Source organism: Hyphomonas sp. J20-32 (assembly GCF_055808555.1).
The window spans coordinates 1,387,380-1,613,862 of the sequence record NZ_CM147873.1 but is presented as its reverse complement, the minus strand read 5'-3'; the positions used below and the strand labels follow the sequence as shown (position 1 = coordinate 1,613,862).

Below are 226,483 nucleotides of genomic sequence, written 5' to 3'. Positions count from 1 at the left end.
AGGCTGCGAGCTGTTGGCCACCAGCCGTCCCGTCAAGATCAGCGGCGACGGGCATGATTTCAGCACGCGCAATCGAGGCGCGGCGCGTCAGTTTGGCGGCCGTTGCCGTGCGGCCATGTCCCGGCGGCCCGACGAGGACGATGTCGTGATCGAGGCGCGGAAGAATCGGGTCGCAAACGACGAGGCGCGAGACGCCCTCGGCGATCGCATCTTCCGGATCGGTGTGCTGGATACCGGAGCGGCCAGCACTTTCTGCCGCCACGCGGTCAGCGAATCGCTGCGGGGCGCCATGCCAGAGCAGCGCATCTCGCACGCGGCTGAAAAGAGGGTTTTCGATGCCGCGACCGTGATTGTTGCCCCGCGCTTCGCGCAGGAACAGGGGTTCGTTCGGCACCATGCCGCCGCCCATCTTGTCGGTGGCCGCGCGCACTTCCACGCCACCGTCAATCTCACGTTCTGAAAGGATAACAGCGTCAGACCCCATTTCAGCGAAAATCATCGCCTTGGCGGCCTCGAAGGACTCGGCTGCAAACATCTTCATGCGCATATGGGCGGCATCCTCGTAAACATATGGACCTTCCCGCGCAGCCCTCACCACGTGACAAGTCGGTTCATTTCGGAGTTCAGTTAACACCCGAAAAGGTTAACAACTTCCTTTTAGGTGTTAGGATTTAACTAATATGACAGTAGATTCACGCATGGCGGCTGGACGCGCGAGAGCACGCCGACACGTCCCTGAATTTGCAGGAAAAGCCTAGGCTGCCGCCCGTTCATCGACGATTTCGGACAGTGTGACGCCCAACTGCCCGTCGGCAACGACGAGCCGCCCGCGCGCCATCAGGCGGTCGGAAACGTAAATATCGATGGTTTCATTGGTGCGCCGTTCAAGCGCAACGATCTCGCCGGGAGACAGCGCCATCAGCTCCTCGATCGGCATGCGTACCTCGCCCAGCACAATATCAACGCGCACAGGCACGTCCATCAAGGTCTTTTGCAGGGCGGGATTGGCTGGATGCATGGGCTGATCGATCCTGAGTGATGCCGCAGGCCTAGAGTGTAGCGACTGTGCGTGTCAAATCCTTAACGCTCGGCAAACAGGTCGCCCTGACCGTCGACAATACGCCGGGCAGTGGCGTTGATGAGGTCAAGCGCGACAGCGATATCGAGCCCCTCATAGGCGCCCGCTTCAAGGTGCCGCGCAAGCGCAACCAGGTCGGCAAGCGCATCGTTGAGGCTGTGCGTGACAGCCTGGAGGCGCTCTTCGGACTGGAGTGATTCGAGACGGATCGCTTCGGCGAGGCCCTCGGAGCGCGCTTCGGACAGAAGGCGCGCAAGTTCCGGCCCGGTCAGCGTCAGCCGGCCCTCCGTGGGCGGGGCTGGCTGTTCGGGTTCAGGCGCGAGCGTGAAATCGCTGCGAAATTCAAACGGCTGCACCGATTTGACAGCGCGCTGCGTCATTCCACCAGGTCCTCGTCTTCGCTCTCTTGGCCGACGCGAATGTCACCCTGTTCGATCAGCTTGCGGGCCAGTGAGACAAGTTCCTGTCGGGCAGCCTCCACTTCGCTGCGGCGGACGCCGCCCTGGGCTGTAATTTCTTCGCGCAGCAACTCTCCGGCACGCCGGGTCATGTTGGCGAAGAAGGCCGCTGCCGTTTGCTCGGAAGCGCCTTTCAAAGCGGTGACGAGTGTTGCGCGGGATCCTGCTGACAACAGTGTCTGCAGGCCCGCCGCGTCGAGCCGGGCGAGATCGTCAAACGTGAACATGAGCGCACGGACTTTCTCGCCTGAGCCGGGTTCGGCATTCTCGAGCGCTTCAAGGAAAGCTTTTTCCGAGCGGCTGTCGAGACCATCGAATATCCGCGCAACGCGTTCGTGACCACTGCTGTTGCCGTCACCGACCATGCTGTCGAGGCGTTTTGCAATGAGCGATTCCAGACTCGCGCAGGCTGCGGGGTGGACCTGGTCGATATGCAGAAGGCGATGCATGGCATCGATCGCCACTTTGGGATTGAGCGCGCGCAGCAGCCGCGCGGACGCGTTGCCGCTCAGTTGCGACAGGATGAACGCGATCGTTTGGGGATGTTCCTTGTCGAACAGCGCAGCGAGCCTTCGCGTGTCGATCGCCGACAGGCGCGACCAGACAGTCCCGGTCGTGGCGGCCGCCGGTCGCAGACGGTGATGCGCTTCGACGAAACTGCGCGCCGCTTCGGATTCCCCGTCCATACTGTCGCCGAGGGCATCCATGGCGGCGGTGAGGGCGCGGGCTTCGCTGGGGTCGAGTTCGGCCCATATGCCCGCGGCTTCAGGCCCGAGAGCACGCATCAGCCGCGCGGACCGCGTCAGCCCGTCGCCGGCAGGGACAAGGGCGAGCGCGCTCATGCGGCATCGGTCCGGTTGGTCATCCATCCGCGCAGGATGTCAGCCGCGCGGGCCGGGTCCTTGCGGGCCAGTTCGGCAGCGTCGCTTGCCGGTTGCACCGTCCTGACGGGGTGGATGGGTGTGGGAGTGAGGGCACGCTCGGGGATAGAGGCAAGCGTGTGGAGCGGAGCCTCTTCAATGGTATCGAAAACCATTTCGGCGCGGGGCGCGAAAGCAAGCCAGCCGAGCAGGCCGGTGAGCAGTGCGAGGAAAGACAGTTCGCCATAGGCAACTGCACCGGGGCGCCCAGGGGCACCTTTCGCAAACTCGGCCTTCTGCATCACAAGGAGGTCGCCCATCATGACATCGAGGCGCGCCGCAGCGGTGACGAGGCTTTCTATGGTCGATGCCTGGTCGCCGGCGTCAGTGTCGAGCAGGACCAGCACGGTGCGCCCGCCGGTCGCCGAAGTGTTGACGCTGATGCGCGCATTGCCGGGGCCGGCGATCGGTTCGATGATATTCATCAAGGAGGCTTCGAGCGGCGTCGCTGTCGCGGGAAGCGGATTGTCGGACGTGAGCAAGGCATTGCCGCGCCATGCCAAAAGGCCAAGGGCGATCACAAACGCAGCCAGAGCGAGCGCCCTTGGAGAGGGCCCCGCGCCGGGATTGAGTTTGCTGGATCTGCCTGCCATCAACCGCTCCTGTTTCTCCGGCTACCCGGAGTCCAGTCACGGTGATAGCTGCCCGCCCGTAAATTTGTCTTTAACGAGCGAGCCTTCTGTATTCGAGAGGCCGCGAACCTAGCGGCGGTATTTCTGGAGCCGCGTTGTACGCAGGCCCTTCACACCATGACGGGAATACAGCTTTTCCCAGCCTTCAAATTCCTCGTCCGTCAGGTTGTAGCGATCACACGCGGCGGAGCGCGAAAGCAGGCCGCCTGAGACGGCTGCAACGACTTCTGCCTTGCGGCGGGTAACCCAGCGCGAAATGCCGGGCGACGGCAAATCTGCCAGGGTGAGCATCTGCCCGTCAGGGCCTTTGACGCTCGTCTGTTTTGCGTTCTGCGTATCCATATCCACACACCATCTGCTTCGGTAATGTCACGACCCGACTTCTTCGGGCCCTATGACAACAGATGTACACGAGCGGATTTAAGCTGACGCATAAGCGGACGTGTGAGTTTCGTGCCGGGCGTTAGGAGGATGTTTGCAAACCTGTCCCGCACCGGGACAAATCACCGATTCCATTGGATTTGCTGCAGGTTCCGCGAAAAAAAGTTCAAGTCAGAAGGACCAGCGCATCATTGTCGCGCGCCTGCGCGGCATGCCTGCGAAGCATGGTGAGGAACATCTCGTCGCCGCGCTCGGTCTGCTTCACAAGCATGGCCGCGCCGAAGGCGACCGACATGCCATAGAAGGAATACCAGCGATAATGATCGTACAGGTCTTCGAAACTGTAGCCGGAGATACCGGCCTCGGTGAGGCGCGCATGATAGTAACGCAGCAATGCCTGTTCATGCTTGGGGCGATCCGCGCGGGTCAGGCCCGCTCCGATGAAATAGGCGACATCATTGGCTGGCGCGCCTTTGGCTGCTGTCTGCCAGTCCACCAGCGCAATCGGCTTCGGCGCACCGGGCTTGCCGAAAAGCATGTTGTCGAGCCGGAAATCATTGTGCGTCAGCGCAAACGGACCCGGCTGCGCCTCACCCCAGCGCGGCAGTGCAGCCGCATAGGCATCGCCCACTTCAATAACGTCTGATGTCAGCTGCGCCGCATAGCGGTCCTTGAACCCCGTCCACAGGCCGGAAACCTGTTCTGACGTCAATACGGGTGGCGGGGAGGTTGCGGCGCCCTGGAGCCAGTCATACTGATCGAGGCTGTCGTCTTCCCAATACGCGGCGTGCAGGACCGCTGCAGAGGCAAGGGCGAGTTCGGCTTCGGCCACCGAACATCCTTTCAGCTGGTCGCCCTGCTCCGACGGCGCCATATCTTCCATGATCAGGGCAAAGCGGTTCGTCGCCTCGTCATAGTCTGTGTAATAGGCCGCCGGCGTGATCTTGCCCGCCACTTTCGGGAATGTGCGGTAGAACATGACTTCGCGCTTGTAGTGACCGAGCATTGCAGCGGTCGCGAGGCTGGCCTCGCTGCCCGAAGGGAACTTGCCGACGAGCGTGGCCGGAGCGTCTGCTCCCTGACGGGCATAGTCGAAAACGAAACGCACGTTCTCGCCGATCTGGCCCGTGCCTATCGCCTTGGCCGAGAGGCCCTTCACTTCGGCATCGATGCCGATTGTTTCAAACAGGTCGTTGAACCACGCTGGTGTGAGTTCCAGCGGGTTACCGTCGAGTCCCGGACGGGTCATGTATACTACTCCCTTGTGGCACCGTTTTCCGGTACGTCAGTTTCTTGTTCTTGTTGTCGAGATGCGGTCTTGCCCATGAATCGGGAAACCCATCCCATGCGTTCTTCAGCGGCCCGCAGCGACTTGTCGAGCGCTGCCATGGTAAGCGCGAAATCGCCGCTGGTTTCCTTGCGCCAGGCCCGCTCGGTGCGAGCAATGACGAAGGCTATGGCGAGCACTTTCAGGCTGAGCGGCGCGCCGCTGTCATCGTCGAGCCCGGCCGAAGCAAGCGCCCAGCGTGCCGATGCGGCGCGTGCCACGGGCAAGCGCACGAGTATCGATGGCTGTGTCTCGCGGTAGCGCAGGAGCGATTTCAGGCCGTCGCGATAGGCTTCCATCGCCTCGAACCGCAGCATGAGGACGTCGAACAACCGTTCGCGCGGAAGATCGTCACTCGCCGTCTCTTCGGCGGACATGGCGCGATCGAAATAGGCGTCGACGGCGTCAGCCAGCGTATCGCGCGTCGCCACACCGTGAAAATCATTGAGGGTGAGGCCCGCCTTGGCGGCGATCTCTCCAAGTGTCAGCTCGGACCAGCGTTTGGTTGCGGCAAGGTCGAGCGCGGCCAGGAGCCCCTTCTCGATGATGCTGGTATTGCGCGCCATAACCTCTCCCGCGTCAGTCCTTTTGTCGAGAGAGGTCCCGTTCGCGATTAGCGGCCGCGCGGAGGGCCTTTCTCATCAGGACGGGCATCCCACCCTCATCCATGAGGATGTCAAGGGCAGCCTGGGTGACTCCGTTGGGTGAAGTGACCGCTTTACGCAGGGCGTCCGGCGCTTCTCCGGTCGATGCCATCAGGGCCGCTGAGCCTTCAACCGTCTTGCGGGCTAGCCGCGCCGACAGGTCGGCCGGCAAGCCTTCAGCCTCGCCCGCCATCGCCATCACTTCGGCCAGCAGGAACACATAGGCCGGACCACAGCCCGACACGCCGGCCGCGGCCGAAATGAGCTTCTCGTCGATCGGGCCTTCGACATCGCCTAACGGCAGGAGCAGTCTGGTGGCGACATCGATGTCGGCGGCATCGGCTCCTGGCGGCGCGGTGATCACGGTGACACCCTGACCGATGGCCCCCGGCGTATTCGGCATGGCGCGCACCACCCGCCGGGACACAAATGGAGTCGCCAGCTGCTTGAGCAGGATACCGGCCATCACGGACACGATCAGCGTATCCTCACCGACAAAGGCGGAGGCGTCGTCGACGACCGAGGCGAACACCTGCGGCTTCACCGAGAGCACAACGATATCGGCCGGCGCAGGCTCAGGGTTCAGCTGAACATTGCCCGCAGCGGCCCAGCCAGACACTTCATCGGTTGGCGACGGATCGACAATAATGATCTTCGATTTCGTATTGGCGGCCAGCCATCCGCGCACGAGGGCTGCGCCCATGCGTCCGGCGCCGATCAGGGCAATGGTCGGTGCGGACATTCTGTTTTCTCCGTGGATGCAGCGTCAGGCTTCGCCGTGGGTTTCGAACATCACTGCCTCAATCGATTCGCGCGGCGACTTGCCAGCCCATATGAGGAAGTTGAAAGCAGGCACGAACCGGTCCGCTGCGCTGACTGACGCGGCAATCGCTGCCCGCGCTTCGCCCGGCGAGACTTCGTCGCGATCCAGCATCGAGAATGTGTAGCGGAAGATGATGACGCCCTCATCGGCCCAATAGTCGAAATGACCGAGCCAGAGGCGCTCGTTCGCCATCATGATGAGTTCAGCGATCGCGGCGCGTCGGGCCGGGATCGGCTTCACGTCCAGCGTCATCGAGAAATGGATGGCCGAGGGATCAGGGCGGTACGCGAACAAGGCGCCCATTTCGCCCCATTTGGTTTCCGCCACGGCCTGGATCGTGCCGTCCTCATCGCGGTCGTACTGCCATCCAGCCGTTTCGAGGGCTTCTTCAACCCGCTCAAGCGGATCAGGCAGATCGATCTCAGCGCGGGAGAGATCAAGGCTCATACGGTTCCCCTTTCAGTCTCTCGGCACGGTGCAGGATTCGCACGAGGACGCCAAGGGCCCACTAAGCAAGCGTGCAGTCGCGCGTCTACCCGGTTGTGCAGGCTTTATTGGTTAATCCTCAGTTTTTCCCTTTTTTGGCTTTGCTGCAGCCTCGAGTGTCTCGACGCGCGCTTCCAGCGCCTCGATCCGCTCAAGCGCGGCTGTCGCAAGGGCTTTCAGGGCCTCAACTTCATCGCGTCCGGCGAGGTCCATATCCGCGATCAGGGCCCGCACACGCGACTGGGCGGCTGTCCGGGCCTCCTCGCCGGCGGCGCGGGCCGCTCCCATGGCGCCGGTCATCAGGCCGGCAATGTCATCGAGCAGTGGATTTGTGTTCGCCATGAGGCTACTCCTTCGCGCGGGGGCGGCTGGGCCATGATTGGCAGCTGCCTAACAGATAGGACGCAATCCAGACAGGGAAAAGACGCCGCATGACAGACCTCCTGACCCTGATCGCCCTGCCCATGGCCGCTGGCGGCCTGCCGTTTCCCGAAATGAGCCCGGCGCTGGTCTCGATCGATTTCGGATTCATCGGCCTCGGTGTGTTCCACCTGCGCTGGTACGCGCTGGCTTATATCGCAGGCATCATGCTCGCCTGGCAGTATTCCACGGCGCTGATCAACCGTCCGGCCATGTTCGGCGGAAAGAGCCCCGCGACCAAAGACGATCTCGACGACATCATGTTCTGGATCATTCTCGGCATCATCCTGGGCGGGCGGCTCGGCTATGTCCTCTTCTATATGGTGCCCTACCAGCAGGAGGTGATCGCCGCGAACCCGCTGAGCGTGCTCAAGATTTGGGATGGCGGCATGTCGTTCCACGGCGGCCTGATCGGGGTGACGCTGGCCATCGTGATGATTGCCCGGCGACGCAAGCTGAACCTCCTCCCGCTGGGCGACATTGCGGGCGTCGTGGCGCCGATTGGCATCATGTTCGGGCGCCTCGCCAATTTCATCAATGCCGAGCTCTATGGCCGCAAGACCGACAGTGCGTTCGGGATCGTCTTCCCGGAAGGGAACGTACCGGGATCGACCCCGCCAGCCTATAACTGGGCGACTGGGGCATGGGTCTATACGGATCATGAATTCGCCCGCCACCCGAGCCAGCTCTATGAAGCAGCGCTGGAAGGCCTCGTGCCGCTGGTGGCGCTGTCGATCCTGATCTGGAAGTTCGACGCGTTGAAGAAGCCCGGCCTGGTCGCGGGCCTGTTCCTGCTGATGTATGGCGCAGGCCGCTCCATCGTCGAGAATTTCCGCCTGCCGGATTCCTTTGCCAATGACCTGCCCTTCGGCTTGACCATGGGCATGATCCTGTCGGCGCCGATGTGGATCGGCGGCGCGTGGCTGGTCTGGAACGCAATCAAATCAAAGCCCCTCCATTCACCCGACTAGACTGACATGACCCTGAAAGAACGCCTCATCCGCCTGATCGAAACCGGCGGCCCTATCCCGGTTTCAACCTACATGCAGCTCGCCCTGCACGACCGGCAGGATGGCTACTATGCGACGCGCCCCGGCCTCGGGCGCGACTTCATCACCGCGCCGGAAACGAGCCAGGTGTTCGGCGAGTTGCTGGGCCTCTGGGTCGTCCATGAATGGCAGGCGATGGGATCGCCGGACGCCTTCTGCCTGGTGGAGATCGGGCCCGGTCGCGGCGTGCTGATGCAGGACGCCCTGCGCATGGCCTTCGTTGCGGGCGGCAAGCCCTTCGCCGATGCGATGCAGCTGGTTCTGGTTGAGGCAAGCCCGGCCTTGCGCGACGTTCAGGTGGAGCGCCTCGCGATCTACGAGCCGCAATTTGCCGATCAGGTCTCCGAAGTACCGGACCTTCCCACAATCATTCTCGCCAACGAATATCTCGACTGCCTGCCCGCTCGCCAGTTCCGCCGCGATGGCGAGGAATGGCATGAATGTGTCGTGGGGCTGGATGCCGAAGGCGCGCTGGCCTTTGGCCTCGCCGCAGACGGTCGCGCAGCGCCGGAAGGCACGGCGAAGTCTGCGGCCTGCGTGGAGGTCCAGACCGGCCTCGACATTCTCATCGCCGAACTCGCGACCCGGGCTGCGAACGGCGCGCCCGTGCACGCGCTGTTCATCGACTATGGACCCGCCGACGCGGCGCCGGGGGACTCCCTGCGCGCCTTCAAGGATGGTGCGCAGGTCTCGCCCCTGCAGGCGCCGGGCGAGACGGACCTGACCGTGGATGTGGATTTCGGGCGGCTGAAACGGCTTGCCGAGGCGGCCGGCCTCGATGTGAACGGACCCGTGCCGCAGGGCATGTTCCTGCTCGGCCTCGGCGCCCAGGCGCGCCTCAACCAATTGGTGAAAGCCAACGAGGACGATGGCGACGTGATCTTCAACGCCGCCCAGCGCCTGATCGACCCGAAGGACATGGGCGAGCGCTTCAAGGCGATCTGTATTTCCAGCAAGGGCCTGCCGAAACCGGCGGGATTCTAGTCGCCGCCGATATGCGCCTCGACGAAATCCGACATGGCGCGAAGCGTTTCGATCCGCGTGTCACCATCTGACAGCCAGTGATCCTCGCCGTCCAGTGTGACAAACGCCACGGACTTGCCCTCTTTCAGAAGGGCTTTCTCCATCACCTCGCTCTGGCTGATCGGAACCACCGTGTCGTCCTTGCCGTGGATCAGCAGGACGGAAGCCTGGAACGTGGCCGCACTATTGACGGGTGAAATATCTTCCAGCTTCACCTTTTCGGCCTTGGGATCGCCGATCAGCTCCTTCCAGTAATCGACCGCCCAATGGCGATGCCCGCGCCGTTTGCTGACGTCCCGGATCATGCGCGGAAGATCGCTGACCGGCGCAACGGCGACAACGCATTTATAGAGGTCCGGCGTATAGGCGCCGCCTGCGAGGGCCGAATAGCCGCCATAACTCGCACCGACTATGCAGATGCGTTCGGGATCGACAAAACCGCTATCGGTCAGGATTGAGACGCCATCGGATACGTCATCCTGCATCTTGCGACCCCATTCACCATATCCGGCTTGCTGGAACTCGGCTCCGTAGCCTGACGATCCCCTGAAATTGGGCTGAAGGACAACATAGCCGCGATTGGCAAAATACTGCGCCATCCAGTCAAACCCGATGGCATCATAGGCGGCGGGCCCGCCATGGGGCATGACAATGAGCGGCAGGTTCTTGCGATCCTCCGCTGGCAGCCCAGCAGGCCATGTCAGGACAGCCGGAATTGTCAGCCCGTCCCGCGCGGGATAGCTGACGCCGACAATCTCGCCAATCGCCTCCACCGGAATGTCGTCGCGCTCCATCACCAGGCCGGTAATTTTCCCGGATGCCCGGTCTTGCAGGATATATTTTCCGGACGTTTCACTGCTGTAGACGAGGTAGACGATCTGTTCCCACCCATCGCTGTTCGAAACAATATGCACGGCCGAATTGCTGAACATTTCGACGAGTGACTGAACAGCGGCATCAACCTCCGGGTCATAAAAATGATAGCTTGGCAGGGCGCCGGAATATTTTACGCCTTCGACAAACCGGTTGTGATCGGAGAAGACTGCGTCGATATCCAGGTTCGGCCGTTCAAGCACCTGCTCCGAAACATTGCCCTCGAAATCCATTTCATAGACGGCGTCGAAGCCGTCATCGTCGTCTGACGTGTCGACGAGTATCAGAGCCGATCGGTCGGCCTTTACGCCGAGAAGTGAAAACGGAATCCGCGAGGCGTCGGTCTCGAATATCTTCCGGGACTTTCCAGAGACTTCGGTGAAGATGCGATACACGTCCTGCTTGTTGTCATAGTCTTCGCGCGCGAGAACTGTTCCGGCTTCATCCACGAACCAGTCGATCGTGTTCGAAGTACCCTTCCTGAAAACCTTGCCGCGCCCGGTATCCAGGTTCACCTTGAGCAGGTCCATGCGCGGCGGCGAGGAAATGGAACTCACTGACATGTAAGCTGGCATGAGAACATCGCCGGGCTTCTTGTACTTGCCGACAATGCGACCGAGTCCGGACTGTGCCGGATAAAGGTCCTTGGTATGTCGAAGCAATGTGGCGAGTTCATTCTTGCGGATGTTGACCGAAAAGGCCGCCGAATATTCGAGTTCTCCGCGAAACCCGAAAATCCGCGTCGCATCGGACGCGATGAATACAACATGATCATTGTCGGCAAACCAGAGATCGCGCGTCGCGATCTCCTCTATGGCCATCCGCGGCTCGACCGTGAGGGTGGCGACGTCAAGGGTGGTGACCACGTCCTTGCCGTCATGCCGGGAGACGAAGGCAACGGTCGCCCCATCGGGCGAAATCGCCAGATGCCGGACAAAGGGAAGTTCACCATACGCTTCCAGCGGCGGATGAAGCACCTGGGCCTGCGCGGCAGTGCCGATCATGAACCCCAATAGCACCGACAAAAATGCCCGCATGCCCCATCTCCCTGACCTGTTTGCCAGGAAGGCTAGTCAACCAGATTGCGAATAGCAACCAACAACCCTTGCGTGTGGCGCGGGCATCAGGAGAGTGATCAGGCCGGCAGCTTGATCTCGTTGGCATCGTCCAGCAGCACGACTGTCGGGGCGTGCTGGCGGGCCTTTTCGGCCTCGACGCTGGCAAAGGCCGCGATGATCACCTTGTCGCCGACAGCGAAGTGGCGGGCCGCTGCGCCGTTGACCCCGATCGTCCGCGAACCGCGCGGGGCTTCCAGTGCATAGGTCTGGATCCGGGCACCATTGGTGACATTCCAGATGTCTACACGCTCGTGCGGCAGGATGCCCGACGCATCCAGCAGGTCCTGGTCGATTGAAACAGAGCCTTCATAGTGGAGGTCACACTGGGTGACGCTGGCAGAATGAAGTTTGGCTTTCAGCATGTTGAGCAACAAGAAATGCCCTCCCGGCGATTAGACAGCGTGGCAAATATGCTCACAATGAGTATATGGGGTTTTGCTGCCCCGTCGGCAATGGCTTATTGCACCGCAGCATATGACAGGTAAAGCCCCTTTTCCGTGAGCCGGAAAACAGCCCTGCAGTATTCACGACAATATTGACGCAGAATACACGCCGGGCGCGAAGACTTGGAAAATCACTCGCCTTGACCTGTCAACGCGATTACCGTTTTGTTAACCATGACCAGAACACCAAGGGGACAACGGTAATGAAGCACGGACAGATCGGCATTCTTGCGCTCGCACTTGCTCTGGCAGGCTGCGCATCGCAACAGGTTGAGCCGGGCGGCTCGGCGCCGCAATCGGAAGTTCCTCCTCCTCCGGCGCCTCCGCCTCCGCCACCTCCACCTGCCTATGAAGAGGAAGACACCGCAGAATATTCGTCGCCGCCCATGGTCGGCTCGGGCGGGCCCAGCCGCGGTTTGCCCGGTGATCGCGACATCGACTTCAACGACCTTCCCCCCACATCAGCCGGATCGCCAGCACCCGCGCCGCGCAGGTCCACCGGGCGCGCCGTCAGCCACGCCAAGCCGGCGAAGGACTACCTGCCCTTCATCGATGTTGCAATCGACGAAAATGCGCTATACTCCGAATACGGAATGATGCTGCAGGACCGCTACACGCGCATCCAGATCGTCACCCTGAAGCCGGATGCCTATGATATTGAAGGTGTCTCCGCAGGCACCCGCAAGGAGCCGGTCGACACGCGCAACTACAACAAGGAAAGCCGCAACTGGCTGGCGCGCATGATGGGCTCGCGCAATGTCACGCGCACCCTGATCGCCGAGTTCGATGTGGCCAAGCCAGACATCAAGGCGACCAAGGCGCTGTTCTCGGCAACCTTCTCATCCGACAGCCGTGAAGGCGAAACCTGGACAACGAATGAAAGCATCGCCCTCTATGCGACGCCCTATTTCAAGGTCGGCCCCAACACGACCATCGAGGGCCGGTTCCGGCTCCAGCTCTCTGACGAACGTCAGTCATCTGCGGGCGCGAACGTCATGGGCGCGCTGACAACCGCCGCCAACCTGATCGCGCCGACTTCGACACTGGTGACCTATTTCAACCAGCCGCTGATGCTTGAAGCGTCGAACTTCCTCAACACGTCCTCGACCACGCTGTTTGGCCAGTCGATTACCGAGCAGTCGACGAGTGCCTTCTCTGTCAAGTCGTGGAACGATACACCGATCCTGGTCGTTTCGGCCGAACTGCCGGATGCCAGCAATATCAAGCAGACCAAGGGCAAGGGCGCCATTGGCCAATGGGCGGTGTACCTGGACCAGCCGATCCCCTCGATCTTCACGGCGGCGACGTCTGACTATGATGGCCAGGTGCCGGACTTTACCGGCATTCCGTCCGGCGACATCCTGGCCTTTGAAGTCGGAGAGGACCTGACCGTGTACGACTATATCTTCTCGCGCCTGGACCTGGCCGACCGGATCGCGAGTCTCAACGACACAGCCGATGCTGACACCGCCCGCCTGATCTGCAGCCGGATCGAACGGGGCATGTCGGAAATCGGGTTCACGAGTTTCGATGCCGCCGCCGCCGTCTGGGCCGCGTCCGCCAGCGACCAGTTCAACTATGGTGCCCAGACCGCCCTGCAACAGGAAGGCATCTGCGAAGGCATGGACCGGTGGCACGCAATGGGCGGCTGAGATCGTCGCATTCCGTCGAACGTGCGTGGCGCAAGTATCGGGCCCGGTCAGCGCGAGCGCGAATACTGACGATTTATTTGCGCCTGCCGCTGGACAGGAAGGTTAACTAAAAGTAAACGTCGCCGCTGGGACTGGGGACTTAACGTGCGTTTAGAAGACGTTCAGGAAGCACTGCTTGCGCTGCGCACTGAGTGGGGAGCACCACGCCGTACGGCGCGATGCATTTTTGCCGTGTATCTTGCGGCCGGCTGTCACCTGCCCGGAATTTCGGTTTCTGACGACGGACTTCTCTTCATCGGCAAGAGCGAAACCGGCATGCCTGCGCGGGATCATTTCGTTCCGCCCGGCAGCGACAGCGGGACCAGTCCCATACGCCGGTCCCTTGGCGCCCTGCTCAGGGATGAACTCGATCTGACGGCGCGGCCGGGATCGTTTGACGTCGATGGCAAGGGCGTCTCGAGCTTTCGCTTCTCCCAGTCAGGAGAGGCCCGCCTGACTGATTGGATCAAGGCATCCCTGCTTGTTTCGCGCTTGCCGGTCTCGGCCGACGTATCATCGGCTGAATCCCTGCTGGTCCGCCACTTCGAGCCGCCATTGAACATCACCAACTGGAACAATCCGCAGCGCGGCCACATCATGAACATGCGCCGCATCTGCGCCGAAGAAGCCCTGCGCAGCCTGGTCTGAGGCGGCGTTCATCTGGCCTCGGCGCGCCACTGCGGAAGAGGCCTCGTCTCATCTTAGTTTAACGAAAAAGGGCGGCCTGCGGGCCGCCCTTTCGACTTCTACGTATCCAGGAAGCTGCGCAGCTTGCGGCTGCGGCTCGGGTGCTTGAGCTTCCTCAGCGCCTTGGCTTCGATTTGGCGAATACGTTCGCGCGTCACGCTGAACTGCTGCCCGACCTCTTCCAGCGTGTGATCGGTGTTCATGCCGATGCCGAAGCGCATGCGCAGAACACGTTCCTCACGCGGGGTGAGCGAGGCGAGCACGCGGGTGGTCGTCTCGCGCAGGTTCGACTGGATCGCAGCGTCGACAGGCAGAAGCGCCATCTTGTCTTCGATGAAGTCGCCGAGGTTTAAATCCTCGTCGTCGCCGATCGGCGTTTCGAGGCTGATCGGTTCCTTGGCGATCTTGAGGACCTTGCGGATCTTCTCCAGCGGCAGGCCCAGCTTTTCGGCCAGTTCTTCCGGGGTCGGTTCGCGGCCGATCTCATGCAGCATCTGGCGCTGGGTGCGGATGATCTTGTTGATCGTCTCGATCATGTGCACCGGGATGCGGATCGTGCGGGCTTGGTCGGCAATCGACCTCGTGATCGCCTGACGGATCCACCAGGTGGCATAGGTCGAGAACTTGTAGCCGCGACGGTATTCGAATTTATCGACGGCCTTCATCAGGCCGATATTGCCTTCCTGGATCAGATCCAGGAATTGCAGGCCGCGATTGGTGTACTTCTTGGCGATCGAGATCACGAGACGAAGGTTGGCTTCCACCATCTCCTTCTTGGCGATCCGCGCTTCGCGTTCACCCTTCTGGACGGTCTGGACCAGCACCCGGTAATCATCGATCGGAATGCCAATTTCCTGGGCAATCTCCGAAATCTCGTTGCGCACGTCTTCAATTTCGTCCGTCTTGCCGTCAACAAAGCGTTTCCACTTTGCCGAAAGGGCCCTGACGCGGTCGCTCCATTCGGGCTCGAGTTCCTTGCCGAAATAGTTTTCGAGGAATTCCTTGCGCGGCACGCCATGGGCGTCGGCCATGCGCATCAGCTTGCCTTCAAGGCCCATCAGTTTCTTGTTGATCGCGTAGAGCTGCTCAACCAGCGCCTCGATACGGGCATTGTTGATGTGGATCGTCTTCAGGCTTTCGACGATATTGTTCGAGAGTTCATCATATTCGGCCTGCGCCTTCGGCGTCAGGTCCTTGCCTTCGAGGCGGCGGTTGACCAGCTTGTCCTGCAGCTTGCGGTAACGTCCGAACCCGTCGGCAATCTCGTCGAGCTTGGCCAGCACGCCGTCACGCAGTTCGGCTTCCATGGCCGACATGGACATGGCTGCGGCATCATCCTCGTCGTCCTCATCGTCGTCGGAGGTCTCGCCTTCTTCGCCTTCGGCTTTCGCCTTGGCTTCGTCCTCGTCGTCATCCTTGGGCTTGGGCTCCGGCGGCGGGTTTTCCGCGCCATAGGTCGCTTCAAGGTCGATCAGGTCGCGGAGCAGGATACGCTCATTCATCAGCTCGTCGCGCCACACCATCATGGCCTCGAACGTCAGCGGGCTTTCGCAGAGGCCGCGGATCATCGCATCGCGACCAGCCTCGATACGCTTGGCAATTGCAATCTCGCCTTCACGCGAGAGCAATTCCACGGCGCCCATTTCGCGCAGGTACATGCGCACCGGGTCATCGGTACGGTCAGAGCCGCGCGCGTTGCCCTTCTTGGTGACGACTTTCTTGTCTTCGATCTTGGTGAGCGCCTTGCCTTCGGCTTCCGCCTCTTCTTCGCTCTCGACCACCGCGATCCCCATTTCGGAGATCTGGCTCATCACGTCCTCGATCTGGTCAGACGTGATTTCGTCGGCCGGAAGCATGGCGTTGACTTCATCGTGCGTGATGAAACCGCGCTTCTGGGCCTTCTTCAGGACTTTTTTGACGTCGGTCGCGTTGAAATCGACAAGCGTGACGTCGCCGTCCTTCTCGTCTTCGCCTTCACCATCGCCTGCGGTGTTCTTTTTCTTCTTGGTGGCTGTTGCCATTCAAATATCTCCCACGGGAATATCCGCCGCTGCCCTGGTGGATTGCCCAAATACTGACCTGCGCCTTAGCTTTCGCCGACTTTTCCTGCTGCCTCGTTCATGCGGGCCCTCAAGGCCCGGCGTTCTGCGACAAGCTGGTGACGCCGCCGCCACGCTGAAGGTGACGCCGTCGACTCCCCGCTCGCAGCATCCATGCCAGAGCCGGGTTCCTGCCCGTCGGAACTTCCCACCGCCATGTATTGCTCGAGGGCTATCAGCCATTCCCGTGCCTCGGGCCCATCGGCCGCTATCTGAGGCGTATCAGGATAATCTTTGAGCAATCTGGAAGCGCGCATGTTCCCTGCTTCGAGTAAATGGGCGCTCAGAGCCTTGCGGTCAATAGGTTTCCCTGCGTTCACAAAGTCGAGGATGCAGTCCCGTATCAGGCTGACGTCCGGATCGGGAAAGACCGATACGGCCAGCGTTTCGGCGCTGAAGTCGAGCAGGTACGGGCTGTCGATGGCGCGGACGATCGCGCCGAGGCCGCGCAGCTTGGCCGGCGCGCCGCCCTTGAGCACCGCCTGACCCGACTCTCCTGACGCGGGATTGTGTCCCGTTCCGGGGCGCTTTCTGCTGTTGTTGCTGCGATTTGCCTGACGCAACTGCCAGAAGTGATCGCGCATGCGCGCCTTGAGATCGCGCTCATAAGCTGCCCGCACGCCGGGATGCTTCACCTGGGCCGCCGCCGCCGCCAGGCGCGCTTCAAGCCCGGCCTGGCGTTCGGGCGTGTCGAGTGGCTCGGCGTCACGTTCGCGGCGCCAAAGCAATTCCGAAAGCGCGAGCCGATTTTCGAGCGCTTCGGCCATCGCGGCAGATCCACGCTCGCGAATCAGGTCGTCCGGGTCCATGCCGTCCGGCAAGAGCACGAAATAGAGTGATCGCCCCGGCTCGACGTGCGGCAGGGCCCGGTCAATCGCCCGGAAGGCAGCGCCAAGACCGGCCCGGTCGCCATCGAAGCAAAGCGTCGGCTCTGGCCCGGCGCGCCAGAGCAGCGCAATCTGGTCTTCAGTCAGGGCGGTGCCGAGCGGGGCCACGGCATGGCCAAACCCCGCTTCAGTCAGGGCAATGGCATCCATATAGCCTTCGCAAACGATCAGGCCTCCGCCTTCACCATGGCCCAGCGCCTCGCGCGCGGCCTTGTAGCGATACAGGACGCGCGATTTGTGGAAAAGCGGCGTGTCGCCGGAATTCAGGTATTTCGGTTTGGCGTCTGGCGTCAGGCCCCGGCCGCCGAAGGCGATGATACCGCCCCGGGAATCCGGGATAGGGAACATCAGCCGTCCGCGAAAGGCATCATAGGGTTCGCCGCCCTTGTCGCTTTCCTTGGCGAGGCCCGCTTCGAGTATCTCTTCGATCGTGAAACCTTCGGATTTCAGGTGTTCGGTCGTCTTGCGCCAGTCATCCGGGGCGAAGCCGAGCCTGTGGCGCCGCCACGCTGCCGGTAGAAGGCCCCGCCCTTCAAGATAAATCCGTGCCGCCGCGCCCTCGGACGCTTGCAGGCAGTCTTCGAAATAGGTTGCCGCCGCTTCGCACGCCGCCTGCAGCCGCTTGCGATGGTCATATTCCTCCACCGCTTCCGGGCTCGCCTTGGGCAAGCTCATGCCAGCTTCCTCGGCCAGTTTCTCAACCGCCTCCATGAAGGAGAGACGCTCGGTCTCCATCACGAAACTGATGACATCCCCGCCCATGCCGGACGAGAAGCATTTGAAGATGCGCTTCTGGTCATTGACATAGAAACTTGGGCTTTTCTCATTGGTGAAGGGCGAGAGGCCGACCCATTCCTTGCCCTTCTTGACCAGTTTCACCTTGCGACCGATCACGTCCGAAGGCCGGATGCGGGCTTTCAGTTCATCGACAAAGCCATCTGGGATGCGGACAGTCTGGGACATTCGGCCAAGTGTAGCGCGTCACGCCCTTTTCGGGAACGCAGAGATTGCTGCAATGTCCCGCTGATATGAATATCGCCCTGTCTCGGCGCAGGACGTCGGAATATCTCTGCAGGAAGCAGGAAAGGACCCGTCAGGACCGGGTCAGGGCGTCGCGGACGGCTTTGCCGGCGGTGCCGGATTCGATCATGCCCGGGAATTTTTCCTTGAGCGCCGACATGCAGCGGCCGACATCTTTCAGCTTGGACGCGCCTAGGTCCTCGACAATATCCTGCACTGCCGCCTCAAGCTTGGCCCCGGTCAGGGGCACCGGCAGGAATTTTTCAATAACCTCGATTTCTTCGCGTTCGCGGATCGCGTCCTCGATACGACCGGCTTCATCGTGTTCGCGCGCGGAGACTTCGCGTTGCGCCACCATGGTTTCGAGCACGGCACGGACATCGGCGTCCGGGCAGCCTTCTCCCACGCCGCGGCCACGCGCACAGACGTCACGGTCACGCACGGCGCACTCGATCAGGCGCAGCGTGGCAAGTTCCACTTCGCTCGCACCTTTTCCAGTTTCGGATTTGAGTGCCTGGACGATGCGCGCCTTCAGCGACATCGCTTCACTTGTATCCTCTCGGCCCATGCCGCTATTGCCTTTCACATGCCGCGAACGCCAGTTTGCTTGACGATGCGGAGACTCAGCCCCATTAACCGGACGAAATCTCGGTCGATTGGGTTAACGACCGGAAAACGGTCCGGAAGCGAAATGAGATATGACTAAAGACACGAAAATTCAAGCGGGCTCGCCTGCGACGGGAGCAGTCGCCCTTGCGGATGGGACCGTCTTCCTTGGAATCGGCGCAGGCGCTGCAGGTATTGATGTCGGGGAGCTCTGTTTCAATACGAGCATCACCGGCTATGAAGAGATCCTGACAGACCCCTCTTATGCGTCGCAGATAATTCTCTTCACGTTCCCGCATATCGGCAATGTCGGCGCGAATGCGGACGACCAGGAGGAATCCTCGCCCGCCGCCGCCAATGCGGCGCGGGGCGCGATATTTCGCGAACCCATCACAGCGCCGTCCAATTGGCGCGCAACCAGTCATTTCGACGACTGGCTGAAAGCCCGCGGCATTATCGGCCTGTCCGGCGTCGATACGCGCGCCTTGACTCGCCTGATACGCGAGCGCGGCATGCAGAAGGCCGCCATCTGCCACCAACCGGAAGGCGGCATCGACACGGATGCGCTGGTCGCAAGGGCGCGCGCCTGGAAAGGCCTCGACGACGCCGACCTCGCCGCCGATGTCGACAGCGACGCCACTTATGACAACACCCAGCAACTCTGGCAGGCGGGCAGCGGCTATGGCGCGCTTGAGGCGGCAAAGTTCCACGTCGTCGTGGTCGATTTCGGCGTCAAGAAAAACATCCTGCGCAACCTGGCCAGCGTCGGAGCCCGCACGACGGTCGTGAACGGCGATGCCACGGCTGCCCAGATTGCCGCGCTCAAGCCAGACGGCGTGGTCTTCTCGAACGGTCCGGGCGATCCGGCTGCCACGATCCTTCGCTCAGGCGACATGATCCGAGACGTGATTGCCAGCGGCACGCCCATCCTCGGTATCTGCCTCGGCCACCAGCTTCTTGCCCTCGCCCTCGGCGCCAAGACGATGAAAATGGCACAGGGCCACCATGGCGCGAACCATCCGGTCAAGGACATCGCGACCGGCAAGGTCGAGATCGTCTCCATGAACCATGGCTTCACGGTCGATCCGGCCACGCTGCCCGCCGGCGTCGAGGAAAGCCACCGCTCGTTGTTCGACGGAACGAATTCCGGCCTCAGCGTGGCGGGCAAGCCGATCATCTCCGTTCAGCACCATCCCGAGGCGTCCCCGGGCCCGCAGGACAGCTTCTACCTGTTCGCGCGGTTCGCCGACCTGATGGAAGGTCATCGCGGGTGAGCCATCCGGCGCAATCCGGACAGTCTGGCGCGCCGGTGCCCATCGATATTGCCTCCCATGTTCCCGGGGACAATCGTCTCGGCGCAATCGTCGGGGACATCGCTTCGCACGGCTGGAGCTGGCAGCCAGGCTTTCTGCCGGCAGACCTGGCGGCCGCGCTGCGTGCAGAGATCCTCGCGCTCGACGCCGAACAGGAACTGGACCCGGCCGGGATCGGGCGCGAGGATGACTTCCAGCTCGACCGTTCTGTGCGCCGCACACGCATTTCCTGGATGGACGGATCGAGCTCGGCCCAAAAGGCGTTTTCCGAATGGGTGGAACGGCTGCGGCAGAGACTCAACAGCGCGCTCTTGATCGGTCTGTTTGATTTCGAGTCCTGCTTCGCAGTCTATCCGGAGGGCGGCTTCTATGATCGCCACCTCGACAGTTTTGAAGGCGCCCGCAACCGGGTCATGTCGCTCGTTGTCTATCTCAATGAAGACTGGACAGACGAACAGGGCGGCGCGCTGGTCATCTGGCCGGAACGCGCGGGTGAAACCGATGCGCCGGTGGCCCGCCTGTTGCCCCTCGGCGCCGGCGTGGCGTTCATGCTGTCGGAGACAGTGCCTCACGCCGTGGAAGTCACACACGCTCGGCGGTATGCGATTGCCGGCTGGTGGCGCGTCAACCAGTCCGGAATCGGCAAGGTCGATCCGATCAGCTAGCGCAGGCCGCGCAACAATTTCTCGAAGGCATCGAACAGCGTATCCGCCGTGATCCCGGCATCCTTGCGCGTCAGCGCGAAACCCGCACCATTCAGGGCGTTCAGCAGCATGACCGACAGCGGCACCACGCCTTCTTCGCTGATCAGGCCCTTCCGCGCGAGATAGCGCACCCCCTGCTCCACATTGTTGCGCCCGAGCCGGTCATCGCTTTCCTGCCAGCGCGCGAGCCCCATGACAGAGCGCCCGTCGACGAGGACGATCTGCTGGTAGGCCGGAGTGGCCGCCCATTTGAAGTAGACCCGGGTTCCGGCGAGAAAGGCGCTGTAGGGGTCATCCTTTGATCGACCCGCCGACGCGGCTGCCCGCGCCTCGGCGTCCATCTCGAGCTGAAGAGACTTCCATACTTCCAGGAACAATGCTTCCTTGCTGGCGAAATGGTGAAACAGGGCGCCCTTTGTGGCGCCGGCCAGTTTGACGATGCTTGCTACGGACGCCCCGGCATAGCCTTCTGTTTCAAACAGTTGTCTTGCCGCATCCAGGATGGCGCGACGCGTTTCTTCAGCTTGTTCTGGGGTTCTCTTTGGCATGAAAATCAAAAGTTGAAATTTTATCATACCAATGGTATGTATAACTTGCAATTGGATGAGCTGCATTCATTCAATTTGAAACAAAGCGAACAGCAGGCTGGGTGGGGACCCGTACAGGGCTTGCTGATGGTGGACGAGATGGCCGCCCCGCGTCCTTAACAGGATACCGGGGCGGCCATTTTCGTTCCGGTGTACCGTCACGATTACCGCGTTCCGGGCGCGTTTTGCGTCAACACTTATCTCAGCGGCCCGCAGCGGCTCTCATATTCCGCAATCGCTTCCGGCATCCATTGCCGGAAATTTTCCGCACGTGTCTCGGAGGCAGGGTGTGTCGACATCCATTCCGGCGGCCGCTGGCCCTCGTTCAGCTTGCCCATGCGCTCCCACAGCTCCGGCGCTTCGCGCGGATCGTAACAGGCGCGTACCAGCAGATCGAGACCGATCTTGTCCGCTTCCGTCTCGTGCGCCCGCGAGAAGCTCAGCACTGTGCCCTGCGCCGCCACGCCGAACGCCTGCATGATCGCCTGCTGCTGGCCGGCATCCATGTCGCCGAGGCCCGCGCCGACGGCCAGCTGGCCCATCTGCATCACTTTCTGCTGGCTCATCCGTTCGGCGCCGTGATGCGCCAGTGCGTGACCGATCTCATGCCCCATCACGACGGCCAGCTTGTCGGGGTCGCTGACATCGTCCAACGTCACCTGTCCGTCGCCATTGCCGGTGATGTCGAGAATGCCGGTATAGACTGCCACATAGCCGCCCGGCAGGCAGAAGGCATTCGGCGTCTCGGAATTGACGACATAATAGGTCCAGTCGAACTGGTCGGCGACCGGCGTGAAGGCATAGCCCCGCGCCTGCAATTCGGCTTCCAGCTCGATTGCTGCCGCCTGCAGCCGCTGGCCGATCGCGCGAACGTCTTCGGTCAGCCTCAGTTCGGCGCCCTGGCATCCGCCTTCGGATGCGCAAAGGACATGATGGCCCTGTTGCTGTTCCTGGTTGAGTATCTGCACATAGGATTGCTGGCCGAGCTTGACCTCGTCCTGAAGCGACATCGTGTTCAGCTGCTTTCGGCCGGAGAACGGCACTTCGGTCTGGTTCATCTGCCAGTAGATGAACAGGCCGACGAGGCCGATGATGATGATCATGAATCGGCCGCCCAGCAGTCCGCCGCCTCGTCGTCTTTGTGGCATACGCATGGTGTAGGCCCTTTCGGAAAATCGCGTTGGGGCGATTATTAACCGAGCCTTCCCCGACGCGAAAGCGCCTGAGGTGCTTCACGAACAGTTGCGCGGGCGCTATCTGTAGTCTCATGACCGAACCAACAAACAAGCCCAAGCTGGAAATCCGGATCATTCCGGTGACTCCCCTGCAACAGAATACGTCCATGATCTGGTCGACCGAGACCATGGAAGGCGTGTTCATTGATCCGGGCGGCGAAGTCGACCGGCTGATGGCCGCAGCCGAACAGTTCGGCGTCAAGATCGTCGCTGTCTGGCTAACGCATGGCCATCTCGATCATGCTGGCGCTGCAACCGACGTGTCCGAACGCACCGGCTGTCCGATCATCGGGCCGCACGAGGACGACCAGTGGCTGCTCGACGAGCTGGAAGCCCAGGGCGCAAAGTACGGCATCACGGATGGCCGGAATGTAAAACCCGACCGCTACCTGCACGATGGCGATGAACTGGAACTGGCCGGCCTGAAGTTCGGCGTCGCCCACTGCCCGGGCCACACGCCCGGCCACGTCGTGATCTACAATCAGGAAGGCGCCCTCGCCTTTGTCGGTGATGTCCTGTTCCAGGGGTCGGTCGGCCGAACGGATTTCCCGCGTGGCAACCACCAGCAGCTGATCGACTCGATCACGGAGAAGCTCTGGCCGCTCGGCAACGAGATGCGCTTCGTGCCGGGCCACGGACCGATCTCGACCTTCGGTCACGAACGCCAGTCCAATCCTTTCGTGGGCGATGCGATTACCGGATACCAGGGCGCAACCCGCGAGGACGCGGACGCGATCAGCCAGAAGCTGGCCAAACGCTGGACCTGATCGGGAAAGAACAGCGCAGCAAGGGCCGGGTTTTTCTCATATGAAAGCCCTGATTGTCCTTGCTTATGCCTGCGAACTCCCAGCTATCAGGCACCCGTTTGACCGGGAGCAAGAAACGACCATGCCGAAGCGCACCGACATATCTTCGATCCTGGTTATCGGTGCTGGCCCGATCATCATCGGTCAGGCCTGCGAGTTCGACTATTCCGGCGTCCAGGCCGTCAAGGCGCTGAAGGCCGAAGGCTTCCGTGTCATCCTCGTCAATTCGAACCCCGCCACCATCATGACGGACCCGGACCTGGCTGACGCGACCTATATCGAACCGATCACGCCGGAAATCGTCGAGAAGATTATCGAGGTCGAAAAGCCGGACGCCCTGCTGCCGACAATGGGCGGCCAGACGGCGCTCAATTGCGCGCTCGACCTCCATTATGCCGGCGTGCTCGAAAAACACGGCGTCGAACTGATCGGCGCCAAGGCTGAAGCCATCGAGATGGCCGAAGACCGCAAGTTGTTCCGCGAAGCCATGGACCGGATTGGCCTCGAAAACCCGCGCGCTGCCATCATCGCCTCGCCCGAAATTCGGGGACCGAACGGCAAGATCAAGGGCTATGACCGGTTGACAGGGCTCAAGGCCGCAATGGATGCGCTGGAAACCGTGGGCCTTCCTGCCATCATCCGTCCTGCCTTCACGCTCGGCGGCACCGGCGGCGGCATTGCCTACAATGTCGAGGAATACGAGGAAATCTGCCGCTCCGGCCTCGCTGCCTCCCCGAACGCCCAGATCCTGATCGACGAAAGCCTGCTCGGCTGGAAGGAATACGAGATGGAGGTTGTCCGCGACAAGGCGGATAATTGCATCATCATCTGCTCGATCGAGAATATCGACCCGATGGGCGTCCATACGGGCGACTCCATCACTGTCGCCCCGGCCCTGACGCTGACCGACAAGGAATACCAGGTCATGCGCAACGCCTCGATTGCGGTCCTGCGCGAGATCGGCGTCGAGACCGGCGGCTCGAACGTGCAGTTCGCGGTAAACCCGAAAGACGGCCGGCTCATCGTCATCGAGATGAACCCGCGCGTATCGCGCTCCTCGGCGCTGGCTTCAAAGGCGACGGGCTTCCCGATTGCCAAGATCGCCGCCAAGCTCGCCGTCGGCTACACGCTCGATGAACTCGATAATGACATTACGGGCGTTACACCGGCCTCCTTCGAACCAACCATCGATTATGTGGTCACCAAGATCCCGCGCTTCGCCTTCGAGAAGTACAAGGGGGCCGACCCCGTCCTCACCACCGCGATGAAGTCCGTCGGCGAGGCCATGGCGATCGGGCGCAGCTTCCAGGAAAGCCTGCAAAAAGCCCTCTGCTCGCTCGAGACCGGCCTGTGCGGCCTGGATGACCTGCAGTTCGAAACTGAAGCGGCCCTGCGCCAGGCGCTCTCCCTGCCAACGCCCGACCGCCTGCAGGTCGTCGCCCAGGCCCTGCGCGAAGGCATGAGCGTCGCTGACGTCCAGGCCGTCACCGCCATCGACCCCTGGTTCCTGAGCCAGATCCTCGGCATCGTCGAGGTCGAGGCCGATATCCGCGCCAGGGGCCTGCCTGATGATGCCCATGCGCTCACAGAACTCAAATCCATGGGCTTTTCCGACAAGCGCCTCGGCCAGCTTGTCGGCCAGTCGGAATCCTGGATACGCAGTCATCGCCACGCACTCGGCGTGCGCCCCGTCTACAAGCGTATCGACACGTGCGCCGCCGAGTTCGCCGCCAAGACCCCTTATCTGTATTCCACTTACGAGCATGCCTCTTTCGGCACCGAGGCACCCGACTGCGAGGCCCTTCCGAGCACGCGCGACAAGGCCATCATCCTCGGCGGCGGCCCGAACCGGATCGGCCAGGGCATCGAGTTCGACTATTGCTGCTGCCATGCGGCGTACGCGATGGAAGACCTCGGGGTTGAGTCCATCATGGTCAATTGCAACCCGGAAACCGTCTCAACCGACTATGACACATCGGACCGTCTCTATTTCGAACCACTGACCGACGAGCACGTGCTCGAGATCATCCACAAGGAACAGTCGGTCGGTGTACTGAAGGGCGTCATCGTCCAGTTCGGCGGCCAGACACCGCTGAAGCTCGCCGCAACGCTCCACCGCGAAAACGTGCCGATCCTCGGCACCAGCCCGGAATCCATCGACCTCGCCGAGGACCGCGAACAGTTTGCTGCCTTGCTCGACACGCTCGGCATCCAGCAGGCGCCGTCCCGCGTGGCGCGCAGCATTGCGGAAGCCGAAGTGAAAGCCAATGAGATCGGCTATCCGGTCATGCTGCGTCCTTCCTTTGTGCTCGGCGGTCGCGCCATGGAAATCGCCCGCAACGACGAAGACCTGCGCATCTTCGCTGGTGAGGCCCTGAAAGTCTCCGGCGACGCCTCACTCTTCATCGACCGCTACCTGTCGGACGCCATCGAAGTGGATGTCGACGCCATCTGCGACGGCGCCAATGTTCACGTCGCCGGCATCATGGAACATATCGAAGAGGCTGGCGTCCATTCCGGCGACAGCGCCTGCACCCTGCCGCCTTACACGCTCTCGCCCAGCCTGCAGGCCCGCCTCGCCGAGCAGACCATCGCGCTGGCCAAGGCACTCAAGGTGCGCGGCCTGATCAACATCCAGTTCGCGGTCAAGGACAACGAGATCTACGTCCTCGAGGCAAACCCCCGCGCCAGCCGCACCGTGCCCTTCGTGGCAAAGGCCGTCGGCGCACCGATCGCCGCCATCGCGGCCAAGGTCATGGCCGGCGAAATGCTGACCGGTTTCGACCTCACCAATGCCAATCCGCGCCGCGTCGCCGTCAAGGAAGCCGTCTTCCCGTTCGCCCGCTTCCCGGGTGTCGATCCGCAGCTCGGTCCGGAAATGCGCTCGACCGGCGAAGTCATGGGCTGGGACGACGATTTCGGCATGGCCTTCCTCAAATCCCAGCTCGGTGTCGGCGTCCGCCTGCCCGAGAGCGGCAAAGTGTTCATCTCGGTCCGCGATTCCGACAAGAAAGGCGTCACCGAAGCGGCGCGCAACCTGGTCAGCATGGGGTTCACACTCATCGCAACCAGCGGCACCGCGAGCTTCCTCGAAGGCGAAGGCCTGCCCGTGTCGCGTATCAACAAGGTGCTGGAGGGCCAGCCTCATATTGTTGATGCAATGATCAACGGTGACGTGCAATTGGTATTCAATACAACCGAGGGTGCGGCTTCCCTGTCCGACAGCGCGTCGATCCGGCGCACCGCCGTGAACCGCAAGATTCCCTATTTCACAACACTTTCAGCCTCGATTGCCTCTGTTCAGGCGATTGCGAGCCTGAAAACAAGGGAAATCTCCGTTCGCGCCTTGCAATCGGCCTGACAGGGGCCCACTTGACGGCCTGCATTTTTGCGACAAGCATTTCGCGCCAATAAAAGAACAAGGGACCTGACATGGAACGCATTCCCATGACCGCTGAAGGCCATGTTGCGCTTCAGACAGAACTGAAGGCACTTAAATCCGTCGAGCGCCCGAGCATCATCGCGGCGATCGCGGAAGCCCGTGCCCATGGCGATCTGTCGGAGAACGCCGAATACCATGCCGCCAAGGAGAAGCAGAGCTTCATCGAGGGCCGAATCAGCGAGATCGACGACAAGCTCGCGCGAGCCGACGTCATCGATGTCAGCAAGTTTTCGGGCACCAAGATCCGCTTCGGCGCGACCGTGACCATCGTCGATGTCGATACCGAGGAGACCCAGACCTACAAGATCGTGGGCGAAGACGAAGCGTCGGTGAAACTCGGCAAGATTTCCATTACCTCGCCCATCGCCCGCGCCCTGATCGGCAAGGAAGAAGGCGACGAGGCCGAGGTCGCGGCCCCCTCCGGGGCCAGGGCCTACGAGATCACAAAGGTCGAGTACAAATAAATGGGCGTGCCCGACCTGCTCGGACCTTCCGTCTGGGCGGTGTCAGACGGCCGTGCAGGCAATGCGTCGCAAGTGCGCGCAATCCTGCAGGCGCTGGGCGAGACGCGCCGCTGGATGCAGATCGCCCATATCGAGGGCGCCGCCCATCGCAGCGAGCCGGTCACGCTCAGCCCCCGTGCGCCCTGGACATGGCTGCCCGCCGACAAATGGCCGCTGCTGAAGCATGCCCTGCCTGCGGCCCAGCGCGGCGTTCTGGGCGGCCCGTGGCCGACGGTCTGGATCGCGGCCGGTCGCCGTTCGGCTCCGTTCACACGCGCGGTCCGCGAGCTCTCCGGCGGCAAGACCGTGACTGTGCAGATCCTCGATCCGAACATCGCGTCGACGCATTTCGACATGCTGGTCGCCCCCACGCATGATGCCGTGACCGGTCCCAACGTGATCGAGACGATCGGCTCGCCCTCCTATTTCTCGTCCGACCTGATCGAGGATGCCGGACAGGCCTTTGCCGACCTTGCCGACGAGCGCGCCAAGAGCGCCGTCGTCATCATCGGCGGCGATTCCAAGACCCACACATTTACAGTTGCCGCCGCCGAACGCCTCGAGGGCCAGCTGCGCCAGCTCGCTGCCGAGGGCTGGCGCCTGCGCATCACCACCTCGCGGCGCACGCCGCTGCCCGTAGTCACCCGCCTGCGCACGCTAGCAGACCAGGTCGGCGCCCGCTTCTGGGCCGGACCCGAGGACGGCCAGAACCCCTATCTCGCCTGGCTCACCTTCTCCGATGTCGCCATCGTCACCGAAGACAGCTCCAACATGCTGTCGGATGCAGCCTGGCATGGTCTGCCGGTCCATATTGCCCGCCTCGAAGGCCGCCATGAGAAATTCGACCGCCTGCATGACAGCCTGATCGCGCACGGCGCGGCGCGCTGGTTCGGCGGAACGCTGGAAACCTGGACCTATCCGCCCCTGCGCGAAGCCGACCGGGTCGCCGATGCCATCGTCGCCAAGCTGCTGGAACGCTACCCCCAGCCTGACATCCCCGCCAGCACCAGCCATGTCGCCCCACCCGACTGGATGAGCTGAGTGCGCATTCCCCGCTAGCCGCCAAATTGCCAGGATGCCGCAATCTTGAAATTGCGGGCCGGTTCTGAAACTCCCGCGAAGACGCGCTCATAGTCTTCGTCGAAGACGTTATCGACACTGACATCGAAGCGGACGCCCTTGGCGAATTCCGGCCGCCAGGTCGTGTACAGGTCCACGATCATGTAGCTGTCGCGCTGGTCTGCGACTGTGAATCCACCGGTTCCGTCAGCGACCCGCTGATCGAATTCAGCAGCGTATTGGATACGGGTGCCGAAACGGGCGTTCCATTCGGGCACTTTCACACCTGTATTCAGGGCAAGGCGGTCAGGCGTCAGCGACCCCAGGTCAGACCCGTCCGACAAATCCGTCCCGTCGATTCTGGCATAGCTGAGATGGGCAAACACCCGGTCGGAGTCATAGTCGGCCTCGGCTTCCCAGCCTTTCAGCTCCGCGTCCGCGACATTGGAAGACTCCGAGGTTCCCGCTGTGCACGGAAAGAAGGCTGGCGCGGCAAAGCAGGACGCATCGTAGGCGAAATCGACGGTCAGGTTGATCAGGTCCTTGGCATCGGTCTCGTAATAGCTGACCTTGGCCTGCAGGCGATCGCCCGAGGTGAAGACCTGTTTGAAATCCACCCCGGCGCCGAATTCCAGCGTTTCGGTTTCCTCCGGTGTCAGGTCCGGGTTGGCGATGAAGTTGTTGTTTACAAAAACGAACTGGCCCATGGCCGGGTTGAACAGGATCGGGTGCGGGACGGCGAAGTGCGTTCCATCCAGGTACAATTCATTGATCGACGGTGCGCGGAACCCCTGAGCATAGCTGCCGAACACGCGCAGCCACGGCTTGGGGCCATAGCTGGCCGCAAGGCGCGGCGAGATCGCATCGTCGGAATTCACGACGCCGGGCGCAATGTCGGACCGGCTCTCGAACTCGTCATAGCGAACGCCCGGAATGAACAGGAATTCGCCAATCGGAGTTTCGAAGCTCGCTTCAAGCTGGGCGAACACGCCGAGGAATTCGCTGGAGCCGTTCGGCACGCCACCACGGGCGCCGTCAGTTGTCTGATCATCGCGCCCGGTCTGTTCGTCTTCATACCAGTCGCCGCCAACCGTCAGCACGGTGTCCATGGCGCCCAGCTGGAACTGCGACGCATTGCGAAGGCTGATGCCGGTCGTCTCGATTTCACGGACTGTCATCCGTGGCACCGTCGCATCGAATTCGTCGACGTCGCTCTTGGTCTGGTAGGCTGTCAGCGAGGCATTGACCCATGCATTGTCTGCCGGGTTCAAATTCGCCCCCAAGCGGAACGTGTCTGTCGAGATGTCTTTCTCGACAGTACGATCGAGGACTCCGTCGCCCGTGCCCAGCGTGCCCTGGCCATTATTGGGCTCGATCGCCGTATTGGCGAAACGCTGCCATGACCCTTCAACGGTCAGCGCCGCGTTCACGGCGTAGCTGCCTTTCAGGAGCGCGGTCTCGATTTCGTCGTCGGAAGGCAGGTCAGCACCTGATCCCAGCTCAATGTCTCCGGATTGGCGGATGCCAAAATTCGCGAGGCCATCAAAAGCGCCCTGGCGGGTAAAAGCCGTCAGCGAGGCCAGCGTCTCGTCATTGACGCTCTGGTAGCCAAGCCGGACGCGCGCGCCCCAGGCTTCCCCGTCGCGCAGCAGGTCATCCGCGTCGACGCTCTCCAGCGCCAGCACACCGCCGACTGCGCCGGAGCCATAAAGCGCTGAGGCCGGCCCTTTGACAACTTCCGCCGTACCGATCAGGTCGGGATCGACAAAGAAGCGGCCATCATGGGCCGATGTGAAGCTCTGGCGCGCCCCGTCCAGCAGGATCAGCACATTGTTGCCGGAAAGGCCGCGAATGCTCGGTGTTTCACCCGTCCGGCGAGGCCCGCCCGCAAAGTCGAGACCGGGAACATCGCGCAATGCGTCCGAAATGGCAGACGGCGCAATCGTATCGAGATCGTCCCGCGTGACCACACTCACCTGCCCGGGATACTCGAAGACAGGCAGGGGATTGGACGTGCCATAAACGGTCACGGTCTCTTCACGGTGTTCCGCCTCGTCACTGGTCGCGCCGCTTTGCGCAAATGCCGGCAGGGCCAGTGCGAGTGCCGTACCGAGGAGGACAGAGGCTTTCCATGTGGCCTGCGAGGTTTGGCTGGGTGTTGATATGTGCATGTCGGACCTTCTTGATCAGTTTTTGAGAACAATTCGCAAATCGGCCTATGACATGCCTTTTCACAGGTTGCAAATGATTCTCACTATCATTATCAAATGACCAACTGCTACTTCAATCCGATCCTGAAACGAGGAACCCATGATCATGAAATCCATCTGGCTCACGACGGCTGCCGCCCTGGCGGGCTTGACGCTCTCGGCCTGCACAACACCTGCAATGGTTTCACCGCCGGCCCTTGCGCCGGCCCAGGTGGCGCCTGCAAGCCTGTCCCAGGACCGCCAATCCATCCTGGCCATGGCGGGCGACTACAAGGTCACCTTCGATTTCACGGAAACCGTATCCTTCGTGGACGGCTATGAACTGAAAGAGCCGAAACTGTCGGGCGGACACGAATCCGTCCGCGTGATCGAGGACCGGGGCGATTTCATCAGCCTGCAGCACCTGCTCGTCGTCGGCTCGGACGATGCGCCGTTCGTTGTGAAGCACTGGCGCCAGGACTGGCAGTACGAACCCGAACGGGTGCTCGTCTTCATCGGCGGCAATGCCTGGGAATGGCGCGACGTGCCTGCAGGCGAGCGGTCCGGCACCTGGTCCCAGACCGTCTACCAGGTCGATGATGCGCCGCGCTACGGCGCGGTCGGGCGCTGGACCTATGAAGACGGGATCGCGGAATGGACCCCGCCGCGGGAATGGCGCCCGCTACCGCGCCGCGACATGACCACACGCGATGATTATCACGCCGTGGATGCCGTCAACCGTCATACGATCACGCCTTGGGGCTGGGTGCATGAGCAGGACAATTCAAAACTGATACTGACGGGTTCCCCGCATGCGCTCGTGCGCGAAGTCGGTCTGAACACCTATCGCGCCTTTGACGACTATCCGGTCTCAGCCGCTGATGACTATTGGGCTGGCACGGCCGAATTCTGGGCGGGCGTCAGGGCGGAATGGACCCGCATCGAAACTGAAAACGAGCGCTTTGCCATCACGATCAAGGGCGAGACGGAAGACCTCTATATTCCGCTGCTGGACTTGGCGCAGGCCGTCAAGGATGGCGAACAGGCTCTTGAGCCCGCGCTGGTCGAGGCGCGCGCCGTGATCAACAGCTTTGTCACCTCGGACACCGGCCAGCTCGCCGATCGCCTGCGCCCGACCGTGGCGGTTGCTGATAGCGAATACTGATGCGCGCCGCATTCCTCCTTTCAGTCGCCGCGCTGGCCATGGCCGACGCGGCGTCTGCCGATACGGCCTATGTCAAACCGTCAACCTTCGCACCGGCGCCCGGCCAGGCCATAACCGTCGAGGTCGCCTTCAGCGATGATTGCTGCGAGCCGCGCCATGCCGTGCGCACGGACACGTATGCGGTGATCCTGCCGGATGGCGCACAGACCCGACCGGACCGGGTCGAGACGTTCACAACCACCACCATGCTGGAACACACGATCAATCAATCCGGCACCACACGGATCACCACGGGCGAGCGCCTTGGCCGGAAAGGCGAATACGTCTTGCTGGATGGCCAGTATCATCTGGTGAACAGCAATGATGCCGCGCCCATCGATATCCCCGATGGCACGCCCATCCTCACGTCCCAGACCGCGACGGTTTCAGATGCCTATGTCACGGCGGGCCTGCCGGACTGGGGCGCCATCCGCACACATGTCGGGCGCCTCGCCATGGAGCCGGCCCTGCACCCGAATGCTGTCAGCGTCGGCGTGCCATTCGTTGGGCGTGTGAATTTCGATGGCAAGCCGGTTTCAGGCGGCAGCGTGATCCTCACCAGTGAGGCCCAGCGCCTGCATCAGGAAGGCGGCGTTGTGGTTCCCATCGACGGGTCCGGTGTCTTCACGGTCAACTGGGACCATCCGGGCGTACACGTACTGATGGTCCGCCTGCAGGCCCCGGCACCCGACGGGGCCGGAACAGATATCCGCAGCTATACGACATCCCTGACCCTGAGCGTCGCGCCGCAATAGCGGCGGCGACTTGTTCTATCGCCGACATGACAGCCTGATCGCACATGGCGCTACGCGCTGGCTCGGCGGCACCACCCACGCCCCCCGCCCGACTGGATGAGCTGATGTCTTCGCTCCGTGGCCTAAGGTTTTTGTGTATCTACTCTCGACGTCGATGGATACGTTGGCGCGACTTTCGGTGGGCGGCAGCGCTCCCCAAAGATGGTCATACGACATCCAAATTCAGACGGCCGCTTCCGGCGTCTGAGGAGACGTCAGCGGCAGATCGATTGGTTAGTGCTTAGGATCGAAGTCCGAGTCTTCGCAGAAGTCTTGAGAAGGAGAAGCGCTTGCCCGCTTGATTCGACTTTCTGGTGCGCTCCTCAAGATAGCCAGGTCGATCTCTCAGTGTGGCTCCAAGTTCGTCATGCAACCACGTCGTAAATGTCGGCCACGCCCTGCTCTGATATTCCGCTTTTCCCAAAGGGTACGAAACTACACTACCATCTGGCCTCCAGAAGTATCCAATTTGCACCGTCCAACTGATGTTTCGACTAGCGAAATGAAATTCATCGACTTGCGGCGCGTTGAATTCTACGCGCCAAATCTTCGTAGCGGTCGCCACGTTTAGCGGGTTCCGAACCGACCGAGACAGCTTTGGCGGATACTGCAACATCGAAAGGGGTATCCCATAGATATCTAGTTCGCAAAGGTATGCACCATTTATATGGTTGAGAAATTTTCTGAGAGGCTCCGGAAATGCAATCTGGTTCGAATGTTCATACTGCTCTATCGCTTCGCTCTGAACTCCAGGAAAGACCGTCACGGCGTATGCCAGCGGCGCTATTTCGGGCTCATGGCCCATCAACATAGCTCCGCCTTCGTCCTTGTACATGTCTGAACCATCAAAAGACTGCATTAGCTGCTTGATTGGCGAATAGTCGCTTGGGAGTTCAGCAAGAAACTTATCCAGATCCGCTCTGCTAAGACGGGTTCGTTTTTCCATAGTTCGGCCTCGTCAACAATTTCGATTTGAGCATCGGGCTGAAACTTGTTCCTCACAAGCAATATTCCGAATGCTCCCGTCTGACCAACGGCGGACATCAGCTTGAGGCATAGACCTCCTCTTATCCGCCCCCTCCTGCAACCGGCTTACAATGGGCCGCGATGCCCAGCTTCTCCCTCTTTACCCCGATGCCGGGCCTGCCCTGGTACCTGCTGCCCCTCTGGCCACTGGTCTTCTGGCGCATCCAGCGTTTGAAGGCATGGTTCCGCGAGAACGGTGGGCCGGGCTCACAAATGCTCTGGGGCGTGATGTGGAACGGGAAAGTCGTGATTATCCAGCTCTCGGATGATCTCTCCGGGCATCGTCCGGGCTGTTTCCGTGCACCGGTGTCGGACCGGCTGAGACGCGCTCTGACAGGAGAAGAAGGTCTCCCCCTTGTCCGCTCACCCCGGCGAAAGCCGGGGCCCAGGGCCACACAGGCCGGACTTGAGGCACTGGGTCCCGGCTTGCGCCGGGAAGAGCGGGCGTTTGGCGTGATCCCCGACACCTGACCCCTACCGCCCCCTCAGGACACCCATACCCCACCCCAAGCGCCCTCACAGGCGCCGCAGGCGCAGGGCCAAACTAGGCTGCGACCACGCGCTCGTCCGCCGGGATCGCCTTGAGGATAAACCCGCCGCCGAGGATGCGCGTACCGCCATCCGGATCGTACAGGACCGCCGCCTGCCCCCGGGCCACGCCTTCTTCCGGCGCGTCGAACCAGATCACCGGCGTGTCGCCCTGCCAGCCGAGCCGTCCCGGCACCGGTGGCCGCGTCGAACGCACCCGCACCAGCACCGGTGCCCCGGCATCGGCCGCAGCTTCCAGCGTGCCCTTGCCGAGCCAGTTCAGCTCTTCCAGCAACAGGCCGGACGTCATCAGGGCCTCGCGCGGGCCGACCACGACTCGCCGGTTCGGCGCGTCGATCTTGACCACGAACAGGGGCTCGCCCACGGCCACGTTCAGCCCGCGCCGCTGGCCGATCGTGTAGTGGATCACGCCTTCATGGCTCCCGAGGACGCGGCCATCAAGGTGCACGATATCGCCCCCGCGCCCGGATCCGGGGCGGAGTTTCTCGACCACTTTGGCGTAACTGCCTTCTGGCACGAAACAGATGTCCTGGCTGTCGGGCTTGGCCGCGACCGGCAGGTTGAACTGGTCCGCGCGTTCGCGAACCTCCGTCTTCGGCAGGCCGCCCAGCGGGAAGCGGATATAGTCCAGCTGCTCCCGCGTCGTGGCGAACAGGAAATAGGACTGGTCGCGGCTGGCATCGATAGCGCGGTGAAGTTCCGGCCCGTCTTCGCCATCGGTCCGCCGGATATAATGGCCCGTCGCCAGGCAATCGGCGCCGAGTTCCTTCGCGGTGCGAAGCAGGTCCGAGAACTTGACCGTCTGGTTGCAGCGGATGCACGGGATCGGGGTGGAGCCGGCCAGATAGGTGTCGGCAAAATCTTCCATCACCTGCTCGCGGAAACGGCTTTCATAGTCCAGCACATAATGCGGAATGCCGATCTGGTCGGCCACATTGCGCGCGTCATGGATATCCTGGCCCGCGCAGCAGGCACCCTTCTTCTCGATGGCGGCGCCATGATCGTAGAGCTGCAGCGTGATGCCGATCACGTCATAGCCTTCAGCCTTCAGCATCGCGGCCACGACCGAGCTGTCGACCCCGCCCGACATGGCGGCGACGACCCGCGTATCGGCGGGGCTCTTGTCAAATCCGAGGGAATTCACGCCGCCCGTCCAGGCAGCGGATTTGGTATCTGTCATCTCTTACTCCCACCGGGTTCAAGGCCCGGAGCAGCTTCAGGAAGGGCGCATATAGCGCGGGACGGCAGGAATTGCGAGGGGCGGCCTCAGAACCAGGTCCGCACGCCCGCGACAAACACCGTGCCGTCAGGCTCCTCGCCCGCCGCTTCGAGATAATCCGCCGTGCCGCCGAAGCTGCTCTGCCATTCGACGCCGATATAGGGCGCGAACTCACGGACGATTTCATAGCGCAGGCGCAGGCCGGCATCGAGGCCGGTGAGGCCAGACCCGGTTTCCAGCTCCGCAATGTCCTGCGCCGAGAGTTCGGCTTCCACACGCGGCTGAAGGATCAGGCGCTGGGTCAGGCGGAACTCGTACTCGGCCTCAACGCGCGCAGTCAGGTCACCCTCGCTGCTGAGGAAAGCCGCCGCGTCCACCTCGAACCAGTAGGGCGCCAGGCCCTGGATCCCGAGCACGGCATGCGTGCGGCCCTTCGGCGCGAGATCGTAGCGAAGGCCGCCCTGCAGGTCGAAATAGGGCGAGATCGCATGCGACCAGAGCGCCTGCACTTCGGCGTCCTCAACCGCGTCGGCGTCGAAGGAATACGCGCCCTCGCTCTTGATCCAGAGCTTGTTGATATCCCCGCCATACCAGGCATTGCCATCCCAGACGAGCGCGTCGCCTTCATCCGACGACTGCAGTTCCAGCCGGTCCGCCATGACATAGAATTCACGCGTCGCGCCATGATGCGTCTGGACGTGGTGCCGCGACGCCGCCATTTCGTCCGCGCTGTAGTATTCATCCGCCATCGACCAGGGCGGCGACGCCCCTGCATCGTCCTCCGCGAATGACGGCGTCGCCAGTGATGCCACCAGCGCACAAAGGGCAAGTTCCCGCATCATTGCTTCATGCCCTCATCGCTCTTGTCTCCATGACCCATGGCGGAATGATCCATCTTGGAATGATCCATTTTCCTGTGGCCGTCATGAGCTGCCGCAGGCAGCGCTGCGTCCGACGGAAGGACCGAAACGACCTGCATCATGCCTGCTGCCATGTGGAAGAGAAGGTGGCAGTGGAAGGCCCAGTCACCGACATGTTCGGCCGAGATATCCACAGAGAGTTTCTCCGCCGGTTTCACGATCACGGTATGCTTGCGCGGCAGGTGCCCACTGGCCTCCGCACCGGGAATGACCAGATCGAAGAACATGCCGTGCAAATGGATCGGGTGCGGCATCATCGTGTCATTGATGAGGGTCAGCCGCACACGTTCGCCCTCATGGAACTGGATCGCTTTTGTCACCTCGGAGAATTTCACCCCGTCGAACGACCACATGTAGCGTTCCATGTTGCTCGTCAGGTGCACCACGATCTCGCGGCCGGGCGCCCGCCTATCCGGGTTCGGGTCGAGGCTGCGCAACTGGCTGTAGGTCAGCGTCCGGTGGCCGATATCGGCGAGGCCGATGCCCGGCTCGTCCAGCCTGCTCACCGGCATGGCCGCGATATTGGCAACACCGGGCCCGCGCGTGACCGGTGCTGCCACAGACACCATCTGGATCTCCGGCCCGTGCGGGTCGGGCATCGCATGGCCCATGGATGCATGATCCATCCCGGCCATTGCTGTGTGGCCCATCGCGGAATGATCCATCGATTCCGCCTCATCCGCGCCCAGGTCCATGGACCCGTGCCCCATGGCCGCATGGTCCATCCCCATGTCTTTCATAGTCAGGGTTGGTACAGGCCGCAGGGCAGGAACAGCCGCGCGCATACCAGGCCGAGGGCCGAGTGTCGCCACGGCCTGGCCGGACCGGTCGATCGACTCGGCAACGAAGGCAAATGCCTCCGCCGCCTGAGGCGTCACGATCACATCATAAGTCTCGGCCACGCCGATCTGGAATTCATCGACCTTCAGCGGCTGAATGTTCAGGCCGTCGGCCTGGACCATGGTCATCGGCAGGCCCGGCATGCGGACATTGAACAATGTCATTGCCGCCGCGTTGATAATCCTCAGGCGCACGCGCTCGCCGGGATTGAACACCATGTTGAAATTGTCCGCCGTCGACCGGCCATTGATCAGGTAGGTATAGGCCGGTGCCCCGACATCCGCGATATCGCGCGGCGACATGCGCATCGCGCCCCACATCGCCCTGTCCCGGAAGGCCGCTCCGAGCCCGTCGGCGGAGGCATCTTTCAGGAAATCCCCGACTGTGCGTTGCTGGAAATTCTGGCTGTCGGAATGCTTTTTAAGCTTGGCGAAGAGGCGTTCCGGGTCGCCGAACGTCCAGTCTCCCAGCACGAGCACGTATTCGCGGTCATAGGCGACCGGATCAGCGCCTTTTGGATCGATGATGATCGGGCCGTAATGGCCGACCTGTTCCTGCAGGCCGGAATGGGAATGGTACCAATAGGTGCCATTCTGCGGCACGGCATATTTGTAACTGAACGTCTCGCCCGGCCGGATGCCCGGGAAGGATACGCCGGGCACGCCGTCCATGTGGAAGGGCACAAGGAGGCCATGCCAGTGGATGGACGTGTCAGTGTCCAGCGTATTGGTGACATTCAGCGTCACCTCCTCGCCTTCGCGAAACCGCAGCAGCGGCGCGGGCGCCGCCCCATTGATGCCAATCGCCTCGGTCGCGCGGCCATTGATGCGCACCGGAAACCTTTCAACCGTCAGGTCGAAACGGTTGCCCTGCAGCGCCGGGATTCCGAGATTGCCTTCGCTGGACGAGCGCGCCCAGGCTGGAAGCGGGCTTGCTCCAGCAATTGCAGCGCTACCAGCGGCGTATTGGAGGAATTTGCGTCGGTGCAGCATCGGCTCTCCTGTCGAAGTCACGGCATTCCAGTTGGCCGATTTCTAGCGGAAGCTAAGACCGGACCGAAGTGCATTAGCGCACACGCCCGGTCACAAATCGGTCATCGCGCGCGTTTAGTGGCCGCCACCGAAAACACCTGTGCGGACGTTATAGTCCACTGCCAGCGCATAATCGGGATCGTCATCCTCTTCGACCATCAGCTGCCCGGCACGCTGCAACAGCTTGTGGCAGTCATGGCTGAGATGGCGCAGGCGCAGGGTCTTGCCGTTTGCAGCATAGCGCGCGGCGAGGTCTTCGATGGCCTGAAGCGCCGACTGGTCAACCACGCGGGAGCGCATGAAGTCGACGATCACGACGTCCGGATCGGTTTCCGGATGAAAGAGTTCGGCGAAGCCATCAGTCGAGCCGAAGAAGAGGGGTCCTTCAATCTCATAAACATGCGCGCCCGGCGTGCGCACACTGTCGCGCTCGATGACATGGATACGGCGCGCATTGTTCCAGGCATAGGCGAGCGCCGAAACGATCACACCGACGACAACTGCCGTGGCGAGGTCATATGCGACTGTCACGCCCGTCACGAGCACGATGACGAAAGCGTCCATCAGTGGAATGCGAGTCATGATGCGCAGGCTCTGCCAGGCAAATGTGCCGATCACGACCATGAACATGACACCAACCAGGGCAGCCAGCGGGATACGTTCGATCAGGCTGGAGCCGACAAGGATGAAGGCCAGCAGGAACAGAGCTGCCGAAAGGCCCGAAAGGCGCGTGCGACCGCCGGACTTCACGTTGATCATCGACTGCCCGATCATCGCGCAGCCGCCCATGCCGCCGAAAAATCCGGTCACGACATTGGCCGTGCCTTGCGCAAGGCATTCCTGCGAGGCGCCGCCACGCTTGCCGGTGATCTCACCGACCAGGTTGAGCGTCAGCAGGCTCTCGATCAGGCCAATGGCCGCCAGGATCAGCGCGTAGGGAAAGATGATCTCCAGCGTCTCGAACGTGAGCGGTACAGCCGGAACAGCAAAAGGCGGCAGGCCGCCCTTGACCGATGCAAGATCGCCCACGGTCGGCACATCAAGGTTGAAGCCGATGACGAGCGCGGCCACCAAGCCGATGCCGGCGAGCGGCGCGGGAATGATCTTGGTCAGTTTGGGCATGCCCCAGATGATCGCCATCGTCAGCGCCGTCAGGCCGAGCATCAGGATCAGCGGCGCGCCGGACATCCATTCTCCACCGGCAAAGCCGTGCCCACTGGCTTCCGCCGAGCCTGGCACCTTGAACTGGCCGAGCTGGGCCAGGAAAATCACGATGGCGAGGCCGTTCACAAAACCAAGCATGACCGGATGCGGCACCAGCCGCATGAACTTGCCCAGCCTGAATACGCCGGCAACCAACTGCAGCACACCCATCAGCACGACTGTGGCAAACAGGTATTGCGCCCCCATGTCGCCCACGCGCGGATCGTGCACCAGTCCGACCATCACCACGGCCAGCGCGCCGGTTGCACCGGAAATCATGCCTGGGCGTCCACCGAACAGGGCGGTGATCAGGCCGACGATGAATGCGGCATACAGGCCGACGAGCGGTGCCACCCCTGCCACGAAGGCGAACGCGACCGCCTCGGGCACCAGCGCGAGCGCGACCGTGAGCCCTGCCAAAAGCTCGGTTTTCACCCGCATCGGGGTCATGGCGGACAGGCCGTTTCCGGCCCAGTCGGCACGGGCGACGCGATCGGCAAATGCCGCGAAGGTCGATTTTACCATGTTTGGGGCCTGCTTCTGTGGATCCAGCCGGGAGGAGTGCCCCTCATACAGGCATCATGTTGCATTGCAACTTTGCCGCTGAAGTCCGGTGAATGCAGATCAGGCAGCCGACGCAGCGGCGTTGGCGGTTCCGGCAGCCACCCAGGCCCCGCGGAAGTCGCGGGCGGGTTCCAGCTTGTCGGTCAGGCCGATCAGGCCTTCGCCCTGCCCCAGCAGGACCATACCGCCCGGCACCAACTGGCTCGCCAGGCTTTCAACCACACGCACGCGCGCAGAACGAGCCATGCCCGGCAGAACATTGCGGCAAATGATGACGTCGAACTTGCCAAGGCCAGCAGCGCTTTCGAGCAGGTTGTGCTGGCGGAAACTGACACGGGACCGAAGCGCTTCACTGGCTTCCCACTGGCCGGTCTCGAGTTCGATTGAAGTGCTTGGTCAGGCGATGGATCGACAGTCCCTTCTGGACCTCATAGTGACCATAGCGGCCATTGCGGGCGTTCTCCGTCGTCACCTTGCAGATATCTGTCGACAGCATCTCGATCTTAGCCCCGCGCAGCGCGGACGGCAGTTCGTCTTCGAGCAGGATCGCCAGCGAATAGGCTTCCTGTCCCGTCGAACCACCTGCCAACCAGATTTTGAGACGCCCTGTATTCGTCGCCTTGAGACGCTCGGGCAGCACCTCGTTCAGCACGCGCTGCAGCGTTTCCCGCTCGCGGAAAAAGCGCGTGTCCTTGGACACGAGTGTCGCGGCGACTTCAGCGATGAAGGCGGGATTTGCCCGCGATTTCAGGCAGTGGACGAGGTCTTCCATCGTACCAAAACCCTCGCGCCGCGCGATGGGAGCGAGCCGGGCTTCGATCAGATAAGCTTTGGATTTCGGAATCGACTGTCCGGACCCCTTCAGGGCCAGATCCGCCAACTCGCTGAACACCTCATCCTTCATATCCCGCTCCGAACCCGGGTATTTCAACCCCAATCGTTACCAATATCGGGGCGTTTGTTAAGAAATGCTTCAAACGAGGCCGACTTCTGCAAATTTGCTCTCGAGAATGTCAGCATCGAACGGCTTCATGATGAACTCGTCTGCGCCGGACCGGATGGCCTCGTTGATATGCTCGGCGTCATTCTCTATTGAACAGAATACCACGAGCGGCTTCTTGCCGCCATCTTCGCGGCGCAATGCCCGCAGGAAGTCCAGCCCGTTCATCACCGGCATGTTCCAGTCGAGAAGCACGGCGTCGGGCATTTTTTCCCGGCAGGCTTTCAGCGCTTCGGCGCCGTCTCCGGCCTCGACAATATTGAATTTCAGGTCCTGAATAATGCGCGCCGCAACCTTTCTTACGACGCGGGAATCGTCAACGATCAGGCAGGTTTTCATAGTCGGGCTCCCACAGCAGGCCTTCGGGTCGGGTTAACGATTGCCCGACGAGCGTTAAGAATTCGCTGCTGGTTTCGAAGAAACCGGTCAGATTTCGCATCAGCCTTCAGCGCGAATATGCGTCGCCATGATGATAGCAACATCTTCGCCCTGCTTGGCAGTAATTTCACCTTCCAGACTATCGCAAATCATCTTCGCGAACAGGGGCTGGATGTTGTCGGGTTTCCAGCCGTCCTCAGGTTCAACTCCCTGGACGGACCGGGCAGCCTCGTCTTTCATTTTTACCCGCTCGCCACGCGACGAGACAGTCATCGTCATGCCCGCCGCTTCATTTCGTACTCGGGCATGGATCACGCCGCCGCGCGGAAGCGTATCGACCGCCATCATGATCAGGTTCATCAACAGACGCGCATGGGAATAGCTGAGGTGATCGGTGGCGATGTCCCACTCGATACTGGGCTTCAGGCCCTGAAGGTAGTTCTCGGTGATCTTCTTGAATTCGTGCATGTCAGCCGTGCCAGCCTGCAAGCCAAGCGAGCCATAGGCGTAGCGAAGGAACTGGATCGTCGCAGCTGCCTTGCGGGCGCTGGAACGAAGCAATTCCTCGAACTGCTGATCCATGTCTGAATCACCGGGCTCATCAAGCATTTCAAGCGCGCTGGTCACCCCGGAGACTGGCGACACGAGGTCATGGCAGATACGAGACGATATGAAGGCCGAAAGCCGTGCAGGATCGATCATGAAAGGTCCAGCCCCGTTGTTGACGTGAGATTACGTGCAAAATCGAGTGAGCCGCGTCTCGTGTCAATCAATGGGGGTGTGAAACTCTTGCAACGGGTTTTTCAGGCCCCGTACACGCCAAGCCGGCCCGCTCCCGGCAGCGGCTTAAAAATGACCAATTCATGCAGCCTGCCCCAAGGGGGGTAGAGGTCGAAGACTGGAGACAGGCCGAGCCTCCGCGAAGCGTTACTTCCTGACCCAGGCGCCGGTTTCGTCCATGTAGTACTGACCCGCACCCGTGCGCGAGATCTGCTTTTCACCGGTGACCCGGGCCACCTGCGCGACCGTGGTTCCGGTTTGCTCCGACAGCTGCTCGTAAAGCGCGCGGCGCTTGTTGTTGATCTCCTGGACCTTGCGGACGACAGCGGGATCCGCCGAACCGACCACACCGAGATAGCCGTCGATGCGCTCTCCCACCTCGCCGGCAGAGATCGCAGCTTCGAGCTGCGGATCACCGGCATGTGCCGCCGGCGCGCTCACGATGGCGAGCGAGGCGATGGCCAGAGCGAAGAAGACATTCTTGATCATGTTCATGATAGTTATCCTGTCGTCGCTATTGGGGGAACAGGTCAGGGTTGTTGGAAATCAGGTCTTCGACTTCCTTGTCGAGCTTGATGCGCACTTCCTGATCAATCTTCACGTTCAGATTGATCGTAATCGGCTTGTCCGACGGTTCAATACGAATGGTCGGCGTGCACGCCGCAGTGAGCGCGACGCAGCCGACAAGAAACAATGTTTTCTGCGGGGTCGTCAATTTGTGATTCCTTTTATCTTCGCGCGAACATGACATGGTTCAGCTTAACGTCAATCGACTGCATGGTTGTCTCTCATTCATCGGTCCGGTTGTCTTTGTCATTGGCCATGTCGACGATAATCTTGACGAACTTGTCCTGCTGGGTGGCATAGGAACCGCTCTTCACCAATTCCTTGAGCTGGGAATCAAGCGTCAGGTTGAATTCAAATGCCTGCCCCTTCGGCATGGTCAAATTCTTGCCGAATGGCAGCGGCTTCGTGTTGCGACCAATAAGGTGAACGCTTGCGACCGTCCGGTCCATGAGGTCGCCGGTCAGGCCAATTTCTAGGATGGAGAATTGCAGGTCCTTCAACGCGTCGAATGCCAGCTGTGCGTTCGGGTCGCTCTCGGCAGCCGAGTCAACTGCGTCGCCTGTATAGGCAATCCGCCCACCCTTCGCATCCGCAGCCAGAAGCGCGTTGCGCACCTGAATTTCATTGCCGACGAAGTCGACCGGGAACGCACCGCTCACAGTTCCTGTTGCCTGAACATCCGGCAGCTTCAGAACTGACACCAACTGGCCGAGGTCAATCGCATCTGCGGTTACCTTGACCTGCTGGTCCTTGCTACCCAGTGTCCACTGGAGCGGCGCGAGCGCAATCCGTCCGCCAGCGAACGGGAACGATGCCTTCTCAACGCCGATGACCTTGCCCTTGTCGAGATGAAATTCGATACGCCCACCCACAAGCGGAACACCAATGTTTAGCGAACCGACGGTAACGACCTGTCCGCGATCTGTCGTCAGATCCAGGAGGTCGCTGAACCGGACCTTGCCATTGACGCCTTCAATCCGGCCCAGTCGGGTCGTTTGGAAGCCAAACTGCTCTATCGTGACTTCGCCCGTGCCAGCCAGTTTGCCCGACGCGATCGTCACATCCGCTTTCGCGGACACATCACCGGCGGCATAGGTGAAGGCGCCGCGCAGTTTCTCGGAAAGCATCACGGGTTGCAGTCCGCCGGAGCGGAACGCCAGCGGGCGTGAACGGACGGCAGCCGTGCCGTTGAGTTTGACCACGTCAAGATTGATCAATGTGTCGGCGACCGTCGTTCCGCCGGTCTTCAGGCGCAACGGACCGGTCATGGCAAGTTGGCCGTTGGTGAGCGTTGCCGTCATATCCGAGATCAATGGCTGGTAGAGTGGGTCGCTCCGATAGTCCTGGATGAGGACACCATTGGCGCTCAGATCGCCGGACAGGCCACCCTTTCCACTGAACCCGTCAAAAACGAAACTGTCGGCTGATACTTTTGCCGGCACGAGTGTGCCGCCGAAAACCGTAGGGCCCAGCCGTGCCGACAATTTCGGTGCGCCGCGACCGGTCGCCACGCCCATTCGCGGTACATCTCCTGACAGGGTCAGCGTGCGCGAACCGATTGTCAGCGGCAGGTCGACATGCTCTGCGAGCACCGTCATCGCCAGCCCGCCATTTGTTGACCAATCGACCGACGCCTTGGACAGGCCCAGCGTGCCGGACGTAGACCCTGCGGAGAATGGTAGGTTTACCGCCCCCAGCGTGACCGTGCCGCTGGGAGATGCGCCGCGCTTGCGGATGAAACCATCGCCTTGCGGGCAGGCGTTCAGCCTGACCGGTTCGGCTTGAATGCTGCCGAAAACGAAACCGTGGCTGGAAACGGTGACGCATTTGGCGCCGGCGGGCTGCACTTGCCAGCCCGATTCATCCCGCTCGGCGTGAAGCCCGCCGACGAGCTCTGTATGCTTCAGGTCGATCCCGGACATCTGCCCTGACAGGGACAAGCGCCCACGGCTGAGAATATCAAAACGTTCCGGTGCGCTGGTCATGGCAAACGTCCCGAGATCCGCAGACAACGTTTTTCCGCCTGCCGTCCAGGGCTTCAGTTTGAATGCATGCGACTCGATCACGAGTCCCGCCGCGCCTTGCTGCAGATCGTCGAGGCCAAGCTGCAGGTCAGGAGCGCCTCCGCCGGACAGCATAATGTTGCCACGCACAGCGCGCTCCGCCCCCTGGATGGACAGCCATGCCCTATCCGCTGGGGGCGTTATCTTTAGGCGCAATCCGGTTGCCGCCGTCAGAACGGTTTCCTCGCGGCTTGAAAAAGAGAAGATACCTTCTCGCGTACCCGCACTGAACGCCATAGCCAGATCGAAGTCAGCCAGCGCCCGGATTGACGCGGACCGGAAACTGCTTCCGTGGTCTGATAGTACACCGGGAAATGAAATCGGCGCAGTGAGTTCCTGGCGCAGGTTTGGGGCAACACTCGCGTCAGATGCAGACGCACGACCAGCAAATAACAATGCGCCTTCGGCTGTCCGGTTGAATATGCCACTCGATGACAACATCCCGGCGGCGCCCTGTGGCGCAACGGCTTCCGATGCCGAGAGCTTGACGGGTCCGCCGATGTTTCCGGCATCGCCTTTCAGGTCGCCTTCCAGACTCAGTGCGCCGGCCCCATAACCGTCGCGCAACACGTCTCCAGACTCGAGCGTGAAAGTCGCCGCTGTCATTGCCGCCAACGCGTCCCTCGCCGACAGGCTCGGAAGCTCGGTAAAACTTGCCTCGCCAGTGGTCCGGACCGCACTCAAGTGTCCGCCTGGAAACACGCCATCGGCGACCGAACCGGTCCAGATCAGCGTCATCGGCCCATCGCCGACATCGGCGGCGTCGACCTTGGCCGCAACGACCACGTCCGTGATCGAGACGGTTTTCAGGTCTGCGCGCTGCATGACGATGTTCGCATCACCGGAAATCCGGCCCATGTCAGCGACAAGGGAAATAGCGCCTTCGGACCAGTTGAATTCGCTCTCGGCGCCCTTGAGCGCTGCCGGATCCAGAACGAGGTCGAGCGTGCCTTTCTGCGGAAATGCGCCATGCATCGCCACGGTAGCGGACAATTCGCCCGCCTCCGTGGCGAAAAATATCCGCCCATCCGTGATTTCAAGCGCTGGCAAGGTCACGTGTCCGGCGCCATCAGATTGTCCAGCCAGATTCTCCAGCCCGTAGAAACGCATACCCTTGTCATCTAGCGTGCCGCGCAGGATCGGCCTGTCTACGGTTATTCCGGTCAATTCCGGTGTGAGAAACCGGGGCCATTTGAGCCGCGCACTGGCTTGTGATGCCTCGAATGGCACATTGCCGCCCGCTCGAACTTTCAAATCGCGAATGGTGGCGCCATGTGAGCTAATCTGGACGAACTTCCCCTCACAGGCGAGTGAGCGCTCGGCACACCATCCAGCCAACGCGCGTTCGGCGACGGTCTTGCGCAGGAACCATGCCGTCGCCAGGGCGCCGACCAACAGGACGGTAATCGCCACAACAGTCCAACGAACCCAGCGGATCGGACGCGCAAGCACGTCATCGTCCGGGATTCCTACATTTTGGTCATCTGTCGTATTCACGGTACAATCCGGCTTGCTTCTTGCTAGTCTTGAATTCTAGAGTCCTAAAAAGCCAAGAAGGCTAAATTTAGCGCGTTCTGCATTCTTTAACGCGCATATGTCAGAAAGAACGTTCGTTTTTCCGCAATTGCGTAAGTGATACGGACGAGCTTTGGAACAACGGGAAGTTGCGCGTGGAAGAATACACCGAAACCGAACCGCAAACGACACGGACGCCGAAGCGGAACGTGTCCCAGGGGATGAAGAGCCTTGCCGTCCTGTTTATTCTGGGCTCGGCTTCAGCCGTGGCCGGTCTGTTCATGGTCGATCCGTCAGGCCAGCCAGCCCATGGAACAGCCGTAGCCGCAACACCGCCTCCCTTGGCGGTAACCCTTCTCAGCGCCACCGATATGACTGAACACGCTGTCCTCGCTCACAAGACGGGAACGCTGAAGTCGCGCCAGACCCTGACGGAGCTCGTCGTCAGTCTTGGCGCCAGCCACCAGGACGCCAACGGCGCCTTGCAAACGCTCTATTCCGGCGACCTCCTGGACGCACGCCGCCTCCGCCCCGGACTCACTGCAGAGACCTACCTGGATGGTGACCGTCTGACAGCCTTGTCGATACGCGCCGAGGCAGACCGCAGCCTTCTGATTACACGCAGCCAGGACGGCAACTGGGAAGCGACCGCCCTGAATGCCCGCCTGACGCCAAGCGTCCACCGCATCGCGGCCTCGATCGAAACATCCATCTATGACACCGCTCGCAGCCTCGGCGCGGGCGACCAACAGGTCGTCGATTTTGCCAACGCATTCGCATATGACGTTGATTTTCAACGGGAAATACACCCAGGAGACCAGTTCGAAATCGTCTACGAGACCTATGTCGATGAACGCGGAACGCCGGTCAAATCAGGCGACGTGATCTTCGCCTCGCTCAATGGACAAGCACTCAGTCGTGATTTCTACCGCTTCACGCCAAGTGATGACCTTGTGCCGGATTATTTCGACAGCAAGGGTGAAAGCGCCACCAAGTTTCTGATGAAAACACCGATCAATGGCGCGCGATTGTCGTCTTCCTTCGGCAAGCGCCGGCACCCGATTTCGGGTTATACCCGCCTGCACAAGGGAACAGACTTTGCTGCTCCTTCAGGCACACCGGTCTTTGCCGCAGGGCATGGAACCGTGCTTCGTGCGAGCCGGTATGGCGGCTATGGCAACTATGTCAAAATCAAGCATGCCAATGGCTACCAGACCGCCTATGCTCACCTCTCGCGTTATGGACGGGGCATGAAAGCCGGCAAGCGTGTCCGTCAGGGTGACATCATTGGCTATGTCGGCTCGACTGGGGCCTCCACTGGGCCCCACCTCCACTATGAGGTCTATATTAATGGCACCCCTGTGAACGCCATGCGGCTGAAATTGCCAACCGGTCGAAAACTGGCTGAGACTCCAGCAATCCTTGAAGAATTTGCCCTCAAGAAGGCCGAAATCGACCGCATCCGCACCCTTCGGGGCGCAGAAACCGGCGAGCCCCTGCTGCGCGTATCAGCCTCGTCCGGACGCCCCTGATCTGTCCTGAAAACTGTAAAAAACGCCCGGCACTCGCGTTGTTGGCGTATTTCTTGCTCGTGATGCCCTGAATCACTCAGCGTGGTCCATGCGGACCCTGCAAGGGACATCAGGTATGACGAAACATCGTTCGGGCCCAGCCAAGGTCGATCGCACATTCCGCCAGCATCACATGCTGGAATGGACCATGGCTGCCTTTGTCGTTCTGGGCATGCTCACATTGTTCATCTTCGTTCGTCCCCAGAAGCCGGCAAGCCTTGTCAGCGCCGACGCTGCGCAGGCGCTGCTCGACTTTCGCGAGAACGTGCCGTCGGCCTCGACAGCGAACAGGATCGGACAAGTCACGACCGGAGCCGCCGCTGCTGATGTGCTGGAAGTGCTGGGCGCCAGCGCCGAGGACGCTGAAGCAGCCGTGGACGCCCTGCGCCGCACCGGGCTTGTTGATCGTAAACGCATGCGTCCCGGCACGGCCCTCACGGCCTATTTCGACGAGAGCACGCTGCAGGACGATACCAGCCGCCTGATTGCCGTGTCGATCAAACCCAACGCAAAGAATACGCTCCTGGCGACGCGCCAGTCGGACGACACGTTTTTTGTCAGCGTGCTCACGGCGCGCCTCGTCACCTCGCACAGGCGTGCCGCAGGCAGGATCGACACAACACTCTCCGCCGCCCTTGCCAGCGCCGGCGGCACTCCTGCGCACGCCTCGGCACTTGCCGCCCTGTTCCCGGATGATCCCACGCTCTCAACGGGCGGACAAAAGGGAGAGCGCTATGACGCCGTGTTCGAGATCGCCGAAGACGAACGCGGAAACTTCATCGAAAACGGAGACCTCGTGTTTGCCGCATTCAACGGTGTAGAAAGCCACGGCAGCTGGTATCGTTTCACGCCCGGCGATTCCGGCCGAACGGAGTTCTTCGATGCAAACGGCGTTGCCGCGCACCCGTTCCTGACACGCTACCCGATCGGGCGTGTGGCGATCAATTCAGGCTTTGGCCAACGCTACCATCCCTTGACCGGACAATTGCACCTGCATACCGGCATCGACTTTCGCGCGCCCGCCGGCACGCCCATTCAGTCTGCCGGCGACGGCATTGTCACCTTCGCCGGATTTAGCGAAGGATACGGACGCCATGTCCGCATCCGCCACAAGAGAGGCTATGAAACTCTGTACGCACACATGTCGGGATTTGCCGGCCTCGCGGCCGGTGACGCGGTAACTTCCGGTGACGTGATCGGCTATGTGGGTGACACGGGATCCGCGACGGGCGCACACCTCCACTACGAAATCCGGCGCAATGGCCGTTACGTCAACCCAATGACGCTCGAATTGCCTTCGGGCCGCAACCTGGCCGCCGCCCCGGACGAGTTCGCTGCGTTCTCGAAGCAGAAGGCAGAAATTGACACCCTTCGCGGCGCAACCGTGCCGGATAGTTTGGCAGCGGCAGCGGTACTTCCGGTGATCCAACCCGCAAGCCCGTGACCGTTCCGAAAATCAAGCTCAACCGGCAGGCAAGTGTTCGTTCAGGAAGCCGAGACTATTCGACAGGACATCGTAGCGCGCACGCGTTGAGCGCAGATAATGGTCTTCGCCCTCCAGCTCGACGAGCCTGACATCGGCCACGCCGCGCGCGGCTCGTTCCAAGTCCCGGCTTTGCTCAAACGGAACTGTCGAATCTTCCTCGCCTGCGATCAGAAGTACCGGAACTTTCATTTCCTTGGTACGCGACGTCGGCGTGACCAGATTCCGCTCCGAAGCTGAATCAAATCGTCCGACGCCGAGGAATCGCTCAACGCTATTTACAAGAAAGCTGCCATCCTTGTAGTCGGACAGGAATTTGAACGGGTTTGTGAGTGGATTGACAGCGACAACGCACTGAACCGCCGCACTCTCCTGCAAGGGCGCCATCAAGGCAGCGTAGCCACCATAGCTTGCCCCAACGACGCAGGTTTTTCCGGCTACGGATAGACCCTCTACCTCGGCCCAGCGCGAAGCATCAAGGATATCCGTTACCATCTTGTCTCCGAACTCTCCGTATCCCGCATCCCGGAACGCTGTCCCATACCCGGTTGACCCTCGGAAATTGGGTTGGATGACGGCATAGCCTGCAGCTGCATAAGCCTGCGCCCACCAATCGAAGCCTAGCGTGTCACGGTCCTCTGGTCCGCCATGTGGCAAAAGGATCAGCGGGAACGGGCCATCGCCTCGCGCCTTGCCGGGCGGAAGCGTGAGATAACCCGGGATCGTCAGACCATCGCGCGCTTCATAGGAAATCGCTTCGATCGTGCCGAGCGCTCGTCCATCGAGATACGGTGCCTTGTTGCCGACTGGCGAAAGAGCGCCAACACCGGGCTCGAACAGGTAGTAGTCGATCGGTTTTCCCGGAAACTCGACTGCAACTACGCTTTGCGAGCGATCGTCGGTCCAGGATTCAAGTGTTACGGCCGCTCCCGGCATGGCAGGCGCGATCGCATTGAGCTGGGATTTCAAGTCGGGGTCTTCGAGTACCTGCACCGACGTGTCGCCGGGAAGCTCAAAACCGACCACTTTCAGCGAACGCGAATCGATGACCGGCGCGATTGTCCCCCCGTCAGGTCCGAGATCTATTGGCGTAAGCGATCCATCGTCCAGTGACATACGGTGAAGACCGTAGGGCTCTCCTTCGTTCAGGAAGACAATGAGATTATCGCCTGCCGAATCGAGCCCCCAAAGGGAAACAGGATTGAACGCGAGATTTTCCCGCTCAAACAGAACCTTTTTGCCCTTGGTGATGCTCACCATGTGGCTCCCTCTGCTCACCTCCCGGTAGCGCAGTTCGGCAATCATCTTTCCATTTTGCGCATGCACTGCATCGACCACGAAACCTCTATCGGTATCGACTTGCCGCGAAGTGCCCTTTTTCAAATCAGTCTTCATTACGAAGTAAGAGAACCGATCGCTATTCTTGGTGCGAACCCGTCCCGGCTCCCTGTCCTCTTCCTCGACAATCAGCGAAAACATGACCTTGTCCGGATCGTCTGGAGCGATGGCCACGAGGTTGTTTGTATAAAGCCAGCCGCGATTGTCCTTCAGCAACATCACCGGCTTTTGGTCGGTGATGTTGAACGCAATAGCGCGTTCGAAAGCATAGTCCTTCTTGCCGGAACTGACCTGAAGCGTCTCAAAAATTTCAATGTCGAAGATGAGCGTGTCATTGTTGGCCCAGTAGAGTCGAAGAAGCCGGGCATCCTGGATCACCGGCACCAGGATCGGCGATGCTCCCGAATCCAGGGGAAAGATGCAGATCGACGGCTTGGCTTCCGGCGAACACTCAACCGCGAGATGATTCCCATCCGGCGAGAGCTGCGGATTGCTGATCGCATCAGCGCGGCCGAATAACTCGGCGATGTCGTTAAGGGGTTCGGCACCGGCTCCGGATGCGAAACAAAATAGAGCCAGGCTGGCAGATGCCAGCATTTTTTTCATGTCCACGAAAATTTCCTCCCGCCGCGTATTTCAAAGGGCTAACGCAGCGGGAGGGTGTCTTCAAGGAAACAATTCCAAGTTGTTTAGTTCAGGGCGACCCGACCCTTGGCGAAATTGTTCGGAACACCGTTGATGGACAGCATATCACCTTCCACCCCGACATGGATCGTTTCACCGTCAGCAATGCGACCTTCCAGCAGGAGCCGTGCAAGCGGGTCTTGCAGCTCCTTCTGGATCACACGCTTGAGCGGCCTCGCGCCATATACCGGATCATAGCCGCGCGCAGCCAGCCAGTTGCGGGCATCGAGGCTCAGATCCAGCTTCATCTTGCGGGCTGACAGGAGATGCTCGAGGCGGCCCATCTGGATATCAACGATGTGGTCGATCTCGCCACGTCCAAGCCGCTTGAAGAAGACGATCTCATCGATACGGTTGATGAATTCGGGCCGGAAGTGCATCCGGATCGCACTCATCACGCTGTCGCGCGCCGCGTCGGTAATCTCACCTTCGGCGCCAGTCGCTAGGGCATCCGAGCCGAGGTTCGACGTCATGATGATGATCGTGTTCTTGAAGTCCACGGTCCGGCCCTGACCATCAGTCAGGCGGCCGTCATCAAGAACCTGCAGCAGCGTATTGAACAGATCCGGGTGCGCCTTCTCAACCTCGTCGAACAGGATCACCTGATAGGGACGTCTGCGGACGGCTTCGGTCAGCGCACCACCCTCGTCGTATCCGACATAGCCTGGGGGGGCACCGATCAGACGCGCGACCGAATGCTTCTCGGAATATTCCGACATGTCGAGGCGCAGGATGGCCGTATCATCCTCGAACATGAACTCGGCGAGCGCTTTGGTCAGCTCGGTCTTGCCGACACCGGTCGGGCCAACAAACAGGAACGAACCAATTGGCCGGTTCGGGTCCTGCAAGCCGGCACGCGCGCGGCGCACAGCGTTCGACACGGCTTCAAGGGCAGCATCCTGGCCAACGACGCGCGCACGCAGGGACTCTTCCATTTGCAGAAGCTTCTCGCGCTCACCTTCCAGCATCTTGTCGACCGGTATTCCGGTCCACTTGGAAACGACTGCTGCAATGTGCTCCGGGCGGACAACTTCCGACACAAGGCCATCATCGGCCTCGTCGGATCCTTCAACATCCTGAATCTGCTTTTCAAGCGCAGGAATGGTGGCGAACTTCAGTTCGGACGCGCGGGCAAGATCGCCTGAACGCTGTGCCTCAGCCATGTCGGCATAGGCCCGGTCAAGCTGTTCCTTGGCGGTTGCCGTGCCTTTCAGCTTGTTCTTTTCTGCAGACCATGTGGTCGTCAGTTCGTCGGATTTCGACTGAAGCTCTGCGATATCGGCCTCGATTGTCTTCAGCCGGTCTTTCGACGCAGCGTCCTTTTCCTTCTTGAGCGCTTCAGCTTCGATCTTCAGCTGCAACAGGCGCCGGTCGATTTCGTCGAGTTCTTCCGGTTTGGAGTCCACCTGCATGCGCAACCGCGAGGATGCTTCGTCCATCAGGTCGATCGCCTTGTCGGGCAGGAAGCGGTCGGTGATGTAGCGGTTGGACAGTGTCGCGGCCGAAACAATCGCGGCATCGGAGACACGCACGCCATGGTGCGCCTCATAACGCGCCTTCAGGCCACGCAGGATGGAGATCGTATCCTCTACCGTTGGTTCGTCCACGAACACAGCCATGAAGCGCCGGGCAAGCGCCGGGTCACCTTCCACATGCTTGCGGTATTCGTCGAGCGTGGTCGCACCGATACAATGGAGTTCGCCGCGCGCGAGAGCGGGCTTTAGGAGGTTTGACGCGTCCATCGCGCCATCTCCCTTGCCTGCTCCGACGAGCGTATGCATCTCGTCGATGAACAGGATCACGCCGCCTTCGGCCTGCTGCACTTCATTGAGAACCGCTTTGAGGCGTTCCTCGAACTCACCGCGAAACTTTGCGCCAGCAATCAGCGCGCCCATGTCGAGTGCCAGCAGGCGCTTGCCTTTCAAGCTTTCCGGCACGTCGCCATTTACGATGCGCAGGGCAAGGCCTTCGGCAATCGCCGTCTTGCCGACGCCAGGTTCACCGATCAGGACCGGGTTGTTCTTGGATCGGCGAGACAGAACCTGCATCGTGCGGCGAATTTCCTCATCGCGGCCGATGACAGGATCGAGCTTGCCTTCGCGTGCATCCTTGGTGAGGTCACGGGCGTATTTCTTCAACGCCTCATAGCCTTCCTCGGCATTGGCACTGTCGGCCGTGCGCCCCTGGCGCAGCTCGTTGATCGCCGCTTCCAGCGCTTTGACGCTGGCGCCGGAGCTACGGAGCGTTTCGGCCGCCGGATCACCGGACAGTCCGGCAATCGCCAGCAAAAGGCGCTCGGTCGTGACAAAGGAGTCTCCGGCTTTTTTTGCGCCGGCCTCGGCATCCTGGAAAAGTTTGGCACTGGCCTGCTCAAGACGCAGACCCGTATTCGCGCCGCTGACCTTTGGCAGCTTTGCGAGCGCTGCATCGACACCTTGCACAACGAGTTCCGGCCGGCCGCCACCGGCACGGATGAGGTTCACCGCCATCTGGTCGCGGTCCTCAAGCATGGTTTTCAGGATGTGGGCAGGTGTCAGCGTCTGGTGGCCTTCAGCCAGCGCAAGCGTCTGGGCGCCCTGAACAAGCGCGCGTGCCCGTTCTGTATATTGGTCGATATTCATCATTTATCCCCTTCCAAAGGCAGACAAGAACTGTGGAATAGGAACCCCGCTCAGCGGCAGCCCCTTGCTGTTGTACTGGATTTGGGGAGTGACAACCCGGAGCGCAAGTCGCCCCGCCTGCGACAAGTTCAATCGCGCCGAAAAATAAATTCGCGATCAACCTGCGCGCCGACGGGGAAGTCGTATTCGCCGACCTTGCTGAATCTGTATCGGGAATAGAATTTCTGGGCGCGGTCATTGCCCGACCAGACTCCCAGAAAGAGAGGCGGGCGCCCCGCCTTTTCTACCCATTCAAAAACCCGCAACATGAGTGCCGCACCGATACCTGCAGACAGGATATCCGGACGAACATAGAGCCGCCGCAGCTGGAGTGCACCTTTAGGCATCGGGTCGACCGGAAGATCGCAGGGGCTTGCCTGCGCGTAGCCTACCAGGTTTCCGTCCGGCGTTGTGGCAACCCATATCGGCTGGTCGGGCAGAGATGCCAGGCGCTGCCAAGTGTCGAGTCCGTAGTTTTCGGACAGGTACGCATCAAGATCTTCTGGCGAATAGAGGTCTTCGAAAGCAGCCACGAACGATGCAATGCCAAGCGCTTGCAAGGCTTCGGCATCTGCATCTACGGCACGCCGAACTGTTATATCACCGTGATCGCTTTGCAATTCGAGAGCACTTAATCTGCCGCGGTTTCAGCGGAATCCTCGGCACTTGATGATTCGATTTCAGAATCCGGCGCTGGTTTGCGGCGACCACGCGAGAGCGTTTTCATGACCCCGTCAGCGACAATCTCAGACTCTTCGGAGGCCTCTTTTGCGCGATACGGCTTGCGGCGTGATTTCGGCCGATCGGATTCCGACTTTGCCTTCGGCTTGCGCTCCGCAGCCTTTTCGGGTGTCCCGGCGTCGTCAGCGTCAATGACCTTGAGCGGATCAGCTTTTGCAGTCGCTGATTCGCCATCGGCAGCATCCTCGTTGCGAGGTGCGCGGGATGTCACTTCGACCGCGGCTTCAGCCTGGTCCGCGCTGGTATTGGAGTCATCATCCGAACCGCTACTGCGATTGTCGCGGCGATTGTCACGATCATCGCGACCGCCACGTTGCTGTTGTTGCGACTGCTGCCGCTCCTTGGCTTCCGCCTGTTTGGCAACAATGCGCTGATAGTGTTCTGCGAACTGGAAATAGGCTTCAGACAAGACTCGGTCACCGCTCGTCTGGGCGTCCCGGGCATATTGCTGGTATTTCTCGAGGACCTGTTGGGCTGAGCCACGGATCTTCACGTCTGGACCGACGCTTTCATAGTGCCGATTCGGATTGTTATGATTGGCGTTACTAGAACTACCGCCTGAGCGACGATTGCGCCCGCGTGAGCGTTTCATGAATGTGTATCCCGTTTCATGCGCCTGCTCATCTTGCAGGCAATTCCCAGCGCAATGGCCGAAGGATTGCTGGCCGAGCCCCGTATTTGCGCGAGTCTGACGAGGGTGGAGCAGACTTGCCTTAAGCGGCTTCCAACACCTCACGCATAGGTTCTAACCTGTATTATGCACGCCGCCAAGCAGAAAAGTGAGTATCAGGAACCGGGCTGAATGGCCCACACAACGCGGTCATTGCCGCCCAGGTCCCTGGCGCTGCCGACCTCGGAAAAGCCCGCCGTCCGCAGCAGGCGCGTGACGTCGTCTTTCTGGTCGTAACCGATCTCAAGGACCAAAGCTGCCTTCGGCCTCATGCGACTGCGCGCCAGCGCAACAATTTCCCGATAAGCATCGAGACCGTCTTCGCCGCCATCGAGCGCGGCAAGCGGGTCGTGAAGACGCACTTCCGGCTCCAGTGTCGCGACCACGTCATGCCGAATATAGGGCGGGTTGGAGATGATGAGGTCCGCCGTGTTCCAGCCGGTCCAGTCTGACCAGGACATCACGGCAATGCTGGCGCGGGCTTCCAATCCGTGGCGTTTGATGTTTTCCAGCGCAAGGCTCGCCGCATTGGCATCCGCTTCGACTCCCACCCCGCTCGCTTTGCTTCGGGACATCAGGATTGCCGCCAACAAGCAACCGGAGCCTGCTCCGAGGTCTGCCACGAACGAAGACTGCCCCTCCGGCATCAGGCTGAGGGCAGCCTCGACAACGACTTCACTGTCGGCCCGGGGAACAAGAGCACGAGCATCTGATATGAATTCCATTCCAAAGAACGACGCAAAACCAGCAATGTGCTGGAAGGGTTCGCGTCCCTCACGGCGACGCACCATGTCCTCAAACCGCTCGGCTGTTTTTGCGGGCACCAGCTGGTGCCCCTTAACGATCAGATCGGCCGTAGCAAGCCCCGTTGCCAGCGCCATCAGGAGGCGCGCTTCATGTTGCGGCGCGTCAATACCGGCGGCGCGCAATCGTCGCGCGGCGCTCACCATCAAGTCCGTGTACGTTGGACGGCTCAGTTGGCGGTTTCCTCCATGGCGGCAAGCTTGCGGGCCTGGTCCTCTGTGATCAGGGCCTCCACCACTTCATTCAGCTTGTCTCCGCTAATGATCCGATCAAGCGAATAGAGCGTTAGCCCGATGCGGTGGTCTGTCATCCGGTTCTCGGGAAAATTGTAGGTGCGGACTTTCTGGCTGCGGTCGCCTGAACCAATCTGGCTGGCCCGCGCTTCGGCCCGTTCAGCATCCTTGGCGGATCGCTCACGTTCGTAGAGACGGATCTTGAGTTGCTCCATCGCCTTCTCTCGGTTGACGTGCTGCGACTTCTCGGAGCTTGTCGCAACGATGCCCGTCGCCAGGTGTGTAATGCGCACCGCAGAGTCGGTCGTGTTGACGTGCTGACCGCCAGCGCCGGACGAGCGCATCGTATCGATGCGGACATCTTCCGGCCGCACTTCGATCTCGACATTTTCGGGCGCAGGCAAAACGGCGACCGTCGCCGCCGACGTGTGAATGCGTCCCTGCGTCTCTGTTGCGGGAACCCTCTGGACACGGTGCACACCGCTTTCCCATTTCATGTGCCCAAAAACACCATCGCCCGACACATTCGCGATGATTTCCTTGTAGCCACCCGCATCACCTTCAGACGCGTCGATGATTTCGACCTTCCAGCCCATGATCTGGAAATAGCGCGAGTACATGCGAAACAGGTCGCCTGCAAACAGCGCTGCTTCATCGCCGCCGGTGCCAGCCCGAAGCTCCAGAACAATATCGGCCTTGTCATCGACGTCCTTGGGCAGGAGCAGGACCTGGACCTCTTGCTCCAGCGCAGGCAGGCGCTCCTTCAGTTCATCGACCTCGTCCCGGGCGAGTTCAGCCATGTCGGGGTCGCCACTTGCGACAAGCGTCTCTGCCTCACTCAACTCCTTGCGGGCGGATATCAGCTCACGCGCCTTGTCGACGACGGGCTTCAGCTCAGCATATTCCTTTGACAGGGAAATGATCTCGGGCGTCTCGGTCGCCGCGCCCATGCGCGCTTCGACCTGCTCGAACCGGTCGACTACCTGTTGGAGTCTGGAAGGTGTAATAGTGGCCATGGCCGCCCTTTAGAGCGGTTTTGAGGGCGCGTGAAGCGCCCTCGCTGCCACATCTTCCGCTTAGAAGAAGATTCGAAGCACTTCACGCACGGTCATGACGATCAAGGTGATCGATGCCAGCGCGAACACCGCAAACCGCAATACCACTTTCGGCTGCAGCACCTGAACCAAAGAATGGACAACGCGCAGGCCCACATAAATCCATGCTGCCAATACCATAAAATGCCCTTCGCCGCCCGTCATGGCCGCGAAGAACATGAGCGCGTAGAAGATCGTCGGCTGTTCGTGCAGATGGTTGTAATTGTCGGCTACCGACCGGACATTTGCGGGCAGCTTGTCGCCATACGTGCCCGGATGGCGCGCATCGTCAGGATTGATCTTCGCCTTTTCCATTGCGGGAATACGCGTCGCGTACATCCACAGCCACATGACAAGCGTCCAGCAAACCAGCGCCAGAACAGGTTTCAAAAGCTCAACAGTTACGGACATTTCGCCCCTCCCTCCGTCATTATTTTAGCGGAACTTACGGGGCAATCTGCTGTTTGAACAGCAGATTCACGAAGTGGGCGCTGGCCAAGGTGAGCAACCAGGAAAGCCGTAAATGCATCAATATCTTCAGAGACAACACTATGCCCCCCGGGGCGCAGCCAGAAGGCAAGGCCGGCACTGGGGTCAAACGCCTTCATGCCGCTACCGGTGAGGCCCTTGGCGCCCTCTGCCCGGTAGATGTCCGATGCGGCCTGCGCGGCCCGATAGGTCGAGTTTGGGTCTGACCACACATCGCGGCGTCCATTTCCGAGCAACACAGGTGTCGGGCCAAGCAAAGCAAGCAATTCGTGCTGATCGACTGGCAGCGCAGATAAATCATCGACGTAGTCCTGCACTGTGGGCGCCAACCAATGCGGATAAGTCTTTGCCATGCGCACGAGACCTTCTCCGGTTTTGGAGCGTGACAGTGCCGCACCTGCGAATCCTGACTGGTGGGCAATGACGGCATCGACCCGGCGATCCCACACGCCTGCGATCAGCGCCGACTTGCCGTGCCGGGAGTGCCCCATCAATGCCGTATGATCGGCATCAATGCGCGGGTCGGCCTCAAGCACATCGAGCGCCGCAGAGAAGCCGTAGGCCCAGGCCATCAGGGCACTTGTCGAATTCACCGGCCCGCCCATGCTCGCCATCACGGCCTGAGCCTCTCCGTTGCGGTCCGGAACGAGTTCGCTGGCATAAAAGCTCGCATAGGCGAGGCCTGAATCGAAATAGCGGGAAACTGGAACTTCGGCGATGTAGGTGCCAAAAATGCTGGTCGCCAGAAACCCGAAAAACCCGCCCATTTCCGATCCATCACAAATGGACCCGTCGGCCGCAGTCACGGGACTTCCGGGAAACGCGGCACAATTGCTCGCAAAAGTCTGACTGATCACAAGCGGTGATTTTCCCGGTGAATTTGGAAAGGCGGCAACGAGGTGGAACGTTCGCGCGCCGGCGCCCGACCCCATCGTGATGGCCACTTCCTCAAGCGAACCTCGTCCATCGAGATAGTTTGCGTCCACGACGCGCCAATCGCCGTGCTCGACAGACATCCCGGCTGGCCATGGCCCGTAGAGCGTGTCCTCGAATGCCTGTTTTAATGCGTCCCGGCTGCTCGAATTCTCGGCGAATGCCGCGACATCAAGAGGCGGTTGGGGAACTGGCTTATTGCTGGTCGAGAGACTGGCATAGTTCAACCCCAACATGGTGCAGTTGGACATGATCAGCGCCATGACCGCGATCAGCAGGAGAAGTGGTATCCGTTTGAAAAACCAGAACATGCAGGTCTTGCCCTTTCAGCCAGTTTGATGAACCGCTGACGTTCTACCGTCATTTGGCGACTTGGGCAGTCCCCTCACAAAAACGTGGTCATTCGGCGGCGACGCTGGCTGCCTCACGTGCTTCGCGCAACTGCCTCGCCTTCGCCTCCACCGCGTCAACGATTTCATCGACCATGGATGCATTTCCAACCTTTCGGTCGGGCTTGCCGGCAGCGTACATCATGCCGGATTCCGCACCGCCCCCCGTGAAGCCGAGATCAGTCATCGCCGCTTCACCGGGGCCGTTGACGACGCATCCGATGATCGAGAGCGAAATCGGCTCGGTTATGTGCGCGAGGCGTTTCTCGAGCGTTTCAACCGTCGAGATGACGTCGAAGCCCTGCCGCGCGCAGGATGGGCAGGCAATGATGTTCACGCCGCGGGTCCGTAAACCCAGCGATTTCAGCATTTCGTAGCCAACTTTGACCTCTTCGACGGGATCGGCCGAAAGTGACACACGGATCGTGTCGCCAATGCCCGCCCAAAGCAGGCTGCCCATGCCGATCGCCGATTTCACCGTGCCGGTGCGCAATCCGCCCGCTTCGGTAATCCCGAGATGGAGAGGTGCATCCGTCGCCTCAGCAAGTTGCTGGTAGGCCGCAACCGTCAGAAACATGTCAGACGCCTTGACGCTGATCTTGTACTCATGAAAGCCGAGATCATCCAGGATACGGGCATGATCCAAAGCGCTCTCGACCATGGCTTCCGGGCAAGGTTCGCCATACTTTTCGAGCAGGTGTCGCTCAAGCGATCCGCCATTGACGCCGATCCGCATGGAACATCCATTGGCGCGCGCCGCCGCCACGACTTCGCGCACTCGCGCCACCGAGCCGATATTGCCGGGATTGATCCTGAGGCATGCCGCACCCGCGTCTGCCGCCTCGATACCTCGTTTATAGTGGAAATGGATGTCAGCCACGATCGGCACGCCGACATTGCGAACGATTTCGTTGAGCGCTGCTGTCGATGCCTCATCTGGACAGGAAACGCGAACAATATCGGCGCCTGCTTCTTCCATCCGCAAAATCTGGGCAATGGTCGCGGCGGCATCATGTGTCAGCGTATTGGTCATCGACTGCACGGCAATCGGTGCATCTCCGCCGACTTCAACGGAGCCGACGCGAATTTTGCGCGACACGCGACGGTCGATGTTTCGCCAGGGCCGAATTGGATTGTGGCTCATGAGACTTGGGGCTCCATGCGGGTCGCTACTGGCCCTGATGTGGCGCTCACAAGGCCCCGCGTAAAGGCCTGACGGTATTGCAGTCTACCGTGTCGCCTTGCTGGCACCATTCGATGCGACTGTTGGCGCGGCCATATCCGCCGCTTCGGCAAGCTTCTGGTCGACACTAACCGAGAACACGGCGCCTCCTTCAGGACCCAACGGTCCAATGACGACATCACCGACTCGCCACTCGAATGCACCACCGTCCTTGGCCGACACGGTCCAACCGGCGTCCAGTCGAGGATAATAATTTTCGCCCGCAGCCATGACACGGCTCCGGAAAATCGTGCCGTCGGCGCCGCGCACTTCAAGCCAGCCCTGACGGGCCGCAACAAGCTCCAGGGGCAGATGGGTCGGCAAAGGCCGACTGCTGCGGCTGGCATCCTCAAACAGGCTGTGGCGGGCACCGTTGACCGCGACAATAGCCGGAGCGGGCGCCAGCTCGGAGGCAGGCTTGACCAACTGTGTCACGCCAATAGCGCCGCCGGCGACAAGCGTGAGGACAGCGGCTGTGGCTACCATGAACGGCCATTTTGCCTTCGGCGGCGTGATTTCGCCAATCTTGGGGACGGGTGCTGAATTTCGAACCTCGGACACGGCCCCACATTCGAGCGTGTACTGGGCGATAACCTGGCTGTCTGGAAGACCGAGTTCCACGCAATAAGCGCGCAAATAGGGTGTCAGATAACCTTTAGGAATCTGACCGATTTCCATGCGTTCGATCCACATGAGAAAATCTTTGCGCAACAATGACTTGCGAGAAATGTCGGCAATATTCATTCCGAGTTCTTCGCGGACCCGGCGCAGGACCTGGCCCATTCTCAGACTTTCGCCCACGAACTCGCGGGACTGGAAGATTTCCATCGCGCGCTCACGCTGTGCCGTGGTCACATCAGGCTCTGGAGCCACCGAAGACACACCCAATTCGTCAATCGAACGGCCCGTTTCGTTTCCGAAAGAGGGCATGTCCGTTGGCAATCCGGTTTCTTGCGTGTTCGAGGTCTCTTCGTGTCCCATATTCTTCCAATCCAGCCGCCGGTCGGGGGTTTCGCCTCATAGAGGAGCAAATACTGGTCCAGAAACATGGTGAATTTTGGACCAGTCCGCCTCAACCGTCGGACAATTCCACCTTATGATCCGCTGCCAAGGCTAATACTTGGTTACGGAACGCTTCGTTCGGTTCGTCCAACACCTTGAGGAAATCGCTCCGAAACGCCCCAAGATCAACGGATCTTACCATGCGCTTGACCGGGCCGATAGCAGCGGCGGGCATTGAAAGCGCATGAAAACCCAGCGCGAGAAAGCAAAGTGCCGAGAGCGGCGAAGCGGTCGCCTCACCGCAAGCCGACATCCGGATCGAATGCGTCGTGCAATCGTCAGAGACCTGTTTGAGAAACCGCATGCCCGCCGGGCTGACAAGATCGTAACGATCTGAGACCGAGGGCGTCATTCGGTCGGCCGCGAAGAAAAACTGCATCAAGTCATTGGTGCCAACGGACAGGAAATCGGCTTCACCAGCCAGTTCAGACAGGCTGAACGCCAGCGCCGGTGTTTCCAGCATGACTCCCACTTCCAACTTGGAGGGCCGTTTTCCCGTTCTCTCCTCAGACCAAGCGACTTCCTTCATCAACAGCTCGCGCGCGTCGAAGAACTCACTAGGCACCGTGACCATCGGAAACATCACTGTCAGGGGGTCTGTGCCGGCGGCGCGGACGAGGGCTCTCAACTGGCGCCGGAACAGGCCCTTATGGTCTAGCGCGAAGCGGATCGAGCGCCATCCCAGAGCCGGGTTCTCTTCCCGGGCTGTGCTCAAAGCTGGGAGAACCTTGTCGCCGCCGAGGTCCACTGTCCGGAAGATGACGCGTTTTCCGGCGGCCCGATCGAGCACCCGCCGGTACAGCGCCACCTGGTCACCCAGCCGCGGCAACGTCTCCGATACCAGAAACTGGAATTCGGTGCGGAACAGTCCCACCCCGTCTGCACCGGCCTGGTCCAGCATCTCGAGGTCGAGATCGAGTCCGGCGTTCAGGTAGAGAGAGACATGCGTACCGTCCCGGGTCTTGGCCGGCAGGCCTCGCAAGGCGGCGTAGGTTGCCTGACGCTTTGACCGTAGCGCGACTCGTCCCTTGTAGGCATCGTAAAGGGAGTCATCCGGGCGGATGTGAAGCGTGCCCTTTTCCGCATCGACGATCACCCAATCCCCCTGGTCGATTCGGGTCGTCAGCCCCTCGATGCCGCCGAGCGTGGGGATACCCAGCGCCCGGGCCACAATGGCTGCGTGCGATGAAATCGCCGCCTCTTCCATGAGTATCGCGCGCAGGCCGGTATTGGCATAGTCGAGCAATTCGGCCGGGCCGAGGCGTCGGGCAACCAGCACGCTGCGCTCTTCGCTGATCTGCGGCTTGCCGTCATCTCCCGCCAATACACGCAACAGTCGGTTGTCGAGGTCTTCGAGGTCGTTCAGGCGCTCGCGCAGGTAGGGATCGCGGGCGCTCTGCAACCGCGCACGGTGTTCGCGACGGGCCCGGTCGACCGAGGCTTCTGCCGAGAGGCCGGACCGAACACCTTCGCGCAGCTTTTCTGCCCAGGACGGGTCGTGCGCCAGAAGCCGGTAGGTTTCCATAACGTCTCGTGGGTCGTCGCCTAAAGTGGCGCCATCGAGCGCCATCATCTGGTCGATGGATTCCTTCAGCCCCTTCAGCGCCTCTGTCAGCCGCAACGCCTCGAACTGTTGATCGGCAGCGAAAAACTTCGCTGCAGGCACGACTGGATCATGCAGGACCGCGCGGCCATATCCGAGGCCCTCGCAAAGCACGCGCCCGGTAAGAGTGGCTAGATTGCGCTCACGTTTGGAGCTGTCGCCATTTGAGATGTGTTCCGGGTCCATCCGGTCAACAATTTCAGCAAGGACCATGGCGATGGTCTGCAATGTGTCGATCTCGTCGTCGCCATAGGCGCGCTCGGTCCGGTTCTGAACGGTCAGGACGCCGAGAACACGACCGCCACGCAGGATGGGCATGCCGAGAAAGGCGTGAAACGGGTCTTCTCCAGTCTCGGGGCGGTAGGAGAAGGCCGGGTGACGGGGGGCATCCTGGATGGCCATGGGCTCTGCCCGTTTGGCAACAAGGCCGACGAGCCCCTCATTCGAGCCGAGCCGGGTCGTCGAGACCGCCTCGGGTTTCAGGCCTTCGGTTGCGATCAGAAGCAATTCCCCGCCATTGATGCGCAGGTAAATCGAACAAACGTCTGCCACCATCGTGGACGCAATCAGCCTGACCACCTGGTCGAGCCGGAACCGCGTGTCGCCATCCTCCGCCATCACCTGGCGGAGGCGGTTCATCAGGAGACGCGTGGCCGGCAGGTTGTAAGGCATGGTTCTCCTGAGTGTCGCAGTCGGATTTACACTGCGTCAAGTCCGAAGGCCGTGTGCAGGGCACGAACAGCCAATTCGGTATAGGGCGCAGCAATCAGAACTGAAATCTTGATCTCGGACGTCGAAATGACGTCAATATTGATGCCCTTTTCGTACAGCGCCGTGAACATGGTCTCAGCGACCCCGGTGTGGCTCTTCATGCCAACGCCAACGATCGATATCTTGGAAACGTCACGGGTAACTTCAAGCCGGTCATAGCCAATATCGGCCGACATCTTTTCAAGTGTTTCCTTGGCGATCGGACTGTCGCGGTCCGTACAGGTGAACACCATGTTGGCCTTTTCCGGCCCGCGCGCATTCGCCTGGACGATCATGTCGACATTCACGCCGGCACGCGCCAGCGCGGAAAATATCTTGGCCGAGACGCCCGGTTTGTCGGCGACCCCATACAAAGTGACCTTCGCTTCGTCGCGTGAATAGGCAACACCGCTAACAACCTGTTTTTCCACGATTTCATCCTCTGAGCAGACAAGAGTTCCGGGGTTCGGCTCGCCAGGCTTCAGGAAGCTGGAAAGAACGCGCACCGGCACATTATGGTTCATCGCCAGTTCCACAGATCGCGTCTGGAGAACCTTGGCGCCAAGAGACGCCATTTCGAGCATCTCCTCGTAAGATATCTTGGGTATGCGCTGGGCCTTGGGCACGATGCGCGGATCGGTCGTGTAGACTCCATCGACGTCCGTATAGATGTCGCAAACAGTGGCGTTCAGCGCCGCTGCTACCGCCACAGCGCTCGTATCCGAACCGCCGCGTCCCAAGGTCGCCACGCGCTCGTCGTCAGTGACGCCCTGAAAACCGGCAACCACCGCGATTTCTCCACGATCCACAGAATCCGGCAGGCCGCTATTGTCGAAGCCCAATATCCGCGCGCGTCCATGGTCCTCGTCGGTCTTCAGGCGCAGCTGCCAACCGAGCCAGCTGCGCGCCTTCAGCCCCCTGCGGCGCAAGGCCAGCGCCAGAAGGCCTGCCGTCACCTGCTCGCCTGAGGCAACAATCACATCATATTCGTCGTGAAACTGGTCCCTCGGAAGATCGGGACCGGCTGCGCCTTCGGCATAGGCCACCAGCTTGTTCGTCTCGCCGGCCATCGCCGATACGACCACGGCCATGTGCTCGCCACGCGCCGCGCGGTCGGCCACAATGTCAGCCACGTTCGCGATACGCTCAAGATCGCCAACCGACGTACCACCAAATTTCAGAACCGCACGCGCCATTTCGCCCCATATCCTGTCAACCGAAGGGATTGTCCTTTATATGCGACCTCATAGGGTTAAGTTCAGCGCGGATCAAACAGGAACGCCAGAGGATGGTAAAAACAATTGAGGGCTCGCGTGCGACACCCAGTACGCCCAGCATAGACGCTGACGAAGTCGCCAAGTTTTCCGCCATGGCCGCTGACTGGTGGAACCCCATCGGAAAGTTCAAACCCCTGCACCGGTTCAATCCGGTCAGGTTGAAGTTCATCCGGGAGGCTGCAGAAGCTCATTTTGCGATTCCGGCACAAAAGCTCAAACCGCTCGAAGGCTTGCGCCTGCTCGATATTGGATGCGGCGGCGGCCTCGTCTGCGAACCCATGGCGCGCCTCGGTGCCAAGGTGACCGGAGTCGATGCGTCCGAAGCCAATATCAAGACCGCCCTGACCCATGCGCGGGAACAAGGCCTGGAAATCGACTATCGTGCAGGCACCGCCGAAGGCCTGATCAACTCGGGCGAGGCGCCGTTCGACATCGTCCTCAACCTGGAGGTCGTCGAGCATGTGGCCGATGCACACCAATTCCTGGTCGATACGGCCAGCCTTGTCAGGCCCGGCGGCCTCATGATCGTAGCCAGCCTCAACCGCACTGCCAAGGCACTCGCAACGGCTGTGATCGGCGCGGAATACATTCTCGGATGGCTACCGCGCGGTACGCATGACTGGTCGAAATTCGTCACGCCGGAAGAAGTGCGCATGGCATTGCAAGCTGCGGGAATGCAACCGGAACCCGCCACCGGCGTATCCTACAAACCTCTCTCAGGTGCGTGGGTGCTATCCGACGACACAGCCGTCAATTTCATGGTCGTCTCCACAAGGCCTGCCGCGTGACCACACTTCCGGCACCAAGTGACGTACTCGATTTCTGGATCGGCGAAGCGGGCAATTCCGCCGAGGCGGCGACTGCAAAAAACAAAATGTGGTTTGCCAAGTCAGCGAAGATCGACTCCGACATTCGCAAGAGGTTTCTGTCCTTGCTCGAAACGCTGGCCGCCGGGCCATTAGCTGATGAATGGTCCAGTCGCGGCGCAAGTGAACGGCTCGCGGCAATCATCGTGCTGGACCAGTTCAGCCGGAACCTGTTTCGCGGCAGTCCGCGTGCATTTTCACAGGACGCGCTGGCCCTTCGACTCTGCAAGGAAGGACTGTCCCGTCGCGAAGACCTGACTCTCAGCGAAGCCGAGCGCATCTTCTTCTATCTCCCGCTCGAACATTCGGAGGATATTGGCGACCAGACCCGCGCCGTCGAAATGTTTTCAGCGCTGCATAAAGATGCCCGCAGCGATTTCAGGAAACTCACGGAAAGTACGCTTGAATACGCCCATGGCCACAAGGCAGTCATTGAACAATTCGGCCGTTTCCCTCACCGAAACCAGGTGCTGGCGAGGGCCTCCACCGGAGAGGAACTTGTCTACCTCGCCAAGCCCGGCAGCGGCTTCTAGTCGAGCGTCTGGGGTCCGCGAGGGTCAAGGCTCTTGGCCACATCCATCTGCATCGCACGCGACAACGGGTAGGTCCAGGAAGCGATCGACGCGCCGAGATAAAGCACGGCCGGCAGCAGGCAAAATATCATCAGCAGCCCGTTAAGGGCCTCGGGAGAGTTGGGTTCCCCAGGATGGAAGCCGGCAAGCTGACCCACCATCAGGTATCCAACACCGAAGGCAAGGCTGGATCCTATCTTGTAGGCGCTTGTCAGAATGGCATAAAAAATTCCGGCTCGGTTCTCACCAGTCCTTGCCGCATGCCATTCAACCACGTCTGCGGCCATCGACCGAGTGAGCACAATCGGGGCGCTAAAGGCCGCTCCGTTGATTACCGCGCCAACCAGCAATGGCCAGAACCCGCCGACCTGTCCGAAAAAGAAGTAGAGGATATAGCTGAGCGCCGACATCATCGTCGCCGCGCGAAAGGCAATATTCTTTTCCGTTCGCTTCGCCAGCAACAACCAAAGAGGCATGGCCGCAACGGCCACGATAAAGAAGATCATCAGTATCAGGCTGGCCTGGCCGCCGGTCAGCCCAAACACGTATTCGGCGACAAAAAGGTAATTCGCGGCGGTGACCGCGATGGCTGTCCCGGCCAGCAATTCCATCGCGAGCAGGCGACCGAACATCTGGTTCTTCAAGGCGGCCAGAATGGGCTTCAGCTCGAATTTCATGGCATGGCCCTGGTCCCCTGGCACGGGCCGGTCCGGCACGAAGAAGAATGACAGGGCGCCCGCCACGGGCAAGGAAACGAGCAAAACGGCGCCCATCACGGCGACCTGCCCGAAACGATCGAGTTCGACCCCGAAGAAAGGCAACAATGCCGGCAATGCCAGCAGCGTCAGCATCGACAAGGTGCTGATGATCTCTGGCCAAAGGAACAGGCGTGAGCGTTCATCGTATGTCGTTGCGATGGCTGGCACCCATGCAGAACGTGATGTCTGCAGAAGGGTGAAACCGACATAAAAGAGCAGCATCCACCCGACAAAATAGGCCGGACCGACCCCTGTGCGCGGCGGCATGTAAACAAAATAAGTCGCAATTGCCAGCAGCGGTATACTCAGCAGGATCCAGTGACGCACCCGGCCCAGCGGACTCCTGTAACGATCCACAAGATAGCCCATGACGGGATCGGTGAACACATCCCAGAACCGCAACAGCATGAACAGGAGACCGGTCATTTCGAGACCAAGCCCGACCTCGTTGGCATACAGTGGTGACAGGTATACCGCGAGCGGCAGGCCCACGCCGGCGAGCGGGATGCTAAGACTCGAAAAGGCAAGAACACGCGGCAGCGAGAGGCGTTGGTCAGATGGCTGGTTCATTTGTCCAACGTGCCCAAGCAAAACGTGACGGCCAAGTCATTTTTTTCCGCCACTGCGCCTTGACGGCTGGTCCGAGAGCCGCAACCGTCCGTTCCGAAAAAGACATAAGGCACGCTGACCATGTTGAAAAATCTGATATTGGGCGTTGCGGGACTGGTGGTTCTGGTCGTCGGAATCGTTCTCGTGCGCACGTTCACCTATGGTGGTGAGCCGGTCGGCAAACGCATCGACCTGCCCGAACCTCCGGCGATGTCCGCCGATTCTGCCGCGCAGCATTTGTCGGAAATTATCCAGTTCAAGACGATCACGCTGTCTGGCGGCGACCCCCGGCCGGGCCAGGACGGCGAATGGCTCGCGCTGCATGACTGGCTGTCCGAAACCTACCCGGCCGCCCATGCCGCCATGACTCGCGAACTCGTGCCCGGCACGCTGACCCTGCTCTACACGTGGCAAGGTAGCGATCCGTCGCTGAAACCGATCCTGCTTATGGCCCATCAGGACGTCGTTCCCGTCAACATGGGCACCGAGTCCGACTGGACCGGCGCACCCTTTGCTGGCGAGATCATTGACGGCTATATCTACGGCCGTGGTGCAATCGACGACAAGGGAAACCTGGTCGGCCTGATGGAAGCGGCAGACGCACTCGCAGCGTCCGGCTTCCAGCCGCAGCGCACGGTCCTCTTCATGTTCGGGCATGACGAAGAAGTGCTTGGCTATGGCGCACAGGCCGGTGTCGCCCTGCTCAAATCGCGCGGCGTCGAGCCTGAAATGGCGCTCGACGAAGGTTTCATGATCATCGATCCTTCGCCGCTCACCGGCAAGCCGATGGGCATTATCGGAATCTCTGAAAAAGGCTATGTTACGGTGAACATCACTGCCGTTGCTCAAGGCGGGCACTCATCAACGCCGCCACGGAATTCCGCGAACGTGAATCTCGCACGGGCGATCCTGGCACTCGAAGAGAACCAGATGCCGGCTGATTTCAACAAGCCGCCAATCTCCGACCTGTTCCGGGCGGCTGGCAAGGACATGCCGTTCACCCAGCGCATGGCAATGGCGAATCTCTGGCTGTTCCAGGGAATGGTTGAATCGTCGCTGGCCGAAAACGCTGCAGGCAATGCCATGGTGCGCACGACAACGGCGCCTACCATGTTGCGCGGGTCTGCCAAGGAAAACGTCCTGCCGCAGCGTGCCGTTGCCACAGTGAACTTCCGTGTACATCCCAACGACACGCCGGACAGCGTGATCCAGCATGTAAAGGATGTCACGGCGGGCATTGAAGGGATCGAAGTCGAAACAGGCGGCGACGGTATCAACAGCCCCGCCTCACCGGTCTCACCGACTGACAATCGCGCCTATGCCGTATTGGCCAGCGTTGCCGAAGCGGCCGGCAATGGCGCACCTGCCGCGCCGGGTCTTGTGCTTGGTGCGACGGATTCGCGCTACGCCGCAGCCATCACGAGCAATATCTACCGGTTTGCCCCATCCGTCCTGACGCCGGCCGACCTGACCGGTTTCCATGGCACGAACGAACGTATCTCGGTCGAGAACATGGGGCGACTATCCAAAGGCTATGCCCAGATCATCCTCGGCATGGACGGACCGGACCAATAGTCCGGGCGGAACGCATGCGCTGCCTAGCTGACCGGGCCGGTGACCTTGTCGATCGGCACGACATATTGGCGGGCGCAGAACTGGCAGTCGATCACCAGGGTTCCGTCCGGTTCTACCATCTCGCGCAGGGCATCATCGGGCATCGACTCGAGAGTGCCTATCAGGCGGTCCTCGTTGCAGGTGCAACTGTCGACCAGACCGACCCGGTCCTCCATACGCACACCCTGCTCGTGGAACAGGCGGTAAAGGAGGTCGGGCACAGCCAGGTCCGGGTCGACGAGTTCGGCATCACTGAGCGTGCCGAAAAAGGCCTCGGCTTCGCGCCACACTTCTGATGTGTCCCCGCGCGCCTCATCGGCCGCGATACGCTGGACCATCATGCCCCCGGACACCCAGATCGGTGCTTCGCCTTTCCGGTCAAGTTCGGCAACCGTCAGCTTGATACGGCTCGGCACCTGTTCGGACTGGGTAAAATAGTCTTCAGCGCATTCCGACAGCGTGCCTTTTTCCAGCGGCACGATGCCTTGATAGGGCTGGATCGACGGATCGTCCTGGATGAGGATCAGTGCCAGGCGGCCGGATGGCCCAAACAGCTGCGGCATGTGCGGGGCGGCGCCCTTGTTGACCTTGTCGAGGTGGGCCCAGCGATCGGCATCGAACTTGGCATAGCCGCGAACACCGCCGTCGGTGCGATACTCGCCGACCAGCATCGACACAGGGCCATCACCTTCGGCCTGGACAAGTATCCGCCCCTCGAATTTCAGGGACGCTCCCACCATCGCGGCCAATGTCACCGCCTCGCCCAGTATCCGGGCGAGATGTGGCGGATAGTCGTGACGGTGCAGGATTGGCGACAGGCTGGCAGCACCCATGCGAACGGCCCGGCCGCGCACGGGGCGCTGGTCGATCTGGAAATTGACGACAAAGTCACTGTCAGGGTGGGCGGTATCTGGCATGGGCATGCTTTCAGGCGGGGCAGTTGAAGGCCCCATGTGGCAGCGCTGGACGGGTGCGACAAGGGGGTAGCCTGTCAGGCCGAGCAGCTGCCGCCGCCAAGCACGCAGAAGCTGGCGCACCAGGCATGGTTCAGGTGCACCGGATCCGCCGTCGCTTCGGCTAGCGTCGTACCGAGTTCAAACGCAGGATCGTCCACCAGCAACGTGCAGGCAGTGACGGTCGCTTGGGCTGCACCCTTGCGGCGAATGACCATACGCTGGCTGGCGCACATGATGTCTGCCGGATCCTTGCCGAGAATCTGCCAGCAGGCGGTGGTGATTTCCGGCGGATCGTCGCGGGCGATCATTTCCGGGAAGAGGACCAGCTGGGACGGGTCGCCAGGATCGAGGCGGAGTCCGAGGCGCGTCGCCAGCATGCCATAGGCAGCGCGGGCATCCGCTTCATCCTCATGAAGTGACTGGCGCCCGGCAAGCGCAACCTGAATGCCCTGCACTGCCAGCCATGCGAGCCCGTTGCTGGCTTCAGCGAAGGCACCTTCGCCGCGCTCGGCATCATGCAGGGCCGGGTCATGGGAATCGAGTGAGACGCGCAGGACAAGCCGGTCGCCGAAGCGGGCATGCAAGGCCTCAAGGCCTGCCTGGACACGGGGGCGCATCATCGGGCGCATGGCATTGGTCAGCAGCAGCAGGCGATGACCGCGCTGCAGGACCGCTTCCATGATCGGCAGGATATCCGGGCACATGAAAGGCTCGCCGCCCGTAATGCCGATCTCTTTCGTACCTTCGCCGAGCGCATCGATTTCGTCGAGGAAGGGCGTGACGTCCGACAGCTTCAGGTAGACCAGTCGGTCGTTCGAGGGCGAACTCAGGATGTAACAATTCGCGCATTCGATATTGCAGAGCGTGCCGGTGTTCAGCCACAGCGTCTTGAGCCCCCGCCAATCCACGCTGGCGCGCACCTCGCCCTTCGCTGTCGTGACGGGATCAGAGAATTTTTCGCGCGGAAAGATCGTGTCAGCCATGGACGCTGTGTATCCGCAGGCACGGGCGGCAGGCCAGCGCGTTCGCGCAGTCGTGATGCCAGCGTGAAACCATTTACTTGTCCAGGCACCAGCGCAGGATCGCCTTTTGGGCGTGCAGACGGTTCTCGGCCTCGTCCCAGACCAGAGAATTCGGCCCGTCGATAATATCGGCATCCACTTCCTCGCCGCGATGGGCCGGCAGGCAGTGAAGGAATTTCGCGCCGCCGGTCGCGAGCTCCATCAGGTCCGCCGTTACAGCGTAGGGTTCGAGGACTTCAAGGCGGCGTTCGGCATCCTGGTCGCCCATGGACACGAACGTGTCGGCGATCACGACATCGGCGCCGGTGACGGCTTCCTCGGCTGTCTCATACAGGTCGATCCGCGCCTGAAGTTCGCGTGCGATTTCGACATCCTCGTCGTCCGGCGCAAAACGTGCCGGTGTTCCGACAGCCAGCGAAAAACCGAACTTGGCCGCCGCATGCAGGAAACTCGCACAGACATTGTTGCCGTCGCCTACCCATGCGATGCGGGCGCCGCGCAGGGTCAGGCCCGCTTCTTCAAGTGTCTGCAGGTCAGCCATGATCTGGCAAGGGTGCGAGCGGTCCGTCAGCCCGTTGATCACCGGCACGCTGGCAAACTCGGCAAACGTTTCGACATCGCTATGATCGTTGGCACGGATCATGACGGCGTCGACATAGCGCGACAGGACGCGGGCGGTGTCTTCGATGGTCTCGCCGCGTCCAAGCTGCATGTCATTGCTGGTGGCCGTAATCGAACTGCCCCCCAGCTGGCGCATCGCCATGTCGAAGGAAAAGCGGGTACGGGTGGACGATTTCTCGAAGATCATCGCCAGCGTGTGCCCCTCAAGCGGCGCGCCTGTATCGACCCTGCCCTTCGGCCACCCGGCCCTCGCCTTCTTGGCCCGGTGCGCCTCGTCCAGGATGGAACGCAACTCGGCCGAATCCAGGTGCCAAATGTCGAGGAAATGGCGCGGAGCCGAGTTTGTATGCATGCGCGGGCGCTCCCGTTGGAAAAAGAAGCGCGGGAGATAGCGCGTTTCATGGCTGAGCGCCAGTAAAGCGCCCGTTGAGGATAGCTGGGCGTTAAGATTACGTCATATTTTGCGAATGACTTGCAAGAGCAGAGGCCCTGTGCCACATTGTTTTGAGAATGAGTCGCAAATTGAACGGACGGAGGACTTGAACGATGTGCCTACCCATGGATGACACCGCAATGCTGTGCTGGCTGAAACAGCAGGTGCGGGTACTCGAAGCCTGGCGCGAGGAACTCGCCTGCCGGTCCGAGATCGAAGTCACGACCGTGACCCGTCTGGAGCGCCACTATGCCTGGCTGACAAGTGAAGTATCCCGGCTCGACCGACCGCTAAGGGCCGCCTGAGCTGCTCCTTTGCCGCAGCGCTGGGGACGGATAGCGCGTTTCCTCCCAGACGCCATTCCCGGCGTTGCGGCAATACCGGATTGCGCATTTGGCCCTCCCTGCCAACTGACATGTCTCTACTGGCGAAGCCCGCCGGTTTGCCCTATGTGACGGACAAGCCCACCGGCCCCTCTAGCCTCAGGAGAGACAGGACACATGGACACCGTACTCATTATCGGCGCCGGCGCTGCCGGGTCTGTCGTCGCGCAGAAATGCGCCATGGACCGCGACACGTTCAAGCATATCACACTGGCCTCGCGCCGCTTGGAAAGCTGCGAGAAAGTCGCCAAGCTCTGCAAGACGCCGATCGAGATCGCGCAGGTCGACGCCGACAACGTCGCCGAGGTTGTCGCGCTTATCAACAAGGTGAAGCCGGATCTCCTGATCAACATGGCCCTGCCCTACCAGGACCTGCCGATCATGGACGCCTGCGTCGAGACCGGCACCAATTACATGGACACCGCCAATTACGAACCACGCGACGTCGCCAAGTTCGAATACCATTGGCAATGGGCCTATCAGGACAAGTTCGTCGAGAAGGGCATCACCGCCATTCTCGGCTGCGGCTTCGATCCCGGCGTGTCGAACATCTGGTGCGCCTATGCCCAGCAGGAATTGTTCGACGAGATCGACTATATCGACATTGTCGACTGCAATGCCGGCGACCACGGCAAGACGTTCGCGACCAACTTCAACCCGGAAATCAACATCCGCGAAGTGACGCAGGACGGGAAATACTGGAAAGACGGCAAGTGGATCGAAATCCCCGCGCTCTCGATTCGGTGCGACATCGACTATCCCGAAGTCGGCCCACGTGCGTCCTACCTGATCTATCACGAGGAAGAGGAAAGCCTGGTCAAGAACATCAAGGGCCTGAAACAGATCCGCTTCTGGATGACGTTCGGCCCCGAATACATCAAGCACCTGGAAGTATTCAAATCCATCGGCCTGATCGGGCTCAAACCGATCAAGCACAAGGGCATGGACATCGTGCCGATGGAATTCCTCAAGGACCTGTTGCCCGTGCCATCGTCCCTTGCTGAAGGCTATACCGGCAAGACCAGCATCGGCGTGATCATCCGTGGCAAGAAGGATGGCAAGCCGATGACGAAGATGCTCTACAACGTCTCCGACCATGCCGAGACCAACCGGGAAGTCTCCGCGCAAGCCGTCTCCTACACGACCGGCGTGCCGCCTGTGTCCGGCGCGAAAATGTTCTTCGACGGCATCTGGAGCGGCAAGGGCGTATTCAACGTCGAACAGTTCCCGGCCAAGCCCTTCCTCGACGACGTCGCCAAACGCGGCCTGCCGACGACGATTGTGGACCTAAAGCCGGGCGAGCAAGACGAACTGTTCGCTGTTAGAACCTGATGCCCAGCGAACTTCCCGAGGGCGTTTCATCGCCTGTCTTCATTCTCGACGTTGCCCGTCTCCGGACAAACCTGGAGACGGCCCAGCGGGTACGCGAGGCAGCGGGTTGCAAGGTGCTGCTCGCCACCAAGGCGTTCGCCATGCCGGCCGTGTTCCCGATGATGCGTGACTATCTCGATGGCACGACCGCCAGCGGTGAGCATGAAGCCATCATGGGCCATGAGGAATTCGGCAAGGAAGTGCACGTCTATTCGCCCGCCTACACGCAAGACGAAGTGGAGCGCCTGACCAAGGTCGCCCAGCACATCTATTTCAATTCCGCCGAACAACTCGCCCGCTTCGGTGCGATTGCGCGCGGCGCAGGCTGCAAGGTCGGCCTGCGGGTGAATCCCGGCTATTCCAACGCGACGCTGGGCGGCGACCTCTACAATCCGACCGCCCCCGGCAGCCGCTTCGGCGAAGTGCCGGGCATGCTGGACAGTGTCGACTGGTCCGTCGTCGACATCTTCCACGTGCACGCCCTGTGCGAGAGCCTCCACGAAGGCTCGGTCGGCCTGATCGAATTCGTCGCCGAGAATTTCGGGAAGTATATCGAGCAAGTCTCAGCCGTGAATTTCGGCGGCGGGCATTTCCTCAACAAGCCGGGCTATGACGTCGATGCCCTTATCGCAGCCATCAAGGCGTTCAGGGCGAAGTTCGGCGTCGAGGTCGTGCTGGAGCCAGGTGCGGGACTCGTCGTCAACACGGGCGAGCTCTATGCCACAGTCCTCGCGCTCCACCGCAACGAGATGGATCTCGCCATCCTCGACGCCTCGGCCTCGACGCATATGCCGGACGTCCTCGAAGTTCCATACCGGCCCGACATTATCGGCGCAGGCGAGGCGGGCGAACTCGCCCACACGTACCGCCTCGGCGGCAAGACCTGCATGACGGGCGACGTGATCGGCGACTATTCCTTCCCCGAACCACTCGTGCCCGGCCAGCAGCTGATCTTCACCGACCAGATGCACTACAGCTTCGTCAAGACGAACACGTTCAACGGCACGCCGCTCGCCAATCTCGCTGTGCGCTGGGAAGACGGCGTGGTCGAACCGCTCACCGATTTCGGCTACGAGGAATTCCGCAGGCGCCTGGGGCGCTAGGCACCCGGCCTCGGCAAGCACATCAACTGCGAAGTTCCGCTGACCAGCAACCGGCCGTCCAGATCGTGAATCTCGCCATCGGTCGACATGAGCCCGCCCTCGGCAATCCCTGCGCGAGTTCGCATATGTAGCCATTCAGCTTCGGTGGTCGGGCGGTGAAAGCGATAGTGGTAGTCCATGTTCGGGGCGATCCACGGCGACGGGTCATCGTCCGGATGTGCGGGGTATTGCGCCAGCCAGCCATAGGAATCCAGCAGGAGCATGGCCCGCGCCGCATCAACGAACGTGTTCTCCGCCTTAGCCCTTGGCCGGAAACGGTAAAGCCCCGTGAGCTCCGGGTCGCGCGGCGAATCTCCCGCCTCCGGCATGCCCTTGATCGGGCGCTGTTCGATACGATGAAAGAATGGATGAGCCGGATTGTCCGGGTACAGCTCTTCATGGCTCTTGAGCGACTCAAGTTGCGGTATGTTCTCAAGGCGTGATGCATCATGCTGAAGCCCTGGCGACTCATTGAGAACAGTCCACACGTGGCACATCAAAATGGGATTGTCGTCCTGCATCAGGTCGACCCTCAGGAGTTCGCTGCGCCGCCCCGACTTCACAGTATCGATGCGCAGTTCGGCGGTTCCATACTTGCCCATGCGGAGAAAATGGCAGGTCATGCTTGCAGGACGCGGAAGCGCGGCTGCCTCTCCTGCTGCGCGCAAGGCCAACGCAGAAATGAACCCGCCCGCCGGGCTCCACAACCCCCAGTCGGGACGAAGATTTACAGACCAACGCTGGTCATCGAAACGGTCAAGCCGTGTCGCCGCCTCAAAGTCATCAACGCGCTCCATAATTTCCCCGCTGAAATTTCTCGTTCCCGACTTTGAACCCAAACAATCGTGACGACAAATTAAAGCGGGATGCAAGCAAAGTTACGCCTCAAAACGCCCACGCAAATGCAGCTGAGGTGTCACTATTGCAGGTCGAGATTGAACACTTGATCGTTGCGGAGCGACGGAATCCGCGCCCGTGCTTTCGCGACCTGAGTGAGGTCAAGGTCGGTCCAGATGACTCCCGGTGTGTCGCCATCTGCTTCCGCGAGGATTTCACCCCAGGGCGAGATGATCAGCGAGTGGCCATAGGTCTCGCGGCCGTCCTCATGCTTGCCGCCCTGCGCGGGGGCGATCACGAAACAACCTGTCTCAATGGCCCGCGCGCGCAGCATCACATGCCAGTGCGCCTCACCTGTCACGCGCGTGAACGCAGCGGGCACAGTCAGGATTTGCGCGCCTGCTTGGGCCAGCGTTCGGTAAAGCCCCGGAAAGCGAACATCGTAGCATATGGTCATGCCGATCTGGCCGAAAGCGGTCGAAACGAGCCGCGCGGAATCGCCGGGCCGATACGCGCGAGATTCGCGATAGGTCTGACCGTCGCCAACCTCGACATCGAACATGTGGATCTTGTCGTACTGCGCGGCGACCTTTCCATCCGGCTGGATCAGGAAAGAGCGATTGGCAAATCGGTCCTCGTCCTCAAGGGCAACGGCTATCGAGCCGAGCAGGAGCCAGACGCCCAGTTCGTCCGCCAGCGCGCGGAACGCCGCCAGCGTCGCGTCCTCATCCTGCGCAACAATCTTCGGCCGCGCCATGCCCGGACGAATATCGAGAAGGTTCGTCATCTCCGGCGTGGCGATGAACGTGGCGCCGGCATCCTCGGCCTGCCGCACGCGCGCTATGGCAGATGCTATGTTCGGCGCCACCTCGGTGCCGGATCGCATCTGCACACAGGCTACGCGGAGCAGTTCCATAGCGGCCTAGGCTGGCTCCCACTCCGACAATGCCGCGTCCATGATGCTGGTCGCTTCGCGCACATGCTCGTCCGTGATGATGAGCGGCGGCGCCATGCGCAGCACATTCGCACCGGCAACACCCACCAGCAGGTTCTTGTCGCGGCAGAGGCCCTGGAGCGACTTCGGCTCTGCCTTCATCTTGAGGCCGGTGAGGAGTCCCTTGCCCGTGACGCCTTCCACCTTGTCCGGGTGACTGTCGGCAAGGCTCTTCAGACCCTGCGCCAGCGTGCCCGACACGCGGCGCACCTCGGCGAGGAAATCCTCATTCGCGATCGTGTCCCAGACCACGTTGCCAACGGCCATGGCGAGCGGGTTACCGCCATAGGTCGATCCATGGCTGCCGGGCTGCATATGCTCGCCGCAGGCTTCGGTCGTCAGGCAGGCGCCGAACGGGAAGCCGCCGCCGATGCCTTTCGCGGCGCACAGGATGTCAGGTTCGGCGCCCTCCACCCAGTCGTGCGCGAACAGTTTACCGGTCCGGCCCATGCCGCACTGGACTTCGTCGAAGATCAGCACGAGGCCGCGTTCGTCGCATATTTCCCGCATCCGCTTCAGCTGCTCGTCCGGCAAGGCGCGCACACCGCCTTCGCCCTGCACGGGCTCGATGAAGATGGCCGCAGCCGTCGGCCGGGCAGCCGCCTCTTCGAGTGCGTCCATGTCACCCCATTCGAGGTGGACGAAACCGGGCAGCGGCGGGCCGAATCCTTCAAGGTATTTCGGGTTGCCACCGGCATTGATCGCGCCCAGCGAACGGCCATGGAAGGCCCCCGTGAACGTGATGATGTCGATCCGCTCTTCGCGGCCATTGGCCCAATGATACTTGCGCGCGCTCTTGATCGCACATTCCACGGCTTCCGTGCCGGAATTCGTGAAGAAGACGCGGTCGGCAAACGTGTCGCGGCAAATCTTGTCGGCCAGCTGCTCGGCGGCAGGCACGCGGAACATGTTCGACGTGTGCCACAGCTTGCCAGCCTGGTCGCGCAAGGCATCCACCATCGCCGGATGGGCGTGGCCGAGCGCCGTCACCGCGATGCCGGCGATGAAGTCGAGATAACGGGTGCCGTCCTCGGTGAAGAGGTACGGGCCCTTCCCTTCGACAAACACCTCTTCCGGCGGGCGGTAGACAGGCATGATGTGCTGGCGTGGATCGGTCATGAATTCTCCCTGCGGTTCGCAAGTCTGCGTGTTGGCGCGTACGCTTGGCGAGACGCTGACCTGAAGTCAACTCATGCACCGCTGATCATGAGCTAGTTAGCGTGACAATGACATGCCGCCGGGATAGGATTTCAACCACAGGAAACACAAAAGCCGGAGGCAACCTATGATGAAACCCGCCCTGATTGCCGCGCTATCCAGTCTGCTCGCCCTGCCGGCCTTCGCTCAGCTCTCCAACGCCGAGCCAGACCAGCGCGCCGATCCAGGCGACGCACAAGTGGTTGTTTTGGGCGCGGAGGGCACCATCCTGACAGGTGAATCGGCCATCTCGCCGCCAGAGGCCGTTCAGGACATGAGTGTCCATGGCCAGACCGGCCATATCGATCCCGTCATGCGCGAAGGCGACCGGCTGGTCCTTGAGCCTCTCGTCAACCGGATCGGCGTGGACAGTGGCAGCGTGGTCGAGACCGTACCTGTCTCCAAATAGGAGTCCAGGCTCAGCTCCCCTCACACAGCGGTAACTTTGTGAACATAAAACCGCGCGGGCAGCTGGAGTGATCAAGCGGGCGCCATGCTCAAAGTCAGCATCGTGGATTTCGTCGTGATTCTCGCATCAGCGCCTGCTCACGTTCAGGCCGCGCAGGGGCACGGTCGGCGCGTGATCGATATGCTTGACGAGCCGTCTGCAACCTGTGCTGGCCAGCCAGTCCTCCGCAAACGAATCGTCCAGCCCCGTCCGGATGGCCACCAGAGGGTGAGCGAAATGCTGATAGCGCCGGTCGCAGAAACAGATTCGATGCCCGACCTGCAGAAGCGATCATCCGTACGGACGGCCCTTCGAAACAACCAGGCAGAACCGGCTGTTCTGGAGCGTGCTGCGCGGGCGAAAGGCATTAGCCAAACCGCCCCGCCGGATGGCACCATACGGATATTCCGCATCGTTCCGAAAGGCGGAGATGGCGGCACACTCATCTCAATTACAAAAGATTAATTGAAAAACGATAATAATGCTTGACGATTATCGATAACCCCATATTGTTAATCGGGAAGCCGAGGCGGTCCGGACACAATGTCCAAAACGCCCCCTACCTCACCTGAGCCGTTGTTTCGGTTCGTCTTGGCTCTCATCTGCGCCTTGTGTTTCCCCTGGCACGCGGCGGACTTCACAACTTGAACACACCTCCGAAACGGAAAGAGGCGCAAGACCTGAAACCGGGTCTCGCGCCTCTCCACCGTTTGCAGCGTTTCCTCCCAGAAACTTGCCTGTTCATAGGTCACCAGTTTCACAGTTGTGTCAAGAATGTGTTCAACAAATTTTTAGCATTGGGGGTTGAACTCGGCTCGAGGCGTTCCAGAAGGTGTGAGCACGATGCCCGCGCCGCCTCGCTCCAGTCTGCTGTCGGCGACAATGCGAACGACGCTTCGCTCTTGAGAATGACACCGTCATCCAGGATCTTCAAGCCGTTTGCACGCAGGGTAGCACCCGTCGACGTGATATCCACAATAACATCGGCCGCCCCGGTCGCCGGAGCCGCCTCCGTCGCCCCGGCGCTCTCGACCAGGCGATATTCTCCGACCGATTTCGCGGCAAAGAACCTCCGGGTCAGGCGCATGTACTTTGTCGCAACCCTTAGGCGACGGTGGTGCAACTTCCGGAAGGCTGCCCCGGCTGCTTCAAGGTCGGCCATCGTATCAACGTCAAGCCAGGCCTGCGGCACGGCGACGATCACATCAGCGCCGCCAAACCCAAGCTGACGGACAACCCGGAAGTCACCCGCACCTTCCGGCGCCAGATCGTGCAACAGGTCTTCGCCCGTCACGCCCGCATGCAGGCTGCCCTCAATCAGCCCCTGCGCAATCTCGCGGGCGGACAGGAGACGCATTTCAACATCACCCAGACCCGAGATTTCGGCCTGGTAGCCACGCTCGCCGCCAATCTGGCTGACAGGGAATCCGAGTTCCGAAAGCCATTGTTCGGTCTGGTCCTTGAGGCGGCCCTTGGACGGAATGGCAAAGGACAGTTTGCTCATGACACACTCTCCCGCGCACGGACAACACGGTCGGGCCGGACAACGCCGCCGATGCCCGAGGCTTTCGCCCGCGCACCCGACAGGCCCGCAATCAGCCCGTCATAGCGCCCGCCAGAGGCGATCGGTTGTCGCTCGCTGAGCGCGCCCGCGAACATCTCGAACACGAATCCATCATAATAGGTGAACCGCCGGCCAAAGCCTGACCGAAACCTGCCAGCCTCGCCAATGCGCGGCACCGCTGCGATGATCGCGTCCACCCGGCGCGCAAGGCGCTCAATGACAGGATCAACCGCCGCAAGGCCGTGTTCTCGCGCGATGCCCGAAAGCGCGGCTGCCGTATCTGGCGCGGCACAGTTCACACTGGCCAGCGCAACAATCGCCCGGCGGGCGTCTTCAGGCACCCCGCCAGCATCGGCAGCAGCAGCCTTGGCCTTCAGGCCGTCAATGATCTCACCCACAGAACGTGTGCCGATCATCGGGATGGACCGGTCACGGAGCGCATCAAGAAACATCGTTTCGGCTGCTTCCGGCGCGGCGCCCGACAAGCGGTGGGCCAGGTCGACTTCCGGTGCCGATGGCGCACCCGCCAACAGCTCAGCCACGCCGCCATCCTGGCGGAAGGCCCGCTTCAGCAGGTCCGACGTCACCCGTGCCAGTCCCAGCGCATCAACAAAGGCTGGGAAGACGGCAAGGTCGCCCATGATCATCCGCCAGTCATTGATGTCGCAAGCCGCGACAGCTGACTGCACAAGCGCGAATGCGTCCGCATCCTCCTCAGGCGTCGACGGGCGTCCGAAACGTTCGAAACCCACTTGCGTGAATTCCATCGGATCGTCGGGCGATGCCGGCAGGCGGAAGGCCCGCGCCGCATACGTATAGGCTTGTGGTCCATTCCAGCCCAACGCGAGGCGCTCGGCTTCCAGCCCTGCAACCGGCAAGGTAAGGTCCGGGCGCATCACCATTTCATTGCCGCGATGATCGGTGAAGACACAGAGGCGTGCGCGCACGGCTTCGCCGGACAATTCTAGCGGAATGTCGGACGCAAGAACATAAGCGGGGTCGACCGGCTGCGCGCCCGTGCGCGCAAAGACTGCGCTCGCCGCTTCGACAACCTGCTCCGGCGTCATCCCTGCGCCTCAACGATGTTGCGGACCGCAGCAACCAGTTCGGCACGCGGCACTTCGATCTGGCCGGGCCGCGCTTCGCGATATTCCTCGTTCGACTGGATCGCCTTGGCCTTCAGGGCACCCATTTCGAGATCCTTGATCGTGACCGTACCCTTGGCGAGTTCATCGCCGCCCACCATGACCACGGCTGGCGCGCCGCGACGGTCGGCATACTTCATTTGCGGGCGCATGCCTGAAGGGCCCATATAGGCCTCGGCCCGAAGGCCGGCGCGGCGAAGTTCGGCGGCAATCTCAAGCGCCACGGACGGGTTTTCCTTGTCGAGGTTCAGTACCACAACCGGACCGTCCAGCTTTGTCGTTTCACCCATGATGGCGAGCGCCGAAGCGAGGCGCGAGATGCCGATGGAAAAGCCGGTTGCCGGAACGGTCTCACCGGTAAAACGGGCAACCAGGTCATCATAACGCCCGCCACCGCCAATCGATCCGATGCGGTAAGTCTTGCCATCCTCACCCACGACTTCGCGCAGGAGTTCGGCCTCATAAACAGGGCCGGTATAGTATTCCAGGCCACGCACGACGGACGGATCGATAACCACATCGCCTTCCGGCGCACCCAGTGCTTCCAGCGCAACGGCAATGGCTTCGAGTTCAGCTAGTCCCGCTTTGCCTTCTTCGCTATTGCCCGCTGCTTTCGAAAGATTGGCCAATGTTTCTGCCCGCGTCTTCGCGCCGGCTTCGGCAAAGGCCAGCACGGCTTTGACTTCCACCTCGCCGAGCCCAGCGCCCTTAGTGAAGTCCCCGCTCTCATCGAGACGGCCCTTGCCGAGCAAGTCGGCAACGCCGCCCGAACCCAGACGGTCGAGCTTGTCGAGTGCGCGCAGGATCGCGAGGCGTGTGCCGGCAGAAGCCGCTCCCACGCTGTCGAGCACGCCGTTCAGCAAGCGACGCGTATTCACGCGGATCACGAATTCGCCGGTCTCCATGCCAACCGCGCGCAGGGCTTCGGCCCCCATCGCAATCATCTCGGCGTCGGCATGAAAGCCGGGCGCGCCTATCGTGTCAGCATCGCACTGCCAGAACTCGCGGAAGCGGCCGGGGCCGGGCTTCTCGTTGCGCCAGACAGGGCCAGCCGCATAGCGCCGGAAGGGACGCCCAAGCGTCTGGCCTGCCTCGGCGACAAACCGCGCAAGCGGCGCCGTGAGGTCATAGCGCAGGGCCAGCCATTGCTCGTCATCGTCCTGAAGCGAAAAGACACCTGCATTCGGGCGGTCATCATCGGGCAGGAATTTGCCCAGCGCATCGGCATATTCGAAGGCCCCTGTTTCCAGCGCTTCAAAGCCCCACTGGCGATAGACGGCGGTGACCGTTTCCACGAGCTGGGCCTGCGCATGGATCAGCCCCTCGCGCCTGTCGGGAAAGCCGCGCGGCTTGCGAGCGAGATCCTTGCCGGTAAGGGGGGCATCAGACATGGGTATGGGCCTTTGTGAGTTCCGGCGCCCGCACTAGCGGACAGGGGGAGACGGGGCAAGGCCGATCAGGGCTGGCCCCGGCCGGGCATGCCTTCGCGGCGCGGGATCAGCTTGAAGATGCCAGTGCCACGCATCAGCAGCTTGTCACCCGTCCATATACGGCCTTCAACGGTCACCACATCGTCGGCTACGCCGATAACCTTGCCATTGCCTTCGACGAAGCTGCCAAGGGTCGCGCCGGACAGGAAATCACACATGAGGCGGATCGTGACCCACCAGGTGTCTTCATTCTTTTCCACAGCGCCGCCCCAGGCCATGTCGGCAAACGTCATCAACATGCCGCCATGCGCGTTCATCATGCCATTGGTATGGTGCTCCTCGACCTTGAAGGCACGGGTCAGGCCGGTCGCGTCGCGTTTCTCGAACAGCGGCCCCACTTGGCGGCCAAACCCCCGGTGCCATGGCAGGTGCACATAGCCGGCAGGAATGTCGAACGTTTGGCTTCTGGTAAAATCATCGGTCATGTCCAGCCGATTAGCGCCGCTGGTGCCACAAGGCCAGCCCCTGCGCACGGAATCTCTTCCCGGTGCCTAGAGCTCGATCATGTCGAAATCCGACTTGGGGGTTCCGCACAATGGGCAAATCCAGTCATCAGGTATGTCCGCCCAGCGCGTACCGGGCGCGAGCCCCTCATTCGGATCGCCTTCTGCCTCCTCATAGATGTAACCGCATGTGCGGCACTGCCATACTTTAAACGCCTCGCTCATGCCTTCCCCCATTCCTTCTCAAACCGGCGCCAGGCGCGCGCGGAGTGACTGAATCAGCGCATCCCGAATAGGTGCGATCTGCGTATCCGGATCGATAAGGCTTTGCATGCGCAGGCCCATCAGGGCGCAGCCCGTCATCAGGCCAATCCCGTCTGCATCAGCGTCGGCGCGGATATCGCCAGCTGCCTGCCCACGCTCTATGATACTGCGGATCAGCACACGCTCGATCTCATGGGATTCCGCAAACGCCTCGCGCGTATCGATCTGGTCGGCGACCGAAGCGGCGAGCAGCATGAAATAGGCCCGGGCCTCTTCATGCCCTTCAAGCGACTGGCAGTGCAGGCTGACAAAGGCACATAGAGCGGACAAGCCATCCATATCATCGACATGATCGCGGTCGAGCGCCTCGTCCTGCCAGCCGTGCAGGTAGGCGATCAGCGCACGGATCAGGCCGTCCTTGGAACCGAAGCGCTGGGTAACGAGGCCGCGCGAAAAGCCAGCCTCTTTCGCGATGGTTTCGAACGTTGCAGCCGAGACGCCCTGTTCGGACACCACCCGCATGGTCGCCTCAAGCAACTCCCGCTCGGACCTGTCGCGCCGTTCCGCCTGGGTCAGGCGACCGGAGCTTGGAGTGGCACTTGGGCAGATGGCGGTTTTCGTCTCGGACATGGCTTCGCCTAACATATTTGTTGGTTGTATAGCAAGTATATGATAGGTGGATTTGCAGAGGGGGCCGCCAGCCGCTCCCATATCCGGAGGACTCCATGACCATACCCGCCCATATCGCCGAAGCCGTTGTTGATCCCAAAGCCTATGCCGACTGGGACAGGTCGCACGAGGCATTTGCCTGGCTGCGCAAGAATGCCCCGCTTGATGTCGCCGAAATCGAGGGCTTCGATCCCTTCTGGGTGGTCTCCCGCCACGCCGACATTCTCAATATCGAACGCCAGAACGACCTGTTCCATAATGAAGACCGGTCAGCGACACTGACGACGATCGAGGCCGACCAGAAGGTGCGCGCCATGATGGGCGGATCGCCTAATCTCCTGCGTTCCTTGGTGCAGATGGATAACCCTGACCATATGCAGTATCGCCGCCTGACGCAGGCTTGGTTCATGCCGCAGAACCTCCGCAAACTGGAAGATCGCATTCGAGACATCGCCCGCGGCTTTATCGACAAGATGGCCGCCAAGGGCACCGAGTGCGACTTCGCCCGCGATGTCGCATTCCTTTATCCGCTGCATGTGATCATGGAAGTGCTGGGCGTGCCGGAGATCGACGAACCGCGTATGCTGAAGCTGACGCAGGAATTGTTCGGCGCACAGGACCCGGAAGTGAACCGGTCAGGCGCCGAGGTCGAGAGTACGGATGCCGGCCTTGCCAATATACAGGCCACGGTCGCCGATTTTTTTGAATACTTCGTGGCGATGACCGAAGACCGCCGGAAGAACCCGCGCGAAGACCTTGCCAGTGTCATCGCGAACGGCGCGGTCTACGACCAGCCGCTCGGCCATCTCGAAGCGATGAGCTATTACATCATCGCCGCCACGGCTGGCCACGATACCACGTCCAACACAACAGGCGGCGCGCTCTGGGCGCTGGCGGAGAATCCGGACCAGTTCCGGAAAGTGAAGGACGACCTGTCGCTGATCCCCTCCATGGTCGAGGAATCGATCCGGTGGGAGACGCCGGTGAAGCACTTCATGCGCACCGCCACCGCCGACACGGAAGTCGCCGGCAAGAAGATCAAGAAGTTCGACTGGCTGTTCCTCGCCTATCCGTCCGGCAACCGCGACGAAGATGTCTTCGACGATCCCTACACGTTCAAGGTTGACCGCTCCCCCAACAAGCACGTCGCCTTCGGCTATGGTGCGCATGTCTGCCTCGGCCAGCATCTCGCCCGCATGGAAATGCGCCTCCTTTGGGAAGAGCTGCTGCCGCGCCTTGAGTCCGTGGAACTGAACGGCACGCCGACCCGCGTGCAGGCGAACTTCGTCTCGGGCCCCAAATCGATCCCGATCCGCTTCAAGATGCGCTAGGTCTCAGGCCAGGCCGGCCGCTTTCAGCGCGTCGGCCTGGCGCATTGCCACAGCCTTGACGTCAAACCCTTCAAGGCTGTCTTCGAAGAGGCGGTGATAGTTCACTTCCGCCTTCAGGCGCAGGTAGGCGGCGCCGAGGCCAATCGCGGCCCTGTCCATGAACACGAATTCGCGGGGGATCTTCACCGGGCCTTTCTCCTTGAGCAGCTTGCGCACCTGGAACGCTTCCTTGCGCCCATACTCGCCGGCCGACACGCCATCGGCGACACTGCGCACCCGGTCGTCGAGCAGCGGGCCATAGATGAAGCGCGCCCAGATATTGAGCACTTCGACCAGTTCGCGTGACAGGTTCTGGAAGCCCCATTTCTCATAGGCGGCATAGGCCGCATCGAAATCGTCACGCAGCATGGCGCGGTAGAGATCAACCACGCCTTCCACGAATGTCGGCGGGAAGACGCGGATGCAGCCGAAATCGAGCAAGTTGATGCCCGTGCCCCCACCGGTAACCTGGTAGTTGCCGAGATGGGGGTCGCCATGGATCACGGCATGGCCGTTGAATGGCCCCCACCAGGTCCAGAACAGCATCTCGGCGATATGGTTGCGGGTCTCCTGCGCTGCGTCCTCGAACGCATCAAGGCGTTCGCCGTCGAGCCAGGTCATGGTCAGGAGGCGATCGGTCGACAGCTCTGGCACAGGCTCCGGCACCTGGACGAATTCCTTGCCAGCGAGCATCCCTGCGTAGAGCGCCATATGTTTCGCCTCGCGCCCGTAATCGAGTTCCTCGCGGAGACGATCGGTCACTTCACCAACCAGCTCGGTCAGGTCGATCGACCCATCCATACGCTTGAACAGGCCGAGCATCGCCTTCAATTGGCCGACATCGGACTCCACGGCGCTCGACATGTCGGGATATTGCAGCTTGCAGGCGACCCGACGCCCGTCGTGCAAGCGTGCATCATGCACCTGCCCCAACGATGCCGCGTGGGATGCCTCCTTCTGGAAGTCATCGAATTTGGACAGCCAGTCCGGGCCGAGTTCGGCGCGCATCCGGCGCTTGACGAAAGGCCAGCCCATCGCGGGCGCCTGAGCCTGGAGCTGGCCAAGCTCAGTGGCATATTCAGGCGGCAGGAAGTCCGGGATGGTTGACACCATCTGGGCGACTTTCATCAACGGCCCCTTGGACCGCCCCAGAGCGGCGGCCAGCGCCCTGGCGATCCGCTCATCGCCCTGGTTCCCACCGAACAGGGTATTGGCCGCAAAGCTGATACCGGCGCCGGACAGGTTTGCGCCCACTTTCGCCGTGCGCGCGAGTCGCCCGCTCAATCGGTTGCGTTCCGGATCGGGCTCGTCGGGCAGATCGGTCATTCATGCGATATAGGCGGTTTCCTGCCCGTTGGCAGGTGCGACATTTGCAAAAGACGGGCATGGCGGTTGCGGCGGCCGCACGAGTAAGGCAAGTCTGATGCCTGAATGCGCTGGAGGCCGCCCCATGAACTCGTCTGCAAACTATGATGTCGTTATCTATGGGGCCACCGGATTCACCGGGCGCCTGGTCGCCGAGTACATGAATGCCACCTATGGCGTCGGCAAGGATGTGAGCTGGGCCATGGCCGGACGGTCGCTCGACAAACTCAAGGCCGTGCGCGACGAGATGGGCATCCCGAAATCGGTCGATCTGATCGTCGCCGACGCGTCCGACCCGGCGTCGCTGGACGCAATGGTCAAGTCTGCCCGCTGCATCTTGACGACCGTCGGCCCCTACCAGCTCTACGGCACGCCCCTCGTCGAGGCCTGCGCCACCAATGGCACCGACTATGTCGATCTCTCCGGCGAAGTCGCATGGATGCATGACATGATCGCAGCCTACGAAGACACAGCCCGCAAGAGCGGCGCGCGCATCGTGTTCTCTTGCGGCTTTGACTCCATTCCTTTCGATCTCGGCGTCCTGTTCCTCCAGAATGAGGCAATGCGCGAGTTCGGCACTCCCGCCGTGCGCGTGAAGGGGCGCATGCGCAAGATGAAGGGCACCTTCTCCGGCGGCACCGCAGCCTCGGGCCGCGAAACAATGGCCCGGGCCATGCGCGACCCGGCCGTCATGGCCGTATTGCGCAATCCCTTCTCGCTGACCGGCGGTTTTGAAGGGCCGGAACAGCCACACGGCGTGTCCGTCCATGAGGACGAGGATTTCGGATCCTGGGTCGCGCCGTTCATCATGGCGCCGATCAATACCAAGAACATCCATCGTTCCAACGCGATCATGGGCCACCCCTATGGCAGCGACTTTGTTTATGACGAAATGATGCTGACGGGCCCCGGCGAGGCGGGCAAGGCAGCGGCCGAGATAGTCGCCAAGAGCAACACGATGGGCCGCGAAGGCGGCCCGAAACCCGGCGAAGGCCCTTCGAAAGAAGAGCGCGAGGCCGGTCTGTATGATTTCGCCCTGCTCGGCATCACCAAAAACGGCGATCGTATCAGGGCCACCGTCACGGGCGACAAGGATCCGGGCTATGGGTCGACATCGAAGATTATCTCCGAAGCTGCAATCTGTCTGGTCAAGGATTGCACCGACGTCGGCGGCGGCATTTACACGCCTGCCGCTGCCATGGGCCTCACTCTGGTTGGCCGCCTTCAGTCACATGCCGGATTGACGTTCAACATCGACAAATGAGGCAAAAGGGTGACAAGCCTCCTTTTTTCAGGCTATAGCGCCCGCGTCCGCTCCTGATCGCGGTCGCAACTCGAGAGCCGTTAACCGCCTCAACTTCGTCGGAACCGAAGATCCGACCATGCGCAGCCCCCAAAAAATCAACCAATCCGGCAGCTGCGACCAGAACGCCAGCGCCAATGGCCGGGAAACCGGTCGCAAGAAGGACACGTCGCCCCATGTCGTACAATACACTGCTGACAGAGTCTGATCCTGAAACCGGCGTCGCCGTTATCACGCTGAACCGGCCCGACCAGCTCAACGCCCTCAACGACGAGATGATGTCGGAACTGACGCATGCCATCGACCGCTTCGAAGCCGACAAGGATATCGGCTGCATCGTCCTGACCGGCTCGCGTAAGGCCTTTTCCGGCGGCGCAGACGTACGCGAAATCATGGATCAGGATTATCCTGCCGCCTATTATGAAGACCTGATCACCCGCAATTGGGAGCGCGCATCGAGCGCCCGCAAGCCATTGATCGCCGCCGTCAGCGGCTACGCCGTCGGTGGCGGCTGCGAACTGGCCATGATGTGCGACATCGTCATTGCAGCTGACTCCGCCCGTTTCGGCCAACCCGAAATTCGCCTCGGCGTGATGCCGGGGGCTGGCGGAACGCAGCGGCTTGCACGTTTTGTCGGAAAGTCCAAAGCCATGGAACTCTGCCTGACCGGACGGATGATGGAAGCAGCAGAGGCTGAGCGTTGCGGCCTGGTTGCACGGGTCGTGCCCGCAGACGACCTGATGGACGTCGTGCGCGAGATGGCACGTACGATTGCCGCGATGCCCCGTGCGGCAGCCATGATGACGAAAGAGGCCATCAACGCTGCCTATGAAACCCCGATGTCACAAGGTATCCGCTTCGAACGGCGCCTGTTCCAGTCGCTGTTTGCGACTGAGGACCAGAAGGAAGGCATGTCCGCCTATGTCGAGAAACGCTCGGCTCACTTCAAGGACCGCTAGGCTGCTCGCAGCTGCCTGAGCAGGGCCGCTATTCTCTTTGCGCGAAAGTGTTGTTACCCTTGGCCCACTCAGGGGATGGGGCGGCTTTGCAGCAGGGTGTAGCTCATGGCAGAGGTAGGCGCAGTATCAACGAGCCTGATTATCAGTGTGCTTGTGGCGTTGCTCGTGATCGGCGGCACCGTCGCCGCCTTGGCGTACAACGCACGCGGCCCATTCCTAATGCCTGCGGATGACGACACTTACCTGGTTCGCGGGCCAGACGGGCGCATCCATGCCCTCACGGCAGACATGAAGGTCAAGGTCGACGATCCGCGCATCGTTCAGTTCCAGCACCGCCAGCACCTGCGCTTTCCCGTTTACGATCCGCGGTTCAATTCGCTCGCGCATGACCATCTGGTGACAGATGCGGGCGCTATCTCCCTGCGTATCCACACGACCACGCCCTTCCCTTTCACGGCGGTGACGAATGACGGGCATCTCGTGACGGTGACTCCATCGGTGAGTTTTTGCGTGAATAGGGACCGCGTGACGGATCTCGCCCGTCTGGGCGATTTCGGCGATCAGTTCGAACGGCGCATCCGCTCGGCATTTTCCGGTGCGATCGGTCGGCGCAAGGATGAACAATTGCGCGAAAGCCACCACGAGATTGAACGTGAAGTGACCGAAGAACTGGCCGGCATGGAATCCGGCACGGGAGACTTGGGCGTACCCCTGGGTGTCAGCGTATTCGAAGCTAGGTTCAGCTATCGCGATGGGTCGACACTCCCCACAGAAGTCGTGGTGTCCCCCGGCGCAATGACGCCGGATAGTGGCGCAAGCCTGACCGAGGGCACTGGCGGCGATACGACAGTGCCTCCCCAGCGCGTAGCGCTGGCGCAGGCCGCTCCGCTCGGGGACACGGTTTCTCGCAACGTCGAGACGCCCGGCGCCATGCAGTTCCTCGGTACTGAACTCGACAAGCTGCTCGATCAGTTCCGTGATCGCAGTCCTGAACAAATCTCCGCCCTTCTGAGCCTCATGGAGATGCAGACCCGTCAGAACATTGTCTCAATGCTCAGCAAATCCGGCGGCCTTGTTGTATTCTCGGCGAAGGAACTGGGGCTCAAAGGCAATCAGGCGCTGACAGATCGGCTGAGCGCAATGGCCGCCGAGACTGAGGAACCGCCGGAAACCGAGTAGCAGCCCCCTACAGGAGCAGTTTTCTGTCAGCCCCCCAGTTGACGCGTTCACACCGTTTATGTATGCCCCCGCCTTCAGCTTGAGGGAGGTCTCCCTCCGGCTTCAGGAGTTTGATATGGCCAATACCCGTTCCGCCAAGAAGATGGTCCGCAAGATTGCGGCTCGCACCGAGGTCAACAAGGCGCGCCGCTCGCGTGTGCGCACTTATGTCCGCAAAGTCGAGGAAGCCATCGAAGCAGGCGATAAGTCCGCTGCACAGGACGCCCTGCGCGTTGCACAGCCCGAGCTGATGCGCGCTGTCACCAAGGGCGTCATGCACAAGAATACGTCATCCCGCAAAGTCTCGCGCCTCTCGGCCCGCGTCAACGCAATGGCCTGAAGCCTTCCCGGTTTCAAGTTCGACGAAAAAAATCAAGGCCCGCCCGGCTCACGCCTGGCGGGCTTTTTCTTACCTCGAATTCAGGATCCGGAGACTCGCGAACGCACCCCGGATGTGTTTTAATGGGAATGCCTCTTAGGTCGCAGTTTTTGCATTTTTGCGCATTCCGGCGAGGCAGGTCTGCAAGAATGCGTCGCCTGAATTACGTACAATATTTTATCGCTAACAAATTCTCGAATTTCACAGCCAAATTCCCATGAGTGGTGTTGACAGAACATAAGCGAACAATTGCACTGAATGACTCACTCACAAAAAAATTGCACAATCTAAGCGGCTGATTTTGATGCAATTTTGGTTGCCTAAGCCAAGAGTCAACTGGCCAATTCCCGCTGTCAAAAAAAAGATACACTTGTCAGAAAAACAGCGCGAAGTTAGTTTGGGGATACCAGCTAATAACTCTCCCTGCACGGAGTATTTACGGGGCCCAGATGGTGATCTGGAGGGAGAGTTGCGTGCCTGCTGGTCAGGACGAAACATAACAAGAAAATGGGGCTCGGCGATGGACCGAAATACACTTTTTGATTCTGAGCATGGCGTAGAGTTTTCGGGCACGGAAAAAGTCAACAATCTCCCAGGCCAGGCCATCTGGCAAAAGGTCCGGGAGACGCTCGCAACCGTCTTGAACGCAACCGACTATGATCGTTGGATCGAAGACCTGCGCCTGATCGCAGAAGTCGATGGCGAAATGGTGATCGCGGCCCGCGATCCCCTCGCCTATGACCGCGTCTTGGCCGAGCACAAGCGGCTTATCCAGCGCACGTGGCGCGACCATGATCCCGCCCGCCGCGGCATCCGGCTGGAGTGCTGGCGCAACGCCCGCGCCGAAGTACGCGATCTTGTCTCGGACCCATGGGCGGAAGCCGCTTCGGCGCTGCAACCGGAAAGCGCGGCTGCCTCTGGTGGCGACGGCGGCTCGACAACAATCGCACCCGGCGCGAAGGGCGCACCGAACATGACGTTCGAAACACTGGTCACAGGCCAGTCGAACGAGATTGCCGTGCAACTCGCCCAACGGATTGCGGCCGGGCAAACGGTCGGCACCTCGACGACGCTGATCTATGGCCGTCAGGGCACCGGCAAGACGCACATCCTTTTGGCATTGAAGAACAGGGTCGAGGCGCAGGACCCCGACCGGGTCGTTGTCTACCTCACGGCCGAGGAATTCATGTCCGCCTATCATGATGGCGTGAAGGTGAAGGACACGAGCGGGCTGAAAAAGCGCCTGCGTTCGGCGACGCTGCTTCTGATCGACGACCTGCACCGTATCGCCGGCAAGCCGGGTACCGAGACCGAGCTTTACCAGAACATCCGTGAAGTCACCGGCAATGGCGGTCTCGTGGTTCTGGCGGGTGATGAAGCCCCCGGCGACGTAACGGGTTTCGGCCCTCGCATGCGGGCAGAGCTGAAAGGCTCAATCGCTGTGGAAGTCGGCCTGCCGGACGCTGACATGCGCCGCGAGATTCTGGTGCGCCTGGCGGCTCATATCGAAGCCGGTCATCCGGACTTCGTGCTCACCGACGAAATGATCGCACGCATCAATGCCGGCATTCGCGGCCCGGGCCGCGAACTCACCGGCGCAATCTGGAGCCTCTATACAGAAGCCGGCTTCGGAGAGCGTGCGCCGACGATGGACATGCTCGACCGCGTGATCCGTCGCCATCAGGGAGAAGTCAAAGTGCCGACGATCGAACTCGTCAAACGCGCCACGATGAAGGTGTTCGGCATCTCCAAGAGCGATCTTGAAAGCCCGTGCAAGGCCCGCGCGGTTGTCTATCCCCGTCAGGTGGCGATGTATGTTTGCCGTGAGAAAACCGGCAAGTCGCTGCCGCAGATCGGTCACAGCTTCGGCAAGCGTGACCACACGACAATCCTCTACGCCCACCGGAAAGTGTCGAAGAATATCGCATCGGATCCGGAACTTGCAGGTGACATCGCACGTGTCACCGAAGCAATCTTCGAGCTCCAGGCGGCAGGCGCGAACTAGAACCGCCAGGTTGCCTTTGGGCATCGCCGGATCGGCGCTTGGCTTTTCCGCCCGATTGTTTAAGGGTTCTTAGCCCGCTCTCCACCGGAGGGCGGGCTGATTCTGCCCCGGGCCCCCTGCCCGGCTGGCACGGACCAGCCAAATGAATTTGATCAGGAAGACAGGCGCACTGGGCGCCGGTGATGGACGGACCAGCAGATGAAACTTACCATTGAACGCAGCGATCTCCTCAATGCCCTCTCGCATGTGCAGAATGTCGTCGAGCGCCGCAACACCATTCCAATCCTGTCGAACGTATTGCTGCAGGCCAGCAAGGGCGAACTGAAGCTGACCGCGACCGATCTCGATATCGAAGCCGTCGACAGCGCCGACGCGAAAGTCGGCCGTGAAGGCGCCGTGACCGCTCCTGCCGGCACATTGTTCGACGTGATCCGCAAGCTGCCCGCCGGCGCCGAGGTCGAGCTGGAAACCCAGCCTGACAACCAGCGTCTGGCCATCCGCGCCGGTCGTTCGCACTTTGAGTTGCCGACCCTGCCGGCCTCCGACTTCCAGACGATGAGCGGCGACGACGGCGCGACGGCCTTTTCGGTCGATGCCAAGGATCTTGCCCGCCTGATCGACAAGACCCGGTTCGCGATCTCGACCGAAGAGACCCGCTACTACCTCAATGGTGTCTACCTGCACGGCGCCAAGAACGAGGACGGCAAGGCAGTTCTCCGCACAGTCGCGACTGATGGTCACCGTCTGGCGCTCGCCGAGATATTGGCTCCCAAGGGCTCGGAAAACCTTGAAGGCGTCATCGTGCCGCGCAAGGCCGTTGCCGAAGCCCGCCGCCTCATCGACGCGGTCGACGGCGATGTCGATATCGAAGTGTCCGACACGAAGATCGTCGTCCGCGCAGGCCGCGCAGTGCTGACATCGAAACTGATCGACGGATCCTTCCCGGACTATGCCCGCGTCATTCCCAAGGGCAATGACAAGAAACTCGTCGTCGACAACAAGTCGTTCGAAGCGGCCGTTGACCGCGTGTCGACGGTCTCGGCCGAGCGCTCGCGTTCGGTGAAAATGTCGGTGGCCGACGGCAAGCTGACGCTCGCTGTCAGCCACGCAGAGACAGGCGCTGGCAATGAAGAGCTCGAAGCCGAGTACAGCTCCGACGCGATGGAGATCGGCTTCAATGCCAAGTACCTGCTCGATATCGCCGGACAGATCGAGGCCGATACGGTCGAGTTCATGTTCAACGATCCGGCGTCTCCCGCGCTCGTGCTTGATCCATCCGATGATTCCGCACGCTACGTGCTGATGCCACTGCGAGTTTGACTTCGTGATCCTGGCGCTGCACCGCCGCCGGTTTCTGACCGGCGCGATAGCAACAGCCAGCATCGGCGCATGTGCATCACCCGCGGTACGGAACAACACGATGTATGGACTGATCGGAAAATTCACCTCCACAGACGGCGATCGCGATCGTCTGTCAGCTATCTTGCTAAATGGCCTGCGCGATATGCCCGGCTGCCTCAGCTATATCGTCGCCAATGATCCCGGCGATCCCAACGCGCTCTGGATTACGGAAGTGTGGGATAGTGCAGACAGTCACAAGGCCAGCCTCGGACTTCCTTCTGTTCAGGCTGCCATCAAGGAAGGTCGGCCCCTTATCGCCAGCATGCAGCAGGTCGCCGAAACGACGCCTTTGGGCGGCCACGGCTTGGCGACGAAATGACTTCTCCGCCCGCTGGAACGCCATGACCGCGCTCACCCGCCTCTCGCTGACTGACTTCCGCAACTATGCGCATCTTTCTCTGAACCTAGATGGCCGCCACGTCTGCCTGTTCGGCGCCAATGGTGCGGGCAAGACCAACCTGCTCGAAGCGCTCAGCCAGCTCGGCCCGGGTCGCGGCCTACGCTCTGCGACCTTGCCGGAAATGGTGCGCAAGGGCGCGCCGGGCGGCTGGACCGTCGCCGCCACACTTGCCAATGACCAGAAGATCGGCGTCGCGCTCGAAACCGGATCGAGCGCCAAGCGCAATGTCCGTATCGACGGCGCCTCGGCCACCGCGTCCGATCTGGCCGACCTCGTTCGCATCGTCTGGCTGACACCCTCCATGGATAGCGTGTTCCGGGGCGGCGCATCGGACCGGCGCCGCTTCCTCGACCGCCAGGTGATGGCGCATGTGCCCACTCATGGCCGCGCCGCCAGCCGCTACGAACAGGCCATGCGCGAACGGAACGCCCTCCTCGAACGCGGCCATGTCGACCCGGCCTGGGCCGACGCGATCGAGGCGCGCATGGCCGAAGCCGGCGCCGAGATCGCCATCAACCGCGCCCATGTCCTGGAAGCCCTGCAGGGCGCCATCGAGGCCCGGCCGGAAGGCCACTTCCCCAAGGCCGATCTCACGCTCGAAGGCGACGCCGAACAGGCGGCCCTGCGCGGCGACGATTTCAAGTCGATCTTCGAGACCCTGGCCGAAACCTTCCGCACCACCCGCCGCCGCGACATCGCCGCCGGACGCACGATCGACGGCCCGCACCGCTCCGACCTTGTCGTCATCCACCGCCCCACCGGCGCGCCTGCACGCGATGCCTCGACCGGCCAGCAGAAGGCGCTCCTCATCGGATTGATCCTCGCCTCGGCCGGCGCCCTGCGCGCAGGCGGCGACGGCCCGGCGCCCCTGCTGCTGCTCGACGAAGCGGCCGCCCATCTCGATCCGGACCGCCGCGCCGCCCTCTATGACGAACTCTGCGCGCTGGGCGGACAGGCCTGGCTCACCGGCACGGAACGCTTCCTTTTCGAGGCCTTCGGCGACCGCGCCCAGTGCGTCCGCGTCGAAGACGGCGCCGCCAGCGTCGAGGCCTAGTCGGCCACTCCGCCGCTCAGCCACTCCACCAGCATCGGGCTGACCTCGGCATGGCGCTGGTAGTTCAGCCCATGCGTCCCGCCCGCGATGATCCGCACGTCGGCGCGCGGCATGAGCGCCTCCAGCTTCGCCGCGCTTGAAACCTCAACGGTCGTGTCAGCATCGCCGTACACAGCCATCACGGGAATATCGGTCTTGTCCGAGACCGTGCTGAACAGGTCGGCCCGGTCAGACATCGGGAAATGCCGCATCGTCGACAGCAGCGCCTCGCCATAGCCGCGATAGTCCAGCTGGCGCACGACATCGCCCTGCAGGCGGTTCGCCGGGTCCAGCGCGCTTTCATCCAGTTGCGAATTATTGAGCAGGATGCCGCGCCCGAACACGCGCCAGATCCAGTCACCGATCACCGGCACGCGCACCAGCCGCGCTGCGCCGGTATTTCCCCCGGCCACGTCGAGCCCCGCCGGCACGAGAAGGACAATATCCGACACGCGTTCCGGATGGCGCCCTGCAAACGACATGACGATCGGCCCGCCCATGGACAGGCCGACAAGGCGCACCGGCTGCGACAGGCCCAGGCCGTCAAGAAATCCGGTCAGTTCCCGGTCGTAGAAGTCTTCATTGTAGGGGCCCTTCGGGCGGTCAGACCAGCCGCGCCCGAAATGGTCGTAGCGCACGACCCGGAACCCGGCCTCGGCCAGCGCCGCCGCATTCTGCTCGAAAATGAAGGACGGCGTCGAAAAGCCATGCACCATGACGACGATCTCGCCATCTTCCGGCCCCTGGACCAGGTAGTGGAGCTTGCCGCCCGGCACGTCGAGAAACGCACCCGGCGCGTCGGCACGCGCCACCTCATCCAGGACCTGCTGGCTCCGGCCCGCCCACCAATAGGTCGCGATCAATACAGCGGCGGCAATGACTGCCGCCCACAATACCAGTTTCATCATCGGTCCACCCCTTTTGCGTCCCACACAGGGGATTTCTCTCATTCACGGTTCATATCGAGCCATGTTCATCATTTTGGCAAGGCTGGCACAAATGGTCGGAAATCCAAACCGGGAGTGGATCATCGCGCCGGTGCGGTCTAGGTAGGAGGCAACACTATTTCCGGAGACACGCCCCATGAAGACCCGCGCTGCCGTTGCCTTTGAAGCGAAGAAACCCCTCGAAATCGTCGAGCTTGATCTGGAGGGCCCGAAGGCAGGCGAAGTGCTGGTCGAAATCATGGCCACCGGCATCTGCCATACGGATGCCTACACGCTGGACGGCCTCGATAGCGAAGGCCTGTTCCCGAGCGTCCTCGGCCACGAGGGCGCAGGCATTGTCCGCGAGGTCGGCGCGGGCGTCACCAGCGTGAAGCCGGGCGACCATGTCATCCCGCTCTACACGCCCGAATGCCGCCAGTGCAAAAGCTGCCTCTCGGGCAAGACCAACCTCTGCACCGCCATCCGCGCCACGCAAGGCAAGGGCCTGATGCCGGATGGCACCAGCCGCTTCTCCTACAAAGGCCAGACCATCTACCATTACATGGGCTGCTCGACCTTCTCGAACTTCACCGTCCTGCCCGAAATCGCCGTCGCGAAAATCCGCACCGACGCGCCCTTCGACAAGGCCTGCTATATCGGCTGCGGCGTCACCACCGGCGTCGGCGCGGTGACCAACACGGCCAAGGTCCAGGTCGGCGACAATGTCGTCGTGTTCGGCCTCGGTGGCATCGGCCTCAACGTGCTGCAGGGCGCGAAGATGGCCGGCGCCGACAAGATTATCGGCGTCGACATCAACGACTCCAAGAAGGAATGGGGCGAGAAATTCGGCATGACGCATTTCGTCAATCCGAAGAACACCAAGGACGTCGTCGCCCATCTCGTCGAACTCACCGATGGCGGCGCGGACTATTCCTTCGACTGCACCGGCAACACGGACGTCATGCGCCAGGCGCTCGAATGCTGCCATCGCGGCTGGGGCACCTCGATCATTATCGGCGTGGCCGAGGCCGGCAAGGAAATCGCCACACGTCCCTTCCAACTGGTCACAGGCCGCAACTGGCGCGGCACGGCCTTCGGCGGCGCCAAGGGCCGCACGGACGTGCCGAAGATCGTCGACTGGTACATGAACGGCAAGATCCAGATCGACCCGATGATCACCCACGTCATGAAACTCGAAAAGATCAACGACGCCTTCGACCTGATGCATTCAGGTGAAAGCATCCGGAGCGTGGTGGTTTTTTGATGCCAAGGAAGATCGAACCAACAAATCCGGAACGGGAAGCCGAGCTTGACCGAATTGCGCTTTGGCTCGACGTCGAAGACCTGACTTGGCTATCGCAACGCTGCACTTGTAAAGAAGATACACCAATTGAAGATCGAGACATGTGTGGCCGAATTCGATTTCGCGCTCGCGCTGCTCTGCACAAGGCAGGAAAAATCAACGAAAAGGACGAGTAGAAATGTTCAGTCACGTAATGATCGGCACCAACGATCTCGAAAAATCGAAGAAACTCTATGACGCCCTGTTCAAGTCGATCGGTGGCCGCGAGGCGATTGTCGATCCCAAGGGTCGCCTGATCTACATCCACAATGGCGGCACCTTCCTCGTCACGCCGCCGATTGATGGCCAGCCGGCAACCCACGCCAATGGCGGCACGATCGGCTTTGCAGCGGATTCTCCGGAACAGGCCGATGCCTGGCACGCCGCTGGCGTCGCCGCGGGCGGCAAGCCGATTGAAGACCCGCCCGGCTGGCGCGAAGGCAATGGCATGAAGCTTTACCTCGCCTACCTGCGCGATACGGACGGCAATAAGATCTGCGCAATGCATCGCGGCTAGGAATCTGGCGGCGGGGCGGCCTGAAGGAGATTCCGCTTCGCCGCCCCTGCCTTCGCAGGGGATACGGAAATTCGTTTTATGTGGCATGAGCCTCAGGCCCGTGTCCCCTGCGAAGGCAGGGGTGGCGACCCGCGCACTGATCGGCCTGAATCAAATTCACAACGTGACCCGCCATGCGGGAACGGTTACGAGTCATCCCGATCCATTTGAAAGGGGCAACCAGACATGAAAGCACGCATCCTTGGCCTTGCGGCCGCCCTCGCCCTCACCGGCTGCGTCGCCGTCGACGTCGACGACGCCCGCGTCGATTCAGACATCACCCATTTCGGCAGCCAGGCTGTCGGCGGCATGACCCTGCCCTTCTCGAAAGCCGTTGTCGCAGGCAACACGATCTATCTTGCTGGCGAGATCGCGATCGATCCGGACACCGGCGCGCTCGCGCCCGGTGGCACCGGCCCGGAGACAACCCAGATCTTCGCCAACATGGAGCGCACCTTGAACACACTCGGCACCGACCTGTCCGATATCGTGAAATGCACTGTCTATCTCGGTGACATGGAAGACTATGGCGAGATGAACGCCGCCTATGCGGCCGCGCTGCCCGATCCGAAACCGGCCCGCGCCACGGTCGGCGTCTCTGGCCTCGCCGTCGGCGCGCACCTTGAAATCGATTGCATCGCGGTGAAACCATGAGCGACAACACGCCCACAGACTGGAAGCTCCAGCCGCGCTTCGGCCAGACGGACACAGACTTCACGCATTACGCGATGGTGGCCGATGGCCATGTCGTCGAGCCCAATGCCGAATTCAGGACCGAAGCCGGGCCCGCCGTCCTGTCCATGAAGGCCTGGGCCAAGGATCCGGACGAAGCCGGCGACATGATCGTTGCGATCAGCAACCATCTCGGCTTCAAGATTGCGGACAAGGTCGATATCTATGCCACCGAGCCGGACGCACCGCCCAAGGACAAGCCCTACGGCTACGACCTCAACTTCACGCCCTACGCAGATCGCGAGGCGACGCTGCAGTAATGCTCTCTGCCCCTGCGAAGGCAGGGGCGGCGACCTAACCTAGTCCAGCTTCAACCGGAAATCCCGCCGCGCCAGCCGTGCGGGCAGCCTGAAGTCCATCAGCGGCGCACCGCCGACCCGGTCCAGCAGGCCAGCCAGCCGCGCCTTCGCACCATCGTCCAGCGTGTCGATCGCGTCGGTCACTGCCTGCAGCCGCCACAGCGGGAAGCTGCGCGCCGCGCATTCGCCTTCGAACCCGCCGGTCTCGAATTCCACCATGCCGAAACCGCGCGGCACATCGGCCCCCGCGCCCGCCGTCTTCGCCCACGCTTCGAACATGGCCGCAGTCTTCACAATCACCGGCATCTGTTCGTTCATCTGCCGGCTGAGGATCGGCTCCAGCGTTTTCGGCACTGCGTCATCGGGCAGCAGGTCGCCGTCGCCCGGCGCGCCCGCCTGGACCCGCCGCACATAGTCCGCCACTTTCGGCGCCAGTTTTTCCATGATCCGGCCGCTCTCCGGGTCGCGCAGCAGGTGCGCATAGAGCGGGCCGTTCAGCGCGAAATCGCCCAGCGACGCCCGCCCGCCGAGCACATAGGCATGGTGGCGCAAATGTTCGGTCATGTCCTTAAGGAAGGCCTCATAGGCCGCCTCGACGCCGGGGATTGTGTCCTCGCTGACGCCCAGCATCGGCACCGCGCCCTTGAAGCGCTCACCATTCTTCTTGCCGATCGCATATTGCTCGGCGGGGGGCGCGTCCGGCGCCGACATCCGGCCGAACTCGCCATAGGTCCAGTCTTCATTGTAGTTCCAGCGATAGTGCATCGCCGGGATCACCAGCCACTCGTCGGCAAACAGGTCCAGCAGGCGCGACACGACACGCTGCACCGGTCCGTCCGGAATGGCGCGCGGCCCGTCCGGCACCTGCGCTTCAATGGTTTCGATGATATCCGTCGTATCCTGCACCACCGCTCCGCCCGCCATTTCGACAACGGGCACCACCGGCCAGCCGACCTTCGGCAGGATCACGCTCTGGTAGACGTCGCGCGTCGCGGCCCGCTCCTCGAAGTCTGCACCCCGCCAGCGCAAATAGGCCCGCGCCTTGCCCGAAAACAGGCTGACTTCCGAGCCGTACAGAACGTATGCCGCCATGCCTTGATCCTCCTGCCCGGTTCGGGCCATGCTCCACGCAAATTCAGGAGCGCTTCGCCATGACCCTAACCACCGTCTCCGAATGGACAAGCTTTGGCGGCCTCGTCAGCGTGCATGACCACGCGTCAGCCCTTCTCGGCTGCGACATGCGCTTTGCCGTCTACACGCCGCCGCAGGCCAAGGACGGCCCGGTGCCCGTCCTCTGGTACCTCTCCGGCCTCACCTGCACATGGGCCAATGTGATGGAGAAATCCGGCCTGCAGCGGGCTGCATCCGAGCACGGCATCATGATCATCGCGCCCGATACCAGCCCCCGCGGGCCGGGCGTTCCGGATGACGAAGCCTACGACCTTGGCCAGGGCGCCGGCTTTTACCTCACCGCCACAGAGGCGCCATGGGACACGCACTTCCGCATGGACCAGTACATCACCAAGGAACTGCCGGGCATCATCGAAGCCCATTTCAAGGCCGACATGGCCCGGCAAGGCATCTTCGGCCATTCCATGGGCGGCCACGGCGCGCTCACGCTCCACTTCAAGCACCCGTTCACCTACCGGTCCTGCTCGGCCTTCTCGCCGATCACCAGTCCGGCCCGCGTGCCATGGGGGGAGAAAGCCTTCACCGCCTATATCGGCCCGCCTTCGATCGCCTGGGAACAGTACGACGCCACCGAACTCGTCCAGAACCGCCAGACCGATGCCCATCTCCTGATCGACACCGGCAAGGCTGACAGCTTCCTCGAAACCCAACTGAAGCCCGACATCTTCATCGATGCGTGCCGGAACGCGGGACAGAACCTCACCTACCGGCTGCATGACGGCTATGGCCACGACTATTATTTCATTGCCACGTTCATGGACGACCATATCGCCCACCACGCCAAAGTCCTGAAAGCCTAGACAGCCTTCGCGTGGCGCCTTGGCGCCGGCTTGAACCGCCCGTCGAAGCATTGCGCCACCGTCCGCAGCATGATCCGCGCACTCGTCGGCACGGTCACGATGCGGTCCTCAACAGTGCACAATCCCGTCGGCACCAGGAACCGCGCGGTCTCCAGTGCATCGTCAAGGCTGCCGGGCCCGGCGCCCATTTCAGCGCACGTGGCATCGACATCGACTTGCAGGTCGCACATCAGGCGTTCGATGGCGCGCGCACGCAACCGGTCGTCCGGCGTCAATGCAATGCCGCGCTCGCTCGGCAGGTGTCCGGACAGGATGGCATCGCGCCAGGCATTGCGGTCCTTCGCATTTTGCACATAGCCCTCGGCAAACTGAGAGATGGACGAGGTGCCCAGCCCGATCAGGGTCGCGCAGGGGTCGTCGGTATAGCCTTGGAAATTGCGCCGCAGCCGACCGGCCTGCGCGGCGAGCGCAAGGCTGTCGTCGGCGCGGGCGAAATGGTCGAGTCCGACCGGCACGTATCCGGCGTCCAGCAGCACCCGGCTGGCAGCCTCGGCCTGCGCGAACCGCGCCTCCAGCCCCGGCAGCGCAGCTTCGTCAATGGCCGCCTGATGCTTGGCAAACCAGGGAACATGCGCATAGCCGAAGACCGACACGCGCGAAGTCCGGTGCTGCACGGCAAAGGCTGCTGCCTCCTCGACATCGCTGATCGTCTGGTGCGGCAGGCCGAACATCAGGTCCATGTTGTGCCGGGTGATCCCGGCCGCCTTCAGCCCGGCCATCACACGCTCGACCTGTTCGCGCGGCTGCACCCGGTTGATCGCTTGCTGCACCTTCGGGCTCAGCGTCTGCACGCCAAGGCTCACCCGGTTGACCCCGGCCCCGGCCATGGCCGCAATCTGCGCCGCCGAAAGCACGCGCGGGTCCAGTTCCATCGCGATCTCGGCGTCCGGGCGCACCTTGAAGCGTTCGGAAACATGGCCGATCAGCGCTTTCATGTCCTCCGCAGACAGCGCATTGGGCGACCCGCCACCGAGATGCAGGTGCGCCAGCCCGCCATGATCGCCGGCCGCATCGGCCCAAAGGTCGATCTCCTTGTGCAGGAGGTCCATATAGGCCGCGACCCGCGCATAGCCGTTCGGCACGCTCGTCGCACAGCCGCAATACCAGCAGAGACGGTCACAAAACGGGATGTGCGCATAGACCGAGATCGCCGCACCGGGCGCGACACTGGCGGCCCAGGCCCGGGCCTCGGCTTCGCCCGCCTCCGGCGCGAAGTCCGCTGCCGTCGGATAGCTCGTATAGCGCGGCACAGGCCGCTGCGCGAAAGTAACCCAGCTCTGTTTCATGGTCGGATGGCTAGCAAATCCTGACCGTCAGGAGACTCAGGAAATACCCCTAGCCGCTGCTCGACCCCCATCAAGGCGGATGTTACCTTCACACAAAAGGAGACCGCCCATGTTCCGCCCCCTTGCCGTCCTCTTCACGGCTGCCTGCTTCACCCTCACCGCCCACGCCGGAATGGATGATTTCACCGCCGGCACGGCTGTGCCCGGTTTCGGCAGGTTCGCCCCGGTCGAAGGCTTCGCCCTGCCCGCCGACGCCGCCTTCAACGTCGCTTTCGACGTGTCCGACGCCGCGCCGGAAGATGACGTGAACAAGGGCTTCAATTCGGCGGCTCGTTTCCTCAACATGCACGCCAATGCCGGTGTGCCACTGGAGAACCTGTCCGTCGCCATCGTCGTGCACGGCCCGGCGGCCTCCGATCTCCTGACGGCCGACAAGCTCGGCCACACCAATCCCAGCGCGCCGCTCATTGCTGAACTCATTGCAGCGGGCGCCAGCGTCCAGCTGTGCGGCCAGACGGCTGCCGCGCGCGACTTTGCGCCGGAAGACCTGCTCCCCGGCGTCACCCTCTCCCTATCTGCCATGACCGCGCATGCCCTGCTCCAGCAGGACGGCTACACGCTCAACCCCTTCTGAGGCGAATGCGAGCCGCTGTGGTATTGCGGCCTGAAACGTGCAATGAGCGGCCAAACTGCGCGCCCGCCCACCTGCGGTCGGTGCGCTGCGCATGGATTCCCCGCGCACGCCCTTGAAAGACAAACGCTAAATGACTGATACGACCCTCGTTGCTCCGGCCCTTGCCGAGGCGCTCGCCACTCGCGGCTATGAGACCCTCACGCAAGTGCAATCGGCTGTGATTGCGCCGGAACTGGCGGGACAGGACCTGCTGGTTTCCGCCCAGACAGGCTCCGGCAAGACCGTGGCCTTCGGGCTCGCCATGGCCGCAGACCTGCTCGGCGACGAACCGAAATTCGCCAATGCCGACGCCCCGCTCGCCCTGATCGTTGCCCCAACGCGGGAACTCGCCCAGCAGGTCGCCCGCGAACTGACCTGGCTCTACGCCTCGGCTGGCGCCCGCCTGGCCACTTGTGTCGGCGGCATGGACATGCGCGACGAACGCAAGGCCCTCGCCCGCGGCGCTCATATCGTCGTCGGCACGCCCGGCCGCTTGTCGGACCACATCAAGCGCGGTTCGCTCGTCACCTCCGACATCCGCGTAGTTGTGCTCGACGAGGCCGACGAAATGCTCGACATGGGCTTCCGCGAAGAGCTTGAGCACATCCTCCAGGGCACGCCGGAGACACGCCGCACCCTGCTCTTCTCCGCCACCGTGCCCAAGGGCATCGCCGCCCTCGCCGGCCGCTACCAGCGCAATGCCGTGCGCGTCACGACCGAAGCCGAGAAATCCCAGCACGTCGACATTGAGTACAAGGCGCTGCTCGTCGCTCCGGGTGACGAAGAGAACGCCATCGTCAATATCGTGCGCCATTCCGACAGCGAGAGCGCGCTGGTCTTCTGCACCACGCGCGCCGCCGTCAACAAGCTGATGAGCCGCATGGGCAACCGGGGCTTCCCTGTCGTCGCCCTCTCCGGCGAACTCAGCCAGAAGGAACGCTCCAATGCCCTGCAGGCCCTGCGCGATGGCCGCGCCCGCGTCTGCATCGCGACCGACGTCGCCGCACGCGGTCTCGACCTGCAGAATCTCGGCCTCGTCATCCATGCCGACCTGCCGCGCGATCCGGCCACCTTGCTGCACCGTTCGGGCCGCACAGGCCGCGCCGGCCGCAAGGGCGTCAGCGCGCTCCTGGTTGCGCCAAAAGGCCGTCGCCGCGTCGAACGCCTGCTGAACGACGCAAAGATCGACGCAACCTGGGGCAAGCCGCCCACGGCCGAAGAAATCAATGCGCTCGACGACGCGCGCCTGCTCGCCGATCCCGCCCTCAGCCGCCCGGTCCACGAGAGCGAGGCGGACATGATCGCCAAGCTGATCGAGACCCACGGGGCCGAGCAGGTCGCCGCCGCCTTCCTGCGCAAGCAGCGCGAGGGCCGCTCGGCGCCTGAAGACCTGCGCGAGGTCGACGACCGCGCCCCCGCGCCCCGCAAGGATCGCGGCGACTGGACCGACCGGGAGCCGCGCGAGAAACGCCCCCGCACCGAACGCAAGGGCTTCGACAACGCATCCTGGGTCTCCCTGAACATCGGCCGCAAGAAAAACGCCGAAGCGCGTTGGCTGTTGCCCATGCTGTGCAAGGCCGGCGGCCTCAGCCGCGAGGATATCGGCGCGATCCGCATCAACCCGTCCTCGACGCATGTCGAACTGACGAAGGACGCCGCAGAGCGCTTCTTCGCCACGCTTGGCGAAGGCGCCTCGCTTGAGAAGGGCATCCGCGCCTTCCCGCTGGACGGCGCACCGGCGCCCGAGACGCGCGATGATCGCCCGCCGCGCGGTCCGCGCGCGCCGCACGTCAAGCCGCACCTGAAGCGTTCCGCAAAGCGTGACGACAGCAACTGGGATCCTGACGCGAAGAACAAGGGCAAGCCGGGAAAACCGAAATGGGAAAAGCCCGCCACGGCCGAGCCCTCGCTCGGTGACTACATCCAGTATGACAGTCCGAAGGACAAAAAACCCTACAAGGGCAAGCCCAAACCGAGCGGCGCCGCGGCGGGCGGCAAGCCCAAATTCAAGGCCAAGCCGGCTGCCGGAAAAGGCGCAAAACCGGCAAAAACCTTCAAGAAAAAGCCGAAGCCGGGCTGACAGCTTCTTCGGTCCGCGAACGTGGCAAAATCGCCCCTCGCAAGCCCCTGTTTTCATTAAGGAAAACAGGGGCATTTTCGGGCTGCTAAATACCCTCCGATTCATTTCCCTTATGGGCCGAAACCCCCTATAAATAAGGGGAAATCTGACGAATCGACGAGGACGCCAGCATGGCTGAAGACATCACGGGTCAATCCCCCGAATATGGCGCTGACAGCATCAAGGTCCTGAAGGGCCTCGAAGCGGTCAGGAAGCGCCCCGGCATGTACATTGGTGACACCGATGACGGCTCGGGCCTGCACCACATGATCTACGAAGTCGTCGACAACGCGATCGACGAAGCGCTTGCCGGTCATGCCGACCGTGTCACCGTCACCCTTCTGCCCGACGGCAGCGCCGAAATCACCGACAATGGCCGCGGCATCCCCGTCGGCAAGCATGCCGGCGAAGGCGTTTCCGCCGCCGAGGTCATCATGACCCAGCTGCACGCAGGCGGTAAGTTCGACCAGAACTCCTACAAGGTCTCCGGCGGCCTGCACGGCGTCGGCGTGTCCGTCGTCAACGCGCTGTCCGACTGGCTGGAGCTGACCATCCACCGCGAAGGCAACGAGCACTGGGTCCGCTTCATCGATGGCGGCCGTGTCGAGGCGCCGCTGGTCACGCGCGGCCCCTCTCCGATGACTGACAAGGGCAAGCCCTATACCGGCACCGCCGTACGCTTCCTGGCGTCCTCATCAACCTTCACGATGACCGATTATGACCGCAAGACGCTGGAACACCGTCTGCGCGAGCTGGCCTTCCTGAATTCCGGCGTGCATATCATCTTCCGCGACGAGCGCGAGGCCGAGGCCTACGAGATCGACCTGATGTACGAAGGCGGCGTGAAGGCCTTCGTCCAGCACTTGGACCGCCAGAAATCCCCGATCGTACCAGAGCCGATCTATGTCATCGGCGAAAAAGACGGCGTCACCGTCGAGGCCGCGCTGGAGTGGAATGACAGCTATCACGAGAACGTGCTCTGCTTCACCAACAACATTCCCCAGCGCGACGGCGGCACGCACCTGGCCGGCTTCCGTGGGGCGCTGACGCGTATCATCAACAAGTATGCCAACGAAACCGGCATCGCCAAGAAGTCCAAGGTCGAGATTTCCGGCGACGATGCCCGCGAAGGCCTCACCTGCGTGCTCAGCGTCAAGGTGCCGGATCCGAAATTCAGCTCACAGACGAAAGACAAGCTGGTCTCGTCCGAGGTGCGCCCGGTCGTGGAATCCCTGATGGGCGAGAAACTGGCCGAATGGTTCGAGGAGCATCCCAAGGAAGCCCACGAAATCATGTCCAAGATCGTCGAGGCCGCTGCCGCCCGCGAAGCCGCCCGCAAGGCCCGCGAGCTGACGCGCCGCAAGTCAGCGCTCGACATCACCTCGCTGCCCGGCAAGCTGGCCGACTGCCAGGAAAAAGACCCGGCCAAGTCCGAAATCTTCATCGTCGAGGGTGATTCCGCTGGTGGCTCGGCCAAGCAGGGCCGCAGCCGGGACAACCAGGCCATCCTGCCCCTGCGCGGCAAGATCCTGAACGTCGAGCGCGCGCGTTTTGACAAGATGCTGTCATCTGACCAGGTCGGCACGCTGATCATGGCGCTCGGCGCCGGCATCGGCCGCGACGAATTCAACATCGACAAGCTGCGCTACCACAAGATCATCATCATGACCGATGCTGATGTCGACGGCGCACACATCCGCACGCTGCTGCTCACCTTCTTCTATCGCCAGATGCCCGAGATCATCGAGCGTGGTTATCTCTACATCGCCCAGCCGCCGCTCTACAAAGTCACGCGTGGCCGGTCCGAGCGCTATGTCAAGGACGATGCCGAGCTTGAGGCCTACCTCATCGGCGAAGGCACGACCGGCGAAACGCTGATCCTGGCCGACGGCACGCAGATCGGCGGCGAAGACCTGCGCGACCGCGTGCGTCAGGCCGCCAATTTCCGCGCTTCGCTCAAGCGTCTCGCCCTGCGCGCACCAGCAGACCTGATCGAACATGCCGCCCTTGCCGGCGCCATGTCCGCCAATGCGGCGCCCGAAACTGCCGCCGCCACGGCGGCCCGTCTCAACCTGCTCGCCGAGGAAGGCGAAGATACGTGGGAAGGCCGGTTCGAGGATGGCGGCCTGATCCTGCACCGTACCGTGCGCGGCGTCGATGAGGACGCTGCCCTGCCAGCCGCCCTGCTCGCCAGCCAGGACGCCGTGCGCCTTGCCGAGCGCGCCGCCGGCCTTGCCGACCTTTATGAAAAGCCATCGATCCTGCGCCAGGAAAAGGGCGGCGACGTGCCGGTCAACGGCCCCGCCTCCCTGCTCGACGCGGTTCTCAGCAGCGGCCGCAAGGGTCTCAAGGTCCAGCGCTACAAGGGCCTGGGCGAAATGAACGCCGACCAGCTCTGGGAAACCACGCTCGACGCCAATGCCCGCACCCTGCTGCAGGTCCGCGTCGACCATGCCGACGAAGCCGACGACATGTTCACCAAGCTGATGGGCGACGTCGTCGAACCGAGGCGCGAATTCATCGAGGAGTTCGCGCTGGAAGCCGAGGTGGATGTCTAGCCAAGAGCCACAAGCTGCACCTGCTGACATCTACGATCCGGGATTCGTCAAAGGGGTTTTTGACCGGTGCTCCGGCAAATACATTGCATTCAGCTATGCCTGCTCCTTCGGCTTCACCGAACGCTGGCGCCGCCAGTGCGTTGAATCACTGCCCGAACCAGTCACAGACACGCCCGTAGCTCTGGACCTGATGGCAGGCACCGGAGAAGTCTGGCCTCATTTGCTTGAGCGCTGGCCGCACCTCGGCTCGATTCGAGCAATCGATATATCGTCAGGTATGCACGAAAGGGCCATTGAACGCCTTCATAAGCACAGAGCTCACCGAATAGAGTTCGTGGAAGACAACGTGCTCGAAAGTTCGTTGCCTGACGAAAGCGCTGACATCGTCATCTCGACCTTTGGACTGAAGACATTCAATCCCGAACAACACGCGAAGCTCGCGAAACGCGTCGCAACAGTGCTGAAACCTGGTGGAACGTTTGCCTTCATCGAGGCATCAGACCCCAAGGGCTGGTTCCTGCGTCCGCTCTATCGACTGCATCTGCGCGGCGTGCTGCCTATCTTTGAAAGACTATTCCTGAATGGCGCACAGGACTTCACGATGATCGGCGAGTATAGCGAAAACTTTGGAAACGCATCAGGCTTCGCTGAATACCTGCGCTCCGAGGGACTCGATGTCACCTACAACCGGTATTTCTTCGGATGCGCAACGGGCGTTTCAGGCCGAAAGCCGGTAGCTGGCAGCTAACCTTCTCACCGCACCTTCACGCTCACCGTATCCACCACAATCATGTCGTGGCGCACCGAGAAATTCTCCGGCGTGTCGCAGCGGAGGGACACCTGCACCTCGTCCGGCAGGTCCTTGAGACTCCAGCGCGTATAGTTCGTTGTCACACACATTGTTTTCGTCTCGCCGACGCCGACATTGGTCTCGAACGTGTCCGGCTCCCGGTCGATCAGCTTGCCCTTGCGGCCCCGCATCTCGACATCGTATTCCTGCATCGCATGTGTGTTGTTGCGCACATCGACGCACACCTCAAATTCATCGTCCGTGATCGCATCATCTATCACGCGCGTGTGCACGCCCACAATCTGCCCGCCCGGCTGGCCGCCATAGGCCACGGCCGCATAGGTATTGTTGATCGCGTCATAGTACAGGCCCGCATGGAAACGGCAGAGCGACTTTCCCACCATCGGCAGCGAATAGGTCGGCGTCGCCTTGCCGCTGGCGCAGATCGACTCCATTTCGCGTTTCATGCGCCGGTCGCATTCGGCTTGCGTCCGCTCCTGCAACCGGTAGCAGGCATCATGGCGCTGGCAGACCGGGCGGAACGGTCCGTCGGTCACCGCGCCCACAGTATTGACGAAACTCTTCGGCAGCCTCGTCTGGATGAATTCCGGCCCGCACCGGTCGTCCGGGTCGCGCATCATGGCCTCGCGCGCGGCATAGCCGGCGCCCACCGCGACGGGATAATCCACGCCCTCGCCCGTCACCGTGCAACCGGCCAGCAGCAGCGCCAGAAAAGCCGCTGCGCCCCTCATGCTTCGGTGAGCCGCAGTTCGATCCCCGCAACCCATACGCTCCGCCCTTCGACCTCCAGGTCGGCAGCTCGTGCCCGCTCAAGGATTCCATCGACATCCGGCAGACTTATCTCGAAGGCGATCAGGCGTTCGGTCTGCCCCTGGATGAATGACAGCCGGCCATTGTCGGCGAGCTTCAGGCCGGAGCCGCCGCCCGGCACGTCCAGCGCCGCGCACCAGCGCGCCATCAGGCGCATCGGGTCGGGGCTGACCAGCACCGCGCCGGTCAGCTTGCCGGGCGTGCTGTTCGCCTGCCAGTCCGGCCCGCCCCAGCGCCATGCGCCCGCAGGCCTTGGCTGGTCGAGCGAGACAATCGCGCCGCCAATGTCGGCCGGGTGCAAATGGCTGGCGGAAATGTCTGGCAGGTCGATGTCCCAGACCCGGCGGATGCGCAGCCGCTCGGCCCGCGCCCGCGCCTGTTCCATGTCGTCAATCTCGAAAATCGCCATGTAGCCGCCCGGCCCGCCGCGCGCCATGAACCGTGCCGCCGGCGCCGTCTCCACCGTCGGCACCACCACTTCCAAAAACTGGTCGCCAATCGCGAACACGCCATTGACCAGGCCAAACTCGGCCACGCCCGGATCGGGAAACGGCTCGCCCAGGGCGAAGACGTTTTTCAGCGTATCGATCGTGTCGGTCGTCTCGCTGGCAATCACCAGCTGGCGCAGGCGCGGAAATGTCATGTCGGAATCCCTCCCAGGCGTATTTTGGCCCATCAGGCCACGCGCGGCGGTTTCGTGCAAGGGCGCCGCCATCCGTGCCGGCTCCGGGCAGTGTCCGGGCTTTTTCCGGGCAATCGTCCGTGCATGGTCGCCGAGCACTTATCCCCCCAATTCATGCAATGCTATCACACAGGAATTGACCCCCGGACGAAACGCCGCCACCTCTCACTCATGAGCGCCCACTCGCATTCCCACGATCACGCCGATGAGCATGGCCACAGCCATGATCACACCCACCACCATGCCGACATGGGCACCGCCGACAGCCGGCGGCGCGTGGCCATCGCGGCCGTCCTGACCGGCGCTTTCATGTTCGCCGAAGTGGCGGGGGGCCTGATCTCCGGCTCGCTCGCCCTGCTGGCCGATGCCGCGCACATGCTCACCGATGCGGGCTCGCTCGTGCTGGCCTGGGTCGGCTACAAGCTGGCCGAACGCCCGGCCGATTCGCAACGCTCGTTCGGCTTCTCGCGGATGAAGATCCTCGCGGCCTTCACCAATGGCATCCTGTTGATTCTATTGGCGATCTGGATCGTCTGGGAAGCGATCCACCGCCTGATGGACCCCGTCGAGGTCATGGGCGGCCTGCTGATGGTGGTGGCTATTGCCGGTCTCGTCGTGAACGTGATTGCCTTCCTCGTGCTGCACGGCGGCAACAAGGACGATCTCAACATGCAGGGCGCGCTCTGGCATGTTGCCGGCGACATGCTCGGCTCCGTCGCCGCAATCGCCGCCGCCGGTATCATCATGGCCACGGGCTGGATGGCCGCTGACCCGATCCTCTCGGTCCTCGTGGCGCTTCTCGTTGCCGTGGCCGGCGTGCGCATCGCCCGCCAGTCCGGCCATATCCTGCTCGAAGGCACGCCGGAGGGCCTCTCCTCGGCGGACATAACCGCCGACCTGATCATGCACATTCCCGATGTTTCAAGCGTCTCCCACGTCCATGCCTGGGCGCTGACCGAAACCAAGCGGCTGGTCACGCTGGAAGTCACCGCCGAGCCCGGCGCCTGTATCGAAATGGTCCGGCGCGACGTGAAGGCCCGCCTCGCCGACGCGTTCGACCTCAGCCACGCCACGGTGGAAGTGGTGTCAGAGCCGCTTTAGCCCCGCTACACGCCCACGTGAGACACCCCGCCCCTTTTACTTTTGCCTGCGAGTCGCCATACCAAGGCTGACCGATAATCACCCATTCGAATGGAGGCCCATATGGCCGATTCCGCCGCCAATACCCGCCACGCCGAAATCCTCATCATCGGCTCCGGCCCGGCCGGCTGGACAGCCGGAATCTATGGGGCGCGGGCCATGCGCGAGGTGCTGGTCGTCACCGGCATCCAGCCCGGCGGCCAGCTGACCATCACCACGGATGTCGAGAATTATCCGGGCTTTACCGAGATCCAGGGCCCCGAACTCATGGTCAAGATGCAGGAACATGCCGAAGCCATGGGCGCCAAGGTCGCCGACGACCATATTGCCAGTGTCGACTTCGACGTGCGCCCCTTCCGCGCCGTCGGCGAGAGCGGCACGGTCTATACCGCCGATTCCGTCGTCATCTCGACCGGCGCGCAGGCCAAATGGCTGGACCTTCCCACCGAACAGAAATTCAAGGGCTTTGGCGTCTCGGCCTGTGCCACCTGCGACGGCTTCTTCTATCGCGGCCGCGAGGTACTCGTGGTCGGCGGCGGCAACACGGCCGTGGAAGAGGCGCTGTTCCTGACAAACTTTGCCTCCAAGGTGACCGTCATCCACCGCCGGGAAGGCTTCCGCGCCGAGAAAATCCTGCAGGACCGCCTGTTCAAGAACCCCAAGGTCGAAGTCCTCTGGGACACGACGCTGGAAGAGGTGATCGGCGACGAGAACCCGCTCGGCGTCACCGCCGCGCGCCTGAAAAACGTCAAAACCGGTGAAACCACGGACCTGCCCGTCCACGGCATCTTCATCGCCATCGGCCATGCGCCTTCGACCGAGCTGTTCAAGGGCAAGCTGGCCATGAAGCCGAACGGCTATCTCATCACCGCGCCGGATTCGACGGCGACCGAAATACCGGGCGTGTTCGCCGCCGGTGATGTCACCGACGAAATCTACCGCCAGGCCGTCACCGCCGCCGGCATGGGCTGCATGGCTGCGCTGGAAGCCGAACGCTTCCTCTCGGAACAGGAAGCGGCAGCGGAAACCGTCGCGGCGGAATAGGCCCTACAGCATCGTCTCCGCCAGCGCTTCGACGTCTCGGCGCTTCCCGGTGGCGATGGCCGTCGCCAGCGTGCGGGCCCGCGCCTGCATCAGGCGTTCCAGCGCGCTGTCGACGGGCGCCGCGAGGGCCGCATCGAGCGCGTCATCGATCTGTTTCCGGTACCGCCAGGCATTGAGCGCGGCCAGCGCGCGGGCATATTGCCAATGCAGCGACGCATCGCCCGGAGACGCCTTCATGGCCGCTGCATAGTGCGCCTCGGCACTGTCCATGCTGGCCCCCATGATCATGGCCCCGATCAGCCCGCCCCGGTGCATCACTTCGACATGCCAGACGGCCATGAACCCGTGCGCATAGGCGTTCTGCGGATCGTCTGCCAGAACGGCCTCGGCCAGTTGCCGGGCCTGTTCCCCATAACCGGACTCCCGCGCATCCTTCAGGCTCATCGGCCGGGCCAGCAGCGACAGGGCGATGGCTTTTTGCAGGCGGCCCTCGACATGGCCGGGCTGGGCCGCGAGCGCGCTGTTTGCCTCGCCGAGCGCCGCCATCAGCAGCGCCTCGGGCGGCTGTGTGTCGCCGCTGATCGCCTTGGCCAGCAACGTGCGGGCGCCGAACGCGCAGGAATCCGGGCCGCGATCTGCAGCCACGTCTGCAAATGCGGCGTCATACTGGCCGGCTGTGAAGGCGTCGAGCGCGGCCTGGCTCTGAGCCTGAACGGGCTGGAACCACGCCATGAACAGGATGAAAAAGAGCAGCATCACGACGCGCATCATACACGTAAACTAGCCCGGTCGGATAAGTTCGGCCAGCCAGAACACCAAGCGCAGCAAAATGCCTCGCACAAGCTGCAGGAGACACGCTTGCGAGGCGGCCCGCTCCCGTGTAAGAGGCGCCCTCGCATCAGCGAAACGGTTCGGTAGCTCAGCTGGTTAGAGCGCGCGACTCATAATCGCGAGGTCGGGAGTTCAAGTCTCCCCCGAACCACCACCTGCAATTTCAAGCGCTGATTCCATTGCATTTTCTTCCATGGATTGTCCCGCACTGACATTTTGCGGGACAGTTTGTTCCATATAATTTCTGATTGCAGCATCTGCGAGCCGCTGTTGGTCTGCGCCTTTCGTGTAGATCGAAGCCGATCTTGTGTCGCTATGACCAAATTTTGCAGCAATTTCATTTTCGGTCGCTACGCTCGCTGCTATGCGGACGCCATCAGCTTTTCTGAGGCCGAGAAGCGTCAGGCTGGATCCCGTACTGGCAGTGGTCGTTTCGGGAGGCCTTCGCGTTGGCGATCTTTCCAGTGCCCGGGAATCCATGGGGTCACTTTCGCCGGAGAGAGCGCTTCCTTGCCCAGGATGATATCCGCTGCCTTCTCGGCAACCATGATCGTGGGGGCGTTGATGTTCCCGTATGGAACTGTCGGGAAAATCGATGCGTCGACGACGCGAAGCGCTTCCAGCCCAATCACACGGCAATCCGTGCCGACCACGGCACCTTCATCGTCGGCAGAGCCCATGCGACAAGTGCCGCATGGATGATAGGCGCTCTCAACATTCTCCCTCACCCATTTGTCGATATCGTCGTCAGACTCGATGTCCTCCCCTGGCTGGATTTCGTCGCCCCTGAAAGCGTCCATTGCGGGTTGGGCGATGATCTCCCGAGTCAGGCGGATGCAACGGCGCCAGGAGGCGATATCGTCATCATGCTGGAGATAGTTGAAGAGGATACGCGGTGCAGCGCCGGGATCCGCAGATGTTATCGTCACGCCGCCGCGGCTTTTCGGCTTGTTCGGACCGACATGAACCTGGAACCCGTGTCCCTTGATCGAGGCCGTGCCGTCATAGCGCATCGCCGCAGGCAGGAAGTGATACTGGATGTCAGGCGATTTGCGCCCGGCCTCTGATCGAATGAAGGCACAGGACTCGAAATGGTTGGTCGCGCCCAGCCCGGTCTTGAAGAAAAACCAGCGCGCCCCAATGAGGAGCTTGCTGAACAGGCCGAGTTTGGTGTTCAGGCTGACTGGCTGTTTGCAATGGAACTGGAAATAGACTTCGAGATGGTCCTGCAGGTTCTCTCCAACGCCCGAAAGCAGGTGGACGGGCTGGACTCCAGCATCGCGCAATGCCGCTTCCGGGCCAATGCCTGAGCGTTGCAGGATCGCCGGCGAAGCAATGGCACCGGCTGCCAGGATCACTTCCCGTTTGGCATGCAGGACAACGTCCCGGCTGTTGTGACGCGCGTTGACACCAACCGCGCGCTTCCCTTCGAATATCACCTTGTCGACCAGGACATGCTTCATCACTGTCAGGTTCCGGCGCTTCAAAACAGGCCGCAAATAGGCGCGCGATGTCGAGTCGCGAACGCCGCCCCGCACCGTCATGTGCATCGGGCCGAAGCCCTCTTGGCAATGGCCGTTATAGTCATCCGTTCGCGGATATCCGGCATCAACCCCGGCGTCGATGAAGGCCTGATAAAGCGGATTGCCAGCCATGTTGTTGCCGCCGGACACGCCCAGCGGCCCGCTACCGCCGCGATAGTCGTCCTCGCCGCCCTGCCATGTCTCCGCGCGTTTGAAATATGGCAGGCAATCGGCATAGCCCCAACCCGTTGCGCCCGCCTCGGCCCATTCGTCAAAATCGCAGGCGTGCCCGCGAACATAGACCATGCCATTGATCGACGAGGTGCCGCCGAGCCCCTTGCCGCGCGGGCAGGAAATCTGCCGGTTATCGACTCCGGGTTCCGGTTCGGAACAATAGCCCCAATTATAGGTCGGGGACGCCATCGGGTAGGACAAGGCCGTCGGCATCTCAATCAGGATGTTGCGATCGCTCCCGCCCGCCTCCAGCAGCAGGACACTGTGCTCGCCGCCGGACGATAGCCGGTTGGCCAGAACGCAGCCGGCTGATCCGGCGCCGACGATGATATAGTCATAAGCTGATTTCATTCACTAGCCACCTTTGGCGCAGCCGGCAGTCTGAGAGCCGACCTGCGTCTGTATGCGAGGACGTAGAGGCAGCAATAGAGACCAATCACAACGAGACCAATCCATTCAATCTTGAGAGGGGTGAACTGGTACAGGAGGATTAGCCCGAAAATGAGCGACCAATGAGCGGCAACATATCCTGGCCCACCCAGTCGTCCCACTGTCAGGCGCAGGTTCTCCGAATACAGCCTGATCAATGAATCCAGCGAATTGACGACGAAGATCACACCCACAGTGACCATGCACAGGCGCGGCAGCGTGGTCAGTGTGACGGCCGCGTTGTGGACGTGGAACAGCAAGGAAAACCACAATGCAATGGGGATCGATGGCAGGACCAGCAAAGCAATGACGAGCTGCCAGACTTTTAGCCCCCCGACAAAACGGGCGACGAACTGGCCGATCATGATGCTCCAGGCAAACCACCAGAACAGGTAAAAGGCGTGATAGTCAGTGATCGGCGAGGTGAACTTGCCGATATTGGCGAAATAGCCACCTAGATTGGCTGCGCTTGCGAGAAACTCGCCAAGGCCGATTCCGCTGACCAGCCAGAGCAGGCCGATAAGCCCCAGGAACAAGGCCGTCGAGCCGATTCCCAGCCATTTTACGTAGCGTATATCGGTGCTTGAAAGCACAGATACGAGAACGACGGCGGCGACCAGTCCGTAGCGAACCGGCGGCGTGATGCCGACAATATAGCTCGGCAAATAAGTCAGGAAGAGAAAGCCTGTGAACGCACAGGTCGCAATGATGACTGCGGCATTGACCAGCTTGATCGGCCGCAACTCGAACAGTTTAAGTTTCGGCTCGACAACACAAAAATAGAAAGTCGTGAGAAAGTAGAATCCCCACACAAGGAAGCCCCAGAAGCCGAACTCGATCGCCAGCGCGTTTGTGAAGCCGTACGCGGTCTCACTCTCATATGTCGGAAACTCGGTCAGCGGGAACATGATCAGGCCGACATCCAGCCCGGATGTGAACAGGATCGCCATGAAGGCGCCAAGCGGTTGAGGGTCGCTGCCTGCGAGATGTAGCCGGCTGAACCGGATCACGATCAGGGCCGAGGTCAAAAGCGTTGTCGCAATCGCGACTGACAAGATGAAATTCATGCTGTTCGCCCCATTGAACAGCAGCCGCATTCCGGCTTGGAATGCCACAGCACGCCTAGGTGCCTGTTTTCAATTTTTCATGCTCGTCCCGCATGCCGATGTAGAGACTGAGGCAACAGACGAGCAGGATGACCGTGAACGGAAGCGCGGCGGTGATCGTGCCCGCCTGCAAGGACCTCAGCACGTCCGTTCCGCCGCCATAGAGCAGGGCCGAAGCCGTCAGCCCCAGCATACAGGCCCAGAACACTCGCTGGATGACCGGCGCGTCTGTTTTCCCTCCGCTGGTGATCGTATCCACTACGAGGGAACCAGAGTCGGCAGACGTAACGATGAAGACGATCAATAGCAGGATCGCGATACCGGACGTCACCTCCGGAAAAGGCATGTCATGTAGCATCTTGAACAATGTGATCGACGCGTTCGTCATATCGCCTGCAAGCTCGCCAGTCCCTGATTTGTGCAATGCGACCGCAGTCTCGCCGAATGCGGAAAACCAGACCACGCAGATCGTGAACGGGGCCAGAAGGACGACCGAGAAATATTCGCGGACGGTGCGGCCACGCGATATGCGCGCGATGAACATGCCGACGAACGGCGACCAGGATATCCACCAGGCCCAGTAAAAAATCGTCCAGTCGTGGAACCAGAGAATGTCCTTGCGGCCCACCCAGTTGGTCAAAGCGGGCGTGTCTTTGAAATAGTTGAGAAGGTTTTCTCCCATGCCCGTAAAGATCAGGGTTGTCGGCCCCGCAATAACCACGAACAGGAGCAACGCAAAGGCAACACCCATGTTGATATTGCTGAGCAATTTTACGCCGCCATCCAGACCTCGAAGCACCGACAAGACCGCAAGGCCCGTCATTGTCATGATGAGCAAAATTTGAATCAGTCGCGTTTGCTCGAATCCGAACAGGTAGGACAGCCCGCTCGTCGCCTGAGTCGCTCCGATGCCAATTGTTGTTGCCAGGCCGAATACGGTCGACACGACGGCAAACAGGTCGATGATGTGCCCGGGCCATCCCCATACGCGATCCCCGAGCACGGGATAGAAGGCAGATCTGATGCTAAGCGGCAGCCCTTTATTGTGCGCAAAGAACCCCAGCGACAGACCGACAATCGCGTAGATCGCCCATGGCGCCAGCCCCCAATGGAATATCGTCGCGCTGAACGCCAGGCGTTCGGCAGCCGGCGTTCCGGGTTCAACGGCCAGCGGTGTTCCGAACCAGTCTGTATAATACGCCAGCGGCTCAGCCGATCCGTAGAACATGAATCCGATGCCGACACCGGCGGCAAACAGCATCGCAATCCAGGAGTGAACCTTGAAATCAGGCGTCGCGTCCGGTCCGCCAAGCCGTATCCGCCCCAGCGGGCTAACCGAAAGCGACAGCGCGAACAGGAACACGATGACCGGCGTGATTGCAAAAAGCCAATCTGCGCTTTGAAGGGTCCATGTCTTGGCGTCTGCAAGGGCCAGATTGGTCGCCTCCGGAAATAGCAGCGACACGGCCGAAAAGAAGATCACCAGGCCGGCACTCATGAAAAAGACGGGATTGTGGATGTCCAGCCCAAGGACTTCGATATTGTCCTGCCCGATTTCATACCCGGTATCGTACTCGGTATTTACGATGGGATCGGCGGGAGCAGAGGTCGACGTTGCAGGCGGGAAATCACTGGTCATGGACGCCTATTGCAGGAATTGTGTCGCTAATCAAAACTTTGATTTCCGCCGAGTTGATCGATCCCACAGAAATACACAGTAAATTCCAGCGACTGAGGACTCTCGGCAACACCTCGGACATTCTCTGGCGCGAATATCAGCAAAAACCTTTCTATGATCAAAATAAATCGCTAGCCCGGCCCCAACCAGCAGTCGTGTTTTCCAGCGTCGCGCCGAATGGGTGCACGTTGATCGGCTGGAACCGACCCAAAAGGGAAACTCCATGAAAAATTTGATGTATGGTGCCTCGCTGATAGCGATTGCGAGCTTTGCCGTCCCGACAGTGCAGGCGCAGGACAGCGCGCCAGCGCCGGAAGCCAAGGCCCGGCGCCTGAAGGCCGTCACGGTTACCGCCACCAAGCGAACGGAAACCGCCCAGAGCATTCCCGTTGCCGTGACCGCACTGGGCGAGAGCGAGCTTGAGGACCTGGGCGTCAAGAACTTCACGGACTACCTCGTCCAACTGCCCGGCGTGACAGCCGGTGGGTCTGGCCCCGGCCAGAGCACGATCTACATTCGCGGCCTCGCGTCGACCACGCCTAACCTCACGACGGCCGGTGTGGCCGGGCTCGCGCCGAACGTCGCCCTGTACCTTGACGAGCAGCCAGTCTCCCAACCTGGCCGCAACCTCGATGTCTATGCGGCTGACCTTGAGCGTGTTGAGGTCCTGTCCGGGCCCCAGGGTACGCTTTTCGGTGCAAGTTCGCAGGCGGGTACGGTCCGGCTGATCACCAACAAGCCGCGCCTCGGCGTATTTGAAGCCAAGGTGAAAGCGTCAACCTCGTTCACAGACGGCGGCGAGATGAGCAACAGCGCCGAAGCCGTCATCAACCTGCCGGTAACCGACAATTTCGCGCTACGCGGCGTTGTCTACACCGACAATCAGGGTGGCTACATCGACAATGTCGGCGGCACCCTCGACATCACGGAATCGGCACGCTTCCGGTCCGCTGGCACAGTGCGCGACAACGGCACGGTCGTCCAGCCGAACCGCGCCGGTTTCCAGTCGGGCGCCGATCTGTCGGGTGTCAACATCATTTCGGCCAACAATGCCTCAATCGCCGAAAACGATATCAACGATACAAGCTATCAGGGCTTCCGCCTGAGTGGCCTTTACGAGTTCAATCAGGATTGGCGCCTCAGCGTATCCCACTCCCAGCAAAACCTGGATTCCGACGGCGTCTTCTTCGCGGACCCGGATCTTGATGACTACGATATCGTCCGGTTCACCGACGATGAGATCGAGGACAGCTACCACAACACGGCCTGGACAATGGAAGGCCGCATTGGCGCACTTGAGGCTGTCTATACCGGCGCATTTACAGAGCGCACGACCGACCAGATTGTCGACTATTCCGACTATCTCTTCGTCGGCCAGTACCTGCCCTACTATATCTGTGACTACAACGTGACCTACCCGGCCGGAGCGCCATCGGGCACATGTTACGCGCCGAATCTCAATGTGAATTCGAGCACCGAAACCGAAATCCAGACCCACGAACTGAGATTCAACACGCCTAGCGAACATCGCATCCGAGCCACGTTCGGCGGCTTCTTCAGCGATCTCGAATTGCGCGAACTGAATGATTTCATCTATCCGGGCTCCACTCAGGTCGCCTATTCGGATGGCTCCATCGGGTTTGCACCAAACTATCCGCTGACTAATACCGACGTCACCGGCGCGATCGGAAATGCCTCGCCCGGCTATTATAGCCGACCGGGCCCGTTCCCTGCGGGCGTCGTTTTCCGTAACGACGTCAAGCGCACCGACAAGCAGCTTGGCGTTTTCGGCGAAGCCACTTTCGACATTTCCGATCAGTTCGCCCTGACGCTCGGCGCCCGCTGGTATGATATTGAAGTGGACCTTGAGGGCAGCGCCAACTCGTCCTTCTTCAACCTCTACCAGGACTCGGACCTGCAGCTGGCTGGCACAAACATCTCAGCCCAGTTTGCCCCGAACAATCCGTTCGGCGCGCCAGACAAGGCGGCAACGGATGGCTTCATCTACAAGGTGACCGGCGAATGGACGCCCACAGAAGACCTTCTGTTCTTCGCGACCTATTCGGAGGGCTTCCGTCCCGGCCTCCTGAACCGTCCGGGCGGCGCGGCTGGCCCCAACGGGTTCACCGTGCCTTATGCGCTCGATACGGATGATGTGAAAAACTACGAAATCGGCTGGAAAACGGAACTCTTCGACAATTCCCTGCGCCTGAACGGGTCGGCCTTCTTTGTGAAAATCGACAACCTTCAGACAACGATTTTCGATCCATCCATCACCAACCTGTTCTTCTCCGACAATGCCGCCAATGCGGAAATCAAGGGTGTGGAAGGCGAGTTCACCTGGGCCCCGGCGTCTGTCGATGGCCTGACAGTGGCGGGTGCCTTCTCCTTCCTCGACACCGAAGTGACCGAAGTTCTGACCCCGACCAACGATGTCCTGCTCGGCTCGGAACTGGCATTTGCCCCAGCGTACCAGGGCAATATCCGGGCCCGCTATGAATGGGACCTCGAACGCCGGATTGCGGGTTCGTCCCTCACGGCGCATGTCATGCCACAGATCGTTTTCTCCGACAGTTCGGTGAGTGACATCATCGAGATCAACAAGGCCGAGATCGATGGCTGGGTGACGCTGGGTGCCACGCTCGGTGTCACAGCTGACAAATGGACGGCTGAACTGTTCGGCAGCAACCTGACCAACGAATATGCGGAACTGGCAAACAACTTCGTCTTTGACCGTGAGCGGGTGACGCCTGTTCGGCCACGCACAGTCGGCGTGCGGGTCTCGTTCTCGTACTAAGACAGGCAGACACTTGCTGAGATTGCAGCGCCCTGACAGGATCAGGGCGCTGCATTTCGTTCAGACAGGGATATATCCAAAGGATGACAGACGTGACTGAGCCGGATGCGGCCCTGAAGACCGCGCAGATCCAAATGCAGTCTGGTAATTTCGCGGCAGCGCGTGAAATCGCTCAGGCTATTCTGGCAAACGAGCCCACACACAAGAATGCCCTCTATGTCGCAGCCGTTTGCGCCCGGTATGAAGGGCTCCATGATGACGCGACCGCGCGTCTCGCCGAGCTCATGACGATCGCTCCGGATTACGGCCGTGCCCATCAGGAAGAAGGCCACTTGAAATACAAGCTCGGCGACATGGGTGGCGCTCTCAGGGCATATGAACGCGCGACTCGGTTTAATCCCGCACTGATCGCCAGCTGGACCCGGCAGGCCGAACTGCATGCTGCGACTGGCAACACGCACACCGCTGCGCATGCCCGCGCGCAGGCCGAACGCATGAAAACACTACCCCGTGAACTGCTCGCAGTCACGAACCATGTGAATGAAGGGCGCATCTTTCGAGGTGAAGAAATCGCACGCGCGTTTCTCCATCGCCAACCAACACATGTCGAAGCCATGCGCCTCCTTGCGGATATTGGCACACGGCTAGGTGTGCATGAGGATGCAGACTTGCTGCTTGAAAGCGCCATCGAGCTGGAACCCGACAATATCCAGTTGCGCCTCGATTATATCCAGGTCCTCCGCAAACGGCAGAAATACGCCCAGGCCCTTGAGCAGGCCCGCGCCCTTATGGCGCGCGACCCGGACAATCCGGTCTTCCAGTCCCATTTCGCAATCGAGAGCATGCAGGCCGGCGACTATGAAACGGCGCTCGTCTATTTCGACATGGTGCTGGAACAGTTGCCGGACGATACCGCGACTCTGGTGTCGCGCGGCCATGCGCTGAAAACCTATGGTCGCAGCGAAGACGCCGTCGCCTCCTACAAGGCAGCTGCGCGTGTGACGCCAGGCCAGGGTGACGCATGGTACGGCCTGGCCAATCTGAAAACCTATCGTTTCAGCGATGAAGAGCTCGCGATCATGGAGGCGCAAGCAGCCGCGCCGGATCTTGATCACATGTCTCGCATTCATATCGCCTTCGCGCTCGGCAAGGCTCATGAGGACCGCGGGGATCACGACAGCGCCTTTCAGGCCTTCGCGCGCGGGAACGACCTCAAGCACCAGACGGTGCGGTACACGACCGCGCAAATGCATGCGGAGTTCGAGGCGCAGAAAGCGACCTGCACGCCCGCCCTTTTTGCGAAGCAGGGCGGCAAGGGCTGCCTTGCACCCGATCCGATCTTCATCCTAGGCCTGCCGCGGGCGGGGTCGACCCTGATCGAGCAAATCCTTGCCTCCCACCCGGATGTCGATGGCACATTGGAATTGCCGAACATCCTGTCGCTCGCCCACCGGCTTCGCGGACGCAAGCAGCTGACAGACCGGGAACGCTATCCGCGCATCCTGCATGAACTGGCTGCAGATGACCTCAAGGCGCTGGGCGAAGACTATATCGAGAATACACGCATCCACAGGCAAGGTGCGCCCTTCTTCACCGACAAGATGCCCAACAATTTCAGGCATATCGGGCTCATCCACCTCATTCTGCCAAATGCAAAGATTATCGATGCACGCCGCAGCCCGATGGATTGCTGCTGGTCGGGCTTCAAGCAGCTCTTTGCCGAGGGCCAGGAGTTCACTTACAGCCTCGACGATATCGGCAACTATTATCGCAGCTATGTCGATCTGATGGATCACTGGAATAGCGTTCTGTCCGATGGGCGAATCCTTCGGGTCCAACATGAGGACGTTCTGGACGATCTCGAAGGCCAGGTCCGGCGCATTCTCGACTATTGCGGCTTGCCGTTTGATCCGGCCTGCGTGGATTTCCACAAGACGGAAAGGGCTGTTCGCACAGCCAGCTCCGAACAGGTCCGCCGCCCGATCAACAAAAGCGGACTTGAACAGTGGCGCCCATATGAGGCACATCTCGAGCCTCTGAGAGCCGCGCTGAGGCCAGACCTCGCGCCTGAATAGGGGCCGACACTTGAGCAAACGATCCGAGGACGCTCTCATTGCGCTGCGACGCATTCAGCGCATGACAGAAATGGCATCCAAACGCCTTGCCCAGACGGCGGGACTAACCCCGTCGCAATTGAGCGTCCTGCGCATGCTGGACGAAGGGGACGAGATCTCCGCCGGCCAGATCGTTGAAGCAACCCAATTGAAGCATGCCACGATCACCAGCCTGGTGGACAAGCTTGAAGCACGCGGCTTCGTGGCCCGGGAGAGGTGCGAAACTGACAGGCGCCGCGTCTGGCTGCATTTGCTGCCAGCCGGGAAGATCGCCCTCTCCAAGGCACCCGATCCGCTGCACGAGACTTTCTCAACGGGTTTCGACGCCTTGCCCGACTGGCATCAATCCATGTTGGTGTCCGCACTGGAGCGCGCAGTCACCCTGCTCGACGCCGACATGCTGGATGCCGCGCCCGTTCTGGACGTCGGTGAACTGGACGAGAAGCCGGCTTGAACAGATATCGCCTTCTGGGCTGGTCGTGACGAAAAGCGGCACCCGGGGAGTATGAACCGGGTGGGCATGATCAAATCCTGCTGCACATCCCTACGGGCGGTTTCCTCCTCAGGTTCGCCCGTCGCTCAGGAACCACGATTCAAGCGCGCTTGGCGCTGAGTTCCCAGCCTGTGTCTTCGTTAGCGATCAGCACATCCGCCAGCGTCGCCACGAGCGCGCGCGGGCGGATCGGCTTTTCGATCAGCGTGGTAAAGCCCGCCCGCTCGCAAGCGATCTTGCGTTCGGCGCTGATATCGGCCGTGACGGCGAGGATGGGAGCGAGCTGGTTTGGGCCGCTGGCGCCGCGCAGGGCGCGCACGATGGTCTCGCCACTGCCGCCCGGCATATGAATGTCGGCGAGGATGGCCTGGTAAGGCGTTTCACCCGCGCGGGCGATGGCGTCGGCGGCATTCTGAACAATCTCCACCTGCCAGCCGGCCGCTTTCAGTGCCTGGGACATGACCAGCGCACTGATGGCATGGTCCTCAGCGATCAGGACATTGCCCAGAGTCAGGCTGCACATGCGCGGCTTGGGCGGCGCATCGACGGCCAGCCGAGGCCCGGCGCGCAGCACCGGAATCGTCACCGTGAACACAGACCCACCGCCGGCATTGTCGGCCAGCTTGATTTCTCCGCCCAGCAAGGCTGTCAGGCCCTTGGCGATGGACAGGCCGAGCCCCGATCCACCATGCGTTTGGGCGGTGGAGGCACGGGCCTGTTCGAAGGCCTCGAACAGGCGGGCCTTGTCGGCATCGGATATGCCGCAGCCGGTATCGGAGACGGTCATACGCAGCTTGAGATGGCCTGCGGCTTCCAGTGTCCCGAGCGTCACGCTGACATGGCCGTGCTCCGTGAATTTCAGTGCATTGCTCATCAGATTGAACAGGATCTGGCGGACGCGCATGGCGTCTGCCTCGACGCGCATCACGCTGTCGGAGTCCACGTGGATCCGCAGGTCGAGCCGCTTGCCGGCGATACGCGACTGCCAGAGGTCGCGCGCTTCGGCGGCGAACGCGTGCAGGTCGAACGGGACCGGGCTGACGGGCAGCTTGCCGGCTTCAAGGCGCGACAGGTCCAGCAGGTCGCCCAGCAGGCGGTCGAGATGGTTGCCGCTTTCGCTGATCGTGCGGGCAAGGCGGCGCGGTTCGGAGCCTGATATCGTGTCCTGCAGGAGGTCAGCAACGCCGAGGATGCCGGTCAGCGGCGTGCGGATTTCGTGGCTGAGAAAGGCGAGGAAGCTGGACTTGTCGCGGGCGACATCCTGCGCCCTTGCTGTGGCCTGCTGCAGGCGCTTGCCGGCGGCCTGCATGGCACGGGCCCGGAGCGCGTTCTCCTGTGCCACTGCGGCAAGGATGGCACCGGGACTGATCAGGCCGCTATAGCGCCCGTCATTGAGGACAATCACGCCGTCGGTCAGGGCCGACGTATTGCCGTCGGCAGCCATTTTGGCGATGAGCGCAACGGCTGTGCCGGTTTCGGCCATGACTGGCTTAGGCGTCATGAAATGGCTAACCGCGCGGTCAGCAGCGACATCGCGCTCACTGGGGCTGGCGAGGGCTTCGGTCAGGCGCGCACGCGTGACCTGGCCAAGGGCTGCATCGTTCATGACAATTGGCAGGGCGAAAAGGGAGGGGTCTGACAGGAACAGGCCGAGCGCAGCCGATGCTGACGTTTCCGCACCGATTGGCGTAACGCCTATCGCAATATCCTCTACACGTACTGGCATTTTAAGAGAATGCGCCCCTCACCCGTTAAGAGCGTATTCTCGTTGAAAATCGTTTACGCGCGGCAAACGGTTTCCTAACGCATTGTAAACCATGGCGAGGGGGCTCAGGGGCCGGTCGCAGGCCCTGTATGGGTAATGATGTCGCCTTTGGGCACCGCCTTGCCGGCCTGCCTTTCGAAACCGCCAACCGGCATGTCCGGCCCGTCATTGTCTCGGAAATAGAGCGGCAAGCCATAGCCGAGAAGGGGCTGCTGGGTGACGGCGGTGAGGTAGTGGGCATAGTGGACATGCACGTGGGGTTCGGACGTGTTGCCGCTATTGCCGCAGGCGCCGATAACGGCGCCTTCCTCAACCGTGTCGCCGGCTGACACGGCCACCGAGCCGGGCTTGAGGTGGGCAATCACCAGATAGTTCCGGCCGGGTTCGGCCTGGATCATGACATGGTTGCCCATGATCTGTTTGGGCGGCAGCGGCAGCTTGCCGGGCACCTGATCAGGCTCGCCGTCATGGGCCACGGCGACGGTTCCGCTGACGGGAGCAAGGACGGGCTGGCCGTAGCAGCCATAGTCCTCAAGCGTGTCGCTGCCGGTGAAGCCCGGCTCGATGATCAGGTCATAGGCCCAGCGCTGGTCGGGATAGGCGGCGTGGTAATTGGTCGCCACCTTGTCCCCGCCCCAGGCGACGCGGACGGGGCCTTCGAGCGGCACGCGAATGGCCAATACAGGCTTGGTGGACGCGATTCGCGCAGGGTAGGCATGTCCAAGCAGCATGGGCAGGAAGGGGGCGGCAAGGGTGAGGCAGGAGAGCGCCAGGGTGATCCAGCCGAGGCGGCTCGCCCAGCGTTTGCGCACCGCGAGATAGACCAGCGCGCCGACCAGGCAGACAAGGCCCGCCAGCGGCATGTAGAGCTGGGAGACGTGCCAGAGGACCAGCCGCGCGGGCGGGGCCAGCCATTGCAGCGACACCTGAAAGGCCAGCAGGGCGACCAGGATCGCCAGCGGAAACCATCTCACAATGCGCATGCGGCCCCTTTCCGCCAACGGGTAGCCTTATTTGATTTCGCCCTGATTCGTGACGATCTTGTTGACCAGGCCATATTTCACGGCTTCGTCGGCGCTCATCCAGAAGTCACGGTCGGTGTCCTTCTTGATCTGCTCGAGCGTCTTGCCGGTGGCTTCGGCGAAAATATTGTTGAGGCGTTCGCGCATCTTGAGGATTTCGCGGGCCTGGATTTCGACATCCGTGGCCTGGCCGCCAACGCCGCCCCGCGGTTCATGGAGCAGGAAGCGGGTATTCTTCAGGGCGAAGCGGTTTTCCTTCTTCGCCGCCGCGTAGATCAGCGCGCCGGCCGAGGCGACCCAGCCGGTGCCGAGAACTTTGACGGGGGCGCTGACGAATTTGATCATGTCATGGATCATGTCGCCGCTTTCGACGTGGCCGCCGGGCGAGGAAATCACCAGCAGGATCGGCGCCTTGCCGTCCGCCGAAGACAAGGCCAGCAGGCGCTCACACACGCGCTTGGCCTGCTTGAAGTCGATCCCGCCGGTCAGCAGGATGGTGCGGGCCTTGAAGAGGGCTTCTTCAAGGAACGCATTCGGCTCGCCCATTGGCGGGCTTTCGGCTTCTTCGTCGTCGAGGCGTGAATAAGGTGACATGTCATCTCCGGACAGGGGAATTCGAACTGGCGCTATAGGTGAGGCGCGCTGGCGTCCGGGTCAAGGCTGGAGAGGTTAAAGCGGTGGAAAACGCTGTATTTGCTGGATTGTGTGTTTGCCGCCTCACGCCGCTTCGGCGATGATCCGCGCGACGTCTTCAGCGTAGCGCTGGGCCTTTTTCTCGCCGACGCCGCTGATCTGCCTCAGGGCATCGGGCGAGGCGGGGCGTTCGCGGGCGATTTCGGCGAGGGTGCGGTCGTGGAAGATGACGTAAGGCGGCACGCCGCGCGCCTTGGCCGTGTCGGTGCGCCAGAGGCGGAGGGCATCGAACAGGTCCTGGTCGCGGCCTGACAGGTCTGCGACGGCGGCCGCTGCAGCAACGCCCCGCGATCTGGATGGCTTCTTGCGGGTGGCGGTGACGTCTTCGCGCAGCATCAGGGTGCGCTCGCCCTTGAACAGGGCGCGGGCGGCCTCGCCGTCCGGCACGATGATGGACGGGCGCATCGTGTCGCCCCCTTCGGCCAGAAGGCCGTCGAACAGGAGCGCATCGAACACGCGGTCCCAGCCCGCCTTGGCGAGGTCTTTTCCCACGCCGAACGTGGACTGGGTGGAGAGGGTCTCGTCGAAGCCGTCTTTCGTGGTGCCCATCAGGTGGAGGATGAGACGCCCCCGCCCGACCTTCTGGCCGCAGCGGATGACGGCGGAGACGGCCATCTGGGCCCAGCGGCTGGCGTCATGCATCTGGCCCGGCTCTGACGTGCAGACATCGCAGACGCCGCAGGGCTCGACCTTTTCCTCGCCGAAATAGCGCCGCACGGCGCCGCGCCGGCATTCGTCACCATTGAAGAAGGCGAACAGCTGGCGTGTCTTTGTAAGCTGGACGCGTTTGACCTCTTCGGGCGCGTCGCCCTGATGCGTCCATGACAGCGAGCGGGCCATGTCTGACGGGCCATAGAGGGCGATGCCTTCAGCAGGTTCACCGTCACGCCCTGCCCGGCCGACCTCCTGCCAATAGGCTTCCAGCGTCTTGGGCGGATCGGCATGGATGACGAAACGCACGTCCGGCTTGTCGACGCCCATGCCGAAGGCGACCGTGGCGCACATGACGAGGCCGTCTTCCAGCAGGAACCGCCGCTGGCGCTCCTGGCGCACATTGGCGTCGAGGCCGGCATGATAGGCGAGCGCAGGCACGCCGGCGCGGACGAGGGCCTCGGCAACGTCCTCGGTGCCCTTGCGGGTGGCGGCATAGACGATGCCGGATACGCCGTTGCGCGCCTTGACCAGCTGGACGACACGGGCCGTGCGGCCGCCGCCCTTGGGCTCAGCCGAGAGGGTAAGGTTGGGGCGGTCGAAGCTGGCGACGTGCAATGCCGGATCGGTGAGCTGGAGCTGGGCGAGGATATCGTCGCGGGTGCGGGCGTCAGCGGTGGCGGTGACCGCGAGACGGGGCACGCCGGGGAACAGTTCGCGCAGGCGCCCGAGAGCGCGATAGTCGGGCCGGAAATCATGGCCCCACTGGCTGACGCAGTGGGCTTCATCGACAGCGATCAGGGAAATGTTCATGCCCGCAATGCGCTGGGCGAGATTGGTGCCGAGGCCTTCAGGCGAGACATAGAGCAGGTCCATCTCGCCGCGCTCGGCCGCCTCCAACGCCTCGGCGCGGGCGGTGAAGTCCATCGAACTGTCGAGCCGTTCGGCCCGAACGCCGACCTGTTTCAGTGCGTCGACCTGGTCCGACATGAGCGCGATCAGGGGCGAGACGACGATCGCGCAGCCCGGCCGGATGAGCGCCGGGATCTGGTAGCAAAGCGACTTGCCGCCGCCGGTGGGCAGCACGGCGAGGGCGTCGCGGCCTTCGAGCACGTCGCTGATCACGTCTTCCTGCAGGCCGCGGAAGGCCTTGAAGCCATAGACGCGCTTCAGGATTGCGCGGGCATCCTTGATCTGGGGGCTGGGAGGCATGTTTTGTGTTGTGAGCGTGTGCGTGAGTCGGGGCAAGAGGGTTCAGGCGGTTTGGTCAGTTCGATTTTGGGTTGTGCGCAGGCAAATGTGTTCCCAAGTCAAACAGGAAGGGGGTTTTTGAAATGCCCGACCCAGACAAACCGACCCGGGATCGCGCCGCGCTTCAGCGGCTTTTGAGGCGGCGCGGCCGACGAGGGAAAGTCGGGGCGAACCCGGAGACAGAGACCAAGATTCACGCTTGGCATTCGAGCTACTCTTTCAGACCTTCCAGCGACCACTCGGCCTCATCGAAAGTGCTGACCGGATTTGGCGTGCTGCTTGTGCTTTCATTACCCATTGCAATGATAGTGCTTTGGGAGACCCTTGAGGATGTTCAGTATTCGAGCTCGCTAGGTTATTTCGTTTTCCATGCAGCGATCTACGGCTGCATGATCCTGATCATCGCAACGATACTCATCGCGCCTGTGCTGATGATCGCCCTCTCCTTGGGAGGCGCCTGGGAAAGCCGACGCGAGCGACGCGGCAAGGCAGTAAAGGCATCTGGCGAGGAGACATAAGATACGCTCTGCCATGCATAAAGCGCATAAAAGTGATCCATGCCCCGCCCTACACGGCATTTCGGGCGACGCCATATTGTCTCCAACGCAACACTTACCGAACGGAGCATGACAATGATTGATATCAGACGTTTCGAAAATCTCGGTCGCTTCAAGAACGAGTGGCTGAACGCCAATTACCATTTTTCCTTTTCCGGATACCATGATCCGCGCCGCATGGGCGAAGGTGCCCTGCGCGTCTGGAATGATGACACGATCCAGCCGCATACCGGCTTCCCGCCGCACGGGCACCAGTCGATGGAGATCATCACCTATGTCCGCACCGGCGCGATCACGCACAAGGATTCCCTGGGCAATCATGGCCGCACCGAAGCCGGCGACGTGCAGGTGATGAGCGCCGGCAGCGGCGTGCAGCATGCCGAGTGGAACGAGGAAGACGAGGCCACGACACTGTTCCAGCTGTGGATCCAGCCGCGCGAAGCAGGCGGCACGCCCAGCTGGGGCGCGCGCAAGTTTCCGAAAGACGACCGCTCCGGCAGCTGGGCCGTGTTTGCCTCAGGCACAGGCGAGAATGGCAGCCTGACGATCAAGCAGGACGCCAAGGTGCTGGGCGCAACGCTGAAGGCCGGCGAGACGCTGGCCTATGACGTGGCCGCCGGACGGCATGGCTATCTCGTGCTGGCGGCCGGATCGGTCCGCCTCAATGGCGAGGTGCTGAACGCCCGCGACGGGGCAGCCTTCACGGAAGGCGAAAACATCCGTCTGGAAGGCATCGACAATGCCGAGATCGTCCTGGTCGACACGGTTTGATCTTTGCCTCAGGCCGCGATACCCGACAGCCTTGGCGCGCATGGCGCGCGAGCCAGTTTTGAACCGGGAGACCGTACGCCTTGAAAATTATCCGAAGCAGGGATTTTACCGCAACCCGGCCATGGGGCGCACTCGACGTGGCCAATATGGGCGGGATCACCACACGCCTTCATTGGACCGACCAGCCCTACAGATGGCACGTGAATGACGGGGAAGAAGTGTTTGCCGTCCTCGATGGGCAGGTGGACATGCATTATCGCGAGGATGGTGAAGAGAAAGTCGTGACGCTGGAGGCCGGCGATGTCTTCTTCGCCGGAATCGGCTGCGAGCATGTTGCCCATCCCAAGGGCGAAGCGAGGATACTGGTGGTCGAACATGAAGGCAGTGAATGACGGCCGGACTGGCCCGGCTCACATCGCTGTGACTTCGGGAACGGGCAGCCGCATGGTACATTGCCCGTCTGGAACATTCAGGAGGATGACCCGATGAAATACCTATTCGCCGCTGCCGCTGCCGCCCTGCTTGTCGCACCGGGGGCGTTGGCCACGGATGTGACGGTTGGATACTCGCAGGACTTCCAGGAATCCCTTGAGGACGATTACGGCATCAGGGAAGGCACATACCTGACGAAGAACATCAAAGAAGACCTGATGCGCGAGTTCGAAAAAGCCGGCCTCGATGTCGACTGTGTCGACGTCACGATCGAACGCGCCGTGCCGAACAAGCCCACGATGAAGCAGCTCGGTGACAAGCCCGGCCTCGACTATGGCGCTTCGGTGAGCATTGGCGGAATGGAACTGTCCGCCACGGCGTTTGACGCCGGCGGCGCCGAAATGGGCAGCCTGACCTATGACTGGTTCGAAACCGACATCCGCAATGCGGGTCTGACGACCTGGGACGACGCGAAACGCGCCTCCGACCGGTTTGCCCGCAAGTTCGCCAAGAAACTGGCACACAGCAGGATGACCGGGGCGGAAAGCTGAAGCGGCGCCCCTTGGGAGCCGTGATCCTTTCTAGAGGACCAGTTCGCAGCGTTCATTCAGGCTGGGCCGGGCCACCGCGACGCGGGTGAGGCCCGGCAGGACCGGCGCAAGGTCCGCCGCTGCCCAGAGGCAGATGCGCTCCAGCGTCGGCACATCGAGGCCGTCGATTTCGTTCAGCAGCTTGTGATCCAGCTTTGCCGCCGTGGCCTCGAGCGATGCCGTTAGGTGCGAGAAATCCTCAACCCATTGTTCGCCCGGCTTGACCGTGCCCGAAACGGTCGCTTCCAGCTGGAAGGAATGGCCGTGGACATTGCGGTAGGGATGCCCCTCAGGCTTGCCGCCCATATAGTGCGCCGCCTCGAAATTCACCGATTTGGTGATCGCGAAAACGCGGCCTTCCGGTGTCAGGGAAGCCCGATCAGTTTGTGGGTTTGCAAGCTCAGTCGCCATTGGGGATGCTTCATACAATAGGTCGTTGCGGCCTGCAGGTTCCGGGCCGCGTTCGGATCGTCCTTCGGTTGCAGGAAAAAGTGCGTAAAGTCCAGTTGCGAGAACCGTTCCGGCTGCGCTTCGGGCTCGTCCTGCGGATAGACGAGTTTCAGCTCATTCCCGCTGGTCTGGACGAGCGGCGCATTCGCCTTGGGACTGACGCAGATCCAGTCGAGGCCCTCGGGCGCAGCGATCGTGCCATTGGTTTCGACGCCGACCTCGAAGCCTTCAGCCTTCAGCGCGGCGATCAGGGGCGCGTCAAGCTGGAGCAACGGCTCGCCGCCCGTGCAGACGACATAGGCGGGGCGCGCGGCGCCAGCTTCGGCTTCCCAGATGGCCTTCACATGTGCGGCGAGGTCTTCAGCTGTGCGGAACTTGCCGCCATTGATGCCGGTCGTGCCGACGAAATCGGTGTCGCAGAAACGGCAGACAGCCTTGTCGCGGTCGCGCTCAAGGCCAGACCAGAGGTTGCATCCGGCAAAACGCAGGAAGACGGCGGCGCGGCCTGTCTGCGCGCCTTCGCCCTGCAGCGTGTAATAGGCTTCCTTGACGGTCCAGGTCATGCAGCGGCCCGCCAGCGCTGCCAGCCCGATGCGCGCAGCTCACAAGCCGGGCACGTGCCGCAGCCATAGCCCCAGTCGTGCCGGTGCGTGCGGTCGCCGAGATAGCAGGTATGGGTCTCTTCGGTGACCAGGTCGACAAGCGCCTGCCCGCCGAGGCGGTCGGCCAAGGCCCAGGTCTCGGCCTTGTCGATATACATCAGCGGCGTCTCGATGCGGATGGCGGAATCGAGCCCCAGCTGGAGAGTCTGTTCCTGCGCTGCCAGCGTCGCCGCGCGGCAATCCGGATAGCCGGAATAATCGGTTTCGCACATGCCGCCGACAAGGACATCGATCCCCCGGCGGTAGGCGAGCGCGCCGGCCAGCGTGAAGAACAGAAGGTTGCGGCCGGGCACGAACGTGGACGGCAGGCCGGCCTTGGTTGTCTTAATGGCGACATCATCTGTCATGGCGCTGTGGCTGAGGCTTTTGAGAACGCTCGCATCCAGCATGTGGTCGGGACCGAGCCGCTCGCCCCATGCGGGAAAGCGGTCGCGAATCGCGGCCAGGAACCGGTCCCGGCAAGCCAGTTCGACCCTGTGACGCTGGCCGTAGTCGAAGCCGACCGTCTCGACACGCGCAAAGCGCGACAGGGCATCGGCGAGGCAGGTCGCAGAGTCCTGTCCGCCCGAGAATAGTACGAGTGCAGATAAGTGATTTTCAATCATCGACGGGCTGTATCAGCCCCTACGTAAAGGGCCAAGCCGCCAGCGTTACATTTATGACACCTGCGTCAGAACAAATGCATGACAGTCCGGTAAACATGTTGACAACACCCCCTCTCTCTATTTGTGATGGTCCGTGAAGTTGTCCCGTTAAAGAGGACACTCGGTCAATAATCACAATTCGCGGCCTGCCATCCCGACGGGCCCGAGGGGAGGAAAATTCAGAATGACACGGAAAACAGACTCGAAAACCGTCTTGTTCGCGAGTGCATCCGCACTCGCAATCGGACTGTTCGGCCAGACTGCCCTGGCCCAGGAAACGGAGGCCCCGGAAACGACCCGTACTCTGGCCACCGTCACGGTGACGACCCAGAAAATGGAGCAGTCGATCCAGGATGTTCCGATCGCCGTTTCGGCGTTCGATGAAGATGCCATCAATCGCCTTCAACTGACCGGCGGCGCCGACCTCGTGAAGGCCGTTCCGAACGTGTCGTTCACCAAGGGCAACTTCACGGGCAGCAACTTCAAGATCCGCGGTATCGGCAACGACGCCGTTGCGCAGTCTTCCGATGCCGGTGTGGGCATCCACCAGAACGACGTGCCGCTGGGCGCCAACTTCCTCTACGAGCAGGAATATTTCGACATTGAGCGCGTGGAAGTCCTGCGCGGTCCGCAGGGAACGCTCTACGGTCGTAACTCCACTGGCGGTGTTGTGAACATCATCACGCGCAAGCCCGTCTTCGGCGAGTTCCAGGCCGATGCCGCACTGACCTATGGCAACTACAACACGATCAAGGGCCAGGGCATGGTCAACCTGCCCGTCGGCGAGAAGCTCGCCCTTCGGGTTGCCGGTGCAATTACCCAGCGCGACGGCTACACCGACAACACGGTGACCAATAGCGACGTGAACGGCCGCGACCTCTGGTCGGTTCGTGCGACCTTGGGCTTCGAGCCATTCGAGAATTTCCGCGGCTGGCTGTCCTATGAGCACTTTGAAGAAGATGACGACCGCATCCGCGCCGGCAAGCAGCTGTGTAAGAAGGACCCGACCAAGACAAGCTTTGCCGGCATTCCGATTACCGGCCTTGATACGCTGATCACGTCCCTTGGCTGTCAGGAAGCGCCTCTCAGCCAAAGCTATGACCGGGTGAACTCCGCCGGTACGCTCGGCGGCGGCCTCGGAATCCTGGCCGGCCTTCTCAATGGCGATGCATTCACCGCGCCGCTTGACCGGAACCTTCGCCATATCGAATCGTCGCTCGATCCGGTTTACCAGGCTGAGCAGGACCTCCTGACCCTCAAGCTGGAACTCGATATCGGCGACAGCCTGAAGCTGACATCGCTGACGAGCAGCAACAAGACCAATCAGGTATCGGTCGACGACTATAACAAGATTGCCCCGACCATTGCGTTCAATACGGTCGGCAATCCGCTCGGCAACCCCGCGCTTGCCCCGGTATACCAGGCTCTCTTCCCCGGCGGTGTCGTGTCCGACCCGCAACTCGGTGTGTCGAACCTGTTCCGCACCTTCGATATTTCAGGCGGCAAGTCGGATACGACGACACAGGAATTCCGCCTGCAGTCCGACTATGAGGGTCCGTTCAACTTCAATCTCGGCATGATCTTTGTCGATGGCAACTCGATCAATCCGAAGGACAACAATGCCGGCTACTATGTGCTGTCGAACTCTCTGACGGCGCTCACCCAGCTGAACAATGCCCTCGGTGGCGCGATTTTCGGCGGCCTGACGCCGCTCGACACATCAAACCCTGACGATGACGGCAATGTGCTGAATTCAACGGAAGGCTTCGGACGCAACTATTTCCGTTCGCTCTCGCCTTACCGCCTGGATTCCAAGGCCTTCTTCGGCGAAGGCTATTATGACATCACGGACGAGCTGAAATTCACGCTCGGCCTGCGCTACACCAATGATGAAAAAGAACAGGACGTCGTGCCGTCCGCGCTGTTCACCCCGGTGACGGCACTGCCGGAAGCTGGTGTCCCGATCGGATTGCTCACCGCAGAATTCCAGGAGACAACCGGTCGTATCGGTCTTGACTGGTCGCCGACCCTGGCCGCGACCGATGACACGCTCATCTATGGTTTCTACTCGAAAGGCTACAAGGGCGGCGGTATCAACCCACCCCAGCCAGCCGGTGCCAACCTGTTCCCACAGACGTTCGATCCTGAATTCATCGACGCTTTCGAACTCGGTACCAAGAATACGTTTGCCAACAACACCCAGTCGCTCAACGTGACCGGCTTCTACTATGACTATCAGGGCTACCAGATCACCCAGATCGTCAACCGGACATCGGCAAACTTCAACGTCGACGCCAAGCTCACCGGTCTCGAAGTCGAGTACCTCTGGACTCCAGCCGACAACTGGCTGCTGACAGCAAACCTCGGCCTGCTGAACTCCGAACTGCAGGGAACGACCGGTATCGACGTGCTTGACCGGACGAACGGCAATCCGGACTTCGTGACCCTGAAGAACGCTTCGTCCTATTCGAACTGCGTCGTCTCGGCCCAGGGCTATGCCACCGTGCTTGGTGCCATCGCCGGAAGCGTCCTTGCTAATGGCGACTCGCGTGGCCTTTGCGCCGGTGCCTTTGCTGGCCAGGAAGCCGCATTCGGTCTCGGCGACGTGACTTACGTCGATGGTAATGGGAACACCCAGACGATCGGTGCGCTGACACCGTTTGATGGCATCTCGAAGGACCTCGATGGCAACAGCCTGCCGGGTGCGCCTGAAATGACCCTGAACCTCGCCGCCGAATACACGTTCAATGCCCTGAACAATACGAACTGGGACATGACCGTTCGCGGCGACTTCTACTACCAGGCTGACAGCTACAGCCGCGTCTTCAATACCCAACGCGACGAGCTGGACAGCTGGACCAACCTCAACCTCTCGCTTGTTCTGGCCAATGCCGAAACCGGCTGGGGTGTGGAAGCGTTCGCCAAGAACATCACCGACGAAGAGGTCATCACGGGTGCATACCTGACCGATGACAGCTCGGGCCTGTTCAGCAACGTGTTCCTGACCGAGCCAGCCCTGTACGGTATCACCGTGCGGAAATCCTGGTAGGTCAAACCAGACCCGGCGCGGGCTGAAAGATCCGCGTCGCACTACCACTGGGGGGCAGCTCGAAAGAGCTGCCCCTTTTTTGTTTGGTCCATCGGCCTCACCGGACTATCCTTGGCTGAGATATTCCAGAACAAGGACTTGAGCCCCCATGCGTCTTTCATATGCGAGCTTCGTGACCAGCCTGCTCCTGGTCGCCTGCGGCAGCGCCGCCGTGCAGACGCCCGATGTCATCGGCGACACCAAGGTGAAGCTGACACCGGTTGTCACAGAGGCAGAGTTTCCGTGGGGGCTGGCGATCTTGCCCAACGGCGACTTGTTGTTCACCGAAAAGGAAGGCGGCCTGAAGCGCGTGCCCGGCGGCGAAGGTGCGCCCGTGGTGGTCAGCGGCATGCCGGACGCCTTTACCGAGGGCCAGGGCGGCTATCTCGGCCTCACGCTGGACCCCGACTTTGCTGCCAACCGGCTGGTCTATATTTCCTACTCGAAGGGCGATGCTGCCGCCAATGGCGCTGCCATCATCCACGGTCGCCTCAGCGACGACGGCAATGCGCTTGAAGACGTGACGGAGATCTTCTGGGCAGACCGCCGCGACACGGCCTACCATTTCGGATCGCGCCTGCAGTTTGGCGCCGACGGCACGCTATATGCGACGCTGGGCGAAGGCTTCAAATACATGCAACAGGCGCAAGACCAAAAAGTGACGCACGGATCGATCATCCGGATCAATTCGGATGGAAGCATCCCTGCAGACAATCCGTTTGCCGACGGCGCCAACGGTCATCCGGCGGTCTGGTCGTATGGCCATCGTAACGCGCAGGGCCTCTACTACGATGTCGAGACCGACACGCTGTACGAAACCGAGCATGGCCCGAAGGGTGGCGACGAGCTCAACGTGATCCGGAAGGGCGCAAACTATGGCTGGCCCAAGATCACCTATGGCGTGAACTATGACGGCACGATCATCACCAGCCAGACCGAAGCCGAAGGCATGGAACAGCCGCTGACCTATTGGGTGCCGTCGATTGCCCCGTCAGGCCTGACCAAGCTGACCAGCGATGTCTATCCCGGCTGGAAAGGCGACCTGTTCACCGGCGGCATGAACGGCCCGGCCGGCCTGAAACTGGTGCGGATCGACATGGAGGACGGCAAGGTGGTCGGCCGCGAAGACCTGTTTGATGGCGAGTACCCGATACGCGACGTAATCCAGGGCCCGGACGGGCACCTTTATGTCGCCACCAAGGACATGGACGGCATCTTCCGCGTGGATGTGGCCGAGTAGACCCTAGTTTTTCACGTCCCGACGTGACCTGAGGGCGGCGGCCAGCGTGCCGTCGTCGAGATGGTCAAGCTCGCCCCCGACAGGCACGCCGTGGGCGAGCCGCGTGACCCCGGCGCCGGAACCTTCCAGCAGGTCGGCGACATAATGGGCCGTGGTCTGGCCGTCGACCGTGGCATTGAGGGCGAGGATGACCTCGCGGATACCGCCTGCCTGAACGCGCGACACGAGCGGGGCGATGTTGAGATCGTCGGGCCCGACACCGTCAATGGCCGAGAGGACGCCGCCGAGAACGTGATAGCGGCCGCGGAAGGCGCCGCCGCGCTCCAGCGCCCACAGGTCGGGCACGTCTTCCACGACGCAGATGATGCCATCGTCGCGGCCATCGGCCTGGCACACGGCGCAGGGCTGGATCGTGTCGTAATTTCCGCAAGTATGGCAGCGATCGATTTTCTCGCCCGCCTCGCGCAGCGCATCGGCCAGCGGCAGCAGGATCTGGTCCTTGCGCTTCAGCAGGAACAGGACGGCCCGCCGCGCCGAGCGCGGACCAAGGCCCGGCAGGCGCGCCATCAGTTCGATCAGGCGAAGGAGTTCAGGACCGGCAGAGCGTTGGGACATGGGTTGCGTTTCAGAAAGGCAGCTTGAAGCCGGGGAGCATACCGCCGCCGAGGCCTTGTGTGGCCGCCTTCATCGCTTCTTCCATGGCCTGGTCGAGGCGCTTGCGGGCGTCCGAATGAGCCGCCTTCAAGAGGTCTTCGAGGATTTCGGGATCGTCGCCCATCAGGGACGGATCAATGTCGACGGAGACCAGTTCGCCCTTGCCCTTGAGGCGCACCCGGACGAGGCCGGCACCGGCCACGCCATCCGCCTCGGTGGCCTCGATCTTTGCCTGGGCCTCCTGCATCTTGGCCTGCATTTCCTGGGCCTGCTGCATGATCTTGGCGAGGTCTTTCATCTTGGGCTTTCCTGTTTCTAGCGCCGGGCGTTGAGGCGGATGACATTGTCAGCCGGCGTGCCGGATTCAAGCGCCTGGGGCTCGATGACGTCAACTATGGTGGCGCCCGGCAGGGTTTTGAGCGCGGCGGCAATGGCCGGATGGGCAGCTGCGGCGGCATGGAGCTCCTCGCGCGTACGTATCTCGGACTGGCGAACCGTCTCGCCGCCGCCGGAGACCTGGGCCACGTTCCAGTCCATGCCGGTTTCGTGTTCGAGGAATTTCTTCAGGCGCGACAGAAGGCCGGCGGGCGACCCTGATTCGAGTTCGCATTCGAGATGGCCCGGGAGGACCTTGCCGGGGCGAACGAACTTTTCGAGTTCGACCTGGAGGTTCACTTCCCGCAATTCGTCGAGGCGGGCGATGATGTCTGCAAAGCTTGCGATGCCGCCGGGATGGTGCGGCGCCTCATGGGGAGCATCAGGCTTTCCCGGCGAAGCGCTGCCTCCGGCAGCCAGGAGACGGGCGGCCTCCTCCGGCGAGGGCAGGTTGCTGGCGGCAGCCAGGCGCAAGACGACCATGTTGAGCGCCGTCGCCGTGTCAGGTGCCGTCTGCAAGTCGTTGAAGCCGGACAGCAGGATCTGCCAGCAGCGGGACGCCTGAGCGGGCGTCAGCTTCTGCGCCATGGCCTGCGTGCGCGCGGCCCAGTCGGCCGGGCCGCCGGGATCATAGTCGCCGCCGGTCGCCTGCGCGACGGAGACGTCGGCGGCAATGTCCATCAGGTCTTTCAGGATCACGGCGGGGTCAGCCCCGGCATGGACCTGTTCGCGGATCTCGGTGAGAGCGTCTTTCGCATCACCATTGATCGCAAAGCCGAACGCATCGAGCAGGCGGCCCCGGTCGCCAAGGCCAAGCATGTCACGCACGTCCGCGCCGCTGACTTCAGCGCCATCCATGGTCTGGACGATGGCCTGGTCGAGGATCGAGAGCGCGTCGCGCACCGAGCCTTCGGCGGCGCGCGCGATGAGGGCGAGCCCCTCTTCGGAGACCTTGGCGCCTTCACGGTCGGCAATGCGTTTGAGGTGTACGGCGAGTTCAACAGAATCAAGGCGCTTCAGGTCAAACCGCTGGCAGCGCGACAGGACCGTAACCGGCACCTTGCGGATTTCCGTCGTGGCGAAGATGAATTTCACGTGCGGCGGCGGCTCTTCCAGCGTCTTCAGCAGCGCGTTGAACGCGGCCGTCGACAGCATGTGCACCTCATCGATGATGTAGACCTTGAAACGCGCCGAGACGGGCGCATAGCGGGCCCCGTCAAGCAGGTCACGCATGTCGGCGACGCCCGTGCGGGAGGCGGCATCGAGTTCCAGCACGTCCGGGTGGCGGCTGGCCATGATGGCATCGCAATGCTGGCCCGGCGGGTCGAGATGGATGGACGGGGCGTCGGCGCCTTCGCGGGTATAGTTCAGGCCGCGCGCGAGCAGGCGCGCAGTGGTCGTCTTGCCGACGCCGCGCACGCCGGTCAGCATGAAGGCATGGGCGATGCGGCCCGTGTCGAACGCGTTCGAGAGCGTGCGGACCATGGCCTCCTGGCCGATCAGGTCTGTGAACAGGCGCGGGCGGTATTTGCGGGCGAGGACCTGATAGGCCGCCGGCTTGGCGGACGGGTCCTCATCTCCGAACATGGAGAAGGTCTGGTCGTCGCGCTCGGGAGTGTCTTGCTCGCTCATTTCGGGCGACCTTAGCGGTTTCAGGACGGGCTGGGCAATGGCCTGTTGCGGCTGGGCGCCTAGACCTCAATCAAACGGGCGCGAATAGCGTTCTGCATGACCTCGTCAACGCCGAGCGTGTCAGTCAGATAGGCATCGACCGAGCCTGATTCGGCAACGATGGCGGCGACCGCCGTTTCGAGGTAGCGCACATGCACGCCGAGGAAGGGCCGGTAGACTTCGACATCATGGTGCTTGCCCAACATGTCGTTGAAATATTTCGCGGCGTCAGGAAGGAAGAGTGACACGTTTACGGCCTCGTTGGTAAGATCGTAGTCGGTGCGGATATCCTGATCACCGACGCCGAGCACATGGTGGGTCAGCGCGCAGAGGATGCCGGTGCGGTCCTTGCCGGCCGCACAGTTGACGACGCCCGCGGCGTCGCCTTCGAGACCGGCCAGCTCGCGGAACCAGTCGGAGAAGAGTTCGGCATGGTGGGGCTTGAACGGGGCAATCTTGTAGTAATTGTCCATCCAGCCATCGGCGGCGGCGGCATCGACTTCGACCTGGGTGAGGAAGCGCGTATGCGGCGCATCCATCTCGCGGCCGCCATCATTGGTGATCGTGTTCGGCGCCGACCATTTGCCCGGCTGCTTGTCGCGCTCGTCGGGACGGCGCAGGTCGGCCTGCAAGTGGATACCGAGATCGGCAATCCTCTGAAGGTCGGCATCGGAAGCTTCGGCATAGTGGCCGGAGCGGAAGAGCAGGCCCCGCTTTACATTGCCGCCATGACGAGAGGCGTAGCCGCCGAAATCACGGAAATTGCGGACGCCGTCGAGCGGAAAGATGCGATCATTCATAATCAGGGAGCTAGCGCGGGATCGCGGGGCCGTCCAGAGCGAATCCCCTGTGCCGTGCCTTTGCCCAAGGGCAATGGAACGGGCGACACGCCCGGAAATTGTTGTCCCTTGGCGCTTTGCAGCGTATTCAACCCCATGAGCCGATGAAGGAGAAACCCCATGGCCAATTTCCGTTCCGCCCTGCTCGCCGCCTGCCTCGTGATTGGCGCGCCTGTCCTGACGACCGCATGTTCCAGCCTGCCTGATGAGGTTAGCCGCCAGGACATCGATGCGCAGAGCCAGCAGGCCCTCAGCAAGCTGAAAGCCGACAATTCGGCGGCCCGCGCCATTGCCAACCAGTCGCGCGCCGTCCTGATCTTCCCGTCCATCGTGAAAGCCGGCCTTGGTGTCGGCGGTGCGTTTGGCGAAGGCGAAATGCGCAAGGGCGGTGTCGTGACCGACTATTACAGCACCTTCACCGGCTCGTGGGGCCTGCAGGCCGGCGCCCAGCAATACGGCTACGCCGTGTTCCTGATGAACGACAAGGCCGTGAAATATGTCGAGGATTCCGATGGCTGGGAAATCGGCGTCGGCCCGACAGTCGTACTGGTCAATGCCGGTGTGGCCGAGAACCTCTCGACCTCGACGCTGAAGGAAGACGCCTATGCCTTCATCTTCGACCAGAAGGGCCTGATGGCCGGTGTCAGCATCGAAGGCACGAAGATCACGAAGCTGAAGAAGTAGGCCCCATAAGCCCCCCACCTCCCGCCGCTCTTCGGCGGGAGGTGGATGCCTACCTGAACGGCGGTTCGTCGAAGGCGCGCAGTTTGCGGCTGTGCAGTTTGGCGCCCTTGTCGGCCGACAGGCGCTCCAGCGTTTCGATCCCGATACGGATGTGTTGGCCAATCGAGCGTTCGTAGAATCGGTTGGCCGCGCCGGGCAGCTTGATCTCGCCGTGCAGCGGCTTGTCAGATACGCAGAGCAGCACGCCATAGGGCACGCGCAGGCGATAGCCATTGGCGGCGATGGTGGCGCTTTCCATGTCGATGGCGATGGCGCGCGACTTGTTGAAGCGCCGGGCGGTGGCGGTGAAGCGCAGTTCCCAGTTGCGATCGTCCGTGGTGACCACGGTGCCGGTGCGCAGGCGGCGCTTGAGGGCATCGCCGCTTTCGCCGGTGACGCGGGCGGCGGCTTCCTGCAGCGCGACCTGGACTTCGGCGAGGGCCGGCACCGGGATTTCCGGCGGCAGGACCGCATCAAGCACATGGTCTTCGCGCAGGTAGGCATGGGCGAGCACATAATCGCCGATGGACTGGCTGTGGCGCAGGCCGCCGCAATGGCCGACCATGATCCAGACCTGCGGGCGCAAGACGGCAAGGTGGTCCGTGATCGTCTTGGCGTTGGACGGACCGACGCCGATATTGACCAGCGTGATGCCGGCGCCGTTCGGGGCGCGCAGGTGGTAGGCCGGCATCTGGAACCGGCGCCAGGGCGCCGCATCAATGTCGGCGCGCGACGTCTCGCTGACGTCGGTCACTTCGAGGCCGCCGGGGACCGACAGGGAGGTGTAATGGTTGTCCGTGCCGATCTGTTCCAGCGCCCAGTCGCAGAAGGCATCGACATAGCGGTGATAATTGGTGAACAGGACATAGTCCTGGAAGTGTTCGACCGGCGTGCCGGTATAGTGCTGGAGCCGCTTCAGCGAGAGGTCGACGCGCGGGGCATCGAACAGGGCGAGCGGGTGGGTTTCCATTGGCTCGAACAATTCGCCATCGGCCACTTCATCGCCGATATCGGCGAGTTCCGGGCTGGGGAACCAGCGGGCGAGTTCGGCCGGCGAAATCTCGTCGAGGCCTTCAGCCTGGCCCTGTTCCCAGACATAGGCATAGGGGATTTCCTGGGACGAACGTTCGACGACGACGTCAATGTCATAGTCGCGCATCAGCGGGGTGAGCTGTTCGATCAGGTAGGAGCGGAAAAAGTCCGGCCTTGTGAAGCTGGAAATGTAGGTACCGGCCTCCGACATCTTGCCGAAAGCGCGGCTGATCGGCGGCGGCGGGCCATCGGGATCATAGGTGAGACGGATCTGCGGATAGCAGAAGGCGCCGCTGTCACGCAGGTTGGTATCAGGCGGGGTGCCTTTGTGAAGGTAGAGATCAAGGGCGCCGGAAAGGGCCTCGACGGCATCGCTGTAGAGCGCCTCAAGGGCATCGACAACGGCTTTGGGTGTGGTGAGTTTCGTCATGCAGCCAGATGCCGGAAATGACGGGATACGTCAATTGGCGGGCGCCGGGAGACCCGCCCCTGCCCGCTTCCACACGCGTTCGTGCAATGTGTAGGCGACGGTCTGGACCATGGGCTCGATCACGCCGACACCGAGGGCGATGCGCCAGTTCCCCGTCAGCACGAAGGCCACCGTGACGGCGACCGTCAGGTGCATGAGACTGTAGGTACAGGTTTTCAGCATCGCTTGCCGCATTGTGGGGCTCCTGTTGGATAAGAGTCCATATATGCGAATCATTCTCAATTGCTAGTAACCAGTATGGCTACCGACTGCTATTGGTGAGGATTTAGGTCGGTCAGGACGTGTCGAGCCGGGCGGGCCCTGCCCCGAATGCCGCACCCGTGCTAGGATTCGGACGATCAGAAGCAGGGGAAAAAGCGCGATGACTGATGTGGCCCGGTGCGAGTGTGGCGAGGTGGAAGTCGTGGTTTCGGGGGAGCCGACAGGGGTGGTCATGTGCCATTGTCTCGATTGCCAGAAACGGACGGGATCCGTGTTCGGGATCGGCGCGTACTACCCGAAAAGCCAGGTGACGATCAGCGGAACGACCAAAGCCTTCACGCGCCCGACCGACGAAGGGCGGACCTTTACCAATCATTTCTGCCCAACCTGTGGGTCGACGCTGTACTGGATCGCCGAAAAACATCCGGACGGCGTGGGCGTGGCGGTCGGAAATTTTGCCGATCCGGGCTTTGGCGGACCAGTGCGGTCTGTCTGGGAGCAATCGCGGCATGACTGGGTGGTTGTGCCCGATGGCGCGCAGCATTTTCCCAAAGGCCGCGGGTGATTCGCACAGCACGTTGTAATCATGCGATTTGCAGCTTGGCCCACGGGGCCTGATCGACGCCCTGCCCCGTCACAAATGCATGGCGGACCTGACACTATCCTGATTTTTGGGCCTGTTTCAGACCAAGGATCAGGCAAGAACGCTCGCTTATCAGGCGAAACCGGTACAGGGCCGCGCTTTGACCGAAAATTCGCAAAACGACCGTTGCCATGCTGCGCTCGCGAGAACATTATTGCAGTGCAGCATGAGTTGGCTGTTCCCGGTTGGCCAATGCGTCGAGAGGCGGATTACGGGGGACAGTGATCACAAGGCTCAGCTGCGGGGGGAGTTTCCTGCCGGAATGTCCCGGCGCTAACTTCTAAAGGGCTATCCCATGTTGAAACCAATCGCATCGATCATGGCCGCGGCCATGATCCTGTCTCCGCTGGCCGTCGCCGGAGAGACGACTCCCATCACCGTGAACATCGCATATGACAAGGACATGCTGGCCACCAAGGCCGGCGCGGCCGAAGTCCTGAATGCCATCACGGACCAGGCAAAAGACGCTTGCACGAGCTATGTCCCTGTTTTCGGAGGCAATTATACCGACCGCAAATGCGTCAGAAGCATCGTCACGTCCGCTGTCTCGAAAATCCGGGAACAGCAGGCGTTTGAGGGCCTCGACGCGGCAGGCGAATTTGCCAGTTCAGGCGCGATGATCTTCGCCGACGCCGAACAACGCTAGGCCATTTCCTCCCGGTCTTGTGCGTTGGAGGGGCCGCCCACGGCCACGGGCGGCCCCTCACTTGACCCTGTCTCGTGGGCGTCACGACCGTCCGGATGCCAGCCGATGGTTTCGGGATTTACAAATATCAATTTTGATATATTATTACATTACAAGACCAGAAGACCGGCCTGCCATCAATCGGAGGAAATACGCATGCTGAATTCACCCGTCTCTCGCGCCCCGACCGCCGCCCTGGTGGCCTTGCCGGTTGCCTATGGCCTGTTCCTGCTGATGAATTCGCTGATCGATGTGAAGGAAGTGACGCTGGTGAAATCCGAAACGCGCATCCTCGGCACGTTCACGCCGCAGCTGCCGGATACGATCGGTGACATCCTCAAACGGCCGAAGCCGCAACCGATGGACGCCGCCGTGAAGCCACCGCCGCCACCGCAAATCTCGACAACGGCCAGCGATATCGACCTGCCCGTCATCCAGATTGCCGGCGCTGTGCCCGCATCCGTGCCGAGCCATGTGACCATGCCGACGATCAACCCCGTGGTCGTGTCCTCGCGGGGATACCAGGTGATCCGTGAGCCGATGCCGGTCTATCCGAGCAAGGCAGCAACGCGGGGCATTTCAGGCTCGTGCAATGTCGCCTTCGCGATTGATCCGCGCGGCAAGCCCTACAAGGTGTCGGCCATGTGCACCGACCCCGTATTCAAGAGCGAGGCCGAACGGTCTGTCCTGAAGGCCGAATTCGCACCGCAACTGGTCGACGGCCAGTTCGTGAGCGTGACGGGCCTCGAATACCCGCTGGAGTTCAAGCTGGCGAACTAGAACCTTCGCTGCCGGTTGAACCGAAACTAAAAACGTTCGAGGATACCACACTCCAAGGTTGTCGAAATCGTGCATTCCTCCTAATCTGTGTGGCAGTCAGGGGGGCTGGGGACGCATGCTGATTTTTCTCACTTTCGCCATTAGCAACGCACAAGTTGCAGAGGCCAGCCCGCCTATTCGCACACGACAGAGAGTCAGCTGAAGTGTTCAGGCGGATTCCCCTCGGATCAGTGATCATCCTTGCGCCCGTCGGGCTTGCACTGCTTGCCTTTCAGCTGATGGCGCCTTTCGCCATTGTCAGTTCTTCCGAACTCGGCCTCATAGGCGATCTGGTCCGACCCAATCCCTTCCCGAGAAATATACTCCTGTTCATGGGATTGCAGATTATTCAGGTCTTCGTGTGTTCGGCGTCGCTTATCGTGTCGATAAAAACTGTCCACTCACAAAACAGGGACAGTTTCCTGCCATTCCTGATTTTTTCCGTCGCGGGTGCCGTCATTATCTGCGGGCTCTTCATCCTGCTGCGAACCTATGGCCTGGTCGCGTACACTTTCACTCACGATTTCTTCGTCTCATTCTACAGCCAAACACCGATTGGCGAGTATTGGATCAACACAAAACTGTTGGGCCTCTCCGTCCTGGACTTGTCAGTTCTCACGCCCACTTGGTTCGGGGTCGTGGCAGTCATCTTCGCCGCGACGGCAAGCAGGACCGTGCTGGCCTATGAGCCGATGTATGAGCCAGATGAGTATGAGAATGCCGACGAAGCCTTGAGGAACAGGTCAGTAAAGATGATTGCTTACGGCCTTGCGGTTGTGTTGTGCTCGAGCGCACTGACGGCAACGATGTATTTTCATCTTCCCTCAATATTTCTGGACCAGGGCATGCATGCCCAAGCCGTGCAAAGCGGCGCCGAGGCGCAAGACGCAATTCTGACAGACTTGCTGGAAAATGTGCAGCAGTTTGGCGCGGATCTCAGTTTCTATTGGGCGCTGGTTTTCTCCCTTACCCTGATTGCTGCCGTCGGCCTGCCATTGGTTCGCATTTTCCTAAGCCAGAACGGCGGGGGAATGCCCGATGAGACCGAACTTGGGGGCATGATGCGGATCGGACGCTCACTGTTCGGAAACGCCGCCATGTCGGTGAGCCCGATCTTGGCAGCAATCATATCGCGGTCCCTGTCGATACCGGGTCTATCGTGATGAGCATTCAGACCGCACGCCGAGGAGCTTTCGTACATGGCTAAACTCGCAATCCTGGTTGGCCATACCGAGCATCAGCAAGGTGCTAAAGGTGTCAGACCAATTCAAATGCAAGAGTATGCTTGGAATCGCGACCTTGCCGCGAAGATGATCGAAGTGGCCGAGCACATCCCGGGTTTCGAAGCCCAAGTATTCCTGCGCGATCAAGGCGGAATTCGCGGCGCCTTCGATCGGATTAGGCAATGGGGCGCGGATGCATCTATGGAGCTGCACTTCAACTCCGCAACTCCTCGCGCAACAGGGTCGGAAACCCTGTATGAAACCGATGTGTCGAAGGGGCTGGCTCAGGCAGTCCATTCGGCGACGGTGAAGGTGCTCCAGTTGCGTGATCGAGGCATCAAGACTCCACATGCAGCCAGCGGTGGCCGAGGCGAGCAAAATCTCAAGCAGATGGGATTTCGGCCTTCGATCCTGACCGAGCCATTTTTTGGATCCAATCCGGAGGACGCCAATCGGGCGCACCGCAAGAAGACCGACCTTGCGAAGGCCCAGATCAAGGCCGCAGCCAACTATCTCATGAAGCCATTCGACAATGGCGACGACAAAGTCTGGACCGTTACCGCATCTTCACTGAACGTGCGCGGTGGACCGGGCACCGGGTTTGATACGCTTAGTTGGGGCCCACTAAAAGTCGGCGACGAAGTCCGACTGATCTCACGCGACAATAGCTGGCGTTTCATCCAACTTGGAGAGGATGAAACCCAACGCGGATACGTGCTTGCAAGCTTCCTGAAATGACAGGTCCCAGCGTGGAGCCTGAAGAAATCAATATCTGTTCCTATTCCGCCGGGACGGTTGCCGGCTTGCGTTTGTCGAAGTTTGACCAGACGCCGTCGTCGCCATGCCAGTCGCCGCGGGTGGCGCCCTTGGAATATTCGGTGGCGCGCTGTTCGAAGAAGTTCGCGTGCTCAACCCCGTTGAGGATTTCCGTCAGCCAGGGCAGCGGGTGCTTGGAGATGCCGTAGATTGGCTCGAGCTTCAGCTGGCCGAGGCGCCAGTCGGCGATGTAGCGGATATATTGCTTGATATCGTCGGGTGTCATGCCTTCGACTTCGCCGGCCTCGAAGGCCAGTTCAATGAACTTGTCTTCCAGCGCGATCACGGTGCGGCAGCATTCGCGGATCTTCTCGCGCAGCTCATCGTTCATGACACCAGTCTCGGCGCAGAAAGCGTGGAACAGCTTGATCATGCCTTCGCAGTGGAGCGACTCGTCGCGGATCGACCAGGTGACGATCTGGCCCATGCCCTTCATCTTGTTGAAGCGCGGGAAGTTCATCAGCATGGCGAAGCTGGCAAACAGCTGGAGACCTTCGGTGAAGGCGCCGAACACGGCCATGGAGACGGCGATGTCTTCATTCGTCTCGCAGCCGAACTGGCCGAGATAGTCATGCTTGGCGGCCATCTCCTGGTATTCCATGAAGGCCGAGAATTCGCTGTCGGGCATGCCGATCGTCTCGAGCAGCAGGGCGTAGGCGGCGATGTGGATCGTCTCCATGTTGGAGAAGCTGGCCAGCATCATGGACACCTCTGTCGGCTTGAACAGGGGCATGTAATTGGTCATGTAGTTCGCGCCGACCTCGACATCGGACTGCGTGAAGAAGCGGAAAATCTGGGTCAGCAGGTTGCGCTCGCCGTCAGACAGCTTGACCGCCCAGTCCTTGCAGTCCTCTCCCAATGGCACCTCTTCGGGCATCCAGTGGACCTGCTGCTGCTTCTTCCAGAAATCATAGGCCCACGGGTAGCGGAACGGCTTGTAGGCAAAGCTGGGGGTCAGCAGTCCTGGCAAATTCTTGGTTCCGTCAGCCATCGGGGCCTCCTTGGGTGTTCATGTCGATGTGTGGAGCAATATACACCACATATAGTGCTTCATTCAGGTTAATGCCGCAAGATGTTCCGGTAACCTCTGCGACACTTGTCCACAGGGATGCCCACAGGAAATGCGGCCGCGACGGATTTTCGGGCAATCTACGTTGAAGTCATCTTACGCCATTTGAAGGACCGAGTCCCATGCGCAGATTGCTTGCCATCGTTGCCCTGATCGCCTTCGGCCTGATATTCGAGGCGGAGGCCGAGGTATTCCGCGACGTGCCCTATGCCAGCCTGCCGGGAGTCGATCCCGAATCGCTGAGCCTCGATATTTATGTGCCCGACGGGGCCAGGAACGCGCCGGTACTGGTGATGGTGCATGGCGGGGGCTGGACGAAGGGCAATAAAACCAACGCCATCGGCGCCAGCCACGTGCCCTATTTCAACGATCAGGGCTTTGTCTATGTCTCGATCAATTACCGCCTGGCACCCGACGATCCCTTTCCGGCCTTCATGGCCGACACGGCTGCCGCGGTTGCCTTCGTGCACCGGGAGATCGGCCGGTATGGCGGCGACAAGGACAATATCTTCCTAATGGGCCATTCGGCGGGCGCGCACATATCGGCGCTGGTGTCGGTGGACGGGCGCTACCTGGCAGCCGAAGGGCTGACGCCGGCGGTGATACGAGGAACCGTGCTGCTCGACGGCGCGGCCTATGACATTCCGGGCCTTGCCCGGTTTGGCGGGCGCCGCCTGCCCCGACTCTACCGACCGGCCTTTGGCGATGACCGGGACGACTGGGTGGCAGCCTCGCCGACCTTGCAGGTGAAGGCGGGTACGCCGACGCCGCCCATGCTGGTCTTCTATGTCGACCGAAGGGGCGCGCCGGAGGCGTCCGAAGCGCTAGCGAAGGCGCTGCGCAAGGCGGGGCATGAAGCACGCACGGTCAAAGCCGCCGACCGCACGCACAAGACGATGAACCGCGGGCTCGGCGAGCCCGGCGATCCGTACGCGGCAATGATTACCGTCTTCCTGAACGACAATCGACGCTAGGACCTGCAGGCGAACGGTGCGCCGGAATCCTCGCTGAACGGCAACGAAATGCCTGACGCGCCGGCACCTGAACTCTCCGAATCGCCCCCAACATCCACGCCAGTGGGCAGTCTCAGGAAATCTCAACAGCTGAATTAGCAAATTAGTTAGACCATTCAGCATAGTAAACGATTATGATTGATATCGCTCTCACCACGATACCGGCAGGCTTTCCAGGCGTGCAGAACCGCGCTTGCGCATTCGGCATGCCGCGGGGGGCGCGAAAATGACAATCCTCCATGACCTGCAGCAGGTCTTCGATGTGCTGCCCTATCCCGTGTTTGTGAAGAATGCCCAACATCAGTGGATCTTTGCCAACAAGGCCTTTGATGAGCTGATGGGGAATGCTGACTATCTCGGGAAGGACGATCGCGACTTCTTCCCCGCCGACCAGGTCAAGGTTTTCTGGACGGAAGACCGGCGGGTCTTTGCCGGCGAGGAGAGCATCAACGAGGAAGAGATCGGCCCGGACACGTTCGCCCTGACCCGCAAGGTGCCGTTCAAACTGCCTGACGGGACAACCGGCCTTGTCGCCATCATCCTCGCCTCCGTCACGACGACGGAAACGCTGAATACGACCAAGGACAATTACGAGGCCGAGATCAAGGAAGCCGGTGTCCAGTTGCAGCGGTTACGCGAGACGTCGGCGCGACGCGCGCTGGAGCTTGAAGACCGCCTGTCGCTGGCCGAGATGAACCAGAAGATGGCCATGACCGTCGCGCAGACGGATCCCGCAACGGGCCTGAAAAACCGGCTCGGTTTCGAGCACGACCTGGCGGCTTCGGTGCAATCCTATGAGGCCAAGGGCAAGCGGTTCGGCCTGGCCATCGTCGATATCGACCGATTCAAGCAGATCAACGACCGTTACGGCCACCCGACCGGCGACCTGGTGTTGAAGACGGTTGGCCGGCGACTGACCGAATTGCCGGATGTCTTTACTGTCGCCCGATGGGGCGGCGATGAATTTGCGATTCTGACCGAGTTGCCGGAAATTGATGACAGCCGCATGCTCCAGGGCCTGGAAGAGGCTCGCCAATATGCTTTCAGACCCATCCGAGCTGCGGGCCGCAGGATCGAGATTTCCGGATCGGTCGGATTTTCAATCTTCTCCGAAGATGCGCACCATGCCGACGAACTGATGCGCAATGCCGATGTCGCCCTGATGATGGCGAAACGCAGAGGCAGGGGCATGGTGCAGGCGTTCGACGAGCAGATCAGCGAGGGCCTGTCGCGGCGTATGCAACTTGTGCGTGACTTGCCGGACGCGATTGCAAACGGTGATATCAGGCCCTTCTACCAGCCAATCATGGGAGCCGAGAACAGGAAGGTCCGTGCCGTCGAGGCCTTGTCCCGCTGGACCCACCCGAAATACGGACCGGTCGGCCCTGACGAATTCCTGGACCTTGCCCATGAGTGCGGGCTCGGCTCCGAACTGGATGCATCAATCCTGAACATTGCGTGTCGCGAGGTTTCCCCCTGGCTTGAGGACGGCACCATTGCCTACCTATCCTTGAACGTCACACCCATGGACATCGTTGCATCCGACTTTGCGGAGCGATTCCTGGCCAGCCTGGCGCGGACCGGAACCAATCCGAAAAACGTGTGCCTGGAGATTGTCGAATCCGCGATCATCGGCGACCTGGATGCGGCGCACGCCAATATCGAGCGCCTGAGCGATGCCGGCGTGATGATTGCGCTCGACGATTATGGCACGGGGTTCTCCAACTTGCGCGCCCTGCTGGACCTGCCTTTGGACAAGCTGAAGATCGACCGGTCCCTGATCCAGAGCATCGGGACGAACAACAAGATTGCCGACCTGCTGACATCGATCATGCAACTCGCCAAGACGCTGAAAGTCGGCGTCGTGGCCGAAGGCATCGAGACCAAACTGCAGTCGGCCTTTGTCACGTCTGCCGGTTGCGACCTGATGCAGGGCTACCTGTTCAGCCAGGCCTTGTCATATGACGCGATGAAGACGTGGCTGTCCACGGACCAGCAGAAGGTCGCCTGACACAACCGGATTCGTTGCCGGGCCAATGGCGTTCGGGGCGGGCAGGTCCAGCTTGAAACCCGGGAGAACGGCCGCCAGGTCGGCCAATGGCTCTTCGACGTCTGCCTCCAGCCTGAACTCAGCTGCGAGCGCGCGGCGAAAGAGCATGACAGTGAGAATGCACAGGCCGCCAACCGAGAAGCCGAGCGCCGTGTTGATGATTGTTTGACTTGCATGAAGCTCGGACAGTGATGTCCAGACAGTTGTCAGCGCGACGATGGTCGTGATCTCCATGATCAGGAGCGTCATGACCAGGGCTTTCAGGAAGCGGCCCATATGAGTTTTGATTTCCATGAGAACACCAGCAGGCGCTGGCACAGACACATTATCTGCCTGTCCTGCGAGACCCGCAAGACGGATTCTTCATGTGCCTAGTGGCCGGCACGGCAAGCTGCCGGAACGCCGATGTCGACCATCTGAAGGCCTTCATTGCAGAGCTCCAGACCGCCCTGCCACATCATGTGGAGCGCGACGTAGAGAATCACCGCGAGGCCGACAAAGGCGATCCAGCGGTGCCGCGCCAGGACGCGGGCGATGAAGGAAGAGGCAAGGCCCATGAGCAGGATGGACAGGCAGAGGCCGAACACGAGCACGATCGGGTGTTCTCGCGCCGCGCCCGCAACGCCGAGCACGTTGTCGAGCGACATGGAGACGTCGGCGAGGACGATCTGGGTGACTGCTGCACGCAGGCTCTTGCCGGAAGCCTGGCCTGCGACGCGGCCGTCGCCATCAAGGTCTGCGGCGGCAAGCGCCTCTTCGGCAGCGTGGGCGGCGCTGGCCTGAAGTTCGCGCCACATTTTCCACGCGACCCATAGCAGGAGGAGACCACCCGCGAACAGAAGGCCGACGACCAACATCAGTTCGGCGGCGATCAGCGCGAACACGATACGCATGACGGTTGCCGCAATGATGCCGATCAGGATGGCCTTGCCGCGCTGGTGGTTGGGCAGACCGGCAGCGGCCATGCCGATGACAACAGCATTGTCGCCAGCCAGAACCAGGTCAATTGCGATCACGGCGAAGAACGCCTGAACTATTTCGGGCGTCAGGAAATCGAGCGTCATGGCGGGAAGGTTTCCGGGCCGGGTATTCGGGCAATCATTGTCGGCCTGGACGTTCAGATGGGAAACTCCAGCATGCACGACAATGCCGCGCATGCTGAAAATCTCCCGGCTAGGAATCGGCCAGATTTGTCGTGATCTCGGTCGTCGTGGAATTGGCGATGAAGCAGAGCTCGTGCGCCGCATGGTGCAGGGATTCGATTTGCCCGGGCGACGGGGCCAGCCCTTCGTAGCTGACGACCGGGTTCAACGTGACCCGGGTGATTGCCAGTCGGCCCGCCGCGTTCGCCTCCAGCACACCGACAGCCTCATCTTCGTAGCTGTTTACGATGAAGCCCGCATCGCGCGCCTTGTGGAGATAAAACAACATGTGGCAGCTGGAGATTGACGCCACAAAGGCTTCTTCCGGATCGACATTCTCGGCGACGGCATAGGGCAGCGGCACGATGTCGGGCGATGCGGAGGCCGGCACTTTGAGGCCGCCATCGAATTCCCATTCATGCGCCCGGGAATGCTTATTGGCCTTGAAGTCATCGTCGCCGCGCGACCATCTGACGATGGCTGTATGTTTCCCCATGTCCGGTCTCCATGATGAGTGTGACGGGTAGCGCTGTTTAGCCGTACAAGAATGCAAACGCCAACCAGCATGAATCGGAATGCGGGCGCGGCGCGGCGAGTCTAAGCCCAGTTCGATAAATTTGCAGGAGGCAGAATGGACGCCGCAGACATCAACTGGTCCGCCGTTGAGACGGCACTGGACAGGCAGGGCTTTGCTTCGCTCGGCACATTGCTGGATACGGAGGCGCGGACCGCCCTATCGCGCGCCTTCGGAGATGACGGACAGTATCGCAGCCATGTGCACATGGCGCGGCACGGGTTCGGGCGAGGCGAGTACAAGTATTTCCGCTATCCCCTGCCCGCCCGGATCGCGAACCTGCGCGCCGCGCTGTATCCAGGGTGCGCCGCCATCGCCAATCGCTGGTCAGAGCGGATGCGACTGGATGTGCGCTATCCGGAGACCCATGCGGCGTTTCTTGAATCGTGCCGTGCGGCGGGTCAGGAGCGGCCAACGCCACTGATCCTGTCCTATCGCGAAGGCGATTATAATTGCCTGCATCAGGACCTTTATGGCGGGATCGTTTTTCCGTTGCAGGTCGTTATCCTTCTGAGCGAACCGGGCCAGGATTTTGACGGAGGTGAATTCGTGCTGACCGAACAGCGGCCAAGGATGCAGTCACGCGCGCATGTCGTGCCGATCCGCGCGGGCGAGGCGGTGGTGTTTGCGGTGAACGAACGGCCCGTGAAAGGCACGCGCGGCGACTATCGCGTGAAGATGCGCCATGGCGTCTCCACGCTGACGCGGGGCACGCGATTTGCGACGGGAATCATCTTCCATGATGCGACGTGATGGCTGACCTGTTGAGCAGATTGCGACCCGGTGAGGCCTGGCGTGGCGAGGACATCTTGCACCTGCCGGGCTTTGCCGATGCCCCCGCCCTATGGATAGCGCTGCAGCCCGTGCTGACGGCAGCGCCTTTCCGGCATCTGGTGACGCCGGGCGGCAAGACGATGTCGGTCGCGATGACAAATTGCGGTGAGGTCGGCTGGGTGTCGGACCGATCCGGCTATCGCTACGACCCGGTGGATCCGCTAACCGGGCAGCGATGGCCGGACATGCCGGATATATTCCGCGATGTGGCGCAGCGGGCAGCAGCGGCGTTCGGCGCTGCTGACTTCAATCCCGATGCCTGCCTGATCAATTGCTATGAAATCGGTGCCCGGCTGACAGCGCACCAGGACCGGGACGAGCAGGACCTTGGCCAGCCGGTCGTCTCCGTGTCGCTCGGCCTGCCAGGTCGGTTCTTTATCGGCGGCGCACAACGGACGGGGCTGAAACAGACGGTGCTGCTGGAACATGGCGACGCGTTGGTGTTCGGGCGCAGCGCACGGCTCGCCTATCATGGCGTTCTGCCAGTGAAGGCTGGCGTGCACGAGATGACGGGCACACGGCGCATCAGCCTGACGTTCAGAAAGGCGGGATAGCCCCGCTTCCCGACGACCTAATGGGCGACCGAAATGGAGAAGGCGCCGAAGCGCTGTGGCGTGATCTGGGAATCGAATTCCTCGGTGCGGTTCACATAAGTGAAGGCAAGCTGGACTTCGCGGTAATGGATCGCGAGACCGGCCTGGAGGTCGCCCACGAAATCCTTGCGGTCTTCGACGCGCGGGCCATCCCGGAACAGGTTCCCATCCAGGAACATGTCGCGACCGACGGCGCGGCCGCTGGCGCCGACGAAGAAATAGCCGCCCAGCGGATTCTCTTCGGTGCCGGGGATGAACTCGCCTGCCCCCGAGAGCGCCGGACGGATGCGCGGCGGACCAAAACTGGAATCAAGATCCCAGCCGATGCGGGCCGTCAGGCCGGAAGATGCATATGTGCGCACATTGCCGAGCGCGCCGCCGATATCGAAACCGAGATCAGTTTCGATGCCGAACGGTAGGGTGGGGCCCGGGAAACGGTGCAGGCGCTGGGCAATGATCTCGATGCCCGGTTCATCTCGCAACTGGTTGGGCCAGCCCTGCGCCTCGGCCACGCCGATGATACGGTGGAAATTGTTCTGGATGAACTCGCCACCGGCCGAGGGACCGACAATGCCAAGATTGACCTGAAGTGTGTCCTGCGTGTTGGCGCTGGCCGCGACGATGGTGCCTGATGCATAGAGCCAGGCCGCATATGGCCGGTCGGTCGGGTCCGGCACGGCGAGTGTCTTGTCTTCCGGTGTGAAGATCGTGTGGGACAAGGCGAACCCCTGACGCAATTCCTTGCGATCCAGGTTGAGGACCGGCAAGCGGTCAGCAATCCAGTCGAGCGCGGGGAAAACCTCGTCGGCACCGGACACGCGCTCGATACGCAATCCATTGGAATAATTGCGGTCCGTGCCGCCGCCAAACTTGTCGTTCTCCACCGTGAGCGAGACCACGGCAGGCTTCTTGACCTCCTGGCCATGAACCAGGGGCGCAATAAAAAGGGCCGCGACTAGCGCGGCCCGATAACGTGTCTGGGCCATCATCATGGCCGGGGCATTAGCACCTATCGGCGCATCGTGAAACTTACACCTGCGAAATCTTCCGTGTCGCTGATACTGCCGTTTCGGTCTTCATATTTCACTTCCCGGCGAATGTAGCTGAGCGACAGTTCGCCACCTGCCCTCTGGATCGACACGCCTGCCTGCATGTCGCCCACGGTGACCTGGTCAGTCAGGGACATGTCGTTGAGATTCGGGGCAAAACTCGAATTGCCGGCATCCCAGACAAGGGCTTCGCCATCGGCACCGGCGAAGATGTACCAACCTTGTGGCTGGCCGTCCTTGCCAAGAATGTTGAAGTCACGACCGATACGGACTTCACCGCCGACGCGCTGGCTTTGCAGCTCGCCTTCTTCGCGCACGGCGATGCGGGGCGCGACGCCGACATCAAAATTGAGTCCGGTCAATGCCATGGGCGCCGAGAAGGCAACTTCGGCCGCGATGTCTTTCTCGATCTGGGTCGCACCTGTCAGGCGGGCCTGTCCGCGCTCTGCCGCAATTGCGAGGAGTGCCGGACTGCCGGTCCAGGTGAGTTCGGGCAGGTCGGACGGAACAATACCGGGCGCGACACCGAAATTGGCCGGAGCTGCGCCATCGAATGCCGCAACCGGTGCTGGCAGGCTCCCCATCGCCGGGCCCGAAAACCGGGCAGGTGTACCGTCGATGACATGAATGGAGACCGTTTCGGCTGCATCGGGCTGCATCGGGCTCGCACCCAGCGCCGTCGGAACGGCCATCGTCATTCCGAGCGATGGTGGAACGGCCGGTTCGGACCGCACGAAATCATGTGGGGACGTCGAAACGCAGCCCTGGCAGGCCAGCGTCAACACTGTAGAGGCTACTGCGATTACCATACGCCTGATACCCTTCATGGTTCATCCTCGTAAGCTTCCGCTTATACTGAGAATTACACCCCAACGCGCTTAATGTAGCATAAAGGACACACCATTCCCAAACGCCTTTCACTCATCAAAGATTAATTCTGGTTGATGAAACGCTAACCTTCAGTTTTCGCTCCAGAACCCGAATTCATCGGGCTTTTTCTCGCAAGAAGCACGCCACACGGGACAGTTCCGCCGTTAACCTGTAGACGTTTTTGTTTGAATTGAGGCAATTGACACGTTGGGTGCCCGATGTTCAGGCAGCCGACTTTTCCACCTACAGCAGAAAAACGGCCAGCCCGAAAGGAGCCGGCCGCTTCATTGTTCCATTCCGGAATGACTGCCCCTACTGGCAGGCAAGACACTCGTCATAATCGGTGTTCGGCGTGTCCATCGCAGCGCCTTCAACCCGCTCTGACCCGGCAAAGGCAGCCCGCTGGACCGACTTGGACCGGCAGTAATAGAGCGACTTCAGGCCGCGTTCCCAAGCCGTCCAGTGCAACATGTGCAGGTCCCACTTGGATACGTCACCCTTGAGGAACAGGTTCAGCGACTGCGACTGGCAGATATAGGGCGTGCGATCGGCCGCAAGTTCGATGATCCAGCGCTGGTCGAGTTCGAAGGCCGTCTTGTAGACATTCTTCTCGTGCTCATCGAGACAATCGAGGTGCTGCACCGAGCCTTCATGTTCGAGTATCGAGGTCCAGACCTCATCATTGTTGAGGCCCTTCTGATCGAGCAGCGCTTCGAGCTGCTGGTTCTTGACGGTGAACGAACCGGACAACGTCTTGTGGGTGTAGACATTGGCCGGGATCGGCTCGATACCGGCCGACGTGCCGCCGCAGATGATCGAAATCGAGGCAGTCGGCGCAACGGCCATCTTGTGGCTGAAGCGGGCCATCATGCCGACATCGCGGGCGTCCTCGCACGGGCCGCGCTCCTTGGCGAGCTTGACCGAGGCAGCATCGGCGCCCTGGCGGATATGCTTGAACATCTTCTCGTTCCAGACCTTGGCCATGGCGCCTTCCATGGAAACGTTCATCGCCTGCAGGAAGGAGTGGAAGCCCATCAGGCCGAGACCGACCGAGCGTTCGCGCTTGGCCGAATAGACGGCCCGCGCCATTTCCGGCGGTGCGCGCTCGATGAAGTCTTCGAGCACGTTGTCGAGGAAGCGGAAAATATCTTCCAGGAAGTTCTCGTCCTTCGACCATTCCATGAACTTCTCGGCATTGACCGAGGAGAGGCAGCAGACAGCTGTCCGGTCCTGGCCGCGATGGTCGATACCGGTCGGCAGGGTGATTTCCGAACAGAGGTTCGACTGGGTCACCTTAAGGCCCAGCTTGCGCTGGTGGGCCGGCATGGAATTGTTCACGGTGTCGGTGAACAGGAGGTAGGGCTCGCCGGTCTGCATGCGCAGTTCGAGAATCTTCTGCCACAGCTTGCGGGCATTGATGGTGCGGACGACTTCGCCGGATTTCGGGCTGATCAGGCCGAAATCCTCGTCGGCGCGGACTGCTTCCATGAAGGCATCGGTGATGTTGATGCCGTGATGCAGGTTGAGGCTCTTGCGATTGAAGTCGCCGGACGCTTTCCGGATCTCGAGGAATTCTTCGATTTCAGGGTGGTGGCAGTCGAGATAGCAGGCAGCAGAGCCACGGCGCAGCGAGCCCTGGCTGATCGCGAGGGTAAGCGAGTCCATCACGCGGATGAAGGGAATGATACCGGAGGTTTGCCCATTCTGGCCGACCTTCTCACCGATCGAGCGGACATTGCCCCAATAGGTACCAATGCCGCCACCATTCGACGCGAGCCAGACATTCTCGGTCCAGGTCTCGACAATATCGTCAAGCGAATCGCCAACCTGGTTGAGGAAGCAGGAAATCGGCAGGCCGCGGGACGCGCCGCCATTCGACAGGACCGGCGTGGACGGCATGAACCAGAGCTTGGACATATAGTCGTAGAGGCGCTGGGCATGTTCGGAATCGTCTGCAAAGGCCGTGGACACACGGGCAAACATGTCCTGATAGGACTCCCCGGGCAGCAAATAGCGGTCTTTCAGCGTGGTCTTGCCGAAATCGGTGAGCAGGGCATCGCGGGAGGGATCGGTCTTCACCGGAGCGCCTTCGACCACGCGCAATTCCGCATCGGCACCGGCTTTTGGCTTGCCTTTACGCGGCGCGGATTTGGTCACAGACTTGGCTTCGGATGCAGACATGTGCAGCCCTCCAGTTTCATTGATATATATAGGAACTGAAGCCCCCGGTAGCCAGATATGGCCCCCAACTTCTCTCCTGACACAACATATAGTGTCGGAAGGTTAACATGCGGTCAACGGGGCTTTTCTTAAATCCGTCAAAAAGGGCGTGGAATTCCGGTTAACGGCGAGTTAAGGCGCTCCGAGATCGCCTGTCCAGACAGACGAATACGCTATCCACAATTCGTGCACCCGGCGACCCGCCTGACGGGAAATAAATTGTGCCGGACGAGAGAGGGAAAAGGCGGAGACAGGCGAACGACCCGGGCTGAAATCGTTGGGGCTGCTTCGTTCCCGACCTGACCCGATTGGCGAATGGCCCGTCCGCCACCTGCCTCCTCCGGGTTATATGCGCGGGGAGACCGCGAATCGCAAGAGCGCGAGTGAGTCGCCGAGGCCCCGCCCGCGAATTTATTGTCCGCGTCGGCAGGCCCGTGCTATTTCCTTGGTTCCAGACACGCAAAAAGGGGTGAGCAATGAAAATCCGGCACATTTTGATGGCGGGCGTGACCGTTCTGCTCGCAGCTGGCGGCGCCACTGCGAAAGAGGATGAGGCCCCTTCCAAGCGATTCACGGCGGACCGGGTGTTCGACATGGAATACGCATCCGATCCGCAAATCTCCCCGGATGGCAAGACGGTCGCCTATGTCCGCCATTCCATGGACCGGATGACCGACAAGGATACCGGCCAGATATGGATTCTCTCGCTGGCTGACGGCTCGAACCGCCCTCTGGTGACAGGCGGCGCAGGCGCTGGTGCGCCGCGCTGGTCGCCCGATGGCAGCCGGATCGTCTATTCAACGGCAACCGACGGCAAGCCGGAAGTGCGCGTCCTCTATCTCGACTCGGGCCGCAGCTTTCCGCTCGCACAATTCCTGGAAAGCCCGTCCGAAGTGGTCTGGTCGCCGGACGGCAAGCATGTCGCGTTCAGCATGTTCGTGAAGGGCGAGGCGCCCTCGTTCGCAAAAGCGCCAACCCCGCCGGAAGGCGCGAAATGGAATGACGGCGTGAAGGTCATCGACCGCCTGACGTTCCGCTTCGATGGTGAGGGCTACCTGAAGGATGGTGCAACGCAGGTATTCGTGCTGCCGGTCGATGGCGGAACGCCCCGCCAGGTCACATTCGGCAAGGCCGACATGACCGGACCGGAATGGCTGGACAATGATACGCTGCTGGTCTCGGGAAATACCGCAGAGGACCGCGACCTCGATCCGGTCGAAAGCGAAATCTACGCGGTGGAACTGGCCGACCTGTCGGTGACGCCGCTGACCAGCCGCGACGGGCCGGACGCCGGTCCTGTCGTCTCACCCGATGGCAAGACGATTGCCTATCGCGGCTTTGACGACAAGACACTGTCCTACCAGCAGGCCGATCTTTACCTGATGGATGCCGATGGATCGAATGCACGCCCGCTTGCAGCAGACTTCCCGGGTGAGATCGGGATGACCAAGTGGGCCCCGGATGGCAAGAGCCTCCTTGTCCTGTCGGAGGATCATGGCGTCCTGACGCTGTTCGACATCGACCTGAAGGGCAAGGTTTCGCAGGTCGTGACCGGTATTGGCGGCGGGTCGATCGGCAGGCCCTATGCCGATGGCAGCTTCTCGGTCAGCGGCGGCCGGAAACCGGTCGTCTCCTACATGGCAGGCTTTGCCGACCGCCCCGCCGAAGTGGGGGTCGTCGGCATGGACGGGAAGAACCCGAAAGTGCTGACCGCGCTCAATGCCGACGTGTTGCCCTATCTCGAAATGGCGAAGGTCGAGGAGATCAAGGTGACATCCAGCGCCGACGGCCGTGAGATCGAAGCCTGGGTGGCCTTCCCGCCGGATTTCAAGGCAGATGGCAGCTTCCCGATGATCCTGGAAATCCATGGCGGGCCATACGCGATGTACGGACCCTTCTTTGCCAGCGAGATCCAGCGCTATGCGGCAGAGGGTTATGTTACAGTCTGGTCGAACCCGCGCGGCTCGACCGGGTATGGCGAGGACTTCGCCCTGCTGATCGACAAGGCCTATCCGGGTAATGACTATGATGACCTGATGAGCGTTGTCGACGAGATGGTGGCACGCAAATATGCCAATCCGGAACGCCTGTTCGTGACCGGCGGGTCGGGCGGCGGCATCCTGACGGCATGGATCGTCACCAAGACGGACCGGTTTGCAGCAGCGGCATCAATCAAGCCGGTGATCAACTGGATGACGATGGCGCTGGCCGGCGATATCGCGCAGGTCGTGCGGCGTCACTGGATACGGGCCGAGCCCTGGTCGGACCCGGAAGCCTTCCTCAAGTTTTCGCCAATCCGCTATATCGACAAGGTTGTCACACCGACGATGATCATGGTGGGCGAGGAAGACTATCGCACCCCGGCCTGGGAGGCCGAGCAATTCTACACGGCGCTGAAAATGCGCGGCGTGGACACGGTCTATGTTCGGGTACCGGGTTCGCCGCACTATATCGCTTCGCGCCCCAGCCGCCTGATCGCCAAGACGGACAATATCATGGGCTGGTTCGCCAAATACGATCCAGCGAAGAAAGACGCAGCAACCGACGACAAGGAGGACTAGCGCCATGCCGGACCTCGATCTCATCCTGAACAGCCTCGAAGCCCTCGCCGAGCGCGAGGGCGACCCGGCACCTGCGATCTATGCACGTTTGTTCGCCGACCATCCGGAACTCGAAGCGCTGTTCTCCATGGACACCGATGGCGGCGTACGCGGCTCAATGCTGCAGCAATCGTTCGACTGCCTGATCGATGTGGCCGAGGGCGGCATCCTGGCACCGGTCATCCTCGGGGCCGAGCGCGTGAACCATGGCACCTATGGTGTACCGGACAACCTGTTCGACGCCTTTTTCAGCACGATCCGTGATTGCGTTCGCGACGCCATGGGCGCGGACTGGACGGCGGAAACGGACGCGGCCTGGTCACGCCTTCTGGCGCGCACGGCGACGCTTGTAGACGCCTAGGAGGTTGCAAGCGCCCCTTATGCGCCCCCCTCGCTAGGCAGTGGTTTGAACTTGTAGCGGAGGAATGCAGAATGATCCTGATCGGCATGTATGACAGCCCGTTTGTTCGGCGCGTGGGCATCGCGCTGCGCCTGTACGGCATCGCGTACGAACACCGCGCATGGTCCGTGTTCGGCGATGCCGGGAAGATCATGGCGTACAATCCGCTCGTGCGGGTGCCGACGCTGGTACTGGACGATGGCGAAGCCTTGATCGACAGCGCGGCCATACTCGATGCGCTGGACGACATGGTGGGACCTGAGCGGGCGATGGCGCCGCGATCCGGCGCTGCCCGCAGGGCGGTTCTGAAAACCTGCGCATTGGCCTCAGGCATGGCCGACAAGGCCGTGGCGCTGGTCTATGAACGCCATGTGCATGAACGGGCGAACCCGACATGGATCGAACGGTGTGCAGGACAGATTACACGGGCGATGAATGAGTTGGAAATTGCCCGCACCGCGCAGGCAACGCGGTTCTGGCAGGGTGACATGATCGGGCATGACGATGTCATGGTGTCATGCGCGGTCACGTTCATGCGCGATGCATTGGCGGATGATATCGACCTGTCACACTGGCAGGCGCTGAAACGTCATACCGACATGTGCGAGGACCTCTGGGAATTCCGCGAAGTCCTGATGAAGTTCAAGTTGGGCTAGACGCCTATTTCGGCAACAAGTCGAGGGCTTCCTGCGGAAATCTGGCAGGCTCGACGATCACATTCCGGGCCGCAGCGGTTTCGCCAATGATGGCACCTATCCGTTCCGGGGAATCAGCATTTTCTGCACGGATCTTCATCACGACCTCGTCGAAGAATGTCTCGAATTCACCAGGCGCAATTGCCAGAAGGAGCGTTGCCGGTTCGTCCGACGGATTCCAGAATGCATGCATATGCCCTCTCGGAAGCGCCGCAATCGTGCCCGGTGGCGCAGAGACCTGCTCGTCTTCATTCAGGAAGACGACATTGCCTTCCAGCACGATGAAGTATTCGTCCTCGTCAGCGTGTGTGTGGGGCGGAGCGCCCACGGAGCGCGCTGGCACCGTCAACTCCAGAAGGCTGACCTGGGACGGCGTATCGCCCTGCCCGACCATGACGCGTGTGATGTGCCCCGGGAATTCGATCGGCTCGGCCTCGCCGAGATGATGGAAGGAGGCCGCGTAGGCAGCCGGATCAGGCTTCGGGTCCTCAGCAGCCTGATCTGCACCTGAACAGGCCGCGAGCATGGCGGCGAACAGAACCGGATAAAGTGTACGCATGAATTACCTCCCCATTTTTCCCGATAAGACCAATAATGGACTCGACGGCGCAAATCAAATGTGGTGGCGGACGGATCAGGCCTTGGCGGCTTGTCCCGGTCGAGTACCGGTCCAGCGGTGGAAGGCGCGAGAGAATGATGAGGGATCCGAGAAGCCGACGAGGTAGGCTGTCTCGTTGACCGAGACTTTCTCGCCGGACAGGTAGTGCAGCGCCATCTGGTGGCGGAGGGAATCGAGCAGGGAGTTGAAACTTGTGCCTTCCGCCTTGAGCTGGCGGTAAAGGGTCTGGCGGCTGACACCCATACGCGCTGCAACATTGTCCATGGTGACATCGCCTGTGTGAAGGACAGGCAGCAGAATCGCCTCGACGCGCGCAGCAACGCTTTGCAATGCATCAAGCGATTTCATCAACTCGTCGGCCCGCGCGCTGAGCGAGCCGAACACGTAGCGCGGCGCCTTGGACAGGCGCAGTGTAAAGAAGGCCTCCGTGATTTCCATTGCGTTGCGACTGGTGCCGAAAGTCACCGGCACGCCAATTATGCGCTCATAGGCATCGGCATAGGCTGGCGCGGCGTGGGTGACTTCAGCAGAGCAATAAAGCGGGGTATCGGGAAAAAAGTACCGGGTGCCGCAGATGAACCTGCCAAGTGTCGACTCGGTGAGTTCGGGAAACTCGTTCGGGTTCTTGCGTGTGTCGATAATGAACGCGCGGCTGCCTTCCCGCGTGATGACGAACCGGTCGCCATCCGACGGCGCTGTCGTGTCGATGACCAGGCGGCCATAGCGGTTCATCTGGCGGAAGGCTTCGGGCATGTCCGGCGCCGCGTGGGTGATCAGGCCGACGATGGTCAGGTCGTTGAACCGAACCGTGGATCCGAACAGGAGCCCCAGAGTCGGTTCGCCGGACAATTCCTTGCCTGCGCGCATGAGCGTCTTGAAGGCCGCCAGCGGAACGCGTGTGTCCGCGTCGGCGAGGTCTGCCTCAGCAATGCCTGCGCGGGCGAGCAGAGCCTCACGCGGCGCGCCGTGGGATACGGCAAGATCGAGCAGCGCCGAGGCATAGCCGGCAGATACAGTCGCCCTGACCGTCATCGGGAAGCGGCCAAAATGTTACTGCGCGTCATGATTATGTCGCCAAGTGTCATGGGGAGAGGGTCACCCGTCCGGTAGCTTGTCGCAAGACCTAAAACGGCTGGAGTGAACCCGAAATGACCAACAGCGCCGCAATCGCGCGTTCGCGCGCCCTGATCGATCCGCGCAAGGCGTTGTCCTTTGCAGGGGCCGTATGGTTCACGGCGGCCGCGATCGGCCAACTGGCCTTCGTGCTCTATATCGCGGCTTTCTATTACATCTTGACGTTCCAGGGTGACTTCGAACGCATGGACGAACGTGTAATCCACGGCTTCGTCAGCGGCGACGTTCTGGGCAACGCCCTGTTCCTGTCTCATGTGCTGCTGGCCTTCTGGATTACCGCGAGCGGGCCGCTGCAATTCATCCCGCAGGTACGCAACCGGTTCCGAACCTTTCATCGCTGGAACGGACGCTTCTACCTCACCGTTGCCCTGCTCACGAGCTCCGGCGCCCTCATCCTCACCTACCTTCGCCCGAATCTCGGATCGCTTGCCTTGCTGGCCCTCAACACGGCAGATGGCGTGCTGATCATCGTGTTCGGATGCCTTGCCCTTCGGGCGGCCCTCAAGCGTCGCTTCGACGACCATCGGCGGTGGGCCCTGCGCATGTTCATTGCAGTCAGCGGTGTGTGGTTCTTCCGCCTAGGTTACGGGTTCTATTTCTTCATCACGGCGGGAGAAATGCCAGGATCACACAACCTGACGGGCCCGGCAGACATTGCCGTCGCCGGTACCTGGGTCGTCGCGCTGGCCGGACTGGAGCTATACCTGCTCGCCCAGAGAGGCCGGTCAGGCGCCCTCAAACTGACAGCAGCCGCGATGACGATCGCGGCTGCCGGAGCAGTTCTGGTGAGCAGCTATTTTGCCGCCCAGATGTTCTGGCTGCCGGCGTTGGCGGCCTAGTAGTCGGGGTTCGACTTGGCGTGGCGCTTGCGCTCGTGCGGGTCGAGAAAAATCTTGCGCAGGCGAATATTCTGCGGCGTGACCTCGACCAACTCGTCGTCCGCAATATAGGCGAGCGACTTTTCTAGAGTCATCTGGATTGGCGGCGTGAGGCGAACTGCCTCGTCGCTGCCGGAAGCGCGCATGTTGGTGAGTTTCTTGCCCTTGAGGACGTTCACTTCGAGATCATTGTCGCGCGTATGCTGGCCGATAATCATGCCGGCATAGACCTTGTCGCCCGGATTGATGATCATTGGGCCACGGTCTTCGAGGTTCCAAAGCGCGAAGGCGACAGCCTCGCCCTGCTCCATGGCGATCAGCACGCCGGTATGACGGCCCTGGATACGGCCCTTGTGTGGGGCGTATTCGTGGAAGACGCGGTTCATGATGGCAGTGCCGCGCGTGTCGGACAACAGCTCTCCCTGATAGCCGATCAGGCCACGTGTCGGCGCATGGAACACCATGCGCGTACGTCCAACGCCCGAGGGCCGCATGTCGAGCATGTCGGCTTTACGCTCGGACAGTTTTTGCACGACGATACCGGAATGATCGTCATCCACGTCGATGACGACTTCTTCGATCGGCTCGAGCTTCTCGCCATTCGGGCCTTCCTGCATCACAACCTGCGGACGCGAGACACCAAGCTCGAAGCCTTCGCGGCGCATGGTTTCGATGAGCACGGCGAGCTGGAGTTCGCCCCGGCCGGAGACGGTGAAGGCCTCGGCATCGGTAGCGCGGTCTACCTTGAGGGCGACGTTGCCTTCGGCCTCCTTGACGAGCCGGTCCCAGATGATCCGAGATGTAACCTTGGTGCCTTCAGTACCGGCAAGCGGCGAGTCGTTGACGCGGAACGTCATCGAGATGGTTGGCGGATCGATCGGCTGGGCTTCGATCGGGGTCGAAACCGATGGATCACAGAACGTGTCGGCGACGTTTGCTTTCGTCATGCCGGCGAGCGAAACAATGTCACCAGCCACGCCCTCATCGACCGGTACGCGCTCAAGGCCGCGGAAGGCGAGAACCTTTGACACGCGGCCCTGTTCGACCAGCGAGCCATCGCGTGCAAGGACCTTGATCTGCTGGTTCGGTTTTACCGTGCCGGACGTAATGCGCCCAGTCAGGATACGTCCGAGGAACGGGTCGGACGAGATTGTCGTGGCGAGCAGGCGGAACGGGCCTTCTTCGACTTTCGGGGTCGGCACATGGTCGACGACCATCTGGAACAGGGCGTCCATGTTGGTGGTCGGATTCTCGTAGTCGGTGTTCATCCAGCCCTGCTTGGCCGACCCGTAGAGGATCGGGAAGTCGAGCTGTTCGTCGCTGGCGTCGAGGTTCGCGAAGAGGTCGAACACTTCGTTGATGACTTCGTCGGGGCGGCGCTCTGGCTTGTCGATCTTGTTCACGGCCACGATGGGGCGCAGGCCGACTTTCAGCGCCTTGGAGACCACGAACTTGGTTTGCGGCATCGGGCCTTCGGATGCATCGACGAGCACAATGGCACCATCAACCATCTGGAGGATACGCTCGACCTCGCCGCCGAAATCGGCGTGGCCGGGCGTGTCGACGATATTGATGCGGTGGCCTTTCCACTCAACCGAGGTGGTCTTGGCGAGGATCGTGATGCCACGCTCGCGCTCGAGATCATTGGAGTCCATCGCGCGCTCGACGGTCTTCTCGTTCTCACGATAGGTGCCGGACTGTTTGAGCAGTTCATCGACCAGCGTGGTCTTGCCGTGGTCGACGTGGGCGATGATCGCAATATTGCGCATTTTCTCGATGGACTGGGACATAAGAACTATAGGCTTTCGGGAGGAGGAATTGGGTGTCTGGAGCGCGCCCTAGCCGAATATGCAGGTTTTGACTATGGGGTATGGGCAGGATCGCGTGTGGCGGTTAAGCAATTCCCTTCCCTCGCAAACCCGGTAGTGTCCCGATCCATGACAAATTCCAACGATATGCCGCTCGCGGCGAAGCCTCTCGACCGCGCGGCGCATCGTCGTACCGATGAAGCCTGGCTTGAAGCGGCCATGCAGCAGGACGACGTGCTGTTCTTCCTGATGCGCAAGGGCGAACCCTTCGTCGAAAAGAGCGGACTGTTCTGGATGGGTCCCGAAGCGCGCAAGCTATCGCCCGCTTCGCCAACGCTGTTCCTGGGCGAGGACAAGCAGGGCGCGCCGGTCTTCGCGCTCAATCTGCCCGACGGTTTCGACGTTGGTTCCTCGCTGATCGCAGGCGCCGGCGATTTCAGCGAATTCCGCATGGCCGTTGGCGCGATGGCCGAGATGGAAGCCAATCTTGTTTCAACCGCTCGCAGCCTGTTCCTGTGGCATGCCAGTCATGGCTTCTGCGCCAAATGCGGCGGACGGGTTGGCGTTGTCGATGCCGGATGGAAGAGCCAGTGCCCGGAATGCGGCGCCGAGCATTTCCCGCGCACCGATCCTGTTGCAATCATGCTGGCAGTGAAAGACGGCAAATGCCTGATCGGTCGCCAGGCGATGTGGCCCGCAGGGTTCATGTCGTGTCTCGCCGGCTTTTGCGAGCCGGGCGAAACGATCGAACAGGCGGCGGCCCGCGAGCTGTTCGAAGAGGCAGGCATCGTGTGCGACCCGGCAAACGCGGAATATGTCGCCTGCCAGCCCTGGCCGTTCGCCTCATCGCTCATGGTCGGGCTGATTCTCGAAGCCGAAACCCTCGAAATAACCGTCGATAAAACCGAGCTCGATGAAGCAAGATGGATCACGCGCGCCGAAGCACGCGAAATTCTTTCCGGCAAACATCCCGAGATTTTTTGCCCTCCCGCGATGGCAATTGCTCATCATATATTGAAGACTTGGGCTCTTCGGGACGACTAGTCGTATACGGACCATTGTTTCCGCTCGCGCCTCAGGTGAAAATCAAGAGTTGATTTCCCGCGAATCACAATATTATTGGCTCGCCACTGACAGGAGATCGGAAATGGCAATTGCAACGAAAAAGCCGGCCGCAAAAAAGCCGGCAGTGAAGAAACCAGCCGCTAAGACGGCAGCAAAAAAACCTGCTGCCAAACCGGCAACCAAGACTGCAACAAAGACCGCTGCGAAACCAGCGGCCAAAAAACCAGCCGTTAAGAAGCCGGCCGTCAAAAAGCCCGCTGCAAAAGCTGCTGCGAAACCAGCCGTGAAAAAAGCCGCTGCAAAGCCAGCCGCAAAAAAGCCTGCTGCAAAGAAGCCGGCCGCAAAAAAGAAATAAGTCTGAGGACGACAATTCGGAAAACGGGCGAGCCTGTCTCGCCCGTTTTTTTATACGTGAATGGCGCATGATGTCGGGAGAATGGAACCCCCGCACCCACTCCGAGTGCGGGGGCCATCCAGCCGGGCAGTCAATTAAGGGCTGCCCGCCCGACCGGACCGTTATCGGCCAGACCTAGAATTTCAGAACGTAGGCAACGTCGATCACGTCGATCGAGTCGTCATAGTCGAGATAGGTATAGCCGACGCGGATGCCCTGGTTGGGAGCGAAGTAATAGTCGCCGCCAACACCGAGCGCCGCAGCGTCGTCATCGGCCGAAGCGGACACGCCGCCAGCCGTGGCTTTGATCTCAGTGCTCACATAACCGATCCGGCCGAAAACATCGGCCTTTTCAGCGAATGGAATCCGACCGACGGCATATGCGCCGTAGGAGTTTTCCAGTTCAACGTTCGCATTGATACCGGCAATCGTCGTGGATTCATCAGCAACGCCGACGCCCGCTTCGATTTCTGCACCGAGGAATTCGTTGAAGTTGTAGCCTCCACGCAGCTGGATGGCGCCGAGGTCGGCATCGTCCGCGCTATAGTTGCCGTAGCCGATCGTACCGTAGAAGCCGGTATCCTGCGCGAAGGCAGGAGCAGCCGCGAAGGCAACAAGGGAAATGGCCGTGGTGAGTGCAAGTTTCATGGGAGGTATTCCTTTTGTTATCCCGTCTCCGGGAAACCGGAATCTAGCGATTGATTGCGGCAAATTGCATGAATTCGGATTTATGTTTGCGTGCGGAAAAAAAGTGTGTCCGCCGCGCAACGCGCCACAATACGGGTCTTGAGAAATCAGGAAAAAAGCAGGCGGCACGTCTCCGGAAAGGACACGTGCCGCAGGTAATTGGCGATTCAGATTTGTGGCGGAAACTGCCTTATTGGTTAAGCGCGGACCATTCCGTATCGGCTTTCGAAATGAAGCCCGGGATGTCGGCATTCCATTTACCCTGAATGTCGGAATTGTAATTCAGATAGAGCTTGCCATCGACAATCTTCCAGTGGCGGGCGTCCCCCTTTGCATACTTGCCGTCGGCCATCGCCCAGGCACAATAACCGCCATATTGCGGTACATAGGCGGTGGGATCGGCGATGAAGGCATCGCGGTGTCCCGCACTGGTGAACCGGAACGTTGCGCCCTTGTATTCGGCGGTGAAATCCTTCGAGCCTTTGGCGGGGACCCCGGTATCGAAATAGGCGACAGGATCATAACCCTGCAGGGCCGTCGTCGAGAACCGGCCGGTATAGATTGCCGGCTCTGCTGCGGCTGCAGGCACGAACGCCACGACGGGTGAGATGGCGATTGCAGCGGCAATGAGAAGGGGACGGAGTTTCATGGACGTTCTCTTGAGATTGCGTTGAGGTAAGTGGGGTCACCGGGGCCCGGGAGGACGTTCGAGGCGGAGTGGGAACAGCCCCGAAAAAAGACCCCGGCGACCGGGCAAAAACTCAGACGGGGTGGATCCGGGTTTTCGCAAACGCGTTTGGCGACGCTAGCTCCGTTACCGGCAAGATGGCGTCACGAATTCCGCCCAGGATGGCGAACAGGGTCTGGCGCCGCCCGATGAGAAGCGTCAGCGAACCCACCCAGACCGTTACAGCCATGGCGAACAGGCCACCACCATCATTGTTCGGATCGATACCGAGCGGCGTGAACAGGTGGAAGCTGACTGCCCCGCTCATGACGGCGACGGCAATCAGGGCGCCGAGCGTCTGGAGACGGCGGAACGCAGCAAACACGCCGAGTAGGAGGCAAGCCGACGCGACCAGTTCGGCCGAACCGATGACATACTGGCTGAACAGGCCAGTCTCCGCGAACAGTCCCCCTGCCCCAAAACTGCCAGCCCAGGCGTCCAGCCGGCCAAAGATGGCCTGCGTTTCGGGGGCATTGGTGAACTTGTAGCGCAAGCTGTCCAGGAACACGGCCGAGGCAATGAGGCTGAACACGTGCGGCGCGTAGGATTTGATCTTGTCGAACATTGTGAGCGTCCCTCTCAGGTTTCTGCGGGCAAGGTCTCATGTCGCGGTACTCGCGGGCAATGCAAACACCTGTGAGCCGGGCCCACGATTCCGTGAACGCGCAGCGTGCGTTACGTATGTATTGCCGACGTCAGTCGTCGTCTCCGGCGCATGCCCGGGTACAAGGCGCCCAGGCGAACGGCTTGTAGACCGCATTCAGCGGCGTTTCGGCCACATGGTTGGCATAATTCGACATCGTCTTGAGGGCGACGCCGAGAACCACACCCAGGATGGCCGCCTTATCCCAACCTGCATTCAGGAACACCGAGACATCCGTGTCCGACACGAAGCCGCGCTGTTGCGCCATGCGGCGGGTGAAGACGCGCAATGCTTCCAGCCGGGGAGCGGAGATAGTCTTGTTGTTGCGGATGGCATCTATGACTGACACATCGAGGCTTTCAGCTGCCGCTGCAGCCGAATGCGCGGCAACGCAGAAGTGGCAGGCGTTCTCGATGCTGACCGTCAGCTGAACGACCTGACGCTCCAGAGGCGAAAATCCCGCGTCTTCGAAAATGCGCGACAGGCAGAGATAGCCTTCAAGAGCGGCAGGATTCTCCGCCAGCACGCCCAGCATGTTCGGAATGACCCCGTTTGTGCGCTTCACCCGCTCAAGCAAGGACCGCACGGCGGGTGGCGCAGTCGTCTCGTCATGGATTTTCAGGTTGCTCATGAGGACAGCTTTCTCGATCAGGGACGGACGAGGCGGCAAATTCGCCCTGGTTGACCGAGTTTTAGGCGCTTTTGCCCTTCGCAGAACGCTGACACACCCCATATGCTTCATTCTGAATACGCATAGGAGGCCCGGGGGTGGACCGTATAGATGCCATGCGCCTGTTCATTCGCGTTGCGGATGCGGGCAGCTTTTCCAAAGCCGCAAGCGATCTTGGCCTCGGCCAGCCGACCGTTTCGCGGCGGATACAGGACCTTGAGGCAAGTCTCGACGCCGCCCTGTTCCTGCGTACGACACGGTCGCTGAGCCTGACAGAGGCTGGCGAACGGTTTTACAAGCGCGCAGGCGATATTCTCGCAGAGTTCGACGATGCTGAGGCGGAGGCGCGCGGCCTGGACCACGAGCCGGTAGGCCTGCTGCGCATTTCCTGTGTCTCATCCATGGCGCGCCTCGTGATCGGGCCGCGGATCGCGAGCTTCATGAAGCTCTATCCACATGTTCGCGTCGATGTGCTGACGGACGATACGTTCACAGACCTCGTTGGCGAAGGGGTCGACCTCGCGTTCAGGATCGGCACGCTGGTCGATTCCAGCCTGATGGCCAAGAAGGTGGGCGAAGCCCCCCGGGCGCTGTGGGCCGCACCCGGCTACCTCGAGGCCCGGGGCACTCCGCAGCATCCGCGTGACCTGGCACAGCATGATGCAGTCATGTTCCGACAGACTGCGACAACCGAGTGGGTACTGTCGCGCGACGGCGAGACTGTCAGCGTCAAGGTCGATGGACGGTTCAAGGCCTCGTCAGGAGACCTCCTGCTACAGGCAGCGCAGAATGGGCTCGGCCTGTTCCTGTCCGCCAGCTGGCTTGTTTCGGACTGCGTCAATGATGGCAGCCTTGTCCGCGTGATGCCCGAATGGACAGCGACGCCAAGTCCGATCCATTGCGTTTGGACGTCTGGCAAGCTGCGCGGCAAGGCCAAGCTTTTTGCCGAGCATGTTGCTGACGCGCTGCGGTTCGAAACGCAGACCTGCTAGAGGCCGACGGTCGGTTTCGCGGGAAACACGCCGAGGACTTTCAGTGACTGCGAAAAGAAGCCCAGCTCTTCAAGCGCGTTCTGGACGGGACGCTCGTCGGGATGGCCTTCGATTTCGGCATAGAACTGCGTCGCCGTGAACGAGCCGCCGATCTGGTAGCTCTCCAGCTTGGTCATGTTGATGCCGTTCGTCGCGAAGCCGCCCATGACCTTGTAAAGCGCAGCTGGAATGTTGCGGACCTCGAACAGGAAAGCGGTCTTGGCAGGTCCCTGCCCGGCTTCGATGTCAGACGGCTCGCGGGCCATGATAATGAACCGCGTCGTGTTGTGGGCAGCGTCCTCGATGTCTTCGGCCAGAATGTCGAGGCCATAGACCTTGGCAGCAAGGCGCGGCGCGATGGCCGCAATAGACCGATTACCCGCTTCAGCCACTTCGCGGGCCGCACCGGCGGTATCGGCGGCTGTTACCGGTTCGATATTGTGAGCTTTCAGGAAGTTGCGGCACTGGCCGAGACCCATGATGTGGGACCGGGCCTTCTTGATCTCCTCCAGTTTCACCCCCGGCAGGCCCATCAGCTGAAAGCGAATCGGCAGGTAGTGTTCGCCGACGATCTGAAGGCTGGTCGTGGGCAACAGATAGTGAATGTCACCGACACGCCCGGCGATCGTATTTTCGACCGGAATCATGGCGAGATCAGCGTCGCCCTTCTCGACGGCCGTAAAGCAGTCTTCAAAGGTGCGGCAGGGCAGCGGCGACAGGCGCGGATAGGCCTCGTTGCAGGCAATATGCGAATTTGCCCCCGGTTCTCCCTGATAAGCGATGTGATTGGCCATTCGGCGTCCTTTTTACCTGGTCTGCATGCGTCGGATCGCCGCGACGAAAGGAGAAGCGCGTCTTCGTCACAGCCTTTATGTTGTCTGCACTCCGTTAGCGTGCCAAAAGGCGCGCGCCAAGACACATGACCAGACAGATTCGAAGGAATACCCCAATGGGAGAACTCGGTGTCAACAAGATCCTAGGCGCATTGCTCGCCACTGCGCTCGGCCTGATGGGCCTGCACCAGCTTTCGGGCATCGTGTTCAGCCACGGTGAAGCAGAAGGCCATCACGGCGAGGAACACGCCGAGGCGACCTCTATGAGCGAACAGATGTGCGCGAAATACGCCTATTGCGTTCAGGTGGCCGATAGCGGCAGCACCAGCGCGCCGGTTGAAGAAGTATTCGACCTGGGTGCAGCGCTGGTCAGCGCAGACGCCTCAAAGGGCGAACGCACCTTCAAGGCCCAGTGCTCGACCTGCCACAACATTGCTGATGGCGGTGCCAACGGAACCGGCCCGAACCTGCATGGCGTGGTCGGTGCCGCCAAGACGGCTCATCCCGGCTTCGCCTACTCAGCCGCCCTCTCGGGCATCGGTGGCGACTGGACCTATGAAGAGCTCGATCACTGGCTCAATAATCCGGGCGCCTATGCACGTGGCACGTCCATGTCGTTCGCAGGCCTGCGTCGTGATTCGGACCGCGTGAACGTGATTGCCTATCTGGCGGCGAACTCGCCGAACGCACCTGCGCTCCCCGCGCCGCTTGCCGCCGCATCGGACGAGGCCGCTCCGGCTGAAGGCGACGTGGCACCTGCAGACGGCGAAACGGCACCTGCAGACGCCGCTGTGACGGAAGCTGTGGAAGGCGACGCGCCCGATGAAACAGCGCCAGAAGCCCCTGTTGAAGTCGCACCAGACACGACGGCGACCGAATCAGCTCCGATCGAAACGCCAGCCGCTGACGACGGCCACCACTAGGCGACGATTTCGGCCATCCAGCGAGGCACCTGTCCCGCGAGGCTACCAACATCAATACGCCGGGCCCCTATGGGCTCAGCGTAATGCGTTTTGATCCTGACGATTGCCTCGTCGAGCGGCTCGCGGGCGGCGGCCATGTGCCAGGCGTTGGTGTGCAGGACATGATAGCTGTCGGACATGATGCCGACATGGCCCTTCCAGAACACGAGGTCGCCGCGTTTCAGGGCGCCAGGCGCTGACCAGTCTGCGATGTCGTCCCCGGCCCAGGCGAACTGCATGTCACTGTCGCGCGGCAGCAGCACGCCCACAGTCTCGAAGGCTTGCTGGGTGAGGCCGCTGCAGTCGAGGCCGAGACTGTCGCGTCCGCCCCAAAGGTACGGCGTGTGGAGATAGCGCTCGGCGACGGAAACTGCGTCGGCTTCCCGCGTGTCCAGCGACGTGAGATGGCGCGTGTGGACCCAGCCAGCCTGCTTGCAATTGGCATAATCGCCATCAGTATCCGTGATCGTGACGCGGGCACCGAGGCTGAGCATGGCCTGCACTGGCGATTTCAGGTCCGGGCCAGCATAAGCGAATGTGCGCAGGGCCGACACTTTGTGGTCCGGCGACGTGATCGTCGGCGATAAGGCCTCTGACTGAATCCAGCCGACATAATGGTCACGGTGGCAGCGGACGTGGCTGAAAGCTCCCTGCTGGCCAAAAACATCGACAGTTTCGCCAAACAGGACCTGGGTTGAGAGAGGCGCTGTCACTGCGGGAACCTCGCGAAGGGCAGCTGCACCGACGACGACCTGAAAAGCCTTTGCCGACCCTGACGGGCGCGCCAACCGAATGTCTGTCAATTCAGGCAGAAGGCGAGCCTCGGGCTGCTACGCGCCTAGGCTGCTGCGGTGGATTTGCCGCCGCGCCGCGGCGCCAATGTATCATCACTCTCACCTGATGCTGCGGCAAGAACAAGGCCGGCAAAGGCCCGAAGGTAGGCCATTCCGGCCGGCGTACGCTCAATGAAGATATTTCGAAGGTCATTATCATCCTTGACGCGGCGGATGAAATCCAGCCGGGACAGGGTGTCGAGCGCACGGGTGACGGCGGGTTTCGCGATGTCGAGATGGTCTGCCAGGCCGCGCACGGTGTGTGGGCCGGGGGCAAGCGCGATCGTCATCAGGATCGCCTGCTGGCGGGCGGTCAGATCCGGCGCATCTGAGCGCACGGAGGCCGTCACCGCCCGACGCCAAAGTTCCAATCCGCCGCGTTCCGACAATTCCATCTACACATCCTCATGATTCGCCTCAGAAACGAATCTCGGGTGATTTGCGCAAAGCGTCTAGGCCTCGAAGGGAGACAAAGCGGCTTGCCCCTTCACATTGGCTGCAAAACACACGACATTGTGGTCATGGCCAATGCACAGACTCATGATCACATCCACGCCAATACGCCCTGCAGCCCGCAGGACGTGGACACGTTCCTGAACGATGCCGAAGCGCTGGTGGTGCGTCAGGGCGCCCGGATGACGCGTATCCGCCGCAAAGTGTTGCGCCTGCTGCTGGAAAGCGCCGAACCGGCCAAGGCCTACGATCTGCTGGCGAACCTCGATGGAGAAGGCTCGGCCAAGCCGCCTACGGTCTACCGGGCGCTCGATTTTCTCCAGGAAGCAGGCCTTGCCCACAAGATCGAAAGCCTCAACGCCTATGTCGCCTGCGGCCATACAAGCCACACTCATTCTGCCGTGTTCCTGATCTGCGACCAATGCGGCGGCGCGGAAGAATTGCACGCCGTCGCGACTAGCGATGCGTTGAAAGCTGAAACCGCTGCGGCAGGCTTCAAGATGACCCGCGCAGTCATCGAAGTGCGCGGCACATGCCGGGATTGTGCTGCGTGATTACACTTTGGAGGGGCAGTTGCAATCAATGGGATTGCGACGAGATGGGGCACATGAATGTGCGCCTCTATATCGAAAAGCAGATGGAAGGGCTCGCCTCTTTCAGCCATGAACTGGCGATGCCTCATGCGTTCCAGGACAATGCGCCCTCGACCATTGTGCCGGTGGACCAGCATGTGCGCTTCATCCGCGAAGTGCTGCCCGGACGGCCAATCAGCATGAATGGCTGTGTGGTGAGCGTCGGTGAGAACGACGCCGTGATCTACCAGGAGCTGCGCCACAAGGATGGAACCCTTTCGGCATCCTACCTCACGCGCGTGGCGCATATTGATACCAAGGCCCGGGAGACTTTCGCCTGGAGCACGCGTGCCCGCGCCGCACTGGAAGCGCATATCGATACGCCGCCCGCCGAAGCCGCCCCGCGCTCGTTCGACCCGAACGCGCCTGCGTTGGCGACCAGCGACATCCGGATCGAGACGGCGCGCGACCTGGGCATCCCGCTGATCGGCAAGGGCGCGGTACCGCAGCACCATCTCGACATGCACGGGCGCATGGCGCCGGCATGGATCATCGGCCGAATTTCTGACAGCGTGCCCAACCTTCTCTTCGACTGGCGCAAGCAAGTGGCTGAGGCCGCCGGCGGGCGCCGCATGGGGGCCGCCGTCCTCGAAAACAGGCTGCGCTACCATCGCTGGCCCAAGGCAGGCGACCTGTTCGAAATTCATACATCGCTGGGCGGAACGGCCGAGAAGACGCATTCGCTGGTTCACTGGGTGATGGACCCGGTAACTGGCCTGCCCTGGGCGACCAGCCAGGTTGTCGCAATCACGCTGGACCTGGACGCCCGCAAGGCGATCCCATCGCCACCGAAAATGCTGGAAGACCTCGAGCGGCTCGCACCGCGCGGACTGTCGCTCTAAAGGTATTCCGCCATGATTTCCGCGATACGGGGAATGTCTGCCTGCCGCAGGCCGGCAATATTGATTCGGCCTGATGCCGGCAGGTAGAGGCCGTGCTTCTCGCGCATCTCCTTCGCCGCCTCCGGCGATACCGGGATCTGGCTGAACATGCCGTTCTGCTCGGCCAGCGCGGCCAACCGGTTCGAACCGGTTTTCGCGACGAGCGCATCCGACAATGCCTTGCGCAGGCTGATCATGCGCTCACGCATCTCTGTCAGTTCCGCTTCCCATTCGGCGCGCAGGGCCGGGTCACCCAGAATCGTGGCGACGATGGCCGCGCCGTGCGCAGGCGGCATGGAATAGCTGGTGCGCGAAATGTCGGCCACATGGGTCATGACGGCGTCCGCAGCGCGCTTTGTATAGGCCTGTCCGAGGAAGCAGCCGGTACGTTCACGGTAGAGCCCGAAATTCTTTGAGCAGGAATAGGAGACCATCGAGTCTTCGGCGATCTTCAGGAAAAGCCGCGCGCCTTCCATGTCGCTTTCAAGCCCGCCGGCAAACCCGTGATAGGCAATGTCGAGCATGGGGATAACCCCGCGTTCGACAGTGAGCATGGCCAGGTCGATCCATTGCTGGACGCTGAGGTCGATCCCGGTCGGATTGTGGCACGGCCCCTGGATGATGATGCCGTCGCCACGCTTGGTCTTTGACAGGCTCGCCATCAGGCTTTCGAAATCGACACCGCCTGTTTCGGCGTCCGCATAGTCGTATTCCGCTACGGCGAGGCCGGTATTCTTCACAAGATTCGTGTGGTTCGGCCATGTCGGGCGGCTGAGCCAGACCGTCTTCACGCCGAGGCGTTTCATGAGGCCGACGCCAAGATAGAGCGCGCCGCAGCCGCCGGGCGTCGTCATCGAGATGAGACGGCCTTTCTCGATCAGGTGCGAACTGTCGCCGAAGACGAACCGCTCAATGGCGGCACAGAAATCCGGGTTTCCGCGAGGCCCCTCATAGACCTTGGTGGTCTGCTGCCCCAGGATAATCGCCTCGGCCTTGGCCACGGCAGACATGATCGGCGTGTGGCCGTCATCATCCTTGTAGACGCCGACACCGAGATCGAACTTATCGGTGCGCGGGTCGGCGCGATAGGCAGTCATGAGACCAAGCAGCGCGTCCGGTGGCAGCGCGGTGAGGGATTCGAATGCGGGGTTCATTTAATCGACCAGGGTTGCTTCGGTTTTGGCTTTCACTTCGTCCATCGTGACGCCGGGTGCAAGCTCGATGACTTTCAGGCCACCGGGCACAACGTCCATGACGCAGAGATCCGTGATGATACGATCGACCACGCCCTTTCCTGTGAGCGGCAGGGTGCATTCCTTCAGCACCTTGGTCTCGCCCTTCTTGTTGGCATGGTCCATCACGACGACGATGCGCTTGACACCGGCGACGAGGTCCATCGCGCCGCCCATGCCCTTGACCAGCTTGCCGGGGATCATCCAGTTCGCGATGTCGCCATTCTCGGCCACTTCCATCGCGCCGAGGATGGCAAGGTTGATATGGCCGCCGCGGATCATCGCGAAACTGGTCGCGCTGTCGAAAAAGCTCGAACGCGGCAGGGTCGTGATCGTCTGCTTGCCGGCATTGATGAGGTCCGGATCTTCCTCGCCTTCATACGGGAACGGACCCATGCCAAGCATGCCGTTTTCCGATTGCAGCGTCACGTCGACACCCTCGGGAATATAGTTCGCCACCAGCGTCGGAATGCCGATGCCGAGGTTCACATAAAAACCGTCTTCCAGTTCCTGTGCGGCGCGCGCCGCCATGTCATCACGTGTCCAGGGCATTACACAGCCTCCCGCTTGCGCACGGTGCGCTGTTCGATCCGTTTTTCGAATGTGCCCTGGAAGATGCGCTGCACGAAAATGCCGGGCAGATGGATTTCGTCCGGGTCGAGCGAGCCGGTCGGCACCAGTTCTTCGACTTCGGCGACCGTCACCTTGCCGGCCGTGGCCATCATCGGGTTGAAGTTGCGCGCCGTCTTGTTGAAGACCAGGTTGCCCTGCGCATCGCCCTTCTGGGCCTTGACGATGGAGAGATCGGCAACGAGGCCGGTCTCAAGGATATAGGTTTCGCCGTTGAATTCGCGGTGTTCCTTGCCGTCTGCGATCACCGTTCCGACACCGGTCTTGGTGTAGAAGCCGGGAATGCCCGCGCCCCCTGCCCGGCAGCGTTCGGCCAGCGTGCCCTGCGGATTGAATTCCAGTTCCAGCTCGCCGGAAAGATACTGGCGCTCGAACTCCTTGTTCTCGCCGACATAGGAGGAGATCATTTTCTTAATCTGCCGCGTTTCCAGCAGCAGGCCGAGACCGAAGCCGTCAACGCCCGCATTGTTGGAAACGGCCGTAATGCCCTTCACGCCCGTATCGCGCAGCGCTGCGATCAGGTTCTCCGGGATGCCGCAAAGGCCAAAGCCCCCGGCCATCACCATCATGCCGTCAAACGTCACCCCCTCGAGGGCCTCCGCCGCGTTCTTGTAAACCTTGTTTGCCATCAGGCCGAAGTCACCTTTTGCTCAATTGCGCCGAAAATCGAATGGCCGTCGCCATCCAGCATTTCAATCCGTACCACATCACCCGGCGACATGAAGGGGGTCAGGGGCTCTTTTTTCAACAGTTGTTGAATCATGCGGATTTCAGCAATGCAGGAATAGCCACGACCGCCCTCGCTGACCGGTTTTCCGGGCCCGCCATCCTTGCCCTTGTTGGACACGGTGCCCGATCCGATGACCGTTCCGGCGCTGAGCGGACGGGTTTTCGCGGCGTGGGCCACGAGCCGCGCGAGGCTGAACGTGGCATCCTCTGCAGCTTCGGCCCGGCCGAATGGCTCGCCATTGTAATCGACACGCAGCGGCAAGTGGACGAGGCTGTCTTTCCAGGCATTGCCGAGTTCGTCCGGCGTGACAGCGACGGGGCTGAAAGCGCTTGGCGGTTTCGACTGGAAGAATCCAAAGCCCTTGGCGAGTTCTCCCGGGATCAGGCCGCGCAGGGAAACGTCATTGCAGAGGAGAACGAGCTTGATGTGGGAAGCGGCGTCCTTCTCGGAGACACCGGCGGGCACATCATCGGTGATGACCGCGATCTCGCCTTCCATATCGCAGCCCCAGGCGACATCGCCAAGCGGGATGTCATCACGGGGCCCGAGGAAGGCATCCGAACCGCCCTGGTACATCAGCGGATCGTCATAGAAGCTTTCTGGAACCTCGGCGCCGCGCGCGGCGCGGACCAGTTCGACATGGTTGATATAGGCCGATCCGTCGGCCCACTGGTAGGCGCGCGGCAGCGGGCTTTCGCAATCATGCTCATGGAAGCGGAAGGTCGGGACGGAACCGAGTTCGAGCTGCTCTGCGAGCTGCGCGAGCTGCGGTGCATAGACGGCCCAATTGTCGAGCGCAGCCTGCAGTGTGGGAACGATGCGGGCGGCGTCGGTGCATTTGGTGAGGTCTTTCGAGACGACGACGAGCCGGCCATCGCGGGCGCCGTTCCTGAGGGTAGCGAGTTTCATCTAATGTCCAGTTCTCTCAAAGCGGCCTCATCCTGAGCGAAGTCGAAGGGCGGGGGACGCGGGGTTCCAGAATATCGTTTATGGCACACCGCCCGCCGCCCGTCCTTCGACTTCGCTCAGGATGAGCAGCTCAGGCGATCAATGATTTTCGGTCGCGATTTTCTCGTGCAGCCAAGCCGCGTGGCGCGGGGCCTTTTTCGTGCGGCTCCATTCTTCGAGCATCTCCGGCGCGACCCGCTTCAGTTCAGCCATCTGTTCCGGCGTGCCGGTATTGCAGGCGAGTTCGAGGCGATGGCCATTGGGATCGAAGAAATAGATTGAGCGGAAGATGCCGTGATTGGTCGGGCCGATCACATCGAGCCCGTGCGCCTCGGCGCGCGCCTTGGCGTTTAGCAGGTCGTCCATCGTCGCGACCTTGAAGGCGATATGCTGGACCCATTGCGGCGTGTTGTGATCGCGGTCCATGTCGGGCTGTTCGGGCAGCTCGAAGAAGGCGAGCACATTGCCGTTCCCGGCATCGAGGAAGATGTGCATGTAGGGGTCATAGGCCCCGGTCGAGGGCACATGATCCTCGGCGATGGCAAGCTGGAAATCCATTCCCAGAACGTCGTGATAGAACTCGACGGTCTGCTTGGCATCCTTGCAGCGATAGGCGACGTGGTGGACGCCCTGGAGGTTGGGCGCGTCCATCACACCTTCTCCTCAGTCTTCAGCACACCGCGCTCTACCTGATCGCGCTCGATGCTTTCAAACAGGGCCTTGAAATTGCCTTCGCCGAAGCCGTCCTTGTAGTCGCCCTTGCGCTGGATGAATTCGAAGAAGACCGGGCCGATTCTCGGCTCGGCAAAGATCTGCAGCAACAGGCGCGGATCGCCGCCCTCGGTCGTACCGTCGAGCAGGATGCCGCGCATCTTCAGCGCGTCCACAGGTTCGCCATGCCCGGGCAGGCGCTCATCCAGCATGGCGTAATAGGTCTCCGGCGGCGCGGTCATGAAGGGTACGCCCTTGGCTTTCAACTTGTCCCAGCAGGCCACAAGGTCATCGCAGATCAGGGCGATGTGCTGGATGCCTTCGCCGTTGAACTCGCGCAGGAATTCCTCGATCTGGCCGCCTCCGCTCTTGCCTTCCTCATTCAGCGGAATGCGGATCTTGCCATCCGGCGCGGTCAGCGCCTTGGACGTCAGGCCGGTATATTCGCCCTTGATGTCGAAGTACCGGATTTCGCGGAAATTGAAGAGCTTCTCGTAGAAATCCGCCCAGTATTTCATGCGGCCGCCATAGACATTGTGCGTCAGGTGATCGACCAGCTTGAAGCCTGCGCCTTTCGGGTTGCGGTCGACGCCCGGCAGGTAGTCGAAATCGATGTCATAGATCGACAGTTCGTCATGGCCGGTATCGTAGCGGTCGATCAGGTAGATGATCGAATTGCCGATGCCGCGAATTCCGGGGATGTGCAGTTCCATCGGGCCCGTCTTCATTTCGACCGGCTCGGCGCCCTGCTTCATCAGGTGGTCATAGGCCTTGCGGGCATCCTTCACGCGGAAACCCATGCCACAGGCCGAGGGGCCATGCTCGCGGCTGAAATACCAGGCCGGGGATTTGGGTTCGTAATTGGTGATCAGGTTGATGCCGCCCTGGCGCCAGAGCTCAACCTGCTTTGAGCGATGGCGGGCAACCTTGGTGAAGCCCATCGTCTCGAAGACGGGCTCTAGCACGCCTTTCTCGGGCGCAGAGAACTCGATGAACTCGAATCCGTCGAGCCCTGCGGGGTTGTCAAACAGGTCGGCCATGGTTCATTCCCTTTGCAATGGACTAATATAGTTTCATATGTAACTAATATTTGCCCAGAAGGCAAGCCTGAAACCGGATCCGATCAATGCCCGAACGTCCCTCGAATACCACGCTGCGCTTGCGCGAATTCCTGCCCTATCGCCTGTCGGTCCTGTCCAACACGGTGTCGCGCAAAATCGCAGACATGTATGACCGGGAATTCGGCCTTTCGATCTGGCAGTGGCGGGTGATGGCCGTGCTGGGTGAGAATGCCGGGATCACCGCAACGGAGATCGGACAGGTCACGGCCATGGACAAGGTGGCCGTCAGCCGGGCCGTCTCGGGCCTGATCGACAGCGGGCATGTGTCACGCAAGTCATCCCCCGATGATGGACGCCGCTCGATCCTCTCGCTCACTGCCAAGGGCAAGGGCGTCTATGACAAGATCGTGCCGATCGCACTGGGCGCCGAGCGCGCCCTTGTCGAGACACTGAGCACGACCGAGCGGGAACAGCTGGCGCGGCTGATGGAAAAGCTGGCCCGAACGGCCGAGCCGGACCGACCGCTCTGGTAGGCGTCAGCTGAGTGGCCAGAATATCGGGATCACGAACATGGACACGATGAACAGGAGAATGTTCAGCGGAAGGCCGACTTTTGTGAAATCGAGAAATTTGTAGCCGCCCGCCGTGTAGACCAGCGTGTTCGTCTGGTAGCCGATGGGCGTGGCGAAGCTGGCGCTGGCGGCAAACATGACGGCAACCACGAAGGGGCGCGGGTCGATACCAAGATGCGTACCGAAACCGATGGCGATGGGTGTCAGCAGGACCGCCGCCGCGTTGTTGCTGATGAATTCGGTCAGCGTGGACGTCACGAGGTAGAGCATAGCGAGCAGCGCGAGCGGGCCGAGATGGCCCATCGGCCCGGCGACACCGTCGATCAGGAGCTGGATCGCGCCTGTTTTTTCCATCGCCTGCCCCAGCGCCAGCATGCCAAAGATCAGCATGAGAATGTCCCAGCGAATGGCCTGGTACGCTTCCTGATGATCGAGACAGCCGAGCGCGACCACCGCCGTGGCGCCGATAATGGCGAGAGCTGCAATTGGCAGGACCTCGATGGCAGCGAGCCCCATCACGAGCAACACGGCAATGACCGCAACCCAGGCCTTGCCGCGCCGCACGGACCGGTCGCTGATGGCGGTGAGATTGTTCAGCGCCCCGTCTTCGAACATCTGGCGCATACCTGCGACCGGGCCTTCGACCAGAACCGTGTCGCCGACATCAAGGCGCATTTCGCCCAGCTGGTCTGCCATGTTCTCGCCGCGCCGGTGCACGGCCATGACATACACACCATACAGGCGGGCAAGGCCGAGCCCGACCAGGCGCCGTCCGATGAGGCGCGATTGCGGACCGATTACGCCCTCGGCGATAATGACTTCGCTTGTCTGGACAGGTTCGAAAGCTGCCCGTTCGTCCGCGGCGGCGCCGATTGCGACGTGGCCGAGTTCCTTCAGGCTGAGCATCTCGGAGACTGGCGAACGCAGAACGATCCGGTCACCGCCGCGCAGGACCAGTTTGCCGAGCGAAGCCTTCAGCGACACGCCTTCGCGGAGCACGTCTATGATCGAGAACCCGCGCTGGGCAGAAAAACCCGTCTCCGACAGGGGGCGTCCGATGAGAACCGAATCAATGGGGATCAGGATCTGCGCGATGAAGCGGCGCTCTTTCTGGTCCGGCAACATGCCGGCAAGCGTGTCCCGGTTGGGCAGGACCCACCAACCAATGACAACAAAATAAGCCATGCCTGCCAATGCCAGAATGGAACCCGCAGCCGTGATCTCGAACATGCCGAACGGCGCCAGGCCACCGCTTTGGGCGACGCCATCGACCAGCAGGTTGGTGGAGGTGCCGATCAGGGTAGTTGTGCCGCCGAAGATCGAAGCGAAGGAAAGCGGGATAAGGAGCTTGGAGGGTGATACGTTCAACGCCTTGGCAAGCCGGATAGCGACCGGGATCAACACAACGACGACCGGTGTATTGTTGATGAAGGCTGACAGGAAGATGACGGCCAGCATCATGACGAGGATCGCCAGAATGGCGGGCCAGCCTGTGGTTACATGGGTGACCCACCGCCCGGCCTGGTCAATGACGCCGGTTCGGTCGAGCGCTGCGGACATGACGAACATGGCCGCGATAGTCAGCGGCGCGGCATTCGAGAAGACGCCAAGGGTCTCCTTCACGCTCATGATGCCGGTCAGCATCAGCGTGCCCATGGCGAGAAGCGCAATCACGTCTGCAGGGAGCGACTCGCGGACAAAACCGAAGAAGACGACGGCAACAAGGAATAGCACGATGGCAATCTGCACCGGCGAAGACGTCAGGAACTCAACCATGCGCAAGCGCTCCAGGATATTTCGCGATTAGACCTGAAGTGCGTTCGTACGCAACGGGTCTCGCGCTGTGAGCACGCAAACGACCTTGCAGATTTTCTAATGTGAGATGCCTAGCTGGCCCGTCGCCGCCGCGCATACAATGAGCGCACGACCGGACCGTCTTCCTCGACGGTGAAGCCTTCGACCAGGCGCGCGATGAAGGCCGAGAACTGGTCGCGCACTTCATAGGGCGCTTCCATGGGCAGAAAATGGGACGTGCCGCGAATCTGCTTCATCATCAGGTTGGGATGCATCTGGATCAGCTGGGCGCGCACCTTGCCGCTGATGACGGAGTGCGAATTCGGGCGCAGGATGGCAATCGGGATGCGCTTTTTCTTCACCTTTCGCATCGCACGCCAAGGGCGGTTGCGTTGTGCTGCAAAAGTTGCGGCTTCGAATTTGGGCTCGCACAGCAGCCGCCATGTCTGTTCCTGACTGTCGGCGGGCTTTTGGTCCACTCGGTCGATACCATCGAGAAGGTAGTCGGCGAGGAAAGGCTCGCGCCAGCTGCTGAAGGCGCCGCGGCCAGTGTAGGAGTCCAGCGCGTCCCTGAACGACTTGAACACGGGTTTGCGCTTGCGGGCCTGCTTGGCCATGGCATTGCGCGCGATCAGCATGGAAACCGGCGGAAAGACGTGGTTCCAGAAATACACTTTGCGCGGCAGGATGACCGGATCGGCCAAGACAAGGCCCTTGACCAGGTCAGGCCGCTTGCCCGCGACCAGAAGGGCCACGCATCCACCCATGGAATGGCCGCCTAGGACGACGCCTTGCGGCGCTTCCTTCTCCAGCCACTCGATGACATCATCGCGAAACCTGTTCCACGACGCGAGCCTGCGGGGCTTCGCCGCGAGAGTCGAGCGACCGTGGCCACGCATGTCGAGTGCAGCGACGCGCGCCCGCAGGCCCAAAGGCGCGAGCAATGACTGGTAGGTCATGGCATTGAATCCGGTCGCATGCAGCCAGACAGCGGCATAAGGCTTGATCGGATCGCCAAATTCGATGCCGGCGATTTCGCCGCCCGATTTCAATTCACGCTTTATTCTGCGCATTAAGCACGGTTCCCGAATACACGGCGCAGGATTTCGCTGGTCCGCGCGACAGGATTTTCACGGATCTTCTTTTCTTCGTCTGCGACGTAGAGGAAAATGCCATCCAGACCGAGGCCGACGGCGTGATTTGTGAGGTCGCCCTGCAGGTTGCTGGTGACTCCGCCGAGACCATACTGGCTGGCGGATTGCTCAAGCGCCGTAAAGGCACCTGACTGGTCCAGCGACTGACGTACATAAGGCGTGAACGATGCCCGCAATTGGGTTTCAGTCCTGGCGCGCAGGAAGTCTGTCGCCGCCGTATCGCCACCGTTGAGGATTTGCAGTGCATCATTGATAGTGATCGACCGAACGGCGCCGAGGATGAGCGTCCTGGCTTCCGGCACGGCAGCTTCAGCCGCACGGTTCATGCGCAGCTCAAGGTCGTCGAGCGGGCCGCTCGCGCCGACGCGGGCAAGATTGGTCTGGATGTCTCGATAGGTCTTCGGGAGGGGAATACGGATGCGCGGATCACCGAAATAGCCGTCCGTTTTGCCAAGCTGGGCAGCCACGAGATTCGTGCCGACTGTCAGGGCTTCGCGCAGTCCGGCATCGATCTCGGCCTGCGTCAGTGCCCCCTGAGCCGTGGACGACCCCATGACGTCGCCCAATATCGCGCCGAAGTCGCCGGGCACACCGGGAACGCTGGTCGTCTCGCAACCCATCGGTAACAGCGCCAGCGCAAGCGCAAGCGCGCCAAACATCGCTCTTCTCATTGCCCTCTCCTCAAGTTTCCCGCCCGTACCACCCGCGGCGACCCTACAGGAGCCCCCCGACGAATAGAAGGGACATGCGCATCGGTGCGTCATCAAAGCCGGAGGTTACCGTCTTGTCATCACAAATAGGTTGACCACATTTGTAGTCTTATAATACGATTACGTGTGTAATCCATTCTTGGGAGAGAGTTGGGATGAAAGTATCCGCCGCAGAACTCGAAGTGCTCAGCATACTGTGGGAGAAGCCCGGTATCGCCGCAAGTGATGTCCATGAGGCGCTGTCCAATGACAAGGACTGGACCAGCCGCACTGTCAAGACACTCCTCTCCCGGCTCGTCGAAAAAGGCGCAGCCGTCACGCAAGAAGACGGACGACGCTATCTCTATTTCCCTGCCATCGACGAGGAAGCCTACAAGGCGACAGCTGCGGGTCAGTTTGTGGATCGTGTTTTCTCGGGCCGCGCAGCGCCGCTCGTGGCATATCTGGCTGATAGTCGCGGACTGACGCCTCAAGACATTGAAGAGCTCGAAAAACTCCTGGGGGACCTGAAGAAATGATCACCGAATTCCTCACGCCCGATCCGAAATCTGTCCTCGAGACAGTGCTTGCGGTCTCCGTCCTGATCATCCTCGTCCTTTTGGCCCGGAAGCCGATCGCCCGTGAGTTCGGCCCAGGCATTGCCTATGCTCTTTGGCTCGTTCCGCTCGCACGCCTGCTTTTGCCACCGCTGCCAAACAGCATGTCCTGGGTGAGCCTGCTGGGACTCGCGCCCAGTGTTGCACTTGCCGACGCCGCCACTGATCCGACTGCGCTGCGAAGTGAAATGCCGCTGTTTTTCGAAGCGCCGATCGCCGCCCTTGCGCCGGAGTCAGATGCTGCCAGCACCGTCTTCGTCAGGAACGGCACACCGATGGACTCACCTGTTATCGAAATGTTTTCGGGCACCGGCATGGGGACCGCGCTTGTCACGACCCTGCTTGGAATCTGGCTGATCGGTGGGCTCATCGTGCTTGCGCGCAATATGGCTGCGCAACACAGCTTCATGGCTGTCGTTCACCGGGAGCGCATGCCCGCTTCCGAGCGCCTGCAATCGCTTGCCGACCAGGTCGCACGGCAGGTGGGATTGAAGCGCACGCCGCAGATCGCCACCAGCATGATCTCGAATGGCCCTCTGGTGACCGGCCTGTTTCGCCCGATCGTGCTGTTACCTGCCTGGTTCGAAGATGATTATGACAATGCCCAGCAGCGCGCAGCACTCGCCCACGAGCTGACCCACGTCAAACGCGGCGACCTCTGGGCCCTGCAACTGGCCGAACTGTTTGTCGCCTGCCTGTGGTTCAATCCGCTCGCTTATGTGGCACGCCGGGCTTTCCGCACCGACCAGGAAGCCGCATGCGACAGCGACGTGCTGCGCTGCGGCGCCGCCAGCCCCCACGCTTACGGATCAACGCTGTTGAAGGCTGTGAGGATATCCGTGCCGGAACGCCTGCCGCTGGCCGCAAGCCTGCCCCTGACGCATTCCCTGAAAGAGCGTATGCGCCTGATGACCTATCCGGCACCGTCCAAACGACGCCGCCTTACCGGTCTTGGACTGGCTGCCGTGTTTGGATCAGCCGCACTCGTCGCCACTGCATCTGTCACAGCCAGTGCCGGGGAGCCGGAACAAGACCTCACGACGAGCATCACGATCAACAATTCCACGCTGTTCATTGATGGCGAGAAGGTTGAGGATCGGCAGTTCGTCTTGCTTGGCGAGCCGTTCCAGCATCCTGACCCGGAAGTTGACGATGAAATTCGCCGGCTCAGCCAGCGTATCAAGCTGGAGACGCGCAAGCTGCATGTACCACCACCTGTGCCACCGCTTCCGGCGATGCCGGCAATGCCCCCTATGCCGGCAACACCGGCCATTCCGCCCGTCCCCTCAGTTATGGAACTGAAAGGGGGGGACAATGCCACGAAACATGTCTTCATCTTCAAAGAAAATGAAGAGAACGCCGAGAAGACAGCCGCAGAGTGGGAAGCCTGGGCCCGGGAGTTTGAAGCGCGCACGTCCGACTGGGAGGCGCTTGTCGATCAACGCATGGCAGCTTGGGAAGTTAACCATGACGCCACCAGCGACGCGGCGAATCGCGAGATCGAGGCCCGAGTGAAATCATGGGCAAAGGAAATCGAGACCCGCGTAGACGCCGCTTATGGCAAAGATATTGAGAGTCGTTTTGGCGACGTGTCATCTTCGATCGAGACGCTCGCCGTGTCCTGCCGGGATATAGACCTGGCACCGGGTGAAACGCGGATACTGAGCAGCGAAACCCGTAATGGCAAAGCCCTCCATGTCGCCTGTGTACAGGGCGACGCCTCCCGGCTGAGGGCCCCGGAAACGCTGGCAACCATCGCAGCCAGCGACGCCCTGTGCGACGAGGAGAAACAGGCTTTCACCAGCCGCCTCGAAGCAAGCCGGAAGATCGAAATCAGCAAACACTGAGCGCGCAGCCACCCCCTATGGCTCGCCTTGGTGGCCTCGGCGTTTGACCTCCGCCGGGGCCAGTTGCTGTCTGGCAGCAATAGATGCTTTGCTGGAACGCTGTCGGCCTCTAGGGTGCAAGGCTCTCAATCAAGTCTGGATGGACGCGCATTATGAACGTCAAGATCGCCATCGTATCGCTGAGCCTGGCTGCGCTCGCGGCTTGCGCCTCGGTAGAACCGCAGCCCTGCACGGCTGAATGGGTCGACTACAAGACCGACAGGGTTCTCAAGAAATTCGCTTCCAATAATCGCGGCATGATCAACGACCTTCGTCGCCTGCAAGGCCCGGATGGCGAAGTCGACCCATTCGTCGCGATACAACTGGCGGCGAAGACCAAGCAAATCCAGAAATTCGCTGATACGTTCCAGACCATCGTGGTGCCTGAACTCGAAATGGCCGTTGACCAGTGCGGGAATGAAAAACTCGTTCCGGCCTTCACCGAATTCCTGCGCCGCGAAGGGGTAGGCGAAGAGACACTTGAATGGGTCGCTCCGCTGGTCGACCTGATGCAGGACATGCGCGAAGCCGACAGCACATCGGCACGCCGACTGTAAGCCTACGCTCAAGGTAGCCGACAAATGAAAACGCTGATCGTTGTCCCCGCCCGGTATGGCTCGACCCGGTTTCCCGGCAAGCCGCTGACGCTGATAGCCGGAAAAAGCATGGTCAGCCGCGTGGCGAGCATGGCGGGCAAGGCCGCCGCCGAACTGGACGACGCAGCACATGTTGTCGCCACGGATGACACGCGCATAGAGCAGCATTGCCGAGCGCTCGAAATTCCGGTCGTGATGACCGATCCTGCCCTGCCGTCTGGCAGCGACCGCGCCCTCGCAGCTGCGGATGCGCTCGGAGTCCAGCCCCAGGTCGTGGTCAACCTCCAGGGCGACTCGCCCTTCACGCCGCCCACCCAGATTATTGCCGTCGCGCAGGCCGCGATGACTTCGGGCGCAGATGCAGCGACGCCCTTTGTGCGCCTGACCTGGGGGGCGCTCGACGCCTTGCGGGCGCATAAACTGGATACGCCCTTTTCAGGCACCACGCTCACGCATGACGTGAACGGCCGGGCGCTCTGGTTCTCGAAAATCGTCCTGCCCGCCATGCGCAAGGAAGCTGCATTGCGTACTGCGAGCGACGTTTCTCCCGTATGCCGCCATATCGGTCTTTATGCGTTCAGGCTGGATGCCCTGCGCCGGTATGTCAGCTTGCCTGAGGGCTACTATGAACAGCTCGAAGGACTGGAACAATTGCGCCTGATCGAAAACGGCATGTCGATTCAGTGCGTCGAAGTGGTGCCTGACCAAATCGCCATCCCGGGCATTGATACGCCGGAGGATGTCGCGTTGGCAGAGCGACTGGTCGCGCAACACGGCGACCCGGCTGGAGACTGACGCATTGGCCCGTTTGATCATCGTCCGGCACGGCAATACGTTTGATGCGGGCGACACACCGACCCGCGTTGGCGCACGCACCGATATGGCCTTGTCGACTTCCGGCGTGCAGCAGGCGACCGCATTGGCGACGCACTTTCGCGACACAAAGTTCGCGGCGGCGTTCTGTTCGCCCTTGCTGCGTACGCGCGAAACCGCACGAACGATCCTCGCCGGACATGCGGGCGCACCGCCACTCCTCATACTGCCTTTCCTGACCGAGATCGATTACGGACCGGACGAGAACCAGACGGAAGCGGCGGTCATTGCCCGCATCGGCACGGCGGCGATTGAGGCCTGGGATGCAGACGCGACCCCGCCGCCAGGATGGCACGTCGATCCAGGCGCGCTGCGCGCAGCCTGGGCCGGGTTTCTGGCCCGAGCGGCGGACATCGATGGCGATGCCAACGTGCTGGTCGTCACAAGCAACGGTATCGCGCGCTTCTTGCCGGACGTGGTGAATGAATTGCCAGCCGGTCTCGAGCGCAAGCTGAAGACAGGGGCCTGGGGCAGCGTCGAGGTTGACCGTACCGGTGCCTGCATTCTCGATTGGAATGTGAGACCCTAAAAGAGGTCAGGCAACTTCGCGGGACTCATCTTCAGCGACCAATTCACTGGCACCGGAAATTGGCAGCGAAATCGCGACCGTCGTGCCTTCGCCTTCGATGGAAGAGAGGCTGAGATGGCCGCCATGCATTTCGGCAAATGACTTGGTCAGCGCCAGTCCAAGACCGGTGCCCTCATAGTTGCGGTCGCGCGAGCCGGAAACCTGCTCAAAGGGCTTGGCAAGGCGCGGCAGGTCTTCGGTCGGAATACCAATACCCGTGTCGGTGACACCGATATAGATGTCGGGACCACGTTGTTCGACGGCAACGGTTATGGTGCCGCCCGCATCGGTGAACTTGATGGCATTGGACAGGAGGTTCAGCACCATCTGGCGGATGGCCCTGTGGTCGGCATCGAGATCTGGCAGGCTGGGTTGGGCATCGAGGACAATGGCTATCCCCTTGTCCTCTGCCTTACGCCGGATCATGCGTACCGCCGCGTCCACCGGATCGACCGGGTCGATCGGTTGCGGATTAATGGTCATCTTGCCTGCCTCGATCTTCGCCATGTCGAGAATGTCATTGATCATATCAAGCAAGTGCTGGCCCGATGTCAGGATATCATGTGCGTAGCCCTTGTACCTCGCGTCGCCGAGTGGGCCATAAAGCTCATGCGCGAGGATTTCCGAAAATCCATTGATGGCATTGAGTGGCGTCCGCAGCTCGTGGCTCATATTGGCCAGGAAGGCAGACTTGGTGTGAGCCGCGTGTTCGGCCTTGGCTTTCTCCTCCGAATAGCGTCGCGCAAGTTCTCCGGCCCTGCCTTCGGAGCGCTCGAGATCGAGAACGGCCTTTCGCATGCTCTTTTTCTGACGTTTCAGTGCTTCCTCGTTCTCGACATTTTCCGTGACGTCGATGCCGACGGTGATCAGTCCACCATCCGGCGTCGCCCGCTCGACGACCTTGAGCCAACGATCTGTCTGCAACTCGATCAGCATTGTGCGCGAGTCTTCGCTTGACGGCTTCTCGCTGCGAATGGCGCCCGCACGCGCGATCAGTATCGTGTCGTGACCTATGCCCGGACGCAATGTGTCCTGCAGCCCGAAATCGAGGGCAAAGGCACGATTCCAGTAGAGCAGGCGCATGCGGTGGTCCCACAGGGCGAACGGGCCAGTGAAGCCTTCGATGGCCGCACGCAGGCGACGCTCAGCCGCCTTGACGCGATCCTCGGACTGTTTGCGCTCGGTGATGTCGAGCACGATCCCGCCGAAAAGAGTCGGCTGGCTGTTGGAGTCATTGGATACGCTACCGCGCATCTCGACCCAGATGGGAGGCTGTGCAACCGTCAGGAAACTGGTTTGTATCCATCCGATGCTACGCGCCTTCTCAAAGGTTTCGAGCATGCGCGCCTGATGCTCAGGATGAATCTGGACCAGCAATTCGCGCGCGTCGATCAGACCCGCGCCTTCCATGCCGAACAGTTCCGACGCCCCCTCACTGAGAAAGATGGATGTTCCGCCGGGTGACCATTCCCAATAGCCGGCCCGTGCTCCTCGCATAACCAGGCCCATAATCCTGTCGGCTTCATCGTCGCGGGTTTCTTCGATGATGGTGGCTGTTTCTTCCTGCGACAGGCGGTTCATCAGGCCAACGATCGCAAGGACCGGAGCAGCCAGGAGCAACGCAAAAATCAGGAGCCTGATGAGGTCATCCAGATTGAAGAGCGGGTGCAGGACCGATTCACAGAGTGCGACCGGGCTGCGATCAAGCGGCGCACAGGCCGTTGCAATGCGGTTGAGGCCGCCAGCCGCACGCAAACCAGGGCGGCCAATCTGGACGGCGCTGTCCATTGCTGCCAATGACGGGTCGCCTGTGCCGATGCGATTGTTGCCGGATACCAGCGTCAGCCGATGTCCGCTGGCCGAGACAGGTAGCCATGTGGCTGCGGGTGCAATCGCCAGCATAGGCGTGCCGGACTCGGGCGTCGAAACGAGCACGATGTCTCCCTGGCTGGAAACACCCAGGCGATGGCCGCTTTCAACGAGAACCGAAGCCGTTTCCGCCGCTTCGCCGAGGCGGCTGCCGGCGGGTGATTGCTGCGCATCCGTCAGGGACAACACAGTATCTACGCCAGGCGCCGCCGCTGTGATGGCCGAGCGTGACGATCCTGTATCTGTCACAAGACGGATGACCGTTTCTGCTGTGTCTGCCCGGCCTTCGATACGTCCGGCGATCGCACGCGTGTCCCCCTCAAGCGCAGAAAGCATGGCAATATCGGCGCTCTGGCGTTCTTCCCACGCCTTGAGGCCCAGCGCACCCGCCATCAGGATGATAATGACCAGAATGGTCCATTTCAGGCGTGCCGAAACCCTTGCCGACGCCTTGTCCGCAACCGTCAACCCTTCAGCAATGACGCGATCATCCGCCAAGGAGACTCCACTCTCTGCGCATTTGGCACACGTAACCATCTTCCGTTTTCAGCCGGAATCCTTGCACAAATGTTAATAACCTTAACAGAATTGTTAACTACGCGCTTGCGATCAGCCCAGGGCGCGCCCGACGATGTCGGCAGAATTCGGAGAGAGATTCGCATCCTGCAGTCGCTTTAGCGTCGCCTGGGCTGCGGCTCCGGCCTTGGGTTCAAGTACCCGCCATTGCTCGAATGCGGCCAGAAGCCGGGCCGCAAGGGCCGGGTTGGCTGCGTCAGCCCTGAGGATGATGTCCTCGACCGCGCGGTAGCCTGAGCCGTCCGGCGCGTGGAAAGCGGCAAGGTTGGCGGTTGAAAAGACACCGACCACCGCACGGACGCGGTTCGGGTTCTTCAGGTCGAAGTCCGGATGGGCGGCCAGTTCTGCAACCGTTGCTGCAGTTCCCTGCCCTGCCTGCACGGCGAACCACTTGTCCATGACGATCGGGTTATGCTTCCAGTTCTGTTCGAAGTCGGCGAGAGCCTTGTCGCGCTCGGGGCATTTGCCCTTCATGGTGAGGGCCCGCATGGCCGCGAGGCGCTCCGTCATGTTAGGCGCCTTGTCATACAGGGACAGCAGTTCTTGCGGCGCATCGGCAACTTCCGAAGCCCCCAGGAGGTTGATGAAGGCACCCCGTAGCGCACGGATCCCGGCCTGTTCGGCAGAGGGGCGGTAAGGGGTTGGTGAGGGGGCGGCAAGGGTGTCGGTGATGGTGGAGGCGAGGGCCCCGGAGAGGGCGGCCTGGAGGCGCCTGCGCGCGGAATGAAGCGCGACCGGGTCAGCCGGTTTGCGCTCGAGGAACAACTCGCCGACTTCCGGCAAGCGGGTCAGCAGCGCGGCAAAGGCCGGATCGTCGGACGCGTTCCGGATGGCCGTTGCGATGGCGGATACGAGGTCACCGTCCGGCTTGGCCTGGCTGCCTTCACACAGTTTGAGAATCTCCTCGGTGACGAGGGTCTGGACGCCTTCCCACTGATTGTAGGGGTCGGTCTCGGCAGTCACCAGGGCCAGGCGCTGGTCGCGGGTGAGGTCACGCTCAATACGGACCGGTGCGCTGAAATCGCGGTTGACCGAGAGGAGCGGACGGCCGCCCGGCGCCTTGCGCGTGACAGTGGTTTCCGGCGTATCGAGCACGACCATCCAGGCATCAGTGCCGCCCTTGCCGTCGAGCAGGGCGAGTTCGAGCGGGATCGGCACGGGCAGCTTGTCCGGCTGGCCGGGCGTCGGAGGCGTCTTCTGTGACAGGCGGACGGTCAGTTCACCGGCAGCCTCGTTCCAGCTTTCCGCAACCGTGACCTTCGGCGTGCCGGCCTGGGCGTACCAGCGCAGGAAAGGACCGAAATCCTTACCCGTCACCTCGGCGAAGCAGGCATAGAAATCCTCAATGGTCACGGCCTGGCCGTCATGGCGATCAAAATACAGGTCCATGCCCTTGCGATAGGCTTCCGGGCCTATGATGCGGCGGAGCATGCCAATCAGTTCGGCGCCCTTTTCGTAGACTGTGGCGGTGTAAAGATTGTCGATTGCCCCATAATTGGCGGGCCTGACCGCATGGGCCAGCGGACCGGCATCCTCGGCGAACTGGCGCGCGCGCAGGCGGATAACATCCTTGATGCGCTGCACCGACCGCGAACGCATGTCGGCCGAGAAGTTCTGGTCGCGGAAAACAGTGAGGCCTTCCTTCAGGCAAAGCTGGAACCAGTCGCGGCAAGTAATGCGGTTGCCGGTCCAGTTGTGGAAATACTCGTGGGCGACAATGCTTTCGATGGCTTCAAAGTCTGCGTCGGTCGCCGAGTCCTCGTCTGCAAGGACATAGGCAGAGTTGAAGACATTGAGGCCCTTGTTCTCCATCGCGCCGAAGTTGAAGTCGCGCACGGCAACAATGTTGAAAACACCGAGGTCGTATTCGCGACCGTAGGTTTCTTCGTCCCAGGTCATCGACCGTTTCAGGCTGTCCATCGCCCAGGCCGCACGCGGCGCATCGCCCTTGTCGACATGGATCGCGAGGTCGATCTGCTTGCCGCTCATGGTCGTGAACGTGTCACGGTAAATGTCATATTCCCCGGCGCAGAGCGCGAAGAGGTAGGACGGCTTCTTGTGGGGATCATCCCATGTCGCCGTGTGGCGCCCATTGCCGGCGTCCGTAACAGGGCCCGGCGTACCGTTCGACAGCATGATCGGACAGGCCGCCTTGTCAGCCGTGATCGTGACGAAGTACCGGCTCATCACATCCGGGCGGTCCGGGTAATAGGTGATGCGGCGGAAGCCGACCGATTCACATTGCGAGCAGAAACGCCCGCCGGACATGTAGAGACCGGACAGGGCCGTGTTTTTGGCAGGCGCAATTTCGACAAGCGTCTTGAGCTCAAACCTGTCCGGCACATTGGGAAGTATCAGCGCATTGTCTGTGACCGTGTAGTCGGACGGTGTCAGCGTGCGACCGTCCATCGCGATGGACACAAGCCTGAGCGCCTCGCCATCCAGGACGAGCGGCACATCGCCGCCCTTTTTCTTGCGTGAGATCCTGAGCGTCGCCGTGACCTTCGTCGCGTCAGGATCCAGTTCGAACGCCAGATCGACATGCTCGATGTCGAACGGATATGGCGTGTAGTCAGCGAGCTTGACGGCAACAGGGGTTTCAGTGCGCATGATGTCTCCGGATAGCGAGAGCGGGATAAAATCTCGATACGCGTCGGGAGGCACCGCGTCGAGAGCTGGCCTCACCCACATCGGGATGGACGGGGGCGGTTCCAAGGGGCAGACCGGGGCACAAACGCAGGAATTGCAGGACAAGGCGCGCACGACATGAACATTCTCTCGGCCCTGAACACTTTGCTCGCGCGGCGCCTCGCCGGACTGGCCGGCCTGTTGGTCGCCGCCGCAATTGCAATCCTGTCAGTCTTGCCGGGAGAGGACCTGCCGGAAGTTCACCTCAGCGACAAGGTGGAGCATGCCATCGCCTACGCCGTTCTGGCGGCCTTTATCTGCTTCTGGCTCGGTCGCCGCCGGATCATTGCGGGCATACTAGCCACGGTCGGATTTGGCGCTTTGCTGGAAATCGTCCAGGCCTTCGCCGGAACAGGACGTACGGCATCATTGCTGGATGAAGGAGCGAACCTGATCGGCGCCTGTCTTGGCGCCAGCCTGGCCTGGCTGGTGGCAAAAGCCGCGCGAACGCGCTGATTCCGCCTATTCGGCAGCGGTTTCGGCGATGTGCTCGTCGGTCTGGAAGACGTGTCGCAGGAAAAGGGCGCAGCGATCTGCCAATTGCCTGACCTCTACCGGCAGGTCTTTGGGGCGTTCGCTGGCGATATCGGCGAGCTTGCGCGCCACACGCAACAGGTCGGGCGTGTGCACGATCATGCGGGCCTGGTGTTCGATACGCTGGGGGTCGCGGTCATACTCGCTGCCGGTCACGCGCCAGCCGCCCCAGTCACCATCATCGGTGACGACGACCGGATAGGTACCCGGATTGGGATCCATGCCCAGCATGGCGTCGGCACGCCACTTGATGACCTTGCGGTCGATGCGCCACCGTTCGAGCACGAAATCGTCGTCTTCGTCGTCCGGACGCTGGAGCTTTTGCATCATCTGTTCGGACACAAGCTCGGCGCTTTCAAACCGGCGTCCCAGCCCGCAATCATACGTGATGCGCAACGGTTCATCGACGTCCTTCACCCATTGGGGAATGACCTGCTCGACAAGAGCCCAGGTGCCGACGGGCTTTACGAAAACCCGTTGCGACTTGTGAAAGAGTGCCTTGGCCATGATTTCAAACCCTGAAACTGATCCCCCAACATGCCTCAACCAGCTTTAGTTCGCCTGAAGCCGATCGGTGAAATTTGACCTACTGGCCATGAATCCGGACCAGAAGTTACGATTTCCGCTGGGTCACGGCTTTCCGCGCACGTAAAGGGCGCTATCCTGCGGCCATAGCAAAAGTGCGAGCCTCCACCGGGAGGCCAGGGAGCGAGATGCCATGAATTTTGATTTTTCCGAGGACCAGAAATTTCTCGCCAATGAGGCGCGAAAATTTCTCGAGGGCCAGTGCGGCATGGCCGAGGTTCGCGCCATTCTGAACGATGAGTCCAAGCCCTACAATGAAGGCGTCTGGAAAAAGGTCGTCGAGATGGGCTGGCTGGGCACGGCCATTCCGGAAGAGCATGGCGGCCTCGGGCTTGGCATGCTGGAAATGTGCGTTCTGGCCGAAGAGATGGGCCGTGTCCTGGCGCCGGTTCCATTCGCGTCGACCGCTTACTTCTTTACCGAAGCACTCAAGCTGGCGGGTTCCAAGTCGCAACAGGCCGACCTGTTCCCGAAGATCGTCTCGGGCGAAGTGGTCGGTTGCTACGCGGCCAGCGAAGGGCCGGGCAATCCCGATGCCGGATCGCTGCAAACCGTATTCGACGGCAAGACGGTGAGCGGCTTGAAGGTGCCGGTCACGGACGGCGACATTGCAACCCATGCAGTGGTCTTGGCCAAGGACGGCAAGGGCGCGAGCCTTGTACTCGTCGACCTCTCGGCCAAGGGTGTGAAGAAGAAGGTGCTCGCGACGCTCGACCCGACACGCAGCCATGCCGAGCTGACTTTCGACAAAGTGCCCGCCACCCTGCTCGGAAAATCCGGCGACGGTGCACGCCTCAATGATGCGCTGCTTGACCGGGTCGCCGTTCTGGTCGCGTTCGAACAGCTGGGCGGCGCTTCGCGCTGCCTCGAAATGGCGAAGGACTACGCCATGGAGCGTTACGCCTTCGGTCGCCCGATTGGCGGCAACCAGGCGATCAAGCACAAGCTGGCAGAGATGTATGTGAAGAACGAAGTCGCGCGGTCCAACTGCTTCTATGGTGCATGGGCCCTGTCGACCGATGCGCCGGAACTGCCGGAAGCGGCAGCCGCCGCCCGCGTGGCAGCGTCGGAAGCGTTCTGGTTCGCCTCGAAGGAAAACATCCAGACGCATGGCGGCATGGGCTTTACGTGGGAAGTCGACTGCCACCTCTTCTATCGCCGGGCCAAGCTCCTGGCCGTCCAGGCTGGCAGCCCCAAGGTGTGGAAAGAAAAACTCGTCCGCGCTCTCGAAACCAAGAACGCAGCGTAAGGGAAGGATCAAACTCATGGACTTCAACGACACAAAAGAAGAAGCCGCATTCCGCGCCGAGGCGCGCGCATTCCTGGACAAGCACCTCAAGCCGAAATCTGCCGGCCGGATGCCCTCCAGCCGCGACCGGGTGAACATGCTGGAAAAAGCCAAGGCGTGGCAGAAGGTGAAGGCGGAGAACAAGTTCGCCCAGATCACCTGGCCCAAGGAATGGGGCGGGCGCGGCGGCACCTCGATGCAATCCGTGATCTGGGGACAGGAAGAGTCCAAATATGATGCGCCAACCGGGCCGTTCGCCATTGGTCTTGGCATGTGTGTGCCAACCGTGATCGCGTTTGGCTCTGACGCCCACAAGGAACGCTATGTCCAGAAGGCCCTGATGGGCGAGGAAATCTGGTGCCAGCTTTTCTCCGAGCCTTCGGCCGGTTCCGACGTGGCAGGCCTGAAAACACGCGCGGTGAAAGACGGCGACGACTGGGTCATCAATGGCCAGAAGGTCTGGACCAGCGGCGCGCACTATTCCGACTATGGCATCGTTCTGGTGCGGACAGACCCGAAAGTGCCCAAGCACAAGGGCCTGACCATGTTCATCGTGAATATGAAACAGAAAGGCGTCGATGTGCGCCCGATCCACCAGGCATCGGGTGGCCGCGAATTCAACGAAGTCTACTTCACGGACGTACGCATCCCGGATTCAGACCGTCTCGGCGATGTCGGGGCCGGCTGGAAAGTGGCGCTCGTCACGCTGATGAACGAACGCCTTGCCGTCGGTGGCTCACCCGGACCGGACTGGGGCGAGATCATGGAATACGCCAAGACATCCGGCGCCATGAGCGACCAGGCATTCCGCGAAAAGCTCGCTGACTGGTATGTGGCCGCTCAGGGCTACAAGCTGACGAAGTTCCGCACGCAGACGGCGCTCTCACGCGGTCAGACACCGGGACCGGAAAACTCGATCGGCAAGATCATCACCGCCAACCATCTGCAGGATATCTGCAACTCGGCCATCGAGATGCAGGACCATTACGGCATCATCAACGATCCCGAGACGATGCCGGGCGACGGCATTTTCCAGCAGAGCTTCATGTGGGCCCCTGGCTTGCGTATTGCCGGCGGCACGGACGAGATCCTGAAGAACATTATCGCCGAGCGCGTCCTGGGACTCCCGCAGGATGTGCGCGTCGACAAGACGCTGCCGTTCGACGAGATGAAGGCAGGCTAAGCCCCGGCGTCAGGAAGCCGGCTTGGTAGCAACCGACTTCTCGGCGACGAACGCAGCGACATCACTGACACAGGCCCTGCCCGCATCGGTCAGGGCCTTTGCACGTGCGGCATTCCTCGAATCAAGTGCAACCGCGGTCGTCGATACATTCGTCTGGGCCAGAACCTTGCGGCTGCGGCCCTCCAAAAGCGTCGCCTCGATACGGCACCGGGCGGTTGTGCCTGACAGCGTGAAGTCCGAAATGCGCCAGGCGAGTTCATAGTCGGTCGGCGCGCCGGCGTCAGACGCGATGGCCACGCCGCCATCCCCACCGCCGAGCGTATCGAGCAGGGCCACCTGCATCATGCGGGTCGCGCTGTCTGTCCATTCAACGCCCTTCACGAGCCGCAGGGCGCCATCGCTGTCTTCAGCGGCAATGGCGCGGCCTCCGACCAGCCGCGAGGCTTCCGGTTCCCGGATGACGATGGACGCTTCCAGCGAGTGCATCGGTTCCATCGGACCGAACCGGTAAAGCCCTTCGGGGGCTTTCTTTTCGGGCAGGACCGACACGCAGGCCGACAGGCCTGCAGCAACGACCATCAAAACCAGGGCACGGACCATTAGCGGCCTCCTTCATATGGAGCAGGGTCGCCTGTGACGAAGCTCTGCGGATTTTGTTCGACTTCGCGGGCGATGCGGTCAAGCCGGTTGATCAGGAGGCGCAGGTCCTGGCTGGCGAGCTGGGCATCCTGGAATGCGCCCGTGGCCGGGCCTTCAATCGCTTCTGCAGCAGCTGTCATGGCGCGCGTTCCCTGTGCAACCGTCTCGTTGGCGGAATTCGTCACGTCGCGCACGTCACCGATCAGCTGGGTCAGATCATCGGCAAACGCGGCGATCTGAACGTCGGCGGTTTTGCCGAATTGTTCCAGCGAAGCAGAGGCAGCTTCAAACCGGATGCTGGCTTCGGAGACATCGGTCAGTGTTGCCGATGCCTGACCGATCAGGCCTTCATTCGCAGCAAGCTGCTGGCTGATTGATTCGACATTCCGGATCGTTGCGGAAATCGATGCGATGTTCTCGTCCGTCAGGACACGATTGACCTTGTCGATCGCAAGGTTGGCATTGCCCAGCACCTGGGCGCCGCCGGAAAAAATCTCGTCGAGCTGGGTGCGTTCAGCGCGGATGACGGGCACGGGTTCGCCTGGACGGGCCTCCAGCGGCTTGCCGGTGCCCGCAGTGATCTGCACGAAGGTCACGCCGGTAATACCGGCAAGCTGGATCGATGCGGTCGAGTCTTCCTTGATCGGGGTTTCGCGGTCGATGCGGATGCGGGCGCGCACTTTCGACGGGTCTGCCCGGTCGATCCGCACGGTGGACACTTCGCCGACCTTGATGCCGATATACCGGACGGCTGCGCCATCCTCGAGCGAGACGGGGCCCGCAAAGACAATGTCATATGCCTTGTAATCACGGCGAAATTCCGATTCTCCGAGCCACAGGACGAAACCTATGATCGCGGCAGCCGCGAGCAGGACGAAGGCGCCGATGAGGGCATAATTAGCGCGCGTTTCCATATCGGGTCTCCATTCTAGTGTCCCGTAGCGGCCCGGCCACGCGGCCCGCCAAAATATTCCTGCACCCACGGATGATCGACCGTGCGAAGTTCTTCAATCGTCCCGACCGCGAGCACGTGTTTCTCACCGAGCACCGCAATCCGGTCGCAGGTTGCATGCAGCGTATCGACATCATGCGTCACGAGGAAGACCGTCAGGCCGAGCGCCTGCTGCAGCTTGCGCACCAGGGCATCGAATCCCGACGCCGTGATCGGGTCGAGACCGGCGGTCGGTTCGTCCAGGAACAGGAGTTCCGGGTCGAGCGCGAGGGACCGGGCGAGAGCTGCGCGCTTGCGCATGCCGCCGGACAGGTCCGAGGGGTATTTCGCGCCCGCATCCGGCCCGAGGCCGGCCAAGCGGATCTTCATGTCGGCGAGTTCCTCGCGCAATTGCGGCCCCAGATTCGTGTGCTCTTTCATGGGCACTTCGACGTTCTCTCGCACGGTGAGGTTCGAGAACAAGGCGCCGTCCTGGAACATCACGCCCCAGCGGCGCTCAACGGCGGCGCGTTCAAACGGATCCAGCGTTTCAAGGCGGCGCCCAAACACTTCTATGCTTCCGGCGGCCGGCTGCTTCAGGCCGACAATGGCGCGCAGGAGGACCGACTTGCCGCAGCCCGACGGGCCGATAATGCCGATGATCTCGCCGCGGCAGATATCCAGGTCGAGATTCTCATGGACGACATGGCTGCCATAGGCCGTCTTGAGGCCCCGGATGCGGATGATGATGTCATCCGTCATATCCCCATCTCCATGTAGAAGACCGCGAACATGGCATCGAGCACGATAATGGCGAACAGGGCCTGCACCACCGACGTCGTCGTGGCATGGCCGAGCGACTGGACGCTGCCACCGACATTCAGGCCCTGGCGGCAGGCAATCAGCGCACACACGAAGCCGAAGACCGGCGCCTTGGACATGCCGACCCAGAACTGGTCGAGCGGCACGGACGTGCGCAACCGCTCGATGAACACCCCGGGATTGATATCGAGCGAGAGCCAGCCGACCATGATGCCGCCAGCAATACCGGCCAGCGTAGCAACAAAGGTGAGCACGGGCGTCATCGCCACCATGGCCAGAACGCGCGGAGCAACCAGCACGTCCATCGGCTTCAGGCCGAGGGTTTGCATGGCGTCGATTTCCTGGCGCATCTTCATGGTGCCGATCTGCGCGGTGAACGAGGAATTGGTACGGCCCGCCAGCACGATGCCGGTCAGCACAACGCCGAATTCACGCAGCTCGGAATAGCCGATCAGTTCCACCGTGTAGATCTGGAGGTCGAAATCGCTGAGCGTCGTAGCACCGATGAAGGCAACCACCATGCCGACAAAAAAGGACAGGAAAGCGATGATCGGCAGGGCGTCGAGGCCCGCCTCCTCCATCACCGAGACGATGGAGGTCCAGCGCAGTTTCCAGGGGCTGAGCAGGAGGCGCCCGCACGTGACGAGGGTCTCGCCGAGAAAGGCCAGCGTGGCGATGATTTCCGACACGACCTTGAGGAAACCCTCCCCCGTGCGCTCGAGCATGGCCATGACGCCGCCCGTCTGGACGGCTGGCGGCGGTGCCGGCGCGGAGACGGCGTGAACCTGTGCGATCAGGCTGCGCGCCGCCGGATGGTCTCCGATGATCTCTGCAGGGGCCTCGGTTCCCGGCATGGCTGCGCGCAGGGTGCGGTCGAGGACAAAGGCGCCAGCCGTGTCGAGCCGCCCGAGCCCCGTCACGTCGAGGCGCAGGGGCGCGCGGGGAGACAGATCGCGCAGGGCTTCGTCCACCCCGGGCACAGTCGCGACCGTCCAATCCCCGCTGACGCGGAGAATGGAACCTTCGTCGCCTTGATCAAGCGCGAAATCGGGAGGGACAGTGTTTGCCATCAGCGTGTAACTACCTGACTTGCCTAGCAAAACATGCTTAAGGCAAGGGCATTGGAAAAGATCAAATTTGATCGATCAGGATTGGCTATGAGCAATCGGCTTCTCGACATCACGCCCGTATCGTCGCCGCTGAAGGCTGCTTTTGCGATTTCGCGGGGGTCGAAGACAAGCGCCGAGACTGTACGGGTAAGGCTGCAGCAAGGCGGAACCGCCGGGTGGGGCGAATGCGTGCCCTACGGGCGCTATGGCGAGACGGTCGAGAGCGTGATGGCCACGATCGAAACCCTGCGCGAGGCCATCGAGAACGGCCTGACACGCGAAGACCTGCAGGCACAGATGCCGGCTGGCGCAGCGCGCTGCGCGGTCGACTGCGCGCTGTGGGACCTTGAGGCCAAGGCAAGCGGCACGCCAGTCTGGCAGCTGGCCGGCCTGCCCGAACCGAAGCCGGTGGAAACTGCGGTCACTGTCAGCCTGGACACGCCGGAGAAAATGGCCGAGGCGGCTCGCGAGATCCAGGGACGGTTGCTGAAACTGAAGCTTGGCGGGGCCGAAGACCTGGAACGGATCGAGGCGGTTCACGCGGCACGGCCCGACGCGCGGCTGATTCTTGATGCCAATGAGGGCATCGTTCCGGCCGAATTCCCGGCCATCACACGCGCGGCAGCCGACCTCGGCGTCGTTTTGATCGAGCAGCCCTTCCCGGCCGGCAAGGACGAAGCACTCGAACGACGACCCGGCCCGGTCGCAATCTGCGCCGACGAGAGTGCACATACGTCCGCCGAAATCCAGGACCTTGCCCGGCGCTATGACGCGGTCAACGTGAAACTCGACAAGGCTGGCGGCCTGACCGAGGCACTGGCCATGGTCCGTTCAGCTCGCGCAAGCGGCATGGGCGTGATGGTCGGCTGCATGGTGGCCGGTTCGATCTCGATGGCACCCGCCGTGCTGCTGGCCGGCCTGTGCGACGCGGCTGATCTCGACGGTCCACTCTGGCTGAAGGACGATGTCGCCGATGGCCTGACCTATCGCGATGGCTGGATCGACCCACCGTCGGCCGCGCTCTGGGGCTGATTTTCTTGACCGGCAATTAAACCGGCGTTAGCCCAAGCGCGACGCGGCCGGTGAACATTTGCTGGCGCTTTTCCGGCAGCGGGTGGAACTGGCCGGCATGGGCGTCGCGCAGCAGGCGTTCGATACCGGTCTTGCGCATGAATCCGGCGCCTCCGCACACTTCCAGCGCCTTCTCTGCGGCAGCGATCACGGCATTGGCACAGATTGTCTTGCGCGACATGACTTGGCTGGCCAGCGCTTCGCCCGGTATAAAGGCGAGATCGTCGCAAAGCGCGATCATGGAATCGACCGAGATCTGCGCGGTGACGAGCAGGTTTTCCAGTTCGCCAACCTGAAGCGCCGTGACCGGATCATCGGCGCGCGCCCTCGCCTTCTCGCGAGCCAGCGAAGCGGCAGATTCGGCCACGCCGACATAGACCGACATGATCAGCGGCAACGCCACCGTGACGATCACGCTGAACGCAGGGTGATAGGGTCCGCGCGGGCGCTTCAGGCCGACAGAGGCATCCGGTACGAACACATCGTTGAACCGGATAGTCTGCGAGCCGGTGGCCCGCATGCCCATGGCTTCCCAGTCACCGAGGAGTTCAACGCCTTCGGCCTTGAGCGAGACCGGGAAATGCAGGACCGAGGGGCCTTCGTCCGGGCAATCAAAGGCACAAGACGTGATCGCGATGTCGCCGCGCGGCGAGCCACTGCCGAACGGTTTCACGGCCTTGATGCGATAACCGCCTTCGACCTTGTGGGCCTCGCCATTGGAGTCGAGCCAGTCATTGGCGCCCGTGCTGACGAGAACCAGCTCGCCGTCGGCGACCTTTTCCAGCAGGGCCTTCCCGGCCTTGCCGTCTTCATGGTTCTTCCGGGCGGCCGAGACGAGATGCTGGTGCATCGATACCGCCAATGCCGTAGACGGACAATCATGAGCCAGGCGACGCAGGAAGGCACACATCTCGCGGTGCGAGACGCCTTCCCCACCGAGGTATTCCGGCACCTGTGCCGAGAATATTTTTCGCGCCTTCAAGGCATCGTAATTTTCATGGACGAATTCATCCTTGCATTCAAATCCGGCCGATCGGCCCGCAAATGCCGCGCCAAGCTCGGCAGCTGTATCCTGCATCATTGTGTCAAAGGGCATGGTCTTCTCCTTGGGACCGGAACCGGAGACACCACGCGGATGTGGCGTCTCCCTGTTGGGCTCAGGCGGTTTCTTCAGCCTTGGCACCGGCAGCCGCCATGGCGTGAACATCTGCAGCGCGCAGCAACTGGCCACCAATTCCCCAGTCGCCCTGCTCGACTTCGTTGATGCGGACCCAGGTAACGGACCGCAGGGCTTCGCCTTCAATCGCGACCATGGTCTCGGTGACTTTTTGAATGACGTCAGCCTTTTGCTTGGGTGTAAAGACGTCCTTTATGACATCGATCGTGACGAGAGGCATTTCGATTCTCCTGTTTTACGTGGCCGGATGATCCGGCGACAGGGGATAAATGCGCTGGTTTCTCATTGTGTTATAGTTCACGCGTTGAAGCGAAGCACTTCAGAATGTAAAGTAACCCACTTCAGAAGCTATCATGCCCGCCTGAAAGCGCCCTTGGGAGGTGCCTCATGAAATACGGACAATTTTGCCCGATTGCGAAAGCGACGGAGATACTCGGCGAAAAGTGGACGATCATGATCGTTCGCGAAATCCTGATGGGAGGGTCCCGGTTCAATGTATTGCAGCGCGGTCTCGGAGACATTTCCCCCGCCTTGCTGACCAGTCGCCTGAAGTCACTGGAAGAACAGGGAATGATCGTCCGGAAAAAGATCGCCGGCCAGAAAGGGTACGAATACTATCCGACGGAGGCCTGCAAGGCGCTGTTGCCAGTCTTGGTCTCGCTCGGCGAATGGGGCCTGTGCTGGGCGCGCCACAACGTTCTGGACGATGATCTCGACGTTGATTTCATGCTGCTTTACCTGGAGCGAAGCGTAGATCCATCGAAAATGATCGGCAGCGAAAACGTCATCCAGTTCAAATTCACGGACCTTGTCGAACAGCGCGATTATTGGCTGCTGATCAGGAACGACAATGTCGACCTTTGCCTGCAGAATCCCGGCAAGGACGTTAATGTGTACTTCACCTGCACCTTGCGCACCATGCATGATGTCTGGATGGGTGACCGGACCTATCGCGATGCGATCCAGTCCGGCGACCTCTATGTGCAGGGCGAACCGGCCTTGACGCGAAACATCAAGTCATGGTTGCGGCCAAGCATATTCGGGGAGTCAGAGCGAGCGACCCTGCCTTCCCCGCAGGCCTGACACTCCGCTCCTTGCCGTTCCGGAAGACGTTGCACGTCGCGAATGGCACTCCTAGAGTTTCCGCAAACAAGCGGAGGGAAGAACAGGCGATGGCGGACACTCAGGTTCAGGGATTCGTTCACGAAAAATTCGAAGGCGTACGCGACCAGTTCCAGACCCACCTGGACACGGGCGCTGATATCGGCGCGTCGTTCTGTGTCACGAAGGATGGCGAAACCGTTGTCGACCTCTGGGGCGGTTATGCCGACCCGGACAAGACCCGGCCGTGGGAAAAGGACACGATCGTCAACGTCTACTCGACCACCAAGACGATGACCGCGCTGACGGCCCTGTTGCTGGCCGACCGGGGCGAACTCGACTTTGATGCACCCGTCGCGAAATACTGGCCGGAATTTGCGGCGAACGGCAAAGCGGACATCAAGGTCAGCCACCTGATGAGCCATTCTGCCGGGTTGTCCGGGTGGAAGGAACAAATTAAAACCGAGGACCTGTATGACTGGGACAAGGCGACCAGCCTTCTCGCAGCGCAGGCCCCGTTCTGGGATCCGGGTACGGCGCCGGGCTATCACGCGATCACGCAAGGCTACCTGGTCGGCGAAGTGGTGCGGCGGATCGCGGGCAAGTCGCTCGGCACTGTGTTTCGCGAGGAAATCACCGGGCCACTGGGCGCCGATTTCCATATCGGCCTGCCCGCTTCCGACGATGCCCGCGTCGCCGACCTGAAACCGCCGGCAGTGACAAGCATAACCGGCGATGGCGAGCAAAGCTTTGTCCAGAAGAACATGACCAACAATCCCGGCATCGATGTCAGCGCGACGCGCACGCGCGCCTGGCGCGGCGCCGAGATTCCTGCCGCAGGCGGCACGAGCAACGCGCGCGCGGTCGCGACGATCCATACGATTCTCGCCAATGGTGGCATGGCAGGCGGCAAGCGCTTCATGAGCGAGGCTGGCTGCCGCAAGGCGCTTGAGGAACAGATCGAAGGCACCGACCTCGTGCTCGGCATCCCGGTACGCTATGGCCTCGGTTTCGGCTTGTCAGGGCCGCTGTCGCCTGCGCTCAACGAGCATTCCATGTTCTGGGGCGGTTATGGCGGATCGCTGGCACTGATCGACATGCAGTCACATACGACCATCGCTTATGCGATGAACCGCATGGAAGGCACGACGACAGGCGACATGCGCGCGATCAGCCTGGCGATGCAGGCCTGGCAGGGCCTGAATGCCTAGCTGGGTGAGGCGGCCTACTTGGCCCCGTCGAGGATATCCTTGAAGCCGCTCGGCGCGTGCGGCCCCATGAAGAGTTGCTCGAACGTGCCGATGCCTTCGGAACCGAGGCCATCCGGTCCTTCATGCCGGGCACGGACTATTTCCTGAATGTGCAGGTTCTCGGGCACCTGCCATGGCATATTCGCAGGCTCGAAATCCTCGCGGGCGATGGCGAGCTGGTCGCCGCGGAAGATGCCATGCTTGTACTTGTCATGGCCGTAACCGATCCCCTTCATCAGGAAGGTGCCCATGGGCTCGAACGTGACCTTGTGCGCGCGGCCCTGCACATCATTGGCCTCGAGCCAGGCACTGGCCATGCGGCGCGTACCGGGAGCGTAGTTGACGGTCATCTGGGCGTCGGAGAGATGCATGCCCTCGCCCTGTGCAACGCCGTCCGGCACGATAACGGCCCGCGTGTTCCACGGCGTTCCCGTCTCGTCATGATTGACGTGGTAGAACAAGGACAGGTTCGGGAAATTGGTCGGCGTCCAGATCCAGTAGAATTGCGGCTTCGGGGCCGGGATCAGGGGCTGGGGATCGGCGGCGCCGATGGGACGCACACCCCAAGACCGGTCACGGGTGCCGGTGAAGTCGTTGGGGCTGACCTTGATCGATTCATCATCGACGCGAACGCTGCCGGACCAGCGGCCGTTCTGGGTCATGCGGGTGAGGTCCATCATCATGCGCGGGCCGAGGCGGCGCGTGAAGCGGGGTTCTTCGATCGGGAAGGCCCGGCCTTCGAATTCAACGTCGAGCGCGAGGCCCTCGGTCTCCTCGAGACGCAGGCGGATCTTCTTCAGCGGCTCCACGACCTCGACAGAGAGCGGGCCGACATGGGTGTCCATCCGTTCCATATTGAGCGGGCGGGACAGGTAGACGCTCGACTGTTTGCCGTTGCGGAGTATGGAAACGGCCCCATCGATAATGTTGAGATGCGGGTAGACGCCCATTGCGGCAGCGAAGAATGTGGACCCGTCAGCGCTGTAGCCGTTGAAGAAGTAGCGGTCGTAGAAATTGCGGTCAGAGCCTGAATAGGCAACGGGTTCGGGGGTCTGGTGGATCGGGTATTCGTCACCGGCGCTGAGCATGGGATATCCTTCCTTGGCGTCACCTCTTGGCGGGTGATCAGTCGGCTTTAGGGTGGACGAAGCAGGCGGCCCCAGCAAGGGGTGACGCAAAGGGAGGCGATCAATTGACAACACGCATGACGGCTGACGAGGCCAATACGTTCCTCGCGGCGGCGTTCCCTAACACCGGCAATCGAAGCGAGGTTGTCCTGATGGAGGAAGGCCGCGCAAAGATGCGGCTGGTCGCCGACGAAACACATTTGCGGCCGGGCGGATACATTTCCGGACCGACCCAGATGAGCCTCGTCGATTCAGTTGCCTATATGGCCGTGATGACCTTTACCGGGCACGAGCCGATGACCGTGACGAGCAATCTGAGCATCAATTTCCTCAGGCCCTGTATCGGCGATGTAGTCGTGGCGGATGCAAGGGTGATGAAGATAGGACAGGCGCTGGCGGTGATGGATGTCGACGTGAGGATCGAGGGTGCTGAAAAACCGTCGAGCCATGCCGTGGTCACCTATGCCCTCCCCCGCAAGACGGAGACCGCGCAATGAACCGACTGGCGTTTGGCGCAGCCCTGGCCGGATTTTCCGGCGTGGCGCTGGGGGCATTCGGCGCGCACGGCCTAACACTCAGCGCCGAGGCAGCAGGCTGGTGGCAGACAGCGACCCTCTACGCGCTGGTCCATGCAGCGGCGGCGCTGGCGGTTGCGCTGTCGGATCGCACTGGCCTTGTACGAGGGGGCGGGTGGGCCTTCATGCTTGGCGTGCTGGTCTTTTCCGGCTGCCTCTATGCGATGGCCGTCGGTGCCCCGCGCTGGCTGGGCGCAATCGTGCCGCTGGGCGGGGTATCGTTTCTGGCTGGATGGGCGCTTGTCGCGGCAGGCGCGACGCGGCGCTAGGACGATTTGGAATTGAGCGAGGCGTACTTGTCGGCCAGGCCGTCAGCCGTCTTGCGGGCTGCATCAATCGTATCGGCAAAATCGGCGAGTTCGGCATCGATCGGCGCGGTGTCCATGTCCATGTCATCGCGGGCGGCAACCGTGCTGAGGGCGCCCTGGAAATTGCGGTAGGCCATCTGGGCACGCACAAGCGCGCGCTCGAAACTCATTACGTCGGCGCGGGTGGCGGAATCGCTGTCAGTGCTGCGGAGCATGATGTCTGCCTCACCGGAGACATTGGCCAGGCCTGACCGGGCCGACTGGGCGTCGGACGAAATGCGAGACAGGACGAGCGCAGGCGCATTCTTGTCTGCGCCGATGCGCGAGGCATAATCTTCGACCGTCGAGTCGCGTCCATTGATCAGCGTATCGGCAAGGCCGGCAAGACCGCCGGACGCCTGAACCCAGCCCGACTTGACGGCTTCGTCACAATAATCGCCTGAAACCTTGCGCAGGGCCGACTGGTTATGCGACAGCCCGCTGACAACTGTTGCCTGGCCCGGAACCATGGACACGGTTGCGCAACCGCCTAGAAGGCATAGGGAAACTGTCAGTATTACGCTACGCATCAATCGGCCACCTACACACCTGATCGGGTCCCCACCCGTAATAAGTCTTACGAATGGTAATTAGCCAAGTCCAGTCATTGTTCCCAGACTGGCTGCCAAATAGTGAAGAACGTATGAATAAACGCCAAACCCGCCGAACTTTGTATCCGAGGCACGAATCCCGGCGCAGCGGGCGCCTGCGCGTCTCTGATGTGCACGAAATCTACTGGGAGGAATCGGGAAATCCGGAAGGTGTACCAGTTGTTGCACTTCACGGCGGACCGGGCGGCGGCTCGAATCCCGAAATGAGACGGTTCTTCGACCCGGCGCGCTACAGGATCTTCCTGTTCGACCAGCGCGGATGCGGACGTTCGACGCCGCATTCGGAACTGCGCGAGAACACGACCTGGGACCTTGTCGACGACATGGAAAAGCTGCGCGAGCATGTCGGCGTGAACCAGTGGGTCGTTTTTGGCGGCTCGTGGGGCTCGACGCTGTCGCTCGCCTATGGCGTGACCCACACCGAACGGGTCCTCGGCATCGTCCTGCGCGGCGTGTTCCTTGTCTCGAAGGCCGAGATCAGCTGGTTCTACCAGTCCGGCGCCAGCCGCCTGTTCCCGGATTCCTTTGACCGCTATGTCGCCCCGATTCCCGACGCCGAACGCGGCGACCTGCTCAGTGCCTTCCACAAACGCCTGATCGGCAGCGACAAGACCGCCCGCATCGAGGCGGCCCGGGCCTGGGCCCGCTGGGAAGGCGAAACCCTGTCGATCAAGGGACCAGTAACGACGCCGCCGCGCTTCAACGAGGATGATTTCGTCGATGCCTTTGCGCGGATCGAATGCCACTATTTCATCAATCGCGGCTTCTTCGCGCATGATACCTGGCTGCTCGAGGAGGCCGCGCGTACCCTGCAGAACGTGCCGGGCGTCATCGTTCACGGCCGCTATGACGTGGTGACGCCGCTGTCGACGGCCTGGGCGCTGTCGAAGGCCTGGCCAAAAGCCGACCTGCACATCATTCCGGATGCCGGGCATTCCTCGATGGAACCGGGTATTGTCGATAAGTTGATACAGGCCACGGACGATATGGCCGAAAACTTCCTGCCCGCCGTCAAAGCCTGACGCCTGCGCCTGCGGCGCCTGTGAGGGCGCTTGGGGCGGGTATCGGTGTTGTGTGGTGGCGGTATGGGTCAGGTATGGGGCAATGGCAGCCCACAGGACCGTGTTCCCCGCGCAAGTTGGGCCGCGTCGCCTCGCTTGCGGATTTCCGAGCGTCGTTGCCCCTGCCTGCGCAGGGGACACGGAAAGCTGGTGCCGGCTGAGAGGGCGCGGCGCAGCCGATCCCGGACAGGCGCCCGGAAACAGCCCGAAGGATGCCCGGAGAGATCATCCGAGAGCTGGATAATTACCACCCGCCCGTTCCACATAACGCCCCATAGCATTTGGGAGCCGGGGCCGCCCGCCACCCTGAACCATGCCTTCAGGCGCTGGATGCGCCAGAAGATGAGCGGCCAGATTGGCAGCAGGTACCAGGGCAGGCCCGGCATCGGGGTGAGGAGGGAAAATGGTGGCATCGCGGCGCATTATACGCCGGGTACGGGAGGGGGTGGATAAGCCCCCCGGAACCAGTCTGTGCCACCAGGCCGCAGACCCCCACCCGACTTCCCTATTCAGGGGGAGGCAAGGTGGGGGTCAGGGTGCGGCAAAGGGGTGGCCGGGGCGTGGTTCGCCCTAGTCTGCAGGCATGACCGTGTTCGGACCAAGCAGCTTGGTCAGGACGCCGGGCAGCGGCACATTGTAGGTGTCCTGGATCTTGTCCATGAAGCCGAAGACCAGAATGATCGTGATGAAGGGCGGCACGAACCAGCGTACCAGGAAACGCCAGATATTCATGACCGTGCCTTCGCCCAGTTCCGAGGTCAGCATGTCGCGGCTGAGCACCCAGCCAGCGAACGTCACCGTCAGCAAGCCGCCGAGCGGCAGCAGGAGGCCCTCGGTCATGAAGTCCATGAAGTCGAGGTATTCGAGCGAGAAGACGTAAGCCGCGCCGATCATGAACATTGCGAAGCCGATGCCGAGCGCGGCACCGAAGCGCGTGACGCCCTGGCGCTCCTCGAGCCATGAGACGCTGACTTCCATCAGCGAAATCGCCGATGTGAACGCGGCGAAAAGCGCCAGCGCAAAGAAGACCGTGGCGAAGATTTCTCCGCCCGGGATGGCGCCGAACGCAACCGGCATGGAGACGAAGAACAGGCTGGGGCCGCCTGCCGGGTCAAGCCCGGCGGCAAACACGATCGGGAAGATGGCAAAGCCGGCAATCAGGGCCACCAGCGTGTCAGACCCGGCGACAATCAGCGAGGAACGCGGAATGTTCGTGTCTTTCGACAAGTAGGCCCCGTAGGTGACCATCAGGCCGACACCGACACCAATCGAGAAGAAGGCCTGGCCGATGGCGGCCAGGAACGTGCCGAAGCCGACATCTTCCCATTTGGGTTCAAGGATAAAGGCGGCGGCACGGGCCGTGTCGCCATTCGTTACGGCAAACCCGACAACAACGACCAGCATCAGGAAGAAAGCCGGCATCAGGATGGACGAAGCCCGCTCGATGCCGCCCTTGATGCCGCGTCCGACCACGAGCACGTTCGCGCCGATGAAACATGCCAGGAGAAAGAGGATGTACCATTTCGAGCGAAGCGGGTGTTCCCCCTGCCCGATCACGTCATTGAAGTTCTGGCCGGAGGCCGCGGCATCCATGCCCGCGAAACCGCCGAAGGACTGGATGAAGAAGGCCAGCAGCCACGCCGAAATCACGACATAGAATGTGCTGATGAAGAAGGCTGTCAGCGTGCCGATCCAGGTCGCGATGCCCCAGTTCTGGCTCTTGCTCTCCGCGCGGGCGAGCGACTGGATGCCTTCGATGGCCGACATGCCGGATTTACGGCCCATCGCATATTCCGCCATCAGGAGCGGCAACCCGATCATGAGGACACAGAGCAGGTAGATCAGGATGAAGGCGCCGCCGCCCTCTTCGCCTGCGGTGTAAGGAAACCGCCAGAAATTACCGAGCCCGACCGACGAGCCGACCGCCGCCATGATGAATCCGAAACGCGAACTCCACGTATCTGTCTTGCGACCGACGCCTGCCATATGTTGCCCTCTCCCCGGGGTAAATGTTTTCGCGCGACCCTAGCGTTCGCGGCATAAAAATCAATTCTGGGTTCTGCTAGCGGGTCAGATGAGCCCCGTCGAGGAGAGTTTTTCGTCCCGGTGCATGTGCGCCGACAGGATCAGGCCAAAGCAGGCCATGGTCGTGAGCATGGCTGTGCCGCCATACGAAATCAAAGGCAGGGGCATGCCGACAACCGGCAGGAGACCGATGACCATGCCGACATTGAAGACGATATAGAACGCAACTGTCGCCGCCGCACCGGCCGAGGCGAGGCGCCCGAACCAGCTTTGGGACTGGGAGGCCGAATGGATGGCCCAGCCGAGAATCACGGCGAAACCGAGCAGGAGTGTCGTTGTGCCGATGAACCCGAATTCCTCGCCGATCACTGTGAGAATGAAATCGGTATGTTGTTCGGGCACATAGTCCTGCTGGGACTGGATACCCTGGAGCCAGCCCTTGCCGTTGAACCCGCCCCCGCCGATCGCGATCAAGCCCTGTTCGATCTGGTAGCTCTCGCCCAGCGCATTGGTCGACTCGCCGGACAATTGGGCCAGGAACGTATCAACGCGCTCACGCTGGTAATCGGCCAGAATGAAATAGACGCCCGGCACGGCGGCGATGCCCGCAATCACACCGAACAGGATGACCCGCAGCGACAGGCCCGCGAGAAAAATTACTACGCCGCCCGATGCGACCAGCGCCAGCGTGGTGCCGAAATCCGGCTGCTTGAAGATCAGCGTTGCCGGTATCAGCATGATGACAAGCGCGCCGAGATGAATGAGGATTCGCCCGGATGTCGGCGTGATGACGCGATCATAATACCAGGCGAGCGCCATTGTCGTGGCCAGCTTGGCGAATTCGGACGGCTGGACCGCGACCGGGCCGATCTGCAGCCAGCGCTGGGCGCCGCCGCCCGTGACGCCCATCACTTCGACCAGGATGAGCAGGAGGATGGTGAAGGCATAGGCCGGGATAGCCAGCGTGCGCCATAGCGACAGGGGCAACAGGGCCAGGATCAGCATCAAGACAAAGCTCATGCCGAAACGTGTCAGTTGCAGGAACCAGAGATCGGCTTCGCCCGGGTTGGTATGCGCCGAGGAATAGAGCATCGCGACGCCAGTGAGCGCCATGGCGACGATCAGGAGGATGAAGCCCCAGGGCAGTTTCGCAAGCTTGCCGAGCGCGCCGACATTCTCGAACGAGAGCGACCGGGCGGTGCGCGTGCGGGCCTCTCCGCGGCTGAAGCCGGTATAACCGTCGCGGCTCATGTCGGCTCTCCCGTTCCGGTCGGGGTAATCGACGCTGTTTGGCCATAGACCGGCTTGCGCCGGCTATCATTCTTGAGGGCGAAATGGAGGATGTCGCGTGCCAAAGGCGCGGCGGTCGACGAGCCACCTTCGCCATGTTCGACAACGACGGCGATGGCGTATTTCGGGTCGTCAGCCGGCGCATAGGCGACAAAGAGCGCATGGTCGCGCAATTCGCGCTCGATGTTGACGCCCTTGCGGATACCCTTGTCGCGTTCGGCTTTCGTGATGCGGCGGACCTGGGCGGTGCCGGTCTTACCGGCGAGACGCGGGCCGCCGAGGCCAAGGTCGCCTGAGCGATAGGCCGTGCCGCCGCCTTCAGACGTGACGCCATACATGCCGGCCTTCATGCGCTGCATGATCTCGGCATCAAGCGGCGCGTCGAGCACGCCATCTTCTTCAGACCTCGGGCCGAGGCCGACCAGTTTCGGCTTGAAACTGCGCCCTTCGGTGGCGATGCGCGCCGTCATCAGGGCGAGTTGCAGTGGGGTGACGCCGAGTTGGCCCTGGCCAATGCCGAAGTTCAGCGTTTCGCCTTCATACCATTGCTCGCCGAGGGCTTTTTGTTTCCATTCACGATCCGGTACGAGGCCACCGCGCGCGCCGGTCATGCCCAGCGTCCACGCCTCACCGAAACCGAACTTGCGGGCCGTGGCCGCGATCTGGTCGACACCGGTGCGCCGGGCAATCTCATAGAAATACACGTCGCACGAGCCCTTGATGGCACCATGCATGTCGACCGAGCCGTGGCCGCCGGGTTTCCAGCAGTGCCAGGTGCGGTTGCCGAAATGATAGTAGCGGTTGCAATGCACACGGTCGGTCGGCTTGACGGCGCCGGATTCAAGCGCGGCCGTGGCCACAACCATCTTGAAGGTCGAGCCCGGCGGATACACGCCGCCATGAGCGCGGGGATAGAGGGGCGAGCGCGGATTGTCGCGCAGCTCGGCATAGGCAGAGCCCGAAATGCCGTTGACGAAATCATTGGGATCGAAGGCCGGTGTGGAGACCATGGCCAGCACGTCGCCGGTTTCGACATCAAGCACCACGGCCGCGCCACTCTCTTCGCCGAAGCGTTCGATGGCGGCCCGTTGCAGGTCGGAATCGATGGTGACGAAGAGGTCCTTGCCCGGCACAGGCGCGAACTTCTCGTCGGGAATTTCCTCGATCACCCGCCCATGGGCATTGGTGACGAGCTTGCGGAAACCCGGCTTGCCGCGCAGCCATTCCTCGGCAAAACGCTCCATGCCCTGGCGGCCGGTGCGCATGTCGGGATGGCGGAACAGTTTTTCGAGGCGATTGGCTTCGTCTTCCACCATGCCGGCCGACAGGCGCGTGAGATCGTCCTGGCTGGCGCGGGCGACATAGCCCAGGACGTGGGCGAGGTCGCGACCGCGCGGATACGACCGGGTCAGGGCCATCTCGACCTGGATGCCGGGGATTTCCGCCGCATGGACGTTCATGCGGGCGAAGTCTTCATAGGTCAGTTCATTGGCCACGATGACCGGCACGAACCCGGCATTGCGTCGCCGACTGGCCGTGATTTCGCGCGAGATTTTCTCGATCCGCTCGTCCGGAAGGTCGATCAGCGCGGCAATCCTGGCAAGCGTGCCGGCTGGATCCTGCGTCTGTTCCGGCACGATCGACACGCGACCGGCCCGGCGATGGGAGGCCAGCGGCTTGCCGAAACGATCGAGGATGCGCCCGCGCTGGGGCGGCGCCAGGGCGAGCTTGATATGGTTGTCTTCGGCGGCCGCCTGGTATTTCTCGCGCTCCAGAACCTGGAGCTGGAAGAGACGCGCCACGAGACCGGCCCAGACGACACCGCCCGCACCGGCCGCGAGAACCACTCGGCGGCTGAAATCATCCTCGATGCTGCGCTTGGATTTCATGTCGCCTGCCCTACCGGCTGGCCGGGCGCGCGGCCGAGGTCGAACATCTTGTGCGCAATCGCGTAGATGATCCCCGTCGTCAGGAACCCCGCCACCAGCGGCGTGGCGCGCACGGCATGGTCCTCAAGGGCACTGGCCATCAGCCAGAGAACGAGGAACCCCGTGAAGAATTGCAGGACTGGCGCGATCACGGCGACGAGTGGCTCGTGCATGACATCGAACATGGAAGCGATCCAGGCGCTGAACCCGTAGACGACGAGATTGACGATCACGAAACAGCCGAGCGGCGCATTGAAGCTGATATCCTGGATCAGGCCGAAGATGATGAGAAACACCATGGGCCGCAGTGACAGGCCGACACGGCCCCAGCCGACGGCGCCCCAGAGCGCGGCATAGGGCCAGGCAATCGACAGGCCGAAAAGGGTTTTCGGCGTCAGGCCCAGCAGGCCGATCGCGGCAATGGCGAAGGCACCGAACAGGAGGCGGGGCGTGGGGCCGGTTTGCGACCAAAGGCTCTTGCTGGGGCGACCGGACTTGCGGCTGGCCATTATTGGCGCACCCCCTGGGCAGCACTGGCCTGGGCCGGACCATCTGGTGCGTCCGGTTCGGGAATATCTTCAATCGGCGCCGGCGTTTCGATCAGCGGCGGCGGCACCATCTGGACATAACCGCCCGACCGTTTGGTCATGCCGAACTTGACGCGCCAGTCGCCGCTGAGAAGACGCGCTTCACCAACCACGAGGCCGCGCGGGAAGGCCCCGCCTTCGGCAGATGTGAGAATGCGTTCGCCTTCGATGAAACCGCTGCGCTCGGGCAGGTCGGTCAGGCTGCCGAGACCATCGCGGCCACCGTAGAGGATCGCACGGACGCCGCTGACTTCGCCCATGATCGGGACGCGGCTGTTGAAGTCGGTAATCAGGAGGATGCGCGAGGAATATTCGCCGAGCTGGATGACGCGACCGACAAGGCCGCCTTCATTGAGCGCAATGGCGCCCGGATCGACGCCCTGTGCCCGGCCGGCATTGGCCAGCAGGGTCTGCGCGAAGGGGCCGTCGCTTTCGGCGGTCACGCGCGCGGTGACACCGCGCACCGGGGGTTCGCCCATCAGGTTGAGAATGTTTTCGTAGGCCTCAAGGCGTTCGGCCATGGAGATGGCAGCGGCCTTGTAGCGCGACAGTTCCCGTACTTCGGCCTCAAGGTCGCGGATGCGGCGTTCGCGTGCGGCCTGGCCGGAGATTCGGGCCCAGAGGCTGATACTGTCACTGCCGCCGAGCTGGTCGCCGGCGGCGGTGCGCACGGGGTCGAACGCGTGACGGATCTGCGGGGCTGACTGGGCGACAACGAGGGCGGCGGCGCCAAAAATGAAGACAAAGAGAATCAGACGCTTGGCTGAGCGTTTGCCGGGTTTCTGACCTGAGCGGCTTAGGCGCGCCATTCGCCCTGTTTCCTTGCCGTTTTTTCGGCCTGTTCCCTTAGACTTCCGGAGACAGGACCGTTTTCATTTTCGAGTAGTTTTCTAGCACATATCCACAACCGTTAACGACGCATTTCAGCGGATCGTCTGCGATCATCACGGGCAATTGTGCCTGCTCTCGTATGACCGTGTCGAGGTTGCGTAGCAGTGCGCCGCCGCCGGTCAGCACAATGCCGCGATCGACGATATCGGCGGCCAGTTCCGGCGGCATGGCCTCCAGCGCGATCTTCACGGCGTCGACGATGTCGGTGACCGGTTCACGCAGGGCTTCGGCAATCATCGCCTCGGTGATCTCGGTTTCCTTGGGTACGCCGTCCAGCGTGCCGCGGCCCCGAACGGTGAGGGCCATGCCCTCGCCGTTTTCCGGCGCCATCGCGGTGCCGATCTCTTTCTTGATGCGCTCGGCCGACATTTCGCCGATCAGGATCTTCTGCTCGCGGCGCAGATAGTTGACGATCGCCTGGTCCATCTTGTCGCCGCCGACGCGCACGGAACGCGAATAGACGATGCCGCCAAGCGACAGGACGGCCACTTCCGACGTGCCGCCACCAATATCGACGACCATCGAGCCGGCTGGCTCGTCAATCGGCAGGCCGGCCCCGATGGCCGCAGCCATGGGCTCTTCGATCAGTTCAACCTGGCGGGCGCCAGCGGCAAGGGCCGACTGGTGGATGGCGCGGCGCTCGACGCTGGTCGCGGAGCTGGGCACGCAGATGATGATGAGCGGCGACACGAAGGCGCGGCGATTGTGCACTTTGCGGATGAAGTGCTTGATCATTTCCTCGGCGACTTCGAAGTCGGCGATGACGCCATCGCGCATCGGGCGGATGGCTTCCATGTTCACCGGCGTCTTGCCGAGCATGTTCTTGGCCTGCTCGCCGACCGCGTAGACGATCTTGCGGCCGCCCTGGGTCATGTAGGCAACGACCGAGGGCTCGTCGAGCTTGACACCCTGGCCCTTCACATAAACCAGTGTGTTTGCCGTACCGAGGTCGATGGCCATGTCCGTGGACAACATGCCGAGGAGGCTACCAATCATGACGTCTACGCGCTCTTTCTGATGCGTAACGGACCTGCAGCCCGCTACAATTGTGCAATTCGATACACAGCCCCATACATCATGTGCCGTTAACACCCATTTAATGCAAGGCACGGCTGGCAGATAAACGGAACTCTGCGTACACCCATTGAAAATCAACGGTATTCATTGGAGTTTACCATCAGAACTGTAGTCTTTGCTGGCTCCAAACGGAACGCATCGTTCCGAAAAGGTAAACGAATTCCGGGCCCCTGTTAACGAATTCGGCTTTTTCGACTATCAAACGCCCCGTTCCGAATTCCGGCAAATATACAAAAAAGACGAAAAATCGCGGCCGCTGGCCCGATGAGCGCCAGATGAATGATCCGTTCGGCAAGGGTTCGGCAGGCGTGGTTCACAGAGGTGAGGCAGCACCGGCCTGGCCCAAACGGCGTACCTCCCACCCATCACGCGCCAACGGCTTGGTTACTCCCCCTGGCAAGCCCCAGCCGGTGCTGCTCTTCTTCAGGCGGGACTTGTGGACGGTGCAGGCTGTTTCGAGCTTTCCGCGTGAGCCCGGAACGTCGCCGGGTTGGCCATGACGGGAAACGCGATATGGGTTTCACCCCGGCCGTTGATCGACAGGTGCCCGAAACCGAAAATACGCCCGAGCACGCCTTGCCGGATCGAACTGCCCTCTATGGAATCGAGCGTGATTTCCTGCACGTGGGCCGAAAACAGGCCTTTTTTGAGCACGACACGCCGATCGGTTACGGCAAATTCCGTGGTGCGGAGACGTATTTGCTCTGAAATGAAAAATACGATCCCGAATATCACGACGCCGAGCAGGATCAGCGCGAGCCAGGCACGAAAGTGGGACAACCAGTGGAACTGGCCGCGATAACGGAGCGTTTCACCGTCATAGAGCCGCTTTTCAATATAGCCCGCCATGGTCCGCCCTCATGCGCCCCGGCCATCCAAGGCCGAACGCGGTAGCAGGTCAAGCAATCAGGCGGCGATGACGAATGTCGCGATGACCTTCTTGCGGCCGGTCTTGTCGAAATCCACGGTCAGCTTGTTGCCTTCGGAAAAGGCCACCTTGCCGTAGCCGAATTTGTCGTGGAAGACGCGGCTGCCGGTCTTGAACGTGTCCGGTCCCCCGGCCGTTGCCGTGAGGGGACCGGCATCCGATGGGGGCCGTGAGGGCGTGCGCGAGGCGTTCTCCTGCAGGCGCTTCCAGCCCGGGCTGTCATAGGACGAGCGCGCGCCAAGGTCTTCCATCGAGCCCGAAAACGCCTCTTCGCCGCCCGGCAGGCCGGAAAAGCCCGTCTCGCTCATCGCATCGACGTGCTCGTGGGGCAGTTCGTCAACGAAGCGGCTGGGCATGACGCTTTGCCAGCGGCCATATATCTGGCGGTTGGCGACGAAGGAGATATAGGCGCGGGCCCGGGCCCGTGTGATGCCGACATAGGCGAGGCGGCGTTCCTCCTCGAGGCCCTTGAGGCCGCTCTCATCGAGGCTGCGGCGCGACGGAAAGACTTCCTCCTCCCAGCCGGGAAGGAAGACCATCGGCCATTCGAGGCCCTTGGCGCCGTGCAGCGTGAGGATCTGGACCTGGTCCTCCCCTGTCCCGCCGCTGGACGCATCCATCACCAATTGCACGTGTTCGAGGAAGCCGGCGAGCGTATCGAACTCGCCCATGGCGCGAACGAGTTCCTTCAGGTTGTCGAGCCGGGTCTGGGCCTGCGGGCTGCGATCCTTCTGCAGCATGTCGGTATAGCCGGACTCTTCGAGGATCACCTCGGCCAGTTCGGTATGTGGCAGGCCATTCGCCAGCTTGTCGCGCCACATGTTGATATGGTCGATGAACTGGGTGAGCCCGCGCTTGGCGCCACCTTTGATCTCGTCTGTCTGCAGCACCATGGGCGTCAACGTGTACAGGCTGCGCCCGTCGGCGCGGGCATAGGCCTGCAGCTTGGCCAGCGTCGTGTTGCCGACGCCGCGCTTTGGCTCATTGACCACGCGCTCGAAGGCGAGGTCATCGTCGGGCGAACGGACGAGGCGGAGATAGGCCATGGCATCGCGGATTTCGGCGCGCTCGAAGAAGCGCGGGCCGCCGATCACGCGGTAAGGGATGCCCAGCATGATGAAGCGTTCCTCGAAAGCCCGCATCTGCCACGAGGCGCGCACCAGCACGGCACAATCATCATGCTTGCCGCCGCCCCGCACCCAGCTTTCGATATCGTCGGCAATGAGGCGGCTTTCCGCCTCGCCGTCCCACAGGCCGCGTACCTTGACCTTTTCGGCGTCGGCATCGTCAGACGGGCTGTCGTCGCCGACATAGAGCGTCTTTCCGAGACGACCCCGATTGTGGCTGATGACGCTGGAAGCGGCTGCGAGGATATGCCGGGTCGAGCGGTAGTTGCGCTCAAGCCGGATGACCTTGGCGCCTGCGAAATCCTTCTCGAAACGCAGGATATTGTCGACCTCTGCGCCGCGCCAGCCATAGATCGACTGGTCGTCATCGCCGACGCAGCAGATATTGTGGCTGCCCTGGGCCAGCATGCGCAGCCAGAGATACTGGGCGACGTTTGTATCCTGGTACTCGTCGACGAGGATGTATTTGAAGCGCGCGTGATAATCCTTCAGGACATCAGGGTTCTCGCGGAACAAGGTGATGTTGTGGACGAGCAGGTCGCCAAAATCGCAGGCGTTCAATACTTTCAGCCGGTTCTGGTAAATCTCGTAACAATTGATGCCCTTGCCGTCGGCGAACAGGTGGGCGTCTTCCGACGGCACGCGGTCTGGCGTGAGGGCCCGGTTCTTCCAGCCGTCTATGAGGCTGGCAAGGAAACGCGGCGTCCAGCGCTTGGGGTCGATATTCTCGGCCTGGATGATCTGCTTGCAGAGGCGGACCTGGTCGTCGGTATCGAGGATGGTGAAACTGGACTTCAGGCCAACCAGTTCGGCATGCTTGCGCAGGATCTGCGCGCTGATCGAGTGGAACGTGCCGAGCCAGCGCAGGCCCTCGCCATCCGGGCCGATCAGTTTCAGCGCGCGTTCGCGCATTTCACGGGCGGCCTTGTTGGTGAAGGTCACCGTCAAGGTCTGGCTGGGCCACGCCTTCTTGGTGGCGATGATGTGGGCGAGGCGCGTGGTGAGCACGCGCGTCTTGCCGGTGCCTGCACCCGCCAGCACGAGCAAAGGCCCGTCCGTGTGGAGCACGGCCTCGCGCTGTTCTGGGTTCAGGCCGGCAAGATAGGCGGCTTCGCCCGCTGCGGCTGGTGGACGCGCGGCAGCCATCTGGCTGATCGAGAGGCGATTCGGATTGGAACTCATGCAGAACATATAGCAGGGATTGGTGCGAAGGGCAGGTCTTGACTCAGGCCATCTGAGTTGCCCCGGCAGATTGCCGATGCCATACTCGCTCAGGTGGACAGGAAGGAGCCTGGAGGTGAGTACGTTCTTCTGGACAGCAAGCCTGTTCGCGGTGTTTTCGGTCGCAACAATAGGCCAGCTTCCGGGCCAAGAGGACGCGCAAACCCCGATAGAAAGACAGGTGGAGGCCGCAACGTCCGAAGCAAAACCGGACGCCAGGGACCAGGCGGATGCCTGGCTGAATGAGCGTGTCGAAACCTTGAGATCAAAGACGGACCGGACACAACAAGAGCAGGAATTGCTTGAAGAATTTGAAGGCAGGCTGCCTCAATCCAGCGGGACCAAGCTGTCGCCACTGTGACGGCCGCGCAACCGCGTGAGCCTGCGGTTTCCACGGCACGTTCCTGGGTGTTGGTCTGTCACGGCACCAAAGCGGAGAAACGCATGGCCAAGACCGTCGAAGAGATGATGGAAAGCATGAAAGCGGGCCTGCTGGCGAAGACCGGCAAGCGGCTGGAAGACTGGGTGAAGATCGTCAAGGCGAGCGGGATCGAGAAGCATGGCGAACAGGTGAAACTGCTCAAGACAGACCATGGCCTCGGGCACGGCCACGCCAATTTTGTCTGCCAGGCCGCGAAGGGCCGCATGGATGCCGACCCGGCCGACCTGCTGGAGGCACAATACAAGGGCAAGGAAACGCTGCGGCCGATCCATGACGCCATCGCCGCCTTTGCCGCGACGCTCGGCAAGGACGTCGAAGTATCGCCGAAGAAGACCAATGTCGCCCTTCGCCGGTCAAAGAATTTCGCCGTGATCGTTCCGGCGACCAAGTCGCGGATCGACCTGGGCATCAACCTCAAGGGCGAGCCGGGCAAAGGCCGCCTGCTGGAAGAAAAGCCCGGCACCATGTGTACGCACAAGGTGAGACTGGAGACGGTCGCGGATGTCGACGCCGAGGTGAAGGCCTGGCTGAAGGATGCCTACACGCGCGCTTGAAACCGCGAAAAAAATCACCCCGCCAAGGCGCCCGGAGAATTTCCGAAACGTCCGGCAGGGCGAGTTAAGGCGCGAGTGTGGCGCGCCTCAAAGGGAGGATCCGGCACAAGTTCCGGACGTACGGGCGCGGCCGAGCGGGACAGTCTACCGGGGAATAGCCTGCCCCAACTCAACGCAGCAATATGGCCACGTCCGCCCACCGTTTCGTGATGCGGACACTGGCATATTTCTCCCGCAGGTTCAAGATATTCCTCTCTCTAGTAGAGTGTTGCGAGCGACTTTGCGTCATAGTTCGTGAGCTCTGAAAGGCGCCCTTCGCGGACCTTTTTGGCCCAGTCCGGATCCTGCAGCAGGGCCCGGCCGACGGCTACGAGATCGAATTCGCCCTTGTCGAGACGCTCCTCGAGATCGTCGAGCTTGCGGACAGTCGCCCCTTCGCCGCGGAAAGCCTTCTCGAAATCGCCGGTAAGACCGACCGATCCGACCGTGATGACTGGCAGGCCGGTCAGCTTCTTCGCCCAGCCAGCGGCATTGAGGCCGTTCTCGCCGTCGACTTCCGGGAACTCGGCTTCCCAATAGCGGCGCTGCGAGGCGTGCAGGATGTCGACGCCCGCATCAACGAAGACCTTGAGGAACGCTTCGTATTCTGCCGGTGTGTGGGCAAGCTTCACAGTGTAATCCTGCTGTTTCCACTGCGAGAAGCGCAGGATGATCGGCATGTCCGGGCCGACCTGCTTGCGCGTTTCCCTAATGATGTCTGCGGCGAAGGTTGCACGCTCAGGCAGCGAGCCGCCGAAACGGTCGTCGCGCTTGTTCATCACGTCCCAGAAGAATTCGTCGATCAGGTAGCCGTGGGCACCATGAATCTCGATGGAATCAAAGCCGAGGCGGGCCGCTTCGCCGGCGGCATTGGCATAGGCCATGACCATGTCATCGACTTCGGCGCTGGTTGGCGCCTCGAAGACCTGTTTGCCGGAATGGGTGACGCCCGACGGGCTGTCGGTCGGCGCGTCCGGTTCGGGCCCGGTGCCGGGCTTGCGCATCATGCCCTGGTGCCAGAGCTGCGGTGCGACCAGGCCATTTTCGGCATGAACCTTCTCGACAACCCGTTTCCAGCCTGCGAGCGAATCGGGACGATAGAAGTTCGGCACGTTCGGGTCATTCGAGGCCCCGCCCCGCTTGACGGTCGTGCCTTCGGTGACGATCAGGCCGACATCGGCGGCAGCCCGGCGCGCATAATAGTCGGCGACATCCTCGCCCGGGACACCGCCCGGCGACTTGCTGCGGGTCATCGGCGCCATCACGATACGGTTGGGCAGATTGAGAGACTTGATCTTGAGTGGCTTGAATAGCGGGCTGGTCATGCGGGCGGGCTCCATTGAAATCAGGCACTCAAGTGGCGTCGGCGCACGCCCGCGTCAACCATTGACGCTAGGATGCGTTCAGGGCACCGGTTCATGACGGGTTCAGTCGGATCCGCCAGTGTGCTGGCAGGACAGGATCAGATACGGGGATGTTTCCATGCGCTTTTTCCTTTTGATTGCCTCTGCCGCGCTGCTCGCCGCCTGCCAGGCGCCGGGCTATGACTATGAGGCGCGCATCGCACCAAACTACCCGCAGGCAGCCGAATTCCGCGCCCCGGACGTCGGGCGTTTTCGCGGCCCCGGCAGCGATGTGGCCGAAGGCGAGCTGGAAGCGATGATCGCCGAGATCCGTCTCGACGGCATGCCCTGGTTCATGGCGGCACATGGACAGCCCGACAGCCTTTATGAGGGCCGTGTGGATATCGATGCCTGGGATGGCGAAGTCCGTTACGAGCGCGAGCGCCGCTGCGTCGAATATGACGGCCTGTTCGACTGCGAACGCCGCGCCATGGTGGAAACGGAATGCACGACCGAGTCTGTGGCTGTCTCGGTGACCACGACGCTGGTCGACCTGGCGAACAATCGCGATGTGTTCACGGCCACCCAGCCGGGCGGGTCAGCGCGGGAATCCTGTATCGACATTGCCGAATATCCCGATGACGGCCGCCACTCAGAAGGCGTCTACCGCGACCCGCGCCAGTCGAACTACAATCCCTACAATGCCCCGATCGGCATGGTGCATGACGCCGTCGTCGAAGCGGTGCGGCGCTTCCGCTATGACATCGCGCCCTATAACAAGACCGTGCGCGCCGAG

The 226,483-nt window shown here is 61.5% G+C and carries 216 protein-coding genes, 1 tRNA gene and 1 other RNA gene (2 of these 218 only partly in view); 91 read left to right on the top strand and 127 right to left on the bottom strand.

Annotation, left to right across the window (positions count from 1 at the left end; all coding sequences use genetic code 11):
• The 11 genes from AC0L7I_RS08055 to AC0L7I_RS08005 form a co-directional block, all read right to left on the bottom strand.
• Nucleotides 1-547, bottom strand: the 5' portion of a protein-coding gene (locus tag AC0L7I_RS08055) for a flagellar biosynthesis protein FlhF (protein WP_473399040.1). 464 nt of this gene lie to the left of the window's left edge; 547 of the gene's 1,011 nt are visible here — the first part of the coding sequence; its start codon is at nt 545-547; its stop codon lies off the left edge, out of view.
• Nucleotides 548-754: 207 nt separating this feature from the next.
• Nucleotides 755-1,018 (bottom strand): flagellar motor switch protein FliN, encoded by a 264-nt coding sequence (gene fliN / locus AC0L7I_RS08050; RefSeq protein WP_473399039.1) that lies wholly within the window; start codon nt 1,016-1,018, stop codon nt 755-757.
• Nucleotides 1,019-1,080: 62 nt separating this feature from the next.
• A complete protein-coding gene (locus AC0L7I_RS08045; protein ID WP_473399038.1) occupies nt 1,081-1,458 on the bottom strand; it encodes a hypothetical protein in 378 nt (125 codons plus the stop codon).
• On the bottom strand, nt 1,455-2,378 hold the full coding sequence (locus AC0L7I_RS08040; protein WP_473399037.1) for a flagellar motor switch protein FliG: 924 nt from the start codon (nt 2,376-2,378) through the stop codon (nt 1,455-1,457). The genes AC0L7I_RS08045 and AC0L7I_RS08040 overlap by 4 nt, the downstream gene beginning before the upstream one ends.
• On the bottom strand, nt 2,375-3,049 hold the full coding sequence (locus AC0L7I_RS08035) for a hypothetical protein (RefSeq protein WP_473399036.1): 675 nt from the start codon (nt 3,047-3,049) through the stop codon (nt 2,375-2,377). Before AC0L7I_RS08035 ends, AC0L7I_RS08040 begins: the two co-directional genes overlap by 4 nt.
• 108 nt (nt 3,050-3,157) lie before the next feature.
• The gene (gene sciP / locus AC0L7I_RS08030; protein ID WP_473399035.1) at nt 3,158-3,430 is read right to left on the bottom strand and encodes a CtrA inhibitor SciP; all 273 of its coding nucleotides are present in this window, start codon (nt 3,428-3,430) and stop codon (nt 3,158-3,160) included.
• Nucleotides 3,431-3,635: 205 nt separating this feature from the next.
• On the bottom strand, nt 3,636-4,718 hold the full coding sequence (locus AC0L7I_RS08025; RefSeq protein ID WP_473399034.1) for an oxidoreductase family protein: 1,083 nt from the start codon (nt 4,716-4,718) through the stop codon (nt 3,636-3,638).
• A 5-nt stretch (nt 4,719-4,723) separates the two neighbouring features.
• Nucleotides 4,724-5,362, bottom strand: coding sequence for a hypothetical protein (locus AC0L7I_RS08020; RefSeq protein ID WP_473399033.1), 639 nt, complete (start codon nt 5,360-5,362; stop codon nt 4,724-4,726).
• A gap of 13 nt (nt 5,363-5,375) precedes the next feature.
• Complete coding sequence (gene proC, locus AC0L7I_RS08015) at nt 5,376-6,182, bottom strand: pyrroline-5-carboxylate reductase (RefSeq protein WP_473399032.1); 807 nt, start codon at nt 6,180-6,182, stop codon at nt 5,376-5,378.
• A gap of 24 nt (nt 6,183-6,206) precedes the next feature.
• Nucleotides 6,207-6,710: a type III secretion system chaperone family protein gene (locus AC0L7I_RS08010; RefSeq protein ID WP_473399031.1), complete on the bottom strand. Its 504-nt coding sequence runs from the start codon at nt 6,708-6,710 to the stop codon at nt 6,207-6,209.
• Between the two features lie 111 nt (nt 6,711-6,821).
• The gene (locus AC0L7I_RS08005; protein ID WP_473399030.1) at nt 6,822-7,091 is read right to left on the bottom strand and encodes an accessory factor UbiK family protein; all 270 of its coding nucleotides are present in this window, start codon (nt 7,089-7,091) and stop codon (nt 6,822-6,824) included.
• Between the two features lie 89 nt (nt 7,092-7,180).
• Between AC0L7I_RS08005 and lgt the strand changes: the two genes are divergently transcribed.
• Entirely contained in the window at nt 7,181-8,140 is a 960-nt protein-coding gene (gene lgt / locus AC0L7I_RS08000) for a prolipoprotein diacylglyceryl transferase (protein ID WP_473399029.1), read from the top strand.
• A gap of 6 nt (nt 8,141-8,146) precedes the next feature.
• Nucleotides 8,147-9,202, top strand: coding sequence for a class I SAM-dependent methyltransferase (locus AC0L7I_RS07995; RefSeq protein ID WP_473399028.1), 1,056 nt, complete (start codon nt 8,147-8,149; stop codon nt 9,200-9,202).
• Here AC0L7I_RS07995 and AC0L7I_RS07990 read toward each other — a convergent pair.
• Both AC0L7I_RS07990 and panD read right to left on the bottom strand, forming a co-directional pair.
• On the bottom strand, nt 9,199-11,151 hold the full coding sequence (locus AC0L7I_RS07990; RefSeq protein WP_473399027.1) for an alpha/beta hydrolase family protein: 1,953 nt from the start codon (nt 11,149-11,151) through the stop codon (nt 9,199-9,201). The two genes, AC0L7I_RS07995 and AC0L7I_RS07990, sit on opposite strands and share 4 nt — an antisense overlap.
• A gap of 98 nt (nt 11,152-11,249) precedes the next feature.
• A complete protein-coding gene (panD, locus tag AC0L7I_RS07985) occupies nt 11,250-11,606 on the bottom strand; it encodes an aspartate 1-decarboxylase (RefSeq protein ID WP_473399026.1) in 357 nt (118 codons plus the stop codon).
• Nucleotides 11,607-11,878: 272 nt separating this feature from the next.
• Between panD and AC0L7I_RS07980 the strand changes: the two genes are divergently transcribed.
• Together AC0L7I_RS07980 and AC0L7I_RS07975 are read left to right on the top strand one after the other, a co-directional pair.
• Nucleotides 11,879-13,327, top strand: a complete 1,449-nt coding sequence (locus AC0L7I_RS07980; protein WP_473399025.1) for a hypothetical protein — start codon at nt 11,879-11,881, stop codon at nt 13,325-13,327.
• A 144-nt stretch (nt 13,328-13,471) separates the two neighbouring features.
• Entirely contained in the window at nt 13,472-14,014 is a 543-nt protein-coding gene (locus tag AC0L7I_RS07975; protein WP_473399024.1) for a GIY-YIG nuclease family protein, read from the top strand.
• Between the two features lie 98 nt (nt 14,015-14,112).
• Here the strand turns inward: AC0L7I_RS07975 and rpoD are convergent, their stop codons facing one another.
• From rpoD to AC0L7I_RS07960, 3 genes are all read right to left on the bottom strand, one after another.
• The gene (gene rpoD / locus AC0L7I_RS07970) at nt 14,113-16,074 is read right to left on the bottom strand and encodes an RNA polymerase sigma factor RpoD (RefSeq protein WP_473399023.1); all 1,962 of its coding nucleotides are present in this window, start codon (nt 16,072-16,074) and stop codon (nt 14,113-14,115) included.
• A 65-nt stretch (nt 16,075-16,139) separates the two neighbouring features.
• The gene (gene dnaG, locus AC0L7I_RS07965; protein ID WP_473399022.1) at nt 16,140-18,002 is read right to left on the bottom strand and encodes a DNA primase; all 1,863 of its coding nucleotides are present in this window, start codon (nt 18,000-18,002) and stop codon (nt 16,140-16,142) included.
• Nucleotides 18,003-18,132: 130 nt separating this feature from the next.
• Nucleotides 18,133-18,627: a GatB/YqeY domain-containing protein gene (locus AC0L7I_RS07960; RefSeq protein ID WP_473399021.1), complete on the bottom strand. Its 495-nt coding sequence runs from the start codon at nt 18,625-18,627 to the stop codon at nt 18,133-18,135.
• A 130-nt stretch (nt 18,628-18,757) separates the two neighbouring features.
• Here AC0L7I_RS07960 and carA point away from each other — a divergent pair, with 130 nt between their 5' ends.
• Both carA and AC0L7I_RS07950 read left to right on the top strand, forming a co-directional pair.
• Nucleotides 18,758-19,939 (top strand): glutamine-hydrolyzing carbamoyl-phosphate synthase small subunit, encoded by a 1,182-nt coding sequence (gene carA / locus AC0L7I_RS07955; RefSeq protein ID WP_473399020.1) that lies wholly within the window; start codon nt 18,758-18,760, stop codon nt 19,937-19,939.
• On the top strand, nt 19,936-20,643 hold the full coding sequence (locus AC0L7I_RS07950; protein WP_473399019.1) for a 2OG-Fe(II) oxygenase: 708 nt from the start codon (nt 19,936-19,938) through the stop codon (nt 20,641-20,643). The genes carA and AC0L7I_RS07950 overlap by 4 nt, the downstream gene beginning before the upstream one ends.
• Here the strand turns inward: AC0L7I_RS07950 and AC0L7I_RS07945 are convergent.
• Nucleotides 20,640-21,230 carry a TetR/AcrR family transcriptional regulator gene (locus tag AC0L7I_RS07945; RefSeq protein ID WP_473399018.1) on the bottom strand — a complete coding sequence of 197 codons (591 nt, stop codon included), beginning with the start codon at nt 21,228-21,230 and terminating at the stop codon, nt 20,640-20,642. The genes AC0L7I_RS07950 and AC0L7I_RS07945 overlap by 4 nt on opposite strands.
• Before the next feature lie 236 nt (nt 21,231-21,466).
• The gene (locus AC0L7I_RS07940) at nt 21,467-22,372 is read right to left on the bottom strand and encodes a M48 family metallopeptidase (RefSeq protein ID WP_473399017.1); all 906 of its coding nucleotides are present in this window, start codon (nt 22,370-22,372) and stop codon (nt 21,467-21,469) included.
• A gap of 164 nt (nt 22,373-22,536) precedes the next feature.
• Between AC0L7I_RS07940 and AC0L7I_RS07935 the strand changes: the two genes are divergently transcribed.
• From AC0L7I_RS07935 to AC0L7I_RS07920, 4 genes are all read left to right on the top strand, one after another.
• Complete coding sequence (locus AC0L7I_RS07935; RefSeq protein ID WP_473399016.1) at nt 22,537-23,271, top strand: MBL fold metallo-hydrolase; 735 nt, start codon at nt 22,537-22,539, stop codon at nt 23,269-23,271.
• A gap of 121 nt (nt 23,272-23,392) precedes the next feature.
• Nucleotides 23,393-26,671 (top strand): carbamoyl-phosphate synthase large subunit, encoded by a 3,279-nt coding sequence (gene carB / locus AC0L7I_RS07930; protein ID WP_473399015.1) that lies wholly within the window; start codon nt 23,393-23,395, stop codon nt 26,669-26,671.
• A 71-nt stretch (nt 26,672-26,742) separates the two neighbouring features.
• Nucleotides 26,743-27,216: a transcription elongation factor GreA gene (gene greA / locus AC0L7I_RS07925; RefSeq protein WP_473399014.1), complete on the top strand. Its 474-nt coding sequence runs from the start codon at nt 26,743-26,745 to the stop codon at nt 27,214-27,216.
• 6 nt (nt 27,217-27,222) lie between these two features.
• Complete coding sequence (locus AC0L7I_RS07920; RefSeq protein WP_473399013.1) at nt 27,223-28,296, top strand: mitochondrial fission ELM1 family protein; 1,074 nt, start codon at nt 27,223-27,225, stop codon at nt 28,294-28,296.
• Between the two features lie 14 nt (nt 28,297-28,310).
• Here AC0L7I_RS07920 and AC0L7I_RS07915 read toward each other — a convergent pair whose 3' ends face one another.
• Entirely contained in the window at nt 28,311-30,485 is a 2,175-nt protein-coding gene (locus tag AC0L7I_RS07915) for a TonB-dependent hemoglobin/transferrin/lactoferrin family receptor (RefSeq protein ID WP_473399012.1), read from the bottom strand.
• 145 nt (nt 30,486-30,630) lie between these two features.
• On the opposite strand from AC0L7I_RS07915, the gene AC0L7I_RS07910 reads away from it, so the two are divergent.
• A complete protein-coding gene (locus AC0L7I_RS07910; protein ID WP_473399011.1) occupies nt 30,631-31,668 on the top strand; it encodes a DUF6607 family protein in 1,038 nt (345 codons plus the stop codon).
• Nucleotides 31,668-32,462: a DUF4198 domain-containing protein gene (locus tag AC0L7I_RS07905; RefSeq protein WP_473399010.1), complete on the top strand. Its 795-nt coding sequence runs from the start codon at nt 31,668-31,670 to the stop codon at nt 32,460-32,462. The genes AC0L7I_RS07910 and AC0L7I_RS07905 overlap by 1 nt, the downstream gene beginning before the upstream one ends.
• Before the next feature lie 280 nt (nt 32,463-32,742).
• Here AC0L7I_RS07905 and AC0L7I_RS07900 read toward each other — a convergent pair whose 3' ends face one another.
• Nucleotides 32,743-33,447, bottom strand: coding sequence for an SMI1/KNR4 family protein (locus AC0L7I_RS07900; protein WP_473399009.1), 705 nt, complete (start codon nt 33,445-33,447; stop codon nt 32,743-32,745).
• Between the two features lie 161 nt (nt 33,448-33,608).
• On the opposite strand from AC0L7I_RS07900, the gene AC0L7I_RS07895 reads away from it, so the two are divergent.
• Nucleotides 33,609-33,998, top strand: a complete 390-nt coding sequence (locus AC0L7I_RS07895; protein ID WP_473399008.1) for a hypothetical protein — start codon at nt 33,609-33,611, stop codon at nt 33,996-33,998.
• Nucleotides 33,999-34,071: 73 nt separating this feature from the next.
• On the opposite strand, the gene mnmA is transcribed toward AC0L7I_RS07895, so the two are convergent.
• From mnmA to AC0L7I_RS07840, 11 genes are all read right to left on the bottom strand, one after another.
• On the bottom strand, nt 34,072-35,256 hold the full coding sequence (mnmA, locus tag AC0L7I_RS07890; protein ID WP_473399007.1) for a tRNA 2-thiouridine(34) synthase MnmA: 1,185 nt from the start codon (nt 35,254-35,256) through the stop codon (nt 34,072-34,074).
• A gap of 86 nt (nt 35,257-35,342) precedes the next feature.
• On the bottom strand, nt 35,343-36,137 hold the full coding sequence (locus AC0L7I_RS07885) for a copper resistance protein B (RefSeq protein ID WP_473399006.1): 795 nt from the start codon (nt 36,135-36,137) through the stop codon (nt 35,343-35,345).
• Entirely contained in the window at nt 36,134-38,047 is a 1,914-nt protein-coding gene (locus AC0L7I_RS07880; protein WP_473399005.1) for a copper resistance system multicopper oxidase, read from the bottom strand. Before AC0L7I_RS07880 ends, AC0L7I_RS07885 begins: the two co-directional genes overlap by 4 nt.
• Nucleotides 38,048-38,161: 114 nt before the next feature.
• Nucleotides 38,162-39,814 carry a SulP family inorganic anion transporter gene (locus AC0L7I_RS07875; protein ID WP_473399004.1) on the bottom strand — a complete coding sequence of 551 codons (1,653 nt, stop codon included), beginning with the start codon at nt 39,812-39,814 and terminating at the stop codon, nt 38,162-38,164.
• A gap of 99 nt (nt 39,815-39,913) precedes the next feature.
• Nucleotides 39,914-40,237 (bottom strand): CheR family methyltransferase, encoded by a 324-nt coding sequence (locus AC0L7I_RS07870; RefSeq protein ID WP_473399125.1) that lies wholly within the window; start codon nt 40,235-40,237, stop codon nt 39,914-39,916.
• On the bottom strand, nt 40,203-40,757 hold the full coding sequence (locus AC0L7I_RS07865) for a CheR family methyltransferase (RefSeq protein WP_473399003.1): 555 nt from the start codon (nt 40,755-40,757) through the stop codon (nt 40,203-40,205). The genes AC0L7I_RS07870 and AC0L7I_RS07865 overlap by 35 nt, the downstream gene beginning before the upstream one ends.
• 69 nt (nt 40,758-40,826) lie before the next feature.
• A complete protein-coding gene (locus AC0L7I_RS07860) occupies nt 40,827-41,192 on the bottom strand; it encodes a response regulator (RefSeq protein WP_473399002.1) in 366 nt (121 codons plus the stop codon).
• 99 nt (nt 41,193-41,291) lie between these two features.
• Nucleotides 41,292-41,933: a histidine phosphotransferase family protein gene (locus AC0L7I_RS07855; protein ID WP_473399001.1), complete on the bottom strand. Its 642-nt coding sequence runs from the start codon at nt 41,931-41,933 to the stop codon at nt 41,292-41,294.
• Between the two features lie 225 nt (nt 41,934-42,158).
• Entirely contained in the window at nt 42,159-42,506 is a 348-nt protein-coding gene (locus AC0L7I_RS07850; protein WP_473399000.1) for a YdbL family probable chaperone protein, read from the bottom strand.
• Between the two features lie 19 nt (nt 42,507-42,525).
• Nucleotides 42,526-42,726: a YnbE family lipoprotein gene (locus AC0L7I_RS07845; RefSeq protein ID WP_473398999.1), complete on the bottom strand. Its 201-nt coding sequence runs from the start codon at nt 42,724-42,726 to the stop codon at nt 42,526-42,528.
• A 73-nt stretch (nt 42,727-42,799) separates the two neighbouring features.
• Complete coding sequence (locus AC0L7I_RS07840; RefSeq protein ID WP_473398998.1) at nt 42,800-46,138, bottom strand: intermembrane phospholipid transport protein YdbH family protein; 3,339 nt, start codon at nt 46,136-46,138, stop codon at nt 42,800-42,802.
• Between the two features lie 173 nt (nt 46,139-46,311).
• Between AC0L7I_RS07840 and AC0L7I_RS07835 the strand changes: the two genes are divergently transcribed.
• The gene (locus AC0L7I_RS07835) at nt 46,312-47,688 is read left to right on the top strand and encodes a peptidoglycan DD-metalloendopeptidase family protein (RefSeq protein WP_473398997.1); all 1,377 of its coding nucleotides are present in this window, start codon (nt 46,312-46,314) and stop codon (nt 47,686-47,688) included.
• A 115-nt stretch (nt 47,689-47,803) separates the two neighbouring features.
• Nucleotides 47,804-49,171: a peptidoglycan DD-metalloendopeptidase family protein gene (locus AC0L7I_RS07830; protein ID WP_473398996.1), complete on the top strand. Its 1,368-nt coding sequence runs from the start codon at nt 47,804-47,806 to the stop codon at nt 49,169-49,171.
• An 18-nt stretch (nt 49,172-49,189) separates the two neighbouring features.
• Here the strand turns inward: AC0L7I_RS07830 and AC0L7I_RS07825 are convergent, their stop codons facing one another.
• The 12 genes from AC0L7I_RS07825 to AC0L7I_RS07770 form a co-directional block, all read right to left on the bottom strand.
• Complete coding sequence (locus AC0L7I_RS07825) at nt 49,190-51,154, bottom strand: alpha/beta hydrolase family protein (protein WP_473399124.1); 1,965 nt, start codon at nt 51,152-51,154, stop codon at nt 49,190-49,192.
• Nucleotides 51,155-51,237: 83 nt separating this feature from the next.
• On the bottom strand, nt 51,238-53,853 hold the full coding sequence (gene clpB, locus AC0L7I_RS07820) for an ATP-dependent chaperone ClpB (protein ID WP_473399123.1): 2,616 nt from the start codon (nt 53,851-53,853) through the stop codon (nt 51,238-51,240).
• Nucleotides 53,854-53,981: 128 nt separating this feature from the next.
• Nucleotides 53,982-54,425 (bottom strand): GNAT family N-acetyltransferase, encoded by a 444-nt coding sequence (locus AC0L7I_RS07815; protein ID WP_473398995.1) that lies wholly within the window; start codon nt 54,423-54,425, stop codon nt 53,982-53,984.
• A gap of 98 nt (nt 54,426-54,523) precedes the next feature.
• Complete coding sequence (locus AC0L7I_RS07810; protein WP_473398994.1) at nt 54,524-55,225, bottom strand: DUF4167 domain-containing protein; 702 nt, start codon at nt 55,223-55,225, stop codon at nt 54,524-54,526.
• A gap of 194 nt (nt 55,226-55,419) precedes the next feature.
• Nucleotides 55,420-56,253, bottom strand: a complete 834-nt coding sequence (prmC, locus tag AC0L7I_RS07805) for a peptide chain release factor N(5)-glutamine methyltransferase (protein ID WP_473398993.1) — start codon at nt 56,251-56,253, stop codon at nt 55,420-55,422.
• Nucleotides 56,254-56,276: 23 nt separating this feature from the next.
• Entirely contained in the window at nt 56,277-57,356 is a 1,080-nt protein-coding gene (prfA, locus tag AC0L7I_RS07800) for a peptide chain release factor 1 (RefSeq protein WP_473398992.1), read from the bottom strand.
• Between the two features lie 60 nt (nt 57,357-57,416).
• On the bottom strand, nt 57,417-57,845 hold the full coding sequence (locus AC0L7I_RS07795) for an MAPEG family protein (protein ID WP_473398991.1): 429 nt from the start codon (nt 57,843-57,845) through the stop codon (nt 57,417-57,419).
• Entirely contained in the window at nt 57,836-59,167 is a 1,332-nt protein-coding gene (locus AC0L7I_RS07790) for an alpha/beta hydrolase family protein (RefSeq protein ID WP_473398990.1), read from the bottom strand. The genes AC0L7I_RS07795 and AC0L7I_RS07790 overlap by 10 nt, the downstream gene beginning before the upstream one ends.
• 88 nt (nt 59,168-59,255) lie before the next feature.
• Nucleotides 59,256-60,389: a flavodoxin-dependent (E)-4-hydroxy-3-methylbut-2-enyl-diphosphate synthase gene (gene ispG, locus AC0L7I_RS07785; protein WP_473398989.1), complete on the bottom strand. Its 1,134-nt coding sequence runs from the start codon at nt 60,387-60,389 to the stop codon at nt 59,256-59,258.
• An 84-nt stretch (nt 60,390-60,473) separates the two neighbouring features.
• The gene (locus AC0L7I_RS07780; RefSeq protein WP_473398988.1) at nt 60,474-61,448 is read right to left on the bottom strand and encodes a helix-turn-helix domain-containing protein; all 975 of its coding nucleotides are present in this window, start codon (nt 61,446-61,448) and stop codon (nt 60,474-60,476) included.
• 91 nt (nt 61,449-61,539) lie between these two features.
• Nucleotides 61,540-63,804 carry a phosphoenolpyruvate--protein phosphotransferase gene (gene ptsP / locus AC0L7I_RS07775; RefSeq protein ID WP_473398987.1) on the bottom strand — a complete coding sequence of 755 codons (2,265 nt, stop codon included), beginning with the start codon at nt 63,802-63,804 and terminating at the stop codon, nt 61,540-61,542.
• Nucleotides 63,805-63,830: 26 nt separating this feature from the next.
• Nucleotides 63,831-65,078, bottom strand: a complete 1,248-nt coding sequence (locus AC0L7I_RS07770) for an aspartate kinase (protein WP_473398986.1) — start codon at nt 65,076-65,078, stop codon at nt 63,831-63,833.
• Nucleotides 65,079-65,170: 92 nt separating this feature from the next.
• On the opposite strand from AC0L7I_RS07770, the gene ubiG reads away from it, so the two are divergent.
• Together ubiG and AC0L7I_RS07760 are read left to right on the top strand one after the other, a co-directional pair.
• Nucleotides 65,171-65,947 carry a bifunctional 2-polyprenyl-6-hydroxyphenol methylase/3-demethylubiquinol 3-O-methyltransferase UbiG gene (gene ubiG / locus AC0L7I_RS07765; RefSeq protein ID WP_473398985.1) on the top strand — a complete coding sequence of 259 codons (777 nt, stop codon included), beginning with the start codon at nt 65,171-65,173 and terminating at the stop codon, nt 65,945-65,947.
• Complete coding sequence (locus AC0L7I_RS07760) at nt 65,944-66,558, top strand: DUF924 family protein (protein WP_473398984.1); 615 nt, start codon at nt 65,944-65,946, stop codon at nt 66,556-66,558. The genes ubiG and AC0L7I_RS07760 overlap by 4 nt, the downstream gene beginning before the upstream one ends.
• Here the strand turns inward: AC0L7I_RS07760 and AC0L7I_RS07755 are convergent.
• A complete protein-coding gene (locus AC0L7I_RS07755; RefSeq protein WP_473398983.1) occupies nt 66,555-67,925 on the bottom strand; it encodes an MFS transporter in 1,371 nt (456 codons plus the stop codon). The genes AC0L7I_RS07760 and AC0L7I_RS07755 overlap by 4 nt on opposite strands.
• Before the next feature lie 120 nt (nt 67,926-68,045).
• Between AC0L7I_RS07755 and AC0L7I_RS07750 the strand changes: the two genes are divergently transcribed.
• The gene (locus AC0L7I_RS07750; protein ID WP_473398982.1) at nt 68,046-69,539 is read left to right on the top strand and encodes a M20 family peptidase; all 1,494 of its coding nucleotides are present in this window, start codon (nt 68,046-68,048) and stop codon (nt 69,537-69,539) included.
• Between the two features lie 23 nt (nt 69,540-69,562).
• Here the strand turns inward: AC0L7I_RS07750 and AC0L7I_RS07745 are convergent, their stop codons facing one another.
• From AC0L7I_RS07745 to argF, 3 genes are all read right to left on the bottom strand, one after another.
• Nucleotides 69,563-70,495, bottom strand: coding sequence for an Hsp33 family molecular chaperone HslO (locus tag AC0L7I_RS07745; RefSeq protein ID WP_473398981.1), 933 nt, complete (start codon nt 70,493-70,495; stop codon nt 69,563-69,565).
• A 74-nt stretch (nt 70,496-70,569) separates the two neighbouring features.
• Nucleotides 70,570-71,517: a radical SAM protein gene (locus AC0L7I_RS07740; protein WP_473398980.1), complete on the bottom strand. Its 948-nt coding sequence runs from the start codon at nt 71,515-71,517 to the stop codon at nt 70,570-70,572.
• A gap of 73 nt (nt 71,518-71,590) precedes the next feature.
• A complete protein-coding gene (argF, locus tag AC0L7I_RS07735; RefSeq protein WP_473398979.1) occupies nt 71,591-72,529 on the bottom strand; it encodes an ornithine carbamoyltransferase in 939 nt (312 codons plus the stop codon).
• A gap of 206 nt (nt 72,530-72,735) precedes the next feature.
• On the opposite strand from argF, the gene AC0L7I_RS07730 reads away from it, so the two are divergent.
• From AC0L7I_RS07730 to AC0L7I_RS07720, 3 genes are all read left to right on the top strand, one after another.
• Nucleotides 72,736-72,915 (top strand): hypothetical protein, encoded by a 180-nt coding sequence (locus AC0L7I_RS07730; protein WP_473398978.1) that lies wholly within the window; start codon nt 72,736-72,738, stop codon nt 72,913-72,915.
• A 195-nt stretch (nt 72,916-73,110) separates the two neighbouring features.
• Complete coding sequence (locus AC0L7I_RS07725; RefSeq protein WP_473398977.1) at nt 73,111-74,325, top strand: saccharopine dehydrogenase family protein; 1,215 nt, start codon at nt 73,111-73,113, stop codon at nt 74,323-74,325.
• On the top strand, nt 74,325-75,467 hold the full coding sequence (locus AC0L7I_RS07720) for a carboxynorspermidine decarboxylase (protein ID WP_473398976.1): 1,143 nt from the start codon (nt 74,325-74,327) through the stop codon (nt 75,465-75,467). Before AC0L7I_RS07725 ends, AC0L7I_RS07720 begins: the two co-directional genes overlap by 1 nt.
• On the opposite strand, the gene AC0L7I_RS07715 is transcribed toward AC0L7I_RS07720, so the two are convergent.
• From AC0L7I_RS07715 to AC0L7I_RS07705, 3 genes are all read right to left on the bottom strand, one after another.
• Nucleotides 75,464-76,303, bottom strand: coding sequence for a thioesterase family protein (locus AC0L7I_RS07715; RefSeq protein ID WP_473398975.1), 840 nt, complete (start codon nt 76,301-76,303; stop codon nt 75,464-75,466). The genes AC0L7I_RS07720 and AC0L7I_RS07715 overlap by 4 nt on opposite strands.
• A 122-nt stretch (nt 76,304-76,425) precedes the next feature.
• Nucleotides 76,426-77,259 (bottom strand): carbon-nitrogen hydrolase family protein, encoded by an 834-nt coding sequence (locus AC0L7I_RS07710; protein ID WP_473398974.1) that lies wholly within the window; start codon nt 77,257-77,259, stop codon nt 76,426-76,428.
• Nucleotides 77,260-77,265: 6 nt separating this feature from the next.
• Complete coding sequence (locus tag AC0L7I_RS07705; protein ID WP_473398973.1) at nt 77,266-78,456, bottom strand: acetylornithine transaminase; 1,191 nt, start codon at nt 78,454-78,456, stop codon at nt 77,266-77,268.
• A gap of 166 nt (nt 78,457-78,622) precedes the next feature.
• On the opposite strand from AC0L7I_RS07705, the gene AC0L7I_RS07700 reads away from it, so the two are divergent.
• Entirely contained in the window at nt 78,623-78,943 is a 321-nt protein-coding gene (locus tag AC0L7I_RS07700) for a hypothetical protein (RefSeq protein ID WP_473398972.1), read from the top strand.
• An 84-nt stretch (nt 78,944-79,027) separates the two neighbouring features.
• The gene (locus AC0L7I_RS07695; protein ID WP_473398971.1) at nt 79,028-79,447 is read left to right on the top strand and encodes a hypothetical protein; all 420 of its coding nucleotides are present in this window, start codon (nt 79,028-79,030) and stop codon (nt 79,445-79,447) included.
• A gap of 292 nt (nt 79,448-79,739) precedes the next feature.
• Here the strand turns inward: AC0L7I_RS07695 and hisG are convergent, their stop codons facing one another.
• The 6 genes from hisG to AC0L7I_RS07665 form a co-directional block, all read right to left on the bottom strand.
• The gene (gene hisG / locus AC0L7I_RS07690; protein ID WP_473398970.1) at nt 79,740-80,486 is read right to left on the bottom strand and encodes an ATP phosphoribosyltransferase; all 747 of its coding nucleotides are present in this window, start codon (nt 80,484-80,486) and stop codon (nt 79,740-79,742) included.
• Nucleotides 80,483-81,613: an ATP phosphoribosyltransferase regulatory subunit gene (locus tag AC0L7I_RS07685; RefSeq protein ID WP_473398969.1), complete on the bottom strand. Its 1,131-nt coding sequence runs from the start codon at nt 81,611-81,613 to the stop codon at nt 80,483-80,485. The genes hisG and AC0L7I_RS07685 overlap by 4 nt, the downstream gene beginning before the upstream one ends.
• Nucleotides 81,610-83,082, bottom strand: a complete 1,473-nt coding sequence (hisS, locus tag AC0L7I_RS07680; protein ID WP_473398968.1) for a histidine--tRNA ligase — start codon at nt 83,080-83,082, stop codon at nt 81,610-81,612. The genes AC0L7I_RS07685 and hisS overlap by 4 nt, the downstream gene beginning before the upstream one ends.
• 65 nt (nt 83,083-83,147) lie before the next feature.
• Entirely contained in the window at nt 83,148-83,606 is a 459-nt protein-coding gene (locus AC0L7I_RS07675) for a PaaI family thioesterase (RefSeq protein WP_473398967.1), read from the bottom strand.
• Nucleotides 83,607-83,672: 66 nt separating this feature from the next.
• Nucleotides 83,673-83,849, bottom strand: a complete 177-nt coding sequence (locus AC0L7I_RS07670) for a rubredoxin (protein WP_473398966.1) — start codon at nt 83,847-83,849, stop codon at nt 83,673-83,675.
• An 18-nt stretch (nt 83,850-83,867) separates the two neighbouring features.
• Complete coding sequence (locus AC0L7I_RS07665; RefSeq protein ID WP_473398965.1) at nt 83,868-84,518, bottom strand: TetR/AcrR family transcriptional regulator; 651 nt, start codon at nt 84,516-84,518, stop codon at nt 83,868-83,870.
• 95 nt (nt 84,519-84,613) lie between these two features.
• Between AC0L7I_RS07665 and AC0L7I_RS07660 the strand changes: the two genes are divergently transcribed.
• The gene (locus AC0L7I_RS07660; RefSeq protein ID WP_473398964.1) at nt 84,614-85,888 is read left to right on the top strand and encodes a cytochrome P450; all 1,275 of its coding nucleotides are present in this window, start codon (nt 84,614-84,616) and stop codon (nt 85,886-85,888) included.
• A 3-nt stretch (nt 85,889-85,891) separates the two neighbouring features.
• Here AC0L7I_RS07660 and AC0L7I_RS07655 read toward each other — a convergent pair whose 3' ends face one another.
• Nucleotides 85,892-87,253, bottom strand: coding sequence for an ABC1 kinase family protein (locus AC0L7I_RS07655; RefSeq protein ID WP_473398963.1), 1,362 nt, complete (start codon nt 87,251-87,253; stop codon nt 85,892-85,894).
• 124 nt (nt 87,254-87,377) lie between these two features.
• Between AC0L7I_RS07655 and AC0L7I_RS07650 the strand changes: the two genes are divergently transcribed.
• The 8 genes from AC0L7I_RS07650 (at nt 87,378) to recF (ending at nt 96,011) form a co-directional block, all read left to right on the top strand.
• Entirely contained in the window at nt 87,378-88,556 is a 1,179-nt protein-coding gene (locus AC0L7I_RS07650) for a saccharopine dehydrogenase family protein (protein ID WP_473398962.1), read from the top strand.
• A 215-nt stretch (nt 88,557-88,771) separates the two neighbouring features.
• On the top strand, nt 88,772-89,554 hold the full coding sequence (locus AC0L7I_RS07645) for an enoyl-CoA hydratase (RefSeq protein WP_473398961.1): 783 nt from the start codon (nt 88,772-88,774) through the stop codon (nt 89,552-89,554).
• 105 nt (nt 89,555-89,659) lie between these two features.
• Complete coding sequence (locus AC0L7I_RS07640; protein WP_473398960.1) at nt 89,660-90,733, top strand: SPFH domain-containing protein; 1,074 nt, start codon at nt 89,660-89,662, stop codon at nt 90,731-90,733.
• 115 nt (nt 90,734-90,848) lie between these two features.
• Entirely contained in the window at nt 90,849-91,112 is a 264-nt protein-coding gene (rpsT, locus tag AC0L7I_RS07635) for a 30S ribosomal protein S20 (RefSeq protein WP_473398959.1), read from the top strand.
• Nucleotides 91,113-91,671: 559 nt separating this feature from the next.
• The gene (locus AC0L7I_RS07630) at nt 91,672-93,156 is read left to right on the top strand and encodes a DnaA ATPase domain-containing protein (protein WP_473398958.1); all 1,485 of its coding nucleotides are present in this window, start codon (nt 91,672-91,674) and stop codon (nt 93,154-93,156) included.
• A gap of 198 nt (nt 93,157-93,354) precedes the next feature.
• A complete protein-coding gene (dnaN, locus tag AC0L7I_RS07625; RefSeq protein WP_473398957.1) occupies nt 93,355-94,476 on the top strand; it encodes a DNA polymerase III subunit beta in 1,122 nt (373 codons plus the stop codon).
• A 4-nt stretch (nt 94,477-94,480) separates the two neighbouring features.
• Nucleotides 94,481-94,876 carry a putative quinol monooxygenase gene (locus AC0L7I_RS07620; protein ID WP_473398956.1) on the top strand — a complete coding sequence of 132 codons (396 nt, stop codon included), beginning with the start codon at nt 94,481-94,483 and terminating at the stop codon, nt 94,874-94,876.
• Between the two features lie 22 nt (nt 94,877-94,898).
• Nucleotides 94,899-96,011, top strand: coding sequence for a DNA replication/repair protein RecF (gene recF, locus AC0L7I_RS07615; RefSeq protein ID WP_473398955.1), 1,113 nt, complete (start codon nt 94,899-94,901; stop codon nt 96,009-96,011).
• Here recF and AC0L7I_RS07610 read toward each other — a convergent pair.
• Nucleotides 96,008-96,958, bottom strand: coding sequence for an alpha/beta fold hydrolase (locus tag AC0L7I_RS07610; protein WP_473398954.1), 951 nt, complete (start codon nt 96,956-96,958; stop codon nt 96,008-96,010). The two genes, recF and AC0L7I_RS07610, sit on opposite strands and share 4 nt — an antisense overlap.
• 175 nt (nt 96,959-97,133) lie before the next feature.
• Here AC0L7I_RS07610 and AC0L7I_RS07605 point away from each other — a divergent pair, with 175 nt between their 5' ends.
• The 4 genes from AC0L7I_RS07605 to AC0L7I_RS07590 all read left to right on the top strand — a co-directional run bounded on the left by AC0L7I_RS07605 (nt 97,134) and on the right by AC0L7I_RS07590 (nt 99,866).
• Nucleotides 97,134-98,240, top strand: a complete 1,107-nt coding sequence (locus AC0L7I_RS07605; protein WP_473398953.1) for an S-(hydroxymethyl)glutathione dehydrogenase/class III alcohol dehydrogenase — start codon at nt 97,134-97,136, stop codon at nt 98,238-98,240.
• Between the two features lie 217 nt (nt 98,241-98,457).
• Nucleotides 98,458-98,835, top strand: a complete 378-nt coding sequence (locus AC0L7I_RS07600; protein WP_473398952.1) for a VOC family protein — start codon at nt 98,458-98,460, stop codon at nt 98,833-98,835.
• A gap of 225 nt (nt 98,836-99,060) precedes the next feature.
• Nucleotides 99,061-99,528, top strand: coding sequence for a RidA family protein (locus AC0L7I_RS07595; RefSeq protein ID WP_473398951.1), 468 nt, complete (start codon nt 99,061-99,063; stop codon nt 99,526-99,528).
• A complete protein-coding gene (locus AC0L7I_RS07590; protein WP_473398950.1) occupies nt 99,525-99,866 on the top strand; it encodes a hypothetical protein in 342 nt (113 codons plus the stop codon). The genes AC0L7I_RS07595 and AC0L7I_RS07590 overlap by 4 nt, the downstream gene beginning before the upstream one ends.
• Before the next feature lie 39 nt (nt 99,867-99,905).
• Here AC0L7I_RS07590 and AC0L7I_RS07585 read toward each other — a convergent pair whose 3' ends face one another.
• The gene (locus tag AC0L7I_RS07585; protein WP_473398949.1) at nt 99,906-100,997 is read right to left on the bottom strand and encodes a glutathione S-transferase N-terminal domain-containing protein; all 1,092 of its coding nucleotides are present in this window, start codon (nt 100,995-100,997) and stop codon (nt 99,906-99,908) included.
• 59 nt (nt 100,998-101,056) lie between these two features.
• Between AC0L7I_RS07585 and fghA the strand changes: the two genes are divergently transcribed.
• Nucleotides 101,057-101,896, top strand: a complete 840-nt coding sequence (gene fghA / locus AC0L7I_RS07580; protein ID WP_473398948.1) for an S-formylglutathione hydrolase — start codon at nt 101,057-101,059, stop codon at nt 101,894-101,896.
• Here fghA and hemN read toward each other — a convergent pair.
• On the bottom strand, nt 101,893-103,242 hold the full coding sequence (gene hemN / locus AC0L7I_RS07575; RefSeq protein ID WP_473398947.1) for an oxygen-independent coproporphyrinogen III oxidase: 1,350 nt from the start codon (nt 103,240-103,242) through the stop codon (nt 101,893-101,895). The genes fghA and hemN overlap by 4 nt on opposite strands.
• A gap of 109 nt (nt 103,243-103,351) precedes the next feature.
• Here hemN and AC0L7I_RS07570 point away from each other — a divergent pair, with 109 nt between their 5' ends.
• The 4 genes from AC0L7I_RS07570 (at nt 103,352) to AC0L7I_RS07555 (ending at nt 109,340) form a co-directional block, all read left to right on the top strand.
• Nucleotides 103,352-103,876 carry a DsrE family protein gene (locus AC0L7I_RS07570; RefSeq protein WP_473398946.1) on the top strand — a complete coding sequence of 175 codons (525 nt, stop codon included), beginning with the start codon at nt 103,352-103,354 and terminating at the stop codon, nt 103,874-103,876.
• A 130-nt stretch (nt 103,877-104,006) separates the two neighbouring features.
• The gene (locus tag AC0L7I_RS07565; RefSeq protein ID WP_473398945.1) at nt 104,007-105,995 is read left to right on the top strand and encodes a DEAD/DEAH box helicase; all 1,989 of its coding nucleotides are present in this window, start codon (nt 104,007-104,009) and stop codon (nt 105,993-105,995) included.
• 170 nt (nt 105,996-106,165) lie between these two features.
• Nucleotides 106,166-108,592 carry a DNA topoisomerase (ATP-hydrolyzing) subunit B gene (gyrB, locus tag AC0L7I_RS07560; protein ID WP_473398944.1) on the top strand — a complete coding sequence of 809 codons (2,427 nt, stop codon included), beginning with the start codon at nt 106,166-106,168 and terminating at the stop codon, nt 108,590-108,592.
• The gene (locus tag AC0L7I_RS07555; protein ID WP_473398943.1) at nt 108,585-109,340 is read left to right on the top strand and encodes a class I SAM-dependent methyltransferase; all 756 of its coding nucleotides are present in this window, start codon (nt 108,585-108,587) and stop codon (nt 109,338-109,340) included. The genes gyrB and AC0L7I_RS07555 overlap by 8 nt, the downstream gene beginning before the upstream one ends.
• 5 nt (nt 109,341-109,345) lie before the next feature.
• Here the strand turns inward: AC0L7I_RS07555 and AC0L7I_RS07550 are convergent, their stop codons facing one another.
• Complete coding sequence (locus AC0L7I_RS07550; protein WP_473398942.1) at nt 109,346-110,134, bottom strand: hypothetical protein; 789 nt, start codon at nt 110,132-110,134, stop codon at nt 109,346-109,348.
• The gene (locus tag AC0L7I_RS07545) at nt 110,131-110,856 is read right to left on the bottom strand and encodes a VOC family protein (protein WP_473398941.1); all 726 of its coding nucleotides are present in this window, start codon (nt 110,854-110,856) and stop codon (nt 110,131-110,133) included. The genes AC0L7I_RS07550 and AC0L7I_RS07545 overlap by 4 nt, the downstream gene beginning before the upstream one ends.
• A gap of 210 nt (nt 110,857-111,066) precedes the next feature.
• Here AC0L7I_RS07545 and AC0L7I_RS07540 point away from each other — a divergent pair, with 210 nt between their 5' ends.
• Together AC0L7I_RS07540 and trxB are read left to right on the top strand one after the other, a co-directional pair.
• The gene (locus AC0L7I_RS07540) at nt 111,067-111,996 is read left to right on the top strand and encodes a cation diffusion facilitator family transporter (protein WP_473398940.1); all 930 of its coding nucleotides are present in this window, start codon (nt 111,067-111,069) and stop codon (nt 111,994-111,996) included.
• Between the two features lie 102 nt (nt 111,997-112,098).
• The gene (gene trxB, locus AC0L7I_RS07535; protein ID WP_473398939.1) at nt 112,099-113,079 is read left to right on the top strand and encodes a thioredoxin-disulfide reductase; all 981 of its coding nucleotides are present in this window, start codon (nt 112,099-112,101) and stop codon (nt 113,077-113,079) included.
• Nucleotides 113,080-113,082: 3 nt separating this feature from the next.
• Here trxB and AC0L7I_RS07530 read toward each other — a convergent pair whose 3' ends face one another.
• The gene (locus AC0L7I_RS07530; RefSeq protein WP_473398938.1) at nt 113,083-113,850 is read right to left on the bottom strand and encodes a hypothetical protein; all 768 of its coding nucleotides are present in this window, start codon (nt 113,848-113,850) and stop codon (nt 113,083-113,085) included.
• Between the two features lie 137 nt (nt 113,851-113,987).
• Between AC0L7I_RS07530 and AC0L7I_RS07525 the strand changes: the two genes are divergently transcribed.
• Nucleotides 113,988-114,064, top strand: a tRNA-Met gene (locus AC0L7I_RS07525).
• Nucleotides 114,065-114,311: 247 nt separating this feature from the next.
• Here the strand turns inward: AC0L7I_RS07525 and betA are convergent.
• Genes betA through AC0L7I_RS07510 form a run of 3 tightly spaced genes read right to left on the bottom strand, consistent with a single transcriptional unit; the run spans nt 114,312 to nt 118,841 of the window.
• Nucleotides 114,312-116,018, bottom strand: a complete 1,707-nt coding sequence (betA, locus tag AC0L7I_RS07520) for a choline dehydrogenase (RefSeq protein WP_473398937.1) — start codon at nt 116,016-116,018, stop codon at nt 114,312-114,314.
• Nucleotides 116,015-117,163, bottom strand: a complete 1,149-nt coding sequence (locus AC0L7I_RS07515; protein WP_473398936.1) for a BCCT family transporter — start codon at nt 117,161-117,163, stop codon at nt 116,015-116,017. Before AC0L7I_RS07515 ends, betA begins: the two co-directional genes overlap by 4 nt.
• 55 nt (nt 117,164-117,218) lie before the next feature.
• On the bottom strand, nt 117,219-118,841 hold the full coding sequence (locus tag AC0L7I_RS07510; protein ID WP_473398935.1) for a BCCT family transporter: 1,623 nt from the start codon (nt 118,839-118,841) through the stop codon (nt 117,219-117,221).
• Between the two features lie 262 nt (nt 118,842-119,103).
• On the opposite strand from AC0L7I_RS07510, the gene AC0L7I_RS07505 reads away from it, so the two are divergent.
• From AC0L7I_RS07505 to AC0L7I_RS07495, 3 genes are all read left to right on the top strand, one after another.
• On the top strand, nt 119,104-121,677 hold the full coding sequence (locus AC0L7I_RS07505) for a TonB-dependent receptor (protein WP_473398934.1): 2,574 nt from the start codon (nt 119,104-119,106) through the stop codon (nt 121,675-121,677).
• A gap of 83 nt (nt 121,678-121,760) precedes the next feature.
• On the top strand, nt 121,761-123,752 hold the full coding sequence (locus AC0L7I_RS07500; RefSeq protein ID WP_473398933.1) for a tetratricopeptide repeat-containing sulfotransferase family protein: 1,992 nt from the start codon (nt 121,761-121,763) through the stop codon (nt 123,750-123,752).
• Nucleotides 123,753-123,762: 10 nt separating this feature from the next.
• Entirely contained in the window at nt 123,763-124,245 is a 483-nt protein-coding gene (locus AC0L7I_RS07495; RefSeq protein ID WP_473398931.1) for a MarR family winged helix-turn-helix transcriptional regulator, read from the top strand.
• A 139-nt stretch (nt 124,246-124,384) separates the two neighbouring features.
• On the opposite strand, the gene AC0L7I_RS07490 is transcribed toward AC0L7I_RS07495, so the two are convergent.
• The 4 genes from AC0L7I_RS07490 to recQ form a co-directional block, all read right to left on the bottom strand.
• Nucleotides 124,385-126,010 (bottom strand): ATP-binding protein, encoded by a 1,626-nt coding sequence (locus AC0L7I_RS07490; RefSeq protein WP_473398930.1) that lies wholly within the window; start codon nt 126,008-126,010, stop codon nt 124,385-124,387.
• A gap of 104 nt (nt 126,011-126,114) precedes the next feature.
• Nucleotides 126,115-127,032 carry a peptidoglycan DD-metalloendopeptidase family protein gene (locus AC0L7I_RS07485; protein ID WP_473398929.1) on the bottom strand — a complete coding sequence of 306 codons (918 nt, stop codon included), beginning with the start codon at nt 127,030-127,032 and terminating at the stop codon, nt 126,115-126,117.
• Between the two features lie 27 nt (nt 127,033-127,059).
• Entirely contained in the window at nt 127,060-127,665 is a 606-nt protein-coding gene (locus tag AC0L7I_RS07480; RefSeq protein WP_473398928.1) for an ATP-dependent Clp protease proteolytic subunit, read from the bottom strand.
• Between the two features lie 123 nt (nt 127,666-127,788).
• Nucleotides 127,789-129,627 carry a DNA helicase RecQ gene (gene recQ, locus AC0L7I_RS07475; RefSeq protein WP_473398926.1) on the bottom strand — a complete coding sequence of 613 codons (1,839 nt, stop codon included), beginning with the start codon at nt 129,625-129,627 and terminating at the stop codon, nt 127,789-127,791.
• A gap of 122 nt (nt 129,628-129,749) precedes the next feature.
• Between recQ and AC0L7I_RS07470 the strand changes: the two genes are divergently transcribed.
• The 4 genes from AC0L7I_RS07470 (at nt 129,750) to AC0L7I_RS07455 (ending at nt 131,977) form a co-directional block, all read left to right on the top strand.
• Nucleotides 129,750-130,184 carry a hypothetical protein gene (locus tag AC0L7I_RS07470; RefSeq protein ID WP_473398925.1) on the top strand — a complete coding sequence of 145 codons (435 nt, stop codon included), beginning with the start codon at nt 129,750-129,752 and terminating at the stop codon, nt 130,182-130,184.
• A 114-nt stretch (nt 130,185-130,298) separates the two neighbouring features.
• Nucleotides 130,299-130,994 (top strand): pirin family protein, encoded by a 696-nt coding sequence (locus tag AC0L7I_RS07465; protein ID WP_473398924.1) that lies wholly within the window; start codon nt 130,299-130,301, stop codon nt 130,992-130,994.
• 80 nt (nt 130,995-131,074) lie between these two features.
• Nucleotides 131,075-131,386: a cupin domain-containing protein gene (locus AC0L7I_RS07460; RefSeq protein WP_473398923.1), complete on the top strand. Its 312-nt coding sequence runs from the start codon at nt 131,075-131,077 to the stop codon at nt 131,384-131,386.
• A gap of 93 nt (nt 131,387-131,479) precedes the next feature.
• The gene (locus tag AC0L7I_RS07455) at nt 131,480-131,977 is read left to right on the top strand and encodes a hypothetical protein (RefSeq protein ID WP_473398922.1); all 498 of its coding nucleotides are present in this window, start codon (nt 131,480-131,482) and stop codon (nt 131,975-131,977) included.
• Nucleotides 131,978-132,007: 30 nt separating this feature from the next.
• Here the strand turns inward: AC0L7I_RS07455 and AC0L7I_RS07450 are convergent, their stop codons facing one another.
• Genes AC0L7I_RS07450 through queC form a run of 3 tightly spaced genes read right to left on the bottom strand, consistent with a single transcriptional unit; the run spans nt 132,008 to nt 133,733 of the window.
• Entirely contained in the window at nt 132,008-132,427 is a 420-nt protein-coding gene (locus AC0L7I_RS07450; protein WP_473398921.1) for a 6-carboxytetrahydropterin synthase, read from the bottom strand.
• On the bottom strand, nt 132,382-133,029 hold the full coding sequence (gene queE, locus AC0L7I_RS07445) for a 7-carboxy-7-deazaguanine synthase (RefSeq protein WP_473398920.1): 648 nt from the start codon (nt 133,027-133,029) through the stop codon (nt 132,382-132,384). The genes AC0L7I_RS07450 and queE overlap by 46 nt, the downstream gene beginning before the upstream one ends.
• Nucleotides 133,026-133,733 (bottom strand): 7-cyano-7-deazaguanine synthase QueC, encoded by a 708-nt coding sequence (gene queC / locus AC0L7I_RS07440; protein ID WP_473398919.1) that lies wholly within the window; start codon nt 133,731-133,733, stop codon nt 133,026-133,028. Before queC ends, queE begins: the two co-directional genes overlap by 4 nt.
• A gap of 223 nt (nt 133,734-133,956) precedes the next feature.
• Between queC and AC0L7I_RS07435 the strand changes: the two genes are divergently transcribed.
• Nucleotides 133,957-136,821 (top strand): TonB-dependent receptor, encoded by a 2,865-nt coding sequence (locus AC0L7I_RS07435; protein WP_473398918.1) that lies wholly within the window; start codon nt 133,957-133,959, stop codon nt 136,819-136,821.
• 148 nt (nt 136,822-136,969) lie between these two features.
• A complete protein-coding gene (locus tag AC0L7I_RS07430; RefSeq protein WP_473398917.1) occupies nt 136,970-138,100 on the top strand; it encodes a PQQ-dependent sugar dehydrogenase in 1,131 nt (376 codons plus the stop codon).
• Nucleotides 138,101-138,103: 3 nt separating this feature from the next.
• On the opposite strand, the gene recR is transcribed toward AC0L7I_RS07430, so the two are convergent.
• The 4 genes from recR to AC0L7I_RS07410 are packed head-to-tail and all read right to left on the bottom strand — an operon-like array spanning nt 138,104 to nt 141,600.
• Entirely contained in the window at nt 138,104-138,715 is a 612-nt protein-coding gene (gene recR, locus AC0L7I_RS07425; protein ID WP_473398916.1) for a recombination mediator RecR, read from the bottom strand.
• Between the two features lie 10 nt (nt 138,716-138,725).
• Nucleotides 138,726-139,052 carry a YbaB/EbfC family nucleoid-associated protein gene (locus AC0L7I_RS07420; RefSeq protein WP_473398915.1) on the bottom strand — a complete coding sequence of 109 codons (327 nt, stop codon included), beginning with the start codon at nt 139,050-139,052 and terminating at the stop codon, nt 138,726-138,728.
• Between the two features lie 17 nt (nt 139,053-139,069).
• Nucleotides 139,070-140,761, bottom strand: a complete 1,692-nt coding sequence (locus AC0L7I_RS07415) for a DNA polymerase III subunit gamma/tau (RefSeq protein WP_473398914.1) — start codon at nt 140,759-140,761, stop codon at nt 139,070-139,072.
• 59 nt (nt 140,762-140,820) lie between these two features.
• Nucleotides 140,821-141,600 (bottom strand): tyrosine-protein phosphatase, encoded by a 780-nt coding sequence (locus tag AC0L7I_RS07410; RefSeq protein ID WP_473398912.1) that lies wholly within the window; start codon nt 141,598-141,600, stop codon nt 140,821-140,823.
• Between the two features lie 159 nt (nt 141,601-141,759).
• Between AC0L7I_RS07410 and AC0L7I_RS07405 the strand changes: the two genes are divergently transcribed.
• Entirely contained in the window at nt 141,760-142,323 is a 564-nt protein-coding gene (locus tag AC0L7I_RS07405) for a lipid-binding SYLF domain-containing protein (protein WP_473398911.1), read from the top strand.
• A 49-nt stretch (nt 142,324-142,372) separates the two neighbouring features.
• On the opposite strand, the gene AC0L7I_RS07400 is transcribed toward AC0L7I_RS07405, so the two are convergent.
• Nucleotides 142,373-143,824: an AMP nucleosidase gene (locus AC0L7I_RS07400; protein ID WP_473398910.1), complete on the bottom strand. Its 1,452-nt coding sequence runs from the start codon at nt 143,822-143,824 to the stop codon at nt 142,373-142,375.
• Nucleotides 143,825-143,854: 30 nt separating this feature from the next.
• The gene (locus AC0L7I_RS07395; RefSeq protein ID WP_473398909.1) at nt 143,855-144,058 is read right to left on the bottom strand and encodes a DUF2061 domain-containing protein; all 204 of its coding nucleotides are present in this window, start codon (nt 144,056-144,058) and stop codon (nt 143,855-143,857) included.
• A 187-nt stretch (nt 144,059-144,245) separates the two neighbouring features.
• Here AC0L7I_RS07395 and AC0L7I_RS07390 point away from each other — a divergent pair, with 187 nt between their 5' ends.
• The 5 genes from AC0L7I_RS07390 (at nt 144,246) to AC0L7I_RS07370 (ending at nt 148,193) form a co-directional block, all read left to right on the top strand.
• Nucleotides 144,246-144,650 (top strand): GFA family protein, encoded by a 405-nt coding sequence (locus AC0L7I_RS07390; RefSeq protein ID WP_473398908.1) that lies wholly within the window; start codon nt 144,246-144,248, stop codon nt 144,648-144,650.
• 373 nt (nt 144,651-145,023) lie between these two features.
• Nucleotides 145,024-145,374 (top strand): UrcA family protein, encoded by a 351-nt coding sequence (locus AC0L7I_RS07385; RefSeq protein ID WP_473398907.1) that lies wholly within the window; start codon nt 145,024-145,026, stop codon nt 145,372-145,374.
• A 195-nt stretch (nt 145,375-145,569) separates the two neighbouring features.
• Nucleotides 145,570-146,193 carry an energy transducer TonB gene (locus tag AC0L7I_RS07380; RefSeq protein ID WP_473398906.1) on the top strand — a complete coding sequence of 208 codons (624 nt, stop codon included), beginning with the start codon at nt 145,570-145,572 and terminating at the stop codon, nt 146,191-146,193.
• Nucleotides 146,194-146,423: 230 nt separating this feature from the next.
• On the top strand, nt 146,424-147,395 hold the full coding sequence (locus tag AC0L7I_RS07375) for a hypothetical protein (RefSeq protein WP_473398905.1): 972 nt from the start codon (nt 146,424-146,426) through the stop codon (nt 147,393-147,395).
• A 36-nt stretch (nt 147,396-147,431) separates the two neighbouring features.
• The gene (locus tag AC0L7I_RS07370; RefSeq protein ID WP_473398904.1) at nt 147,432-148,193 is read left to right on the top strand and encodes an N-acetylmuramoyl-L-alanine amidase; all 762 of its coding nucleotides are present in this window, start codon (nt 147,432-147,434) and stop codon (nt 148,191-148,193) included.
• A 40-nt stretch (nt 148,194-148,233) separates the two neighbouring features.
• On the opposite strand, the gene AC0L7I_RS07365 is transcribed toward AC0L7I_RS07370, so the two are convergent.
• A complete protein-coding gene (locus tag AC0L7I_RS07365; protein WP_473398903.1) occupies nt 148,234-149,262 on the bottom strand; it encodes a ribonucleotide-diphosphate reductase subunit beta in 1,029 nt (342 codons plus the stop codon).
• Nucleotides 149,263-149,462: 200 nt separating this feature from the next.
• On the opposite strand from AC0L7I_RS07365, the gene AC0L7I_RS07360 reads away from it, so the two are divergent.
• Both AC0L7I_RS07360 and AC0L7I_RS07355 read left to right on the top strand, forming a co-directional pair.
• Nucleotides 149,463-150,314, top strand: a complete 852-nt coding sequence (locus tag AC0L7I_RS07360; protein ID WP_473398902.1) for an alpha/beta hydrolase — start codon at nt 149,463-149,465, stop codon at nt 150,312-150,314.
• A gap of 265 nt (nt 150,315-150,579) precedes the next feature.
• On the top strand, nt 150,580-152,364 hold the full coding sequence (locus AC0L7I_RS07355; protein WP_473398901.1) for a sensor domain-containing protein: 1,785 nt from the start codon (nt 150,580-150,582) through the stop codon (nt 152,362-152,364).
• Here AC0L7I_RS07355 and AC0L7I_RS07350 read toward each other — a convergent pair.
• From AC0L7I_RS07350 to AC0L7I_RS07340, 3 genes are all read right to left on the bottom strand, one after another.
• Entirely contained in the window at nt 152,311-152,697 is a 387-nt protein-coding gene (locus AC0L7I_RS07350) for a hypothetical protein (protein ID WP_473398899.1), read from the bottom strand. The two genes, AC0L7I_RS07355 and AC0L7I_RS07350, sit on opposite strands and share 54 nt — an antisense overlap.
• A gap of 77 nt (nt 152,698-152,774) precedes the next feature.
• Nucleotides 152,775-153,467: a TerC family protein gene (locus AC0L7I_RS07345; RefSeq protein ID WP_473399122.1), complete on the bottom strand. Its 693-nt coding sequence runs from the start codon at nt 153,465-153,467 to the stop codon at nt 152,775-152,777.
• 109 nt (nt 153,468-153,576) lie between these two features.
• Nucleotides 153,577-154,041: an OsmC family protein gene (locus AC0L7I_RS07340; protein WP_473398898.1), complete on the bottom strand. Its 465-nt coding sequence runs from the start codon at nt 154,039-154,041 to the stop codon at nt 153,577-153,579.
• Nucleotides 154,042-154,176: 135 nt separating this feature from the next.
• On the opposite strand from AC0L7I_RS07340, the gene AC0L7I_RS07335 reads away from it, so the two are divergent.
• Nucleotides 154,177-154,872 (top strand): 2OG-Fe(II) oxygenase, encoded by a 696-nt coding sequence (locus AC0L7I_RS07335; RefSeq protein WP_473398897.1) that lies wholly within the window; start codon nt 154,177-154,179, stop codon nt 154,870-154,872.
• Complete coding sequence (gene alkB, locus AC0L7I_RS07330) at nt 154,872-155,507, top strand: DNA oxidative demethylase AlkB (protein ID WP_473398896.1); 636 nt, start codon at nt 154,872-154,874, stop codon at nt 155,505-155,507. The genes AC0L7I_RS07335 and alkB overlap by 1 nt, the downstream gene beginning before the upstream one ends.
• 17 nt (nt 155,508-155,524) lie before the next feature.
• On the opposite strand, the gene AC0L7I_RS07325 is transcribed toward alkB, so the two are convergent.
• The 4 genes from AC0L7I_RS07325 to ffs form a co-directional block, all read right to left on the bottom strand.
• Nucleotides 155,525-156,538 carry a lipid A deacylase LpxR family protein gene (locus tag AC0L7I_RS07325; RefSeq protein ID WP_473398895.1) on the bottom strand — a complete coding sequence of 338 codons (1,014 nt, stop codon included), beginning with the start codon at nt 156,536-156,538 and terminating at the stop codon, nt 155,525-155,527.
• Nucleotides 156,539-156,555: 17 nt separating this feature from the next.
• The gene (locus AC0L7I_RS07320; protein ID WP_473398894.1) at nt 156,556-157,404 is read right to left on the bottom strand and encodes a lipid A-modifier LpxR family protein; all 849 of its coding nucleotides are present in this window, start codon (nt 157,402-157,404) and stop codon (nt 156,556-156,558) included.
• Nucleotides 157,405-157,777: 373 nt separating this feature from the next.
• The gene (locus AC0L7I_RS07315; RefSeq protein WP_473398893.1) at nt 157,778-159,646 is read right to left on the bottom strand and encodes a ribonucleoside-diphosphate reductase subunit alpha; all 1,869 of its coding nucleotides are present in this window, start codon (nt 159,644-159,646) and stop codon (nt 157,778-157,780) included.
• Nucleotides 159,647-159,931: 285 nt separating this feature from the next.
• An RNA gene (ffs, locus tag AC0L7I_RS07310) (signal recognition particle sRNA small type) lies at nt 159,932-160,021 on the bottom strand.
• A 140-nt stretch (nt 160,022-160,161) separates the two neighbouring features.
• On the opposite strand from ffs, the gene AC0L7I_RS07305 reads away from it, so the two are divergent.
• The 3 genes from AC0L7I_RS07305 (at nt 160,162) to AC0L7I_RS07295 (ending at nt 163,341) form a co-directional block, all read left to right on the top strand.
• Nucleotides 160,162-162,246, top strand: coding sequence for a prolyl oligopeptidase family serine peptidase (locus tag AC0L7I_RS07305; RefSeq protein WP_473398892.1), 2,085 nt, complete (start codon nt 160,162-160,164; stop codon nt 162,244-162,246).
• Nucleotides 162,247-162,250: 4 nt separating this feature from the next.
• The gene (locus AC0L7I_RS07300; protein WP_473398891.1) at nt 162,251-162,646 is read left to right on the top strand and encodes a globin; all 396 of its coding nucleotides are present in this window, start codon (nt 162,251-162,253) and stop codon (nt 162,644-162,646) included.
• A gap of 71 nt (nt 162,647-162,717) precedes the next feature.
• Complete coding sequence (locus AC0L7I_RS07295) at nt 162,718-163,341, top strand: glutathione S-transferase family protein (protein WP_473398890.1); 624 nt, start codon at nt 162,718-162,720, stop codon at nt 163,339-163,341.
• Nucleotides 163,342-163,345: 4 nt separating this feature from the next.
• On the opposite strand, the gene AC0L7I_RS07290 is transcribed toward AC0L7I_RS07295, so the two are convergent.
• Together AC0L7I_RS07290 and AC0L7I_RS07285 are read right to left on the bottom strand one after the other, a co-directional pair.
• A complete protein-coding gene (locus AC0L7I_RS07290) occupies nt 163,346-163,939 on the bottom strand; it encodes a cupin domain-containing protein (protein WP_473398889.1) in 594 nt (197 codons plus the stop codon).
• A gap of 75 nt (nt 163,940-164,014) precedes the next feature.
• The gene (locus AC0L7I_RS07285; RefSeq protein ID WP_473398888.1) at nt 164,015-165,031 is read right to left on the bottom strand and encodes an AraC family transcriptional regulator; all 1,017 of its coding nucleotides are present in this window, start codon (nt 165,029-165,031) and stop codon (nt 164,015-164,017) included.
• A 116-nt stretch (nt 165,032-165,147) separates the two neighbouring features.
• Between AC0L7I_RS07285 and AC0L7I_RS07280 the strand changes: the two genes are divergently transcribed.
• Nucleotides 165,148-165,972 carry a DUF2306 domain-containing protein gene (locus AC0L7I_RS07280; RefSeq protein ID WP_473398887.1) on the top strand — a complete coding sequence of 275 codons (825 nt, stop codon included), beginning with the start codon at nt 165,148-165,150 and terminating at the stop codon, nt 165,970-165,972.
• Here AC0L7I_RS07280 and typA read toward each other — a convergent pair.
• Nucleotides 165,969-167,801 carry a translational GTPase TypA gene (typA, locus tag AC0L7I_RS07275; protein WP_473398886.1) on the bottom strand — a complete coding sequence of 611 codons (1,833 nt, stop codon included), beginning with the start codon at nt 167,799-167,801 and terminating at the stop codon, nt 165,969-165,971. The two genes, AC0L7I_RS07280 and typA, sit on opposite strands and share 4 nt — an antisense overlap.
• A 147-nt stretch (nt 167,802-167,948) precedes the next feature.
• On the opposite strand from typA, the gene nudC reads away from it, so the two are divergent.
• Together nudC and AC0L7I_RS07265 are read left to right on the top strand one after the other, a co-directional pair.
• Nucleotides 167,949-168,863 carry an NAD(+) diphosphatase gene (gene nudC, locus AC0L7I_RS07270; protein ID WP_473398885.1) on the top strand — a complete coding sequence of 305 codons (915 nt, stop codon included), beginning with the start codon at nt 167,949-167,951 and terminating at the stop codon, nt 168,861-168,863.
• A 103-nt stretch (nt 168,864-168,966) separates the two neighbouring features.
• Nucleotides 168,967-169,239: a hypothetical protein gene (locus tag AC0L7I_RS07265; protein WP_473398884.1), complete on the top strand. Its 273-nt coding sequence runs from the start codon at nt 168,967-168,969 to the stop codon at nt 169,237-169,239.
• Nucleotides 169,240-169,413: 174 nt separating this feature from the next.
• Here the strand turns inward: AC0L7I_RS07265 and AC0L7I_RS07260 are convergent, their stop codons facing one another.
• From AC0L7I_RS07260 to AC0L7I_RS07245, 4 genes are all read right to left on the bottom strand, one after another.
• The gene (locus AC0L7I_RS07260) at nt 169,414-169,926 is read right to left on the bottom strand and encodes an outer membrane beta-barrel protein (protein ID WP_473398883.1); all 513 of its coding nucleotides are present in this window, start codon (nt 169,924-169,926) and stop codon (nt 169,414-169,416) included.
• A gap of 229 nt (nt 169,927-170,155) precedes the next feature.
• Nucleotides 170,156-170,614, bottom strand: coding sequence for a YHS domain-containing (seleno)protein (locus AC0L7I_RS07255; RefSeq protein WP_473398882.1), 459 nt, complete (start codon nt 170,612-170,614; stop codon nt 170,156-170,158).
• A 112-nt stretch (nt 170,615-170,726) separates the two neighbouring features.
• Complete coding sequence (locus AC0L7I_RS07250) at nt 170,727-171,257, bottom strand: hypothetical protein (RefSeq protein WP_473398881.1); 531 nt, start codon at nt 171,255-171,257, stop codon at nt 170,727-170,729.
• Nucleotides 171,258-171,387: 130 nt separating this feature from the next.
• Nucleotides 171,388-171,966, bottom strand: coding sequence for a carboxymuconolactone decarboxylase family protein (locus AC0L7I_RS07245; protein WP_473398880.1), 579 nt, complete (start codon nt 171,964-171,966; stop codon nt 171,388-171,390).
• Nucleotides 171,967-172,103: 137 nt separating this feature from the next.
• Between AC0L7I_RS07245 and AC0L7I_RS07240 the strand changes: the two genes are divergently transcribed.
• Nucleotides 172,104-172,997: a LysR family transcriptional regulator gene (locus AC0L7I_RS07240; protein ID WP_473398879.1), complete on the top strand. Its 894-nt coding sequence runs from the start codon at nt 172,104-172,106 to the stop codon at nt 172,995-172,997.
• On the opposite strand, the gene AC0L7I_RS07235 is transcribed toward AC0L7I_RS07240, so the two are convergent.
• Nucleotides 172,994-173,830, bottom strand: a complete 837-nt coding sequence (locus tag AC0L7I_RS07235; RefSeq protein WP_473398878.1) for a prephenate dehydratase — start codon at nt 173,828-173,830, stop codon at nt 172,994-172,996. The two genes, AC0L7I_RS07240 and AC0L7I_RS07235, sit on opposite strands and share 4 nt — an antisense overlap.
• A 155-nt stretch (nt 173,831-173,985) precedes the next feature.
• Here AC0L7I_RS07235 and AC0L7I_RS07230 point away from each other — a divergent pair, with 155 nt between their 5' ends.
• Nucleotides 173,986-174,792 carry a c-type cytochrome gene (locus AC0L7I_RS07230; RefSeq protein ID WP_473398877.1) on the top strand — a complete coding sequence of 269 codons (807 nt, stop codon included), beginning with the start codon at nt 173,986-173,988 and terminating at the stop codon, nt 174,790-174,792.
• Here the strand turns inward: AC0L7I_RS07230 and AC0L7I_RS07225 are convergent.
• Together AC0L7I_RS07225 and AC0L7I_RS07220 are read right to left on the bottom strand one after the other, a co-directional pair.
• The gene (locus tag AC0L7I_RS07225) at nt 174,789-175,634 is read right to left on the bottom strand and encodes a C40 family peptidase (protein ID WP_473398876.1); all 846 of its coding nucleotides are present in this window, start codon (nt 175,632-175,634) and stop codon (nt 174,789-174,791) included. The two genes, AC0L7I_RS07230 and AC0L7I_RS07225, sit on opposite strands and share 4 nt — an antisense overlap.
• Nucleotides 175,635-175,669: 35 nt before the next feature.
• Nucleotides 175,670-176,059, bottom strand: coding sequence for a MarR family transcriptional regulator (locus AC0L7I_RS07220; protein WP_473398875.1), 390 nt, complete (start codon nt 176,057-176,059; stop codon nt 175,670-175,672).
• A 126-nt stretch (nt 176,060-176,185) separates the two neighbouring features.
• Here AC0L7I_RS07220 and AC0L7I_RS07215 point away from each other — a divergent pair, with 126 nt between their 5' ends.
• Nucleotides 176,186-176,671, top strand: coding sequence for a Fur family transcriptional regulator (locus tag AC0L7I_RS07215; protein WP_473398874.1), 486 nt, complete (start codon nt 176,186-176,188; stop codon nt 176,669-176,671).
• Nucleotides 176,650-177,591, top strand: coding sequence for a thioesterase family protein (locus AC0L7I_RS07210; RefSeq protein ID WP_473398873.1), 942 nt, complete (start codon nt 176,650-176,652; stop codon nt 177,589-177,591). Before AC0L7I_RS07215 ends, AC0L7I_RS07210 begins: the two co-directional genes overlap by 22 nt.
• On the opposite strand, the gene AC0L7I_RS07205 is transcribed toward AC0L7I_RS07210, so the two are convergent.
• From AC0L7I_RS07205 to hppD, 6 genes are all read right to left on the bottom strand, one after another.
• Nucleotides 177,588-178,784: an amino acid aminotransferase gene (locus tag AC0L7I_RS07205; RefSeq protein WP_473398872.1), complete on the bottom strand. Its 1,197-nt coding sequence runs from the start codon at nt 178,782-178,784 to the stop codon at nt 177,588-177,590. The two genes, AC0L7I_RS07210 and AC0L7I_RS07205, sit on opposite strands and share 4 nt — an antisense overlap.
• Nucleotides 178,785-179,414, bottom strand: coding sequence for a CoA transferase subunit B (locus AC0L7I_RS07200; RefSeq protein ID WP_473398871.1), 630 nt, complete (start codon nt 179,412-179,414; stop codon nt 178,785-178,787).
• Entirely contained in the window at nt 179,414-180,121 is a 708-nt protein-coding gene (locus AC0L7I_RS07195) for a CoA transferase subunit A (protein WP_473398870.1), read from the bottom strand. The genes AC0L7I_RS07200 and AC0L7I_RS07195 overlap by 1 nt, the downstream gene beginning before the upstream one ends.
• Nucleotides 180,121-181,131, bottom strand: a complete 1,011-nt coding sequence (locus tag AC0L7I_RS07190) for a fumarylacetoacetate hydrolase family protein (RefSeq protein WP_473398869.1) — start codon at nt 181,129-181,131, stop codon at nt 180,121-180,123. The genes AC0L7I_RS07195 and AC0L7I_RS07190 overlap by 1 nt, the downstream gene beginning before the upstream one ends.
• Before the next feature lie 138 nt (nt 181,132-181,269).
• The gene (locus AC0L7I_RS07185; RefSeq protein WP_473398868.1) at nt 181,270-181,821 is read right to left on the bottom strand and encodes a VOC family protein; all 552 of its coding nucleotides are present in this window, start codon (nt 181,819-181,821) and stop codon (nt 181,270-181,272) included.
• Nucleotides 181,821-182,921, bottom strand: a complete 1,101-nt coding sequence (gene hppD, locus AC0L7I_RS07180) for a 4-hydroxyphenylpyruvate dioxygenase (RefSeq protein WP_473398867.1) — start codon at nt 182,919-182,921, stop codon at nt 181,821-181,823. Before hppD ends, AC0L7I_RS07185 begins: the two co-directional genes overlap by 1 nt.
• 86 nt (nt 182,922-183,007) lie before the next feature.
• Between hppD and AC0L7I_RS07175 the strand changes: the two genes are divergently transcribed.
• A complete protein-coding gene (locus AC0L7I_RS07175; protein WP_473398866.1) occupies nt 183,008-183,475 on the top strand; it encodes a MarR family winged helix-turn-helix transcriptional regulator in 468 nt (155 codons plus the stop codon).
• A gap of 3 nt (nt 183,476-183,478) precedes the next feature.
• Here AC0L7I_RS07175 and AC0L7I_RS07170 read toward each other — a convergent pair whose 3' ends face one another.
• From AC0L7I_RS07170 to AC0L7I_RS07160, 3 genes are all read right to left on the bottom strand, one after another.
• The gene (locus tag AC0L7I_RS07170; RefSeq protein WP_473398865.1) at nt 183,479-185,290 is read right to left on the bottom strand and encodes an SLC13 family permease; all 1,812 of its coding nucleotides are present in this window, start codon (nt 185,288-185,290) and stop codon (nt 183,479-183,481) included.
• A 110-nt stretch (nt 185,291-185,400) separates the two neighbouring features.
• On the bottom strand, nt 185,401-186,381 hold the full coding sequence (locus AC0L7I_RS07165) for an alpha/beta fold hydrolase (protein WP_473398864.1): 981 nt from the start codon (nt 186,379-186,381) through the stop codon (nt 185,401-185,403).
• Nucleotides 186,381-187,133: a DUF4197 domain-containing protein gene (locus AC0L7I_RS07160; RefSeq protein ID WP_473398863.1), complete on the bottom strand. Its 753-nt coding sequence runs from the start codon at nt 187,131-187,133 to the stop codon at nt 186,381-186,383. The genes AC0L7I_RS07165 and AC0L7I_RS07160 overlap by 1 nt, the downstream gene beginning before the upstream one ends.
• A gap of 194 nt (nt 187,134-187,327) precedes the next feature.
• Between AC0L7I_RS07160 and AC0L7I_RS07155 the strand changes: the two genes are divergently transcribed.
• From AC0L7I_RS07155 to AC0L7I_RS07135, 5 genes are all read left to right on the top strand, one after another.
• Nucleotides 187,328-187,690, top strand: a complete 363-nt coding sequence (locus AC0L7I_RS07155) for a BlaI/MecI/CopY family transcriptional regulator (protein WP_473398862.1) — start codon at nt 187,328-187,330, stop codon at nt 187,688-187,690.
• A complete protein-coding gene (locus AC0L7I_RS07150) occupies nt 187,687-189,615 on the top strand; it encodes a M56 family metallopeptidase (protein ID WP_473398861.1) in 1,929 nt (642 codons plus the stop codon). Before AC0L7I_RS07155 ends, AC0L7I_RS07150 begins: the two co-directional genes overlap by 4 nt.
• A gap of 152 nt (nt 189,616-189,767) precedes the next feature.
• Complete coding sequence (locus AC0L7I_RS07145) at nt 189,768-190,211, top strand: hypothetical protein (RefSeq protein ID WP_473398860.1); 444 nt, start codon at nt 189,768-189,770, stop codon at nt 190,209-190,211.
• Nucleotides 190,212-190,235: 24 nt separating this feature from the next.
• Nucleotides 190,236-191,045 carry a 3-deoxy-manno-octulosonate cytidylyltransferase family protein gene (locus AC0L7I_RS07140; protein WP_473398859.1) on the top strand — a complete coding sequence of 270 codons (810 nt, stop codon included), beginning with the start codon at nt 190,236-190,238 and terminating at the stop codon, nt 191,043-191,045.
• The gene (locus AC0L7I_RS07135; RefSeq protein ID WP_473398858.1) at nt 190,990-191,652 is read left to right on the top strand and encodes a histidine phosphatase family protein; all 663 of its coding nucleotides are present in this window, start codon (nt 190,990-190,992) and stop codon (nt 191,650-191,652) included. Before AC0L7I_RS07140 ends, AC0L7I_RS07135 begins: the two co-directional genes overlap by 56 nt.
• Nucleotides 191,653-191,658: 6 nt before the next feature.
• Here the strand turns inward: AC0L7I_RS07135 and AC0L7I_RS07130 are convergent, their stop codons facing one another.
• On the bottom strand, nt 191,659-194,058 hold the full coding sequence (locus AC0L7I_RS07130; protein ID WP_473398857.1) for a PAS domain-containing sensor histidine kinase: 2,400 nt from the start codon (nt 194,056-194,058) through the stop codon (nt 191,659-191,661).
• A gap of 111 nt (nt 194,059-194,169) precedes the next feature.
• On the bottom strand, nt 194,170-196,746 hold the full coding sequence (gene pepN, locus AC0L7I_RS07125; RefSeq protein ID WP_473398856.1) for an aminopeptidase N: 2,577 nt from the start codon (nt 196,744-196,746) through the stop codon (nt 194,170-194,172).
• 156 nt (nt 196,747-196,902) lie between these two features.
• On the opposite strand from pepN, the gene AC0L7I_RS07120 reads away from it, so the two are divergent.
• Nucleotides 196,903-197,280, top strand: coding sequence for a VanZ family protein (locus AC0L7I_RS07120; RefSeq protein ID WP_473398855.1), 378 nt, complete (start codon nt 196,903-196,905; stop codon nt 197,278-197,280).
• A gap of 6 nt (nt 197,281-197,286) precedes the next feature.
• Here AC0L7I_RS07120 and AC0L7I_RS07115 read toward each other — a convergent pair whose 3' ends face one another.
• Nucleotides 197,287-197,865: a hypothetical protein gene (locus tag AC0L7I_RS07115; RefSeq protein WP_473398854.1), complete on the bottom strand. Its 579-nt coding sequence runs from the start codon at nt 197,863-197,865 to the stop codon at nt 197,287-197,289.
• A gap of 211 nt (nt 197,866-198,076) precedes the next feature.
• On the opposite strand from AC0L7I_RS07115, the gene AC0L7I_RS07110 reads away from it, so the two are divergent.
• Both AC0L7I_RS07110 and AC0L7I_RS07105 read left to right on the top strand, forming a co-directional pair.
• Nucleotides 198,077-199,192 carry an acyl-CoA dehydrogenase family protein gene (locus AC0L7I_RS07110; RefSeq protein ID WP_473398853.1) on the top strand — a complete coding sequence of 372 codons (1,116 nt, stop codon included), beginning with the start codon at nt 198,077-198,079 and terminating at the stop codon, nt 199,190-199,192.
• Nucleotides 199,193-199,208: 16 nt separating this feature from the next.
• Nucleotides 199,209-200,414, top strand: a complete 1,206-nt coding sequence (locus AC0L7I_RS07105; RefSeq protein WP_473398852.1) for an acyl-CoA dehydrogenase family protein — start codon at nt 199,209-199,211, stop codon at nt 200,412-200,414.
• Between the two features lie 9 nt (nt 200,415-200,423).
• On the opposite strand, the gene AC0L7I_RS07100 is transcribed toward AC0L7I_RS07105, so the two are convergent.
• Genes AC0L7I_RS07100 through AC0L7I_RS07085 form a run of 4 tightly spaced genes read right to left on the bottom strand, consistent with a single transcriptional unit; the run spans nt 200,424 to nt 203,876 of the window.
• A complete protein-coding gene (locus AC0L7I_RS07100; RefSeq protein ID WP_473398851.1) occupies nt 200,424-201,014 on the bottom strand; it encodes an ABC-type transport auxiliary lipoprotein family protein in 591 nt (196 codons plus the stop codon).
• The gene (locus AC0L7I_RS07095; RefSeq protein ID WP_473398850.1) at nt 201,014-201,967 is read right to left on the bottom strand and encodes an MlaD family protein; all 954 of its coding nucleotides are present in this window, start codon (nt 201,965-201,967) and stop codon (nt 201,014-201,016) included. Before AC0L7I_RS07095 ends, AC0L7I_RS07100 begins: the two co-directional genes overlap by 1 nt.
• Nucleotides 201,968-201,981: 14 nt before the next feature.
• Nucleotides 201,982-202,746, bottom strand: coding sequence for an ABC transporter ATP-binding protein (locus AC0L7I_RS07090; RefSeq protein WP_473398849.1), 765 nt, complete (start codon nt 202,744-202,746; stop codon nt 201,982-201,984).
• Nucleotides 202,743-203,876 (bottom strand): MlaE family lipid ABC transporter permease subunit, encoded by a 1,134-nt coding sequence (locus AC0L7I_RS07085; RefSeq protein ID WP_473398848.1) that lies wholly within the window; start codon nt 203,874-203,876, stop codon nt 202,743-202,745. Before AC0L7I_RS07085 ends, AC0L7I_RS07090 begins: the two co-directional genes overlap by 4 nt.
• Before the next feature lie 87 nt (nt 203,877-203,963).
• Here AC0L7I_RS07085 and dgcA point away from each other — a divergent pair, with 87 nt between their 5' ends.
• A complete protein-coding gene (dgcA, locus tag AC0L7I_RS07080) occupies nt 203,964-204,947 on the top strand; it encodes an N-acetyl-D-Glu racemase DgcA (RefSeq protein ID WP_473398847.1) in 984 nt (327 codons plus the stop codon).
• Nucleotides 204,948-204,963: 16 nt separating this feature from the next.
• Here the strand turns inward: dgcA and AC0L7I_RS07075 are convergent, their stop codons facing one another.
• Entirely contained in the window at nt 204,964-206,082 is a 1,119-nt protein-coding gene (locus AC0L7I_RS07075) for an acyl-CoA dehydrogenase family protein (protein WP_473398846.1), read from the bottom strand.
• Between the two features lie 61 nt (nt 206,083-206,143).
• The gene (locus AC0L7I_RS07070) at nt 206,144-206,383 is read right to left on the bottom strand and encodes a tautomerase family protein (RefSeq protein ID WP_473398845.1); all 240 of its coding nucleotides are present in this window, start codon (nt 206,381-206,383) and stop codon (nt 206,144-206,146) included.
• A 167-nt stretch (nt 206,384-206,550) separates the two neighbouring features.
• Here AC0L7I_RS07070 and AC0L7I_RS07065 point away from each other — a divergent pair, with 167 nt between their 5' ends.
• Nucleotides 206,551-207,246: a winged helix-turn-helix transcriptional regulator gene (locus AC0L7I_RS07065; RefSeq protein ID WP_473398844.1), complete on the top strand. Its 696-nt coding sequence runs from the start codon at nt 206,551-206,553 to the stop codon at nt 207,244-207,246.
• Nucleotides 207,247-207,335: 89 nt separating this feature from the next.
• The gene (locus AC0L7I_RS07060) at nt 207,336-208,475 is read left to right on the top strand and encodes a serine hydrolase domain-containing protein (RefSeq protein ID WP_473398843.1); all 1,140 of its coding nucleotides are present in this window, start codon (nt 207,336-207,338) and stop codon (nt 208,473-208,475) included.
• A gap of 14 nt (nt 208,476-208,489) precedes the next feature.
• Here AC0L7I_RS07060 and AC0L7I_RS07055 read toward each other — a convergent pair whose 3' ends face one another.
• The gene (locus AC0L7I_RS07055; RefSeq protein ID WP_473398842.1) at nt 208,490-209,602 is read right to left on the bottom strand and encodes an Rv3169 family protein; all 1,113 of its coding nucleotides are present in this window, start codon (nt 209,600-209,602) and stop codon (nt 208,490-208,492) included.
• 104 nt (nt 209,603-209,706) lie between these two features.
• Here AC0L7I_RS07055 and AC0L7I_RS07050 point away from each other — a divergent pair, with 104 nt between their 5' ends.
• The gene (locus AC0L7I_RS07050; RefSeq protein ID WP_473398841.1) at nt 209,707-210,138 is read left to right on the top strand and encodes a PaaI family thioesterase; all 432 of its coding nucleotides are present in this window, start codon (nt 209,707-209,709) and stop codon (nt 210,136-210,138) included.
• The gene (locus tag AC0L7I_RS07045; protein ID WP_473398840.1) at nt 210,135-210,485 is read left to right on the top strand and encodes a DUF423 domain-containing protein; all 351 of its coding nucleotides are present in this window, start codon (nt 210,135-210,137) and stop codon (nt 210,483-210,485) included. The genes AC0L7I_RS07050 and AC0L7I_RS07045 overlap by 4 nt, the downstream gene beginning before the upstream one ends.
• On the opposite strand, the gene AC0L7I_RS07040 is transcribed toward AC0L7I_RS07045, so the two are convergent.
• Nucleotides 210,482-211,039, bottom strand: a complete 558-nt coding sequence (locus AC0L7I_RS07040) for a hypothetical protein (RefSeq protein WP_473398839.1) — start codon at nt 211,037-211,039, stop codon at nt 210,482-210,484. The genes AC0L7I_RS07045 and AC0L7I_RS07040 overlap by 4 nt on opposite strands.
• 167 nt (nt 211,040-211,206) lie before the next feature.
• On the opposite strand from AC0L7I_RS07040, the gene pip reads away from it, so the two are divergent.
• The gene (gene pip, locus AC0L7I_RS07035; RefSeq protein WP_473398838.1) at nt 211,207-212,196 is read left to right on the top strand and encodes a prolyl aminopeptidase; all 990 of its coding nucleotides are present in this window, start codon (nt 211,207-211,209) and stop codon (nt 212,194-212,196) included.
• A gap of 68 nt (nt 212,197-212,264) precedes the next feature.
• Here pip and AC0L7I_RS07030 read toward each other — a convergent pair whose 3' ends face one another.
• The 9 genes from AC0L7I_RS07030 to AC0L7I_RS06990 form a co-directional block, all read right to left on the bottom strand.
• Nucleotides 212,265-212,648 carry a hypothetical protein gene (locus AC0L7I_RS07030; protein ID WP_473398837.1) on the bottom strand — a complete coding sequence of 128 codons (384 nt, stop codon included), beginning with the start codon at nt 212,646-212,648 and terminating at the stop codon, nt 212,265-212,267.
• A gap of 157 nt (nt 212,649-212,805) precedes the next feature.
• On the bottom strand, nt 212,806-214,221 hold the full coding sequence (locus AC0L7I_RS07025; protein WP_473398836.1) for a sodium-dependent transporter: 1,416 nt from the start codon (nt 214,219-214,221) through the stop codon (nt 212,806-212,808).
• 84 nt (nt 214,222-214,305) lie between these two features.
• Nucleotides 214,306-215,511 carry a rod shape-determining protein RodA gene (gene rodA, locus AC0L7I_RS07020; RefSeq protein ID WP_473398835.1) on the bottom strand — a complete coding sequence of 402 codons (1,206 nt, stop codon included), beginning with the start codon at nt 215,509-215,511 and terminating at the stop codon, nt 214,306-214,308.
• Nucleotides 215,508-217,439 carry a penicillin-binding protein 2 gene (mrdA, locus tag AC0L7I_RS07015; protein WP_473398834.1) on the bottom strand — a complete coding sequence of 644 codons (1,932 nt, stop codon included), beginning with the start codon at nt 217,437-217,439 and terminating at the stop codon, nt 215,508-215,510. Before mrdA ends, rodA begins: the two co-directional genes overlap by 4 nt.
• Complete coding sequence (locus AC0L7I_RS07010) at nt 217,436-217,987, bottom strand: hypothetical protein (RefSeq protein WP_473398833.1); 552 nt, start codon at nt 217,985-217,987, stop codon at nt 217,436-217,438. The genes mrdA and AC0L7I_RS07010 overlap by 4 nt, the downstream gene beginning before the upstream one ends.
• Nucleotides 217,987-218,874: a rod shape-determining protein MreC gene (mreC, locus tag AC0L7I_RS07005; RefSeq protein WP_473398832.1), complete on the bottom strand. Its 888-nt coding sequence runs from the start codon at nt 218,872-218,874 to the stop codon at nt 217,987-217,989. Before mreC ends, AC0L7I_RS07010 begins: the two co-directional genes overlap by 1 nt.
• Nucleotides 218,875-218,911: 37 nt before the next feature.
• Nucleotides 218,912-219,952: a rod shape-determining protein gene (locus AC0L7I_RS07000; protein ID WP_473398831.1), complete on the bottom strand. Its 1,041-nt coding sequence runs from the start codon at nt 219,950-219,952 to the stop codon at nt 218,912-218,914.
• Nucleotides 219,953-220,456: 504 nt separating this feature from the next.
• On the bottom strand, nt 220,457-220,882 hold the full coding sequence (locus AC0L7I_RS06995) for a PH domain-containing protein (RefSeq protein ID WP_473398830.1): 426 nt from the start codon (nt 220,880-220,882) through the stop codon (nt 220,457-220,459).
• Nucleotides 220,883-220,939: 57 nt separating this feature from the next.
• Nucleotides 220,940-223,279, bottom strand: coding sequence for an ATP-dependent helicase (locus AC0L7I_RS06990; RefSeq protein WP_473398829.1), 2,340 nt, complete (start codon nt 223,277-223,279; stop codon nt 220,940-220,942).
• Between the two features lie 67 nt (nt 223,280-223,346).
• Here AC0L7I_RS06990 and AC0L7I_RS06985 point away from each other — a divergent pair, with 67 nt between their 5' ends.
• Nucleotides 223,347-223,670 (top strand): hypothetical protein, encoded by a 324-nt coding sequence (locus AC0L7I_RS06985; protein WP_473398828.1) that lies wholly within the window; start codon nt 223,347-223,349, stop codon nt 223,668-223,670.
• A gap of 83 nt (nt 223,671-223,753) precedes the next feature.
• Nucleotides 223,754-224,305 (top strand): DUF5655 domain-containing protein, encoded by a 552-nt coding sequence (locus AC0L7I_RS06980; protein ID WP_473398827.1) that lies wholly within the window; start codon nt 223,754-223,756, stop codon nt 224,303-224,305.
• A gap of 257 nt (nt 224,306-224,562) precedes the next feature.
• On the opposite strand, the gene AC0L7I_RS06975 is transcribed toward AC0L7I_RS06980, so the two are convergent.
• Nucleotides 224,563-225,669 carry an NADH:flavin oxidoreductase gene (locus AC0L7I_RS06975; RefSeq protein WP_473398826.1) on the bottom strand — a complete coding sequence of 369 codons (1,107 nt, stop codon included), beginning with the start codon at nt 225,667-225,669 and terminating at the stop codon, nt 224,563-224,565.
• Between the two features lie 157 nt (nt 225,670-225,826).
• On the opposite strand from AC0L7I_RS06975, the gene AC0L7I_RS06970 reads away from it, so the two are divergent.
• Nucleotides 225,827-226,483: the 5' portion of a hypothetical protein gene (locus AC0L7I_RS06970; protein WP_473398825.1), read on the top strand. Its footprint extends 354 nt past the window's final position; the window shows 657 of its 1,011 coding nt (coding positions 1-657); its start codon is at nt 225,827-225,829; its stop codon lies beyond the right edge, outside the window.

Coding starts and splice junctions, on each gene's coding strand:
- dgcA (WP_473398847.1), top strand. CDS start 203,964: ATGAGCAATCGGCTTCTCGACATCACGCCCGTATCGTCGCCGCTGAAG.
- AC0L7I_RS07265 (WP_473398884.1), top strand. CDS start 168,967: ATGGCAATTGCAACGAAAAAGCCGGCCGCAAAAAAGCCGGCAGTGAAG.
- AC0L7I_RS07660 (WP_473398964.1), top strand. CDS start 84,614: ATGACCATACCCGCCCATATCGCCGAAGCCGTTGTTGATCCCAAAGCC.
- AC0L7I_RS07755 (WP_473398983.1), bottom strand. CDS start 67,925: ATGAACCAGCCATCTGACCAACGCCTCTCGCTGCCGCGTGTTCTTGCC.
- AC0L7I_RS07145 (WP_473398860.1), top strand. CDS start 189,768: ATGAACGTCAAGATCGCCATCGTATCGCTGAGCCTGGCTGCGCTCGCG.
- AC0L7I_RS08020 (WP_473399033.1), bottom strand. CDS start 5,362: ATGGCGCGCAATACCAGCATCATCGAGAAGGGGCTCCTGGCCGCGCTC.
- AC0L7I_RS07670 (WP_473398966.1), bottom strand. CDS start 83,849: ATGAGCGAGGCGTTTAAAGTATGGCAGTGCCGCACATGCGGTTACATC.
- AC0L7I_RS07555 (WP_473398943.1), top strand. CDS start 108,585: ATGTCTAGCCAAGAGCCACAAGCTGCACCTGCTGACATCTACGATCCG.
- AC0L7I_RS07350 (WP_473398899.1), bottom strand. CDS start 152,697: ATGGAAATCAAAACTCATATGGGCCGCTTCCTGAAAGCCCTGGTCATG.
- dnaG (WP_473399022.1), bottom strand. CDS start 18,002: ATGTCCCAGACTGTCCGCATCCCAGATGGCTTTGTCGATGAACTGAAA.
- AC0L7I_RS07120 (WP_473398855.1), top strand. CDS start 196,903: ATGAACATTCTCTCGGCCCTGAACACTTTGCTCGCGCGGCGCCTCGCC.
- AC0L7I_RS07780 (WP_473398988.1), bottom strand. CDS start 61,448: ATGGGACACGAAGAGACCTCGAACACGCAAGAAACCGGATTGCCAACG.
- AC0L7I_RS07105 (WP_473398852.1), top strand. CDS start 199,209: ATGGACTTCAACGACACAAAAGAAGAAGCCGCATTCCGCGCCGAGGCG.
- AC0L7I_RS07470 (WP_473398925.1), top strand. CDS start 129,750: ATGCCCGACCCAGACAAACCGACCCGGGATCGCGCCGCGCTTCAGCGG.
- AC0L7I_RS07540 (WP_473398940.1), top strand. CDS start 111,067: ATGAGCGCCCACTCGCATTCCCACGATCACGCCGATGAGCATGGCCAC.
- AC0L7I_RS07380 (WP_473398906.1), top strand. CDS start 145,570: ATGCTGAATTCACCCGTCTCTCGCGCCCCGACCGCCGCCCTGGTGGCC.
- AC0L7I_RS07090 (WP_473398849.1), bottom strand. CDS start 202,746: ATGACGGATGACATCATCATCCGCATCCGGGGCCTCAAGACGGCCTAT.
- AC0L7I_RS07655 (WP_473398963.1), bottom strand. CDS start 87,253: ATGACCGATCTGCCCGACGAGCCCGATCCGGAACGCAACCGATTGAGC.
- carB (WP_473399015.1), top strand. CDS start 23,393: ATGCCGAAGCGCACCGACATATCTTCGATCCTGGTTATCGGTGCTGGC.
- AC0L7I_RS07075 (WP_473398846.1), bottom strand. CDS start 206,082: ATGCCCTTTGACACAATGATGCAGGATACAGCTGCCGAGCTTGGCGCG.
- AC0L7I_RS07055 (WP_473398842.1), bottom strand. CDS start 209,602: ATGCTCAGCGCCGGTGACGAATACCCGATCCACCAGACCCCCGAACCC.
- AC0L7I_RS07255 (WP_473398882.1), bottom strand. CDS start 170,614: ATGAAACTCCGTCCCCTTCTCATTGCCGCTGCAATCGCCATCTCACCC.
- AC0L7I_RS07315 (WP_473398893.1), bottom strand. CDS start 159,646: ATGTCTGCATCCGAAGCCAAGTCTGTGACCAAATCCGCGCCGCGTAAA.
- betA (WP_473398937.1), bottom strand. CDS start 116,018: ATGAAATCAGCTTATGACTATATCATCGTCGGCGCCGGATCAGCCGGC.
- AC0L7I_RS07170 (WP_473398865.1), bottom strand. CDS start 185,290: ATGGTTGAGTTCCTGACGTCTTCGCCGGTGCAGATTGCCATCGTGCTA.
- AC0L7I_RS07030 (WP_473398837.1), bottom strand. CDS start 212,648: ATGCCACCATTTTCCCTCCTCACCCCGATGCCGGGCCTGCCCTGGTAC.
- AC0L7I_RS07875 (WP_473399004.1), bottom strand. CDS start 39,814: ATGGTAAAATCGACCTTCGCGGCATTTGCCGATCGCGTCGCCCGTGCC.
- AC0L7I_RS07285 (WP_473398888.1), bottom strand. CDS start 165,031: ATGACGGTCAGGGCGACTGTATCTGCCGGCTATGCCTCGGCGCTGCTC.
- fliN (WP_473399039.1), bottom strand. CDS start 1,018: ATGCATCCAGCCAATCCCGCCCTGCAAAAGACCTTGATGGACGTGCCT.
- AC0L7I_RS07720 (WP_473398976.1), top strand. CDS start 74,325: ATGCCCAGCGAACTTCCCGAGGGCGTTTCATCGCCTGTCTTCATTCTC.
- AC0L7I_RS08035 (WP_473399036.1), bottom strand. CDS start 3,049: ATGGCAGGCAGATCCAGCAAACTCAATCCCGGCGCGGGGCCCTCTCCA.
- AC0L7I_RS07435 (WP_473398918.1), top strand. CDS start 133,957: ATGACACGGAAAACAGACTCGAAAACCGTCTTGTTCGCGAGTGCATCC.
- AC0L7I_RS08010 (WP_473399031.1), bottom strand. CDS start 6,710: ATGAGCCTTGATCTCTCCCGCGCTGAGATCGATCTGCCTGATCCGCTT.
- AC0L7I_RS07480 (WP_473398928.1), bottom strand. CDS start 127,665: ATGTCACCTTATTCACGCCTCGACGACGAAGAAGCCGAAAGCCCGCCA.
- AC0L7I_RS07770 (WP_473398986.1), bottom strand. CDS start 65,078: ATGGCGCGTGCGGTTCTGAAATTTGGTGGTACGTCGGTTGGCGATCTT.
- AC0L7I_RS07850 (WP_473399000.1), bottom strand. CDS start 42,506: ATGAACATGATCAAGAATGTCTTCTTCGCTCTGGCCATCGCCTCGCTC.
- carA (WP_473399020.1), top strand. CDS start 18,758: ATGACTAAAGACACGAAAATTCAAGCGGGCTCGCCTGCGACGGGAGCA.
- AC0L7I_RS07405 (WP_473398911.1), top strand. CDS start 141,760: ATGGCCAATTTCCGTTCCGCCCTGCTCGCCGCCTGCCTCGTGATTGGC.
- AC0L7I_RS07725 (WP_473398977.1), top strand. CDS start 73,111: ATGGACACCGTACTCATTATCGGCGCCGGCGCTGCCGGGTCTGTCGTC.
- AC0L7I_RS07640 (WP_473398960.1), top strand. CDS start 89,660: ATGGCAGAGGTAGGCGCAGTATCAACGAGCCTGATTATCAGTGTGCTT.
- queE (WP_473398920.1), bottom strand. CDS start 133,029: ATGACCTGGACCGTCAAGGAAGCCTATTACACGCTGCAGGGCGAAGGC.
- rodA (WP_473398835.1), bottom strand. CDS start 215,511: ATGAGCCGCGACGGTTATACCGGCTTCAGCCGCGGAGAGGCCCGCACG.
- recQ (WP_473398926.1), bottom strand. CDS start 129,627: ATGCCTCCCAGCCCCCAGATCAAGGATGCCCGCGCAATCCTGAAGCGC.
- AC0L7I_RS07390 (WP_473398908.1), top strand. CDS start 144,246: ATGACTGATGTGGCCCGGTGCGAGTGTGGCGAGGTGGAAGTCGTGGTT.
- AC0L7I_RS07230 (WP_473398877.1), top strand. CDS start 173,986: ATGGGAGAACTCGGTGTCAACAAGATCCTAGGCGCATTGCTCGCCACT.
- AC0L7I_RS07420 (WP_473398915.1), bottom strand. CDS start 139,052: ATGAAAGACCTCGCCAAGATCATGCAGCAGGCCCAGGAAATGCAGGCC.
- AC0L7I_RS06990 (WP_473398829.1), bottom strand. CDS start 223,279: ATGTTCTGCATGAGTTCCAATCCGAATCGCCTCTCGATCAGCCAGATG.
- hemN (WP_473398947.1), bottom strand. CDS start 103,242: ATGAAACAGAGCTGGGTTACTTTCGCGCAGCGGCCTGTGCCGCGCTAT.
- AC0L7I_RS07605 (WP_473398953.1), top strand. CDS start 97,134: ATGAAGACCCGCGCTGCCGTTGCCTTTGAAGCGAAGAAACCCCTCGAA.
- AC0L7I_RS07200 (WP_473398871.1), bottom strand. CDS start 179,414: ATGCCCTGGACACGTGATGACATGGCGGCGCGCGCCGCACAGGAACTG.
- AC0L7I_RS07585 (WP_473398949.1), bottom strand. CDS start 100,997: ATGGCGGCATACGTTCTGTACGGCTCGGAAGTCAGCCTGTTTTCGGGC.
- mreC (WP_473398832.1), bottom strand. CDS start 218,874: ATGGCGCGCCTAAGCCGCTCAGGTCAGAAACCCGGCAAACGCTCAGCC.
- recF (WP_473398955.1), top strand. CDS start 94,899: ATGACCGCGCTCACCCGCCTCTCGCTGACTGACTTCCGCAACTATGCG.
- AC0L7I_RS07430 (WP_473398917.1), top strand. CDS start 136,970: ATGCGTCTTTCATATGCGAGCTTCGTGACCAGCCTGCTCCTGGTCGCC.
- AC0L7I_RS07140 (WP_473398859.1), top strand. CDS start 190,236: ATGAAAACGCTGATCGTTGTCCCCGCCCGGTATGGCTCGACCCGGTTT.
- AC0L7I_RS07825 (WP_473399124.1), bottom strand. CDS start 51,154: ATGAAAAAAATGCTGGCATCTGCCAGCCTGGCTCTATTTTGTTTCGCA.
- AC0L7I_RS07175 (WP_473398866.1), top strand. CDS start 183,008: ATGCCCGAACGTCCCTCGAATACCACGCTGCGCTTGCGCGAATTCCTG.
- AC0L7I_RS07280 (WP_473398887.1), top strand. CDS start 165,148: ATGACCAACAGCGCCGCAATCGCGCGTTCGCGCGCCCTGATCGATCCG.
- AC0L7I_RS07155 (WP_473398862.1), top strand. CDS start 187,328: ATGAAAGTATCCGCCGCAGAACTCGAAGTGCTCAGCATACTGTGGGAG.
- AC0L7I_RS07410 (WP_473398912.1), bottom strand. CDS start 141,600: ATGAATGATCGCATCTTTCCGCTCGACGGCGTCCGCAATTTCCGTGAT.
- AC0L7I_RS07790 (WP_473398990.1), bottom strand. CDS start 59,167: ATGTTCTGGTTTTTCAAACGGATACCACTTCTCCTGCTGATCGCGGTC.
- greA (WP_473399014.1), top strand. CDS start 26,743: ATGGAACGCATTCCCATGACCGCTGAAGGCCATGTTGCGCTTCAGACA.
- AC0L7I_RS07215 (WP_473398874.1), top strand. CDS start 176,186: ATGGCCAATGCACAGACTCATGATCACATCCACGCCAATACGCCCTGC.
- typA (WP_473398886.1), bottom strand. CDS start 167,801: ATGTCCCAGTCCATCGAGAAAATGCGCAATATTGCGATCATCGCCCAC.
- AC0L7I_RS07665 (WP_473398965.1), bottom strand. CDS start 84,518: ATGTCCGAGACGAAAACCGCCATCTGCCCAAGTGCCACTCCAAGCTCC.
- AC0L7I_RS07905 (WP_473399010.1), top strand. CDS start 31,668: ATGCGCGCCGCATTCCTCCTTTCAGTCGCCGCGCTGGCCATGGCCGAC.
- AC0L7I_RS07190 (WP_473398869.1), bottom strand. CDS start 181,131: ATGAAACTCGCTACCCTCAGGAACGGCGCCCGCGATGGCCGGCTCGTC.
- AC0L7I_RS07395 (WP_473398909.1), bottom strand. CDS start 144,058: ATGCGGCAAGCGATGCTGAAAACCTGTACCTACAGTCTCATGCACCTG.
- AC0L7I_RS07195 (WP_473398870.1), bottom strand. CDS start 180,121: ATGGCAAACAAGGTTTACAAGAACGCGGCGGAGGCCCTCGAGGGGGTG.
- AC0L7I_RS07235 (WP_473398878.1), bottom strand. CDS start 173,830: ATGGCCAATCACATCGCTTATCAGGGAGAACCGGGGGCAAATTCGCAT.
- AC0L7I_RS07070 (WP_473398845.1), bottom strand. CDS start 206,383: ATGCCTCTCGTCACGATCGATGTCATAAAGGACGTCTTTACACCCAAG.
- AC0L7I_RS07830 (WP_473398996.1), top strand. CDS start 47,804: ATGACGAAACATCGTTCGGGCCCAGCCAAGGTCGATCGCACATTCCGC.
- AC0L7I_RS07085 (WP_473398848.1), bottom strand. CDS start 203,876: ATGGCAAACACTGTCCCTCCCGATTTCGCGCTTGATCAAGGCGACGAA.
- AC0L7I_RS07305 (WP_473398892.1), top strand. CDS start 160,162: ATGAAAATCCGGCACATTTTGATGGCGGGCGTGACCGTTCTGCTCGCA.
- AC0L7I_RS07355 (WP_473398901.1), top strand. CDS start 150,580: ATGACAATCCTCCATGACCTGCAGCAGGTCTTCGATGTGCTGCCCTAT.
- hppD (WP_473398867.1), bottom strand. CDS start 182,921: ATGGCCGACCTGTTTGACAACCCCGCAGGGCTCGACGGATTCGAGTTC.
- AC0L7I_RS07695 (WP_473398971.1), top strand. CDS start 79,028: ATGCTCAAAGTCAGCATCGTGGATTTCGTCGTGATTCTCGCATCAGCG.
- AC0L7I_RS07065 (WP_473398844.1), top strand. CDS start 206,551: ATGAAATACGGACAATTTTGCCCGATTGCGAAAGCGACGGAGATACTC.
- AC0L7I_RS07135 (WP_473398858.1), top strand. CDS start 190,990: ATGTCGCGTTGGCAGAGCGACTGGTCGCGCAACACGGCGACCCGGCTG.
- AC0L7I_RS07960 (WP_473399021.1), bottom strand. CDS start 18,627: ATGGGCCGAGAGGATACAAGTGAAGCGATGTCGCTGAAGGCGCGCATC.
- recR (WP_473398916.1), bottom strand. CDS start 138,715: ATGTCCCAACGCTCTGCCGGTCCTGAACTCCTTCGCCTGATCGAACTG.
- argF (WP_473398979.1), bottom strand. CDS start 72,529: ATGCATACAAACTCGGCTCCGCGCCATTTCCTCGACATTTGGCACCTG.
- AC0L7I_RS07505 (WP_473398934.1), top strand. CDS start 119,104: ATGAAAAATTTGATGTATGGTGCCTCGCTGATAGCGATTGCGAGCTTT.
- AC0L7I_RS07685 (WP_473398969.1), bottom strand. CDS start 81,613: ATGACGCCGGAGCAGGTTGTCGAAGCGGCGAGCGCAGTCTTTGCGCGC.
- AC0L7I_RS07290 (WP_473398889.1), bottom strand. CDS start 163,939: ATGCGTACACTTTATCCGGTTCTGTTCGCCGCCATGCTCGCGGCCTGT.
- AC0L7I_RS08040 (WP_473399037.1), bottom strand. CDS start 2,378: ATGAGCGCGCTCGCCCTTGTCCCTGCCGGCGACGGGCTGACGCGGTCC.
- gyrB (WP_473398944.1), top strand. CDS start 106,166: ATGGCTGAAGACATCACGGGTCAATCCCCCGAATATGGCGCTGACAGC.
- AC0L7I_RS07650 (WP_473398962.1), top strand. CDS start 87,378: ATGAACTCGTCTGCAAACTATGATGTCGTTATCTATGGGGCCACCGGA.
- AC0L7I_RS07400 (WP_473398910.1), bottom strand. CDS start 143,824: ATGACGAAACTCACCACACCCAAAGCCGTTGTCGATGCCCTTGAGGCG.
- AC0L7I_RS07110 (WP_473398853.1), top strand. CDS start 198,077: ATGAATTTTGATTTTTCCGAGGACCAGAAATTTCTCGCCAATGAGGCG.
- AC0L7I_RS07910 (WP_473399011.1), top strand. CDS start 30,631: ATGAAATCCATCTGGCTCACGACGGCTGCCGCCCTGGCGGGCTTGACG.
- AC0L7I_RS07630 (WP_473398958.1), top strand. CDS start 91,672: ATGGACCGAAATACACTTTTTGATTCTGAGCATGGCGTAGAGTTTTCG.
- AC0L7I_RS07010 (WP_473398833.1), bottom strand. CDS start 217,987: ATGGCCAGCCGCAAGTCCGGTCGCCCCAGCAAGAGCCTTTGGTCGCAA.
- AC0L7I_RS07370 (WP_473398904.1), top strand. CDS start 147,432: ATGGCTAAACTCGCAATCCTGGTTGGCCATACCGAGCATCAGCAAGGT.
- AC0L7I_RS07530 (WP_473398938.1), bottom strand. CDS start 113,850: ATGATGCGCGTCGTGATGCTGCTCTTTTTCATCCTGTTCATGGCGTGG.
- AC0L7I_RS07025 (WP_473398836.1), bottom strand. CDS start 214,221: ATGGCAGGCGTCGGTCGCAAGACAGATACGTGGAGTTCGCGTTTCGGA.
- AC0L7I_RS07345 (WP_473399122.1), bottom strand. CDS start 153,467: ATGACGCTCGATTTCCTGACGCCCGAAATAGTTCAGGCGTTCTTCGCC.
- AC0L7I_RS07980 (WP_473399025.1), top strand. CDS start 11,879: ATGAAGCACGGACAGATCGGCATTCTTGCGCTCGCACTTGCTCTGGCA.
- AC0L7I_RS07115 (WP_473398854.1), bottom strand. CDS start 197,865: ATGGCCAAGGCACTCTTTCACAAGTCGCAACGGGTTTTCGTAAAGCCC.
- nudC (WP_473398885.1), top strand. CDS start 167,949: ATGACAAATTCCAACGATATGCCGCTCGCGGCGAAGCCTCTCGACCGC.
- dnaN (WP_473398957.1), top strand. CDS start 93,355: ATGAAACTTACCATTGAACGCAGCGATCTCCTCAATGCCCTCTCGCAT.
- AC0L7I_RS07205 (WP_473398872.1), bottom strand. CDS start 178,784: ATGAACCCCGCATTCGAATCCCTCACCGCGCTGCCACCGGACGCGCTG.
- AC0L7I_RS07880 (WP_473399005.1), bottom strand. CDS start 38,047: ATGCTGCACCGACGCAAATTCCTCCAATACGCCGCTGGTAGCGCTGCA.
- AC0L7I_RS07945 (WP_473399018.1), bottom strand. CDS start 21,230: ATGCCAAAGAGAACCCCAGAACAAGCTGAAGAAACGCGTCGCGCCATC.
- AC0L7I_RS07490 (WP_473398930.1), bottom strand. CDS start 126,010: ATGCCAGTACGTGTAGAGGATATTGCGATAGGCGTTACGCCAATCGGT.
- AC0L7I_RS07730 (WP_473398978.1), top strand. CDS start 72,736: ATGGATGACACCGCAATGCTGTGCTGGCTGAAACAGCAGGTGCGGGTA.
- AC0L7I_RS08005 (WP_473399030.1), bottom strand. CDS start 7,091: ATGGCGAACACAAATCCACTGCTCGATGACATTGCCGGCCTGATGACC.
- ptsP (WP_473398987.1), bottom strand. CDS start 63,804: ATGCCTTACAACCTGCCGGCCACGCGTCTCCTGATGAACCGCCTCCGC.
- queC (WP_473398919.1), bottom strand. CDS start 133,733: ATGATTGAAAATCACTTATCTGCACTCGTACTATTCTCGGGCGGACAG.
- AC0L7I_RS07795 (WP_473398991.1), bottom strand. CDS start 57,845: ATGTCCGTAACTGTTGAGCTTTTGAAACCTGTTCTGGCGCTGGTTTGC.
- AC0L7I_RS07325 (WP_473398895.1), bottom strand. CDS start 156,538: ATGATGATGGCCCAGACACGTTATCGGGCCGCGCTAGTCGCGGCCCTT.
- pip (WP_473398838.1), top strand. CDS start 211,207: ATGAATAAACGCCAAACCCGCCGAACTTTGTATCCGAGGCACGAATCC.
- trxB (WP_473398939.1), top strand. CDS start 112,099: ATGGCCGATTCCGCCGCCAATACCCGCCACGCCGAAATCCTCATCATC.
- AC0L7I_RS07900 (WP_473399009.1), bottom strand. CDS start 33,447: ATGGAAAAACGAACCCGTCTTAGCAGAGCGGATCTGGATAAGTTTCTT.
- mrdA (WP_473398834.1), bottom strand. CDS start 217,439: ATGAAATCCAAGCGCAGCATCGAGGATGATTTCAGCCGCCGAGTGGTT.
- AC0L7I_RS07060 (WP_473398843.1), top strand. CDS start 207,336: ATGGCGGACACTCAGGTTCAGGGATTCGTTCACGAAAAATTCGAAGGC.
- AC0L7I_RS08045 (WP_473399038.1), bottom strand. CDS start 1,458: ATGACGCAGCGCGCTGTCAAATCGGTGCAGCCGTTTGAATTTCGCAGC.
- ispG (WP_473398989.1), bottom strand. CDS start 60,389: ATGAGCCACAATCCAATTCGGCCCTGGCGAAACATCGACCGTCGCGTG.
- AC0L7I_RS07995 (WP_473399028.1), top strand. CDS start 8,147: ATGACCCTGAAAGAACGCCTCATCCGCCTGATCGAAACCGGCGGCCCT.
- AC0L7I_RS07365 (WP_473398903.1), bottom strand. CDS start 149,262: ATGGCTGACGGAACCAAGAATTTGCCAGGACTGCTGACCCCCAGCTTT.
- AC0L7I_RS07565 (WP_473398945.1), top strand. CDS start 104,007: ATGACTGATACGACCCTCGTTGCTCCGGCCCTTGCCGAGGCGCTCGCC.
- AC0L7I_RS07600 (WP_473398952.1), top strand. CDS start 98,458: ATGTTCAGTCACGTAATGATCGGCACCAACGATCTCGAAAAATCGAAG.
- mnmA (WP_473399007.1), bottom strand. CDS start 35,256: ATGACAGATACCAAATCCGCTGCCTGGACGGGCGGCGTGAATTCCCTC.
- AC0L7I_RS07250 (WP_473398881.1), bottom strand. CDS start 171,257: ATGTTCGACAAGATCAAATCCTACGCGCCGCACGTGTTCAGCCTCATT.
- AC0L7I_RS07935 (WP_473399016.1), top strand. CDS start 22,537: ATGACCGAACCAACAAACAAGCCCAAGCTGGAAATCCGGATCATTCCG.
- AC0L7I_RS07750 (WP_473398982.1), top strand. CDS start 68,046: ATGTTGAAAAATCTGATATTGGGCGTTGCGGGACTGGTGGTTCTGGTC.
- AC0L7I_RS06980 (WP_473398827.1), top strand. CDS start 223,754: ATGGCCAAGACCGTCGAAGAGATGATGGAAAGCATGAAAGCGGGCCTG.
- AC0L7I_RS06975 (WP_473398826.1), bottom strand. CDS start 225,669: ATGACCAGCCCGCTATTCAAGCCACTCAAGATCAAGTCTCTCAATCTG.
- AC0L7I_RS07855 (WP_473399001.1), bottom strand. CDS start 41,933: ATGATCGATCCTGCACGGCTTTCGGCCTTCATATCGTCTCGTATCTGC.
- fghA (WP_473398948.1), top strand. CDS start 101,057: ATGACCCTAACCACCGTCTCCGAATGGACAAGCTTTGGCGGCCTCGTC.
- AC0L7I_RS07165 (WP_473398864.1), bottom strand. CDS start 186,381: ATGCGCAGAATAAAGCGTGAATTGAAATCGGGCGGCGAAATCGCCGGC.
- alkB (WP_473398896.1), top strand. CDS start 154,872: ATGGCTGACCTGTTGAGCAGATTGCGACCCGGTGAGGCCTGGCGTGGC.
- AC0L7I_RS07045 (WP_473398840.1), top strand. CDS start 210,135: ATGAACCGACTGGCGTTTGGCGCAGCCCTGGCCGGATTTTCCGGCGTG.
- proC (WP_473399032.1), bottom strand. CDS start 6,182: ATGTCCGCACCGACCATTGCCCTGATCGGCGCCGGACGCATGGGCGCA.
- AC0L7I_RS07335 (WP_473398897.1), top strand. CDS start 154,177: ATGGACGCCGCAGACATCAACTGGTCCGCCGTTGAGACGGCACTGGAC.
- AC0L7I_RS07160 (WP_473398863.1), bottom strand. CDS start 187,133: ATGAGAAGAGCGATGTTTGGCGCGCTTGCGCTTGCGCTGGCGCTGTTA.
- rpoD (WP_473399023.1), bottom strand. CDS start 16,074: ATGGCAACAGCCACCAAGAAGAAAAAGAACACCGCAGGCGATGGTGAA.
- AC0L7I_RS07340 (WP_473398898.1), bottom strand. CDS start 154,041: ATGGGGAAACATACAGCCATCGTCAGATGGTCGCGCGGCGACGATGAC.
- AC0L7I_RS07570 (WP_473398946.1), top strand. CDS start 103,352: ATGTTCCGCCCCCTTGCCGTCCTCTTCACGGCTGCCTGCTTCACCCTC.
- pepN (WP_473398856.1), bottom strand. CDS start 196,746: ATGCGCACTGAAACCCCTGTTGCCGTCAAGCTCGCTGACTACACGCCA.
- AC0L7I_RS07715 (WP_473398975.1), bottom strand. CDS start 76,303: ATGGAGCGCGTTGATGACTTTGAGGCGGCGACACGGCTTGACCGTTTC.
- AC0L7I_RS07510 (WP_473398935.1), bottom strand. CDS start 118,841: ATGACCAGTGATTTCCCGCCTGCAACGTCGACCTCTGCTCCCGCCGAT.
- AC0L7I_RS07885 (WP_473399006.1), bottom strand. CDS start 36,137: ATGATGCGGGAACTTGCCCTTTGTGCGCTGGTGGCATCACTGGCGACG.
- AC0L7I_RS07220 (WP_473398875.1), bottom strand. CDS start 176,059: ATGGAATTGTCGGAACGCGGCGGATTGGAACTTTGGCGTCGGGCGGTG.
- AC0L7I_RS07515 (WP_473398936.1), bottom strand. CDS start 117,163: ATGAATTTCATCTTGTCAGTCGCGATTGCGACAACGCTTTTGACCTCG.
- AC0L7I_RS07895 (WP_473399008.1), top strand. CDS start 33,609: ATGCCCAGCTTCTCCCTCTTTACCCCGATGCCGGGCCTGCCCTGGTAC.
- AC0L7I_RS07915 (WP_473399012.1), bottom strand. CDS start 30,485: ATGCACATATCAACACCCAGCCAAACCTCGCAGGCCACATGGAAAGCC.
- AC0L7I_RS07295 (WP_473398890.1), top strand. CDS start 162,718: ATGATCCTGATCGGCATGTATGACAGCCCGTTTGTTCGGCGCGTGGGC.
- AC0L7I_RS07550 (WP_473398942.1), bottom strand. CDS start 110,134: ATGAGGGGCGCAGCGGCTTTTCTGGCGCTGCTGCTGGCCGGTTGCACG.
- hisG (WP_473398970.1), bottom strand. CDS start 80,486: ATGAGCAAACTGTCCTTTGCCATTCCGTCCAAGGGCCGCCTCAAGGAC.
- AC0L7I_RS07260 (WP_473398883.1), bottom strand. CDS start 169,926: ATGAAACTTGCACTCACCACGGCCATTTCCCTTGTTGCCTTCGCGGCT.
- AC0L7I_RS07320 (WP_473398894.1), bottom strand. CDS start 157,404: ATGGTAATCGCAGTAGCCTCTACAGTGTTGACGCTGGCCTGCCAGGGC.
- hisS (WP_473398968.1), bottom strand. CDS start 83,082: ATGTCTGATGCCCCCCTTACCGGCAAGGATCTCGCTCGCAAGCCGCGC.
- AC0L7I_RS07385 (WP_473398907.1), top strand. CDS start 145,024: ATGTTGAAACCAATCGCATCGATCATGGCCGCGGCCATGATCCTGTCT.
- AC0L7I_RS07710 (WP_473398974.1), bottom strand. CDS start 77,259: ATGGAACTGCTCCGCGTAGCCTGTGTGCAGATGCGATCCGGCACCGAG.
- AC0L7I_RS07000 (WP_473398831.1), bottom strand. CDS start 219,952: ATGATTGGTAGCCTCCTCGGCATGTTGTCCACGGACATGGCCATCGAC.
- AC0L7I_RS07465 (WP_473398924.1), top strand. CDS start 130,299: ATGATTGATATCAGACGTTTCGAAAATCTCGGTCGCTTCAAGAACGAG.
- AC0L7I_RS07500 (WP_473398933.1), top strand. CDS start 121,761: ATGACAGACGTGACTGAGCCGGATGCGGCCCTGAAGACCGCGCAGATC.
- AC0L7I_RS07940 (WP_473399017.1), bottom strand. CDS start 22,372: ATGATCATCATCATCGGCCTCGTCGGCCTGTTCATCTACTGGCAGATG.
- AC0L7I_RS08025 (WP_473399034.1), bottom strand. CDS start 4,718: ATGACCCGTCCGGGACTCGACGGTAACCCGCTGGAACTCACACCAGCG.
- AC0L7I_RS07245 (WP_473398880.1), bottom strand. CDS start 171,966: ATGAGCAACCTGAAAATCCATGACGAGACGACTGCGCCACCCGCCGTG.
- AC0L7I_RS07745 (WP_473398981.1), bottom strand. CDS start 70,495: ATGCCAGATACCGCCCACCCTGACAGTGACTTTGTCGTCAATTTCCAG.
- AC0L7I_RS07675 (WP_473398967.1), bottom strand. CDS start 83,606: ATGACCGATGATTTTACCAGAAGCCAAACGTTCGACATTCCTGCCGGC.
- AC0L7I_RS07590 (WP_473398950.1), top strand. CDS start 99,525: ATGAGCGACAACACGCCCACAGACTGGAAGCTCCAGCCGCGCTTCGGC.
- AC0L7I_RS07185 (WP_473398868.1), bottom strand. CDS start 181,821: ATGGACGCGCCCAACCTCCAGGGCGTCCACCACGTCGCCTATCGCTGC.
- AC0L7I_RS07150 (WP_473398861.1), top strand. CDS start 187,687: ATGATCACCGAATTCCTCACGCCCGATCCGAAATCTGTCCTCGAGACA.
- AC0L7I_RS06995 (WP_473398830.1), bottom strand. CDS start 220,882: ATGGCGGGCTATATTGAAAAGCGGCTCTATGACGGTGAAACGCTCCGT.
- AC0L7I_RS07990 (WP_473399027.1), bottom strand. CDS start 11,151: ATGCGGGCATTTTTGTCGGTGCTATTGGGGTTCATGATCGGCACTGCC.
- AC0L7I_RS06985 (WP_473398828.1), top strand. CDS start 223,347: ATGCCATACTCGCTCAGGTGGACAGGAAGGAGCCTGGAGGTGAGTACG.
- AC0L7I_RS07860 (WP_473399002.1), bottom strand. CDS start 41,192: ATGAAAACCTGCCTGATCGTTGACGATTCCCGCGTCGTAAGAAAGGTT.
- prmC (WP_473398993.1), bottom strand. CDS start 56,253: ATGGTGAGCGCCGCGCGACGATTGCGCGCCGCCGGTATTGACGCGCCG.
- AC0L7I_RS07700 (WP_473398972.1), top strand. CDS start 78,623: ATGATGAAACCCGCCCTGATTGCCGCGCTATCCAGTCTGCTCGCCCTG.
- AC0L7I_RS07100 (WP_473398851.1), bottom strand. CDS start 201,014: ATGGTCCGTGCCCTGGTTTTGATGGTCGTTGCTGCAGGCCTGTCGGCC.
- prfA (WP_473398992.1), bottom strand. CDS start 57,356: ATGGCCACTATTACACCTTCCAGACTCCAACAGGTAGTCGACCGGTTC.
- AC0L7I_RS07095 (WP_473398850.1), bottom strand. CDS start 201,967: ATGGAAACGCGCGCTAATTATGCCCTCATCGGCGCCTTCGTCCTGCTC.
- rpsT (WP_473398959.1), top strand. CDS start 90,849: ATGGCCAATACCCGTTCCGCCAAGAAGATGGTCCGCAAGATTGCGGCT.
- AC0L7I_RS07645 (WP_473398961.1), top strand. CDS start 88,772: ATGTCGTACAATACACTGCTGACAGAGTCTGATCCTGAAACCGGCGTC.
- AC0L7I_RS07740 (WP_473398980.1), bottom strand. CDS start 71,517: ATGGCTGACACGATCTTTCCGCGCGAAAAATTCTCTGATCCCGTCACG.
- AC0L7I_RS07595 (WP_473398951.1), top strand. CDS start 99,061: ATGAAAGCACGCATCCTTGGCCTTGCGGCCGCCCTCGCCCTCACCGGC.
- AC0L7I_RS07450 (WP_473398921.1), bottom strand. CDS start 132,427: ATGGCGACTGAGCTTGCAAACCCACAAACTGATCGGGCTTCCCTGACA.
- AC0L7I_RS07865 (WP_473399003.1), bottom strand. CDS start 40,757: ATGAAGGATGAGGTGTTCAGCGAGTTGGCGGATCTGGCCCTGAAGGGG.
- AC0L7I_RS07705 (WP_473398973.1), bottom strand. CDS start 78,456: ATGACCGATCCACGCCAGCACATCATGCCTGTCTACCGCCCGCCGGAA.
- AC0L7I_RS07415 (WP_473398914.1), bottom strand. CDS start 140,761: ATGAGCGAGCAAGACACTCCCGAGCGCGACGACCAGACCTTCTCCATG.
- AC0L7I_RS07455 (WP_473398922.1), top strand. CDS start 131,480: ATGAAATACCTATTCGCCGCTGCCGCTGCCGCCCTGCTTGTCGCACCG.
- clpB (WP_473399123.1), bottom strand. CDS start 53,853: ATGAATATCGACCAATATACAGAACGGGCACGCGCGCTTGTTCAGGGC.
- AC0L7I_RS07360 (WP_473398902.1), top strand. CDS start 149,463: ATGCGCAGATTGCTTGCCATCGTTGCCCTGATCGCCTTCGGCCTGATA.
- AC0L7I_RS07485 (WP_473398929.1), bottom strand. CDS start 127,032: ATGCGCATTGTGAGATGGTTTCCGCTGGCGATCCTGGTCGCCCTGCTG.
- AC0L7I_RS07810 (WP_473398994.1), bottom strand. CDS start 55,225: ATGAAACGCTCACGCGGGCGCAATCGTCGCTCAGGCGGTAGTTCTAGT.
- ubiG (WP_473398985.1), top strand. CDS start 65,171: ATGGTAAAAACAATTGAGGGCTCGCGTGCGACACCCAGTACGCCCAGC.
- lgt (WP_473399029.1), top strand. CDS start 7,181: ATGACAGACCTCCTGACCCTGATCGCCCTGCCCATGGCCGCTGGCGGC.
- AC0L7I_RS07610 (WP_473398954.1), bottom strand. CDS start 96,958: ATGATGAAACTGGTATTGTGGGCGGCAGTCATTGCCGCCGCTGTATTG.
- sciP (WP_473399035.1), bottom strand. CDS start 3,430: ATGGATACGCAGAACGCAAAACAGACGAGCGTCAAAGGCCCTGACGGG.
- AC0L7I_RS07545 (WP_473398941.1), bottom strand. CDS start 110,856: ATGACATTTCCGCGCCTGCGCCAGCTGGTGATTGCCAGCGAGACGACC.
- AC0L7I_RS07210 (WP_473398873.1), top strand. CDS start 176,650: ATGCCGGGATTGTGCTGCGTGATTACACTTTGGAGGGGCAGTTGCAAT.
- AC0L7I_RS07300 (WP_473398891.1), top strand. CDS start 162,251: ATGCCGGACCTCGATCTCATCCTGAACAGCCTCGAAGCCCTCGCCGAG.